The organism is Flavobacterium cutihirudinis (genome assembly GCF_003385895.1).
GTDB lineage: Bacteria > Bacteroidota > Bacteroidia > Flavobacteriales > Flavobacteriaceae > Flavobacterium > Flavobacterium cutihirudinis.
This window is the reverse complement of the sequence record NZ_QRDQ01000008.1, coordinates 492,354-723,039: the sequence shown is the minus strand read 5'-3', so window position 1 is coordinate 723,039 and position 230,686 is coordinate 492,354. Positions and strand designations below refer to the sequence as shown.

The 230,686-nt window shown below is 33.5% G+C and carries 198 protein-coding genes and 4 tRNA genes (1 of these 202 running past the window's edge); 112 read left to right on the top strand and 90 right to left on the bottom strand.

Features of this window, described 5'->3' with window-relative positions:
- The 6 genes from BD847_RS08905 to BD847_RS08880 all read left to right on the top strand — a co-directional run.
- Positions 1-1,153 carry the 3' portion of an aminotransferase class V-fold PLP-dependent enzyme gene (locus tag BD847_RS08905; RefSeq protein ID WP_115887932.1) on the top strand. It extends 62 nt beyond the left edge of the window, so 1,153 of the gene's 1,215 nt are visible here — the last part of the coding sequence; its start codon lies beyond the left edge, outside the window; its stop codon occupies positions 1,151-1,153.
- 11 nt (positions 1,154-1,164) lie between these two features.
- Positions 1,165-1,590, top strand: coding sequence for a hypothetical protein (locus tag BD847_RS08900; RefSeq protein WP_115887931.1), 426 nt, complete (start codon positions 1,165-1,167; stop codon positions 1,588-1,590).
- Positions 1,591-1,592: 2 nt separating this feature from the next.
- A complete protein-coding gene (locus tag BD847_RS08895; RefSeq protein WP_115887930.1) occupies positions 1,593-2,018 on the top strand; it encodes a SufE family protein in 426 nt (141 codons plus the stop codon).
- Between the two features lie 88 nt (positions 2,019-2,106).
- The gene (locus BD847_RS08890; protein ID WP_017494560.1) at positions 2,107-2,430 is read left to right on the top strand and encodes an SUF system Fe-S cluster assembly protein; all 324 of its coding nucleotides are present in this window, start codon (positions 2,107-2,109) and stop codon (positions 2,428-2,430) included.
- Positions 2,431-2,560: 130 nt separating this feature from the next.
- Positions 2,561-3,070, top strand: a complete 510-nt coding sequence (locus BD847_RS08885) for a DUF2480 family protein (protein WP_115887929.1) — start codon at positions 2,561-2,563, stop codon at positions 3,068-3,070.
- Positions 3,071-3,149: 79 nt separating this feature from the next.
- Positions 3,150-4,100, top strand: a complete 951-nt coding sequence (locus BD847_RS08880) for a DUF3078 domain-containing protein (RefSeq protein WP_115887928.1) — start codon at positions 3,150-3,152, stop codon at positions 4,098-4,100.
- A gap of 171 nt (positions 4,101-4,271) precedes the next feature.
- Here BD847_RS08880 and hflX read toward each other — a convergent pair whose 3' ends face one another.
- The 5 genes from hflX to BD847_RS08855 all read right to left on the bottom strand — a co-directional run bounded on the left by hflX (position 4,272) and on the right by BD847_RS08855 (position 12,264).
- On the bottom strand, positions 4,272-5,507 hold the full coding sequence (hflX, locus tag BD847_RS08875; RefSeq protein WP_115887927.1) for a GTPase HflX: 1,236 nt from the start codon (positions 5,505-5,507) through the stop codon (positions 4,272-4,274).
- 158 nt (positions 5,508-5,665) lie between these two features.
- Positions 5,666-6,532, bottom strand: a complete 867-nt coding sequence (locus tag BD847_RS08870) for a hypothetical protein (protein WP_115887926.1) — start codon at positions 6,530-6,532, stop codon at positions 5,666-5,668.
- Positions 6,533-6,649: 117 nt separating this feature from the next.
- Positions 6,650-7,990 carry a DUF5689 domain-containing protein gene (locus BD847_RS08865; RefSeq protein WP_115887925.1) on the bottom strand — a complete coding sequence of 447 codons (1,341 nt, stop codon included), beginning with the start codon at positions 7,988-7,990 and terminating at the stop codon, positions 6,650-6,652.
- Between the two features lie 18 nt (positions 7,991-8,008).
- A complete protein-coding gene (locus tag BD847_RS08860) occupies positions 8,009-10,825 on the bottom strand; it encodes a carboxypeptidase-like regulatory domain-containing protein (RefSeq protein ID WP_115887924.1) in 2,817 nt (938 codons plus the stop codon).
- 221 nt (positions 10,826-11,046) lie between these two features.
- Positions 11,047-12,264: an MFS transporter gene (locus tag BD847_RS08855; RefSeq protein ID WP_115887923.1), complete on the bottom strand. Its 1,218-nt coding sequence runs from the start codon at positions 12,262-12,264 to the stop codon at positions 11,047-11,049.
- Positions 12,265-12,479: 215 nt separating this feature from the next.
- On the opposite strand from BD847_RS08855, the gene pth reads away from it, so the two are divergent.
- On the top strand, positions 12,480-13,106 hold the full coding sequence (gene pth / locus BD847_RS08850) for an aminoacyl-tRNA hydrolase (protein ID WP_115887922.1): 627 nt from the start codon (positions 12,480-12,482) through the stop codon (positions 13,104-13,106).
- Positions 13,107-13,244: 138 nt separating this feature from the next.
- Positions 13,245-13,856 carry a superoxide dismutase gene (locus BD847_RS08845; protein ID WP_115887921.1) on the top strand — a complete coding sequence of 204 codons (612 nt, stop codon included), beginning with the start codon at positions 13,245-13,247 and terminating at the stop codon, positions 13,854-13,856.
- A gap of 653 nt (positions 13,857-14,509) precedes the next feature.
- On the opposite strand, the gene BD847_RS08840 is transcribed toward BD847_RS08845, so the two are convergent.
- From BD847_RS08840 to BD847_RS08830, 3 genes are all read right to left on the bottom strand, one after another.
- On the bottom strand, positions 14,510-16,408 hold the full coding sequence (locus BD847_RS08840; protein ID WP_115887920.1) for an amidophosphoribosyltransferase: 1,899 nt from the start codon (positions 16,406-16,408) through the stop codon (positions 14,510-14,512).
- An 81-nt stretch (positions 16,409-16,489) separates the two neighbouring features.
- Complete coding sequence (locus BD847_RS08835) at positions 16,490-17,413, bottom strand: PfkB family carbohydrate kinase (protein ID WP_115887919.1); 924 nt, start codon at positions 17,411-17,413, stop codon at positions 16,490-16,492.
- Between the two features lie 409 nt (positions 17,414-17,822).
- On the bottom strand, positions 17,823-18,671 hold the full coding sequence (locus BD847_RS08830; protein WP_147298506.1) for a hypothetical protein: 849 nt from the start codon (positions 18,669-18,671) through the stop codon (positions 17,823-17,825).
- Between the two features lie 236 nt (positions 18,672-18,907).
- On the opposite strand from BD847_RS08830, the gene BD847_RS08825 reads away from it, so the two are divergent.
- Positions 18,908-19,474 carry a hypothetical protein gene (locus tag BD847_RS08825; RefSeq protein WP_147298505.1) on the top strand — a complete coding sequence of 189 codons (567 nt, stop codon included), beginning with the start codon at positions 18,908-18,910 and terminating at the stop codon, positions 19,472-19,474.
- An 89-nt stretch (positions 19,475-19,563) separates the two neighbouring features.
- Here the strand turns inward: BD847_RS08825 and BD847_RS08820 are convergent, their stop codons facing one another.
- The 3 genes from BD847_RS08820 to BD847_RS08810 are packed head-to-tail and all read right to left on the bottom strand — an operon-like array spanning position 19,564 to position 21,435.
- Positions 19,564-20,451, bottom strand: coding sequence for an alpha/beta hydrolase family protein (locus BD847_RS08820; RefSeq protein WP_115887916.1), 888 nt, complete (start codon positions 20,449-20,451; stop codon positions 19,564-19,566).
- 17 nt (positions 20,452-20,468) lie between these two features.
- Entirely contained in the window at positions 20,469-20,864 is a 396-nt protein-coding gene (locus BD847_RS08815) for a hypothetical protein (RefSeq protein ID WP_115887915.1), read from the bottom strand.
- Positions 20,848-21,435: an RNA polymerase sigma factor gene (locus tag BD847_RS08810; RefSeq protein WP_115887914.1), complete on the bottom strand. Its 588-nt coding sequence runs from the start codon at positions 21,433-21,435 to the stop codon at positions 20,848-20,850. The genes BD847_RS08815 and BD847_RS08810 overlap by 17 nt, the downstream gene beginning before the upstream one ends.
- Before the next feature lie 304 nt (positions 21,436-21,739).
- On the opposite strand from BD847_RS08810, the gene BD847_RS08805 reads away from it, so the two are divergent.
- Positions 21,740-22,090, top strand: a complete 351-nt coding sequence (locus BD847_RS08805; RefSeq protein WP_026727197.1) for a DUF6249 domain-containing protein — start codon at positions 21,740-21,742, stop codon at positions 22,088-22,090.
- A 49-nt stretch (positions 22,091-22,139) separates the two neighbouring features.
- On the opposite strand, the gene rnhA is transcribed toward BD847_RS08805, so the two are convergent.
- Positions 22,140-22,616: a ribonuclease HI gene (gene rnhA / locus BD847_RS08800; RefSeq protein WP_115887913.1), complete on the bottom strand. Its 477-nt coding sequence runs from the start codon at positions 22,614-22,616 to the stop codon at positions 22,140-22,142.
- A gap of 174 nt (positions 22,617-22,790) precedes the next feature.
- Entirely contained in the window at positions 22,791-23,369 is a 579-nt protein-coding gene (gene purN, locus BD847_RS08795) for a phosphoribosylglycinamide formyltransferase (RefSeq protein WP_115887912.1), read from the bottom strand.
- A 175-nt stretch (positions 23,370-23,544) separates the two neighbouring features.
- On the opposite strand from purN, the gene BD847_RS08790 reads away from it, so the two are divergent.
- The 16 genes from BD847_RS08790 (at position 23,545) to BD847_RS08715 (ending at position 43,034) form a co-directional block, all read left to right on the top strand.
- Positions 23,545-23,781, top strand: a complete 237-nt coding sequence (locus BD847_RS08790) for an acyl carrier protein (RefSeq protein WP_007137004.1) — start codon at positions 23,545-23,547, stop codon at positions 23,779-23,781.
- Positions 23,782-24,020: 239 nt separating this feature from the next.
- On the top strand, positions 24,021-25,274 hold the full coding sequence (gene fabF, locus BD847_RS08785; protein ID WP_115887911.1) for a beta-ketoacyl-ACP synthase II: 1,254 nt from the start codon (positions 24,021-24,023) through the stop codon (positions 25,272-25,274).
- Positions 25,275-25,283: 9 nt separating this feature from the next.
- The gene (rnc, locus tag BD847_RS08780) at positions 25,284-26,024 is read left to right on the top strand and encodes a ribonuclease III (RefSeq protein WP_115887910.1); all 741 of its coding nucleotides are present in this window, start codon (positions 25,284-25,286) and stop codon (positions 26,022-26,024) included.
- 125 nt (positions 26,025-26,149) lie between these two features.
- Complete coding sequence (locus BD847_RS08775; RefSeq protein ID WP_115887909.1) at positions 26,150-26,638, top strand: IPExxxVDY family protein; 489 nt, start codon at positions 26,150-26,152, stop codon at positions 26,636-26,638.
- Positions 26,639-26,643: 5 nt separating this feature from the next.
- Positions 26,644-28,077, top strand: coding sequence for a pyruvate kinase (pyk, locus tag BD847_RS08770; protein ID WP_115887908.1), 1,434 nt, complete (start codon positions 26,644-26,646; stop codon positions 28,075-28,077).
- 620 nt (positions 28,078-28,697) lie between these two features.
- Positions 28,698-30,374, top strand: a complete 1,677-nt coding sequence (locus tag BD847_RS08765; protein WP_115887907.1) for an arylsulfatase — start codon at positions 28,698-28,700, stop codon at positions 30,372-30,374.
- A 67-nt stretch (positions 30,375-30,441) separates the two neighbouring features.
- Positions 30,442-31,458 carry an HAD family hydrolase gene (locus BD847_RS08760; RefSeq protein WP_115887906.1) on the top strand — a complete coding sequence of 339 codons (1,017 nt, stop codon included), beginning with the start codon at positions 30,442-30,444 and terminating at the stop codon, positions 31,456-31,458.
- Positions 31,459-31,537: 79 nt separating this feature from the next.
- Positions 31,538-33,160, top strand: a complete 1,623-nt coding sequence (locus tag BD847_RS08755) for an arylsulfatase (protein ID WP_115887905.1) — start codon at positions 31,538-31,540, stop codon at positions 33,158-33,160.
- A 100-nt stretch (positions 33,161-33,260) separates the two neighbouring features.
- Positions 33,261-34,079: a hypothetical protein gene (locus tag BD847_RS08750; RefSeq protein ID WP_115887904.1), complete on the top strand. Its 819-nt coding sequence runs from the start codon at positions 33,261-33,263 to the stop codon at positions 34,077-34,079.
- 52 nt (positions 34,080-34,131) lie between these two features.
- On the top strand, positions 34,132-35,580 hold the full coding sequence (locus BD847_RS08745; protein ID WP_115887903.1) for a DUF1254 domain-containing protein: 1,449 nt from the start codon (positions 34,132-34,134) through the stop codon (positions 35,578-35,580).
- Positions 35,581-35,613: 33 nt separating this feature from the next.
- Entirely contained in the window at positions 35,614-37,086 is a 1,473-nt protein-coding gene (locus tag BD847_RS08740; protein WP_115887902.1) for a DUF1254 domain-containing protein, read from the top strand.
- A 9-nt stretch (positions 37,087-37,095) separates the two neighbouring features.
- Positions 37,096-38,496, top strand: coding sequence for a DUF2252 domain-containing protein (locus BD847_RS08735; protein WP_115887901.1), 1,401 nt, complete (start codon positions 37,096-37,098; stop codon positions 38,494-38,496).
- Between the two features lie 321 nt (positions 38,497-38,817).
- Positions 38,818-39,402: a DUF4136 domain-containing protein gene (locus tag BD847_RS08730; RefSeq protein WP_115887900.1), complete on the top strand. Its 585-nt coding sequence runs from the start codon at positions 38,818-38,820 to the stop codon at positions 39,400-39,402.
- 144 nt (positions 39,403-39,546) lie between these two features.
- Positions 39,547-40,758 (top strand): helix-turn-helix domain-containing protein, encoded by a 1,212-nt coding sequence (locus BD847_RS08725; protein ID WP_115887899.1) that lies wholly within the window; start codon positions 39,547-39,549, stop codon positions 40,756-40,758.
- 68 nt (positions 40,759-40,826) lie between these two features.
- Complete coding sequence (locus tag BD847_RS08720) at positions 40,827-41,801, top strand: SphA family protein (RefSeq protein WP_115887898.1); 975 nt, start codon at positions 40,827-40,829, stop codon at positions 41,799-41,801.
- A 33-nt stretch (positions 41,802-41,834) separates the two neighbouring features.
- Complete coding sequence (locus BD847_RS08715) at positions 41,835-43,034, top strand: BamA/TamA family outer membrane protein (protein ID WP_244201574.1); 1,200 nt, start codon at positions 41,835-41,837, stop codon at positions 43,032-43,034.
- Positions 43,035-43,132: 98 nt separating this feature from the next.
- On the opposite strand, the gene BD847_RS08710 is transcribed toward BD847_RS08715, so the two are convergent.
- Together BD847_RS08710 and BD847_RS08705 are read right to left on the bottom strand one after the other, a co-directional pair.
- On the bottom strand, positions 43,133-43,993 hold the full coding sequence (locus BD847_RS08710; protein WP_115887897.1) for a CPBP family intramembrane glutamic endopeptidase: 861 nt from the start codon (positions 43,991-43,993) through the stop codon (positions 43,133-43,135).
- 76 nt (positions 43,994-44,069) lie between these two features.
- Positions 44,070-44,867 (bottom strand): helix-turn-helix domain-containing protein, encoded by a 798-nt coding sequence (locus BD847_RS08705; RefSeq protein ID WP_115887896.1) that lies wholly within the window; start codon positions 44,865-44,867, stop codon positions 44,070-44,072.
- 242 nt (positions 44,868-45,109) lie between these two features.
- On the opposite strand from BD847_RS08705, the gene BD847_RS08700 reads away from it, so the two are divergent.
- Together BD847_RS08700 and BD847_RS08695 are read left to right on the top strand one after the other, a co-directional pair.
- A complete protein-coding gene (locus tag BD847_RS08700) occupies positions 45,110-46,306 on the top strand; it encodes a C1 family peptidase (protein ID WP_115887895.1) in 1,197 nt (398 codons plus the stop codon).
- A gap of 195 nt (positions 46,307-46,501) precedes the next feature.
- Complete coding sequence (locus BD847_RS08695; RefSeq protein WP_115887894.1) at positions 46,502-47,191, top strand: hypothetical protein; 690 nt, start codon at positions 46,502-46,504, stop codon at positions 47,189-47,191.
- An 80-nt stretch (positions 47,192-47,271) separates the two neighbouring features.
- Here BD847_RS08695 and BD847_RS08690 read toward each other — a convergent pair.
- From BD847_RS08690 to rseP, 3 genes are all read right to left on the bottom strand, one after another.
- Positions 47,272-47,345 (bottom strand) — tRNA-Asn (locus tag BD847_RS08690).
- Positions 47,346-47,383: 38 nt separating this feature from the next.
- Positions 47,384-47,457, bottom strand: a tRNA-Asn gene (locus tag BD847_RS08685).
- An 86-nt stretch (positions 47,458-47,543) separates the two neighbouring features.
- A complete protein-coding gene (gene rseP, locus BD847_RS08680; RefSeq protein WP_115887893.1) occupies positions 47,544-48,884 on the bottom strand; it encodes an RIP metalloprotease RseP in 1,341 nt (446 codons plus the stop codon).
- Positions 48,885-49,083: 199 nt separating this feature from the next.
- Between rseP and BD847_RS08675 the strand changes: the two genes are divergently transcribed.
- Both BD847_RS08675 and BD847_RS08670 read left to right on the top strand, forming a co-directional pair.
- Positions 49,084-50,154: an NADH:flavin oxidoreductase/NADH oxidase gene (locus tag BD847_RS08675; protein ID WP_115887892.1), complete on the top strand. Its 1,071-nt coding sequence runs from the start codon at positions 49,084-49,086 to the stop codon at positions 50,152-50,154.
- A 204-nt stretch (positions 50,155-50,358) separates the two neighbouring features.
- A complete protein-coding gene (locus tag BD847_RS08670; RefSeq protein WP_115888345.1) occupies positions 50,359-51,399 on the top strand; it encodes a Gfo/Idh/MocA family oxidoreductase in 1,041 nt (346 codons plus the stop codon).
- Positions 51,400-51,775: 376 nt separating this feature from the next.
- Here the strand turns inward: BD847_RS08670 and BD847_RS08665 are convergent, their stop codons facing one another.
- Positions 51,776-52,387 carry a 50S ribosomal protein L25/general stress protein Ctc gene (locus tag BD847_RS08665; protein ID WP_115887891.1) on the bottom strand — a complete coding sequence of 204 codons (612 nt, stop codon included), beginning with the start codon at positions 52,385-52,387 and terminating at the stop codon, positions 51,776-51,778.
- Positions 52,388-52,506: 119 nt separating this feature from the next.
- Positions 52,507-53,448, bottom strand: coding sequence for a ribose-phosphate pyrophosphokinase (locus tag BD847_RS08660; protein WP_115887890.1), 942 nt, complete (start codon positions 53,446-53,448; stop codon positions 52,507-52,509).
- A 288-nt stretch (positions 53,449-53,736) separates the two neighbouring features.
- Between BD847_RS08660 and BD847_RS08655 the strand changes: the two genes are divergently transcribed.
- The 5 genes from BD847_RS08655 to BD847_RS08635 all read left to right on the top strand — a co-directional run bounded on the left by BD847_RS08655 (position 53,737) and on the right by BD847_RS08635 (position 57,782).
- Positions 53,737-53,816: transfer RNA gene (locus BD847_RS08655), tRNA-Leu, on the top strand.
- A 158-nt stretch (positions 53,817-53,974) separates the two neighbouring features.
- A complete protein-coding gene (locus tag BD847_RS08650; protein ID WP_147298504.1) occupies positions 53,975-54,832 on the top strand; it encodes an ATP-binding protein in 858 nt (285 codons plus the stop codon).
- Between the two features lie 6 nt (positions 54,833-54,838).
- Positions 54,839-55,201, top strand: a complete 363-nt coding sequence (locus tag BD847_RS08645) for an STAS-like domain-containing protein (RefSeq protein WP_115887888.1) — start codon at positions 54,839-54,841, stop codon at positions 55,199-55,201.
- Complete coding sequence (locus tag BD847_RS08640; protein ID WP_115887887.1) at positions 55,188-55,733, top strand: type II toxin-antitoxin system VapC family toxin; 546 nt, start codon at positions 55,188-55,190, stop codon at positions 55,731-55,733. Before BD847_RS08645 ends, BD847_RS08640 begins: the two co-directional genes overlap by 14 nt.
- A gap of 264 nt (positions 55,734-55,997) precedes the next feature.
- Positions 55,998-57,782, top strand: a complete 1,785-nt coding sequence (locus BD847_RS08635; RefSeq protein WP_115887886.1) for a hypothetical protein — start codon at positions 55,998-56,000, stop codon at positions 57,780-57,782.
- A 119-nt stretch (positions 57,783-57,901) separates the two neighbouring features.
- Here the strand turns inward: BD847_RS08635 and BD847_RS08630 are convergent, their stop codons facing one another.
- From BD847_RS08630 to BD847_RS08565, 14 genes are all read right to left on the bottom strand, one after another.
- Entirely contained in the window at positions 57,902-59,131 is a 1,230-nt protein-coding gene (locus BD847_RS08630) for an outer membrane beta-barrel protein (protein WP_115887885.1), read from the bottom strand.
- Positions 59,132-59,332: 201 nt separating this feature from the next.
- A complete protein-coding gene (locus BD847_RS08625) occupies positions 59,333-59,797 on the bottom strand; it encodes an OsmC family protein (protein ID WP_115887884.1) in 465 nt (154 codons plus the stop codon).
- 297 nt (positions 59,798-60,094) lie between these two features.
- Positions 60,095-61,279 carry an aldose epimerase family protein gene (locus BD847_RS08620; RefSeq protein WP_115887883.1) on the bottom strand — a complete coding sequence of 395 codons (1,185 nt, stop codon included), beginning with the start codon at positions 61,277-61,279 and terminating at the stop codon, positions 60,095-60,097.
- Between the two features lie 106 nt (positions 61,280-61,385).
- A complete protein-coding gene (gene araA, locus BD847_RS08615) occupies positions 61,386-62,894 on the bottom strand; it encodes an L-arabinose isomerase (protein WP_115887882.1) in 1,509 nt (502 codons plus the stop codon).
- Between the two features lie 100 nt (positions 62,895-62,994).
- A complete protein-coding gene (locus BD847_RS08610) occupies positions 62,995-63,696 on the bottom strand; it encodes an L-ribulose-5-phosphate 4-epimerase (protein WP_115887881.1) in 702 nt (233 codons plus the stop codon).
- Positions 63,680-65,371, bottom strand: coding sequence for a ribulokinase (locus tag BD847_RS08605; protein ID WP_115887880.1), 1,692 nt, complete (start codon positions 65,369-65,371; stop codon positions 63,680-63,682). The genes BD847_RS08610 and BD847_RS08605 overlap by 17 nt, the downstream gene beginning before the upstream one ends.
- Before the next feature lie 167 nt (positions 65,372-65,538).
- A complete protein-coding gene (locus BD847_RS08600; protein ID WP_115887879.1) occupies positions 65,539-67,524 on the bottom strand; it encodes an alpha-L-arabinofuranosidase C-terminal domain-containing protein in 1,986 nt (661 codons plus the stop codon).
- A gap of 164 nt (positions 67,525-67,688) precedes the next feature.
- Positions 67,689-69,674, bottom strand: a complete 1,986-nt coding sequence (locus tag BD847_RS08595) for a glycoside hydrolase family 127 protein (protein ID WP_208641793.1) — start codon at positions 69,672-69,674, stop codon at positions 67,689-67,691.
- A 6-nt stretch (positions 69,675-69,680) separates the two neighbouring features.
- On the bottom strand, positions 69,681-70,661 hold the full coding sequence (locus tag BD847_RS08590; protein WP_244201573.1) for an arabinan endo-1,5-alpha-L-arabinosidase: 981 nt from the start codon (positions 70,659-70,661) through the stop codon (positions 69,681-69,683).
- Positions 70,662-70,777: 116 nt separating this feature from the next.
- Positions 70,778-71,734 (bottom strand): glycoside hydrolase family 43 protein, encoded by a 957-nt coding sequence (locus BD847_RS08585; protein ID WP_115887877.1) that lies wholly within the window; start codon positions 71,732-71,734, stop codon positions 70,778-70,780.
- 146 nt (positions 71,735-71,880) lie between these two features.
- Positions 71,881-73,506 carry an arabinan endo-1,5-alpha-L-arabinosidase gene (locus tag BD847_RS08580; protein ID WP_115887876.1) on the bottom strand — a complete coding sequence of 542 codons (1,626 nt, stop codon included), beginning with the start codon at positions 73,504-73,506 and terminating at the stop codon, positions 71,881-71,883.
- 11 nt (positions 73,507-73,517) lie between these two features.
- On the bottom strand, positions 73,518-75,065 hold the full coding sequence (locus BD847_RS08575; RefSeq protein ID WP_115887875.1) for an alpha-N-arabinofuranosidase: 1,548 nt from the start codon (positions 75,063-75,065) through the stop codon (positions 73,518-73,520).
- A gap of 144 nt (positions 75,066-75,209) precedes the next feature.
- Positions 75,210-76,772 carry a RagB/SusD family nutrient uptake outer membrane protein gene (locus BD847_RS08570; RefSeq protein WP_115887874.1) on the bottom strand — a complete coding sequence of 521 codons (1,563 nt, stop codon included), beginning with the start codon at positions 76,770-76,772 and terminating at the stop codon, positions 75,210-75,212.
- A 31-nt stretch (positions 76,773-76,803) separates the two neighbouring features.
- Positions 76,804-79,860, bottom strand: coding sequence for a SusC/RagA family TonB-linked outer membrane protein (locus tag BD847_RS08565; protein ID WP_115887873.1), 3,057 nt, complete (start codon positions 79,858-79,860; stop codon positions 76,804-76,806).
- Positions 79,861-80,415: 555 nt separating this feature from the next.
- Between BD847_RS08565 and BD847_RS08560 the strand changes: the two genes are divergently transcribed.
- The gene (locus BD847_RS08560) at positions 80,416-81,105 is read left to right on the top strand and encodes an NUDIX hydrolase (RefSeq protein WP_115887872.1); all 690 of its coding nucleotides are present in this window, start codon (positions 80,416-80,418) and stop codon (positions 81,103-81,105) included.
- 216 nt (positions 81,106-81,321) lie between these two features.
- Here BD847_RS08560 and fsa read toward each other — a convergent pair whose 3' ends face one another.
- The 3 genes from fsa to BD847_RS08545 all read right to left on the bottom strand — a co-directional run bounded on the left by fsa (position 81,322) and on the right by BD847_RS08545 (position 85,512).
- A complete protein-coding gene (gene fsa / locus BD847_RS08555; protein ID WP_115887871.1) occupies positions 81,322-81,978 on the bottom strand; it encodes a fructose-6-phosphate aldolase in 657 nt (218 codons plus the stop codon).
- Between the two features lie 6 nt (positions 81,979-81,984).
- The gene (locus tag BD847_RS08550) at positions 81,985-84,039 is read right to left on the bottom strand and encodes a transketolase family protein (protein ID WP_115887870.1); all 2,055 of its coding nucleotides are present in this window, start codon (positions 84,037-84,039) and stop codon (positions 81,985-81,987) included.
- A 474-nt stretch (positions 84,040-84,513) separates the two neighbouring features.
- Positions 84,514-85,512: a GntR family transcriptional regulator gene (locus BD847_RS08545; protein ID WP_115887869.1), complete on the bottom strand. Its 999-nt coding sequence runs from the start codon at positions 85,510-85,512 to the stop codon at positions 84,514-84,516.
- Between the two features lie 102 nt (positions 85,513-85,614).
- On the opposite strand from BD847_RS08545, the gene BD847_RS08540 reads away from it, so the two are divergent.
- The 11 genes from BD847_RS08540 (at position 85,615) to BD847_RS08490 (ending at position 99,042) form a co-directional block, all read left to right on the top strand.
- Positions 85,615-86,667, top strand: a complete 1,053-nt coding sequence (locus BD847_RS08540; protein ID WP_115887868.1) for an aldose epimerase family protein — start codon at positions 85,615-85,617, stop codon at positions 86,665-86,667.
- A 46-nt stretch (positions 86,668-86,713) separates the two neighbouring features.
- Positions 86,714-87,874 carry a galactokinase gene (gene galK / locus BD847_RS08535; RefSeq protein ID WP_115887867.1) on the top strand — a complete coding sequence of 387 codons (1,161 nt, stop codon included), beginning with the start codon at positions 86,714-86,716 and terminating at the stop codon, positions 87,872-87,874.
- Between the two features lie 17 nt (positions 87,875-87,891).
- Positions 87,892-88,941 (top strand): UDP-glucose--hexose-1-phosphate uridylyltransferase, encoded by a 1,050-nt coding sequence (locus BD847_RS08530; protein ID WP_115887866.1) that lies wholly within the window; start codon positions 87,892-87,894, stop codon positions 88,939-88,941.
- 266 nt (positions 88,942-89,207) lie between these two features.
- Positions 89,208-90,893 (top strand): sodium/sugar symporter, encoded by a 1,686-nt coding sequence (locus tag BD847_RS08525; protein ID WP_115887865.1) that lies wholly within the window; start codon positions 89,208-89,210, stop codon positions 90,891-90,893.
- A gap of 149 nt (positions 90,894-91,042) precedes the next feature.
- The gene (locus BD847_RS08520) at positions 91,043-91,648 is read left to right on the top strand and encodes a hypothetical protein (protein ID WP_115887864.1); all 606 of its coding nucleotides are present in this window, start codon (positions 91,043-91,045) and stop codon (positions 91,646-91,648) included.
- 220 nt (positions 91,649-91,868) lie between these two features.
- Complete coding sequence (locus tag BD847_RS08515; protein ID WP_115887863.1) at positions 91,869-93,110, top strand: hypothetical protein; 1,242 nt, start codon at positions 91,869-91,871, stop codon at positions 93,108-93,110.
- Positions 93,111-93,140: 30 nt separating this feature from the next.
- Positions 93,141-94,340, top strand: coding sequence for a DUF4280 domain-containing protein (locus tag BD847_RS21075; RefSeq protein ID WP_115887862.1), 1,200 nt, complete (start codon positions 93,141-93,143; stop codon positions 94,338-94,340).
- A complete protein-coding gene (locus BD847_RS08505) occupies positions 94,337-94,801 on the top strand; it encodes a hypothetical protein (protein ID WP_115887861.1) in 465 nt (154 codons plus the stop codon). The genes BD847_RS21075 and BD847_RS08505 overlap by 4 nt, the downstream gene beginning before the upstream one ends.
- Positions 94,802-94,830: 29 nt before the next feature.
- Positions 94,831-97,593: an OmpA family protein gene (locus tag BD847_RS08500; protein ID WP_115887860.1), complete on the top strand. Its 2,763-nt coding sequence runs from the start codon at positions 94,831-94,833 to the stop codon at positions 97,591-97,593.
- A 5-nt stretch (positions 97,594-97,598) separates the two neighbouring features.
- On the top strand, positions 97,599-98,261 hold the full coding sequence (locus tag BD847_RS08495) for a hypothetical protein (protein ID WP_147298503.1): 663 nt from the start codon (positions 97,599-97,601) through the stop codon (positions 98,259-98,261).
- Between the two features lie 7 nt (positions 98,262-98,268).
- Positions 98,269-99,042 carry a hypothetical protein gene (locus tag BD847_RS08490; RefSeq protein ID WP_115887858.1) on the top strand — a complete coding sequence of 258 codons (774 nt, stop codon included), beginning with the start codon at positions 98,269-98,271 and terminating at the stop codon, positions 99,040-99,042.
- A 30-nt stretch (positions 99,043-99,072) separates the two neighbouring features.
- On the opposite strand, the gene BD847_RS08485 is transcribed toward BD847_RS08490, so the two are convergent.
- A complete protein-coding gene (locus tag BD847_RS08485; RefSeq protein WP_115887857.1) occupies positions 99,073-100,323 on the bottom strand; it encodes an NAD(P)/FAD-dependent oxidoreductase in 1,251 nt (416 codons plus the stop codon).
- Between the two features lie 101 nt (positions 100,324-100,424).
- Here BD847_RS08485 and BD847_RS08480 point away from each other — a divergent pair, with 101 nt between their 5' ends.
- The 33 genes from BD847_RS08480 (at position 100,425) to dusB (ending at position 133,113) form a co-directional block, all read left to right on the top strand.
- Positions 100,425-101,948, top strand: a complete 1,524-nt coding sequence (locus BD847_RS08480) for an HAL/PAL/TAL family ammonia-lyase (RefSeq protein WP_115887856.1) — start codon at positions 100,425-100,427, stop codon at positions 101,946-101,948.
- A 33-nt stretch (positions 101,949-101,981) separates the two neighbouring features.
- Positions 101,982-103,208: a WG repeat-containing protein gene (locus BD847_RS08475; protein ID WP_115887855.1), complete on the top strand. Its 1,227-nt coding sequence runs from the start codon at positions 101,982-101,984 to the stop codon at positions 103,206-103,208.
- Between the two features lie 30 nt (positions 103,209-103,238).
- Positions 103,239-103,970 (top strand): 3-oxoacyl-ACP reductase FabG, encoded by a 732-nt coding sequence (gene fabG / locus BD847_RS08470; protein ID WP_115887854.1) that lies wholly within the window; start codon positions 103,239-103,241, stop codon positions 103,968-103,970.
- 84 nt (positions 103,971-104,054) lie between these two features.
- Positions 104,055-105,290: a beta-ketoacyl-[acyl-carrier-protein] synthase family protein gene (locus tag BD847_RS08465; protein ID WP_115887853.1), complete on the top strand. Its 1,236-nt coding sequence runs from the start codon at positions 104,055-104,057 to the stop codon at positions 105,288-105,290.
- A complete protein-coding gene (locus BD847_RS08460; RefSeq protein WP_115887852.1) occupies positions 105,283-105,537 on the top strand; it encodes an acyl carrier protein in 255 nt (84 codons plus the stop codon). The genes BD847_RS08465 and BD847_RS08460 overlap by 8 nt, the downstream gene beginning before the upstream one ends.
- Positions 105,537-106,418, top strand: a complete 882-nt coding sequence (locus BD847_RS08455; RefSeq protein WP_115887851.1) for an LpxL/LpxP family acyltransferase — start codon at positions 105,537-105,539, stop codon at positions 106,416-106,418. Before BD847_RS08460 ends, BD847_RS08455 begins: the two co-directional genes overlap by 1 nt.
- Before the next feature lie 336 nt (positions 106,419-106,754).
- Positions 106,755-107,657, top strand: coding sequence for an NADPH-dependent FMN reductase family protein (locus BD847_RS08450; RefSeq protein ID WP_115887850.1), 903 nt, complete (start codon positions 106,755-106,757; stop codon positions 107,655-107,657).
- A 15-nt stretch (positions 107,658-107,672) separates the two neighbouring features.
- Positions 107,673-108,806 (top strand): beta-ketoacyl-ACP synthase III, encoded by a 1,134-nt coding sequence (locus BD847_RS08445; RefSeq protein WP_115887849.1) that lies wholly within the window; start codon positions 107,673-107,675, stop codon positions 108,804-108,806.
- On the top strand, positions 108,807-109,238 hold the full coding sequence (locus BD847_RS08440) for a hypothetical protein (RefSeq protein ID WP_115887848.1): 432 nt from the start codon (positions 108,807-108,809) through the stop codon (positions 109,236-109,238). It begins immediately after the preceding gene.
- Positions 109,239-109,247: 9 nt separating this feature from the next.
- The gene (locus BD847_RS08435) at positions 109,248-109,712 is read left to right on the top strand and encodes an ABC transporter permease (protein WP_115887847.1); all 465 of its coding nucleotides are present in this window, start codon (positions 109,248-109,250) and stop codon (positions 109,710-109,712) included.
- A 23-nt stretch (positions 109,713-109,735) separates the two neighbouring features.
- Entirely contained in the window at positions 109,736-110,140 is a 405-nt protein-coding gene (locus BD847_RS08430; protein ID WP_115887846.1) for a hypothetical protein, read from the top strand.
- Positions 110,140-111,138, top strand: a complete 999-nt coding sequence (locus tag BD847_RS08425) for a BtrH N-terminal domain-containing protein (RefSeq protein WP_115887845.1) — start codon at positions 110,140-110,142, stop codon at positions 111,136-111,138. The genes BD847_RS08430 and BD847_RS08425 overlap by 1 nt, the downstream gene beginning before the upstream one ends.
- Positions 111,139-111,145: 7 nt before the next feature.
- The gene (locus tag BD847_RS08420; protein WP_115887844.1) at positions 111,146-111,898 is read left to right on the top strand and encodes an ABC transporter ATP-binding protein; all 753 of its coding nucleotides are present in this window, start codon (positions 111,146-111,148) and stop codon (positions 111,896-111,898) included.
- A complete protein-coding gene (locus BD847_RS08415) occupies positions 111,888-113,171 on the top strand; it encodes an ABC transporter permease (RefSeq protein WP_167443841.1) in 1,284 nt (427 codons plus the stop codon). Before BD847_RS08420 ends, BD847_RS08415 begins: the two co-directional genes overlap by 11 nt.
- Positions 113,146-113,595: an acyl-CoA thioesterase gene (locus BD847_RS08410; protein ID WP_115887843.1), complete on the top strand. Its 450-nt coding sequence runs from the start codon at positions 113,146-113,148 to the stop codon at positions 113,593-113,595. The genes BD847_RS08415 and BD847_RS08410 overlap by 26 nt, the downstream gene beginning before the upstream one ends.
- A 152-nt stretch (positions 113,596-113,747) precedes the next feature.
- On the top strand, positions 113,748-114,887 hold the full coding sequence (locus tag BD847_RS08405) for a beta-ketoacyl-[acyl-carrier-protein] synthase family protein (RefSeq protein WP_115888342.1): 1,140 nt from the start codon (positions 113,748-113,750) through the stop codon (positions 114,885-114,887).
- A 43-nt stretch (positions 114,888-114,930) separates the two neighbouring features.
- Positions 114,931-115,569: a hypothetical protein gene (locus tag BD847_RS08400; protein WP_115887842.1), complete on the top strand. Its 639-nt coding sequence runs from the start codon at positions 114,931-114,933 to the stop codon at positions 115,567-115,569.
- Between the two features lie 61 nt (positions 115,570-115,630).
- The gene (locus tag BD847_RS08395; protein WP_115887841.1) at positions 115,631-116,248 is read left to right on the top strand and encodes a 3-oxoacyl-ACP synthase; all 618 of its coding nucleotides are present in this window, start codon (positions 115,631-115,633) and stop codon (positions 116,246-116,248) included.
- 2 nt (positions 116,249-116,250) lie between these two features.
- Positions 116,251-116,508, top strand: a complete 258-nt coding sequence (locus BD847_RS08390; RefSeq protein ID WP_111378796.1) for a phosphopantetheine-binding protein — start codon at positions 116,251-116,253, stop codon at positions 116,506-116,508.
- 96 nt (positions 116,509-116,604) lie between these two features.
- Positions 116,605-117,804: a beta-ketoacyl-[acyl-carrier-protein] synthase family protein gene (locus tag BD847_RS08385; protein ID WP_115887840.1), complete on the top strand. Its 1,200-nt coding sequence runs from the start codon at positions 116,605-116,607 to the stop codon at positions 117,802-117,804.
- Positions 117,804-118,868, top strand: a complete 1,065-nt coding sequence (locus BD847_RS08380) for a beta-ketoacyl synthase N-terminal-like domain-containing protein (RefSeq protein WP_115887839.1) — start codon at positions 117,804-117,806, stop codon at positions 118,866-118,868. The genes BD847_RS08385 and BD847_RS08380 overlap by 1 nt, the downstream gene beginning before the upstream one ends.
- Entirely contained in the window at positions 118,865-119,641 is a 777-nt protein-coding gene (locus BD847_RS08375) for a polysaccharide deacetylase family protein (RefSeq protein ID WP_115887838.1), read from the top strand. The genes BD847_RS08380 and BD847_RS08375 overlap by 4 nt, the downstream gene beginning before the upstream one ends.
- Entirely contained in the window at positions 119,631-120,263 is a 633-nt protein-coding gene (locus BD847_RS08370; RefSeq protein WP_115887837.1) for an outer membrane lipoprotein carrier protein LolA, read from the top strand. Before BD847_RS08375 ends, BD847_RS08370 begins: the two co-directional genes overlap by 11 nt.
- Positions 120,229-120,864, top strand: coding sequence for a hypothetical protein (locus BD847_RS08365; protein WP_115887836.1), 636 nt, complete (start codon positions 120,229-120,231; stop codon positions 120,862-120,864). The genes BD847_RS08370 and BD847_RS08365 overlap by 35 nt, the downstream gene beginning before the upstream one ends.
- A 20-nt stretch (positions 120,865-120,884) precedes the next feature.
- On the top strand, positions 120,885-121,493 hold the full coding sequence (locus BD847_RS08360) for a porin family protein (protein WP_115887835.1): 609 nt from the start codon (positions 120,885-120,887) through the stop codon (positions 121,491-121,493).
- A gap of 3 nt (positions 121,494-121,496) precedes the next feature.
- A complete protein-coding gene (locus tag BD847_RS08355) occupies positions 121,497-121,868 on the top strand; it encodes a hotdog family protein (protein WP_115887834.1) in 372 nt (123 codons plus the stop codon).
- Between the two features lie 2 nt (positions 121,869-121,870).
- Entirely contained in the window at positions 121,871-122,356 is a 486-nt protein-coding gene (locus tag BD847_RS08350) for a hypothetical protein (protein WP_115887833.1), read from the top strand.
- Between the two features lie 18 nt (positions 122,357-122,374).
- A complete protein-coding gene (locus tag BD847_RS08345; RefSeq protein ID WP_115887832.1) occupies positions 122,375-123,553 on the top strand; it encodes a DUF2062 domain-containing protein in 1,179 nt (392 codons plus the stop codon).
- A 254-nt stretch (positions 123,554-123,807) separates the two neighbouring features.
- Positions 123,808-127,488, top strand: coding sequence for a 1-acyl-sn-glycerol-3-phosphate acyltransferase (locus BD847_RS08340; protein WP_115887831.1), 3,681 nt, complete (start codon positions 123,808-123,810; stop codon positions 127,486-127,488).
- Position 127,489: 1 nt separating this feature from the next.
- Positions 127,490-129,007 carry a phytoene desaturase family protein gene (locus BD847_RS08335; protein ID WP_115887830.1) on the top strand — a complete coding sequence of 506 codons (1,518 nt, stop codon included), beginning with the start codon at positions 127,490-127,492 and terminating at the stop codon, positions 129,005-129,007.
- Positions 129,008-129,015: 8 nt separating this feature from the next.
- Positions 129,016-130,683: a C45 family autoproteolytic acyltransferase/hydolase gene (locus BD847_RS08330; RefSeq protein ID WP_115887829.1), complete on the top strand. Its 1,668-nt coding sequence runs from the start codon at positions 129,016-129,018 to the stop codon at positions 130,681-130,683.
- Positions 130,680-131,969: a phenylacetate--CoA ligase family protein gene (locus tag BD847_RS08325; protein ID WP_115887828.1), complete on the top strand. Its 1,290-nt coding sequence runs from the start codon at positions 130,680-130,682 to the stop codon at positions 131,967-131,969. The genes BD847_RS08330 and BD847_RS08325 overlap by 4 nt, the downstream gene beginning before the upstream one ends.
- A gap of 151 nt (positions 131,970-132,120) precedes the next feature.
- Positions 132,121-133,113 carry a tRNA dihydrouridine synthase DusB gene (dusB, locus tag BD847_RS08320; protein ID WP_115887827.1) on the top strand — a complete coding sequence of 331 codons (993 nt, stop codon included), beginning with the start codon at positions 132,121-132,123 and terminating at the stop codon, positions 133,111-133,113.
- A 44-nt stretch (positions 133,114-133,157) separates the two neighbouring features.
- Here dusB and BD847_RS08315 read toward each other — a convergent pair whose 3' ends face one another.
- The 3 genes from BD847_RS08315 to rbfA form a co-directional block, all read right to left on the bottom strand.
- Entirely contained in the window at positions 133,158-134,585 is a 1,428-nt protein-coding gene (locus BD847_RS08315) for an MATE family efflux transporter (RefSeq protein WP_115887826.1), read from the bottom strand.
- Positions 134,586-134,755: 170 nt separating this feature from the next.
- Positions 134,756-135,955 carry an ABC transporter permease gene (locus BD847_RS08310; RefSeq protein WP_115887825.1) on the bottom strand — a complete coding sequence of 400 codons (1,200 nt, stop codon included), beginning with the start codon at positions 135,953-135,955 and terminating at the stop codon, positions 134,756-134,758.
- Between the two features lies 1 nt (position 135,956).
- On the bottom strand, positions 135,957-136,349 hold the full coding sequence (gene rbfA, locus BD847_RS08305; protein ID WP_115887824.1) for a 30S ribosome-binding factor RbfA: 393 nt from the start codon (positions 136,347-136,349) through the stop codon (positions 135,957-135,959).
- Positions 136,350-136,576: 227 nt separating this feature from the next.
- On the opposite strand from rbfA, the gene BD847_RS08300 reads away from it, so the two are divergent.
- Positions 136,577-136,996 (top strand): CBS domain-containing protein, encoded by a 420-nt coding sequence (locus tag BD847_RS08300; RefSeq protein WP_115887823.1) that lies wholly within the window; start codon positions 136,577-136,579, stop codon positions 136,994-136,996.
- Positions 136,997-137,037: 41 nt separating this feature from the next.
- Here the strand turns inward: BD847_RS08300 and BD847_RS08295 are convergent, their stop codons facing one another.
- The 18 genes from BD847_RS08295 to BD847_RS08205 form a co-directional block, all read right to left on the bottom strand.
- Complete coding sequence (locus BD847_RS08295) at positions 137,038-138,291, bottom strand: murein hydrolase activator EnvC family protein (protein ID WP_115887822.1); 1,254 nt, start codon at positions 138,289-138,291, stop codon at positions 137,038-137,040.
- Between the two features lie 23 nt (positions 138,292-138,314).
- On the bottom strand, positions 138,315-139,097 hold the full coding sequence (locus BD847_RS08290) for a DUF4292 domain-containing protein (protein WP_115887821.1): 783 nt from the start codon (positions 139,095-139,097) through the stop codon (positions 138,315-138,317).
- Between the two features lie 3 nt (positions 139,098-139,100).
- Positions 139,101-140,450, bottom strand: a complete 1,350-nt coding sequence (locus BD847_RS08285; protein ID WP_115887820.1) for a tetratricopeptide repeat protein — start codon at positions 140,448-140,450, stop codon at positions 139,101-139,103.
- A gap of 52 nt (positions 140,451-140,502) precedes the next feature.
- Positions 140,503-141,519: a sugar nucleotidyltransferase gene (locus BD847_RS08280; RefSeq protein WP_115887819.1), complete on the bottom strand. Its 1,017-nt coding sequence runs from the start codon at positions 141,517-141,519 to the stop codon at positions 140,503-140,505.
- 172 nt (positions 141,520-141,691) lie between these two features.
- Positions 141,692-142,126: a dUTP diphosphatase gene (gene dut / locus BD847_RS08275; RefSeq protein WP_115887818.1), complete on the bottom strand. Its 435-nt coding sequence runs from the start codon at positions 142,124-142,126 to the stop codon at positions 141,692-141,694.
- Positions 142,127-142,151: 25 nt separating this feature from the next.
- On the bottom strand, positions 142,152-143,609 hold the full coding sequence (locus tag BD847_RS08270) for a lipopolysaccharide biosynthesis protein (protein ID WP_115887817.1): 1,458 nt from the start codon (positions 143,607-143,609) through the stop codon (positions 142,152-142,154).
- A 94-nt stretch (positions 143,610-143,703) separates the two neighbouring features.
- Entirely contained in the window at positions 143,704-144,150 is a 447-nt protein-coding gene (locus tag BD847_RS08265; protein ID WP_115887816.1) for a GNAT family N-acetyltransferase, read from the bottom strand.
- Positions 144,151-144,676: 526 nt separating this feature from the next.
- Positions 144,677-145,537: an ATP synthase F1 subunit gamma gene (atpG, locus tag BD847_RS08260; RefSeq protein ID WP_115887815.1), complete on the bottom strand. Its 861-nt coding sequence runs from the start codon at positions 145,535-145,537 to the stop codon at positions 144,677-144,679.
- Positions 145,538-145,623: 86 nt separating this feature from the next.
- The gene (gene atpA, locus BD847_RS08255) at positions 145,624-147,201 is read right to left on the bottom strand and encodes a F0F1 ATP synthase subunit alpha (protein WP_115887814.1); all 1,578 of its coding nucleotides are present in this window, start codon (positions 147,199-147,201) and stop codon (positions 145,624-145,626) included.
- A gap of 38 nt (positions 147,202-147,239) precedes the next feature.
- Positions 147,240-147,773, bottom strand: a complete 534-nt coding sequence (atpH, locus tag BD847_RS08250; RefSeq protein WP_115887813.1) for an ATP synthase F1 subunit delta — start codon at positions 147,771-147,773, stop codon at positions 147,240-147,242.
- Positions 147,774-147,777: 4 nt separating this feature from the next.
- Positions 147,778-148,278 carry a F0F1 ATP synthase subunit B gene (locus BD847_RS08245; protein WP_115887812.1) on the bottom strand — a complete coding sequence of 167 codons (501 nt, stop codon included), beginning with the start codon at positions 148,276-148,278 and terminating at the stop codon, positions 147,778-147,780.
- A 125-nt stretch (positions 148,279-148,403) separates the two neighbouring features.
- Positions 148,404-148,595, bottom strand: a complete 192-nt coding sequence (atpE, locus tag BD847_RS08240) for an ATP synthase F0 subunit C (protein WP_053472986.1) — start codon at positions 148,593-148,595, stop codon at positions 148,404-148,406.
- A gap of 95 nt (positions 148,596-148,690) precedes the next feature.
- Positions 148,691-149,842: a F0F1 ATP synthase subunit A gene (gene atpB, locus BD847_RS08235; RefSeq protein ID WP_115887811.1), complete on the bottom strand. Its 1,152-nt coding sequence runs from the start codon at positions 149,840-149,842 to the stop codon at positions 148,691-148,693.
- A gap of 568 nt (positions 149,843-150,410) precedes the next feature.
- On the bottom strand, positions 150,411-150,638 hold the full coding sequence (locus BD847_RS08225; RefSeq protein ID WP_115887809.1) for an AtpZ/AtpI family protein: 228 nt from the start codon (positions 150,636-150,638) through the stop codon (positions 150,411-150,413).
- The gene (locus BD847_RS08220; protein ID WP_115887808.1) at positions 150,619-151,014 is read right to left on the bottom strand and encodes a bactofilin family protein; all 396 of its coding nucleotides are present in this window, start codon (positions 151,012-151,014) and stop codon (positions 150,619-150,621) included. The genes BD847_RS08225 and BD847_RS08220 overlap by 20 nt, the downstream gene beginning before the upstream one ends.
- A gap of 3 nt (positions 151,015-151,017) precedes the next feature.
- Positions 151,018-153,633 (bottom strand): type IX secretion system periplasmic lipoprotein PorW/SprE, encoded by a 2,616-nt coding sequence (gene porW / locus BD847_RS08215; RefSeq protein ID WP_115887807.1) that lies wholly within the window; start codon positions 153,631-153,633, stop codon positions 151,018-151,020.
- An 86-nt stretch (positions 153,634-153,719) separates the two neighbouring features.
- Complete coding sequence (locus tag BD847_RS08210) at positions 153,720-154,415, bottom strand: ABC transporter ATP-binding protein (protein ID WP_115887806.1); 696 nt, start codon at positions 154,413-154,415, stop codon at positions 153,720-153,722.
- A gap of 90 nt (positions 154,416-154,505) precedes the next feature.
- Complete coding sequence (locus BD847_RS08205) at positions 154,506-155,966, bottom strand: DUF5687 family protein (RefSeq protein WP_115887805.1); 1,461 nt, start codon at positions 155,964-155,966, stop codon at positions 154,506-154,508.
- Positions 155,967-156,094: 128 nt separating this feature from the next.
- Here BD847_RS08205 and BD847_RS08200 point away from each other — a divergent pair, with 128 nt between their 5' ends.
- Both BD847_RS08200 and BD847_RS08195 read left to right on the top strand, forming a co-directional pair.
- Entirely contained in the window at positions 156,095-157,147 is a 1,053-nt protein-coding gene (locus tag BD847_RS08200) for a ferredoxin--NADP reductase (protein WP_115887804.1), read from the top strand.
- A gap of 299 nt (positions 157,148-157,446) precedes the next feature.
- Positions 157,447-157,842: a hypothetical protein gene (locus BD847_RS08195; protein ID WP_115887803.1), complete on the top strand. Its 396-nt coding sequence runs from the start codon at positions 157,447-157,449 to the stop codon at positions 157,840-157,842.
- Positions 157,843-157,923: 81 nt separating this feature from the next.
- Here the strand turns inward: BD847_RS08195 and BD847_RS08190 are convergent, their stop codons facing one another.
- Together BD847_RS08190 and BD847_RS08185 are read right to left on the bottom strand one after the other, a co-directional pair.
- On the bottom strand, positions 157,924-158,931 hold the full coding sequence (locus BD847_RS08190) for a glycosyltransferase family 9 protein (protein WP_115888341.1): 1,008 nt from the start codon (positions 158,929-158,931) through the stop codon (positions 157,924-157,926).
- Positions 158,932-158,971: 40 nt separating this feature from the next.
- A complete protein-coding gene (locus BD847_RS08185; protein ID WP_115887802.1) occupies positions 158,972-159,577 on the bottom strand; it encodes a DUF4254 domain-containing protein in 606 nt (201 codons plus the stop codon).
- 110 nt (positions 159,578-159,687) lie between these two features.
- On the opposite strand from BD847_RS08185, the gene upp reads away from it, so the two are divergent.
- Positions 159,688-160,341, top strand: coding sequence for a uracil phosphoribosyltransferase (gene upp / locus BD847_RS08180; RefSeq protein WP_115887801.1), 654 nt, complete (start codon positions 159,688-159,690; stop codon positions 160,339-160,341).
- Here upp and BD847_RS08175 read toward each other — a convergent pair.
- Entirely contained in the window at positions 160,336-161,265 is a 930-nt protein-coding gene (locus BD847_RS08175; RefSeq protein WP_115887800.1) for a DUF6427 family protein, read from the bottom strand. The genes upp and BD847_RS08175 overlap by 6 nt on opposite strands.
- Positions 161,266-161,407: 142 nt before the next feature.
- On the opposite strand from BD847_RS08175, the gene BD847_RS08170 reads away from it, so the two are divergent.
- Positions 161,408-161,638, top strand: coding sequence for a DUF6341 family protein (locus tag BD847_RS08170; protein ID WP_041519835.1), 231 nt, complete (start codon positions 161,408-161,410; stop codon positions 161,636-161,638).
- Between the two features lie 39 nt (positions 161,639-161,677).
- On the opposite strand, the gene purD is transcribed toward BD847_RS08170, so the two are convergent.
- Positions 161,678-162,952, bottom strand: coding sequence for a phosphoribosylamine--glycine ligase (gene purD / locus BD847_RS08165; protein ID WP_115887799.1), 1,275 nt, complete (start codon positions 162,950-162,952; stop codon positions 161,678-161,680).
- A gap of 135 nt (positions 162,953-163,087) precedes the next feature.
- Here purD and BD847_RS08160 point away from each other — a divergent pair, with 135 nt between their 5' ends.
- Both BD847_RS08160 and BD847_RS08155 read left to right on the top strand, forming a co-directional pair.
- A complete protein-coding gene (locus tag BD847_RS08160) occupies positions 163,088-164,398 on the top strand; it encodes a phenylacetate--CoA ligase family protein (protein WP_115887798.1) in 1,311 nt (436 codons plus the stop codon).
- A 42-nt stretch (positions 164,399-164,440) separates the two neighbouring features.
- A complete protein-coding gene (locus BD847_RS08155; RefSeq protein ID WP_115887797.1) occupies positions 164,441-164,962 on the top strand; it encodes an ORF6N domain-containing protein in 522 nt (173 codons plus the stop codon).
- A 286-nt stretch (positions 164,963-165,248) separates the two neighbouring features.
- Here BD847_RS08155 and BD847_RS08150 read toward each other — a convergent pair whose 3' ends face one another.
- From BD847_RS08150 to BD847_RS08140, 3 genes are read right to left on the bottom strand one after another with little or no spacing between them, the layout of a single operon-like run.
- On the bottom strand, positions 165,249-166,016 hold the full coding sequence (locus tag BD847_RS08150; RefSeq protein WP_115887796.1) for a glycosyltransferase family 2 protein: 768 nt from the start codon (positions 166,014-166,016) through the stop codon (positions 165,249-165,251).
- Positions 166,016-167,383, bottom strand: coding sequence for an undecaprenyl-phosphate glucose phosphotransferase (locus BD847_RS08145; RefSeq protein ID WP_115887795.1), 1,368 nt, complete (start codon positions 167,381-167,383; stop codon positions 166,016-166,018). The genes BD847_RS08150 and BD847_RS08145 overlap by 1 nt, the downstream gene beginning before the upstream one ends.
- A gap of 28 nt (positions 167,384-167,411) precedes the next feature.
- Positions 167,412-168,395 carry a UDP-glucuronic acid decarboxylase family protein gene (locus tag BD847_RS08140; protein ID WP_115887794.1) on the bottom strand — a complete coding sequence of 328 codons (984 nt, stop codon included), beginning with the start codon at positions 168,393-168,395 and terminating at the stop codon, positions 167,412-167,414.
- Positions 168,396-168,562: 167 nt separating this feature from the next.
- Between BD847_RS08140 and BD847_RS08135 the strand changes: the two genes are divergently transcribed.
- Positions 168,563-169,639, top strand: coding sequence for a glycosyltransferase (locus BD847_RS08135; protein WP_115887793.1), 1,077 nt, complete (start codon positions 168,563-168,565; stop codon positions 169,637-169,639).
- Here BD847_RS08135 and BD847_RS08130 read toward each other — a convergent pair.
- The 9 genes from BD847_RS08130 to BD847_RS08090 all read right to left on the bottom strand — a co-directional run bounded on the left by BD847_RS08130 (position 169,608) and on the right by BD847_RS08090 (position 179,768).
- Entirely contained in the window at positions 169,608-170,846 is a 1,239-nt protein-coding gene (locus tag BD847_RS08130) for an O-antigen ligase family protein (RefSeq protein WP_244201572.1), read from the bottom strand. The two genes, BD847_RS08135 and BD847_RS08130, sit on opposite strands and share 32 nt — an antisense overlap.
- 37 nt (positions 170,847-170,883) lie before the next feature.
- Positions 170,884-171,942 (bottom strand): hypothetical protein, encoded by a 1,059-nt coding sequence (locus tag BD847_RS08125; protein ID WP_115887791.1) that lies wholly within the window; start codon positions 171,940-171,942, stop codon positions 170,884-170,886.
- The gene (locus BD847_RS08120; RefSeq protein ID WP_115887790.1) at positions 171,932-173,032 is read right to left on the bottom strand and encodes a glycosyltransferase; all 1,101 of its coding nucleotides are present in this window, start codon (positions 173,030-173,032) and stop codon (positions 171,932-171,934) included. Before BD847_RS08120 ends, BD847_RS08125 begins: the two co-directional genes overlap by 11 nt.
- 6 nt (positions 173,033-173,038) lie before the next feature.
- Complete coding sequence (locus BD847_RS08115) at positions 173,039-174,343, bottom strand: oligosaccharide flippase family protein (RefSeq protein WP_115887789.1); 1,305 nt, start codon at positions 174,341-174,343, stop codon at positions 173,039-173,041.
- 6 nt (positions 174,344-174,349) lie between these two features.
- The gene (locus BD847_RS08110; RefSeq protein WP_115887788.1) at positions 174,350-175,327 is read right to left on the bottom strand and encodes a hypothetical protein; all 978 of its coding nucleotides are present in this window, start codon (positions 175,325-175,327) and stop codon (positions 174,350-174,352) included.
- Between the two features lie 8 nt (positions 175,328-175,335).
- Positions 175,336-177,015: a DUF6909 family protein gene (locus BD847_RS08105; protein ID WP_115887787.1), complete on the bottom strand. Its 1,680-nt coding sequence runs from the start codon at positions 177,013-177,015 to the stop codon at positions 175,336-175,338.
- Between the two features lie 77 nt (positions 177,016-177,092).
- Positions 177,093-177,701 carry a transposase gene (locus BD847_RS08100; RefSeq protein ID WP_115887786.1) on the bottom strand — a complete coding sequence of 203 codons (609 nt, stop codon included), beginning with the start codon at positions 177,699-177,701 and terminating at the stop codon, positions 177,093-177,095.
- Positions 177,702-177,771: 70 nt separating this feature from the next.
- Positions 177,772-179,256, bottom strand: a complete 1,485-nt coding sequence (locus BD847_RS08095; protein WP_115887785.1) for a GH3 auxin-responsive promoter family protein — start codon at positions 179,254-179,256, stop codon at positions 177,772-177,774.
- Positions 179,257-179,267: 11 nt separating this feature from the next.
- The gene (locus tag BD847_RS08090) at positions 179,268-179,768 is read right to left on the bottom strand and encodes a peptidase (RefSeq protein ID WP_115887784.1); all 501 of its coding nucleotides are present in this window, start codon (positions 179,766-179,768) and stop codon (positions 179,268-179,270) included.
- A 210-nt stretch (positions 179,769-179,978) separates the two neighbouring features.
- On the opposite strand from BD847_RS08090, the gene BD847_RS08085 reads away from it, so the two are divergent.
- Complete coding sequence (locus BD847_RS08085; protein WP_115887783.1) at positions 179,979-180,158, top strand: Sec-independent protein translocase subunit TatA/TatB; 180 nt, start codon at positions 179,979-179,981, stop codon at positions 180,156-180,158.
- Between the two features lie 237 nt (positions 180,159-180,395).
- Here BD847_RS08085 and BD847_RS08080 read toward each other — a convergent pair whose 3' ends face one another.
- Positions 180,396-182,519 carry a Tex family protein gene (locus BD847_RS08080; RefSeq protein ID WP_115887782.1) on the bottom strand — a complete coding sequence of 708 codons (2,124 nt, stop codon included), beginning with the start codon at positions 182,517-182,519 and terminating at the stop codon, positions 180,396-180,398.
- 110 nt (positions 182,520-182,629) lie between these two features.
- Between BD847_RS08080 and BD847_RS08075 the strand changes: the two genes are divergently transcribed.
- Positions 182,630-182,905, top strand: a complete 276-nt coding sequence (locus BD847_RS08075; RefSeq protein WP_317125303.1) for a DUF1294 domain-containing protein — start codon at positions 182,630-182,632, stop codon at positions 182,903-182,905.
- A gap of 143 nt (positions 182,906-183,048) precedes the next feature.
- Here the strand turns inward: BD847_RS08075 and rpiB are convergent, their stop codons facing one another.
- Both rpiB and BD847_RS08065 read right to left on the bottom strand, forming a co-directional pair.
- The gene (rpiB, locus tag BD847_RS08070; RefSeq protein ID WP_091490132.1) at positions 183,049-183,480 is read right to left on the bottom strand and encodes a ribose 5-phosphate isomerase B; all 432 of its coding nucleotides are present in this window, start codon (positions 183,478-183,480) and stop codon (positions 183,049-183,051) included.
- A 780-nt stretch (positions 183,481-184,260) separates the two neighbouring features.
- Positions 184,261-184,494: a putative signal transducing protein gene (locus BD847_RS08065; RefSeq protein WP_115887781.1), complete on the bottom strand. Its 234-nt coding sequence runs from the start codon at positions 184,492-184,494 to the stop codon at positions 184,261-184,263.
- A 109-nt stretch (positions 184,495-184,603) separates the two neighbouring features.
- Here BD847_RS08065 and rnr point away from each other — a divergent pair, with 109 nt between their 5' ends.
- From rnr to BD847_RS08050, 3 genes are read left to right on the top strand one after another with little or no spacing between them, the layout of a single operon-like run.
- Positions 184,604-186,784, top strand: a complete 2,181-nt coding sequence (rnr, locus tag BD847_RS08060) for a ribonuclease R (RefSeq protein ID WP_115887780.1) — start codon at positions 184,604-184,606, stop codon at positions 186,782-186,784.
- Between the two features lie 23 nt (positions 186,785-186,807).
- Positions 186,808-187,476 carry a head GIN domain-containing protein gene (locus BD847_RS08055; protein WP_115887779.1) on the top strand — a complete coding sequence of 223 codons (669 nt, stop codon included), beginning with the start codon at positions 186,808-186,810 and terminating at the stop codon, positions 187,474-187,476.
- Positions 187,477-187,482: 6 nt separating this feature from the next.
- Positions 187,483-188,160: a LysE family translocator gene (locus BD847_RS08050; RefSeq protein WP_115887778.1), complete on the top strand. Its 678-nt coding sequence runs from the start codon at positions 187,483-187,485 to the stop codon at positions 188,158-188,160.
- Between the two features lie 341 nt (positions 188,161-188,501).
- Here BD847_RS08050 and BD847_RS20825 read toward each other — a convergent pair.
- Both BD847_RS20825 and folB read right to left on the bottom strand, forming a co-directional pair.
- Positions 188,502-188,572, bottom strand: a tRNA-Cys gene (locus BD847_RS20825).
- A 94-nt stretch (positions 188,573-188,666) separates the two neighbouring features.
- Positions 188,667-189,026: a dihydroneopterin aldolase gene (gene folB, locus BD847_RS08045; RefSeq protein WP_115887777.1), complete on the bottom strand. Its 360-nt coding sequence runs from the start codon at positions 189,024-189,026 to the stop codon at positions 188,667-188,669.
- A 107-nt stretch (positions 189,027-189,133) separates the two neighbouring features.
- Here folB and BD847_RS08040 point away from each other — a divergent pair, with 107 nt between their 5' ends.
- The 5 genes from BD847_RS08040 (at position 189,134) to BD847_RS08020 (ending at position 193,723) form a co-directional block, all read left to right on the top strand.
- The gene (locus tag BD847_RS08040) at positions 189,134-191,251 is read left to right on the top strand and encodes a glutamine--tRNA ligase/YqeY domain fusion protein (protein ID WP_115887776.1); all 2,118 of its coding nucleotides are present in this window, start codon (positions 189,134-189,136) and stop codon (positions 191,249-191,251) included.
- Positions 191,252-192,141: 890 nt separating this feature from the next.
- A complete protein-coding gene (locus BD847_RS08035; protein ID WP_115887775.1) occupies positions 192,142-192,621 on the top strand; it encodes a hypothetical protein in 480 nt (159 codons plus the stop codon).
- Between the two features lie 91 nt (positions 192,622-192,712).
- Entirely contained in the window at positions 192,713-193,039 is a 327-nt protein-coding gene (locus BD847_RS08030) for a YtxH domain-containing protein (RefSeq protein WP_115887774.1), read from the top strand.
- Positions 193,040-193,111: 72 nt separating this feature from the next.
- Complete coding sequence (locus BD847_RS08025; protein ID WP_115887773.1) at positions 193,112-193,462, top strand: competence protein; 351 nt, start codon at positions 193,112-193,114, stop codon at positions 193,460-193,462.
- A 6-nt stretch (positions 193,463-193,468) separates the two neighbouring features.
- Complete coding sequence (locus tag BD847_RS08020) at positions 193,469-193,723, top strand: DUF6327 family protein (protein ID WP_115887772.1); 255 nt, start codon at positions 193,469-193,471, stop codon at positions 193,721-193,723.
- A gap of 21 nt (positions 193,724-193,744) precedes the next feature.
- Here the strand turns inward: BD847_RS08020 and BD847_RS08015 are convergent, their stop codons facing one another.
- Together BD847_RS08015 and gltX are read right to left on the bottom strand one after the other, a co-directional pair.
- A complete protein-coding gene (locus tag BD847_RS08015; protein WP_115887771.1) occupies positions 193,745-194,725 on the bottom strand; it encodes an SPFH domain-containing protein in 981 nt (326 codons plus the stop codon).
- 135 nt (positions 194,726-194,860) lie between these two features.
- Positions 194,861-196,366: a glutamate--tRNA ligase gene (gene gltX, locus BD847_RS08010; RefSeq protein ID WP_115887770.1), complete on the bottom strand. Its 1,506-nt coding sequence runs from the start codon at positions 196,364-196,366 to the stop codon at positions 194,861-194,863.
- 220 nt (positions 196,367-196,586) lie between these two features.
- On the opposite strand from gltX, the gene BD847_RS08005 reads away from it, so the two are divergent.
- The 6 genes from BD847_RS08005 (at position 196,587) to BD847_RS07980 (ending at position 207,483) form a co-directional block, all read left to right on the top strand.
- Positions 196,587-199,922 carry a DUF4175 family protein gene (locus BD847_RS08005; RefSeq protein ID WP_244201571.1) on the top strand — a complete coding sequence of 1,112 codons (3,336 nt, stop codon included), beginning with the start codon at positions 196,587-196,589 and terminating at the stop codon, positions 199,920-199,922.
- Positions 199,919-200,338, top strand: a complete 420-nt coding sequence (gene ybeY / locus BD847_RS08000; protein ID WP_115887768.1) for an rRNA maturation RNase YbeY — start codon at positions 199,919-199,921, stop codon at positions 200,336-200,338. The genes BD847_RS08005 and ybeY overlap by 4 nt, the downstream gene beginning before the upstream one ends.
- 524 nt (positions 200,339-200,862) lie before the next feature.
- Complete coding sequence (gene mnmG / locus BD847_RS07995) at positions 200,863-202,734, top strand: tRNA uridine-5-carboxymethylaminomethyl(34) synthesis enzyme MnmG (protein ID WP_115887767.1); 1,872 nt, start codon at positions 200,863-200,865, stop codon at positions 202,732-202,734.
- A 264-nt stretch (positions 202,735-202,998) separates the two neighbouring features.
- Complete coding sequence (locus tag BD847_RS07990) at positions 202,999-203,859, top strand: class I SAM-dependent methyltransferase (protein WP_115887766.1); 861 nt, start codon at positions 202,999-203,001, stop codon at positions 203,857-203,859.
- A 668-nt stretch (positions 203,860-204,527) separates the two neighbouring features.
- A complete protein-coding gene (locus BD847_RS07985; RefSeq protein WP_115887765.1) occupies positions 204,528-205,103 on the top strand; it encodes an OmpH family outer membrane protein in 576 nt (191 codons plus the stop codon).
- A 100-nt stretch (positions 205,104-205,203) separates the two neighbouring features.
- Positions 205,204-207,483 (top strand): helix-turn-helix domain-containing protein, encoded by a 2,280-nt coding sequence (locus BD847_RS07980; RefSeq protein ID WP_115887764.1) that lies wholly within the window; start codon positions 205,204-205,206, stop codon positions 207,481-207,483.
- A 112-nt stretch (positions 207,484-207,595) separates the two neighbouring features.
- On the opposite strand, the gene BD847_RS07975 is transcribed toward BD847_RS07980, so the two are convergent.
- The gene (locus BD847_RS07975; RefSeq protein WP_147298502.1) at positions 207,596-208,042 is read right to left on the bottom strand and encodes a hypothetical protein; all 447 of its coding nucleotides are present in this window, start codon (positions 208,040-208,042) and stop codon (positions 207,596-207,598) included.
- Positions 208,043-208,170: 128 nt separating this feature from the next.
- Positions 208,171-209,136, bottom strand: coding sequence for an HU domain-containing protein (locus tag BD847_RS07970; RefSeq protein ID WP_115887762.1), 966 nt, complete (start codon positions 209,134-209,136; stop codon positions 208,171-208,173).
- A gap of 238 nt (positions 209,137-209,374) precedes the next feature.
- On the opposite strand from BD847_RS07970, the gene dprA reads away from it, so the two are divergent.
- Positions 209,375-210,475: a DNA-processing protein DprA gene (gene dprA, locus BD847_RS07965; protein WP_115887761.1), complete on the top strand. Its 1,101-nt coding sequence runs from the start codon at positions 209,375-209,377 to the stop codon at positions 210,473-210,475.
- A gap of 462 nt (positions 210,476-210,937) precedes the next feature.
- Here dprA and trpS read toward each other — a convergent pair whose 3' ends face one another.
- A complete protein-coding gene (trpS, locus tag BD847_RS07955; protein ID WP_115887759.1) occupies positions 210,938-211,912 on the bottom strand; it encodes a tryptophan--tRNA ligase in 975 nt (324 codons plus the stop codon).
- Between the two features lie 175 nt (positions 211,913-212,087).
- A complete protein-coding gene (locus tag BD847_RS07950) occupies positions 212,088-212,465 on the bottom strand; it encodes a GxxExxY protein (RefSeq protein ID WP_115887758.1) in 378 nt (125 codons plus the stop codon).
- A gap of 264 nt (positions 212,466-212,729) precedes the next feature.
- On the opposite strand from BD847_RS07950, the gene BD847_RS07945 reads away from it, so the two are divergent.
- Positions 212,730-213,488, top strand: a complete 759-nt coding sequence (locus tag BD847_RS07945) for a lysophospholipid acyltransferase family protein (protein ID WP_115887757.1) — start codon at positions 212,730-212,732, stop codon at positions 213,486-213,488.
- Positions 213,489-214,037: 549 nt separating this feature from the next.
- Here the strand turns inward: BD847_RS07945 and recA are convergent.
- The 4 genes from recA to BD847_RS07925 all read right to left on the bottom strand — a co-directional run bounded on the left by recA (position 214,038) and on the right by BD847_RS07925 (position 217,291).
- Positions 214,038-215,045, bottom strand: coding sequence for a recombinase RecA (gene recA / locus BD847_RS07940; RefSeq protein WP_115887756.1), 1,008 nt, complete (start codon positions 215,043-215,045; stop codon positions 214,038-214,040).
- Between the two features lie 158 nt (positions 215,046-215,203).
- Positions 215,204-215,716 (bottom strand): acyl-CoA thioesterase, encoded by a 513-nt coding sequence (locus tag BD847_RS07935; protein ID WP_115887755.1) that lies wholly within the window; start codon positions 215,714-215,716, stop codon positions 215,204-215,206.
- Between the two features lie 36 nt (positions 215,717-215,752).
- The gene (locus tag BD847_RS07930; protein WP_115887754.1) at positions 215,753-216,136 is read right to left on the bottom strand and encodes a DoxX family protein; all 384 of its coding nucleotides are present in this window, start codon (positions 216,134-216,136) and stop codon (positions 215,753-215,755) included.
- A gap of 6 nt (positions 216,137-216,142) precedes the next feature.
- Positions 216,143-217,291 carry a DNA polymerase III subunit gene (locus tag BD847_RS07925; RefSeq protein WP_115887753.1) on the bottom strand — a complete coding sequence of 383 codons (1,149 nt, stop codon included), beginning with the start codon at positions 217,289-217,291 and terminating at the stop codon, positions 216,143-216,145.
- A 434-nt stretch (positions 217,292-217,725) separates the two neighbouring features.
- Between BD847_RS07925 and BD847_RS07920 the strand changes: the two genes are divergently transcribed.
- The 6 genes from BD847_RS07920 to BD847_RS07895 form a co-directional block, all read left to right on the top strand.
- Positions 217,726-218,178, top strand: a complete 453-nt coding sequence (locus BD847_RS07920) for a hypothetical protein (RefSeq protein ID WP_115887752.1) — start codon at positions 217,726-217,728, stop codon at positions 218,176-218,178.
- A 185-nt stretch (positions 218,179-218,363) separates the two neighbouring features.
- Complete coding sequence (locus BD847_RS07915; RefSeq protein WP_115887751.1) at positions 218,364-219,656, top strand: hypothetical protein; 1,293 nt, start codon at positions 218,364-218,366, stop codon at positions 219,654-219,656.
- Positions 219,657-219,757: 101 nt separating this feature from the next.
- Positions 219,758-220,168, top strand: a complete 411-nt coding sequence (locus BD847_RS07910) for a hypothetical protein (RefSeq protein WP_115887750.1) — start codon at positions 219,758-219,760, stop codon at positions 220,166-220,168.
- Entirely contained in the window at positions 220,165-221,634 is a 1,470-nt protein-coding gene (gene sprC / locus BD847_RS07905; protein WP_115887749.1) for a gliding motility protein SprC, read from the top strand. Before BD847_RS07910 ends, sprC begins: the two co-directional genes overlap by 4 nt.
- Positions 221,635-225,984, top strand: a complete 4,350-nt coding sequence (locus BD847_RS07900) for a PorP/SprF family type IX secretion system membrane protein (protein WP_115887748.1) — start codon at positions 221,635-221,637, stop codon at positions 225,982-225,984.
- A 127-nt stretch (positions 225,985-226,111) separates the two neighbouring features.
- On the top strand, positions 226,112-230,686 hold a 4,575-nt coding region (locus BD847_RS07895; RefSeq protein WP_147298509.1), incomplete at its 3' end, for a hypothetical protein.

The window sequence follows — 230,686 nt, the reverse complement described above, 5'->3', positions numbered from 1 at the left end:
ACCTTTAGTATATTTCGACAACGGAGCCACTTCGCAAAAACCACAAATCGTGATTGATGCTGAAGTTAAATATTATCAGGAAATCAACGCCAATATTCACCGTGGCGTTCACACTTTAAGCCAGTTAGCTACTGATGCTTACGAAATTTCTCGTGGCAAAGTGAAAGATCATATCAATGCAAAACATGCTCACGAAGTACTTTTTACTTCGGGAACTACGCACGGAATCAACTTGGTGACAAACGGTTTTGCTTCGATTTTAAAACCGGGTGATGAAGTAATTGTTTCTTCATTAGAACATCACAGTAATATTGTGCCTTGGCAAATGTTATGCGAAAAAACCGGAGCTACTTTAAAAGTGATTCCGATGAACGAAAATGGCGAATTGATTTTGGAAGAATTTGATGCGCTTCTTTCAGAAAAAACAAAAGTTGTTACGGTAAATCATATTTCAAACGCACTCGGAATCATAAATCCGATTAAATATATTATTGACAAAGCACATGCTGTTGGCTCTGCAGTTTTGATTGACGGCGCGCAGGCGGTTCCGCATTTAAAACCAAATGTTCAGGAATTAGATTGTGATTTTTATGCTTTTTCAGGACATAAAATGTGCGGTCCAACAGGAACTGGAATTCTTTACGGAAAAGAAGAGTGGTTAAATAAACTTCCTCCTTATCAGGGCGGTGGCGAAATGATCAAAGAAGTGACTTTCGAAAAAACAACTTACGCAGATCTTCCTCATAAATTTGAAGCTGGAACTCCAAATATCGCAGGCGGAATTGTTCTTGGAACTGCAATTGATTATCTAAATAATATTGGTTTTGAAAATATTCAGGAATACGAACACAAACTTTTAGAATACGCGACAAAACGTTTACTAGAAATTGAAGGTTTAAGAATCTACGGAACCGGAAAAAATAAAGCATCGGTAGTTTCTTTTAATATTGATGGAATTCATCCTTATGATATTGGTTCGATTATTGACAAATTAGGAATTGCAGTTAGAACCGGACATCATTGTGCCCAGCCAATTATGAATTTCTTCTGTATTCCGGGAACGATTCGTGCTTCTTTTTCTTTTTATAATACTAAAGAAGAAATTGATCAAATGGTTGAAGCCGTTAAGAAAGCTCAAACAATGCTAAGCTAAAAAACACTTTTATGAGAATATTATCTTTATTGCTCTTAACTATTTTTATTGGATCGAGCTGTTCCAGTCAAAAAAATGCAGATATGAGTTCGACTGAAATTGAATATTCAGCTGTTTCAAGAGGTCTTTTTAAAGAGATAATTGTTCAAAATAAAACAGTAAAAGTTACCAACGGCAGAAATGCACAACCTGTAGAAAAAAAAATTGAGGATGCAAAATGGAAACAAATTGTATCTGAATTTTCGAAAATAAATTTAGAAAATATTCCAAACTTAAAAGCTCCGACAGAAAAACGTTTTTATGACGGTGCGGCAATAGGAAATTTAAAAATAACTCAAAATCAGAAAACCTATGAAACTAAAGGCTTCGACAATGGTTTTCCTCCAAAGGAAATTGAAAAACTAGTCAATTTGCTTACTGATTTTGCTAAAGAATAATTATGACAATTAAAGAAATTCAAAACGAAATAATAGACGAATTTTCGATGTTTGATGATTGGATGCAACGTTATGAATACATCATCGAATTGGGAAAAACTCTTCCGTTAATTAAAGAAGAATATAAAACCGACGAAAATTTAATCAAAGGTTGCCAGTCAAAAGTTTGGTTGCAAGGCGAAGAAAAAGAAGACAAAATTGTTTTCACTGCAGACAGCGACGCGATTTTGACAAAAGGAATTATTGCGATTTTAATTCGTGCATTCTCTAATCAAAAAGCATCAGATATCATAAATGCTGATACTGATTTTATTGACGAAATTGGATTAAAAGAACATTTATCAGCAACACGCGCCAATGGTTTGGTTTCGATGATCAAAAACATCAAAATGTACGCTTTGGCTTTTGACGCAAAAAACAAAAATTAAATTTCTTTTGCCACGAATTTCACGAATTGACACTAATTTTTAAATTCGGGAAATTTGTGAAATTCGTGGCGAAAAAACAAATAACAAAATGGAACAAGAAATAGACACAAACGAATTAGGAGAATCAATCGTAAAAGTTTTAAAAGGAATTTACGATCCTGAGATTCCTGTAGATATTTATGAATTAGGATTAATTTACGATGTAATGGTTAATACTGATTACGAAGTAAAAATCCTTATGACACTTACATCTCCAAACTGCCCAGTAGCAGAAAGCTTACCAAGAGAAGTGGAAGAAAAAGTAAAAACAATCGAAAACATTAAAGATGTTGACGTTGAAATCACTTTCGATCCGCCTTGGAGTAAAGATTTAATGAGCGAAGAAGCTAAGTTAGAATTAGGAATGCTTTAAAAAGTTTTCAGTTTACAGTCGCAGTTTACAGTACTTAACTGTGACTAAAAACTCCTTAAAAATATACAGTTTACAGTTTCAGTCTCAGTGCTCAACTGCGACTGAAAACTGTGACTGAAAACTAAAAAAAATGGAAGAAATCATCAATAAAGTTGCCAACAGTGCTTTAGAAGTTTTTGATCTTGAGGATTATTATCCAAAAGGAATGCGTGTGCAGATTGACATTTCGCAATGGCTTTTGGAAGGATTTTTATTGAAAGAAAAAGACTTTAGAGAACATCTTAAAAATCACGATTGGTCGCAATATCAAGATCAATATGTGGCAGTACATTGCAGTACAGATGCCATTATTCCGGCTTGGGCATTAATTTTAGTGAGCGTTCATTTGGCGCCTTATGCCAAAAAAGTAGTGAATGGAACTATTGAGGATTTGGATTCAAGTTTATATGAAGAAATTCTAAGCAAAATCGATTATTCTGTTTACAAAAGTAAACCGGTAATTGTAAAAGGCTGTTCTAGAAAACCGGTTCCAATGCGTGCTTATATTTTAGCCACAACCTATTTACAGCCATTTGCAAGAAGCATAATGTATGGCGAAGCATGCTCTGCAGTACCTTTATATAAAGAATCTAAGAAATAACCTGCTTTTACAATCAATTAACACTTAAGCTTTTAACGGTTTTTAGTATATTTGTTTATACACTTCTAAACTAAAGACCATGAGAAAGCTAACCTTATTACTTTTCGTTTTAGTAAACTTCACATTTTTACAAGCCCAAAATTCAGAAAAAGAATTAATTACAAACACTGAAAAAGCAGTAAAAAAAATTAACGACACCATCGAAGGCGAAGGCTGGAAAACCAAAGGAACAGTCTCACTTTTATTGAATCAGTCGAGCTTTAACAACTGGATTGCCGGAGGAGAAGACAGCTTTTCAGGAACCTTAGGAATCAATTACGATTTCAATTACAAAAAAGAGGATCTAACCTGGGACAATAAAATTCTAGCGTCATATGGATTATTACAAACCAAAAATGATGACTTCACAAAAAAAACCGATGACCGTCTAGAATTCAACTCCATAGTTGGAAAAAAAGCTGTGGGACAATGGTATTACTCTTACTTCCTGAATTTTAGAACACAGTTTTCTACTGGTTATATTTATGGACAGGACGACAATGGCAAGCAAATCAGGACCGAACAAACCAAATTTATGTCACCTGGTTATCTTACCACGGGTCCCGGAATTTATTGGACAAAAGATGATAATCTTAAAATAAATTTCGCACCACTAACCTCAAAATTCACTTTTGTAGACAGCGCTTACACTACAGGAATAGACAGATTTACTGGATTACCTTATGTTGATGGTGATTATTTTGGAGTCGATGAAGGCAAAAGCATCCGATATGAACTCGGTTTCTATGCTTCCATTTATTATAAATTAGCCATTATGACTAATGTAACGGCAGAAAACACGTTGAATCTTTATTCCAACTATCTTGAAGACCCACAAAATGTCGATATCGACTATTCATTAAATATTGTAATGAAAGTGAACAAGTTTTTATCAGCAAACTTATCTTTTCAAGCAATTTATGATGATAACGCTTTTCAAGGATTGCAAACCAGAGAAGTTTTTGGTTTAGGAATTAATTTTGGATTTTAATTTGAAATTGTAAACCGTTTATATTTTAACGCAAAGAACGCTAAGTCATTTGTAAATTAGGTTTTTATATAAACACAAAGTTCGCAAAGCTATATAGATTTAGCTTTGCGAACTTTGTGTTTTATAGAAGTCTTCTTAATATAGTCTTCGCGCTCTTAGCGTTAAATTAATTTATTCCTGCTCCTCTTCTTTTTCAATTGCATCCTTATAATCTGGATACAAAAACTTATTATATGGGAATCTCGTGATATGAATTTGGCGAACAGCTTCGTAAACCATTTCTCTGAATTCCTCAAAATTTTCTTTTTTGGTAGCCGAAATAAACAACGCTTTATCCTGACCAACATTACTCATCCAGGTCTGTTTCCATTCGTCAAGAGTCCAGTGTTTTCTGGTTCTTTCTGTAATCAAATCATCTTCATCAATTGTCAGGTGTTTGTAAGCATCTATTTTATTGAAAACCATAATCGTTGGCTTATCATTGCTTTTGATTTCCTGCAGAGTCTGATTCACAGATTCAATATGATCTTCAAAATCCGGATGCGAAATGTCTACAACATGTAAAAGCAAATCGGCTTCACGAACCTCATCAAGTGTACTTTTGAAAGAATCAACCAATTGAGTCGGTAATTTTCGGATAAATCCAACGGTGTCTGAAAGCAAGAATGGCAAGTTTTTAATCACCACTTTTCGAACCGTAGTATCTAAAGTCGCAAACAATTTATTCTCAACAAAAACATCACTTTTTCCGATGGCATTCATCAAAGTCGATTTTCCAACATTTGTATAACCAACCAAAGCAACACGTACCATAGCGCCACGATTACTACGTTGAATACTCATTTGTTTGTCAATCGTTTTGATTTTATCTTTCAACAACGAAATTCGGTCACGAACGATACGTCTGTCCGTTTCAATCTCCGTTTCTCCAGGACCACGCATACCAATACCTCCTTTTTGACGTTCAAGGTGTGTCCATAAACCGGAAAGTCTTGGTAATAAATATTGACATTGTGCCAACTCTACTTGCGTTCTTGCATAAGAAGTTTCAGCTCTTTGTGCAAAAATATCCAAAATTAAATTTGTCCTGTCTAAGATTTTACAATCGATAATTCTTGAAATATTTTTTTGTTGAGAAGGCGACAACTCATCATCAAAAATTAAAGTCGATATATTATTTTCTTTTACAAAAAGATTGATTTCGTCTATTTTTCCCGTTCCAACAAAAGTCTTCGGATTTGGGCGTTCCATTTTTTGCGAAAAGCGTTTAATAACTTCACCTCCAGCGGTAAAAGTTAAGAACTCTAATTCGTCCAAATATTCGTTAAGTTTTTCTTCACTTTGATTTTGAGTGACAATACCAACAATGGCTGTTCGCTCAAAATTAATAACTTCTTTATCTAACATAGCTTTGAATAAGGTGCAAATTTAATGATTTGTAAGACACTTTACCTTATAGAATTCTGTTTTTAAGTTCTTATTAGCAATTATTATTTTTTGTTTAAAAAAACAAACCCTTTAGGAATTAGTTTCCTAAAGGGTTTTATAAACTGAAAACTCAGTTCTTATTCGTAAATAAAAGTTTTCTCTGTCTTTACAATTCCGTTTTCTTCAATCTGAGAACAAGAAATCGGGAAGTTTAATTTGTTGTATTTGAATTTTCTGCTAACAGCAACCAATGCCGTCGACGATGGACTGAAATTCACTTCGTTATTGTAAGATATATCTTCAAAAGCAAATTCTTCTTCATGATATGAAATCATTGGTACGATTATTTTATAATTATCACCAAATAGACTTTGAACAATCAATTGATCAACCGACTTTTTATCATCATAAGTAAAAGTCTTAGTAATTTTATCTCCAACTAATCCCTTATGTTTTGAAACATTATCGTTTACATAAACATATTCGATTTTACCAACAATTTGCTTATTTCTGTCGCGGGAAGTACGTCTTACAATAATTCCGTTTTCAACAATATATTCGATATCATCAACTAGATTCTGATGATTTGTACTTTTTTTAGTTGTTACTTTTATTCTTGCACCTTCGTAAAAGAAAGTCACAACTTTTGTAATATAATCAGGGCCTTCCTGGTATTTTTTTACAAATTTGATGATGTTATTATCTGCGTTATAAGTATAATTCACAACTTCTTTCCAGTCGCTTCCAACTTTGTCTTTTACAGTCATATCCAGTAAACCGTTTTTATTGTAAAAGAAATGCTGCACAACATCTGAAGTAGTTACGGTTTGAAGTTTACCTTCTTTAAAGACCATTGTTTTATTAACAATTTCTCCGTCTTTGGAGTTTTGATAATTTGTTTTTACAATGTTGATTTGCTTTAATTTAACCGCATCGGTTTGATCCTGACTGTGCATCAGGCATGGAAATACCATCATCAAGATGGCGATAAAGTAGGTTTTCATGTGGTATTTGTATTAATTTGGGATGACCAAAATACAAAATTCTCACAAATTTTAATAGCTTAAATCTCAAAAACAATTACTATTAATTTTTCTTTCTCCAAATCAAAAAAAAATAGCCTACTTCTCACCAAAAATTTTAATATCATCAACCATAAAAGCGCCATTAAGCGTCTTATCTTTTCCAGAACCAACATATCTGAAAGCGATATTTATATTTCCAGAATATCCAGATAAGTCAATACCACCCGAACTGATAAATTGCCGCGCAGGTGTTGAAAGTGTAGGAACTTTTGCTTCCAATTTTATCCATTTTGCCTTAGCAATACCAGAGCCATCAAAATTTGTTGAAATATAAACTTCTAAAGTATTTAATGGCGAATCAGTTTTTAAATCATGTTGTGCACTTCTAAAAGACAATACTGCATTTTTGTAACCAGATAAATTAATTTTTGGAGAAACCAACCAAGCAATATTTTCAGCTGCCGTTGTACTCGTGGTATTAAACTCTGCATATCCATTTCCAGAATAAACCATACTTTTCCATAATTTTGCAGCCTTTTCGACAATATTACTCCACCCCGGAAGTGCAAAATTGACATTATTTTTAACCGACTGAAAATCCTCTGAAAAAAACGGAGTATTTCTTTTTCCACCCATTACAATATCACTCTCAAACCGAACCATAAACTGATAATCTGATCCAAACTTGGTCAAAATTCCACGGACTTTTCCACTTCCATCTGGTACAAAATGATCTGCAAATTTTGCATAACTGCTAGTTCTAAAAATAAGTTGATTTCCCGTATTATCTCTTAAATTCCAATTTGTTGAACCACCAACGTTATTTGATTCTTCAAAATAATGACGGCCTAAAGCATCTTCTGTAAATTCAACATTATTGAGTTCTATTAAAGTATTTAATTTTAAATCATTAAGCGCTTCTTCAATAGAAAGCGATTCGACCAATTCATTTTCATCGATAATTGTGCAGGAAGCATTCAATATATTTTTGATTTCATTTTGCGAAATTCTTCCAATTGTTGGGTCACCGGCGTTACTCACATATAAATCACCAATTCTTAATCCGCCATAATACAAATCTGTAAATTGATTTTTAAGTTTTACGTAAACTTTGTTTCCTACTCTGTAATCGATATACGTATTTGAAGCATCGACCGGAACACTAAAACCTATTGCCGGATTTTTTTCGGAGGCTTTTGTTTGAAACGAGATGGCTTTAAAAAAATTTCCTCCTTCATCACTCGATACAACATAAGCTTCAATAATATCATTATATGAATATTGTTTTGCCGTTGGACTTGAAAGTTCATACACTTTTTCAACGGTTTTATTCACCTCAAAATCTGGCTGTGTACACGCCAATTTTGGCGTTTCAATTTCACTGTTGCAACTGCAGAAAAATAATGAAGAAATGAAATAGAAAAGTATTTTTTTCATGAGAAATAAATTTTCAGTTTATAAACCGAGAGTAAGATTTAAAAAATAAGTTCGGCCGTAACCGTAATAATATTTTGGCCCAAAGGATGGCGTTCCACTCGAAACATCTTGATTCAATGCTCTGAAATTGGCATTCCGAGCTTGTTCAAAACCGCCCGTTTTATATACTAATTCCAGCGCATTATTAACGCTTCCAAAAAGCCCAATATATTTTTTATAAACACGCCACGATTTTCCACCACTGAAATTAAGTAAGCTTATGGGATTAAACTTTTCCTGTTTAAGCAATTCATTTCCGCGTTCAGAAGTGGCTTCCGTAAAAGGAAATCCGTTGACTGGATTAATATAAAATTGAGATGTTCTCGAGATTGGAGAAACATCAATATAATTATCTGTCAAATAATTTATATTGAAAGCAAGCCACCAAAATTTAGGATCACGATATTCGAAACCAAAGGAACAGGCATTTTGAGGCGTTCCGGCTTGTTTGTAATTTTTGAGATATGCACGTCCAAAATCAAAAGTTGTCTGCGCGTTGTCTTTTACGGCATTTGCATCATTTACAATCGAAACATTTGGATTACTGTTATAAATAAAATTTCCGTAAGCGGCAGAAAAAGTTGTTTTTAAAGTTGATGAAATCTGATATTCAAAACTCAACTCTGCTCCAGTATTTTTCTTGTCTAATTTTGTTAAAGTCTGACTAACGAAAGCATCTGTTGGATCGTAACCAAGACCTTTATCAAAAATTCCTTCAGCATAAAAAAAAGAAGTTTTAGAAGTGTTTTTTATCAAAGTATAATAAGCCGTAAAACGTAGTTTGAGTTTTGGTGAGCGATATACGTAATTTGCCTCAGCACTGGTTACATTTTCACTTTCGATTCCGTTCACTATAGTATTGTTTAAACGTGAATTTGAAAATGTGTTTCGCAAAGATGGTGCTCTGGTAAGATGTTCCGCATTAACAAAAAACCATTGTTTACCCGAAATTTTATAATTGAATCCTCCTTTGAAACCAAAATTCTCAAAAGTTACTTTGTCGCTTTTCCCTAAAGAATTATTGGCGTAAATTCCGTTTTGATACAATCCTTCACGTTGATAATTAGCAATAGAATAGCATTGTCCCAGATAAAATTCAGTTTTATTATAGGAGAATTTAAACTGCGTAAAAGTATCAATTGTATTGGCTAAAAAATTATAATTATAGCCATAAATATCTCCTTCTTTTACTTGTCTATCTGGATGCTGCAAATCCGACTGAGATAAATTTCCTTTGTAAAACGGATCAATATCTTCAAAATATGCTCCGCCGAGAAGATCCAGCAAATACTGAAAATTATGCGATTTTAAATTCCGGTAAACAAATCCTGCGTCAAAAGAAAGGTTTGAACTTATCTGAGAATTCAAGTTAGAATTTAATGCAAAAGTTTTATCATCTGTTCTATCTTCATAAAGAACATAATGGCTCTGAGCGGGTTCATAACCATTTTCAGTAGGGTTTTGATTTGCTAAATACATTGTATTCCAATCAATTTCTGAATTTGCCAGAAATGCAATTTTGCTTTTTTCTGCATTTTCATAATCTGGGGTAAAATCTCCTGAAAATTCACCGTGATCTTTGGCGTAAAGCGAACTGAAATAACTTGGCATTTTTCTGTAATAAACAGGATCTGGACTGTTGCCATTTTGATAATCGATATTGCTGTTTCCAACTTTTCCAAACTGATACATTAAGCCTGAATTCAGAGTGTTTTTTTCGTCGATCTTAAAATAATGATTCAGCATCAAGAGCGGTTCTTCAATATTTTTTACTCTGGCATTTCGTTTTTTACCATTCTGAAATCCCCAATATGAATTGTATTTTTCACCCTTTAAACCAATTACTTCATCTGTGTTTGGCGAATTTTTTCCACGGGAATTTGGTGTATAAAATCCAGTGAAATTGAGCGCGTGTTTGCTGTTTAATTTCTTTTCAACACTTATAAAAAAGGAATCGGCATTAAAATTTGTTCCTTCAAAATAGCCTTCTTCCGTATATCTTTTTCCGGCTGAAACGGCATACGCCCAGCCCGAAGCATTCATTCCTGAAGCATATGTTCCAATGGCACGCCAAGTATAAGCCGAATTACTTCCTGAAAATGTAAGTTGCGTTCCTTTTCTATACAAAGAAGCTCGCGTGGCAATTTGCTGTGTTCCTAAAACGCCACCGAAAGTATAATTTGAAACTGCGGCACCAACCGAAAATTCCTGATTTCGGAGTACATTATTCAAGCCTCCCCAATTATTCCACTGTGGTCTTCCGTCGTAAATTTTATTCATAGTCATGCCGTTGAGCATCATGGTTCCGTTTTCGCTGTCTAAACCGCGAACTTTAAATCGGGCTTGACCCCAATTAAAAGCAGAAGCTTGCATAAAAGCATCTTTTGAAGATTGCAAAAGTCCTGAAGTCATTTCTGATGAACTACTATCATCAGACAAATCTGTGTCTAAAAGTGTAATTAACGCAGACGGAGTTTCATCAGAATATAAATCTTCTAATTGTAATGTTCCGAGATAAACTATTTGACCAAAATTAGATTGAATTTTAAGCAGTAAATCTTTGAATCCCTGACTATGAATCAACAGCAATTGTTCTCCATTTAAAGAAGAATGCAATTCAAATTGACCCGTTTTTGAAGTAAGTTTTGTTATGGAAGTATTTTGAATTGTAACCACAACATTCTCGAGAGGATTTTGTGATTTTGCATCAACAACAACTCCTCTAAAAACTGTTTCTTGTGCAAAAGCAAAACTAAAAGACCATAGAAGTAAAAAAATGAAGTATTTTTTTATCATTAAAATTCCAATTTATTTTTGAAAATGGTTTTCGGATATTCATCCTATTCAAAAGATAAAATTGGTTTTTTGGAAAAGTATAAAGATTTAAATTCTTAAATCCTGAAATTCAAATGTAAAGAAAATATTCAAAAATATATGTTTTTTCTTACTAATGTTTTGATTGAAATTTAAAATTATTTAACTACATTCGCCTATTTTTTGCTTTTTAGTTATGAATTTTATTCTGTAGTTCTAATTTTAGAAACCATAAAAGCGATCAGAACACCAAAGATTCCGATAAAAGCAAAAGAGAATTGAAGTCCAAAATTTTCTGCAATGTGACCAATAACAGGAGGTCCCATTAAAAACCCTAAGAAACTTACGCTCGAAACAATTGTCAAAGCTTCTCCTGGCGGAACCGTCGGGTTTTTTCCTGCCATACTGTAAACCGTAGGAACAATCGTTGCCACGCCCAATCCAACGGCCATAAAAGCAATCGTACACGGAATTAAATAAGGAAGAAAAACAGCCGTGAAAAGTCCGCCGGAAATCATAACACCACTAATTTGCATGACACGCTCACGCCCGAATTTATTAATGAGTCCGTCGCCTAAGAATCTTCCGCTGGCCATCATAATCATAAACGATGTATAACCTAAAATTACCAACGGCCCTGGCGCTTTTACAATATCTTTAAAGTATACACCGCTCCAGTCAAACATTACACCTTCGCTGGCCATACTGCAAAAACCAATTACACCAAGCCAGATTAAAGTGCTATCTGGTTTTGTAAATAATTTTTTCTTTTCTCCTTTATGTTTGATTTTTTCTTTGGCTTTGACCAAAAATTTAAAATTAAACGCCACCATTAATAGTACAACACATCCAACAATTATAAAATGATGCAGCGGAGATAAATGTAAAGCTAACATTCCGAGACCAACCAAAGCTCCAGAAAAACCAGCAAAACTCCACATTCCGTGAAACGAAGACATTATTGTTTTTCTAAAAAGTACTTCGGTGTAAACACCTTGAGTATTTACTGCTATATTGGCTAGGTTTCCAAACAAGCCAAACAAAAACAATCCTAAAGACAATTGCAGTGCGGTTGTTGCCAATCCTAAATTTATCAGACAAACAACATACATTATAAGAGAGAAAACTAGAATGCGATGGCTCCCAAATTTGGTAACCATTTTTCCTGAAAAAGGCATAATGACCAATTGTCCCATTGGCAAAGCAAAAAGTATAGATCCCAGATCGCCTTCGCTTAAATGCAAAGCTGTTTTGATATCCGGAATTCGGCTTGCCCAAGTTGCAAAACTTAATCCCATTCCGAAATAAAACATTCCAACTGCAAAACGAATTCGGTTTAAATAGGAAGCTTTGGCTTCTCTAAAAACTTTCTTGATTTTTCCTTTGGTTTGAAATAGTTCTAATGGATTAAAATTTATCAAAATAGTAGCATTTTAGGGATTATACCATAAAAGTACAAAAATCCTCTATTATATAGGTACAAGGAAAGATGCACTACTTATTTATAACGTTATTGTTTATAATTAGTATTTCCGAGTATTAAAAATGTTAGAAAATTTACTTTACTATTTTATTATTCTGCGCATTCCTTAATGATCTAATTGTCTAATTCTCGAATTAAAGTTACTTTTGCCTTATGATAAAATGGATAACAAAACTGTTTTCATCAACAAATAAAGAAGAGGATACAGATAATATGAAGAAATATTTAATCGTTGGACTTGGCAACATTGGTGCTGAATATGTAAACACCAGACATAATATTGGTTTTAAAGTGCTAGACTTTTTAGCCAAACAAGAAAGCCTTTCATTTGAAACTGTAAAACTTGGCTCGCTTGCCGAATACAAATTTAAAGGAAGAACATTTTTTCTGCTTAAGCCAAACACTTACATGAATTTAAGTGGAAAAGCAGTGAAATACTGGATGGATAAAGAAAATATTCCGTTAGAGAACATATTTGTTATTACCGATGATTTGAATCTTCCTTTCGGAACTATTCGCATCCGTAAAAAAGGAAGCGATGGAGGCCATAACGGACTCAAAAACATCAACCAAATATTAAACACGCAGGAATACACTCGTTTTAGATTCGGAATCAGTGACGAATTCAAAAAAGGACAGCAAGTTGATTATGTTTTAGGTGATTGGGATGAAGATGAAAAAGCAAAATTGCCAGAACGTTTAGAAGTGGCATCTGAGATTATAAAATCTTTTGGTACTGCAGGATTGGAAAATACAATGACAGCTTTTAACGGAAAATAAAGATTTTCAAGCATTTATATGCTAAAAAATGAAATAATCGATTTATTAAATCGAATAATAACTAAATAGTATTTTCTATTCCAAAGTTAAATGTCTAAATTTGGATAAATAATTATAAATCCTAAAAATCATAATATCATGGCTTTTGAATTACCACAATTACCTTACGCATATGATGCATTAGAACCACATATTGATGCACGTACAATGGAAATCCATCATACAAAGCACCACAATGCATACACAACAAATCTTAACGCTGCTATCGCAGGAACAGATTTAGAAGGAAAAACAATCGAAAATATCTTAATCAACTTAGATAAATCAAACGCTGCAGTTCGTAACAATGGTGGAGGTTTCTACAACCACAATTTATTCTGGACTGTAATGTCTCCAAACGGAGGCGGATTACCAACAGGTGATTTATTGGCTGCAATCGAAGCTTCTTTTGGAACTTTTGACGAATTTAAAGCAAAATTTGCTAAAGCCGGAGCAACTCAATTTGGTTCTGGATGGGCTTGGTTAACAGTTCAAAAAGGAGGAAAATTAGAAGTTGTAGGTACTCCAAATCAAGATAACCCATTAATGCCGGAAGTTGCTGGTAACGGTGGAACTCCAATCTTAGGAATGGACGTTTGGGAGCACGCTTACTACTTAAACTACCAAAACAGAAGACCAGATTATATTGAAGCTTTCTTCAGTGTAATTAACTGGACAGAAGTTGCAAGAAGATTTGCTTTAGACAAATAAGAGAAAAGAGCAAAGAATAAAGAACAAAGACGAGTACCGAAAGGTTGCTCGTCTTTTTTTTATCTATTCATTTCGTCTTGATTCTATAATCTTGTTTCTTTTCTCTAAAAAAAGAAAATAAAAAAGGCGAAATCTCTTTCGCCTTTTTTGCCCCAAATCTACCATAAACTTAACCTACTAATGTTATGGTTCAGTAAATGTATGGTAGCTATTTCTATTAAAAAAACTTTTTAGACGAATGGTCAATATATCCGATTAAATAACAAAACTTGCTGATAATCAATAAGTTGTGTCAAATAAAAAAGGCGAAATCTCTTTCGCCTTTTTTGCCCCAAATCTACCATAAACTTAACCTACTAATGTTATGGTTCAGTAAATGTATGGCAGCTATTTCTATTAAAAAAACTTTTTAGATGAATGACTAATATTTTCGATTAAGTGACTCTAGTATTCTCTTTTATAAGTACTTATCTGCATAAAATAAAAAAGGTGGAATTGCTTCCACCCTTTTTGCCCCAAATCTACCATAAACTTAACCTACTAATGTTATGGTTTTCCAAAAGTATTATAGCTTTTCATTTTCACCAAAGAAATAGGATGAACGGCAAAAAAAACCGATGAAATGCACATTTTAACCTTTTGTTAGTATTTTATTAATACGCTCTGGCGTCTTTTCCTTCGTAAAAATTCATAAATGCACGGTTCACTACTCGATTTCCTCCCGGAGTTGGATAATCTCCTGTAAAGTACCAATCTCCTAAATTTTTAGGACATGCAATATGTAAATCTTCTACTTTCTGGAAAATGATTTTTACCTCGGCATTGATTTCTGGAGAGCTTAACATTTCTGCAATTTTATCTGAAATCTCTTCTGGTGTAAATTGATCGTAAATTGCTGTAACATAATTTACAACATCTTTATCGGCGAAATTTTCTTGCGCTTTACATTTCGCATAAACTTCATCAACAATATGATATAAGTTTCTTTCTTTTAATAAAGTCAAAGCAGCTCTAAAAGCAACAAGTCCTTCTAGTTTTGCCATATCAATTCCGTAACAATCAGGATAACGGATTTGCGGTGCCGATGAAACGATTACGATACGTTTTGGATTTAAACGATCCATCATTTTAATGATACTCATTTTTAATGTTGTACCACGAACAATACTATCGTCAATAATAACTAAGTTATCTTCCGGTTTAATTACACCGTAAGTAACATCGTAAACGTGCGCAACTAAATCGTCACGGCTGCTGTCTTCTGTAATAAACGTTCTAAGCTTCGCATCTTTAATAGCTACTTTCTCCGTACGAATTTTTACAGCTAAAAGCTCCTGAAGTGTTTCAGTAGTTAATGTATTTCTGTTGGCCAGAATATAATTGTTTTTTCTCTGATTTAAGAAATCCTGAGCAGCTTCGACTAAACCATAAAATGACGTTTCAGCTGTATTTGGAATATATGAGAAAACAGTATTGTCTGTATCGCTGTCAATTGCGTTAAGAACGGCTGGCAAAATTAATTTACCTAAGTTTTTACGTTCTTGATAAATTTCAGCATCACTTCCTCTTGAGAAATAAATTCTTTCGAATGAACACGCTTTTTTAACGGTTGGCTCTAAGATCTGATTCATAGAAACATTTCCGTTTTTCTTGATAATTAAAGCATTTCCTGGATCAATTTCCTGAACGCTTTCAAAAGGTACATTAAATACAGTTTGAATAACCGGTCTTTCAGAAGCTACTACAACTACTTCATCATCTTGATAGAAGTAAGCTGGACGAATTCCTGCAGGATCTCTAAAAACAAAGGCATCACCATGACCTAATAATCCGGCCATTGCATAACCACCATCTAAGTTTTTAGCTGAACGTGTCAAGATTTTTGCGATATCTAATCTTTCTGCAATTACTGGCGAAGCTTCTCTTTTAGAATATCCTTCAGCTTTACAGTCTTGGTACAATTGCATTACTTCTTTGTCTAAAAAGTGACCAATTTTTTCCATTACGGTAACCGTATCCGCCATTTCTTTTGGATGTTGTCCTAATTCAACAAGATTTTCGAAAAGCTCTTTAACATTTGTCATATTAAAGTTTCCAGCCAAAATCAAGTTACGGTGCATCCAGTTACTTTGACGCAAAAATGGGTGAACACTTTCAATGCTGTTTTTTCCGAAAGTTCCGTAACGAACGTGTCCTAAGAACAATTCGCCAACATATGGAATTTCCGATTTTATTTTATGAATATCGTCAGCGATTTCCGGATTTGCTTTTAATTCCTCGCTGATTCGCTCATTGATTTGTTTAAAAACATCCTGAATTGGCTGTGAATGATTCGAACGAACTCTGCTGATATAACGTTGTCCAGGTTCAACATCCAGTTTAATGCTTGCAAAACCAGCACCGTCTTGTCCGCGGTTGTGCTGTTTCTCCATCATTAAATACATTTTCTGGATTCCGTAGAAAGCAGTTCCGTATTTTTCTTTATAGTATTCAAGCGGTTTAAGAAGTCTAACTAAGGCTATACCACATTCGTGTTTTAAAGCGTCGCTCATTGTTTTTTGTATTTTGTGTTGTTGTAAGTTGTGTGTATTAACGTAATAAAAAAAGCCCCGTTTAACCGAGGCTCTTAGGCATTATATTTCTATGTCAAACTGAGTTAACGACTTAAATTGCTGTAATCGAATCGCCACCTCGGCTTTGCTTAATGTTTCCATCCTTTCAGTTCCAAATTTTTCAACGCAGAACGAAGCTAAATTTGAACCGTAAATAATTGCATTTTTCATATTGTTGAACGAAATGTTTTCGCTTTGCGCAATGAATCCAGAAAATCCTCCTGCAAAAGTGTCTCCTGCTCCAGTTGGATCAAAAACATCTTCTAATGGTAAAGCTGGTGCAAAGAATACTTCTCTATTGTGGAATAAAAGTGCTCCGTGTTCTCCTTTTTTGATCACCACATATTTTGGTCCCATATCCTGGATTTTAGAAGCTGCTCTTACTAATGAATATTCACCAGAAAGTTGTCTTGCTTCTTCGTCATTGATTGTAATAACATCTACACGTTTGATAACGTCTAAAAGTTCCGGAAGCGCGCAATCCATCCAAAAGTTCATTGTATCTAAAACAACTAATTTTGGTTTTTTCTCCATTTGATCTAAAACACTACTTTGTACTAATGGGTGTAAGTTTCCTAACATTACAACATCGGCATCTTTGTAGTTTTGAGGAACTTTTGGCTGAAAATCAGCTAAAACGTTCAACTCCGTTACAAGAGTGTCTCTAGAATTTAAATCGTTGTGGTATAAACCGCTCCAGAAAAAGGTTTTTCCTCCTTTTACAATTTCGATACCTGAGATATCGATGTTTTTTGAAGTCAATAAATCTAAATGTTCTTGAGGAAAATCGTCTCCAACTACAGAAACAATAGCCGATTGCAAGTTAAAAAAGGATGCCGATAAACCAATGTACGTTGCAGCACCACCTAATATTTTATCTGTTTTTCCGAAAGGAGTTTCAATCGCGTCGAAAGCAACCGTTCCAACAATCAATAATTTATTCATTTTATGAATTTCGAATTAGGGTGCAAAGATACTTCATAAGTTACAATATTGCAACGGTTTAGGTTCTCAAAATTTTCTTAAAAAAAAGATATCGATTTCGGGGTAAAAACTATTGTAAATGAGATAATTATATTTGAATCTTATAGCGTATCTAAATAAGTTTTTGGCCGGAAAAGATTATGTCGTTTTGCAAAAAACTTGCAAGTTCATCAGTTATATGAAAACATCAATAATTTTATCGAAACAAATCTTAAGATGCAATTTGGTTTTGCTTTTTTGCATACAGTTTTTACTCTAAATTATGAATCGAGTTAAAGTTTGAAAATTACCCATAAAAAAACCTGATAATTTATCAGGTTTCAAGTAGTTTTTTCAAGGTCAAATTAGAATTATCTGACTTAATCCTTAATTATTCATAAATATAAGTTTGCTCAATAAGAAATCGTGGTGACACATCAGAACCAGCAGTAACCATTGCGGTGTTTACTGATTTTACAGGAAAATTATTAGCATTATAATCAATCTTCACATTATCTGTAATTATTCCGACTTCTGCTTTTATTTGTTTTTCAAGAGCAGACGATTTCATTATATTTTTACTGAACTGAGGAGAATTATTTAGTGTAATTTCAGGAGGAGAACACAATAAAGCGTAAAAATATTTCTCTCCGAATAAATTTTTAAATATTGTTTCGTTTAAAGTTTGAGTAGCATCATAAGTATAAAGTAAAGTATGATTTTCTCTTGTGTTTTTATTAATATTTGCCGAAACTACATTTCCGTCTTTAAAATTATAAACCGAAATTGTTTTAATTTTGCCAACGTTCATAGTTACAGTCAAAACGTTATTTTTCATAACATAAAGTTTCTGTATAATACTATTAGTACCAGTTCCATTTCCTGTTATCGTAAATTCGTTGTCATTTTTAATCTGATATTCAAATTTCATACCTGAAGTACTAGCACCATCGGTTTTCACTCCATTTTTACCTCGATAATAAGAAGTTCCTACTAAAAATCCGTTGCTATCGTACTCAAACTCTTCAATTGACTCACCGCTATCAGGGCGCTTAGTCTGAGATTCACTGATTTTAGACAGCAATCCTTTATCATTATAGTCGTATTTTTTCAATGAACCTCCAGTCTTTAACGACGATAATAATTTATTGCTTTTAAAATTATATACGATAGTGTCTGGGATTTCTACATCACTTTTGTAGCGACTTGTATTTGTTTCAAGTTGAACAATTTTTTTCAAAACTTGCGCATTAGAACTAGATAAAAATCCAAAAAAAAGTAAAAGGGGCAAAATTGTTTTTTTCATATTTTATATTGATTTCAACAAAAATATAAAAACAAACCACAGTTGATACTTTTCTTGTTAAACTAATTTTTAGAAAGTTTAAATATGGTTTTTGGATTTAAATTGTACTTTTTATTTGGGAAAAAAGCTGTATATTTTTGTTAGATTTGTTTCAACATCAAACCTCATTTATGAAGAAAATCCTAACCTTATTAATATTATTTTGCCTTTTGATTTCCTGCGAAAGAAAAGAGCCTAATTTTTCTGAAGAAATGATTGAGAAATTAGCTCTTAGAGATAATGAAAAAGACGGACAACATGTATTTATTCCTTATGGATTTTCAGATGTATATTTAATGACAAACCATGATGAAATTTTTATGACAACTGAAAATGGTCTTTATGCATCTTACAAACTGTTCTACTCAAAAAAATATAAATCTTTCAAAACATTTTTAGAAACTTTTTTAGCTGAAGATTTTGTGTTTGATCAGAATTCTCGACTTATTATCGAAAAGAAATTTAAATTAAATAAAAAAGTACAAAAAGAATATGTTCAATTAGGGTTCGAAAAATTTCTGAAAAAATATTCTGAACCATCCTATAAAAAGGGAGAATTTGAACTTAAAAAAGCAATTATAGGATCTGACGAATATTCTACAATAAGTTATATATTATATTTAAACCGATATGATATTAGTTTTGATGATATACATGTGAGATCTACTATAATTAAAAGAGAAGATTCTTTTAAATAAAGATTATATTGATACTTTTTATCAAAAGAAGTTTTTAGGAAGCTAACAATATTTTCTAGTCATTGTTAGCTATAACTAGTTTAGTTTTTTTACTTATAATTCTTCGATTTATCGATATTTTTCATCCAACTGATTGCATCTTTCATCGGCTCTTCATCGTCTGAAAATGCTGTATTGTGACCCAAGTTTGGAAACAATTTATATTCATAATGTTTTCCTTTAGACTTTAATATATCAAGATATTCGATTGACAGCTTTACAGGAACTTGAATATCCTTGCCTCCAAAAATCCAGATTCCCGGAATTGATAATTTAGAAAGAATACCTTTTGGATCTGTATCAACAAACTCGTATTTATCAGGGTCATTGAATACGTGTTTTCTTGCCTCTTCTTCAGAGTGTGTGTCCCAAAAATTTTTATCTCCATTTGTATAAAATTGGAATCTCAATTGTTCTTTAACTGTTATAAGAGCGCCGCTGAATATGGTCATAAATTGGACTTTTTTATTTTTCTCTGCTGCCAATGGAATTATCCATCCGGCTTGACTCCCACCTATTAAACCTATTGCTATTTTATTATTTGATAGGGATTTAGATAAAGTGTTTACGGCAGCACTAGCATCTAAAGACAAAAGATTTAGATTTGCGAAATCAACATTGTTAGTTCCTACTTCTGGTCCTGCGTATACACCACCCGATTCTCCAACTCCACGTTTATCATACGTTAAAACTGCAATTCCGTTATTGGCCAGAATTGTAGCAAAGTCTATCATTCTTTTTTCTTGCCCAGATCCATGGACAATTACAACGGCTGCTTGTACGTTGTTGGGTATAAAAACAGTTCCAGCGAGTGTAACTCCTTCGCTAGCAAATTTTATTTCTTTAGTAGTAAAGCTTGACGGAAACGCTAATGCATAACTAGTGACAAAAAACAACGACATTAAGATTGAATATGCGTATATTTTTTTTGTTTTCATTTCTTTTATGAATTAATTTACAGTTGATACTTCTTATCAAAATAATTTTTCAAAACACCAACCTGAATCAAAACCATAAAAGGAACTATTAAAATAGCATACAATAAAGTTTTTGAAATATGAATTCCAGAAACAATTGCCGAAATTTTATCAGTATAAGATTTTCCTATTTCTAAATTATTCTCTGCTCCAGCAAAAAATACATTATATGCAATTAAAAAAGCCAAAGCAACTCCAATAAAAACCCATGTTGAAATGGAAATCAAAGGCTTATAAGGTTTAATTTTTGCCTTTTCGGCGACAAGAATTTGCGACATTAAGTTCGAAGTAAAGTCGGCAGATGGCGATTGCAAAGTATTTTCGGCCATCATTTTCTCAATAAGATTTTCTAAATTTTTATCTTCCTCTTTCATAACACTCCACTATTTCGGGTTCTAATTGCTTCTTTAAAATGGTCGCTAATTTTTGTCGGCTTCTAAATAATTTCACCTTAACGTTATTAGCATTTATATTCATGATTTTGCCAATTTCCTCTAAATTCTGATCTTCAAAATAAAACAAAGTCAGCAGAAAATTATCTTCCCTTGGTAACAAATTTAAACAATTCTGAATGGCCTGCTTTCGCTCTTTGTCTTCTAAAGCACTCAAAGCATTGTCCATGGTTTTGACTAAATGCGATGAAAACTCATCTATGGAAATATTTAAATCTTCTTTTTTGTTTTTCTTCAAACGATCCAAACAATTATTATAAGAGATTTTATAAATCCAGGTTGAAAATTTAGAATCGCCCTTAAACTTATTCAAAGAATTGTATACTTTAATAAAAGTATCTTGCGCAGCTTCTTCGGCTTCTTCTCTATTTTTGACCATTTTGAGCGACAACGTAAAAATCATATCCTTATAACGATCTACCAACACGGCAAACAAATTTGTCTCGCCCTGCAGGATTCTATCGATATAATGTTGATCTGGAATTGTACTCATATTATATAGGACGACAGTTTGTTATTTTAGGTTACAACATTTTGAAAAAATAAATTCCAATTTTTTCAAATCCCAAATTCCAATTGTTGGATTGGGTAGAACTTTAAAAAAGCTTAACCATAATGTTGTCATTTCGACTTGTATTTTGAGATTTCACACTTTTAATAAAACCCAAAATTAACTCATAATCAGCAAGTTTTGGAATTTGGAATTTATTTTTTGAAATTTTTTACCAAAAGCTGTAACCTCAATTTAAAAGCTATCGTCCTATGGAGTATCAATCAATTATAAAAACATAAAAATTATGGGACCACAAGTTTTAGTACCACTTAGCCTTTTTGCGATGATCTTTGGGATTGTCTATCTTTTTTACTCAACAAGAAACAGAGAGCGTTTGGCGCTTATAGAAAAAGGTGCAGATGCAAGTATCTTTTTAAAAGGAAGAACTAAAGGAAGTTCGGCATGGAAAATCTTTGTTGTAAATGTTGCCTTCCTATTAATAGGAAGCGGTGTTGGAATTTTTCTTGCTTTGTTAATCACAACTTATACATCTCTAGACGATGACGCCGTTTATCCTTCAATTATTTTTATAATGGCCGGAATTGGTCTTTTAACAGGATTTAAAACAGCAAAAGATATAGATAAAGAAGAATAATTTTTTAAGTTAGAAACAAAAAACGCATCAAATATTTGATGCGTTTTTTTTATTCTTTAGAACCTATGGTTTCGTAATATTCATCAATAGAAAGTTTGGGTTGCATAGATGCCATAACAGCAAGTTGATCGCAGCGTTCGTTTTGTGGGTGATTATTATGTCCTTTTATCCATTTAAAATCGACCTGATGTTTGCGGTAGACAATTAAAAAGCGTTTCCATAAATCGGGGTTTTTTCTTCCGGCAAATTTCTTTTTTTCCCAACCTAGAACCCATTTTTTCTCAACAGAATCGACAACGTATTTAGAATCCGAAATAACTAAAACTTTCATGTTTTCTTTTTTCAGTTTTTCTAAGCCCACAATTACAGCAAGAAGTTCCATTCTGTTATTAGTCGTCAAGCGAAAGCCTTCGTAGAACTCTTTTTTATGTGGTGTTCCAACCAATTCCATCACAACGCCATATCCGCCATTTCCAGGATTTCCTTTTGCAGCGCCGTCTGTATATATATGTACTTCGTGATTCATGTGTTTGTTTTTTCACCATATAAGTAATGTAAGTCCATTTAATGCTTAGGTATTATATTTTTGTCAAATTTCACCATATAGTAATGCAAGTTTCATTTAACACTTACTTCTTATATTTCTTTGTCAAATATATCTAGACGCTGAACTTATATATTCTTATATGACTTATATGGTTTAAATTTCAGAATTTGAATCGTCTAATATTCTATGAATAATCTCCGGAAAATGTTTTTGTTCCAGTTCATGAATTTTCTCTGCTACGGTTTCCGGCGTATCTTCATCCGTTAATGCAACGTTGGCTTGGAAGATGATGCCGCCTTCGTCATAATTTTCATTTACATAATGAATAGAGATTCCGGTTTCTTTTTCCTTATTATTTACTATCGCTCTGTGAATGTGCATTCCGTACATTCCCTTACCTCCATAATTAGGCAAAAGCGCTGGATGTATGTTAATTATCTTATTTGGATATTGCTCAATTATGTTTTCAGGGAATTTCAGCAAAAAACCCGCAAGAACTATCAAATCCGGGTCGATTTTTTGTATTTTTTGTAGGACATTTCGCTCTGAAAGATCGTTTTTTGAGAAAATTTCGAAAGGAATTTGATGATTTTTTGCTCTTTCGATCACTTTTGCTTCTGCATTATTTGTAAACACACAAACGACCTTTGCGATTTCGGTTTCCGAAAAATATTTTATAATGTTCTCCGCATTAGTTCCTGATCCTGAGGCAAAAACGATAATTTTTTTCATAATAGCATTAATTTTGAGAATGCAAAAAACGGAATAAAAATCCAAAATAAATAGCTTTAAAACGGCTTTCTTGAAATTAATTTTATAAATTAGTGTTACATTTATTAACTAAATAGTTGTTTTAAAATAAAGTTTTTTATTTTTGCCAACAAATTAAATTCTAAAATTAAAGATTATGTCAGACATTGCATCAAGAGTAAAAGCGATTATCGTAGACAAATTAGGTGTTGACGAAAACGAAGTTGTAACAGAAGCAAGCTTCACTAATGATTTAGGAGCTGACTCATTAGACACTGTTGAGCTTATTATGGAATTCGAAAAAGAATTTGATATTCAAATTCCAGACGATCAAGCAGAAAACATTGCTACTGTAGGTCAAGCTATTTCTTATATCGAGGAAGCAAAAAAATAATAATACCACACCCGATTTCTAAAAGTACCAATTTTTGAAATTCCAAATTCCAAATTGGAATTTGTTTTTTGATTTTTGAAATTTTTAAGAGTCGGGTGTTATTATTTTTTTTCAAATTTAAATTTCGATTGATTTTCAATCAAAAAGATATATTTATATTGTAATGCCCATGGCTCTTAAGTAACGATACTGTTAAGAAAGCATGGGTTTTATTTGTTTAAAGTACAAAATACATATTTATGGCATTAAGGCGAGTTGTTGTAACAGGATTAGGTGCACTTACTCCTATCGGGAATAATATCCAGGAGTATTGGGATGCACTTGTGAATGGAGTAAGCGGAGCCGCTCCTATCACATATTATGATACAGAGAAGCATAAAACGAAATTTGCCTGCGAAGTAAAAAACTTCAATATTGAAGACTACATGGATCGCAAGGAATCCCGCAGACTTGATAAATTTGCTCAATATGCAATTGCTGCCAGTGATGAAGCTATCAAAGATGCCGGAATCACAAATGATAACGTAAACAAACAAAGAGTTGGTGTTATCTGGGGAGCTGGAATTGGAGGTTTAGAGACTTTTCAGGATGAAGTAATGTATTATGCAAAAGGTGACGGAACTCCAAAATTCAATCCTTTCTTTATTCCTAAGATGATTGCCGATATTGCTCCTGCACATATTTCTATGCGTAATGGCTATATGGGACCAAACTATACTACAGTTTCTGCTTGTGCATCTTCTGCAAACGCATTAATTGACGCTTTCAACTACATCCGTTTAGGAATGTGTGATGTTATTGTATCTGGAGGTTCTGAAGCTGCAGTTACAATTGCTGGTATGGGAGGATTTAGTTCTATGCATGCTTTATCAACAAGAAACGAAAGTCCTGAAACAGCTTCAAGACCTTTTGATGCAACCAGAGATGGTTTCGTTTTAGGTGAAGGAGCAGGAGCTTTGGTTCTTGAAGATTATGAGCACGCTAAAGCTAGAGGTGCAAAAATCTATTGCGAAATTGGCGGAGGCGGAATGTCATCTGATGCTTACCACTTAACAGCACCACATCCGGAAGGAATTGGAGTTATTGCTGTAATGGAAAACACTTTGAGAGACGCCGGAATGAACCCTGAAGATGTTGATCATATCAACACACACGGAACTTCTACTCCATTAGGAGACGTTGCTGAATTAAAAGCGATAAGTAAAGTTTTTGGAGCTCATGCTAAAAACATCAATATTAACTCTACAAAATCAATGACAGGACACTTACTTGGTGCTGCTGGAGCTATTGAAGCTATTGCTTCTATCTTGGCTATGAAACACGGTATTGTTCCTCCAACGATTAACCATACAGTTGTTGACGAAAATATTGATCCATCTTTAAACCTTACTTTAAACAAACCTCAACACAGAGAGGTAAATGTTGCTATGAGTAATACTTTTGGGTTTGGTGGACACAATGCATGTGTATTGTTTAAAAAAATCGCTGAGTAATTTCTGTATATGAATATTATCAAAAAAATATTTTCTAAATCCCGTTCTCTAGAAGACGGGATTTTTTTTGACACTATTCAGAAAATTCTTGGTTTTCAGCCTGTAAATATTGAATTCTACAAAAAAGCATTCACTCACAGATCATCAAATAAGCTTGATGAAGCCGGTCATCCAATAAATTATGAGCGTCTGGAATTCTTAGGAGATGCAATGTTAAGTGCCGTAATTGCAGCACATTTATTCAACAAAGCACCAAATGGTGACGAAGGGTATTTAACAAAAATGCGTTCTAAAATTGTAAGCCGTGAACATTTGAATGAACTCGGAAAGGATTTAAATTTAGTCCGTTTTGTAGAAAGCAAAGTTCCTGTGCATCATTTTGGCGAAAACATTCATGGTAATATTTTTGAATCGCTTATTGGCGCCATTTACCTAGACAAAGGCTATTTGTATTGTGAAAAATTTATTCAAAAAAGAGTCATAACCCCGTATGTTGATATTGCCAGACTTGAAGGCAAAGTAATTAGCTACAAAAGTTTAGTTATCGAATGGTGTCAAAAAGAAAAAAGAGTTTTTCATTATGACATTTTTGAAGATAATGGTATTGACGGACAACGCTTGTTTGGTGTCAAATTAAGTATAGACGACAAAGTAATTGCTAGAGCACGAGCAACTTCAAAAAAGAAAGCAGAAGAAAAAGCATCGCAACGTGCTTATTTTGCATTTCAGGAAAAAATTGACAAGAAATAGTTACAAGAATGCTGTAATTTTCTTAAGGCTATATCGTTTTCGTTTATAAATTAACAAAAACAACCCGCCGATCGCTATTTATGCTCCGTTAGAAATAGTATATTTACAACTTGATTTTTCATGACATGGCTATTCATAGATTGGATTTAGACGAATTTGACGAAATTGATTATTATTTAATGGCAATTCATACTTCATTAGAAGATTACAGACTTGCTTATTTTATCAATAAAAACCTTCCTATTAACTTAAGTAAGAGCAAAAACGAGATACATGCTCAGACAAAAGAAGGCGAAGCAAATTTTTCGAGATTTTATTATTATGATTCTGAAAAAGCTATTTCATGGAATTTGATTCAGAATAAAAATGAAATCATTTCTGTGAGTACGAATGATTTCCAGAATTTGTTTTCTAATGAAACAAGTGAGGTTTCTACAACAATTCATTTACTTCCTGAATTCAAAAAAGTAGATTTTTTCCTGAAAATTGACAATAGCGAAGAGGCTGTCGATTTTTCAGAAATTCAACAACATTTAAATTCAATAGAAAGTATTGCAGCAGTGTATGCTGTCGATACCAACAAAATAAAATCAAAAAACAATCTAATTTTTTAAAAAAAATGTTAACAAACAAGAAAACCAAAATTGTTGCTACACTTGGGCCTGCCTGTAGTACAAGAGAGATCATTAAAGATATGATCGAAGCAGGGGTTAATGTGTTTAGAATCAATTTTTCGCATGCAGATTACGAAGGAGTAAAGGAAAAAATCGATATCATTAGAGGCTTAAACGAAGAGTTTGGTTACACTACAGCAATCCTTGGAGATTTGCAGGGACCAAAACTTAGAGTTGGTGTAATGGAAGAAGGAACTGTTGTAAATGATGGTGATGAAATCACTTTTACAACGGCAGAAGATATTGTAGGAAATGCGCAAAAAGCATTTATGAAATATCAAAATTTCCCAAATGATGTAAATGTTGGAGAGCGTATTTTGCTTGATGATGGTAAACTTATTTTCGAAATTGTTTCTACAGATAAAAAGACAGAAGTTGTTGCTAAAGTTATTCAGGGTGGAGAATTAAAATCTAAAAAAGGGGTTAATCTTCCAAACACAAAAATTTCTTTGCCAGCTTTAACTGAAAAAGATATTGCCGATGCGATTTTTGCAATCGAACAAAAAGTAGACTGGATCGCACTTTCGTTTGTAAAAACACCTCGCGATTTACAAGATCTTCAAGAATTGATCGCTAAACATTCAGACGTTAAAATTCCAATTATTGCTAAAATCGAAATGCCGGAAGCTCTTGAGAACATGGATAAAATTGTAGCATATTGTGATGGTTTAATGGTTGCTCGTGGAGATCTTGGAGTTGAACTTCCTGCTCACGAAGTACCATTGGTTCAAAAAGATTTGATCCGCAGAGCAAAAACAGCTAGAATCCCAGTTATCGTTGCAACACAAATGATGGAAACAATGATTACAAGTTTGACTCCAACAAGAGCTGAAGTAAACGACGTTGCAAACTCTGTAATGGATGGTGCTGATGCTGTAATGCTTTCTGGAGAAACTGCTACTGGAAACTATCCTGTACAGGTAATCCAGAGAATGACTCAAATTTGTGAGGCTGTAGAGAATTCTCCTCTAATTCAGGTTCCGCAAAATACGCCACAAATTAAAACAAAACGTTTTGTTACTAAAACTGTTTGTCACCAAGCGGCTTTACTTGCAAATGAAATCGAAGCTAAAGCAATTTGTACTTTAACAAATAGTGGTTATACGGCTTTCCAAATTTCAGCGTGGAGACCATCTTCTGCACATATTTTAGTATTTACTTCAAACAGAAGAATCTTAACACAATTAAACTTATTGTGGGGAGTTAAATCATTCTTCTATGATAATGAAGAAAGTACTGATGATACTGTTACTGATGTAAACAGAATTGCAGTTGAAAAAGGTTATGCTACAAAAGGTGATTATTTAATTAATCTTGCTGCAATGCCAATTAAAGACAAAGGAATGGTTAATACGATGAGAGTTTCTGAAATCGAGTAATTATTCTTCAATTTATACTTTATAAAATGCCACTTATTTAAAAATTAAGTGGCATTTTTTATTTTTATTCATTTTACCTTCTTTAAAAATGCTCTTTTTATTTTAATATAATTTAAGGAATTATTTTACAATAAAAACTTTAAAAAATACCCTTGTGTAGGTTTAATCTCCTAGGAAAAAAAGCTGTTTCTTTCAAAAAGATCTCTCCCAATCTTCTTTTGTCTAACATAAATTTGTAATGTTTATACAAAAAGCCTCTCTTTTTTACTTTTCCAAATTTTTACCTTAAAAAACACAAAATGTTAATTTTCAGATTTTTACCATGTTTCATTTTCCAAAATGAAACAATCTGGTGCAGATTTTCAAATTTTGTTGTTGCATTTTCTAAAATGCAACAAGCTCAACCCACTTAATTAAGGCAATTCGCTTATTTAATAATTACATTTGATAGACTTAACAAAAAGTTAAAAATTATACGTTCCAATTATCGAACTGAAATTAATTTGAAACATCTCTAAAAAATACAACCAATTATAGATAAAATTTAATTTCATTCCTCTATTATTTTTTCTGAATTACTAAACTCATACATAAAATATTTATTAACGAATTTTTTAATCATGAAACAAGTCAAATTAAAATGCGGATTTAATAATGCAATTATAGTATTTGCACTACTGTTTTTTTCTGGTATTTCCCTAAATGCCCAAAACAAAAAACCTAATATTTTAGTGCTGTGGGGAGATGATATTGGAATTACAAATATAAGCGCCTATAGTGATGGACTTATGGGATATACAACACCCAATATTGATCGTTTGGCAAATGAAGGAATGCGTTTTTTGCATTATTATGGAGAGCAGAGCTGTACTGCGGGGCGAGCCGCCTTTTTAACAGGACAGCATGGTATTAGAACTGGACTTACAAAAGTTGGTTTTCCAGGAGCACCAATGGGAATGAGTCAATTAGATCCTTCTATTGGAGGAATTTTGAAAAGTTTAGGCTATTCAACAGGACAATTTGGTAAAAATCACGTAGGTGATCGAAATGAGAGTTTACCAACTGTAAACGGTTTTGATGAATTTTATGGAAATCTATACCATTTAAATGCTGAAGAAGAACCAGAATTGCCAGATTATCCTAAAGATCCTGAATATTTCAAAAAATTTGGACCAAGAGGAGTTTTAAAATGTGTAGCTACAAATGTTGATGATGCGACTACAGATCCTCGTTTTGGTAGAGTTGGAAAACAAAAAATTGAAGATACTGGAGCACTTACTAAAAAAAGAATGGAAACTGTAGATGATGAAACATCAGCAGCTGCAATTGACTTTATTAAAAGACAACATGCAGCAGGAAAACCATTTTTCTGTTGGTTCAACGCTACTCGTATGCACCTTCGTACGCACGTTAGAGCAGAACACAGAGGAAAATACACACATGGGGACAGCGAATATATTGATGGTATGATAGAGCACGATGAAACTATTGGAAGTATCCTGAAAGCATTAGACGATTTAGGAATTGCTGACAATACGATCGTGGTATATTCAACAGACAATGGACCACATATGAATACCTGGCCTGATGGTGCTATGACATCTTTCCGTTCAGAGAAAAACACGAACTGGGAAGGTGCTTTCCGTGTACCTTGTATTGTTCGCTGGCCAGGACATATTAAACCAGGAACTGTAACTAATGAATTGATGAGTCACAATGACTGGATTCCTACTTTCGCTTCAATTGCAGGTGAAACAGACATAGTTAATAAGCTTTTAAAAGGATATAATGCAAATGGTCATAGTTACAAAGTACATCTAGACGGTTTTGACCAAACAAAATTACTTGCTGGCGGAAAAAGCTCAAGAGATAAATTCTTCTATTCAGATGATGACGGTCTTCTTGTTGGAATACGTGAAGGAGATTATAAATATGTCTTTGCAGAACAGCGTTTGGCAGGAACCATGGGAGTTTGGGCAGAACCTTTTACTGAGCTTCGTCTACAAAAAATATTCAATTTATATCAGGATCCGTATGAAAGAGCTGATTTTACTTCAAACACTTACTGGGATTGGTTGATAAATCATGTTGGAGGAATATATGGAGTAATGAACGATGTATTCGTTTTTGCCGAATCTTTTAAAGAATATCCTCCTCGTTCTTTCCCACCAAGTTTTAACCCAACTACTATTTTACAACAGACTTTAAAAGACATTAAAACAAAGCAATATGTGGAGAAAAACATATTGCCTAAAGTAAAAGAAGAAGCGGAAGCCGATTCCAAAAAGAAAAAATAAAAATATCTAATAAATAGAGCTTGAATCCCTCATAGTTCAAGCTCTATTAATTTAAAAAATCAACATCATGTATAGAAAAATATATATCGTGCCCCTGTTTTTATTTTTACTGGTTTCCTGTAAAAAAAATGAAACTGATACAACTGCAACTTCGAAAGATAGCACGGCAGTTGTGGCAACGAGCGGCGATCCATTGCCAAGCTGGAATGACGGAACTTTAAAAAAAGATATTATTGCTTACGTTGAAAAAGTAACCAAAGAAGGAAGCCCGGATTTTATTCCGGTAGAAAACAGAATTGCCACTTTTGATAATGACGGAACGCTTTGGGCTGAGAAACCATATGTTCAGGAATTATTTGCTTTTTACCGAGTTAAGAAAATGGTCGAAGCCAATCCTGCTTTGGCACAAAAACAACCTTTTAAAGCCGTTGTTGAAAAAGACAAAACGTTTTTTGAAAAAGGCGGCGATAAAGCACTTATAGAATTGGTTGCCGCAACGCATACCGGAATGACCGAAGATGAATTTGAAGCTTCTACAAAAGAGTTTTTTGCTGGTGCACAATATCCTGGTAAAAATGTTCCGCTAAAACAAATCAGATACCAACCTCAATTGGAGCTTTTGAATTATTTGCGTGCAAATGGTTTCAAAACTTTCATTGTTACCGGTGGAACGGTTGAAGTGGTGAGAGCAATATCTCAAGATTTCTACGGAATCCCAAAAGATCAAGTTGTGGGAACTTCTTTCAAATATAAATTCGATGATACTAAAAATGTAGTTTTAAGAGAACCTGCTTTAGATCATTTTAATGATAAAGAAGGAAAACCTGTTGGCATACAATTGCACATTGGTCAGCGTCCTGTTTTTGCCTGCGGAAACGAAGGCGGAGCCGGAGATCTTGCTATGTTAAGATATTCTTCGGGAAGCAAATATCCTTCTTTTCAATTAATTGTAAATCATAATGATTCTATTAGAGAATACAATTATCAGGAAAAAGATAATTTATCCTTAAGCACTGCAGCTAAATATAAATATCATGTTGTAAGTATCAAAGACGATTGGAAAAAAATATTCCCCGACAAATAAATAGAATTTGTTGAAATAGATTTTTTCAGCCCTAAAATTTTAGCATTAAAGATTGTATTAATTTATTCCAGAACAACTTATGAAAACAAATTTTAGATCAATCAAATCAGCCGGTCTCCTGAAGACTTTTGGCTTGCTTTTTTGCTTATTAATAGCCAGTTTAGGTTATGCACAAAAAAGCCCCAATATTATTATTTTATTATCGGATGATACCGGATGGGGGGATTTAGGTCCTTATGGCGGTGGAGAAGGTCGTGGAGCTGCAACTCCTAATATCGACCGAATGGCGACCGAAGGAATGCAGTTTTGGTCTTTTTACGGCCAACCAAGCTGTACTCCGGGAAGAGCAGCTTTGATAACAGGAAGAATTCCTAATCGTAGTGGTATGACAACTGTTGCGTTTCCTGGTGATGGAGGAGGACTGCCTAAAGCCGAATGGACATTAGCTTCTCTTTTAAAACGTAAAAACTACAATACCTTTTTTGCCGGAAAATGGCATCTTGGAGAAGAAGATTATTCTATGCCAATTGCACAAGGTTTTGATGTTATGAAAAATGTAACATTATATCACTTAAATGCTTACACCTATACAGATCCAGATTGGAATGCAGATATGCCTGAAGATATTAGAGCAACGTGGGTCAAAGGAACCAAAGGTGCTTTAGAAGGTGAAGCAGGAAAACCATACCGAGAAGTTAGAAAAATAGACGGAAAAGTAATTCCGTTTTTGGATCAATATACAGAAGAGGAATCTTTAAAATGGCTTAAAGAAAATGGCAAAAAAGACAAACCATTTTTTATGGAAATTTCTTTTGCAAAAAACCACCAGCCTAATTTGCCTCACCCAGACTATGCTGGAAAATCGGCAGGGAAAAATAAATACGCTGATTGTATTGTTGAACTAGATGCAAGAATAGGCCGTATTATGGATGAAGTTCGAAATCTTGGAATTGCCGAAAACACATTAATCATCTATACGGTTGATAACGGTACATGGCAGGATGTTTATCCTGATTGTGGTTATACTCCGTTTAGAGGAACAAAAGGAACAGATCGCGAAGGCGGTAGCCGTATTCCAACATTAGCATGGTGGCCTGGAAAAATTAAACCAAATAGCAAAAATAACGACATTTTAGGAACACTTGATTTTATGGCAACATTTGCTGCTTTGTCAGGGCAAGAATTACCTACGGTAGACAGAGATGGCAAACCAACAATTTTTGACAGTTATGATATGTCGCCGGTTTTGTTTGGAACTGGTAAATCAAAACGAACAATGTGGTTTTATTTTACAGAAGATGAATTATTGCCGGGAGCAATAAGAATTGGAAAATTCAAAGCAGTCTTTAATTTACGTGGTGATAACGGACAAGCAACAGGAGGTTTGGCGGTAGATTCTAATTTAGGTTGGAAAGGCGCGGCGAGTTATGTAGCAACTGTACCACAAATATTCGACTTATGGGCAGATCCGCAAGAGCGTTATGATTTATTCATGAACAACTTTACAGAGAAAACATGGTTCTTGCCAACTGTTCAGAACATTATTGGAGAATTTGCTAAAACCTATGAAAAATATCCACCTCATGTAGTGCAAAGTAACCTATATCCAGGTCCAATTACTATCGATAATTATTTGAAACTTAAAGAGGCACAAGAGAAATTAAAATCTATATCAACTGCCAAAAGAAGCGGTGGAGGGTGATAATCATTTAATTTTATAAAAAAGAGAAACAACTTTTCAACTTATAAAAGTTGTTTCTCTTTGATTTTAGAATAGATTAAAAATCAAAAAAGAAAAAATTATGAAAGTATTTTTCAATACAATTAAATCTTTATTTGCGACGTTTTTTTTTCTTTTAAATTTTAGCGCATTTGCACAAGAAGAGCCAAAAGCCGGATCAAGTGCGCAGGAACTCGCCGATAAAATGGCAAATCCAGTTGCAAGCTTAATTAGTGTTCCGCTTCAAAATAATCTTACTTACGGGATTGGGGCTTATAATGGATCAAAATACCAGATCAATATACAGCCCGTTGTTCCTTTCAAATTAAGTGAAAATCTAAATTTAATTACGCGTTATATTCTTCCAGTTGTAGATCAACAGGATGTCACTGGCGAAAACACCCATGAGTTTGGTTTAAGCGATGCTACAGTAACCGCTTTTTTTGCTCCTAAAACTAAAGGACTTATTTTAGGTGTTGGTCCTGCTTTTTTAGTGCCAACCGCTACAGAAAAATTTTTAGGAACAGAAAAATTCGGAATTGGACCAAGCGTTTTGGTCATGCATCAGGGAAAAGGACTTTCAATAGGTTTTTTAGCCAATCAAATTTGGTCTGTAGCAGGAAATGCTGACAGAGCCGATTTCAATCAGTTTTACACCCAACTATTTCTAACACATAGTTACAAAAGTGGTGCAAGTTTAGGTATTACTTCAGAAATTACTCAAAACTGGCAAGGAAATACAACCCTAATTACAGTGAGTCCAAATGTGGGTGCGATTACAAAATTGGGAGGTCAAACTATGCAATTTGCTGTTATGCCTTTAATTCCAGTTGTTGGGCATCAATCAATTAAACCAGATTGGGGATTAAGAGCAGTAGTTGCCTTTATATTTCCGCAATAATTTTTCGCAAGCGTTTAGAAAATATCATTTTAAATTTTTAATAGCTTATAAAATGAAGACTAAAATAATTTCAATTCTCCTTATTGCTTTATTTTTTTCATGCAATAAAACTTCAACAGAAAAAACAGAGACAGCTTCGACAGAATCAGTTTCAAGCACTTTCAAACCTGCAAACTTGCAAGAACAGGTAATTTATAATCGTGCTATCGAAGCAGTTATATGGGGAGTTCCTGCGGTTAATTTTGAATTATTAAACGAAAGTTTGGCGAGTGCAAAAGGTAATTTTAATGAAATTATCTATTGGTCAGGTTTGATAAATTCGAAAAATCAGACGCTGACACCAAATCCAGATGTGGTGTATATAAACCCTTTATATGATACGAGAAAAGGTCCAGTTGTATTAGAAATTCCGCCAGCGGAAGGCAGTTCGTCAATTACAGGAAGTTTAGATGACGGTTGGCAGACAGCAATTGAAGATATTGGTCCGGCAGGAGTTGATAAAGGAAAAGGAGGAAAATATTTGATTCTGCCTCCAGATTATAAAGATAAAGTACCAGCGGGATATATTCCGATGCCATCATCAACCTATACCGGTTTTGCAATTCTTCGTTCGAATCTTACTGATGGAAGTCCGAATGATTTAAAGAGAGCAATTGACTACGGGAAACGAGTAAAAATTTATCCCTATTCGCAAGCTTCAAATCCGCCGGAAACAAAATTTGTCGATTTGCTGCAAGTTCCATTCAGCAATACAATTCCGTACAATTTTCATTTTTTTGAACTCTTAAACCAATTTATACAACGTGAACCTTGGCTGACTAGAGATTTAGTTATGGTCGATTTTCTAAAATCAATTGGTATTGAAAAAGACAAACCTTTTGAAGCCGATGCAAGAAGAAAAGAGATTCTAAACGCAGCAATAAAAGAGGCTCACAACTGGATTGATAATGAATACAACAATGCGTTTCAGGCACCTTTTTATGAAGGCACAAAATGGGCATTGCCAGTTTCTCAGGATTTTGTAAAAGCAATTGGAAGCAATTACACAATACCAAACAGCTATCCTGTGCGCGAACGTGCAATTGCCTATTCGATCGCCTATTTTAGTGCAAAACATTTAGGAACAGGACAATTTTATTTAATATCAATTAAAGACAATAAAGGTCAGGATTTGGATGGTTCAAAACTATATCAATTGCATTTGCCTCCAAATGTTCCTGTAAAATTATATTGGTCTGTAACGGCTTATGATCGTGAAACGCATGCTTTGATTAAAGACATGAAATATTTTAGTCGCGCTTCAACAACTCCGGGAATTCAAAAAAACAGCGATGGTTCTGTGGATATTTATTTTGGTGCAAAAGCTCCAGCAGGAAAAGAATCAAACTGGGTTCCAACAGATCCAAAAGGAAAATTTGAACTATTGGCTCGTTTTTACGGACCAGAAAAAGGATTTTTTGAGAAAACCTGGAAAATGGGAGATGTTACTGAAGTGAAATAATTCTCTGATTTTAAACTAAAATAATCGATCGTTATGAAAAGTAAATGCCTTATAATTTTAGCAGTATCTTCTTTGATTTTAAATTTTGGATGCAAAGAATCAACGACAACAAATCCAGATTCAGAAAGAGTAGTAAAATCAGGTTCTGGTATAAAAATGGATGGTGAATTGCCTTCAAAAGAATCAATTCCTGTACTTTTTGATGAAATGGATTTTCAGCAGGCAACACAATGTTATCTGTGGGGATTGCCAATTGTGGCTTTCGCCGAATGGCAGCAACAGCATTATAAAACATTCGGTGCAACGAGTAATGATCTAGTATTGTACAATACTTATCATGACCGATTAGGAATTTTAACAGCAAATGCCACAACTCCTTATATAATGTCATTTATTGATTTGAAAGCAAACGGACCAACAGTTATCGAAATGCCAGCCGGACGCACTGCTGGAGGGTTGAGTGATTTTTGGCAAAGAGAAGAGGCTGTAATTGGAGAAATGGGGCCAGATAAGGGAAAAGGAGGAAAATATGTTTTAGTACCGCCAACTATGAAAGATTTTAAAGCCGATGGGTATTTTATAATTCCGTGTACGACGGTAAATAATTTCTTCGGTTTTAGAACATTAGATCCTGATCCTAAAGTGACGGAAGAATTAGTAAAAAAAGTCAAAATATATCCTTACGCACAAAGAGCAAATCCGACGCCAACAAAAATAGTAAGTCCGCCAGCCGATAAAAATTGGTACGGAATTCAGCCATCGGGAATTAAATATTGGGAATGTCTACATGCCATTTTACAAGATGAACCAGTTGAGGAACGTGATCGTTTTTTTATGGCTTGGCTTAAAAATCTTGGTATAGAAAAAGGAAAACCATTTGCACCAGATGAACGTCAGAAGAATATTTTAATTGCTGCTGCAAAAAAAGGAGAACAAATGGCAATGGCTAATTCTTATGAAAAACGTTTTAAAGACGTTAGACACTGGCCAGATAAAAAATGGGATTATGTCATTACGATGAAAAATTCTGCTCAGCGTGAAGAAAATTTTGACGAATTTTTTGAGAGATCAGCTTATTTCTATGAAGCCGTAACTTTTTCTAACGCAATGATATCAAAAACCCCGAATCTAGGTCAGGCTTATTTAGGAAATTACACTGACAGCAGTGGAAACTGGCTCGATGGAGGGAAAAATTACACTTTAAATGTTCCGGCAAATCCACCAGCAGTTAATTTTTGGTCAATAACAGTTTATGATTCGGCTACTCGATGTTTGATTGATAATCCGCAGCAAAATGCCGATTTATCGTCTCGAAAAGATTTGATAAAAAATGCCGATGGTTCTGTTGATTTATATTTTGGACCAAAAGCTCCGGCAGGAAAAGAGAAAAACTGGGTTCAGACATTGCCAGGAAAACATTGGTTTACCTACATGCGTTTTTACGGACCAACGACAGCTTACTTTGATAAAAGCTGGAAAATGGATGATATTAAAGAAGTGAAATAAAGTATTATCATGACAGAAAAAGCATCAGATAGCGCCGAAAGTTTTTTTGATCGATTAGCATCGAAAGCAGAACGCTATGATAATGGTGCAGCGATCAGGAAAGAGGTGCCACGTTCTTCTCATCAAGAATGGACAGAACCTGAAGATCGTGAAGATCCTGTTGCGATTTTGATTAAAACAAGTATTGGAAGACTTGAAAGTTTACTTCCCATTCGATATCGACGAATGATCGAATCGCCATTTGCTTTTTACAGAGGAGCAGCGGCAATTATGGCGGCAGATTTAGCAAATACACCAAATACAGGAATACAGCTCCAGCTTTGTGGCGATTGTCATTTAATGAATTTTGGCGGTTTTGCAACTCCTGAACGTAAATTGGTTTTTGATATAAATGATTTTGACGAAACGTTTCCCGGCCCATGGGAATGGGATATAAAAAGATTAGCAACAAGTTTTGCAATTGCAGGAAAGTGGCGAAAATTTTCTGCTAAAGAGTGTAAAGAATTTGCATGGCATGTAGCAGACAGTTACAAACGTCACATGCTCGATTACAGTAAATTATCGGCACTTCAAATTTGGTATGCTGATATTGATTTGGCCGAGCTTATTGATCTTGGAAAAGATGAGGAGCTGAAAGAATTTCAGCAAAAGCGAATAAAAAAAGCAGCCGAATCAATTGCGCACGAAAAAGAATTTGCAAAAATGACCTATTTAGATGGGGTTCGGGCCAGAATCAAAGATGATCCTCCGTTGATTTATCATCCTTCGGGGAATGAGGCAAGTTATACGTTAAGAGAAGCGAAACAGGTTCATAAACGATACATAGAATCATTGCCAGAAGACAAACAAGTTTTGCTGAGCAGATATACAATGCATGATTTTGCGGTAAAAGTTGTAGGCGTTGGAAGTGTTGGAACACTCTGCGGTATCAGTTTATTGATGTCGGCTACTGGAGAACCTATTTTTTTGCAGTTTAAAGAAGCAAGAAAAAGCGTCTTAGAATCAAATGTAAAAAACAGAGGAAAATATCCGCATCAGGGCGAGCGAATTGTAATGGGACAAAAATTAATGCAATCAGCTCCAGATATGTTTTTAGGCTGGACAAATGACGATAAAGGAAAATATTTTTATATCCGTCAGCTTCGTGATGCCAAGATAAAACCAGTCATCGAAATAATGAAAGCCGAAAATATGGCAGATTATGCCAAAGCTTGCGGTTGGGCACTTGCACGTGCACATGCAAGATCTGGCGATCCGTCGCTTTTGTCTGGATACATTGGGAATAATAATGAATTTGCCAATGCAATTTCTAAATTTTCAATGTTGTACGCTCATCAAAATGAATTGGATTACAATAAAATGGTCGAAGCGGTAAAAGAAGGACGATTGCCAATTTCGGCAGAAGTATAAGACATAATCTATAATGATGTTTACTACCAGCTTATTTAAAAATTCAGGCAGCATCATTTTTTAGCGTTACGAAGAAAATAAATTAAGATAAGCTAGCTACGAATCTGAGAAAAAAATGAACCTTTAAACGCAAGATTATTTTTACTTTCTTATGTTTTTAAATAAAAATAATTTATCTTTGAGAGTGTGTTAAGACACTGTTTAATAGTTATTTGCAATAACTTAACAATTGTTTAACACGAATTATCGTTCATTCAAGATTTACCCAGATTTTAATACATTCGAGTTAAACAATTTAATTATTAATTTAAATACCACAACATGAATATTAAAAGAACAAATCTTCGCCTATTCCCAATTTTATTTTTGGGTTTACTTTTTGGCTGTGCACCAAGTGTCAAAGTAACCACTGATTATGATCACTCAGCCAACTTCAGCCAATATAAAACTTTTACTGTTTATGATCTGAAAGCACAGGAAGGTCAGGTTAACCAGCTTAATGTTGATCGCGTTGCCAAAGCAATTCGTAATGAAATGACGGCAAAAGGCTTTACAGAATCAACAACAAACCCTGATTTAAAAGTAAATGCTGTTTCTATTTTAAAAAACAAAACACAAGTTACTGCCGACACTAATTTTTATGGCTACGGTGGTATGTACCGTCCATACGGATACTGGGGAGGCGGCGCTATGATGGGCGGTGGATCAACAACATTTAATTCTTATGATTATGTTGATGGTTCATTGATTATCGATATCGTTTCTACCAAAACAGACAAACTGCTTTGGCAAGGAATAGGAAATTCTCAAATTGACAGCAAACCTGATAATCCTGAAGAATTTATAAATGGTGCAATCAAGAAAATCCTTGAAGGATTTCCTCCTGGCTTAGCAACAAAAAAATAACCTGCAAATTTTACTCCATACAGATTGTTATACTTAACTGTTCTGCTAAGTATAACAATCACAATATCTGCCCCGCCATTACTTTCTTTTCAAATCTCCTTTTTTAAAGAAAGAATAAAAACATTTAATTTTAAGCCTATACATATGCTGGATATAGTACTTTCTCTTTTCTTTTTTATCGCTACAATGGTTGGCTTTGCGACTTCATTTATGGTTTTGTTTTCACGCAAAAACTATTCGAAGAGTTTTTTCCTTGGGTTATTTCTGTTTAGTCTTGCAGTTGTGAGCATTTACAACTTCTACTTATCAGCAAATCTTTTCAAGACTTTTCCTGATTTGTTCATGATTACAAAATCCTTCATTTTTCTGGTAGCGCCAAGTGCGTTTTTGTATGTGAGAAGCGTTTTATTTGAAGGCCGCCTATTTTATAAGTACGATTGGCTTCATTTTTTACCATTCCTAATTTACTTCAGCTTGACTGTATTTGTATGGATCGGAAGTTTTACCGATTTAAATATAGTTCATTTTCTTTCTGCCAAAATAAACAGCCCTTTCTCAATGCTAAGTCTGACAATTTGGTTGATGTATGCCTTTTGTCAAACCATGATGATTTTAAACTATGATATAAAAAAATTCAAACAAAATCATTTTAACAGAATAAAAATCCTAAGTTGGATCCGACTTTATAATTTAATGATTCTGTTCTTGTTTTCTACTCTTTTTGTTCATTACTTTTTAATGAATAAAGTAGACAGTATCGATTTTTCCTGCTACATTTTAATTTCATCTGTATTGCTATTTACAGTAGGCTGGCTTTATTTTAAACCAAAGATTTTTTATGACAATTTTGAACCCGAAATAAGTGATACTTTTAATAGTTTCAACATTATTGAAGATCAGCTAGTTCCAATAAAAACAAATGAAAACAAAAGTACTTTACCATTACCTAAAGAATTAACAGACGAGAAAAGACAATTATATCTTGATAAACTTGAATATATTTTTGCATCTGAGGAACTTTTTCTTAAAAAAGACCTGGTGATAAGAGACATTGCAAATGCAACTGAAATTCCAGTTCATCATATTTCCAGCTTAATTAATTCTGAATTTAATCTGCATTTTCAGGACTACGTAAACCTGAAAAGAATAGAATATTTTAAAGAAAAAATAAACGATCCTGAATGGAAAGAGCTTTCTCTTGAAGGTATGGCTTGGGGATCTGGTTTCAAATCCAGAACTACATGTTTTAGAGCTTTTATAAAACATACAGGAAAATCGCCATCAGAATATTTTAAAGTCATCAGAGTCGATCCTGAAAAGGGTAACACCTATTTTTTGAAGCAATCTCCAAACTAAAGAAATTACCTGCTTGCCTTTTTCAACTGGATACTTTTATAATTCCATAAAAATTTAAAACAAAAGTGATGAGCATAAAATCGAATAAACAATTAAAAAACTCCTCACTCCTATTAACTTTTCTATTGATAAGTTTTTTGGGGCAAGCCCAGCTAAAAGGCGGCCATATTCTTGGAGCCATGGGATTGCAATCAGGAACGCAGACGCCTGCAAATACGCTTAGTGTTTATATTCCGGGCTACATTTATAGTGCTTCATCTTTAAAAGATGCCAATGGTGACAAGGCAATTACAAATCCTGATTTGACCATGTTTTTAACAGGTGCCGGAGCAAACTATGTAAGCGATTTCAAAATTTTAGGAGCAAATTACGGAGCCACTATTTTGCTTGCATTTGCGTCTAATACCATTCAGGGAAATAACACTAATATTGATAATTCTCTAACCTTTACCGATATGTACGTTCAGCCCATACAACTTGGCTGGCATAATAAAAGAGCCGACTTTGTCTTTAGTTATCAATTGTATTTACCAACCGGAAAATTTACAGCGGGAGCTTCTGACAATAGTGGTTTAGGAATGTTTATGAATGAATTCTCTGCAGGAACGACCTTATTTTTTAATGATAAAAAAACAATTCATTTTTCTGCTTTAGCTTCTTACGAAATAAACGGAAAAAAGAAAGATACCGATATTAAAACAGGTGATATTTTAAGTATTGAAGGAGGATTGGGAAAAACCTTTTATACAATGAATTCTGAAAAAACTGCACCAACCGGGTTATTCAACGCAGGACTGATTTACTATTTGCAATATAAAGTCACTAATGATAAAATTCCTGTTCCGATTTTAGGAACTGTCGAAGGCAAAAAAGACAGGGTTGGCGGTATCGGTGCTGAAATCAATTATTTCCATATTGGATGTAAAACTTCAGCCGGATTTCGATGGGTTGCCGAAGTTGATGCCATAAACAGATTTCAGGGAAATACATTTTTTATAACCCTTGCACATGTTTTCAGTTTTGCAAAAGAAGAGCATAAATAATGGATTACTATTTATTAGGAAAACACATTTATAATGAAAAAAAAGAACCTCTTTAATCGAAAAAGTATTTGGAAAACAAGGTTGATTATTGTTGTATTTCTCTTGTCTTATACAGGAATGACTTCACAAACATCAGAAACAACAACATCGAAACCTAAAAATATGCGCTTCAAAGATTCTCTTGATGGAGCAATCGATTTAAGTAATTTTCTCATTTATGCAAATGGTTTTCTTGTAGTACCGGCCATTATATCTGAACCGGCTTTAGGAGGCTTTGGTGGTGCTTTGGCTCCCATATTTCTTAAAAAACGCGCGCCAGTAATTGATGAAGATGGTAAAAAACGTTTTATAAACCCTGATATAACGGGAGGATTCGGAATGTACACGGTAAATGATAGCTGGATGGCAGGAGCTTTTCGTTCTGCAACTTTAGTAAAACCAAAAATACTCTATCGTGTTGGAGCGGCTTACGGAAATGTAAACCTCTCTTTTTATGCTAATAATCTTCCTACCGGAGGCGATCAGGAATTTAAACTAAACTTTAGAACTTCGGTATTTTACACACAATGGTTAAAACAATTTAAAAATGCAAAATGGAGCGCCGGACCGCAATATTTATTTTTAAATTCTAAAATAAACTTACCTGATTTAAATCTGCCTCCACCATTCGTTAAACCGGGCGACATTAACAGTACTGTTAGCCAGTTAGGAGGAGCGCTTCAATTTGACGGACGCGACAATATATTTACGCCCGATAAAGGAATACGTATTCAGTCCGATTTCTTTTGGTCAGATAAAGGAATAGGCAGCGATTATAATTCCTGGCGTATTAATTTGTCCGCAATAGGATATTACCCAATAACTGATAAATTAATTGGCGGACTAAGGATTGAAGGAGAACAGGCGTTGGGAAGTCCGCCTTTTTATCTTAAACCGGGAATTAATTTAAGAGGGATTCCAACAGCCAGATATATGGGAAACACCAGTATTGTAAATGAAGTCGAGTTTCGTTGGGATTTGTATCGAAGATGGAGTTTAATGGGATTTGGAGGTCTTGCTAGTGCTTTTGACGATTGGGATAAAGCTTTTGCAAAACCAGTAGTTTACAGTTACGGAACAGGTTTTAGATATTTAATAGCCCGAAAATTTAAATTGAGAATGGGTGTAGATGTCGCAAAAGGAAATGAAGATTGGGCTTACTACATTGTTTTTGGAAGTAATTGGATGAGATAAAATTTTTAGTAAAAAATAAAAAGTGATAAGTAAAAAGTAAAACTCCCGATATTAAATATCGGGAGTACTTTTTTATATACTTAGCAGTAAAAAGCTTTCTATTTTTTCCAGTATGGTTTAATGATATTATTATTTTTTCGGCTTAAAGCCAATAATAAAATAGCTCCAACCGCACAAAATAAAATAGCCTGAATAGAACCTTCGGGACCAAATTCTCCTCCTGTAATAAATTGTGGGCCTTGTATTTTGGCATTCAATAAACTATTTGTTTTTTCGTTTCCAGATGTTATCGCGCCATAAATTCCTGATTGTGTAAAATTCCAAGCAAAATGCAAAGCTATCGGAAACCATAAATTACGACTGTAAACAAAAGCTGCTCCAAGCATAAAACCAGCCATAGTTATGCATATTGATGAAATCAAAGTACCATTTGGGTTTGCCAAATGAAAAACACCAAACAATACCGAAGATATCGTAAGCGAAATATAGGTACCCAATTTTTCTTCGACTATTCTAAAGATAATTCCACGCACCAATATTTCTTCAATAATGGCAACAGTAAACATAATGGTAAAAGGAATCAGAATAAATGAAATTGGATTGATATTCAAAACACTGTAACTTCCGTTAAGATAGATTACCAAAATGGTGAGCGATTGTAAAGTAAAACCAATAAGAGTTCCAAGAATAAGATTTTTTGCAAGTCCTTTTGTTGAAAACTCTGTGATTGCTCTTTTGTCATACTTTTTAAAGAAAAGAATGTAGCTGAAGACGCACAGCGCAGAAACAAAAAGTCCTTTTAAAAGGTTTCTATATTCTTTTTCAAGCGAAGTTAAGGCTAGTAACTTTACAGCAATTTGTTGACTAATTATAACAACTGCCATAAAAGTAAGTAAAGCAAGAATGATTTTTGTTATTGGAGAATTAAACGTTTTTTGTTTCAAAGTAAGCGTTTCCATTTGGTTTTATTTAATGATTTATGATGAAACAAAAGTATGTGGCATCGAAACCAAAAAATAGAATGAAATTTGCCTGTTATAATTTTTGAAATTGTTTGGGTAAAAATCCGGTCTGGTTTTTAAAAGTTCTAATAAAATGACTTTGATCGGAGAATCCACATTCTAGAGCGATTTCAGTCAAATTGTTTTCCGTGGATTGTATCAGCGAAAGCGAACGATTAATTTTTATTCGACGCATATATTCGCCTAAAGTACATCCAAAATATTTAGGGAAATGTTTAGAAATCGTAATCGGATTTAAATGTAAAACCTTTGCCAAATCATTCAAATTTGGGTTTTCATTCCAACAATCATTCAGCAATTCATTTAAACTTTTCACCCAAAAAGGGCTTTTTTCAAATCGTTCCAAATGGTCAATAGTATTCGACAATTGCGAAAACAACATTCTGATATTGTCATTAGAAAAAACATCAGGGTTTTGAGATTCCTTAAAAATCTTAAGAATCAAAAATTTGGTGAGCGCACTGTTCTCAACCGATTTTTCGATTACAGATTCATTAATCTGAAGTTCTTTTAAAAGATCATCTTCAATTTCGATATTGATATTTCGGGAAGGAAAAAGTGTATTTTGATTCAGATGCATCTCATCACTATGATAAAACAATAAAGAACCCGGACCAACCGTTTCACTAAAGTTTTTCCTTTTCTCGGTTGTACCGCCTTTCAGGAAAAGTGTAATGTGCGCATTATTGTGCGAATGCCAGCCCTCGTAAACCTTACTCTGATACTCGGTTTCGACAATTGCAATTCCTTGATTGGTATTGAAACTGTTTTTCGTATTCCCTAAATATTTTTCTTTTTCGAGTTCGAACATTTTTCAAATAAGCAAAGTGGCATTTATAAATACCAAAATACTACTTTTTTAGGAATTAAACTGCAATATTTAAAGATTGACAGCAAATTACGATTTACACATTTTGTAAGGTTTTGATGCTTAAGAAAAACATTGTATAAAGATTAACGGAAAAATAATAGTTTTTTTACTTAATATTTAATTGTTTTGTAACAAAAATTAATTTAGGGCTACTAATTAGTCAACTATTTAAATCATTGATTATGTATAAAATTACGATGAAATCAGTTTTCGTAGCGTCGGCTTTTTTAGTTGGCGTAAGTAGCGGTTTCGCACAAGACATTTTGGTAAATTCACTAAAGTTAAACGCAAGTGATAAAAGTAAAGAAAACTTTAAATTCACTGAAGTAGTTAACTTAGGAACAACATCTGTAAAATCTCAGGGTTCATCAGGAACTTGTTGGAGTTATGCATCGAACTCATTTCTAGAATCAGAGATGATTCGTTTAGGAAAACAACCAGTAGAATTATCTCAGGTTTTTTCTGCAAGAAATGTGTATGTTGATAAAGGTGTAAATTATGTACGTATGCATGGCGCTATCACTTTAGGTGATGGAGGTTCTCTTCATGATGTAATTAATATGTACAAAAAATACGGAACCGTTCCTAGAGAAGTTTACACAGGATTAAACTACGGAACTGATAAAAATAAATTTGCTGAAATGTCTGCTCTTATTGAAGGTGTTCTTGCAGCAGTTGTTAAAAATCCAAATGGAGAATTAACACCAAACTGGCAAAAAGCATACGCAGCGGTTATTGATTCTTATTTAGGAAAAGTGCCGGATAATTTTACTTATAAAGGAAAAAACTATACTCCGCAGTCTTTTGCAAAAGAAGTTGTAGGGATCAATCCTGATGAATACATTGAAATGTCTTCATTCACTACTGCTCCTTACTACCAAAAAACAGTTTTGGCTGTGCCGGACAACTGGTCATTAGATCAAGTTTACAATATCAAAGTAAACGATATGACAGATGTAATCGACAATGCTTTGAAAAAAGGATACACTGTAGCATGGGCAACTGATGTTAGTGAGAAAAGCTTTAGCTGGAAAAATGGTGTAGCTTATGTTCCAACAAAAAAATTCGATGACATGACTGCTGAAGAAAAAGCAGATATGTTTAACGGACCAAAAGCTGAACCAGAAATTACTCCAGAAATGCGTCAGGCAGCGTTTGACAATTACACAACAACAGATGATCACGGAATGCACATTATTGGTCTTGCGAAAGATCAAACTGGAAAAGAATATTATATCGTAAAAAATTCTTGGGGAGAAACAAATGACTATAAAGGTTTCTTGTTTGTAACCAAAAATTTTGTAAAATATAAAACTACTGCCTTAATGGTAAATAAAGGTGGAATTCCAACGGAAATCGCTAAAAAATTGGGTGTTTAATTAATCCCCAACATTTAAAACAAAAAAGCGCCTCAATGAAAATTGTGGCGCTTTTTTTGTGTTTATTGTTAAAAAACTGCATTTAAACGTCTTTCCAAGCCGTTTACGGGCATAAAAAACAAAAAAGAGAACTATGGAGTATCTTTGGTATAAAATATAGAGTATTGAATATAAAACTATTTTAAACCAACAATCATGAAAGCTTATGCAGTCATTTTTCTCACAATTGTATTTGTTTTTCCCCTTAATTGTTTTTCCCAAAAAGCAACTAAAACCAATACAAATCCGGATAACGGAATAACAAAGTTGAATGCTGATGCCAAACCAGATGAAGAACTTGTTATTGCCGCTTACTATGTTGAAGAAACAATAAACATGACCTTTGGCAAAAGAATTACCAAATATGAAGTTTCAAAATTAGACATGGTAAACACTTACGATCTTGGCCCCAACAATACAAGAATAGTAACTCCAATTTACAGAAAACCAAAAGTAAAAGCCGCTGAAGTGCCATTAATGGCAAAAATCGTTACAGATATACCCGCAGAAACCGTTAAACCTGTAAAAGTCGAAGTTACTCATAAAGCAGAACCTGCAAAATACATTGATATTGATATTTCGCGTACGTATGAAAAGGTTTTAGACAAAGGATACAAATCTGTAGACATGTTGAGAAAAGTCGCTGACAAGTCTTATTTTGATGGCGACATGGAAGAAGCTGCAAAATACTATGCAGAACTCCTTGGTATGTCTGCTAATCTCGATTCGATTTATTATTATCGTTATGCCGAATCACTAAAAGCCATAAACCAAACTGAAAAAGCCAATGAAATGATGCTTTTGTTTGAAAGTAAAAATCCAACAAATAGAGTCGCTAAGAAATAAAAGATAGTGTATGAAGGAATGAACTTTACATTTTTAAATAAATAAAAAAAGACGATCATTTTGATCGTCTTTTTTTTAAGCTCCCCCTCTTGGGCTCGAACCAAGGACCCTCTGATTAACAGTCAGATGCTCTAACCAACTGAGCTAAGGAGGAATCACCTTAAAGGTAAATATGTTTGCTAAAAAAAGTTGCTCCCCCTCTTGGGCTCGAACCAAGGACCCTCTGATTAACAGTCAGATGCTCTAACCAACTGAGCTAAGGAGGAAAGTGTTGCTCTTTTTAGCGAGTGCAAATATAATCGAATTTTTAGTTTCTCAAAAATATTTTAACTCTTTTTATTCATTTTTTTTTCTACTTCATAATTGCCTTATAAATATCGTTTCCATTTGCGAACAAAAGCAACGCTATAAGTAGTACGAAGCCAACCATTTGGGCGTTTTCAAGGAATTTATCACTTGGTTTTTTACCACTAATAATTTCATATAATAAAAACATCACATGACCTCCATCTAAAGCCGGAATTGGTAATAAATTCATTACTCCAAGCATAATTGACAATAAAGCAGTGATTGACCAAAACACTTCCCAACTCCATGAATTAGGAAAAATATTATAAATCGCAGCAAAACCACCAACTTGTTTGTACGCTTTTGTCTCTGGATTAAAAATCATTTTTAATTGTTTTCCGTAATCCACTAACTTGTTTTTTCCTTTTTCAAGTCCAACCGGAATCGATTCAGCAAAACTATATTCTTTGGTGCTTATTTTATAATAACCCAATTTTTCTAAAGATTTAATATCTAAACCTCCTGAAACAACACCCAAAGTTCCTTTATCCGAAACCTTAACCGTAATTGGGGTTTGCTTTAAATCACGCAAAACAACTGCAGGAATTGTTTTTCCTTTGTTCGCCTCTAAAATCACCTTAACCTGATCAAAATATTTAGCTTCTTGCCCATTTAATGTAATAAGCAAATCTTTTGGCTTAAGCGAAGTATTTTGCGAATCTTCCTGAATACCTCCAATAACAAAAGGCATTCTTGGACTAATCAATAAACCTTTTTCGTGTTTAGAAAGATTGTCAATAAAATCCGTAGGAACTTTAATAGTTTGCTTCTGACCGTTTCTTTCGATCACAATTTCTTTGGCCATGACAACCTTCAAATTGGTATCATCATCAAAATTCTCAATTTTATGACCATCTATAGAGATTATTTTATCTCCAGTTTTTATTCCTATTTTTTCAATCGCAGGATTAGTTATCCAAACACCATCTTTCAAGTCGGCATTCGCTACATAAGTATCGCCATAAGCAAAAGCCATTCCGATATAGATAATAAAAGCCAGGATAAAGTTTACAGTTACACCACCAAGCATAATAATTAAACGCTGCCAAGCCGGTTTAGAACGAAATTCCCAAGGCTGCGGAGGCAAAGCCATTTGCTCTTTGTCCATGCTTTCGTCGATCATTCCGGAAATTTTCACATAACCTCCAAGCGGAAGCCATCCAATTCCGTATTCTGTTTCGCCAATTTTCTTTTTTAATAGAGAATATTTAACATCAAAAAACAAATAAAATTTTTCGACTCTGGTTTTAAACAATTTTGCTGGGATAAAATGCCCTAATTCGTGAAGAATAATAAGTAAAGATAAACTCAATAGAAATTGAGAGAGTTTGATAACTATATCCATTTTTTATTTTTAGTTCGTATTTAACGCACAAAAGTAACGTTTTCTATTTTAATTTAAGACCGCAATATAATACTTAAGGTTTTAAATGTTTGTTAATTAATAAACATTTCGATTTCTCCTTTTACAAGGATGCCGTAACTTTACTTTTTAAAAGATTACTATCTCTATTAGTAACCTAAAACCATTAAAAGTTACACATATGGGTTCACAATTATTTTCTCCTCTAACAATCAAAAACATTACTTTTAAAAATAGAATTGTCATTTCGCCAATGTGTCAATACTCTGCCGAAGATGGATTTGCAAACGACTGGCATCTGGTTCATTTAGGAAGCCGCGCAAGCGGAGGCGCAGGATTAATAATCCAGGAAGCGACAGCAGTTTCACCTGAAGCCAGAATTTCTCCCGCTGATCTTGGAATCTGGAAAGACGAACACATTGAAAAACTAAAACAAATTAATAGGTTTATAGTTTCTCAAAATTCAATTCCCGGAATTCAATTGGCACATGCCGGACGAAAAGCGAGTGTTTCAGCCCCTTGGCTTGGCAATAAAAAATTAGATTTCACTCAAGGCGGATGGCAGACGGTTTCAGCAAGTGCGATTCCGTATCACGATGACGAACCGTTTCTTCCTGAAGCTTTAGATAAAATTGGGATCCAGAAAGTGATTTCCGATTTTAAAGCAGCAACCAAAAGAGTGGTTGAAGCAGGATATCAGGTTTTGGAAATTCATGGGGCGCACGGTTATTTACTACACCAATTTTTATCGCCTCTAACTAATAATAGAACCGATGAATATGGAGGAAGTTTTGAAAATAGAATCCGAATTACATTAGAAATCGTTGAAGCAGTTCAAACCGAATGGCCAAAAAACCTTCCATTAATAGTTCGGATTTCGGCTACAGACTGGGCAGAAAACGGATGGAATCCTGAGGAGTCTGTTCAACTTTCAAAAATATTAAAAGAAAAAGGAGTAGATTTAATTGATGTTTCGTCTGGCGGATTGGTTTCTCATCAAAAAATAAATATCGGCCCGGGTTATCAGGTTCCTTTTGCAGAAAAAATCAAAAAAGAAGCTAATATTTTAACCGGAGCGGTTGGTTTAATTACAGAAGCCAAACAAGCAGAAGAAATTTTGAATAACGGTCAAGCCGATTTAATTTTATTTGCCCGAGAATCATTAAGGAATCCGAACTTACCTTTAGATTTCGCAACAGCATTAAACGACGATATTCATTGGCCAAAACAATACGAAAGAGCTAAGATTTAAATTTTATTTAGCCACAGATTACATAGATGAAAAAGATTTTTTTAGTTTTTTGTCACGAATTTATACAAATCGTCACATTCAAAAACTTAAAATAATTCGTGTAAATTCGTAAAATTGCTTCGCCTATTCGCTATCGCTCGGGTCGTAGCAAAAAGAAATCCTTTTTAATCACATAAATGTGTGGCAAAAAAAACTAAAAACAAAATGCAAAAAATAAAAACAGCACTATTATCATACGGAATGTCGGGGAAAGTTTTTCATGCGCCATTTTTAGATATTCATCCCGGTTTTGAATTATTGGGGTCTTGGGAAAGAAGCAAAAAACTAATTCAGAAAGATTATCCGGAGGTAAAAAGCTACGCTTCAATTGAAGATTTATTAGCTGATAATGTCGACTTGGTAATTGTAAACACTCCAGTGGGAACGCATTATGAATATGCCAAAAAAGTACTTTTAGCAGGAAAACATGCCGTTGTAGAAAAAGCTTTTACAACAACAGTTGCCGAAGCTGAAGAACTAACCCAAATTGCAAAAGACAAAGGATTAAAGCTAGCCGTTTTTCAGAACAGAAGATGGGACAGCGATTTCAAAACGATTCAAAAAGTAATCAATGATCGTGTTTTAGGAGAGCTTGTAGAAGCCGAATTCCACTTTGACCGCTACAACCCACTTTTAAGCGCAAAAACACATAAAGAAACAGCAAATGACGGGGCAGGAATTCTGAAAGATTTGGGTCCGCATTTAATTGATCAGGCTGTTTGTTTGTTTGGTTCTCCAAAATCGGTTTTTGCCGACATTCGCTATACGAGAGAAAACTCTTTAGTCGATGACTGGATTGACTTATTATTGATTTACGAAGTTTTCAGAGTTCGTCTAAAAGCCGGTTTCTTTGTAAGAGAAGCCAATCCGGCGTATACAATTCACGGAAAAAAAGGTTCTTTCTTAAAACCAAGAGGCGATATTCAGGAAGACGAATTGAAAATAGGTAAAAAGCCAAATTTAGAGTCATGGGGAATCGAACCCGAAGAACTTCAAGGTCTTTTGCACACTGAAGTGAACGGAGAAATAATCCGTAAAAAAATTCCAACATTGCAAGGGAATTATTTCTCGTTTTTTGATGGAGTTTATAATTCAATCACAAACAACACCACAGAACCTGTTACCGGAGAAGACGGCACAAAAGTAATGCAGATTATCGAAGCCGCAATTGCAAGCAATGCTGAACGACGTGTTATCAATTTATAACCCCATGTTCTAGAGTTCTTTTAAAAATAAAATTTCTCGCTAGCCCTGACAGCAGCGGTATCCTTTTTCTGGTTTCTTTAACCAGGAAAAGATTTAGCGGATGGCAGGAATGTTATTTCTTGAATAAAACGGAGTGTTTCTGCTTCTAAAAAAACAATTAGATAATTAGAAAATGTGTCAATTAGACAATTGTTTTTAAAGGGCTTCGACTCCGCTCAGCCTGACATGTCTACTATTTGTCAGGCTGAGCGGAGTCGAAGCCCTTTTATTATAAAAACCTTAGCATCTCCGCACCTTAGTCCCGAGGCTTCGGGATAGTAGCTAAAAAAAAGCCCCAATCGTAAGATTGAGGCTTTTTGTATTGAATTGAAAAAAATTATTTTTTCTTTCCTTTTGCAGGAGCTTTTGCAGCTTTTGCAGCTTCTTGAGCAGCTTTCATAGCAGCACGAGAAATTCTCACCTGAGCAACAACTGTGTTGTCTGGGTGCATGATTTTGTACTCTGGTTTTCCAACTTTAGTAACGTATAATTTGTTACCCATTTCAAGTGGAGTGATGTCAGCCTCAACAAAATCAGGAAGATTTGTAGGTAAAGCTTTAACTTTTAATTTACGTTGGTTTAAACGTAAAACACCTCCAGCAAGAACACCTTTAGATGTACCAACGATTTTCACAGGAACTTCCATTGTGATTTCTTTATCATCAAATAATTGGAAGAAGTCAATGTGTAAAATTTTGTCAGATACTGGGTGAACTTGGATATCTTGCAAAATTGCATTGAATGATTTTCCTTTTCCAAGTTCGATCACAACTGTGTGAGCGTTTGGAGTGTAAACCAAGTTTTTGAATGCTGTAACATCCGCTGAGAAATGTACTGCCTGATTTCCTCCGTATAAAACGCAAGGAACCTGTCCAGCATTACGTAAGGCTTTAGTTGACACTTTGCCCACGCTTTCTCTTTCTGATCCTTTAATTGTAATCGATTTCATTGTAAAAAAATATAATTATTAATAAATATTCTAATTTGTATAAGCTTTAAGCCATAGGCTTTAGGCTTTTTTCTGTAATTTCTAATAGCTTATGGCTTATCGCCTAAAGCTTATAGCTTTTACATAATGAATTTTCCACTAATGGAATTGTTGTGGTGCACCATGTGCATAACTTCTGCAAAAAGAGGTGCACAACTCACTACTCTAATTTTATCTGACTGTTTCTTTAACGGAATTGAATCTGTAACGATTAATTCAGTTAATTTCGAGTTTTCAATTTTCTCATACGCGCTACCAGATAATATTGCATGTGTACAGATTGCTCTTACACTTAACGCTCCTTTTTCGATCATTAGGTCTGCCGCTTTCGCTAAAGTTCCTCCTGTATCGATCATGTCGTCTACTAATATTACGTTACGTCCTTTTACTTCACCAATCAGCTCCATAGTATCGATAACGTTGGCTGCTTTTCTTTGTTTATAACAGATTACAACATCTGATTCTAAAAACTTAGAGTAAGCATATGCTCTTTTTGAACCTCCCATATCCGGAGATGCAATGGTTAAATTCTCCAAACCTAAACTTTCTACGTATGGTAAAAAGATTGTAGATGCAAATAAATGATCTACCGGTTTTTCGAAAAACCCCTGGATTTGATCTGCGTGTAAATCCATTGTCATAACTCTTGTCGCTCCGGCAGCATCTAATAAATTAGCTACTAATTTTGCTCCAATCGGTACTCTTGGTTTGTCTTTTCTATCCTGTCTTGCCCAACCAAAATAAGGCATAACAGCTGTAATATGTCTTGCTGATGCACGTTTTGCCGCATCAATCATTAATAACAATTCCATCAAATTATCAGCAGTTGGAAAAGTCGAGCACACGATAAAAACACGTAATCCTCTTATTGACTCTTCGTAAGACGGCTGAAATTCTCCGTCACTATACGTTGACATTGTTACTTTTCCTAACGGTATCCCGTATTGTTCTGCAATTTTTTCTGCAAGATAAACACTTTGTGAACAAGCAAAAATTTTAGCTTCTGGTTCTAGGTGCGACATTATAATTTGTTGTTTTTGCTCCGCTGCTTTTTCTAAAATTCGGCTTTATTATTTAAATAAAACAAAATACATATAAATGCCTCGGGTGTAGTTAGTTGTGTGTGCTCCGTTTTAACGAGGTGCAAATTTATAAAATTTATTGGACACTGAAAGTAAATATTTAAGTATTTTTATTAGAATTTATAATTTTATTTTTTACATTTGCACCGTGTTAAAGGAATGACGCCATTTATGACATCATTCTATTGCGTTAAAATGATCACTTTTGATTGTTTTTTCGTCTGCTAAGCCCGGATGGCGGAATTGGTAGACGCGCTGGTCTCAAACACCTGTGGGAAACCGTGCCGGTTCGACTCCGGCTCCGGGTACTTTAAAAAACTGTAATTATATTGTTTTTCAATATGTTACAGTTTTTTTATTTTATAGCTGCCCAACCTCCACCCAACCATTTTAAATTTGTTTAAAATTATTTTTTATTAATGAAGGTAGTACTATTTACGATTAGTTTAATTTTATAAAAAAAATAGTGGAAATTAATTTACCCAGAACAATATTAAGTGACGAAATTGGTTATAGTTCCTTGATTACAATTTTTAATTTATGCGAAAGAAAAAATAATTCAAATATTTTCTTTAATTTCAACGACTTAAGATTCATTGAGGCTAATTTATGCTCTATATTTGGATGTATATTAGAAATACTAAACAAGAACAAGTGCACTTATCATTTTATTGGAATGCATGATAATATCGCAGTTATTTTAAATAAAAATAATTTTCTAACTCATTATCTTAATGCAGAAAAAATTGAAGATGATTTTAATACAACAATAAAATACGAAAGTTTTCATAATACACGACAAGATGATTTTTATGAAACATACATTTATGAAGAACTGATTAATAAAAAGGATTTTCCTAAAATGTCTGAAAATTTAACTATTAAGATTTTGGAGAATATTTTTGAGATTTTTGTTAATGCTAAGACTCACGGAAAATGTGAATATATACATGCATGTGGACAATTGTTTCCTAATCAAAAGAATAAACCTTTAAACTTTACGATCGTAGATTTAGGGATTAACATAAAAGAAAATGTTAATGTGTCAAAAAATATAAGCTTAACAGCTTGTGAGGCTATTGAATGGGCAATGATTGAAGGGAATACAACAAAAGTTAATGAGCCAGGTGGATTGGGACTTTCTGTAATTTTCCAATTCATTGCATTAAACAAAGGCAAATTTGAAGTTATTTCTTCAAATGGTTATTATAATTTTTCCAATGGTAAAATAAAAACTCGTACCTTAGAGTGTGAGTTTCCGGGAACAATTATTAATTTTACATTCAATTTAGATGATGAAAATTCATATACACTAAAAGAATAATTAATTATGAGCACTATGATAAGAGTTAGGGATTTCCTCAGTAACCCAATGGCTGTATCTACAGATAAAGCAGAATTGGTATTTATAGAAAGCAGAAATGCAATAGAAAAAGGGGAAAAAGTCGAATTCAATTTTGAAGACATTAAATTAGTTATCACTGCATTTTTAAATATTGCAATTGGAAAACTCTATGGATTAAATATTGACTATAAATATATTGATGAACGTTTGGATTATAGTAATTCCACTCCTGCTATCAAAAATATGATTGAGAAAGTTATTTTAAATTCAAAGAAATTTTACTCTGATCGTAGTCAGGGAGAAAAAAACAATAATTATATAAATAAATCTATTGATGGCGATATATGATTTATTGAGATATAGATTAAGTTCTGATTTAGATTTAAGTTACATTTTAGATACAAATATTTGGTTATATTTATATTCAAATCTTCACGAAGATAAAGAAAGAGAAATTTCTGCATATTCGAATTTGCTAAATGAAATAATTGAAAAAGAACAGCAAATATTCCTCCCTAGTTTTATACTGTCAGAATTTACAAATGTTTTATTAAGAGCTGATTATAATTCAATTAGAGATACTGTGGATTACGAATATAAATTTAAAAAACATTATGTCGGTAGTGAGGATTACTTATCTAAAACAAACGAAATAAAGGATTTCATAGATCAAATATTAAGCATAGATAATATCATAAAGATCGATGATGAATTCTCTAGTATTGATATAGATAATATAAAAAATGATTTTATAAATATCGACTGGAATGATGCCTATTTGGTAGAATTAGCAAAAATTAAAAATTCTATTATTGTTACTAATGACAGAGACTTTGATAAAGTTCATACAGGTGATTTTGATATAGTCAGATTGTTTTAAGCATTTAAACCAATAATGATTTAACATCTTAATTCTATTTCAAAACTGTTATACCAAAATAATTTATTCAAGCACTAATCTTATTTGTGCGGCTCCGAGTACGTAAAACCTCTTCAGTAATGAAGAGGTTTTTTTATGCTTAAAAACTCCATTTATAAAAGAAGCGCCACAAACAAAAGTAGGTTTACTATATTTACTCTCTAAAATCCAGTTATTCTTAAACTGGAATTTATCCCAAACAATCTAAACGCCATTACTACATTTATGAAAAACAGATTACTTTTACTTCTTTTACTATTATCATCTCTTTCGCACGCCCAAAAAATCAGATGGGACAATTTAAATGTCAGACGAGAGGTACAACCGTCTTTGTTTATAAAGGAAAATCCATTAGATGTTGCTTTTATAACTACCTCAACAGATGGTGTATTTTTTAATGATCCTACCATGGATTATCGCGTCTCTGACATCCGTGTTTTATACAATGACTATATTTATAATGATTTAGGTTTTCCAAAAATGGTTGCCTTACTCGAATATAAATATGAACCTGCCACTTTGCATATCATTAAAAAAGACCTGAAATATCAAGTTGCTGTTGTCTCTCACATTTATGCCAACCTTATTTTAATTGATCCTGAAAAAGGTGTTTTTGATACTCAGGAAATCAGATTAGGAGATTGCGATCTTGTTAATCCTGTTGCAAACACAAAAGGATTCAACTCTAATCTTGGCGATTTAGATTATCCCAACAATTTAAATACTACTCTTTTACTTACTGATTTATCAGAGTTTGAAGCTAATCAATACAGAGATCAAAAAAACCCAAGCTTGCCAAGAAAAAGCGAAATTAAAGAAGTAGAGCAAATTCAGATATATAAATTAGGTTTTAAAGTTGGTAGAATTTTGCATACTAAATTCCATCCTTATGGCAAATATTCGCAACTTGCTTTTAATTATCTAAAAGAAGATAAAGATTTTAACGGTGAGAATTTCAACAAAGCGTCTCAATTAATTAATACAGGAATTAATCCTATTGATGAATCAAAAGTTCGCCAGGCACTTGAGATTTGGAAAACGGAAGCAAGTTCAATTACAAATCTTGAAGACAAGAAAAATAAAAAATATTATATCGCAATTCAGGAAAATATTCTACAATGCTATAATGTTCTAAGAGACTTTACAGAAACTGATGAAATTGCAAACAACCTTAAAACTATCGATGCAAAGAATCAAATTGCTGATGCTTTAATTTCGAATAAAAGAAAAAATGCTATTCCGGCAGAGAAAAAACAAATTGTTTATTCTCCACTTCCTCCACGATTTGCCCAAACTGATGTTGTTCGTTTTTTAAAAAAGAAAAAGGATATGATTAACGGACTCAATCATATTCAACCCGACTACTACGACGGAAAATTAACCGATATGAGTATTTATAAAGAAGCCTCTTTATTAGTAAAAGAAAGTAAACCCGACTCGGAAAAATTCAACATACTAATTGACTTACTTATTGATATAACAGGATATGAGAAAAATTCCTCCAACTATCACCAACGAAAAGAACTGACTGATGTATTAAAAGATTATAATGCATTTTGCATGAAAGTTGCCAATGAGAATAAAAAGTTCACAGCAAATTATGACTTTAAAAAAGATCCTCATTCTTATCGTACAAAGTTAAGAGAACATATTTTAAGCCTTAATAAGGTAGCAGATTTTACTTCTTTTAATGACGCCTTAACCACAAGCGTTGCCCTTACTATTGAAAAAACTAAACCTGAAAATATTACTATCGCACAAGACTTTATAGATCTTAATACCGCAATGACTTTAAAACAGTTAATGCATACTACAAAATATGATGCAACGATTACCAAAGCAATTGATTCTATTACAGCTTTTTTAGACAAGAAGTTTCCTAAACAAGATCTGGAAGTTTTTTTCGAATTCAAAAATGCCTGCATATTAATTAAAGAGAATAAAAAATTCAGCACGCTAGAAATTGCCGATTTCTCTAACACTTTAAGACTTTTGTATATGTATTGCTAGCATAAAAATTTGAAATTATAAAAAAACCTCTCCAGTATTGAAGAGGTTTTTTTGTAATTTCTGCGTCTATCCAGAAAATTATTCCCGTTGCCTTTTAAGCAAATTAGTTCAGATTCTTATTAAAAAATCGTATAACCTACTATAAAATCTACTGCATTATACTTTGCAGAATAAGTTTGGTAGTCCATTAACTCTTTTTTGGTGTTGAATCTTGCTTCAACTGAAAATTTGCTTTTAAAATTATACCCTAAACCGAAAGCAAAATTGGTATCTGAATGACTTTCAAAATCTCCTTTTGCTATACTTCCCGGCGTCATATTTGTATAAGAAATTTTTGAATTGCCACTAATTTCGAAGGAATATAATGCGTTTATGAAAATTTTTGAATTTTGATTTAAAAACATATAGTGTCTAATCCCAACTGGCATCTGCACCGAACTATAATCTATTTTTGCATTATAAGGTGTTTCTCGATTTTCCATAGCACTTGTACTATAATAAATATAGTTCTTTTCGCTTTCATACTTTTGATACATCGGATTGGCAAATAAACTCCATTTATTTTTATTAAAAGGAAATACATATTCCACTTCGGCACCTATCTTGAAAACCATTTTATTATCAAAATCAACATTCAGACTTGAATTAGCACTGTTTTTTGCTGATACCGATGCAAAACTTAATCCTGGTGTAACTTTAACAAACAGTAATTTTTTACTCGCTTTTGTAGCCTCATTTTCACCTGTGGCGGGTTGAATATTGTTGTATTTGGTAAAATACTTTATAAAATCAGATTTTTTGTAATTGAGATTTTTAACGTCTTTGTCCGCTATATTTGAAGACCTAACATTGTTTGAAAGCTGCATTATATATCCACCGTTTTCTCCATTTTTAAGATAACTGACACGCACTAATTCCTCTGCTGGAACTGTTTGTGTAGAATAGAAGAATTTATCGCCGCTGTCTTCTCTATAACTATATAAAATTGCCTCGCCTTCTACAAGTACTTTCAGGAATACTGTTTCTTCCTTCCATTCCGGATTTCTTTTTCCTGTAGCTTCTTTTTGATCATCATTAGCGCGATCTATATTTACTTTTAATCTTTTGTATTTGCATTCGTTATCTATACTAAATTCTTGTGCAGTTTCGATACTTTCTGTTTTAACATCTGAATCGTTCAATTGCAACTTGTATTTGAAATTTGTTGGATTGCTCATCCAATCTAAATTTCGAATATAACAATCCGTTTTCTTTCCGTCATTTGAAATGAAATATCCTTTTTCAAATGAGATTTGAGCATTAATAAAAGTACAATAAAGTAATAACGTAAATAGTAAAGTTTTCTTCATAAAATGGGTCTTGATTTTTTTAGGTAAAAATAATCAAACGAATAAATCTGCAAATAAAAAGCTACATTTTTATACCCAATTTGACCAAAATTTACTTAACATCTTGATATCCAGATTTTAAAATTTCAATCAACATCAATAACATAGAAATAGCCCTACGTAAAAACCCTTGTTTATTTAATGTGTATATATATTTTATATCTATATAACCTCACAACTTGCATTATGAAGAACCGGAAAACTGCAGGAATTAGCAATAAAACACAATTGATTTGCTTTAAAATGTAAATTCAAAGCCAATTCTATTTGGTCTGGATCTGAGATTTTTACTTTCGGAAATAATCTAACTTCAACAAAACGACCGCTTCCGTTTGGAGAAACTTCGAGCGTTGCTTCAGCGTTGTCTGAATATTCCAGAACTTCTATTCCGTTTTGGGAACATACATATAAATACGACATCATATGACAGGAAACCAAACTGCTCAACAATAAATCTTCGGGATTATATAATGAAGGATCACCTTTGAATGCTTTTGCAGCTGAAACATCTAAAACTGGTTTTCCTTCAATTTTAATTTGATGGGTTTTGCTGTAGAATCTTTCAGATAATTTATTCTGATTTTGTTGGGAAGTCCAATTTAGCTCTGCTTTGAATAGATGTTTCATTTTGCCTTCTTTTTAATACAACAAAGTTACTATTAAATGTAGTGAAGATTTGAGGCTTAAGCACAATATTGTCTGTTCGACGAAGGAGAAATCTCCACAAGAAGCTCCATTCAGAAATTCTTCAATCTATGTCGAGTTACTTGTGGAGATTTCTCCTTCGTCGAAATGACAAAAATGAGCAAATTCGCGAAAATTCGTGGAATTCGCGGCAAATTTTTAATACATAAAAAAACCTCGAAAGCTTACTACTTTCGAGGTTTTTTAGAGAATTACTAAACTAATAAACAAATCCTAAAACTATTTCTTCACTGAGAATTTAAAAGTAGTTTTAGTTTTATAATTTTCTCCCGGGTTTAAAACCGTTGTTGGGAAATTTTTCTGGTTTGGAGAATCTGGATAATGTTCAGTTTCTAAACAAAGTCCGGTTCTGTGTGCGTATGTTTTTCCGTCACGTGTTGGCAAAGTTCCGTCAAGGAAATTTCCAGAGTAAAACTGAATTCCAGGTTCGTCAGTTGTCATTTCCATAACTCTTCCGCTTGGTTCGTGGTATACTTTTGCAATGATTGTTTTTCCTTTTTCAGGATTGTTCAATACCCAGCAGTGATCGTAACCTTTTCCTCTTTCTAATTGCTCGTTTTTAGCATTGATATCTTTTCCAATTAATTTTGGTGTTCTGAAATCAAAAGGCGTACCAGCAACATCTTCTAATTTTCCTGTCGGAATTAAAGTCGCATCAACTGGAACTAATTTATCAGCATTTAAAGTCAATTCGTGGTCTAAGATTGTTTTTGTAAAATCTCCAGATAAATTGAAATACGAATGTTGTGTCAAATTCACAACTGTTTTCTTGTCTGTCGTAGCTTCATACAAAACCTCTAACTGATTGTCATTTGTTAAAGTATACGTCACAAAAACTTTCAAAGTTCCAGGATAACCTTCTTCCATATCTTTACTTACATAAGATAATTTTAAAGAAGCGTTTTCGCCAGATTTAACCTCATCAGCTTTCCAAACTACATTGAAATATCCTTGCGGACCACCGTGTAACGCATTTGGTGCATTATTAATTGCCAATTGATATTCTTTTCCATCTAATGAAAATTTACCTTTTGCAATTCGGTTTCCGTATCTTCCAATCAAAGCACCGAAGAAAGGATTTTCTTTTTCGTATTGTGCCAAAGAATTAAATCCGATTACTACATTTTCTGAAACGCCTTCTTTATTCGGCACTTTCAAATCTGTAATTCTTCCACCAAAAGTGATAATATCAACTTCCATCCCATTTTGGTTTTTCAGTTTATAACTTTCAACTTTTTCGCCTTTTGCGGTTGTTCCGTATTCTGATTTTTCAATTGAAACTAAATCTTTTCCTTCAGTGGCAACTTTTTCTGTATCTGCTTTTTTATCGCTTTTACATTGAACTGAAACTGCAGCCAAACTCAAAAGGCTTAATCCGAAAACACAACGTTTTAATACATTCATAAATGGTTATTTTTTAGTTAGTAAAGTCTTAAAGTCAAAAGTCATAAAGTCTTTTCTTCAAAGTAACTAAAACTTTCGGACTTTATGACTTTCGACTTTTGACTAATTAAAGTCCGTGTTGAAACAAATGATAATAGGCTTCGTTAGCGTTGATTTTATCTTTGAAATCTCTTACTGTAGTTTTTTCATCGATTACTAATAATTCGATTCCAGCAATATCAGCAAAATCTTCCATATATTCAGTTGTCAACGATTGGCTGTAAACCGTGTGGTGCGCACCTCCAGCAAGAATCCAAGCTGTTGCTGCGATATCAAGGTTTGGTTTACAATCCCATAAAACTCTTGCAACTGGTAATTTTGGTAAATCTGCCATTGGTTTAACCGCTTCCACTTCGTTTACAATTAAACGGAAACGAGTTCCCATATCAACCAAAGAAACATTGATTGCATCTCCAGCTGGCGAATTGAATACCAAACGAGCTGGATCTTCTTTACCGCCAATTCCTAAAGGATGCACTTCACAAGAAGGTTTTCCGTCAGCAATAGAAGGACAGATTTCCAACATGTGAGAACCTAAAACATAAGATTTTTGCGGCGTGAAATGGTACGTGTAATCTTCCATGAAAGAAGTTCCGCCTTCCAAACCAATATTCATCACTTTTAAAGCTCTTACCATTGCAGCGGTTTTCCAGTCTCCTTCACCACCAAAACCATAACCATCTGCCATTAATCTTTGTGTTGCGATTCCTGGTAATTGTTTCCAAACTCCAAGATTTTCAAATGTATCTGTAAAAGCTCCGAAACCTCCTTCTTCAAGGAAAGCTCTTAAACCTAATTCAATTTTTGCCGCTTCCGCTAAAGAACTTCTTTGCGCGCCACCTTCTTTTAAAGAATCAGTTAAGTTATATGATTGTTCGTAAACTGCTAATAAATCAGCTAATTGTTTGTCGGTTACTTTTTCAATATGTTTAGTCACATCTGAAGAATCGAATCCGTTTACTGAAACTCCAAAACGAATTTGAGCTTCTACTTTATCGCCTTCTGTTACGGCAACTTCACGCATATTGTCACCAATACGAGCTACTTTTAAGTTTTGAAGTTCGTCCCATCCTAAAACGACTCTTGACCAGATTCCTAATTTTTTCTGAACTCTTTCGTCTTCCCAATGTCCTACAACAACTTTACGTTTTTTGCGCATTCTTGACATGATAAAACCAAATTCACGATCTCCGTGAGCCGATTGATTCAAGTTCATGAAATCCATGTCGATAGATCCCCACGGAATTTCAGCATTGTATTGTGTATGTAAATGACATAATGGTTTTTTCAAAATGCTCAATCCGCCAATCCACATTTTTGCTGGTGAAAAAGTGTGCATCCAGGCAATAATTCCGATACAGTTTTTCTCTGAATTCGCAGCCAAACAAACATCTAAAATCTGCGAAGGCGATTTTACCACATCTTTGTAAACCACTTTTACTGGTATCGAAGACGAAGCATCTAATCCTTTTGCAATTATCTGAGAATGTTCCGCTACTTTTCTAAGTGTTTCTTCACCGTATAATTCCTGGCTTCCTACTACAAACCATACTTCTTTTTGAGATATATCTATCATTATGTTTAATCGTTTATTTGTTGAACTGTTTATTTGTTGAATCGTTTAATCGTGAAAAACGGAACCGATTAAACGATTTACCGATTTACCGAATAAACAATTATTGTCCGTAATACGAATCTTTTCCGTGTTTGCGGTTGTAATGTTTCTTTATTAATGAATCTTTTAATCTTGGTGCATTTGGATTTATTTGCAAAGTCAAGTACGCCATTTCAGCAACTACTTCTAAAACTTTACTGTTATAAACCGCTTTTGCTGCGTTTTTTCCCCAGGCAAAAGGACCGTGATTTCCTATCAGAATCATTTCTACTTCTTCGTATGAAAGATTTTTTTCTTTGAAACAATCCAAAATCTGAATTCCGGTATTGTGTTCATAGTTTCCTTCGATAAGAGAATCTGCCATTGGCGGAGCACACGGAATATCAGCCGTTAAATGATCAGCGTGCGTTGTTCCGAAAATCGGAATATCTTGTTGCGACTGTGCCCAAGCAACTGAGTAAGTTGCGTGTGTATGCGCAACTCCGCCAATATTTGGCCAATTTTTATATAAATAAGCATGCGTTTTAGTGTCAGATGACGGACGCATCGTTCCTTCAATAACGTTATTATCAAAATCGACAATTACGATATCTTCCGGTTTTAAATCTTCGTAAGGAACACCGCTTGGTTTAATGGCAAAAACACCATTTTTTCTGTCAACAGCGCTCACATTTCCGAAAGTATAAACAACCAAATTCAATGCATTTAATTGCATATTGGCTTCGTAACATTCTTGTTTTAAATCTTTATACTGAGAACTCATTTTGAGATATTTTAATGGTTGGATCTGCAAAAGCACTTAATTGTTCGTACCCGACAAGCAGCTTATTGTAAGCCGCAACTTTATCTAATTGAGGAAAATATTCTCCGTCAAAATCACTTCCAATTTTTTGGCTTGCTTCAATTACATTTGAATAAATTCCTGCTGCAACCGCTGCATAAATCGCTGCTCCTAAAGCCGGAGTTTGGTCTGAAGCTGCAATTTTAATTGGCTTGTTTAAAACATTCGCCAAAGTCTGCATGATAAAAGGAGATTTACGAGCAACACCGCCAATTCCGATTACGCTGTCGATTTTTACGCCTTCTTCTTCAAAACGGTCTACAATTTTCTTCGCTCCAAAACAAATTGCGTTTACTAAAGCTTTAAAAATATGTGGCGCTTTTGTTCCTAAAGATAAATTCGAAATTGCACTTTTTACTTCCTGATTTGCATCTGGAGTTCTTCTACCATTAATCCAATCCAAAGCAATTGGAAGGCTTTCTGAAACTGGAATTTTCTCCGCTTCTTTAGTTAATTCAACAATTAATTTATCGCTGAATTCTTCTCTCAATTGTTCTTTTTGAGTTTCGTTTAAAACAGATGAAGCACCTAATAAATGTTCTGTTGGCCACATTAAAAGTTCTTTGTACCAAGCCAATAAATCTCCAAAAGCAGATTGTCCTGCTTCTAAACCAATAAATCCTGGAATAACCGAACCATCAACTTGTCCGCAAATACCACGAACCGTTTTCGTTCCTACTTCATCATAAGAACCAACCAGAATATCACAAGTTGAAGTTCCCATAACACGAACTAAAGTGTTTTCTCCAATTTTAGCTCCAACTGCTCCAGAATGTGCGTCGAAAGTTCCAACAGCTACAACAGTATCTGTCGAAAGTCCTAAACGGTCTGCCCATTCTTGGCTTAAATTTCCGGCAACTAAATCTGATGTGTAGGTTTCATCGTATAAATTACCACGCAGTTGTGCTAAATACGGATGTAATTTTTCTAAGAATTCAACTGGCGGTAATCCATTCCAGTCGGTATGCCACATCGCTTTATGTCCTGCTGCACAACGGCTTCTTTTGAAGGTTTTTAAATCTTTATCTTCAATTAATAAATACGTCATTAAATCGCAGTGTTCCATCCAAGTGTGCGCTGCATTTCTAACCGCTTCGTCTTGTCTCGCAATGTGAAGAATTTTTGCCCAAAACCATTCTGATGAATAAATTCCACCAACGTATTTTGTTACGTCTTCTCCGCCCCAGCTTACTGCCAGTTCGTTGATTTCGTTTGCTTCATTAATAGAAGTATGATCTTTCCATAAAACCATCATCGCATTTGGGTTTTCTTCAAAACCTTTTGTCAATGCTAATGGCGTTCCGTCTTTTGTAACCGGAACTGGAGAAGATCCAGTCGTGTCAATACAAATTCCGCGAACCAATTTTGGATCAACTTTACTTTCTTTTACAACATTCTGAATTGTAATTTCCAACCCTTCGATATGATCCAAAGGATGCTGACGAAACTGATTTATAGATGCGTCACAATATTGTTTGTTTTTCCATCTTTTATAATGAGAAACGTTCGATGCCAGCTCTTGCCCATTTTCAGTGTCTATTAGCACCGCTCGAACAGAATCTGTTCCGTAGTCCAATCCTATTACGTAATTTTTCATTCTAAATTTGTTTAATTGTATTGACAAATATAAATATAATTAATTTATAAGTGTATAAAAAACACTTAAAAAAATAAGCTTCTTAATTTTTACAAATAATGCATCAAAATCAACGTTTAAGAGCAAAACAAAAAATAAACGTTGGTTTCACATTTATTCTATTGCGATTATTTCACCTTAATTTTCAAAACTGTCACTGAATAAGCTGGAAAATCGTATTGAACTTTGCTTCCGTTTACTTTAAATTGACTTTCTTTTGGACTGATTTTAGTTGGAGATGCAAATGAATTTTCGTCGTTTAATCCTTCTCCTTTCAAAGTAACTGCCGTTCCTTTTGAATCTAATTTTGCTCCTTTTAAATCTATTGAAGCATTTTGGGCTGATGCCGATGTGTTTACGATTTTCAGAATTACTTCTTTTGTATTCACGTCTTTTACTGCAGAAGCAAACAAATCATTTTGTCCTGTAACTGCTTTTCCGCCTTTTGTGATACTGATTAAATCGGTTCCTTTATTGTTCGAAAACAGTTTTTGAACATAATAATTTGGTGTTCCAAATGATTGTAAATTGTTAAACCAAATCATATCCGGAGTCCATTGCCAGCCTTCTTCGTGAGCCAATAATGGTGCATAAGATGTTAAGTGAACCACCTCAGCATTACGTTCCATTCCAGTCATGAAAGCGGCTTCAGAAAAAGCACATTCCCAGTTGTTTTTGTTCTCTGGACTTGCAATGGCTACACTTTGCGCTGCATATTCTCCAGCAAAAATCTTTGGTCCTTTTCTATCATAACTGTCATAACGTGTTGCATTTTTACGGAACCATTCTGGGTTTTTATAATAATGTTCGTCTACGATTTCTGCATTTAATTTTTTAAGTTCAGTCATTCCGTATTCAAAGAAATCTCCGTCAGGGAAAGGTCCCGTTCCTGAAACAATCGTAATATTCGGGTATTTAGCTTTTATGGCTTTTTCGAATACTTTAAAACGTTCGATATAATCTGGTCCCCATTGCTCATTTCCAACTCCGATAAATTTTAAGTTGAATGGTTTTGGATGCCCCATATCAGCTCTTACTTTTCCCCAAGCTGTCGTGGAATCCCCATTTGCAAATTCAATTAAATCCAAAGCATCCTGAACATATGGATCGATTTGGTCCATCGGAACTAATTCTCCTGTATTGAACTGACAAGCCATTCCACAACTTAAAATAGGAAGCGGAGAAGCACCAATATCTTCTGAAAGCTGGAAATATTCAAAAAAACCTAAACCAAAACTTTGGAAATAATCCGGTGCTGGGCGGTGTGCAAATTCCATGTTCCAACGGTTTACTGCTGTTTCTCTATCTTCTACTTTTCCAACCGATTTTTTCCATTGGTAACGTTCTGCCAAAGTTCTTCCTTCAACAATACAACCTCCAGGAAAACGTAAAAATCCCGGTTTCAAATCGTATAATAATTGGACTAAATCTTTACGAAGTCCGTTTTTTCTTCCTGCCCAGGTGTCTTCCGGAAACAGTGAAATATTATCTAAATCAATTACACCGGTTCCTTCAAAAGTGATTCTTAATTTTGCTTTTGCTTCCGTCGCTGTCGAAGTTAATTGAGTCGAGTAATTTGCCCAGTCTTTTGAAGTTGGAACAATCGAAGTTTCCCCTAAAACCTTATTGTCTTTATCAATAAACTGAATTTTGATCTTAGAAATATTTCCTGATAATTTTGATGCTTTTAAAGTCAAATTATATTTTAAATCTTTCTTGATTCCCATTCCTCTGAAACCTTCGTTGATCAGCTCATAACCTGAAGCATCGTTAATTGTAACTCGGCAATAGTTATGATTGGTTCCTTGTTGCGAATACTGAATTACATTTGCAATTCCGGATTTTTCGTTCAATTTATGTCTGTCGCTATTTGGTTCTTGCCAGCCCATCATTGGAAACAAAAATTCAAATGATCTGTTTTTAATCATTTCAGCATACAATCCACCATCTGCAGCAAAATTGATATCTTCAAAAAACACTCCGTACATTGTAGGCTGAATTTTAGTTACTGTTTTCGCAACATCAACTTGAAGATTATTTTTTTGTGCCGATGCATAAACGCCGCTCAGCATTAAACCGCAAAGGGTCATTTTTGTAATTAAATTGGACTTCATTTTTTTATAATTAATGTGTTTTATAGCACGCGGATGGCGCCGGTTAAAACGGGTTTTTATTTTTTCTCCTGCAAGGCTTCCGAAACCTTGTAGATGTATTTTTTTTAAAACTTTATGAACTTTTAATACCTACAAGGTTTTGGAAACCTTGCAGGAATAGGATCCTAATTCTTATAATCTAACCAAACTTTCATTTTTCCAACGCCTCTGTTTGACCAAGAATAATATGGAATCGCTTTGAATTTTGAATTTTCAATTACGTTTACGCCATTCAATAAATTCGCTTCTTTTTTTACTTTGAAAGAATCTCCAGATGCAACATTTATTTGATCAAAATTGTTTTTGTTGTCGATTTCTTCAACAGCATAAACGATTGGTCCGTATTCTAAAGAAACCTTGTTTTTGTTGGTTTCCACTTTTGAATTGGTTTGAACTTCCTGAACTTCCATTGGGAAATTAAGAGCAATTTTGTCTCCTTTTTTCCAAGTTCTTGTCACATTATAATATCCATTTTCTGGCTGTATTGCAACAGTTTCACCATTTATAGTAATAGTAGTTTTTTTAGTCGAAGCTTTTTTATAAGTGTATAAATCCCCCGGCAGAACCTCATTTCTAGCCCAGCCCGGAACGCGAAGTTTGATAGTAAATTGGCTTTCTTTTTTTGGATTAACAGCGATTGCCACTTTCCCGTTCCAAGGATATCCTGTCTGTTGTGAAATCTGTAAATCTGTTTTTCCTAATTTGAAAGAAGCGCTGTTTGAGGCATATAAATTTACAAATAATTCATTATTTGTTTTGGAATAAATCAATCCCGGAATTGACGGAATAAAACGAATCAAATTCGTTGGACAACAAGAACAATCAAACCAAGCCTGACGCGTGCAAGAACCTCTGTTTGATTTATAAACGCCATCGGCTTCAAGCGCGTTTGGATAGAAAAATTCTTTTCCTGTCAATGAAATTCCAGAAATTAATCCGTTGTACATTGTTCTTTCGATCACATCAAAATACTCTGATTTTCCGTATAAATTATGCAATCTATGATTCCAATAAACGTCTCCAATTGCTGCACAAGTTTCGTTATAAGCGGTTAAGTTTGGCAATTCATAATTTGCACCAAAAGCTTCGCCGTCATGTCTTGAACCAATCCCGCCTGTGATGTACATTTTTTTGTTCACCATATTATTCCATAAATTATTTACGGCATCAGTATAGGATTTGTCTTTTGTCATGGCTGCAATATCCGTCATTCCAGCATACATATATACGGCACGAACAGCATGACCAACTACTTCATTTTGCTGAACAACAGGCATATGATCCTGTGCATATTCTCCATATAATTTATGATTGTTTGGATTTCCGCGATTGTCTAAATAATATTTTGCCAGTTTAAGATAATCTTCCTTTCCTGTAATTTGATACAATTTGATCAATCCGGTTTCTACAATCTGATGTCCCGGAACACCTTTTACCTGACCCGGACCGTCGCCAAAAGTTTTCACTAATAAATCGGCATTTTTGATCGCGATGTCTAAAAAGTTTCTTTTTCCGGTTGCTTCGTAATGTACCACTGCAGCTTCGATTAAATGTCCGGCATTATAACATTCATGACTGATTTGTAATGATTCCCAACGTTTTCCTTCAATAACTGGAACCCACGTACATGGCGGTTTTGCCGGATTTATTGTTCTCCAGGTTGTCAAATAACCATCGGCTTCCTGGCCAATTTTTACAATGGCAATCAAAGAATCCAAAACTCTTTCTAGTTTTGGATTTGGAGCAGAAATTAAGGTATTCGATGCGCCTTCAATAATTTTATAAACATCGGTATCATCAAAAGGCATTTCTCCTCTAACTGTTCCTGTTTTTTGTTTTCCTGCAATTAAGAAATTCTCAAAACGGCCTTCTTCATTACATTTCTGAATGGCATATTCGATCGTAATTTCTTGTACTCTTTTGATAATTGGCAACCAAAAAGAATCGTTCAGTTTTACATTTTGAATGTTAACCGGTTCGATTTGATAACCCGCTTTTAAAACCGATGTTTTATCAGAAGACTGAACTGCATTATTTTTGGTTTCTTTACAGGAAGCCAAAATCAACAATGACATAAAAATCCCTAAAATTGGTAAATTGTATTTCTTCATTTTATTCTATTTTAAAACAGGCCATAAATTAGCGTCCCATTGTATTTCTTTAACTACTAATCTTGGTGTTCCGTTTGATTTTTTTTCGTAGGCGTGATAGAAAATATAATCTTTGCCATCAAATGTATAAGCGCTGTTATGGCCTACGCCAAAGTAATTTTCGTCGCCCTGAACTACGATGCTTCCACCGCCTTCGGTTAATAATTTCCCGTCTTTATCTACATATGGTCCTGTTACATTTTTAGATCTTCCAACGACCACTTTATAAGTGCTTTTTTCTCCGCGACAGCACAAATCCCAAGAAAAAAATTGATAATAGTAACCGTTTTTCTTAAAGATAAAAGGAGCTTCGAGCGCGCCGTCTCCGGGATCAGAATCCGGTAATTCAAAAGTTCTTTTACGTTTAGAAATCGTGTGCCATTCCTGAGGTTTTGCAATCGATTTTAAATCCGGATTTAATTTTACCATTTTCAATCCTTCCCAAAAAGAACCAAATGAAAGCCAAGGTGTATTGTTTTCATCGAAAATTAAATTCGGATCAATTGCATTCCACATGTCTCTGTTTGGTTCTGACTGAATTACAATTCCCTGATCGACCCATTTGTAGTTTTTATCGTTTGGATCTAAAGTCGTATTTGTCGCGACACCGATCGCCGAAGTATTTTTGGCGAAAGCCGAAACCGAATAATACAGGTAATAAACGTTATTGTGTAATGAAATATCCGGTGCCCAAATATGATTTTTAAAATCGGCCGCAACGCCATCCGCCCAAACCGGTTTTTCTGCAAAAACCTGTGGCTGTTTGTCCCATTTTTTTAAATCTTTTGAGCTGAAAACACTAATTCCGTTTCCGGTGCAATACAAATAATAAGTATCTTTTTGTTTGATGACAACTGGATCGTGAACTACAATTTCCTGCGCAAATGAAACTGATGCAATCAACATCAAGAAACTGGAAAGTTTATGTTTTATATTTTTGTAAACCATATAAGTGATGTAAGTAAATTTAAGTTTGAGTTAAATAAAAACTCTATAGATCATATAAGTAAAGCTGTAAACTGTGACTGTGACTGAACACTAAAAATCTGAACACTGAACACTAACTACTGAATTCCCTCAGATGTCATTACAACTCGTTTCATTGTTCCGTCTTTATTGTAATACAATTTATCTACACAAACTGATCTTCTGAAACTTCCTCCGTGCGGAATTGATGCTCCGTTGTGATAAATAAAATACGACTGTCCTTTAAAATCAATAATCGATTGATGATTTGTGTTGCTGTTTCCGGCCAATTCATTTAAAATTCCCTTGAATTCCCACGGGCCATTTATTGATTTACTCATTGCGTAGGCAATTTTCTCTGGAAACTCATATGCGTATGACAAATAATACCAGTCTTTATGTTTGTGAATCCATGGTGCTTCGGTAAAATTTGGAAGTTTAATGTGATGAATTTCCCCATCAATTTCCGTCATATTCTCTTTTAATTTTGCATAATGGCACGCTGTATTTCCCCAAAACAAATACGCCTGACCATCAGTATCGATATAAACCGTCGGATCGATATCGTCCCAGCTTATATCGCTATATTTGGTCATGTCATTTGTAATTAAGGCTTTCCCTAAAGCATCTTTAAAAGGCCCTGTCGGACTATCTGAAACTGCAACTCCAATAGATTTTCCAGGTATCGTACCATGTTCAACCGTTACATACCAATAAAACTTCCCGTTTTTTTCAATTACTTGCGAAGCCCACGCATCGCTTTTTGCCCATTTAAAATCGGTAACTTTTAAAGGCACTGGATGCGATTCCCATTTTTTCATATCCGAAGAAGAGTAAACCACCCATTCATTCATCTTATAAAAATTAAAATCGTTTGGCGCTTCGTCATGACCGGCGTACAAATACACTTTATCCTTATAAACCAATGCTGCAGGATCGCCAGTATATTGATCCTTAATAATTGGATTATTGAATTTTGATGGATCGCTTTGAGCAACTACTTTACATGAAGTAATTAAAACTAAAAGCGACAGGCTTGTAAATAGATTTTTCATTATGTTTTATTTTTTTTTTTGCCACTCCCGATAGCTATCGGGATGCACAAATTTTCTCGAATTTTAATTTGTGTAATTCGTGGCTTATTTTTTCTCTCGCAGATTGAGCAGATTTATTTTAATCCATTTTATCTGTGGCATTATCTTTAATTTATCTTTTTACCCCAAACAGGCAATCCGGCAGCTGTGTATCCAGAATAACTCAAGGTTACTTTTCTGGTTGCTAATTCCCAATCCCAAGAATCAGAAACATTACATTTTACTCCATTTACTGTTAAGATTTTTTTAGTGCTGTCGTATGACCATGTTCCTGTTGCATCACCGCTTACTTTTTTATCGGCAGTCAAATAAATTGTTCCCGATTTTTGCATGGTTTTGTATTGGTAATTCATTGTAATCTGTTCCCAAGTTCCAATGAAATTTGCGTCACTTATAGTCGTTGCCGGAACTCCTGCGTAACGCTCAGCTTCAACAACCGGCCACCCGTCTTCTGTCCACTGAATGGCACGAACATGTCCCATCATTACGGCATTTGAAACTGCAATTCCAGGAACACCTTCCGGCAAACGTGCCTGAGAAGCATAGTACCATTGTTTTGTATCTGGATTTTGAAAAACTGCACAGTGCGCAAATCCAACCCAACCTGTATGATTTTTAAATTGATATGGATGTGTTACCATCGGATAACATTCGGCTCCGCTTGTGATACTGCTTCCGCTAATAGTCTGATACGGTCCTAAAATGTTTTTCGAACGAGCGACACGAGTATTATAAGCAACGGATAATTCATCATAAGCCAAAAACAAGTAGTAATACTGTGTTTCTGGATTATAGATAATTTCCGGACCTTCGAGCGCTTGCCAACGATTTGAATTAACGTTGCCACGACCTGCAATTCGTGTTCCGTAATCTTCAATTGTTTTTAACTTCGCTGGTTTTCCTGTTGACGGATCCAATTTTAAAGCGGCAATTCCAGAATGCCAAGAACCATAAATTAAATATTGATCACCTTCCGGAGTCTGAATAAAACTTGGATCGATGGCGTTGAATTTAAAATAAGCATCCCAATCGTTTCCTCCATTTCGAACATAACTTTTTACGCCATCCGGTTCAGAGCAAACTACCATTCCTTTATCAACCCAATTGTTTGAAGCCAAATCATCTGTTTCGGCCAGACCGATAAAAGCACGTTCTGACCATGAAGTATTGGTGTCTGTCCCCACAATTGGATTGGTAACAACAATGCTATAATACATTCTGAATTTGTTTCCAACTTTTCGAACACATGGCGCCCAATAACCATAATTTGGATTTTCTATCGGAGGAAGAGCCGGATTCATTCTTGCTCTTTTATTGTTCAAAGAATCTTTCACCCAAGCCGGAGCTGTAGTCATCGAAGATCCCATGAATTCCCAATTGATTAAATCTTTTGATCTTCTGTAAAAGAAATGCCCATTTCCTTCATGCGCATTTCCGTATGAAGCATCCGTTTGGTACATATAATAATATTCTCCGGATTTTTCTACAGATGGATCATGCACGTTAGCCAAATTCCATTGTGATCTGCTTCCCCAAGATGAAAATGCCGTGTAATTGTCTGCATAAGTTGGTCCGGGAAAAGCCGGTGTAACCACGGGCGGAACAACCACCGGAGGTACCACTGGATCTACTGGTTTAGCGGGGTCATCACTTGAACAACTAAACATCATCATAGCACCAAAAAAAAGTCCGATATGCGAAATCTTTCTTGAAACAAAATATGATTTTTTCATGTTTTTATCTTTTATTTTCCTTCTAAAACAACAACTGAGAAAGGAGGAACAATGATTTCTAATTTTCCTTTTTTGTTCTCGAAACCTTTAAAAACTGTTGGAACAATTTTGTTTGGTGTATCGAATGAATTGTAATCTTGTAATTTAGCCGATGTGATAACCGTTCCTGTAAAGTTTTTTACACCAAGATCTTTCACATCGATTTCTATTTTATTTTTGTTTTTAGCATCGATGTTTACTAGAGAAATATGTACTGCTCCGCTTTTATCCTTTGAAGCCGAAGCCGAAACTGCAGGAAGTGTTTCTCCATTAAATGTATAATTTGGTGAAGTAAAACTTACCGGCAATAGTTTTGCATCCTGATGCACACTGTACATTTTCATGACATGATAGGTTGGTGTCGTAATCATTTTTGCTTTATCTGTCAAGATTACCGCTTGCAAAACATTTACGCATTGTGCTAAGTTTGCCATACGAACACGATCAGCGTGGTTGTTGAAAATATTAAGCGTTGCTCCTGCCAAAACTGCGTCTCTCATCGTATTTTGTTGGTATAAAAACCCAGGATTTGTTCCTTTTTCAACTTCATACCAACCTCCCCATTCGTCAACCATCATAGCCACTTTTTTCTCAGGATCGTATTTATCCATTATGGCAGAATGTTTTGTAACCAATTCTTCCATTTTTAAAGCCGATTGCATTGTTTTGAAATAACCTTCTTCAGTAAAATTTCTATCATCTCCTTTTTTACCCCAGTCGATTACGGCATAATGATGTACTCCAAGTCCGCCTAACATATTCAGTGGAATATTTTTCATTAAGACTTCCGTCCAATTGTAATCGGCACTATTTGAACCTGAAGCAATTCGTGTAAGTCCGCCTGTATTTTCCCAATCCGACATGAAGGTTGCAAATTTTCTGTATTCTCCAGCATAATATTCCGCTGTCATATTTCCTCCACATCCCCAAGCTTCATTTCCAATTCCCCAGAATTTAACTTTCCAAGGTTCTTTTCTTCCATTTTTTTGACGTAAGTCACTCATTGGGCTTTTGCCTCCAAAATTGGTGTACTGCACCCAATCAGCTAATTCCTGAACAGTTCCGCTTCCAACATTTCCTGACAAATACGGTTCCGCTCCAAGAACTTCACATAAATTCAGGAAATCGTGCGTTCCAAAACTGTTGTCTTCTGTTGTACCACCCCACCATTTATTTACAATAGTTGGTCTTTGTTCCTGAGGACCAATTCCATCTTTCCAATGGTATGTATCTGCAAAACATCCTCCAGGCCATCTTAGGTTCGGGATTTTCAAATCTTTCAAAGCAGCAATAATATCATTTCTAACTCCTTTTGTATTTGGTATTTTAGAAGTATCTCCAACAAAAAATCCACCGTAGATACAGCGTCCTAAATGCTCTGCAAAATGGCCGTAAATGTTTTTATTGATTACAGGAGCGTCTGCATTATTTTTTAAGGTAACAACTGTGGTTTGATTTTGGGCAAAACTAACCTGATTACAAAGGGTTATAAGAAAGGTGATTATAAGTGCTTTTTTCATAATGTTTTTAAAGTTATAATATCATGTGAAGATTTTTATGCCTTCACATGATATTAAGTATTTTAACTAATTCAAATAATATTTAGTCGCAGTTTTCAGTCTCAGCGGATACTGTGACTGGAAACTGAAAACTGAAAACTTTTTTTAATAACTGTCATTCTGAATTGTTCCTGGATTATTGTCCATTTCTAACTGTGGAATTGGGAAAAATTCTCTACCTGGAGTATAAGAGTTAAACTCAGCATCTCTCGATTTTAACCAAGCTAATTTTGCAGAATCTTGTAACCATCCCCAACGACGAATGTCATCAAAACGGTGTCCTTCAAGAGGGAATTCCAAGAATCTTTCGTGACCAATTTGCTCTCTCATCTGAGCTTGAGTTAATCCTGGTTTTACAGTTGCCAAATCAGGTAAATTAACTCTGTTTCTCACCATTTGAATATACGAATAAGCTCCCGGAGTATCACCTGTTTCGTTCAAACATTCTGCATACATTAAAAGAATGTCAGCATATCTCAACAAACGCTCATTGATTCCTGAACGCCAATCGTATTCATCTGCAAATTGCCCATCTGAATTTTGATATTTTCTGCAAAACAAATCATTTAAATCAACCGAACTTGATGCATAAAATGTTGCGAAATCTTTACCGTACAATTGCATGCCACCTGGTTTATTATAAAAAATCGTCGCTTCCAGACGAGGATCATCATCGCCAGTTTTTGTTTTTTCTTCTTTGAATTCATTAAACAAGGCCCAAGTAGGCTGAACGTCTGTCCACCCGAAAGCTCTTGGCGCATAAGTAATAGCACGAGCAGATGTTTTCCCCCAGCCAGAAGCTGGAGCACCACCCCATCCTAAATCTACACCGCCGGCATCTCTGCTGAATTGAACTTCAAAAAGTGATTCAGAATTGTTTTCATTTGCTGTAGTAAAATTGTCTCTATAGTTTGAAACCAATGAGTAAACACCTAAATCTATTACTTGTTTAAAAGTTGTTTTTGCGTTTGCAAAATCTTTAGTAAACAAATATGCTTTTCCTAAATATCCTAAAGCTGCACCTTTTGTAGCGCGGCCTTTTTGTCCTTTATCAATTCCAGAAATTCCGTCATATGATGTTGGCAATAATTCGGCAGCAGCCTTAAAATCTGCAATAACCTGAGCCCATCCTTCGGCTTCTGTTTTTTGCGGATAATAAACAGCGATTTCTGTGGGAAGCGGAACATTTTTAAACAAATTTACGGCATGGAAAAAATATAATCCTCTTAAAAAATAAGCTTGTCCAATGATTCTGTTTTTTAGTGCTTCATCTTCAAACGCAATTCCCGGAACATTTGTTAAAACCTGGTTAGCACGATAAATTCCTTGATAATAGGTTTCGTAAGCCCATCCGTAAATAGCAGCATCAGCTACGTTTGAATTAAAGTGTCCAACATTATACATTGATGGCCAAGGGCTATTTGTACGAGCATCATCAGCTCTCGAGTCTAATAATAATGGCGTACTTCTCATGTAAGTACCATCTGTTAATAAACTTCCGTAAGCAGCATTTACACCTTCAATTGCATCCTGATCTGTTTTCCAAAAAGAGTCAACAGCATTGTTATTTGGGTCAATTTGAGTCAAATCTTCATTTTCAACACAGCTTGTTGTTACAACAGCCATTGAAAAGAAAATTGCTATATAATTAAATATTTTATATTTCATTTTAATACTTTTTAAATTGGTTAAACCGGTTTTAGAAACTTACATCTACTCCTAAAGAAATAGTTCTTGGATTAGGGAAAGATCCTGCATCAAATCCTCTTGAAAGCAATCCATCACTTGTAAAATCAGGATCGTAACCCTTGTATTTTGTAATTGTCCACAAGTTTTGGCCGTTTAGATAAACTCTTGCTTTTGAAATAAATTTATCTTTCAAAGGAATATTGAAACCTAGTTCCATTGTTTGTAATCTCACATAATCTCCACTTTCAACAAATCTGCTAGATTCTCTGTTATTTCCGTTAGGATCACCAATAACCGGAGCAGGAATATTTGTGTTTGTATTTGTTGGAGTCCAATAGTTTAATTCATCTGTGCTGTGATTTCCGTATTGACCAGCCATTAAATTGCGGTACATATTGTTGAAAATTTTGTTTCCGCCGCTACCTTGCCAAAACATTGAGAAGTCAAAGTTTTCATAAGATCCGCTAAAATTCAATCCGAAACCATATTTAGGAATCGAAACTCCCTGATAAGTTCTGTCAGCATCTGTAATCGCTCCATCACCGTTTACATCTCTAAATTTCACGTCTCCGGCAACTGCATTTGTTTGTGTTGGAGAAGATGCTACTTCGGCTGCATTTTGGAAAATACCGATAGCTTCCCAAGCATAAATTTCACCCACAGATCTTCCTACCTCTGTTTTTGCAACAACTCCATAAAGTGGATTTCCTGTAACCCCAATTTTGGTAACTTCATTTTTCAGTGTTCCAAAATTTCCTGAGATATCATATTTGAATTTATTATGATGATTGCTATATGATGCAGTAAATTCAAAACCAGAATTTTGCATATCTCCTGCGTTCGTCGTAATATTTGCAGGGAAAGCACCAGTAGAATAAGGTATTGGAACACCTACCAGCATGTCAGTAACTTTTTTGTTAAAATACTCAGCTGTAAATTGTAAGTCGTTATCTAAAAACCCTAATTCTAATGCGATATTTTTACTGGTTGTTTTTTCCCAGTGTACATTTGGGTCAAGTGCAGCAACCACAGTTGTTCCTGGAGCAAGTGAATTATTAAAATCATAACCAGCAAAACTATTTACTGTTGCAGCAAAAAAGTATGGTGGAATCGTATTATTTCCAATTGTACCATAACCTCCTCTTAGTTTAATATTGCTTACCCATTCTGGTAATTTTAAGAACTTTTCGTTACTAATTTTCCAACCTCCGGAAAACGAGTAAAAGTTTGCTGAATTATTTATTTCGCTAAAAAGAGATGTTCTGTCTTGTCTGAAATTTGCCTGCAATAAATATCTGTCATCATATGCATAATTTAATCTGCTGATATAAGATATTCCAGTAATTGTAAATTTGTATTCACTTGCATTTCTAGCATCAGCATATTGAAGCATCGGAATTTCACCAGGCGTATAACCTACACCTCTTGAATTGTATCTGTGATAATCTCTTCTTTCCTGAATCCAACCTGCAAGAGCGTCAATTTTGTGTTTTCCAAGAGTAATTTCATAAGTCAATAAATTATTCATGAAAGTTCTTAACTCATTACCTGTTTCTGTATCTAAAGAAGCTTCGTCATTTGTAGTAATATAATACCATCCTAAATCACTAGGCGGAATAAATTTTCTGTTTTCCCAATCTGTTCTGTCGTAACTTACATCCAGTTTGTATTTAAGACCTTTCACGATCTCTAATTCTCCCCAGATATCTCCAATAAAACGATTTCTTTTTCCGTTGTTGGTAATCAAATTATTATAACCAATTGGGTTCATAGAGATCGCTCTTTGCGTTAAATTATCAGTACCGCCATAACCACCTAATCTGTTTGCATCATAAACCGGCATTGTTGGCACAGCGTTCAACATATCGCTTACAAATGTTTGACCTGCATTATATTCGTTAAAAAGTTCTTTATCCGATTGTGTATAGGCGATTTTTGAACCGTACTTGAATTTTCCTTTTTTACCATTTAAATTAAGGTTCGTAGATAAACGCTCATATTCCTGTGGTGTCTTTAAATAACTAGTATTTTTAAAATAGTCAACATTCATGCTGTAAGCGATGCTCTCTGCTCCACCTGTAAATGTAAGCGCCTGATTTTGCACAATACCTGTTTGCAAAGATTCGTTTTGCCAATCTGTGTCTACATTTGAAATATAAGAAGGACTGTTTGGGTCATTTCCTGGAGCAATACTAACCGGAACACCCGCTCTGATGTCTCTGTTTCTTTCTGCTTCGCTAGTAATTTTTTGATAGCCTAAACGATCTGTAACATCCCATCTTTTAGACACATTTTGAAGTCCTACAATCGATTTGAATTTTACATCCGTTTTTCCTGCTTTACCTTTTTTAGTTGTAATAATTACAACACCATTTGCTCCACGAACACCATAAATAGCAGCCGAAGAAGCATCTTTTAAAACCTGCATCGATTCAATTTCTCCCGGAGCAAAATCGTAAGGAGCATCAACCATAATACCATCAATAACAAAAAGAGGGTTGTTATTTGTGAATGAAGTTATACCTCTAATTTTGATATTTACAAATCCTCCAGGTTCTCCTGATGATTGTACGGTAACACCCGGTACTTGTCCTTGCAACATTTTAGCAGCATCATAAGTTACTGTCTTTTTTGCCGATTCCATATTTACGACACTTACAGATCCTGTTAAGTCCGATTTCTTTTGGGTACCGTAACCAATTACGACTACCTCATTTAGTTTATTAGTATCTTCTCCTAAAACTGCATTTACTTTTGATTGACCTCCTACAGCTATTTCCTGATTCTGAAATCCTATAAATGAAAAGACTAAAACATCATTTGGTGATGCGTTAATCGAATATTCTCCATCAAAACCTGTTGTGGTTACGGTTTTGGTTCCCTTTATCATAATATTCACTCCCGGCAATGGTAATTTGTCCTGAGCCGAGGTAACAACTCCACTAATCGCTTTGCCTTGAGCCGACATTTGATTAGCAGAGAATAATAGCATCATTAATGCTAATAGCCATTCTTTTTTTGGCAATAAAAAATTGCAATAAAAAAATAATCGTTGGTTTGTTATCATATTCTTTAATTAAGTTGGTTAGTGTATAATTATAAGTGTTAATTTTACATTTGTAAATTTAAATAAAAAAAAACCTTAAAAACAAATTAAAATCACAAAAAAAAGCTAGTAAAAAAACGCATATCATAAATTAAGTGTGAAATACACATTAATAATTTGATGCTTTTTTCAAAAAAAGAGCCTTTTTTGTGACTTATTTGTGTAAAAAGTACACTTTTAATAAAAAAGCAGCTTTTTAAGCAAAAAATCAGGTTCTGAAAAAAATTGACAAATGGGCTGTTTTATAACAATTTATGACATTGAATGCATATTTTTTTGTAAAAAAAATCCTCTTTGTCAAGCATTTTTTTCCTAAAATCTTCTTAAATTCCAAAAAAACTACTCTATTTTTACATCGAAAACGTTTGAAAATTTGGAAATTGATTCATAAATCAAAAAAATACGGTCAATTTTGCGAATGAGGTTTATGGTCAATTTAACTTTAAGTGTAAAATCTACATTAATAATTATGAAACATATTAAGAAGTTTATATATTTACCAATAAATAATTACTTATGCTAAACAGTTATAGCTCTGCGGATAAAGTATTACTAGCAGTAGATTGTATCATTTTTGGATTCGACAATGAAGGCTTAAAAATACTTCTTATCAAAAGAGATTTTGAACCCGAAAAAGGAAAATGGTCTTTAATGGGAGGATTTCTAAAGCGCGATGAAGTACTAGACGATGCAGCAATTAGAATTCTAAATACATATACTGGTCTAAACGATATTTACATGGAGCAATTATATGCTTACAGTGAGATTGATCGTGACCCGGTTGAAAGAACTATTTCGGTTTCTTATTACGCATTGATTAATATCGAAAATCATAATGCTGAACTGATAAAAAACTATCACGCTCAATGGTTTAGCGTTGCCGATGCACCTAACTTAATTTTTGACCACAACGAAATGGTTCAGCACGCCATTAGAAGATTACGTTACAGAACTTCTATAAAACCAATTGGTTTTGAATTACTTCCTGAAAAATTCACCATGCGTCAATTATTAGAATTGTATGAAGCTATTTTGAGTAAAGAGCTGGACAAACGAAATTTCATCAGTAAAATAAACTCTTTAGAAATTCTAAACAAACTGGATGAAAAAGACATGCAGTCTTCCCGAAAAGGTTCGTATTTGTACACGTTCAACAAAGAAAAATATGAAGAAAAATTACTCAACGATTTTGTGTTGAACTTATAATTTTTTTTAGCCAAAGATTAACACAGATTTTTTAATCTTTTATCAAGGTAATTTAAAATAACAAAACCCTGAAAGCCACAAACTTTCAGGGTTTTTACTTCAATAAAACTACTATTAAAAACTAAACAAATTTTTCTTCTTTGTTGACCACAGCTTTAGTGATTTTTCTGAACTGTATAATCATTTAAATCTTTTTAATCTGTGGCAAAACAATTTTTAGCTATTCCCCTTTTGGTAATCTGCTAAAAATTGAGCTAAACCAATATCCGTTAACGGATGTTTCAGCAAACCTTCAATTGCGCTTAATGGTCCCGTGATTACATCAGATCCAATTTTTGCGCAGTTAATAATATGCATTACATTTCGAACTGAAGCAGCCAAAATTTGAGTTTCAAATCCGAAATTGTCATAAATCAATCTGATTTCTTCAATAAGATTCATTCCATCGGTAGAAACATCATCAAGACGTCCAATAAAAGGAGACACATAAGTCGCACCTGCTTTTGCTGCCAACAATGCCTGACCAGAGGAGAAAACCAAAGTACAATTGGTTCTGATTCCTTTATTTGCAAAATATCGAATTGCTTTTACGCCGTCTTTTATCATCGGGATTTTTACCACAATCTGCGGATGTAAAGCTGCCAATTTTTCTCCTTCTGCAATCATTCCTTCAAAATCTGTCGATATTACTTCGGCACTCACATCACCTTCTACCAATTCGCAGATTTTTACATAATGATCTATAATATTTTGCGCTCCGGTAATTCCTTCTTTTGCCATTAATGACGGATTTGTGGTTACACCATCTAAAACTCCTAAATCGTTGGCTTCTTTAATATCTTTTAAATTTGCTGTATCTATAAAAAATTTCATCTTCTTTTATTTTGCTATGTTAAAATTGTTTTCTTCTAAATATTTAATGATTTGTTCGCATGCATTTTTACAAGTAAACCCGAATTTTTGATCTAAAATTGAAGCTGGAGCTGAATATCCAAAATGCTCCAAACCAAACACTTTACCTTTTCTTCCAGCTAGATTTTCCAAGTTTACCGGAAGTCCGGCAGTAAGTCCAAAAACGAATCCGTCTTTCGGAATTACACTTTCCTGATATTGTTTAGACTGCAATCTGAAAAGTCCTTCAGAAATAATTGAAGCGACATTTATTTTTATTTTAACGACTTGTTCTAATTCTTCTGCAGCTTCAATAAGTGTTGCAACTTCAGAACCGTTTGCGATTAAAGTAATATCCGGATTTGATACTGATTTTACTAAATAACCTCCTTTTTCTGATTGTAAAGCATCTTCAAATCTTGAATTTCCGTTTACCGGAAGATCTGCGATATCTTGTCTGGAAAGAATAAGTCCTGTTGGTGTTTTCTTATTTTCAAGTGCCATTTTCCAGGCTACTGAAGTTTCAATGGCATCTGCTGGTCGCAAGGCAACAAAACTTTGCTCGCCAGAATGATTTTTGATTTTTTCTAATAATCTAATTTGTGCTTCCTGCTCAATTGGTTGATGTGTTGGTCCGTCTTCGCCTACGCGGAAAGAATCGTGAGTCCAAACATATTTTACCGGAAGTTCCTGAATGGCAGACAAGCGAATGGCCGGTTTCATATAATCTGAAAAAACAAAAAATGTAGCCACAACCGGAATAACGCCGCCGTGAAGTGCGATTCCGTTTGCAATTGCAGCCATTGTTAATTCGGCAACACCGGCTTGCAAAAATCCTCCGCTGAAATCGTCTCTTTTCAAAACAGAAGACTTTTTCAAAAATCCATCTGTTTTGTCACTGTTTGATAAATCGGCAGACGAAACAATCATGTTTTCCACATTTTCAGCCAGATATCCTAAAACTGCCGCCGAAGCGTCACGTGTTGCTGCATTTGGTTTTTGAGCAATTGATCCAAAATCTAAATTTGGCAAATCGCCTTTGAAAAAACTTTTAATTTTTTGAGCCAATTCTGGATTGTTGTTTTCCCAAACTGAAAATTTAGCTTTTCTTTCTGCTGCTTTTGCAGTTTTATCCGCTAAAACATTTTTATAGAAATCGGCTACATCCTTATAAACTGCAAAAGAATCTTCTGGATTTGCGCCAAGATTTAAAAGTGTTTTTTCAAAATTTGCTTTTGTACCGCTAATTGGTTTTCCATGAAGTTCACATTGCCCTTCATACATTGTTCCATCAGCAGTTACACAGCCTTTTCCCATTATTGTTCTTCCAATAATCAAGGTTGGCTTTTCAGTTTCTGCATTTGCAGCATTAAGTGCAGAACGTATTTCATCATGGTTATGTCCATTAATTGTAATGACTTTCCATCCCCATGATTCGTATTTCATTGCAGTATCTTCATTAGTAACCTCATCGGTCATTGATGATAACTGAACGTCATTTGAATCGTAAAACATTATAAAATTATTCAGTCCAAGATGTCCGGCAATACGTCCCGCTCCTTGCGAAATTTCTTCCTGAACTCCTCCGTCAGTAATGAATCCGTAGATTTTATGATCAAATAAATTATCAAATCGAGCCGATAAAAATTTGGCTGCGATTGCTGCTCCAACTCCCATTGCGTGTCCTTGTCCTAATGGTCCGGAAGTATTTTCGATTCCTCTTTTTACATCAATTTCAGGGTGTCCCGGAGTAACGGAACCCCACTGTCTGAAATTCTCCAAATCTGATTTTTCGAAATTTCCCAGCAAATGATATTGTGCATACATTAAAGCCGAAAGGTGTCCGGCGTCCATAAAAAAGCGGTCTCTAAAAATCCAATGCATATCGCTTGGATCGTATTTTAAATATTCGGTATATAAAATATGCATGAAATCTGCACCGCCCATCGCTCCTCCCGGATGGCCTGATTTTGCTTTCTCAACCATCGAAATGGCTAAAGCTCTGATATTATCAGCGGCTAATTGATCTATTTTCCTGTTCATTTTTAAATGATAATTTGAAAGGTATTGAGTTTGGTTAATTGTGGTTTTTTAGTCATTTTCATTGAATATCAGACAGAAATGCTTCTGATAAATCACAACAAATAATAAGTGTAAAATTTACATTTACAAATGTATGTAAAATAATTCCATAAAAACAAAAAAATTGTTTCCTTATTTTTTTAATTAAAAAATTACAGATTTACCAAACAAAAAGAGCATTGCTTGTGATATAAATAACTGAAGAAGAAAAATTGGTGTGAATGTTTTTGAATGTATTTCACAAAAAACTAAACACATAGAAACATAGATTTTTTTCTTTCTGATTTTAAAAGAATAAAAAAAAGAAACAAGTTTCTTTACACATAGTCAAAACGCATTTCTATGTTTATTTATACTAGTGAAACGCCTTTTTTAAAGCAATAAAGGCTATGTCTCTATGTGTTTTAAAACATAGCACACAACAATCACAAAAAATTACAAAGAATTACGCATAATCAAAGAAGACTTATTTTCGATTTGTTCTTTCTTTCCTTTCAAAACCATTTCGGCCAGGATTTTTCCCATCGTTTCAAAATGTGTTGAGATTGTGGTAATTCCGTTAGCAACAATTTTTTTGAGAGGCGTTTCATTGTAAGAGATAATTCCGAAATCGCTTCCTAATTTCAAGTTTTGATTTCGAGCGCTTTCTATAAGGTGAACCAACTCACGATCCGTTGGCGTAATGTACAAATCGCCTTCTGTAATTTTTCGGTCTTTAAACTCACTTATAATTTCATATTCAAAATTATACTGCGAACAAAAGGTCTCAAAACCTGTTTTCATACCCAGCGGTTCTCTGAATCCGGGGAAAATTAAGATCAGTTTTTTGTACTTGTTCAATCGTGTTTTGGCATTATACAAACCTTCAAAAATATCTTTTTCATGGTTTTGATAAATCGCCGGATATGCTTTTAAATCGGGATTGGTCTGGTCTAATATGATAACTTCATTTACTGGTAGGGTTTTTATCAGGGAAGCTGTATCAAGCAAATTTGTCGGCATAATAATATATTTTGTGTAATTGCCATTGCTGTCATTTATTAGTTTTTGAAAAACCTGAATATTAAAATGATGAAAGAAAATATCAACCTGAACATTTTTTCCAATATTCTTCAAAAACGAATTATAGATATCTTCTTTAAAAATATTTAATTCGTCAAAAAGTAAAAAAATCTTCTGTTTTATAGTAGTTTCAACACTTTTTACATAATAACCTTTGCCGGGAATGGCATAAATAATTCCTCTTTTTTTCAATTCATCATAACCGAGTAAAACAGTATCGCGTGACAATGAAAAAGCCAAACAAACTTTATTTACAGATGGAAGTCGATCTCCTTTTACCAATTTTTCCTCATCAATTGCTTTTTCAATTGAAAGAATTATCTGCTTATATTTTGGAAGACCAATATTATCTTGAATGGAAATAATATTCATATAAATCGAAATTTTGGTGCAATATACAAAAAACTGGTAGGTACTGGTATGTAAACTTGTAAAATGTTTCTATTTTTGAATTTCACTTTTGCTAAAAATAGTATGGAAATTAAACATATATCGCATTTTCAAGAGAAATCTAATTGTAAATCCTTTGGTTTAACCCTTGATAACCAAGAAATTCTCTCTTTTGAATTGTCCAATAAAAACGGAATGAAAGTTCAACTGATTAATTATGGTGCAACTGTAACGTCACTGCAAATTCCTGTAGACGGAAAATTGGTTGATGTTGTGTTGGGTTTTGATAACTTAAAAAGCTATTTAGAATCTTATAACTTACCAAGCGCACCATATTTTGGAACTACTGTAGGGCGTTATGCAGGAAGAATCAATAAAGGTGTTTTTACTTTAAATGGAAAAACATTTCAATTGGCTGGAAATAATAACGGAAATGCTTTGCACGGTGGAAATAATGGTTTTGGGAAAAAAGCGTGGAATGTGACCGATTTAACATCTGATGAAAATCCTTCGATTACTTTTAGTTTATTAAGTGAAGATTTAGATCAAAATTATCCGGGAGCGTTGCAGGTAGATTTAAAATATACTTTGACAGAAGCAAACGAATTACAGCTTGAATACAAGGCAACAACTACCGAAGACACAATTATCAATTTAACACATCATAGTTATTTCAACTTAAATGGTCACGATTCGACTGTTTTAGATCAGGAAATGACAATTGCTTCGGATAAATTCTTAGAAACCGATTCAGATAATATTCCAACCGGAAAATTTACAGCAGTTTCTGGTCATGATTTTGATTTCAGAACGGCGAAAAACTGTCCGGCATCTATCGATAATTCATTTGTAATTGAACCTTCAAATGATGTTGTGGCAACATTATACAGTCCGAAAACGAAATTAAAAATGAGCGTTTACACGGATCAGCCAAGCGTACATATATATGTAGGCGGAAACTGTTTTGATACTTTGAAAGGAAAAGAAAATGCAGATTATCATGCAGCAAGCGGTATCTGTTTTGAAACACAAAATTTTCCTGATGCACCAAATCAGAAACATTTTCCAAATTCAATTTTGAAAAAAGGAGAAGAATACCACCAAAAAACAGTTTATAAATTCGAAAATGTAATTTAATATTAATCAATAAATTACAAGAAAATACTATTACAATTACTACATAATGAACGAGATTTTAATTCAGAACACCACAGCATTTTTTGAAAAGTCCTTCGGGTCTGTTCCTCAAAAAATCGTTCTTTCTCCGGGAAGAATCAACATCATTGGAGAACACATTGATTATAATGACGGTTACGTTTTGCCAGCTGCAATTGACAAAGTAATTTGTTTTGCTTTTGAAAAAAACAATACTAAAAAATCTAAAGTAATCGCCATCGATTTAAATGAAGAATTTGAAATCGATTTGACTCAAAAAGTTGAATTGAATGATGCCGTTTGGACCAATTACATTCGTGGTGTAATCAAACAACTTCAGGACAATGGTTTTGCTTTTGAAGGTTTCAACTGTGTTTTCAGCAGTAACATTCCGGTTGGATCTGGATTATCTTCTTCAGCTGCTTTAGAATGCGGAATGATTTTCGGAATAGCAGCACTTTTCGACTTAAAAATTGAAAAGAAAGATATAGCATTATTAGGACAAAAAGCTGAACACTGGGTTGGAATCAACTGCGGAATTATGGATCAGTTTTCAAGTGTTCACGGTCTTGACAACAAAGTAATTAAATTAGATTGCAACACTTTGGAATTTGAATATCACAATGCCGATTTCAAAGATTATTCTTTGATTTTAATGGACAGCAACGTGAAACATTCGCTTTTCACTTCAGAATATAATACAAGAAGAATTGAGTGTGAGCAAGGTTTGGCAATTATAAAAAATCATTTCCCTGAAATAAAAACGTTTAGAGACTGCAAAGAAGAACAGCTTTTGAGCATTCAGGATAAATTTGATCCAACTGTTTTTAAAAGAGTACATTTTGTAGTAAAAGAAATCAACCGCGTAATCAAAGCTTGTGAAGCTCTTGACAAAGGAAACATAGAACTTTTAGGACAATTGCTTTTTGAAACACATTACGGATTATCTCAGGAATATGCGGTGAGTTGTGAAGAACTTGATATGCTTGTAGATACTGCAAAAGCGGATGATGCCATTATTGGTTCGCGCCTTATGGGTGGCGGTTTTGGAGGCTGTACCATAAATTTAATTAAAAAAGGACATGAAAATGAGGTAAAAAGTAAGTTTTCAAATCTTTATTTAGATACATTTGGAATTGAATTAAAATTCTATGATGTAAAAATCTCTAATGGAACACAACTACTTTAATACCACAACACATTACAATGAAAAATTTTGACATTAACGAAGATCCGCACAGACGTTTTAATCCTTTATTAAACGAATGGGTCTTAGTTTCACCTCATCGTGCAAAACGTCCTTGGCAAGGACAAAATGAAACAATCGCTACAGAAGCTCTGCCAAAATACGATCCAACTTGCTATTTATGTCCGGGAAATGTTCGTGCCAACGGAATGAACAATCCGAAATATGAAAGCAGTTTTGTTTTTGAAAATGATTTTGCAGCCATGAAACAGGACGAAATTATTTTTGAAGAAGATATTAAACATACTTTCTTTAAAGCAAAACCGGAACAAGGAATTTCTAGAGTAGTTTGTTTTTCGCCAAGACATGATTTGACTTTGCCGGAAATGGAAATTGATGGAATTGAAAACATTATTAAAACCTGGCAAAAAGAATATACCGATTTAGGAAGCATAAAATACATCAACCACGTTCAGATTTTCGAAAATAAAGGAAGCGTGATGGGTTGCAGCAATCCGCATCCGCACGGACAAATTTGGGCACAATCATCTTTGCCAACTCAGGTTGAAAAAACACAAAATAGCTTAAAAGCATATTTCGATAAAAACAACAGAACGCTTCTTGAAGATTATCTTCAGGCAGAATTAAAATCGGGAGAACGTATCGTAATCGAGAACGATCATTTTGTGGCTTTAGTTCCTTTTTGGGCAATCTGGCCTTATGAAACGATGATTTTAAGTAAAAGAGCTTTTGGCAAAATCACCGATTTTACAGCTGAGGAAGCAACTGCTTTTGCTAAAATTCTAAAACAGCTTACAACGAAGTATGACAATTTATTCAACACTTCTTTCCCGTATTCTTCTGGAATTCACCAAGCGCCTACAGATGGTTTAGAGCATCCTGAATGGCATTTCCATATGCATTTTTACCCACCTTTATTAAGATCGGCAACGGTTAAGAAATTTATGGTTGGTTACGAAATGTTAGGAGAATCGCAACGTGATATTACACCGGAAAAAAGTGCCGAAATTTTAAGACAACAATCAGAAGTACATTATAAAAGCATCTAAAACCACATGCTTTTATAAAATTTAACATAATTACGTCTTTATAAATGTAAAAAACACATTTACAAATAGTGTGAATATGGAATTTTATTATACTTTTGGCTTTCGTTATTATTTTTGACAAAAAAATAACAAAATAAAAACGGATATCATATTTTTAACAAGATAAAACAACAAAATACAGGTTTTTAGATTTTAATTAAAAAAAGAATTTCTAAAACCGCTTTACAAACAATCACCTATACTAATTTTTTAAAATACTACTAACAATGAACCAGAACCTCGCTTTCGCAGATTATGCGGTTTTTATTATTTATTTCATCGTAGTTTCTGCCTACGGTTACAGTGTTTACCGCAAACGTAAACAAGACGAACATGATGCTAAAGCTTATTTCCTTGCTGAAGGAAACTTAACCTGGTGGGCAATTGGAGCTTCATTAATTGCTTCAAACATTTCTGCTGAACAGTTCATCGGAATGAGTGGTGAAGGTTTCTTTTTAGGAATCGCTGTTGCTGCTTACGAATGGCTTGCCGCTGTTGCACTTATTATTGTAGCAGTTTGGTTTATTCCTGTATATCTTAAGAATAAGATTTACACCATGCCTCAATTCTTAAAAACACGTTACAACGAATCGACTGCCTTGATTATGGCGGTTTTCTGGTTGTTTTTATATGTTTTTGTAAACCTTACTTCTATCTTATATTTAGGAGCTGTTGCAATTAATGGTTTAGCTGGTGGAGAATATCTTCACGTAATCATGATTGGATTAGCTGTTTTTGCATTGTTCATCTCTTTAGGAGGTATGAAAGTTGTTGCTTATACAGACGTTATTCAGGTTGCGGTTCTAATTATTGGAGGTTTAGTAACTTCATATATTGCTTTGACAACTGTTGGTCAATATTTTGGAGTAGGTCAAAATGCCATCGAAGGTTTCAAAGTTTTAATGAGAGAAGCTCCTGAGCATTTCAAAATGATTATCCCAAGACCAACTGCAAATTCATCTCAACTTGATATCGACAAATATTTAACTTTCCCAGGTTTGATGTCTTACCTTGCTGGTATCTGGATCATCAACTTAAACTATTGGGGATGTAACCAATACATTACACAAAGAGCTTTAGGTGCTGATTTACAAACTGCTCGTACAGGTATTTTATTTGCTGGTATGTTAAAATTATTAATGCCGTTAATCGTAATGTTGCCAGGTATTGCTGCTTACGTTTTATATCAAAACGGACATTTACCTCAATTAGTTGGAGGAAAAGACGGAGCTTACTCAGCTGTATTGACTTTCTTGCCAACAGGTTTAAAAGGGCTTTCTGTTGCCGCTTTAACTGCTGCAATTGTAGCGTCATTAGCTGGAAAAGTAAACAGTATCTCGACTATTTATACATTAGACGTTCATAAAAAATACATCCAAAAAGACGCGGGTGAAAAACAACAAGTAAACATTGGTAGAATTGCCGTTTTTGCTGCAATGCTTTTAGCTGTGTTATTTACTTGGAATGACCTTTTAGGAATTGGCGGAGTTGGTGGATTCACTTACATCCAAAAATATACTGGATTCATTAGCCCTGGAGTTTTCGCTATGTTCTTCCTTGGTATGTTCTGGAAAAGAACAACTGGAACTGCAGCTATCGTGGGTGTAATTTTAGGATTTGTTTTATCTGTATTATTCAACGAATATGCTCCTGCTTTATTCGGAAACGAAACTTTACTTTATACTGCTTATCCTAACGGAAAAGGAGCTTTCGAAATTCCGTTCCACATTTGTATGGGATTATCTTTCTTCTTTACAATGTTGGCGATGATCGGAATCAGTTTTGCTGGACCAAAAGTAAATCCAAAAGCATTTGAAATTGACTCTGAAATGTTTAAAGTAAAACCACAAACTACAGTTTTAATTGTAATTACATTATTGGTAATTGTTGCTCTGTACGTTAAATTCTGGTAGTATAATTTTTTACTATATTATTTTTTGAAGATTAAAAAGGCTGTCTTAATTGACGGCCTTTTTATTTGTGCGATAATTTAAATTTGAAAGAAAAAGATTACTGCCAAATTATTTTACTATTTTAGCCGAAAATCTAACAAACCAAAAAAATGAAAAAACTAATTATTACCTGCTTCTTTATTTCAGCAGCAGCATTTGCTCAGGACATGAAAGTGGTTCAGGGAAATTTTGATTTCTTAAAAGATCAGACTGAAATCAATATCGAATTCGATTATAGTAATTTTACTATGATGAAAGAAAACAAACCAGAAGCGCAATATGTCGAAGAACACAAAGCTGATTTAGAAAAGAAAGCAAAAGGAAACGGAAAAATTTGGGAAAAACAATGGATTGCTGCAAAAGAGCAAATCTGGACGCCAAAGTTTTTGCAAATAGGAAACATTGTATTATCAAAAGCAGGTAAAAATGTGAGCTTTCAGGAAGGAGCTGCAACACCGTATACCTTAATTGTACAAACTGTTTGGGTTTATCCAGGTTGGGATGCGGGAATTATGAAACAAGAAGCAAAAGTAACGACCAATTTAAAATTTGTTGAAACGGCAAACAAATCAAATGTTTTACTTGAAATTACAAGCGAAGAAGCTCCAGGAGATCAATGGGGAAATAACTTTAATAATGAAACCAGAATTGGTGAAGGATATGCCAAAACCGCAAAATCATTATCTAAACTTTTATTGAAAAAAGCATTTAAATAAAATCATGAACTACAGTTTTAATCGTGATTACATTCTTAATTATTGTTACACTGTACGTTAAATCCTGATAGTATAATTTTTTACTATATCATTTTTTAAGATTAAAAAGGCTGTCTTAATTGATGGTCTTTTTTTTGTTCAACAAATTAAATTTGAAAGAAAAAGACTATATTTGATGTTTGTAATAAAAAACTTATAATTAATTATAGATCTTTATTATATGCCAGAATTATATATCCCCGATTTTTCATATAGTGATTATTTGACTTATGAAATAAAAAATGATGATACTCCAGAAAGTGTCGCCGAAAAAATGGGAATTGATTTATATGCCCTTCGCAGTTATCACAATAGATATGCCACTTTAGAAGATTTAATTGGGCCTATTTTTCCACGTCATCTCAAGTTTCTTATTATAAAACCTGAAGAAAAGGAATTGACAGAAGAGGAAAAGGAGCAACACCGAAAAAATGTTGTTTTTAATGACGGTCCTGGCAAACTTTCCTTAAACTATTCGCATGGAGAATACACTTACGCCGTACTTTATACTATTGATAATGGCAAAGATATTTACACCATAAAACAAAAGATAACGGTAATATGGCTCGCTCAGAATAAAGGCTATCATTGCTATAAAATACATCGCGATAATGACATCTACATAAATGACGTAGCTCCAAACACAATGGCTCAAGAGATTACTCACCAAGCATCTCAAGCCTTATACCCGCTTACAATTGTTGTAGATCAAAACGGCAATTGGATTGACATTTACAACTTCAATGAAATTGAAAAACGTTGGCAAGAAACTAAAAAACAAATAAGAAACTATTATAAAGGTCACACTGTTGAAAAATATTTCTCCATTCAGGATAAAAATCTGGAAAGTAGCGATACTTTATATGCATCACTTAATAAAGACTGGTTTCTTAATTCTCTTTTTAACGGAATTCACGTGCAATATCCGTCCACAAAAACCATTAACCGAAAAATTACATTTCCCTATCTCGCTAAATCAGAAAGCATAAATTATCAAACCGAACAAGTTATTGACGAACGCCTTGATGTTGATAATTTAATTGTAATTAACATCAACGGAAAACTTAATGACGAACGTACTAAAACTGATTTTGAAAATGAGCTAAACATCTCTGGAAAAGAATATTCAGAAGAAAAGCCAGATGGAAACTATAGCGCAAAATATTTTTTGAATCCGAATAATTATATGCCGGAGGCTTTTATAGTCAGTTGTGGTTTAGGTCTTGATATTGTACAAAAATATACTATAAGCGCAACAAATTTGCATAGCAGAAAAGAACTTGTTATTGCCTCAAGGCAATCAACATATGTGGGTATAAATAAACCCAAAAAACGTGATTATTCTCTACTCTATATTATTCTTTTAATCATTGCAAGCGTAGCATTTGTGTTTGCAATTAGAGTATTTTTTTTGAAACAATAAAAATTTAAAAACTGATTTAAAATAATAGCCATGAGCGAAAAACATTTTGTCGTACAAGGCGCAACCTGCAAATGCAAGTTTAGCGAAGACAGTTCTAAAACAGATAAAATTAAGGTTAAAACGCATTCTAAACATTTTGCGAATGACAAAGAAGGTTCTGAAAAATTAATTGCGACAACTAAAGAACTTGGAAAAACACTCGAAAAAAACACCTTTGGAAAATGCAAAAAACAGCCAGCTGGAAGCAATTTTCTGCCATGTCAAGCAGTCATAACACAATGGAGCGGTTTTTATGAAAAAGTTACACTAAGCAATCAAGGTAAAATACTGCTCGAAAACAGTAAAGCAACCTGCCCAATGGGAGCGCCAGACTGCATAGAAATTGTCAATCATGGACAAACAGCAGAACCCAGCGAGCAAAATTTTAAAAACATAAACCCAATGGTTCATAATCTCATAAATCCTATGGTTGATGTTAGGGAAATGTATATTGAGGAAGCAAAGCATGAAGGACTAAAATTTAACGATGGAGAAAATCTTGACGACATCTATATTAATACAACTGATGCCTCCGTACTTATAAATTACGGAAAATCCGATGGAGATATAAGAATGATTTCAAAATCTGATTTCGGTGAATTTGAAAGCGTTTCTGATTTTAAAATTAAAAATGATAAATTAAAAGAATCAAGTATGATTGTTACAATTGACGACACTCAAATACAAGGCAAAATTCAGGAAATACATCAATTAACCATTAATAAGGAACAACAGGCATACCTTGTTCTTGATAGAACAACTGCAAAAATTATTGCCATATCTGGGAAAGAAGGAATTGATGGTAAAGCTGAAATTGACTATTACACTATTGGAAATTCAAAACCAATGGTCAAAGAAAACAACGCAAAATATGCTCTTTTAGGCCAAATCCATACTCATAACCTGATGAAATCAGAGCCTAAAAATCCCAACCAAATAGGAGGTTCGGATACAATCCAAAATGCCTTCGGCACTTCTGAACTAGATAAACAAACAGCAAAAAACTTAGGTCTTAATATTTATGCACTTGACAGCTGGAATTACTCCAACAAAAATGCCGAAGTAACTATTGGTCGAGTAACTCCCAGTGGAAAAGAAACTAAAGGAATAGGGAAAACTCATGGAAAAGGAGATGGAAAAAAGACCGTGAACATAGGGCTAGAATGTTTAAATCTAAGAGTAGGACGATGAAAAAAATAATCGCTTTAATGTTCGTAGTTTCTTTGATTTCTTGTGGAACTTCATCCAAAATCAATAAAAGCTTGTTATATGATATACCAAATAATAAAACGAAAGAATTAATAATAAAAGAAATCAATGTTTTAAAGTCATTAAAAAAAAATGCTTTTTTAGTATTTGGTAAGAATAAAGAAGGTTACACAATTCAAATAATACCAACTTCAGATTTAAAAGACAACATCCAGAATTTAAAAATAAAAAATTCCAACAGGATGATTCATTTAGATGACAAATACTATTTAATAGTTTTTGATTATGATTATGAATTGGGAGCAACTTTTAATAAAGAAACTGAGAATGGGGAAATTGTGATTATTAAAAGAAAAAAAATGTATCTATATGATTATGCCTCATGTTTATTTTTTGATGACAATTGGAATTTTATCAAAAAACAAAGTTTGATTCAAAATTAAAAAAATCAAGAATTTAAAAGAATTAGAAAATGGACAAAGGTGTTAAAAAAATAAAATGGACAGGAAAAGGCAAAGTAATAAGCAGTAAGTCGATTCCAAATAAAAAAGTGACTATTGATGCAGATCAGGTCGTTTCTTTTGAAGTTGAATCATGGTATAAAGACACAACTGAAGAAGAAAAGAAAAAGAATATAACGTGGATATTACAGGATCGGAAAAAACAAACCATTATTATTCAAAAAGTACAGCCTGCGAACTCGCCCAAAGAAATTAATATTCCAAAAGAATTATGTGGACCTTTTGAATATTATCTTGAAGCAAGTCTTGGAGGCAAAAGAGATTTGCACAATGAAACAGGCTTATATATTAGTGGCTATGCACCTGCAAAGTTAATAAGCAGTAAATGGAGCCAAAAATACAATGGAGAGGACGCCTATAAAAAAAATTATATTTTCTCTTATGGCGAAACAGTATTCCTAAATTTAAAAACCGAAGGACTTAACGGTCATCAAAACATACAAATTGAGATTTTCAGACATTTTACTATTCTGAAAGATCCGCTTATGCGCAAAATTGTTGGTGTAGATGTCATAGATGGCGAAATAAATCTGGAAATTAAAAACACATTTGCCTGGTATTCATCAATTAAAGACATTAAAGAGACTGAAGAATTTTACATAAAAATTTATGATCCTGTTGCCAAGGCCTACATTACTGACAAAGATGGAAAAATAGATTATGCTAAGTATTTAAAGATTAATAAAAAAATTATTTCTCAAGAAATAAAACCGCCAACAAATTTATCTGTATTAAAAGTTGGAGAACCAGATAAAAATGATGAACGTTATGAATTGTGCAAATTTGAAACTATTACAATAACAGATCCAAAAGAATGTGTTTTGCTCTTTAATAATGGTCAAAAATTAAGCAAAGTAACAAACCCAAAAACTCCTATATATAAAACTGTCCATTTTAATTTTGAAAAACATGATATAACTCCCGAAGCTAAAACGGAACTCAACAATGTTTTACAATACTTACTGCAATCACATTATTCAACAATTAAAATTGATGGCCACGCCTGTGTAATTGGTAAAGAACAATACAATCAAAAATTATCACAACAGCGAAGTGATGCTGTAAAAAAACTTTTTGTTGATGGTGGTTTAGATGCTCGTCGTATTCTCTCTATAGGCCGTGGCGAAGTAAACCCAACAGATGATAAAAAGGGAAGAGATAATATCAAGTACAAAAATGAAAAAGAATATATGCAGAATCGTCGTGTCGATATTGAATTTGATTCACTAGGACACGATGCAAAAACTATAATTTATGAAACTATTGCACCAAGTCATAACCAAAATATTACCATTGACGTCACAGAATATCAAAACAAAGCTTGTTTTACTGGGAAACACAAAAAAAACATTAAAGTTAATTCGACTGAATATCCTAAGCCAATAGATCAGATTGCAAACAAATTAGATTTTCCTGTGAAATCTGATTTATCGTGGATGAATCCGGCTCCATTGCAATATATATGGCCAAGATATAACATAACACATGTTTTAAATGCCGAAAAAAGTATGGACTCAGCTATTAATTATTTTATAGATGTTCATTCTTGTCGATATTTCTCTGACAATTCTAATCATACCATCCAAATAAAAGCCTATCCAGATATAAAATGGAAATTTGAGTTTTTTTTAAACCTAACTAATGATTTAAGTGTAAAATGGCAGAATAAAAATGAATTTGATGTAAAGGGCCTACAAAAAAAATCTGGTAAAATAGGTGCCGAAAGAAGATGGAAACAAAAAGATGCTTCGATTGGTTTTAGCTTAAAAGCCAAATGGGATAATGAAAAGCAAAACAAGGAATTAAAAGCTGAGTACGAGACAAAATTCAAAAAAGCATACGATATATTTGCCTCAATAGGCGCATTAGCCGATGGTGTCACAAATAAAACTAAGGGAACCGTGAGCGATACTGTATCAAAGAGTATTCCAGCAAGTTTTATTGTAAAACCCCCAAATTTATCTTTCACTGGAGATTGGTTTTTAAGTCATCCAAAAGATAACAAAACTATAATTGGTACAGATGTAACTATCGGTTTACATGCAAAACCTCTTATAGGATTGGAAGTAACAATTGATTTGTTAGGAGCTATTGCTTTTGTGGGAGGAGAAATTTTTGGTTTAGGTCCTGGAGTGCTAAAATTATATAACGCAATACAAGGCCAATTAAAAAAAGGAATAAAAGCTGGTGATGAAAAAAATGGATTAAGTGTCAATGTTGATATTTATATGGATTTAATCATTACCAGCACTATAACCATTAATACTGATATCCAATTTAATACAGCAGGAAAAGCAAAAGATGCAAAATTACTATTAGAGAGTGAAACCAAATTAAAAATAGAGCTAAAGGTTGGTGTCAAAATAAAGGGAGAAGCAGCAATAGTTATCATTAAAATTAAAGCCTATTTTGAAGCTTCAGCAAGTGCAGAAGCATCCGCAACTTATGCGCACACTTTTAATTATGATGAAAAAGGATTGTATTACAGACCAAAACTGGGATTTGATGGTATGGATGCCAAATATGTAGTTAAGATAAGTGCAAGTCTTGCTATGAAAATAGTAAAAGACAAAAAAACTGTAGAAGAAACCCGAGAAGGAGATTATAAAATTGCAGAAGGTACGATAAAAGACGTTATTCCGCCTTTTGATGTTATAGATGAATTAGAAAAATTATTTGGCATAAGTGCTAATATTCCATTAATTAAAAATTAAAAAAAATGAAACAATTATTATTATTTATGATGATTATAATGCTAACATCATGCAACTCTCAAATAGATTTAGAAACATTAAAATTTGATACAAGTATTTCGTCAATAGTAAATGATTCAACAAAATTTGCAAAAGATAAAAACATTGATTATGGTCTCGTTGCATATAGTACAGAAGACATTGATAAGTTTAGATATGGAAATATAAATATATCCAGTTTTTCGATGAAAGACAATGCAAAAAACAGTTTAATTACTTATACCAGCACCTTAACATTCTATGTCGACAATTTCAAGAATAATAAACTTTCTGGTTTAATAATTAAAAATGAAAATGAAAATGAAAGCGAGGGTATAAAGTTATTAAAACATTTCAAAACTAAATTAGGAAAACCTTTGTTAGAAAATCATAATGATAGCGATGATTTTATTCAATCCGCCTATTTATGGGATAACAAAAAAAATAATCAAGTAGTCTATATTACACAACATACAGAATATTTTAGCGAAGAAAAAAACAGATTTATTTCCACAGAAATAACAATCTTAAAGAGCGGAATGAAATTAAAACCTCGGGAAGACAATAATCCAGAAAACATAAAAAAAATACTAGAAGAAAACCCGAATGCATTTGATGTTTTAGAAATATTAAAAAGTCGTTTTTATTAATTGAATTATGAAACAAATATATTACGAATTAGATTGTAGCGCTTTAATGTGTTATTTTGAAGTACGCATAAATGATGTCTGTGTTTTTTCTTTAAATGTAGATGGGCAAGCATCAATGGATATTCCAATAAATAGTGGAATCTTAGAGAGAGGCGAACAGGACATTGAAATTAGAGTGTCACCTCTTTCAGGAGGAACAAAACTTCACAAAGAATCTTATGTCAGATATAAAGTTATTGAATATGATGTTAGTTCTGGTGATTTTCAATTTGTCCAACAATTTGAAAATTTTCAGACAGCTCCTGTTCAGGAAAACATTCCTTTTATAATACATAAAAGTGTTTTTATGTCCACTGTGTCTTATAAACTTGATGCATGGCAAAATGGTGTAAACTTAAAAGATGTGAAGTTCGATTTAAAAAAAGCTTTACTATCAGAATACAATATAATTATTGAAGCTTTAAACAATAAAGACTACAATTTCTTTAGAGAAAAATTATCTAACAAAGAAAAAAACATCGCAATAGCAATGTATCTAAAACCATCAGAATCTAAAGACAGAATTTCGCAAATAATTAGTGAGATTGAAGATGGTTTTAAAACAATGCCAATTGATACAAATGTTTACATAGAATATTCCGCTTACAACAAATTGGCAACTTTAAAAAGATTAAATAGGATGTCGGCTTTGTACTTAGAAAACTCAAAAACAGGCGAGGAAATTGTTTTAGATATATCTTTTTGTGGGCTACCTGGAAAAAAGGAATTTGTAATTTTTTAAACCAAATTATTATGAATAAAAAAGCCCTGATTATTCAGGGCTTTGTTCTTTTTGCATATTCAGTAAATACGCCATATTCGCAATTACATGATCATGCTTCTTCACAAACGGATTTTCTTCATTCCAAACATAACCTGCCAAAACAGCACATATTTTTTCTTTCACATCTGGATTTTCCGGCTGATGAAAAAACAAAGTCTGCAGATTTCCTGTGTACCATTCCTGAACATAAGTCGTGAAAACTGCGATTCCGCGTTTCATATATTGCGTAAATTCAACTTCCCAATCCACTTCAATTCCTTGTGATTCTTTCAGATATAATTTTGCCGCCAACATTCCTGATTCGGTAGCAAAAGCAACTCCAGATGAAAAAACCGGATCAAGAAATTCAGAACTATTTCCCGTTAAAGCAAAACCATCGCCGTACATTCTTTTTACAGCTCTTGAATAATTTTCTAATTTAACTGGTTCGAATAAAAACTCCGTTCCTTTAAATCTTTTGATATAATAATCTGATTTCTGAATCGCATTTCGCAACGCTTCAGCATTGTCTTTATTTTCTGAAAGTGAATTAATAAAATCTGTCGGACCAACAACGCCTAAACTTGTATTTCCATTCGAAAACGGAATTACCCAAAGCCAAACCTGAGTTTCTAATATATCAAATGAAATCTGTGTTCCTTCCTCACCTTCTTCTCTATTAATATCTTTTACATGTGTAAATATCGAAGAATGCGGATCTAATTTTGAAGGCGTATCCAAATCTAAAAGTCTTGGCAAAACACGTCCGTATCCGCTGGAATCAACAATAAATTTGGCGTGGATTTCTTTTAAATTTCCATCTTTATCTTTTACAATTGTTTTCGAATTTTTTCCTTCAAAAGAAACTTCCAAAACTTCGGTTTCAAATTCTAAATCAATTCCTTTTCGAACTACTTCCTGCGCCATTGTGTTGTCAAAATCGGCACGAGGAACTTGCCAGGTCCAATCCCAGCCTTCACCGAATTTCTGACTAAAATCAAAAACGCAAATTTCTTCACCTCTAATAAAGCGGGCTCCAAGTTTTTTTTCAAAGTTCATCGCGTTTAGCGCATCATAAAGTTCCGCTTCTGCAAAATGATCCATCACTCGCGGAATAAGGCTTTCGCCGACCACAAGCCGCGGAAATTTTGCTTTTTCTACAACTTTAACCTTGACATTATTTTTATGAAGATACGATGCCGAAACACATCCTGAAGGTCCTGCACCAATCACTAAAACATCAACAAACTCCTGTGTCATAATAAAAATGTTATGAATTATTAACTTACATTTGCGTTCATCAAAATAACTACAATTATTTTGATAAATAAAATTAAATTAGCACAATCAAAACCGGTTTAATGAATACAATTAATGAATATTTAAGTTTAGCAGAATTCGAGTCAATCATTTTTGGAAATAACAAAGTTGCAATCAGTGATGTTGTTTTAAATCGAGTAAATGAAAGCTTTAATTTCCTGAAAGAATTTTCGGGAAACAAAATAATTTACGGTGTAAATACTGGTTTTGGACCAATGGCTCAATATAGAATTAAAGAGTCGGACCAAATTCAGTTGCAATATAATTTAATCCGAAGCCACTCTTCTGGAACCGGAAAACCTTTGAGTCCAGTTTGTGCAAAAGCGGCAATTTTGGCACGTTTGAATACACTTTCATTAGGAAATTCTGGCGTTCATCCGTCAGTTATCCACTTGATGGCGGAACTTATCAATAGAGATATCACACCTTTAATATTCGAACACGGCGGCGTTGGAGCGAGTGGCGATTTAGTACAATTATCACATTTGGCTTTAGTCTTAATCGGCGAAGGCGAAGTTTTTTATAAAGGAGAAAGAAGACCAACTCCAGAAGTTTTTGAAATTGAAGGTTTGAAACCAATTCAGGTTGAAATTAGAGAAGGTTTGGCGTTAATCAACGGAACTTCGGTAATGACAGGAATTGGTGTTGTGAACATTCATCATGCTAAAAAATTATTAGATTGGTCGTTAAAATCTTCTTGTGCGATTAACGAATTGGTTCAGGCGTATGACGATCATTTTTCGGCAGAATTAAACCAAACCAAACGTCATAAAGGACAACAGGAAGTGGCGGAAAGAATGAGACAAAATCTTTCAGACAGTACTTTAATCCGCAAAAGAGAAGACCATTTATATTCGGGAGAAAATACCGAAGAAATTTTCAAAGAAAAAGTTCAGGAATATTATTCACTAAGATGCGTACCTCAAATTTTGGGACCGGTTTTAGAAACGATTAATAACGTTGCTTCGATTTTAGAAGACGAATTCAACTCGGCAAACGACAACCCAATTATTGACGTAAAAAACAAACACGTTTATCACGGAGGAAATTTCCACGGCGATTATATTTCGCTTGAAATGGACAAACTGAAAATTGTTATTACCAAATTAACGATGTTGGCAGAACGTCAATTGAATTATTTATTGAATTCAAAAATCAACGAAATTCTTCCTCCATTCGTAAACTTAGGAACTTTAGGATTTAATTTCGGAATGCAAGGCGTTCAGTTTACAGCAACCTCAACAACTGCCGAAAGTCAGATGCTTTCAAATCCAATGTATGTGCATTCAATCCCGAACAACAATGACAATCAAGACATTGTAAGTATGGGAACAAATGCAGCGGTAATTACATCAAAAGTGATCGAAAATGCTTTTGAAGTTTTGGCTATCGAAATGATTACGATCGTTCAGGCAATTGATTATCTAGGTCAAAAAGATCAAATTTCATCAGTAACTAGAAAATGGTACGATGATATTCGAAAAATAATTCCTGTCTTTAGTCAAGATCAAGTAATGTATCCTTTTGTTCAAAAAGTAAAAGATTATTTAATCAACAATTTGTAGTATATTTCGCGCTATTAATTAAAATTAAAAATCATGAAAAAAACGTTTCTTTTTTTATCGCTTGTATTTATTCAATTTGTTAATAGTCAAGAACTGGCTTTAGTTAAAAAGAATTCAAAAATTGGATATATTTCTAAAGACGGATCTTTTAAAATCGAACCTCAGTTCAAATCTGCCAGAAGTTTTTCTGAAGGTTTGGCGGCTGTAGAAAACAATGGAAAATGGGGTTTTATTGATGCGAAAGGCACTTGGGTAATTCCAGCCGATTTTAAAGACGCGAAAGATTTTAACAGCGGTATCGCGATTGTACAAAAAGACAAAGATTGGGTTTATATCAATACAAAAGGTGAAATTCAAAAAGGACCTGCTTCTGATAAATTATTTGATTTTAATGATGGCGTTGCTTTCTTTAGACAAAATAATAAAGTGGGTTTGATCAACAACAAAATGACTGTTGTTTTAGAACCAAAATACGATCAGATCAAACCTTTTGAAAATGGTTTTGCCAGAGTGGAACTCAACAAAAACTGGGGAATCATCAATACAGAAGGAAAAGAACTGGTTGAACCAACTTATACTGAAATTGGAAATTATTTCAAAAACACAACTTGGGCAAGAAAAGATAAAACATTCGGGCTGGTAAATGCAGGAAAATTTATTCCGGTTGATGGCGCCGAAAAAATCTGGGATTTCGAAACTCAGGATTTGACTTTTGCCAAAAAGAATGGAAAAATCGGTTATATTGATTTAAAAGGAAATTGGGCAATTCTACCTATATATGATAAAGGAAAAGCTTTTTCTAAAAATCTAGCTCCGGTTTTAGTTGGAAAAAAATGGGGATTCATCAATCCAGAAGGAAAATTTGTAATTGAACCTACTTATAATGATGCCGAAGTTTTCAGTACAAACGGATTGGCTCCGGTGAAAGAAAACAACTGGGGTTTCATTAATGAAGCTGGAAAAATAGTAATCCCAACACAATATGGGATTACAACAAATGCGATTATTGCCATGTTTACACAACAAGACAAAGGATTTATTGATGGCGTTGCAAGAGTAAAAAATGAAGGAAAATGGGGCTTTCTTAATCCAGACGGAACGGTTTTAAGCAATCAATGGTTTGAAAATGCCGAGCTATTTTCGAAATCAGAAAAAAAACAAGTAGCCGAAACTCCTACTGAAAAACCAAAACAGGAAACAAAACAAGAAGCCAAACCTGCTTCAAAAACGACAAAAAAACCTGTTGCCAAGAAAAAATAATATTTAGCCCCAAATAAAAAATCTTAAGTAATGAAATGTGTATTAGTAACAGGCGGTTCAAGAGGAATTGGAAGTGCGATTTGCAAAAAATTAGCCGTTGAATCTGATTATCATATTCTGATTAATTATCATTCCAACCAAACTGCTGCTGAAGAAACACTTCAGGAAATTCAGAAATTAGGTGCAACCGGAGAAATTCTGGGTTTTGATGTTTCTAATTTTGAACAAGTTCAAACAGTTTTAACAAAGTGGCAGGAAGCACATCCTGAAGCGATTGTTGAAGCAATTGTAAACAATGCCGGAATTACAAAAGATGGTCTTTTTATGTGGATGACTCCCGAAGACTGGAACGGTGTTGTAAATACAAGTTTGAACGGATTTTTTAATGTGACACAGTTTTTCATCCAAAAAATGTTACGCAATAAATATGGCCGAATCGTAAATATGGTTTCGGTTTCCGGAGTTAAAGGAACTGCCGGACAAACCAATTATTCAGCTGCAAAAGGCGCTATTGTTGCAGCAACAAAAGCGTTGGCGCAAGAAGTGGCAAAACGTAATATTACGGTAAATGCTGTTGCGCCAGGTTTTATTAGAACTGATATGACAAGTCAATTGGATGAAAAAGAATTATTAAAACTAATTCCGGTTAATCGTTTTGGCGAAGCCGAAGAAGTAGCAGATTTGGTAAGCTTTTTGATTTCTAAAAAAGCAAGTTATATTACAGGAGAAATTATCAATATAAACGGAGGAATATATTCTTAAGAATACTATGTTTGCATAATATTTTAAGTTTTTTAAAACATAGAAAAATTACACTTTAAGGATAAAAAATTACTTTGAAAGACCATGAATAAGAGAGTTGTAATTACTGGAATGGGAATTTATTCTTGTATCGGAACTTCTTTAGATGAAGTAAAGGAATCATTATATAATGGAAAATCAGGTATTAAATTTGATTCTGACCGAAAAGAATTTGGTTTCCAATCGGCTTTGACTGGAATGGTTCCAAAGGCTGATTTAAAAAATTTACTGACACGCAGACAGCGTATGAGCATTGGTGAAGAAACCGAATATGCTTATATGGCAACGATCGAAGCATTGAAAAATGCGAATATCGATGACGCTTTTTTTGAAGAAAGAGAAGTTGGAATTATGTACGGAAACGACAGTGTTTCTAAAGCAATTATCGACGCTACAGATATTGTTCGCGAGAAAAAAGATACTGCATTGATTGGTTCTGGAGCGATTTTCAAATCGATGAATTCTACCGTTACCATGAATCTTTCAACAATCTTCAAACTTCGTGGTATCAATTTAACTGTTAGCGCGGCTTGCGCGAGCGGTTCTCATTCTATAGGATTGGCATATTTTTTAATCAAAAGCGGTTTTCAAGATATTATAATTACTGGCGGCGCGCAGGAAATAAACAAATATGCGATGAGCAGTTTTGACGGTTTAGGTGTTTTTTCGAACAGAGAAAGCGATCCTGAAAAAGCCTCAAGACCTTTTGATAAAGACCGCGACGGATTAATTCCGAGTGGCGGAGGCGCAACTTTAATTTTAGAAAGTTACGAATCGGCAATCGCTCGTGGTGCGAATATTATTGCCGAAGTTTCAGGCTACGGATTTTCATCAAACGGCGGACATATCTCGACTCCAAACGTCGAAGGACCAGCCACAGCGATGCAACGCGCGCTGGAAGAAGCCAAATTACACGCATCAGATATTGAATATATAAATGCGCATGCAACCTCAACGCCTGTTGGTGATGCAAATGAAGCAAAAGCCATCTTCGAAGTTTTTGGCGAAAAAAATCCACCGGTAAGTTCTACAAAATCAATGACAGGCCACGAATGCTGGATGGCTGGAGCAAGCGAAGTAATTTATTCTATTCTAATGATGCAGAACGATTTCATTGCGCCAAACATCAATTTGGAAAATCCAGATGAAGATGCGATGAAATTAAATTTAGTTAAAACTACGTTAAACAAAAAATTTGACATATTTTTGTCCAATTCTTTCGGTTTCGGAGGAACCAACTCTGCGTTGGTGGTTAAAAAGTTTAAATTGGACAATGAATAAAGAAGAGATTATAACGAAAATTAATGGTTTTTTGGTTGATGAGTTTGAAGTAGATAATGATGAAATTGAACCAGATGCTAATTTAAAAGATACACTTGGGTTAGACAGCTTAGATTATGTTGATTTAGTAGTTTCTATTGAAGCTAACTTTGGTGTAAAATTGGTTGAAGCAGATTTCGTTGGTATCGCAACTTTTCAGAACTTCTATGACCTGATTGAAACCAAGATAAAAGCTAAAGCTGCTTAATGAGTCAATGGGATGGCAAATCAAAAGGAACAGTTTTAGGCTATAAAATATTCGTTTTTTTGATACAAAAAGCGGGTGTCAAATCTGCCTATGTCTTACTTTATTTTGTCGCTTCTTATTATTTTCTGTTTTTAAAGAAAAGCAATAAAGCTATTTTTTACTATTTCAAGGAAAGACTTCAAAACTCTAATTTTCAGTCAAAAAAAATGGTTTTCAAGAGTTACTACACTTTTGGACAAACTATTATTGACAAAATTTCTATTTCGGCTGGACTTCGAAACAAATTCACTTACGAATTTGACGGAATCGAAATTCTGAAAAAACTTCTAGCCGAAAAAAAAGGCGGGGTTTTAATTAGCGCACACGTTGGGAATTTTGAAATCGCCGAACATTTTTTTGGCGACATTGATCTTGATTTCCAAATCAATTTGGTTACGACTGATTTAGAGCATTCGGCAATTAAGAATTATCTGGAAAGCGTTACAAGAAAATCGGCCGTAAAATTTATTATCATCAAAGACGATTTGTCTCATATCTTCGAAATCAATTCGGCTTTAGCCAATAATGAATTGGTTTGTTTTACTGGCGATCGTTATTTTGAAGGAACCAAATCACTTTCTGAAGAAATCTTAGGCAAAAGTACTAATTTTCCTTCAGGCCCATTCTTAATCGCTTCAAGATTAAAAGTTCCGGTTGTTTTTGTTTATGTAATGAAAGAACCAAATCTTCATTATCATTTATATGCGCGCGAAGCAACAGTGAAACACCGCGACGAAAAAGGTTTATTAAAAGAATATGTGAAAAGCGTTGAAAGCATTCTGCAGAAATATCCTTTGCAGTGGTTCAATTATTTCGACTTTTGGAATGATTTGAAGGCTTAGTTTTTTGCCACGAATTACACTAATTTTCACTATTTTTTTTTTGTCAACAATTCTATAGCCCGTGGTTTCAACCACGGGAACACAAAGATTATTCCGATTCGTTTCCCATGGTTGAAACCAAGGGCTATGTTTAGATTTGCACGTTTCTTAATAACTATTATCATGATTGTTTTCTTTTAATCTTCATAGTCACATTTGTAATTACTTTTCGAATTAACGCATCAATTAATTCGTGAAAATTCGTGAAATTCGTGGCAAAAAACATTCCATTAAACAAGAAAATTCTTTTAAAATAATTTACTTATTTTTGCTTTCAACCAAAGAAAGCAAACCCAAATGAAAAATGTTCTCGTTATTTATTATTCCCAATCTGGACAACTGGAATCGATTGCACGCAACATTGCAAAACCGTTTCTAAATTCAGATGAAATCAACGTCGTTTTTCATGAAATACAATTAGAAAAACCGTTTCCTTTTCCGTGGAATAAAACCACTTTTTTTGACGCTTTTCCAGAATCTTTTCTACAGATTCCGACGGCTTTAAAACCCGTTCCTAGTGAAATTTTAAATACAAAATTTGATCTTGTTCTTTTACATTATCAGGTTTGGTATTTGACGCCTTCAATCCCGATGAACTCTTTTCTAAAAAGTGCTGAAGGCAAAAACATTCTAAGCAATACTCCCGTTATTACTATAAACGGTTCCCGAAATATGTGGATTATGGCGCAGGAAAAAGTAAAAGTTTTGCTTCAGGAAGCTAACGCAAAACTGGTTGGAAATGTCGCCTTAGTTGACCGCGTTGGAAATCTTATAAGTGTGATTACTATTGTTCACTGGATGTTTTCTGGTATAAAAGAAAAATATTTAGGTTTTTTTCCGCTTCCTGGCGTTTCGGAAAAAGACATTCAGGAATCAGATAAATTTGGCGAAATCATGCTTTCTGAATTCAAACAAAACAAATTAGAAGATTTACAGCCGAAATTAGCCGAAATTGGAGCCGTAAAAATCAGTCCATATTTGGTTAAAGTTGACAAAACTGCTAACAAAATCTTTAATAAATGGTCTAATTTCATTCATAAAAACCAAAAAAACAGAAAATTGCTTCTTAAATTATTTTATGTTTATTTATTCCTCGCAATATGGTTAATCTCGCCAATAGTATATATATTGCATGTTATTAGCTACCCGTTTAAGATTAAAACTATAAAAAAAGAAACTCAATATTACCAAGGAGTTTAGAGACGAAATTAAATTATGTTTGACGTATATATTACCAAAGCCGCGAAATATTTGCCGAATGAAGCTGTTTCAAACGATGAAATGGAAAATTATTTAGGGCTAATTAACGATACTGCCTCAAAAGCAAGACGTATTATTTTGCGCAATAATAAGATTACAAGCCGATATTATGCCGTTGACAAAAACGGCGTAAGCACTCATACAAATGCTGAACTGACAAAAAATGCCGTTTCGCAATTGTTTGGTGAGCATTTTACGGCTCAAGATATGGAAGTTCTTTCGTGCGGAACATCATCTCCAGATGTTTTTGCGCCTTCGCATGCCGCAATGGTTCATGGACTGCTGAAAAACAAATCGGTTGAGTTGAACTCTTCTTCCGGAATTTGCTGTTCTGGAATGAATGCTTTGAAGTATGGTTTTCTTTCTGTAAAATCTGGAAATTCTAAAAACGCTGTTTGTACAGGTTCTGAAAAAGTTTCGACCTGGCTTTCGGCACAACAATACAATCAGGAAATCATCAACTTAAAAAATCTGGAAGAACAGCCTATTATTGCGTTCAAAAAAGATTTCTTGCGCTGGATGTTATCTGACGGAGCTGGTGCTTTTTTATTAGAAAACAAACCTTCTGGTGAAATTTCTCTAAAAATCGAATGGATGGAAGCGTATTCGTATGCATTCGAATTAGAAACTTGCATGTACGCCGGCGGAGATAAATTGGAAAACGGAGAAATAAAACCGTGGAGCGATTACAAACCGGAACAATTGCTAAACCAATCTATTTTGGCAGTAAAACAGGATGTAAAAATATTAGACGAGTTTATTTTGCCAAAAGGTGTTGAAAGTATGACCGATGCCATGGCAAAACACAATGTTACGGCAGACGATATCGACTATTTTTTACCACACGTTTCTTCTCACTTTTTCGTTGACGGTCTGAAAAAAGGATTACTTGAAAAAGGAGTTGACATTGCCGATGAAAAATGGTTTATGAATCTTTTGAAAGTTGGAAATGTAGGATCAGCTTCGATCTATATCGCTGTTGAGGAATTAATAAATTCTGGAAAACTGAAAAAAGGAGACAAAATTTTCCTTTCAGTTCCGGAAAGTGGAAGATTCTCATTTGCTTACGCGTATTTAACTGTCTGCTAAATGAATGCTTCAGTACTTTTAGAAAAAGAAGCTGTAGAAAATCTGCTTCCGCAAAAGTTTCCTTTTGTAATGGTGGATCGCATGTTTTCTTATTCTGAAACCGAATTGAGCTCGGGATTAAATATTCAAAAAGAAAATATTTTTTTAGAAGATGATACCTTTCTAGAAGCTGGATTAATCGAACATATGGCGCAATCTGTTGCTTTGCACACCGGTTATCAGTTTTTTTTAAAAAAAGAAATTGCGCCAACCGGATATATAGGTTCTATTAAAGATATTCAGATTAAAAAACTTCCAAAAATCAACGATACAATTCAGTCAAAAGTTACGATTTTACAGGAATTTGCTGGAGTAACTTTGGTAGATATTGTTACTTTTTTAAATAATGAAGAAATTGCAAACGGACAAATGAAAACCGTTTTGGCAAAATAATTTAAGATGATGAAAGTTGGAATTGACATACAAAATTATTTACCGCATCGCGCTCCAATGCTGATGGTCGATTTGATTTTGGAAATTGACTCCACTTCTGTTGAAACCGAATTTTTAATCAAAGAAGACAATATTTTTGTTGATAATGGCATTTTAATAGAAGCCGGTTTAATCGAAAACACTGCGCAAACCTGTTCGTCAATTGTTGGAAAAAAGTACTTTTTTGAGGACGACGGAACCGAAAATGAAAACGTAAATGTTATTGGTTTTATAAGCGCTTTAAAGAATTTAAAAATACATGCTTTGCCTAAAGTTGGCGACGTTATTACTACCAAAGCAATTTTGGTTTCAAAATTTGTTGGTGACGATTATACTTTATGCACAATGAGTTGCGAAAGTTTATTGGAAGACAAAAAACTGTTAGAATGCGAAATTAATTTGTTTATTCAGAAGACAATTTCGGCGACAACATAATCCTACTCGAAAATAAAACCGTCATGGAAAAAGAAAATGTACCTCAGCACGATGGAAATTTAAGCAAAAAGAATCTTAAAGAATTGGTTTATGCTACTGACGAAAACGGGAATTACACAACCGCTTTGAGTACAGGTTGGGAACCAAAAGCAATTGCACTTTCGAATGCGATTGACGACATAAAAGAACGTGCCGAAGAAGCAAAACTAAAAGTTCAAAACGGAGAATTAAGCCCAATTTGTTATTTTATGGAACTCAACAAAATGGATCTTTCGATTCTTGCGGGTTATGTAGAAATGTGGAAATGGCGCGTAAAAAGACATTTTAAACCTTCCGTTTTTGCCAAACTGAACGACAAAACGTTACAAAAATATGCCGACGCTTTTGACATTTCATTAGCCGAATTAAAAAACTTTAAAACAGATTAATGCAAGTTACTTTTACACATCATCAATCTGCTCATTGTGAAAACGGAGTAGCTTCAAACCTCTTAAAAAACAGCGGACTCAATATCAGCGAACCGATGGTTTTCGGAATTGGTTCGGGACTTTTTTTCGTGTATTTGCCTTTTTTAAAAGTAAATCATGCTCCGGCAATCAGTTACAGAACTTTGCCTGGACATATTTTTAATAAAGTTGCCAATCGTTTAAACCTTAAAATTAAAAGACAAAAATTTTCTTCGGTTGCCAATGCAAACAAAGCTTTAGAAGAAAATTTAAAAAATAATATTCCAACTGGATTACAAGTTGGTGTTTATCATTTAAGTTATTTTCCTGATGAATATCGTTTTCATTTCAACGCGCACAATTTAGTTGTTTACGGCAAAACCGAAACTGATTATTTAATCAGCGATCCCGTGATGGAAACCGTTACAACTTTGACACACGAGGAAATGGATAAAGTGCGTTTTGCTAAAGGTGCGTTTGCGCCTCGCGGACAAATGTATTATCCAATTCAAATTCCGAACAATGTTGATTTAAAAAGTGCCATTATAAAAGGAATCAAAAACACCTGTCGCGATATGTTGGCACCAATGCCAATTGTAGGCGTTCGCGGAATCAAAATGGTTTCGCGTCAAATTCGAAAATGGCCTAAAAAACATGGCGTTAGAAAAGCAAATCACTATCTGGCACAAATGGTGCGTATGCAGGAAGAAATTGGAACCGGAGGCGGAGGTTTCCGATTTATTTACGCCGCATTTTTACAGGAAGCTTCAGTTGTTTTAGGCAACGAAGAATTGAAAAATATTTCGAAAGAAATGACACAAATTGGAGATTCATGGCGTGATTTTGCTGTTGAAGCTTCCAGAATTTATAAAAATAGAAGTGCCAAAGAAGACGCTTACAACGCCATTGCCGATGAACTTTTAGATATTGCTAATCGCGAAGAAATCTTTTTCAAAAAACTAAAAAAAGCAATCAGCTAATTATATTTTGAATTCCATTATAAAAATAGAATCCCTTTCGAAAAAGTACAAAGATGCCGATCAGTTTTCTTTGAACGATGTTTCATTGGAAATAAATGAAGGACAAATTTTTGGATTATTAGGTCCAAATGGCGCCGGAAAAACAACCTTGATTTCTATGCTCTGCGGATTGATAAAACCCACTTCGGGACATTTTTCAATTGATGATTTAGAATATCACCATCATTCTTCGAAAATCAAAAAAATCATTGGCGTTGTTCCGCAAGAATATGCTTTGTATCCGACTTTGACCGCGAGAGAAAATCTGCATTATTTTGGAAGTATGTACGGTTTGAAAGGTTCAGATTTAAAAGATAAAGTAATCGAAACTTTAGATCTTTTGGGATTGCTGAAATTTGCCGATAAACAAATTCATACTTTTTCGGGCGGAATGAAACGCCGTGTGAATTTGATTGCTGGAATTCTGCACAATCCGAAAGTTTTGTTTTTGGATGAACCAACTGTTGGCGTTGATGTTCAATCAAAAAATGCGATTTTAGATTATCTGAAAATATTAAATCAAAACGGAACTACGATTATTTATACCTCACATCATTTGGCTGAAGCCGAAGATTTCTGCACGAATATTGCCATTTTAGACCGAGGCAAAATTTATGCGAAAGGAACGCCAGAAACCTTAATTGAAAAGACTGAAAATGCCAGAAATCTCGAAGATGTTTTTATTTCATTAACCGGTAAAGACTTGCGAGATGATATATAAAATTTGGATGTCGATAGTAAAAGAATTTCTTTTATTGAAAAGAGATTTAGGCGGATTGATTATTTTATTTATCATGCCGTTGGTTTTGGTGATTACGGTTACCATCATTCAGGACAGCACTTTTAAAACCGTAAGCGATAATAAAATTCAGATTTTATTGGTTGACAATGATAAAGGTTCAGTTTCAAAAACCGTTTTTGATAATCTTCAAAAGAATAATTTATTCAGCGTTGTAACACAACTCGACAATAAAACAATTACCGAAGAAGTAGCCCGAGAAAATGTCTACAAAGGAAAATTTCAATTGGCGATCATAATCCCAAAAAACTTAAGCGCCGATTTACAAGCCAAAGTCGATCAGAATGTCGAAAACATTGTGAGCAAAATGGGTTTTACAGATAGCGTTGCAAAGCCGGAAAAACCAAAAGTTATTACGCAAAAAGAAGTAAAATTATATTTTGATCCGGCAGTTCAGCTGAGTTTCAAGAATTCGGTGATGAGTTCGATTGACAAAATGATTTCTCAAATCGAAACCAAATCTATTTATACCGCTTTCCAGAATCAATTTGGGGAAGAAAACACCGAATTCGATCAAAAGAGTTTTATTACTTTCAAAGAGATTATTCCAAGAATAAACAACAAAGAAGTATTGCCAAACTCAGTTCAGCATAACGTTCCGGCCTGGACACTTTTTGCTATATTTTTTATTGTGATTCCGCTTTCAATTAATATTGTAAAAGAAAAATCACAAGGAACTTTTGTGCGTTTATTGACCAATCCAGTTTCGAATTTAGTAGTGATTATCGGCAAAACCGTCACATATTCTATCATTTGTATGATTCAGTTTTATATGATGGTTGCCGTAGCGATTTTCTTGTTTCCGCACATTGGTTTGCCTCCTTTAAATGTTGAAGGACATTTATTTTTAATGAGCGTTGTCGCTTTATTTTCAGGTTTTGGCGCCATCGGTTTCGGAATTTTATTGGGAACCGTTGCTAGCACTCAGGAACAATCAGCGCCGTTTGGTGCGACGAGTGTAATCATTCTAGCCGCAATTGGCGGAATTTGGGTTCCGGTTTTCGCCATGCCAAAAATCATGCAGATTATTGCCAAATCATCACCAATGAATTGGGGATTAGAAGCCTTTTATGATGTTCTATTGCGCAACGTTTCTTTCGTCGAAATCATTCCAAAAATAAGTTTGTTATTTTTGTTCTTTATAATCACAACTTCCATTGCCTTATTTTATGACAAAAAGAAAAGAACAGTATAACGAAGCCTCAGACTTAACCGTTTCGCACGAAATCAGAATTCGTTTTAACGAAACTGATCCGCTTGGAATTGTTTGGCACGGCCATTATATTACCTATTTTGAAGACGGTCGCGAAGCCTTTGGACGCCAACACGGACTTACGTATTTGGACATTGCAAAAACGGGTTACACGACTCCAATTGTAAAATCAAAATGCGAACATAAATTGTCTTTGCGCTACGGCGATATTGTAACAATCGAAACCACGGTTGTCGATACTCCGGCCGCGAAAATTATTTACCGTTTTAAGATTATTGACGCTCAAGGCGAAGTTGCTTGCACTGGTGAAACAACTCAAGTTTTTTTAGATAAAGAAGGAAATTTAATGCTGACAAATCCTCCTTTTTATGAGGAATGGAAAAGGAAAGTTGGGTTGTTGAAATAAAACACGAATTTCACAAATTAGCACCAATTAAAAATAAAATAATCCGAACGCATTTCCTGCAAGGTTTCCAAAACCTTGTAGGTATCATAAAACTTAAAAATTTAAACCTACAAGGTTTTGGAAACCTTGCAGGAGAAATCGGGAACCATAAAATGTCAAAAGAAATATACATCAACGAAACGAATTGTATCACGCCTTTAGGTTTTGATGTTGAATCGAACATCGAAGCGATTTTGCGTGGCGATTCGGGAATTCAGCTTCATAGTGATATTTCTTTGATGCCAAATTCATTTTATGCTTCAATTATTTCTGATGAAAAAATAAATAGAACTTTTTCAAAAATCAGTTCTGAAACTAAATATTCTCGTTTAGAGAAAATGATGATTTTAGCTTTAGCGCCGATTATCAAAAATTCGGGAGTTGAATTGAATTCAAAAACTGCTTTTATACTTTCGACGACTAAAGGAAATGTGACGGCTTTAAGAGAAAATTCTGAAGAAAATTTTAATAATGCACATTTAGATGTTTTAGCAAAAAATGTTGCCAATTTCTTCAGATTTACAACACAGCCCATTGTCGTTTCAAATGCCTGCGTTTCTGGAATTTTAGCTGTTTCTGTTGCCAAAAGAATGATCCAGTCGGAACTTTATGATAATGTTTTTGTTGCCGCTGGCGATGAAGTTTCAGAATTTGTTTTGTCTGGTTTTAATGCTTTTCAGGCGATGAGTGAATTGCCTTGTAAACCCTATTCTAAAAACAGAACCGGAGTAAGTTTGGGCGAAGCAACTTCTGCTGTTTTAGTTTCGGCGGAAGCCAAAAATTCAAAAATAAAAGTAATTGGAGATAGTTCGATTAACGATGCAAATCATATTTCCGGGCCTTCAAGAACAGGCGAAGGTTTGTTCAGAAGTATTCAGAATGCCTTGAAAGAAGCAAAAATTGAAGCCAACAAATTAGATTATATTTCAGCTCACGGAACCGCAACGCCATTCAACGACGAAATGGAAGCAATTGCGTTTAGTCGTTTAGATTTACAAAATGTTCCTATAAATAGTTTGAAAGGATTTTACGGTCATACTTTAGGCGCTTCGGGATTGTTAGAAACGGTAATTGCGATTGAATCAGCAAATCGAAATATGCTTTTTGAATCGAAAGGTTTTGATGAAATTGGAGTTAGTGAAGTTGTAAATGTTATTGAGAAAAATGAAGAGGCAAATATTGAATATTTTTTGAAAACAGCTTCTGGATTTGGAGGTTGTAATACGGCTGTTGTTTTTGAGAAAGTTAAGTAAAAAACAGATTTTAAAAAATCAATTATTCTAAAGTTATAAATAAATGAAGATATTAGCTTTTGTGTTTTTTCTATTTTGTTTAGGTTCAAATGCTCAAATACAGCAAGAATTTTTCGCAGATGATGTAAATAATATTGAATTATTAACAGTTAACTTTTGTATAGATAATTATGGGAAAACAAGTTCTGTTACTATTTTGCCAGAACAGACAACTTATAAAAATCAAGCTAATATAAATCAAGTAGTTGAATATAGAAAAAGTATTGAATATTATCCAGATAGTAAATTAAGAAATAATTGTTATGATTATACTTTTAGATTTGTAAATCCAAAATATAAAAATAAAAAAATTGAAGATTCAAAAATTTCGATGTGCAAAGAATTTAAAAATGGGACCTTTAAATATAATGATGGCTCTTTTCCAAATCTAACAATTGAAAGAGATCATAATTATCAAACAGAAAAAAGCCATGATCATTTCTCAAAATACAAAATTGACTGGATCAATGATACAAATTATGTTTTAACGTTTTTAGAAGTGAGCGATAAAGATTCTTCTTATCTAATTGGTGAAAAGATATATGTGGAAATAATCGACATTCTTGATGATGGAAGTTATGTTTATAAAAGTAATTTGTTAGATAGAACATTCACGACAGGAATTATAAAGCGAATCAATTAGTGTATTTTAATGCCGAAAATAATCCGTGTTAATTCGTGAAATTTGTGTTTAAACTAAAACAATGACTCAAAATAAAACCTACATACAATCCTACATCATCATCCAAAACAACGAAATTGTTTTGAACGGAACTTCTGTATTCAAAATTGAACCGACGGATTTCGCTGATTTCTCTAAACAAGCATTACGAAATTTTGAAATCCAATATCCGAAGTTTTTCAAAATGGATGCTTTGAGCAAACTGGCTTTTTTAGGATCGGAGTTGCTTTTGAGCCCGATTGTTTCTTCTGAAGAAGAAAATAATATCGCTTTGGTTTTAGCCAATAAATCGTCGAGTTTAGATACCGATGTAAAATATCAGGAATCGATTTCTGATAAAGAAAACTATTATCCGAGTCCGGCGGTTTTTGTTTATACGTTGCCAAATATTTGTTTGGGCGAAATAAGTATCCGTCATCAGCTAAAAAGTGAGAATTCTTTCTTTATATTTGATGCTTTCAACGCCGAATTTATGTCGAATTATTCGAATATTTTATTGAATTCTGATAAAGCAGATAAGGTTCTTTGTGGCTGGGTGGAATATTTTAACGAAGATTACAAAGCTTTTCTCTGCGTCATTGGCAAAGAAGAAATCGAGAAATATAGAGACGAAAATATCAATACATTATACAATAAATAATCATGGAAGCATTAAAAGAAGAATTAAAAAATAAAATTATAACGACTTTAAACTTAGAAGATATCGCTGTTGAAGACATTGCTGACAACGATCCTTTGTTTGGAGACGGTTTAGGTTTAGACTCGATTGATGCACTTGAATTAATCGTGATTCTTGATAAAGATTACGGAATTAAATTGGTTGACCCAAAAGAAGGAAAATCAATTTTCCAGTCAATCGAAACTATGGCGGCGTACATCAGCGCCAACAGAACTAAATAGACTTGCTTAGACTTCTTAGATTTTTAGACTTGCTTAGACAAGAATAAAACTCAAAAAATCTAAGAAGTCTAATGTCTAAAAATCTAAGAAGTCTAAATGAAAAAAGGTGTCGCAATAACGGGAATGGGAATTATTTCTTCGATTGGAAATTCAGTCGAAGAAAATTATATTTCCTTGATCGAAAATAAAATCGGTATTTCCAGAATTGAAAATATTCCGACGGTTCATGCCGATGTCATTAAAGTTGGTGAAATTAAAAAAACCAATGAAGAATTGATTACCGAATTACAGCTTTCAGAAAATAATAATTTTTCGAGAACGGCGATGATTGGTGCTTTGGCAGCAAAACAGGCGGTTGAAAATGCCGGAATTACCTCAATCAACGAATTCAGAACTGGACTTATTTCGGCTACAAGCGTTGGTGGTATGGACATGACTGAAAGACATTATTATGATTATTTCGAAAATCCAGATCTTGTAAAATATATCACTTGTCATGACGGTGGCGATGTAGCTGAAAAAATTGCTTCGGAACTTGGTTTAAAAGGAATGGTTACTACAATTAGTACGGCTTGTTCCTCGGCAGCAAACTCAATTATGTTGGGTGCGCGACTGATTAAAACCGGAAAATTGGATCGTGTTATTGTAGGCGGAACGGATGCTTTGGCAAAATTCACCATCAACGGATTCAAGACTTTAATGATTTTATCTGACGATTATAACAAACCTTTTGACAATAACCGAAAAGGATTAAATCTTGGTGAAGCGGCCGCTTTTTTGGTTTTAGAATCGGATGAAATTGTTGCCAAACAAAACAAAAAAGTCTTGGCAAGAGTTTCAGGTTACGGAAATGCGAATGATGCTTTTCACCAAACTGCTTCTTCAGAAAACGGCGACGGCGCTTATTTGGCTATGAAAAAAGCCTTTGAAGTTTCAGGAATAAAACCTTCTGAAATTGATTATATCAACGTTCACGGAACCGCAACTCCAAACAACGATTTATCTGAAGGAAGAGCTTTACTTCGAATTTATGAAAATGAAAAAGTTCCGGATTTCAGTTCTACAAAACCGTTTACGGGTCACACTTTAGCGGCGGCGGCGGCAATTGAAGCGGTTTATTCCGTTTTGGCAATTCAAAATAATGTGGTTTATCCCAATTTGAATTTTGAAAATCAAATGGAAGAGTTTGAGTTGAAACCTCAAACCACTTTAAAAAATAAAAACATCGAACACGTTTTATCCAATTCTTTTGGTTTTGGCGGAAATTGTTCCACCCTTATATTTTCTAAAAGCTAATGACAAAAAAAACATATATAAATGGAGTAGGCTGTATTTCGACTCAAAAAACATTTGATACTGTTTTTTTAGAAGAAGCTGTTGTCAACAATTCTGAAAATGTTTTGTCGATTGTTCCTCCGGTTTACAAAGATTACATTTCGCCTGCCATGATCAGAAGAATGGCAAAAGGCGTGAAAAACGGAATCGTAGCTTCTTCCCTAGCCATGAAAGATGCGAATGTCGAAAATGTTGACGCGATCATTACCGGAACCGGTTTGGGCTGTATCGAAGATTCTGAAAAATTCCTGAAAAATATTCTGGATAATAATGAAGAATTTTTAACGCCAACTTCATTTATTCAATCGACGCATAATACAGTTGGTGCACAAATCGCACTTTCTTTACAATGTAAAGGTTATAATTTTACGTATGTAAATGGCGCGGTTTCTTTTGAGTCGGCGCTTTTGGATGCTAAAATGCAGATCGAAGAAGACGAAGCCAATTCAATTTTAGTTGGCGGTGTTGATGAAAATGGTGAATATACTTTATCACTTTTTAAATTGGCCGGAAGAATTAAAAAAGAAACTGATCTTCCTTCGGAAGTTTTAAATGCAAATTCAACAGGAGTAATTTATGGTGAAGGCGCGAGTTTTTTTGTTTTGGAAAATGAACGAAAAGCCAATACTTATGCCGAAATTCTCGATGTTGAAATCGTAAATACATTGGAAGAAAATGAAATCGAATCTGCTTTAATTTCATTTTTAAAAACCAACAATTTACAAATCTCAGATCTTGACGCTGTTATTTTAGGTTTTGATGGAAACTTTGATTCTGATTCTTATTATAAGAATCTTTCCGAAAATGCTTTCGCAGAAATGCCTCAACTCTATTACAAACACTTGAGCGGTGCATACGACACAGCTTCGGCTTTTGCTTTTTGGATGGCTTCAAAAATCTTAAAAACTCAGGAAATTCCGGAAATTGTAAGAGTAAATTCGGTTTCAAAATCGGTTTATAAAACTATTTTATTGTACAATCAATCTAACGGAAAAAATCATAGTTTTACGTTGCTTTCAAAATGATAACGCATAAAAACATATCTGTTTTTTTTATCTTTTTATTGCTTTTATTGTTTCTTTTGAATCTTTATACAGCAATTAATTTTTGGCTGTTTGTTTTGATTGTTTTGATTTGGATTGGAATAAATGCTTTTGGTTCTGCCCGAATTTCTTCGAATTATCATGTAAAAGCCTTCTGCAATAATCCATTAGAAACGGAGAAAAAAATCGCCTTAACTTTTGATGATGGTCCGAGTGAATTTACTTTGGAAGTTTTAGAACTTCTGAAAAAATATAATGCCAAAGCGACTTTCTTCTGCATTGGAAAAAATATTGAAAAGCATCCTGAAATTTTAAAACAAGTTATCGCTGAAGGTCATTTGGTTGGAAATCATTCTTACTCACATTCTAAATTTTTTGATTTTTATAATGCCAAAAAAATAACCGAGGAACTTCATAATACAGATGCACTTCTGGAGAAATTTACTTTAAAAAAAATCAACTTTTTTCGTCCACCTTACGGAGTTACAACGCCATCAATTCGAAGAGCTTTAAAAGTTACCGGGCACAAAGTTATTGGCTGGAATATTCGTTCGCTTGACGGAGGAACAAAAAATCAAGATTTGATTTTAAGCCGAATTAAAAAACGAGTTTCTCCCGGCGGAATTGTACTTTTGCACGATACTGCTCCGCACTCTGTTTTGGTATTGGAACAGTTTTTGCAATTTTTACAGCAAAATCAATATGAAGTAGTTTCTGTAGAGGAACTTTTGAATCTTAAAGCTTATGAAGACTAAATTATATATTTTCCTTTTCCTAAATATTTTCAGCATTTCTATTTTTGCCCAAGAACAAAAAATGACTGATGCCGAAATTGCAACTTTCAAACAAGATGTAAATGTGGTTTCTAAAAAAATCAAAACTTTAAGTACTGATTTTGTGCAATACAAACATTTGGATTTTCTGTCAAAAGACATTGAAACTTCGGGAAAAATGGTTTTTAAAGAACCTGCTTTATTGTCTTGGCAATACAAAAAACCATACAATTACAGCATTGTTTTCAAGAACGGAAAAATCCTGATTAACGACGAAGGAAAGAAAAGCGCGGTTGATATTGGCAACAGTAAAATCTTTGCAAGAATCAACAAATTGATTATTGGAAGCGTAAGCGGAAACATGTTTGACGACAAAGAATTTACTATTTCGTATTTTAAATTGAAAGGTCAAAATTTGGCGAAATTTATTCCGAAAGATGCGACGCTGAAAAAATACATTAAACAAATCGAACTGACTTTCGATAAAGAAGAAGCAACAGTTGTTCAGGTAAAATTGTTAGAATCATCTGAAGATTATACCCGAATTGTACTTAAAAATAAAGTGATCAATGCAAAAATCGACGATTCAGTTTTTACTAATTAATTGTTTTCTGGCAATTGTTTTAGTTTCCTGTGGCTCGGTCACAAAAAATTATACGCCTAAAAAATTAGACAAAACAGCTGTTGAAGTTCCCTATTTCGCCGACTCAAAAACCGATTATGTTTATAAAACCAATATCACGGTTTACGGTCATGAATTGTCTGGAATTTTTATTGCCAAGAAAGTAAACGACACAACGCATCGTGTAGTTTTTACAACTGAATTTGGTAACAAATTACTGGATTTCGAAATTTCTGAAAAGACTTTTAAAGTCAATTCGATTGTATCTGAATTAGACCGAAAAATTCTGATCAATACTTTGGAAGAAGATTTTCGTCTGCTTCTTAAAAACAAATATTTGATTCAGGAACAATTCGAAAATGGAGAAAGTGTCATTTATAAATCGGAAGACGGAAAGCGCGACAATTATCTTTTCTTCTCCAAAAAAGATCAAAAATTAGAAAAAGTAGTTCGTTCTTCTAAAACAAAAGAAAAAATAACAATTACTTTTACTTTAGAAAACGATAAATTTGCTGAAAAAGTCGTCATTTTACATCAAAATATTAAACTAAAAATAGCGTTAAACTACTTTAAATCAGAATAAAAACACAAACCAAACCAACTATGAAAAAAATAACCTTAATTGCATTTGTTTTATTTATTGGCCTTGTTTCATCACAAGCACAAGTAAAAGTTAATCCAGGAATTAGAGGCGGTTTAAACCTTGCGCGTTTAACCAATATTGATAATAATAACATGAAATCTGATTATTACATTGGAGGTTTAGTTGATATTAAATTCAATAAATTATTCACTTTGCAACCAGAATTAACGTATTCAAGACAAGGTTCTGAAGGAATGATTTTTTATAATGGATTACCACCAGAAAAAACAAAATACGATTTAAACTATGTTACAGCTGGCGCAGTGGCTAAATTTTATTTTCATGGACAAGGATTTCATGTTTTGGCAGGACCATCACTTGATTTGAAAGTAGATGATAATTTTGGACGATACGGATTTGATCCTATCGATGTTGATTTGGCTTTTGTAGGCGGGATTGGCTATACATTACCAAACGGATTAACATTTGAGGCACGATTCAAACAAGGTTTGATTGATATTTACGGATACGACGATTTCGATAATGGAAATAATGATTACTATTACGACAACGTAATTTTAAATCAGGTTTTTCAATTTGGGATTAGTTATACTTTTAAAGTAAAATAAAAAATGGTTTTAAAAGACTTTTATAAAGTTCTTTCAGAAGAAAAAACGGGCGATTCGAAATATGTTTTTACGATTTTGGTCAATGAAAAACATGAAGTTTTCAAAGGCCATTTTCCTGGAAATCCAATTATGCCAGGTGTTTGCATGATTCAGATTATTAAAGAACTTACAGAGAAAATTACGCAGGAAAATTTAATGATTCAGACTTTGGCAAATGTAAAATTTATGGCATTAATTAATCCGGAAGTTAATCCGGAATTGCGCTTGGAACTTGACATTACAACAACCGAAGACAATTTGGTTAAAGTAAAAAACACCACTTATTTTAATGACACTGTTGCTTTGAAACTAAGCAATGTGTACAAAAAAATGTAATTATGAAACTGCTATTGACATTACTTTTATGGATCAATTTTGTGGGCGCTCCAGATTTGGCGTCCATTAGAAAAATGTATCCAAATGTTACAAAATCGGAAAGCAATGCCAAAGAATTTTCAGAAAAATTAGCGACGATTTCTGATGATGCAAATAAAACTTTAGTTGCCTATAAAGCCGCTTCAATTTTATTGGATTCTAATTTCAAGAAAAAATTAAAAGATAAAATTGACCGTTTTAAAGAAGGTGCAAAATTGCTTGAATCGACTATAAAAAGTGAACCAGATAATATCGAAATCCGAATGATCCGACTGAGCATTCAGGAAAATGTCCCTGGAGTTACGGGTTATAAAAAGAATATCAAAGAAGACAAAAAATATCTTACGGAGCATTATGCTGACCAAAGCGGTGTTTTGAAAGAATATATAAAAGACTTTATTTTACAATCAAAAAGTTTTTCTGAAAAAGAGAAACAATTTGTGAAGTAATCTAAAGCATAATTCCTCATGAAACCTATTTTACTTCAGCACGATTTACTTGATTCCGTTTCGTTTTGTGTTATTGTACCAACTTACAATAATCAGAAAACGCTAAAAAAAGTGCTAGATTCTATTTTAGATTATACTCAAAATATTATTATTGTCAACGATGGTTCTACTGATGATACTTTTGAGATTTTAAAACAATATTCGCAGCTTACGCAAATTCATCATCCAAAAAATTTAGGAAAAGGAAGAGCGCTCCGAAATGGTTTCAGAAAAGCATTAGAGCAAAATTTTGAGTACGCCATAACAATCGATTCTGACGGACAGCATTTTGCGTCTGACATTCCGAATTTTATTTCAGCAATTCAAAAAGAACCAAACGCGCTTTTGATTGGAAGCCGAAATATGACACAGGAAAATGTGCCGAAGAAAAGCAGTTTCGGAAACAAATTTTCGAACTTTTGGTTCAAATTTGAAACCGGAATTAAGTTAGAAGATACACAATCCGGTTTTAGATTATATCCATTACAACTACTTCCTAAGAAATTTTACACCAATAAATTTGAGTTCGAAATTGAAGTAATTGTGCGTGCAGCGTGGAAAGGAATTGTGGTAAAAAACATTCCGATTCAGGTTTTGTATGATCCTGCAGAACGTGTTTCTCACTTTCGTCCATTTCGTGATTTTACAAGAATCAGTATTTTGAATACGGTTTTGGTGACCAATGCATTGTTGTATATTAAGCCAAGGGATTTTTTTAGAAGAGCAAAAAAAAAAGGTTTTAAAAAGTTCTTTCTCGAAGACATTTTAGAAAGCAAGGATTCTAATTTCAAAAAATCGGCCGCAATTGCTTTAGGAATTTTTATTGGATTTTCTCCTTTTTGGGGTTTTCAGACTATTTTGCTTTTCACTTTTGCCGCTATTTTTAGACTCAACAAAGTCATTGCTTATTTGACTTCAAATGTGAGTTTTCCGCCATTTATTCCGTTTATTATTTATGCATCGCTTCAAGTTGGAAGTATTTTTGTATCGAGTGATGCTCCTTTAGTTTTAGATAGTTCAATCACTCTTGACGATATTCAGAAAAATGCTACGCAATATATTGTAGGAAGTCTTATTTTAGCATCCGTTTCGGCGCTATCAGTTGGCCTTATAAGTTATTTTCTTTTAACGACTTTCAGCAAGAAACAAATCGAATAAATTTTTGTCACAGATTAAAAGGATTAAATGGGTTTTTTTCTCTTTGTTTGCCACAAATTTCACGAATTTTCACGAATTAATTTATTTAAATTCTGAAATTGCTTTGTCATTGACTATCATTAGAATAGTAGAAGAAAAAACATTAATTTAAATTGTTTTTCCATTTTTAATTAGTGAAAATTCGTGAAATTCGTGGCGGAAAAAAAATCTGCGTAAATCAGTTAATCTGTGGCAAAAAAAATTAAATCATAATCATGCATCAATACTTTTACGCCATTCATTTATTTGTTAATCGAAGAAAATCGCTGTCGGTTTTTTTGGCGTTTTTGGTGCTATTGGTTTTCGGATTTTTTGCTTCTCAAATTAAATTTGAAGAAGATATAACCAAATTAATTCCCGCCAATGACAAAGCCGATGTTACGGCAAAAGTCTTAAAACAATTAAATTTTGCCGATAAAATAACCGTCATTTTCAAACTCGAAAAAAACGGTTCTGCCGAAGATTTAAAGGAAATGGCAACTGCGTTTTCAGACAGCGTTTCAAAATCCTGTAAACCATATGTTACCGGAATTCAAGGAAAAATTGACGAAGAAAACATTCAGGAAACAATCGATTTTGTTTACAATAATCTGCCTCTTTTTCTCGAGAATAAAGATTACGAAGCGATTCAAAATAAGCTTCAAAAAGACAGTATTGCAGCGACGGTTCAGGGAAATTACAAATCGATTATTTCGCCATCCGGATTTATCACTAGAGATTTTATTCAACGAGATCCTCTTGGAATTTCGTTTATTGCTTTAAAAAAATTACAGCAATTGAATGTTGGCGACGATTTTACGCTTGAAAATGGTTTTGTGATGACCAAAGACAAAAAGAAATTATTGCTTTTTATCACGTCAAATCTTCCGTCAAGCGAAACCGAAAAAAACACGCTTTTTGCCGAAAAGCTAAAATCGATTCAGGAAAATTTAAACCAGAAATATAAAGGTAAAACTTCCATCAGTTATTTTGGTTCGGCTTTAATTGCAGTTGCCAATGCGAATCAAATCAAAAGCGATATTGTCTTGACGACAACAATTGCGATGATTACTTTGATGTTGATTCTGATTTTATTTTACCGAAAAATATTAATTCCGCTGATTATTTTTCTTCCAACGGTTTTCGGAGCTTTATTTGCCGTTGCGTTTTTATACTTTGTAAAAGAACAGATTTCAGCAATTTCACTCGGAATCGGATCTATTCTACTCGGAATTACCATTGATTATTCCATTCATATTCTTACACATTACAAGCACAATAGCGATATAAAAACATTGTATAAAGATATTACAATGCCAGTAATCATGAGCAGTTCGACAACGGCGGTTGCTTTTTTATGTCTGCTTTTTGTAAAATCGGATGCATTGAATGATCTCGGAATTTTCGCGGCCGTGATTGTGATGGCAACTGGAATTTTCTCGCTTTTAATTGTACCGCATTTATATAAACCAAAAGAAAATCCAGCTGAACACAAGAAAAATGTCATTGATAAAATGGCGCATTTCTCTTTTCACAACAATAAAATTTTAATTGGTTTTTGCGTCATCATCACTATTATTTGCTGTTTTACTTACAACGATGTTGGTTTCAATAACGATTTGTCGCAATTAAATTTTGTTCCAAAGGAAATTAAAGAAGCTGAAAAACAACTGGAAGAAAGTACAAGTTTGACTTCAAAAACAATTTATGTTGCATCGTACGGAAAAAGTATGGACGAAGTTTTGCAGAACAACAGCCAGCTTTTTACTGATTTATCAAAAGAAAAACAGCAAAACAAAATCTTGAATTTCAGTTCTGTTGGTGGTATTATGCTTTCGCAAAAGGAACAACAACAGAAAATCGAAAAATGGAATTCGTTTTGGGATGCCAATAAAAAAGCACTTTTAAAATCGCAGTTAATTCTTGAAGGTTCAAAAATCGGCTTTAAGCCAACAACTTATACCAACTTTTTTGATCATTTAGATTTTAGTTTCAAACCTATTTCTGCAAATGAATATTTAAAAATTCAGGCTTTGCAGTTAAAAGAATTTGTGACTGAAAAAAATGGTTTTTACACGATTTCAACTTTAGTAAAAGTTTCGCCAGAACAACGAGACGCTTTTGTAAAATCGGCTTCAACCAAAAATAATTTGATTGCAATCGATCGTCAGCAAATGAACGAAACGTTTTTCAGCACTTTGAAAACCGATTTTAATTCGCTTGTCAATTATTCCTTTGTTGCTGTAATTCTGATTTTATTTTTCTTCTTCCGAAGAATCGAATTGGTAATCGTAAGCTGTATCCCAATTGCTTTAACCGGAATTGTAACGGCAGGAATTATGGGCATTTTTGGCATTCAAATGAATATTTTCAGCATGATTGTCTGCACGCTAATTTTTGGTCACGGTGTCGATTTCAGTATTTTCATGACAAGCGCTTTGCAGAAAGAATATACGAATGGAAAAAATGAAATTGCCGTTTACAGAACATCAATTATTCTGGCCGTAATCACAACAATTTTAGGAATTGGCGCGATGATTTTTGCCAAACATCCAGCGCTGACTTCAATTTCTTCAGTTTCACTAATTGGGGTTTTTGCAGCGTTGATTATCACGTTTATTTTCTATCCAATTCTTTTCAAACTGTTTATTTCGAATCGATCAAAAAATGGAAATCCGCCATTTGTTTTACGCACTTTTGCTCATGGAATCATTTCGTTTTTCTATTACGGAATGGGTGGAATTATCATGTCTGTTTTCAGTTTTACTTTAATGCCGATTTTGCCTTTAAGCGCTAAAACAAAAATGAAAGGTTTTCGATATGTGGTTTCAAAATTCATGAAATCGGTATTGTATTCAAACCCGTTTATACATAAAAAAGTAGTCAATAATTTTAATGAAACTTTCGAAAAACCGGCTGTAATTATTGCCAATCATTCTTCGTTTCTAGACATTTTGGCAATGGGAATGTTGAGTCCAAAAATTATTTTTCTGGTAAGCGACTGGGTTTACAACTCTCCTATTTTTGGTGGTGTTGTGAGAAAAGCTGGTTTTTATCCAGTTTCTGAAGGTCTTGAAGGCGGTGTCGAACATCTACGCAAAAAAGTTGAGGAAGGCTATTCTTTAATGGTTTTTCCCGAAGGAACTAGATCAGAAAATAATGTTATAAAACGATTCCATAAAGGTGCTTTTTTCCTGGCCGAACAATTTAATTTAGATATTCTTCCAATTGTGATTCATGGCGCTTCAGAGTTAATTCCGAAAGGCGATTTTGTCATTCACAACGGACAATTGACTGTTACTATTTTAGAAAGAATTACGCCTGAAAATCATTCTTTCGGAAAAAATTATACTGAAAGAACCAAACAAATCAGTACTTTCTTTAAGGCAGAATATCGCAAAATTCGTCAGGAATTAGAAGGTCCAGATTATTTTAAAAAGATGTTACAGCATAGTTTCGATTACAAAGAAATTGAAGTTGTAAACAGCGTCAAAAAAGATCTTAAAAAGCATCCTGAAACGTATTTTATTCTTGGAAAACAACTTTCGGCGAAAGCCAAAATAGTGCACATATCAAATGATTACGGTCAATTAGACGTTTTATTGGCATTGCAGGAACCACAGCGAAAAATTCATTCTTATATTTCTGATGAAGAAAAACGCGACGTGGCCAAAACCAATTATATCGTTAATAAGAGAAAAATATTTTATCTCGAAAATTTAGAAACACTGTCTGAAAATCATTTTGATGCTCTTTTAATTTCAGATGAAAATTCAGAAAATGAAATTCAGAAAATAATACTTCTCACTTCGTGCGTAATTTTAATGGATTGTCCACGTTTGAAAAACAGTTTGATTAACTTTGGTTTTGAGTCGGTTTTTGAGGAAAACGATTTGATTGTATTAAAGAAAAACTAAGATGAAAGAACATTACGACGTTGTAATTGTTGGCAGTGGCTTGGGCGGATTGGTTTCGTCCATCATTCTGGCTAAAGAAGGCTACAGCGTTTGTGTGCTCGAAAAAAACAATCAATACGGCGGAAATCTTCAGACTTTTGTTCGTGATAAAACCATTTTTGATACCGGAATTCACTATATCGGAGGTTTAGACGAAGGCCAAAATCTGCATCAATATTTTAAATATTTGGGAATTATCGACAAACTGAATCTAAAGAAATTAGATGAAAATGCTTTCGATATTATTTCTTTTGAAGATGATAAAACCGAATATCCGCATGCGCAGGGTTATGAAAATTTTGTTCAGCAATTAAAAAAATATTTCCCTGAAGAAGAAAAAAACATTTCCGATTATTGCGAAAAACTCAAAGCGATTTGTGATTCTTTTCCGCTTTATAATTTAGAATCAGAAGGAAAATATGATTCTGAAATTCTGACTTTAAATGCAAAAGAAACGATTGATTCTTTTACAGAAAATGAAAAACTGAAAGCGGTTCTGGCAGGTTCCAATTTTTTATACGCCGGCATTCCAGATAAATCACCATTTTATGTTCACGCCTTAATTGTGAATTCATACATTCAAAGTTCGTGGCGCTGTATTAATGGCGGAAGCCAAATTACAAAACAGCTTTTGAAACAGCTTAAAAAATATGGCGGTGAGTTTTATAAACACAAGGAAGTTACGCGTTTTGAAGTCGAAAACCACAAAGTGAATTCGGTAAAAATGAAAGATGGAACGCAAGTTTCAGGAACGTTTTTTATTTCGAATATTGAACCCAAAACGACTTTGAAAATGGCGGGCGAGGCAAACTTCAGAAAACCATTTTTTAACCGAATTCAAAGTCTTGAAGGCGTACTTTCGGCTTTTAGTTTGTATTTGGTTTTCAAGCCTGAAACTTTCAAATACATCAATCATAATTATTATCATTTCAAAAATAGTAGTGAAGTTTGGTCCGCGCATGAATACGACGAAAATTCGTGGCCAAAAATGTATATGGCTTCTATGAATGCTTCTAAAGAAGATGAAATTTGGGCAGACGGAATGACGTTTATAACGTACATGAAGTTTGATGATGTTTTGCCTTGGACAAATACTTTTAATACAACCGTCGAAAAAAATGACCGCAGTGAAAGTTATGAAGAATTCAAAGCCAGAAAAACAGCTAAATTTTTAGATGAAATTGAAATAAAATTTCCTGGAATTAGAGAGTGTATAAAATCGATTCATACTTCGAGTCCGCTTTCGTACCGCGATTATATTGGCGGTGATAACGGAAATATGTACGGTTATGTTAAGGATTCCAATAATCCGTTAAAAACCTTGATTCCGTCAAAAACCAAGCTAGAAAATTTATATCTTACAGGCCAAAGTATTAATATGCATGGCGTTCTTGGCGTAACAATTGGAGCGGTTGTAACCTGCTCAGAAATTGTTGGAAAAGAATATTTGATCAATAAAATCAATCAAACTGCCGAATAAAGTGAATTATGAAAAACCGAATTACATATCTTTTCTTCCTCGGTTTTTTGGGAATTCTAGTTTCCTGCGGTACATCAAAATCAAAAAATCATCAACCTGACATTTCCAGTTATAATGCAACAAAACCTGTTGTTACTAAAATTTCAGACAGCATTTTTATTTCAGGAAACAATTCACTTTTAAAAAACAAACAAGGTCTTTGGGAATTATATGCCGAAGGTGATCCGCTAGAAATTGGTCTCAACACCGGCGCATTATCTGATTCACTTTTGCAAAGACAGCAAACTATTTTCTTCTCCAAAATAAAAGACTTAGTTCCTTCGAAATTTGAGCAAAAAATGCTTCGTCAATTCTTGAAATGGTACAATCGAAAATTGTATGCCAATGTTCCTGACGAATATCAAACCGAAATTTTTGGTATTTCGCAATATACTTCCCATGATTTTGACAATATTGCGCCTCAATATCAGCGCGGTTTATATTTGCATGCGGCGCACGACATTGGGCACGCTTTGCAGGATTTGGCTTTAGTTGGGTGTTCGTCTTTTGCGGCTTGGGGCGAAAAATCGGAAGACGGGAATTTAATTCTCGGACGCAATTTCGATTTTTATGTGAATGATGCTTTCGCCGAAAATAAAATTATTGCGTTTATAAAACCGGAACAAGGAAACAATTTTATGATGGTTACCTGGCCTGGAATGATCGGCGCTGTTTCCGGAATGAATCAACAGGGTTTGACCGTTACGATTAACGCGGCAAAATCGGAAATTCCGTTGACAGCAAAAACTCCAATTTCTATTTTGACCCGAGAAATTTTACAACATGCTTCCACTATTGACGAAGCAGTCGCCATTGCAAAAAAGCGATCTGTTTTTGTTTCCGAGTCCATTATGGTTGGAAGTGCGAACGATAACAAAGCAGTTTTAATTGAAGTTTCGCCAAAAAAAATAGACGTTTATGAAGTTCCTAACAGCAATCAATTAATTTGTTCGAATCATTTTCAGAGTGAAGCTTTCAAAAATGAAAAGCGAAATCAAGCTCAAATTGCAGACAGTCATTCGCAATATCGTTTCGAAAGAATGGAAGAACTTTTATCGGAAAACAAAAAAATAAATCCGGAAATTGCTTCCGAAATTCTTAGAAATAAAAATGGTTTAAAGGATATTCCGCTTGGTTTAGGCAACGAAAAAGCACTGAATCAATTATTAGCACATCACGGAATTATTTTTAAACCGAAAGAAAAATTGGTTTGGGTTTCGGCGAATCCATTTCAGATGGGTGAATTTGTGTGTTATAATCTGGATTCTATTTTTAATGGAAGAAAAACAAATACTGCAATTTCATTTGAGCAGGAAAATTTAAATATTGCCAAAGATCCTTTTATAAAAACAGCAGCTTTTCAGAACTTTAAAAAATTTAAAGAAGAGAATCACCAAATGGATTTGTATCTTAAAAAAGAAGAAACCATTTCACCCGAATTTATTGAGCAGTATCAATCTTTAAACCCAGATTATTGGGTTGTATATTACAAAGCAGGGTTGTACTTTTATCAAAAAAAACAATTCCGTGCCGCTCAAATAAATTTTGAAAAAGCGCTGACGAAAGAAATTACGACCGCTCCTGAAAAAGCAAAAATTGAAAAATATTTAAAAAAACTCAAAAGAAAACTACAATGATTCCAGCAATAGAAAAAAATTCTTTAGACGAAATTAAAGTTTTTCAGGAACAAAAATTAACCGAGCTTTTAGCTTATATCAGTGAAAATTCTCCTTTTTATAAACGCCTTTTTGCAGGACAAAATATTGATATTTCAAAAGTAAAAACGCTAGAAGATTTACAATTTCTTCCCGTTACAACCAAAGAAGATTTACAACAATACAACGATGATTTTTTATGTGTTCCGCAACATAAAATTATCGATTACGCCTCAACATCAGGAACTTTGGGTGATCCGGTAACTTTTGGCTTAACTGATTCTGATCTTGATCGATTGGCTTATAACGAAGCAATTTCCTTTGCCTGCGCAGGAATTGCTGAAGGCGATGTTGTTCAGTTAATGACCACAATTGACCGAAAATTTATGGCCGGATTGGCTTATTTTTTGGGTTTAAGAAAGCTGAAAGTTGGCGTTATTCGCGTTGGTGCGGGAATTCCGGAAATGCAGTGGGATTCGATTTTAAAATACAATCCGAGTTACTTAATTACTGTCCCTTCCTTTCTTTTGAAATTAATTGAATATGCCGAAATTCATGGAATCGATTATAATAATTCCAGCATAAAAGGTGCAATTTGCATTGGAGAATCTTTGAGAGAACAGGATTTTTCAATGAATATTCTATCCAAAAAAATCACAGATAAATGGAATATTAAATTGTTTTCGACTTATGCTTCCACAGAAATGAGTACAGCTTTTACAGAATGTGAACATGGAAAAGGCGGTCATCATCATCCGGAATTAATTATTGTTGAAGTTCTCGACGAAAATAATATTCCTGTAAAAAACGGTGAAACCGGCGAGCTGACTTTTACTACTTTAGGAATTGAAGCAATGCCTTTACTGCGTTTTAAAACGGGAGATATTGTTCAGCTTCACAATGAACCTTGTGAATGCGGAAGAAATACATTGCGCGTTGGTCCCGTTGTTGGTCGTAAAAAACAAATGATAAAATACAAAGGCACAACACTTTATCCGCCGGCGATGAACGATGTTTTAAGCAGTTTTGATAATATCGAAAATCATTTAATCGAAATCTCAACTAATGATTTAGGCACCGATGAAATCTTGATTAAAATTGCCGTTAAAAATCAAACTCCAGAATTTCTTCAGGAAATAAAAGATCATTTCAGAGCCAAATTAAGAGTAACTCCAAAAATAGAATTCGCTTCAAAAGAAACTTTAAACCCTTTAGTTTTTAATCCAATGAGCCGAAAACCAATTCGGTTTTTCGACTATAGATCTTAGTATTAGGCACAAAGTGGCAAAGGTTCAGAGGGACAAAGGTTTATCTAATTGTCTGATAAAAAAACTTTTGCACCTTTGTTACTTTGAGCCTTTGTCCCTCGAATTGCACAAATTCGACTAAAAAGTTGTAATTTTGCAAAAAATTATGAAGATGGTCAAGATTGGCAACATAGAATTACCCGAATTTCCTTTACTGCTTGCTCCGATGGAAGATGTGAGCGATCCGCCGTTTCGCAGATTATGCAAAACGCACGGTGCTGACATGATGTATTCTGAATTTATTTCATCTGAAGGATTAATTCGTGATGCAATCAAAAGCAGAATGAAGCTGGATATTTTTGATTATGAACGTCCGGTTGGAATCCAGATTTTTGGAGGAGATGAAGAAGCAATGGAAATGTCATCTAAAATTGTTTCAACTGTAAAACCAGATTTAGTGGATATCAATTTTGGATGTCCGGTAAAAAAAGTAGTTTGCCGTGGTGCCGGTGCAGGAGTTTTAAAAGATGTTGATTTGATGGTTCGCTTAACAAAAGCGGTTATCAAAGGAACTGATTTGCCTGTTACGGTAAAAACACGTTTAGGCTGGGACGACAACTCTATAAATATTGATGAAGTTGCTGAAAGACTTCAGGATATTGGAGTTCAAGCTTTGACAATTCACGCAAGAACCCGTGCCCAAATGTATAAAGGTCATTCAGATTGGTCACATATTGCACGCGTAAAAAATAACCCAAGAATTACAATGCCTATTTTTGGAAACGGAGATATCGACAGTCCAGAAAAAGCATTAAAATATAAAAACGAATACGGAATTGACGGCATCATGATTGGTCGTGCCGCAATTGGTTATCCGTGGATTTTTAACGAAATCAAGCATTATTTCAAAACCGGTGAGCACTTGCCTGCTCCAACCGTAATTGATCGTGTTGAAGCTGCTAGAAATCATTTGCAATGGTCTATGGATTGGAAAGGCGAACGTCTAGGAATTGTCGAAATGCGTCGTCATTATACCAACTATTTCAAAGGAATTCATTCTTTCAAAGAATTCAAACAAAAATTAGTTACAACTGATGCTCCTGAAGATTTATTCGCTATTATGAAAGAAATTGAACAGGTTTATGCAGGATATGAATTTGCTTAAAAAATATAAAAAAGGCCTTCAAAATTTGAAGGCCTTTTTGTTTATTATACTTGAATACGTTTCCACTTTCCTCTTTTATAGAAAAAGATTCCGGCTAGAGTAATTGCGGTTTCAGCAACGGGAATAGCAATAAAAACTCCAGTTGGTCCCATGTTGAAATGTTTTGCCAATACAAATGCCAGCGGAATTTGGAACAACCAAAATCCGAAAAAATTAATTCCGGTTGGTGTCCAGGTATCTCCTGCTCCATTAAAAGTATTGATCAAAACCATTCCTATTCCGTAGAAAATAAATCCAATGCTCATTATTTGCAAAGCTTCAATGGCAACGGTTTTTACCTGTTCGTCATTTGTGAAAAACGAAATAATATATTGTCCAAAAACTAAAGTGATAATCATAATTGTCGCCATGAAAATCACATTATATCTTGCGGTCGTATAAACTGATTTTTCGGCACGTTCAATTTGTTTTGCGCCTAAATTTTGTCCGACCAAAGTCGCTGCAGCATTACTCAATCCCCAAGCAGGAAGAATAAAAAACATCATAATTCTAAGCGCAGTTTGATAACCTGCAGAACCATGATCGCCTCCAGTCGTCGCTACTAATTGCGCTAAGAAAATCCAACTGCAAGAAGCGATTACAAATTGTAAAATTCCCGGAGCTGCAATCTTTATTAAAGCTTTTATCTGTGTAAAATCTGGAGCGAAATATGGAATCTTGATTTTTAAAATTCCATCTCCGAAAAACAAATGATAAACTTGATACAAAACGCCAATGCTTCTTCCAAAAGTTGTTGCCAAAGCGGCACCAATCAATCCGAAAGCAGGAATTGGTCCAAAACCATTAATCAAAATTGGACATAAAATAATATTGCAGATATTGGCAATCCAAAGACTTTTCATTGCAATTGCAGCGTTTCCAGCTCCACGAAAAATTCCGTTTATCAGGAACAAAAGCATAATGCATAAACTCGATCCAATCATAATTTGAGTGAATCTAAAACCATGTTCGGCGGCTTCGACCGAAGCACCCATAAGTAATAGAATATCCTTGGCATAAATAATTCCCAAGATACTCATTACAGCGTTTACGGCGATTGCAACAATTATGGCCTGCATTCCGGCTTTTGCTGCAGCGATTGGATCTTTTTCTCCAATTCGTCTTGCCACGACCGCGGTTGCTGCCATACTCATTCCTATTGCCAGTGAATATATAATCGTTAAAACCGATTCTGTCAATCCAACGGTCTGAATTGCGAAACTGCTGTGTTCTAAATGTCCAACGAAATATAAATCGACTAAAGCAAAAACCGATTCCATCATCATTTCCAAAACCATCGGAATGGCTAATAGAATAACGGCTTTTTTTATACTTCCAGAAGTATAATCAAATGATTCGTCGCCTTTTAAGGCTTGTTTTAAAGTGGTGAAAATTTTAGAAAAGAAGCTTTTCTGTATGGTAGTTTCTGTCATGATAAGTTAGGATAAATGAAAAAATGTGCTCAGAAATAATAATCTGAACGAGAAGAAAAAACGTAAGTATCCTAATTATTCCAAAAAATAAAATAGGATTAGGCAGAAACAATCATATGCTCTAATTTTTTGAGACGATAAATATAGGGAATATTTTTTAGCCGGAAATATTAATCTAACAGCTTTTTACTCACACGGCTGCAAGCAATTAAGGAAGCCAAAAAGCCAAGCGAAATGATGGTTGCTAAGACAATTAATATGTTTTCAGTTGTAAAAACAACCGGAAAAGCTAAAGTTGGCGTAATCATAATGAGCTCGTATTTTTGCTGCAGCAATACAAGAATAACTCCTAATATAAGTCCAATTATACCGCCAAAAACACTCAGCAAAGTTCCCTGAAGCAAGAATATTTTTCGGAGATGGCTAATTTCTGTTCCCAGATTAAAAAGGGTTTTTAGGTTTCCTTTTTTCTCTAAAATCATCATAATTAAAGCACCAATCAAATTAAAAAGTGCTACAATGATGACCAATGTAAAAATCAGATAAACAGCAATATTTTCCGTATTTAGCATTCTATACAGCGATTCGTTTAGCTGTGCTCTGTTTTTAAGCGTGACTTTATTTTTGAAAATAGCCTCAAGTTTTGCTCTGACGGCACTTTCATTTGCATTTTCTTTCAGATTAAATTCAAGTCCAGAGATTTGATTGGTTTTATACTCCAATAATTCCTGTACCAAACCTAAATCGGCAAAAACATATTTTGAATCCAGATCTTCGCTAATGGAATAAATTCCAACTGGTAAAACGTCCGTTTTTGAAAAAGCATCGGCCGGATTTTCAATTGCCCCTTTTCCGGGTTTCGGAGCAAATATCTGAAGTGGATTTTCGAAATCAAGAATTCCTAAAGAAAAATCACGCGAAATTCCATAACCAATTACAACTTGATAAGTGTCTGGTTTTGGCCATTGTCCGGTGAAGAGCTTTTTTTTGATATCGTTGACTACGGGATAATTTCGGTCGACACCTTTTAAATAAGTAACTTTTTGTTTGTCTTTAAACAAAAACAAAACACGTTCTTCAATAATTTTAGTATACGAAGCAACGCCTTCAATTTTCTTGATTTCACTTTCCTGATCCGGTGTAATCAAAAATGATTTTCCGTACGTACTAATCAGTTTTAAATCCGGATCTATTTCGTTTGTAAACGAAAGACTAAAAACCTTTAACCCACTAAAAACAGATAAAACCACAAACAAAGCCATTGTACCAACGATGATTCCCATGCTGGCAATATAATTTATGATATTAATAGCATTGTTTTTACTTCTGCTAAAAATATAGCGTTTGGCTATGTAAAGTGGGAAATTCAATTTACGATTTTCTTCTTTTCTCTAAAAGATCACGATTTTCAATTGGGTTTTCTTTTCCTGCCAAGGCATTGTCAATTTTTTCGATATAATCTAAAGAGTCATCGATAAAAAATACCAGATTTGGCACACGGCGCAATTGCAAACGTACACGCTGCGATAAATCGTGTTTTATAAGAGTTGTATTTGATTTTATTGCTTCTAATGTTTCTTTGGCTTTTTCCTGCGGAAAAATACTCAAATATACCGATGCCACAGACAAATCTGTAGTAACACTTACTTTGGATACTGAAATTATCAAATTACTAATTCCGTTTTTTCGCACTTCACCTTGCAAAATATCAACCAAATCCTGCTGGATGACACCGCCTATTTTTTTCTGTCTATTTGTTTCCATACTGCAAAAATACTATTTTTAAATTCAATCGCTCAATTTCAATCCATTTATAGATTGATTTTTCTGACTACGCTGCCTTTCCATTCTAATTTAAGACTTATTTCGTATTTCTGCAATTAAATAAAAAACATTTAAACATCTTATTTTCAGACAGTAAACTGATAAAAATCATATTTTGTTTCCTTCAGTTTTTAGATCTTTGATAGAAACATTACAACTTATTTACCATGAAAAAAAGAGAACCAATAAGTCATATTATGACTAAAACCGTAGTGACTGCAAATGAAAAAGATGATTTAAAAACAGTAGTTGAAAAATTAAAGAAAAATACAATTCGACATATTCCAATTGTGAAAGGTAAAGAGGTAATCGGTATTATCAGCCGTACTGACATTAACCGACTAACATTTGGCGCTTTGTTTGAAGGACAAGAAGGTGCCGATGAAGCTATTCTGGATATGTTAACCGTTTCTCAGGTCATGACTTCGAAACCAAGAACTGTTTCGTCTGACATGATTATTAGAGATTTAGCTGAAATTTTTACAAAAGAAGATTTTCACGCCTTGCCAGTTGTTGATGATGGGCAACTTCAAGGAATTGTAACTACAACAGATGTCATTAAATATTTATTAGAACAATACGATTAATCAAAAATCATAAAAAAAGGGAGCTTAACGGCTCCCTTTTTTTATCTGTTTTGCAACCATCCTTCCGGATTGTTGTTTGATGTATTTTGAAGAATCAAAAACTTGATAATTGTTTTTCCAGTATCTCCGCTGGTTCTTACTTTTCCGATACTTTGCTTAATACTTACTTTTTCTCCTTTGCTTACAAATACCTGACTTAAGTTTTGATACACAGTAAAATAATCTCCATGCTGAATCATAACGGCTCTGTTGATTGGAGACAAAACAATTACACTCGAAACCTCACCTTCAAATACCGCACGGGCAGTTGCACCTTGTTCTGTGGTAATTTCAACTCCTGAATTATGTACCGTTATCGAAGGATGAAGTGGGTGCGGCTGATCTCCGTAACCTAAAGAAATAAATCCTTTTTCAACCGGCCAAGGTAATTTTCCTCTGTTTGCTTTGAAGTCGGCAGCTAGAATTTTACCCTCTGGTGTTAATGCAATTTTTGATGAAGAAACCGCAGCAGACGAAGCTGTTGATCCCGGATTTTCTTTTGCTCTTTCTGCCGCAGCTTTTCTATTAGCTTCAGCAATCGCCTCACGAATCAAACGATCAATTTGTCTGTCAATTCTCTTTGCTTCAGCCTGTTTATTTCTGGTATCCGCAATGATTTTATTTTTATCTTTTTTAAGAGCGTTAACTAACTTTTGTTGTTCTTTCTTTTCAATTTCTAAGCTTTGCTTTTCTTTTTGGTTTTCAGCAATGATCTTTTTCTTAACCTGTCGCTGTCCATCCAATTTCACATTAAAATCAACTAGTTGAGCCGTTTTTGACTGAATTTCTAAACCTTGATTCTTTCTGAAATTTGTATATTGTTTTAAATATTGTGCTCTTTTATAAGCCTGTAAAAAACTTTCAGAAGACAAAATAAACATGGCACGACTTTGTTCAGAACGGCTTTTGTATGATTTTAAAATCATTTTAGCATAATCTGCTTTCAAAACTGCCAATTCTTTTTTCAGTTTATTAACCTGAACCTGGTTAATATACATATCATTGCTTAAAAGCTTTTCTTGTCTTGCGGTTGTATTTATCAGTTTTTCTTTCAGCTTAATTTTATTAGCCTGAATCATAAAAACATTTACTGCTGATTTTTCTTGTTTCTTTACAGACTGCAGCATTTTTTCATTGTCTCTAATTTCTTGCTGAATTTGCGCTTTACGCTGTTCAAGTTTTTCTTGCTGCGAATCCTGTGCCCACATAAATGTGGAGGCACAAATAAAAATTAGGCTTAGGAGAAATTTTGGCATGTTTCTGTTTTCTTTTTGCAAATTTACTTAATTATAACTTTTTTATAACCACTTGGAACACTATATGGAAAAGAAAGTTCTTCATTAAATGAAATATTATTATAGTTCAAATTAATATTAGTTTTACCTTTTGGCTGTACCGCATTAATTTCAATATTTGTTGGAAGCGTTCCCTGATCAAATGTTTTACTATCAGAATACATGATTTCAAGCATTATGTTTTCTGAGGATTGTGAAATTTCTTCTTTCTGAATTAAATATTTTTCAGGGTCCAAGTAAAATACTTTTTTCAGTTTATCGTCTTTTTCATCTTCTAATCTAAAAAGATTTTCAACGATAGTTTGAGTATATTTTCCTTTTCTTAAATCATCAAGTGCTTCTCCAACCAACAAATTTTGTACTTTGCTGTAATCCAATTCTGTTCCTAGCCATTTGCTAAGGCTTGTAAAATCGCCCTCATAATACGTTCCTTTGATTTTTTCATAGTAACTAACAGTCGTTGGCGTGATCAAAGCTTTTGCCATTGTAATTCCAAGAAAGCGAACGCTTACTAAAATCTGTTTGTCTTTTTCGATTTTGATATCAGCAGTAACATTCTGACTCTGTTTCTCGTCTTCATATTTTGCACTCGCTTTTATGTTTAAAGTCGAAAAATCTAACTTATTGTTATAATGTTTTTCAATTGCTTTTTTATCTTCTTTTGGTGCTTCTTCTGTTTTAGTATTGTTATTCTGTACCGCCACGGCTTTCGATTTACATGAAATCACAAATACGGACAGTACCATAACTGCTATATATTTTTTCATCTTCTACTTCTTTTGTTTTAATAACTCGCTAGCCTTCAAAAAGTATTCCTCTTTTTTCTTTGCATCTCCTAACCCATTGTAAGCCTCTCCTAACTGAATATTAAAATTTGATTCTAGCGTTTTATCATCGACCACATAATCAAGTCCCATTTCTAAAACGGTTTTTGCATTCTTAAATTGCTTTAACTGATTGCTTCCCAGTCCTGCATAATAATAAAATTGAGGTTGGCTTGGGTAAATTTCAATCATATTCATTGCTCTTTTGGTCATCGGTTCAAACTGTTTTGCCTTTGTATATGCTTCAAGCAAAAGCAAATTGGTTTCGCGATCTGTGTCTGAATTCGCTTCTAAATCTTTTTCATAATATTTAATTGCATTTTCGAACTGACCTTTACTATGATAAAATTTTCCAATTTCTTTTGCAACGTCAACATTTGGATCATTATCAAAATACGAAATTGCTTTTTCCAAATCTGGAGCATATTGCGGATTTTTATCAGTGTAAATCAAAAATTCATTTAAAGTTCGATGTTTAATTTTTGAATCAATTTTTGAACTTCCTAAAATAATATTCATTGACTTAATTGCTTTGTCAGCCTGATTTGCATCCAAGTATGTTTTAAATAAACTTACTTGTGCCCATTCAGAATTTGGAACTTCTTTTGCTAATTGTTTCGCAACTTCCAAAGCTTTATCATTTTCGTCTGATTTTGAATATAAAAAAATCAAATTGATGTAATTTGATTCCTCTTTCGGATCCTTTTTTATCTGATCGATCAAATTAGAAATCTCCGCATTCTGATATTTCCCTTGCGAAAGAATCTGCATTTTATAACGATCTCGATCTTCCGATTTCCCGAATTTATCGTTCATTTCGTTAATCGCGACAAGAGCTTTATCAAACTGATTTGTAATCATATACAATGAAATCAAATCGTCTTTGTATTCCTCGTCAAAAACAATAATTTTCTGAATAGTTTCTATCGCCAACGGGTAATTCTTGGTTTCATAACTTACGTCATAGATTCCAAGCCAATACCATTTATTTTTGGGATTTAATTGTGTAGCTTTTTCGAAAGCAGTATTTGCATTTTGATACTCTCTTAATAAGAGATAATTTTTTCCTAATTCAAAATAAGCTACATCATCGTTAGGTTTTAGTTTGATACATTTCTCCAACGATACAATGGCTTTATCATAATTCTCAATTCCTTTTTGTTTTAAAGATTCATAAAAAGCGTCCTGATATTCGTCTGGCACCATAGCAATATCTTCAGGTTCTGTCTGCGCCAAAACCGAATTTGAACTGCCAAGCAGAACAAAAAATAATATTACTAAAATGCCTTTTTTCATCCTTTTTTATAATTTCATTTTTAAACCAAAAAGAAACTTTTGAAACTCTTTTCTATTCTAAAACCGAATAATCTCCAATGCTAATGCTCGTAAACTTTCCATCATAACTAACATGATTTCCAATCATCGCATTGTCTAAGTTAGCGTTTTTTATTTGAGAATTAGTTTGTATTAAGCTATTTTTAATAGAACTGTCTGTTACTCTGCATCCTTTTCCTATTGAAACATTTGGCCCAACTGTTGTGTTTTTAAGCACAACATTTTCTCCAATATAACATGGCGGAATAATTGTCGCATTTTCTAAAGTTACATTATAGTCAACCAAATGCTCGCCATCATTATGTAAAAAACCAAGCATTCTACTGTTAGTTTCAACTGTAACATCTTTATTTCCGCAATCCATCCATTCGTCAACACTTCCGGTTTTGAAAACTTTTCCGTTTGCCATCATAGCCTTAATTCCATCGTTGATTTGGTATTCACCACCATTTTGGATATTATTATCCAAAACGCCTTGAAGTTCTTTTTTCAAATCTCCAACTTCTTTGAAATAGTAAATTCCGATAACCGCAAGATCGCTTACAAACTCCTTTGGTTTTTCGACCAATTCTACAATTTCATTATTCTGATTTAGTTTTACAACACCAAAAGCTTCAGGCTGCTCCACTTGTTTTACCCAAATTACAGCATCGGCAGAAGGATCCAATTCAAAATCAGCTCTGATTAAAGTATCCGCGTAAGCGATAACTGCAGGACCAGACAAAGATTCTTTTGCACACATAATGGCATGACCCGTTCCTAATGGTAAATCCTGACGATAAATAGACGCTTTTGCTCCAAGTCCTGTAGCCAAATCTTGTAAACTTTCTACAACATCTTCGCCAAAAAAAGCTTCATCACCCAAAATAAAAGCAACTTCTTCGATTGGTTCTTTTAATATTTTGGCAATATCTTCAACTAAACGATGAACGATACTCTTTCCTGCAACCGGAATTAATGGTTTTGGAACTGTTAATGTATGTGGTCTAAGTCTCGAGCCGCGGCCCGCCATTGGAACTATTATTTTCATTTTTGTATTTATTTTTTAGGGGAAGATTTAGAAAATCTTCTTGAGTTGGTTCTTGTTTTTTATTCGCAAAGTTCGCAATCCCCTTAACTATCTGGTTTCGCAAAGAATGCTGAATTATTTCATATTAAGATTGCAAAGCAAAGAACTGATTACTGTAACTGCGACTGAAAACTTATTTCACTCCAGTACTTCCAAAACCGCCGGCACCTCTTGATGTTTCTGAAAGTTCTTCCACTTCAATCCACTCTGCTCTTTCGTGTTTTGCGATAATCAATTGTGCGATTCTTTCTCCGTTTTCAACTACGAATTCTTCATTTGATAAATTTACCAAAATCACACCTATTTCACCTCTGTAATCAGCATCAACAGTTCCGGGAGAATTTAAAACTGTAACTCCTTTTTTCGCAGCCAGTCCGCTTCTTGGTCTTACTTGTGCTTCGTAGCCAATTGGTAATTCTATAAAAAGTCCCGTTTTTACGATAGTTCTATCTAAAGGTTTTAATGTAATTGATTCCGTTAAATTCGCACGAAGATCCATTCCTGCCGAAGCAATTGTTTCGTAGTTTGGTAAATCGTGTTGTGATTTATTGATAATTTGAATTTTCATTTTTAAGTATAAATTTTAAACGTACTTATTTCTTTAATATTCCTTTTATAGTATCTTTTTCATAATGATAAACCATATACATAAAGATTAGAAGAAGCGGGATTCCAACATAGTATTTCTCTCTAAATCCATAAAATGAAATTATCGAAAATAATATCGAAACGCCCAAATAAGCACCAATTTTGTTCATATCATAAGGAATTGGGTAATATCTATTTCCTAAAACATAAGAAATAAGCATCATGCTGCCGTAAGCAGAAATGGTTGCAATTGCAGAACCATAATAACTGTATTTTGGAATCAGAAGGTAATTTAAAACCAAAGTTACAATTGCACCAACAATAGAAATGTAGGCTCCAATTTTTGTTTTATCTGTCAGTTTATACCACACTGATAAATTGTTGTATATTCCTAAAAAGAAGTTTGCCAATATAATAAGAGGCACCACTTTCATAGCTTCCCAATAAGACTTATCGTTAAGTAATAAAATTTTTAAAATATCTGCAAAAACAATAACACCCAACAAAATCAATGATCCCAAAATCACGAAATATTTTGTAATTACGGCGTATGTTTGTGGAGCATTTTCATTCTTTGCGTGGCTAAAAAAGAAAGGTTCAATTCCTAATCTGAAAGCGGTTGCAAAAAGAACCATAAACAAACCTAATTTATAACATGCTGAATAAGCACCAACTTCAGATTTTGCCAAATTTTCAGGAAGTAAATATCCCAGAAGGATTTTATCAAAATGCTCATTTACAGCAAATGCTAATCCGGCAACCAAAATAGGAAGTCCGTACTTCATCATTCTTCTCCAAAGTTCCGGATCAAATTTTCGTCCCAGCGAAAGATAATTTGGCGAAAGCACTACAAAAGTTGCTAAACTGGCTAAAAGATTTGCAATAAAAATATAGGCAATTTGGAAATTCTCAATATATAAATTATCCCAAACTGAATTAGGATTTGAAGCTGCCAACTTTGGCAAATACATCAAGAAGAAAATGTTTAGCAATAAATTAATTACCACATTTCCAATCTTAATTGCGGCATAAACCATCGGACGCTGATTGGCTCTCAACTTAGAAAAAGGCACTAAAACCAAAGCATCCAAAACCAAAATCCAAACGGAATAAGTGATATACTGCACATCAACTTCAGCCCAGGTTGCAAGTGTATTTCTAAAAATTAAAGCGGCAAACAAAAACCCTATTGAGGACCAAAAAATTGAAATTGTCGAAGTTGCAATTACATTTTTCTTATCGTCTTCGGCACTATAAAATCTAAAAAATGCGGTTTCCATTCCGTAAGAAAGAACTACATTAAAGAAAACCATCCAGGACAAAACAATCGAAACTTCTCCGTATTCAGCTGTTGGTAAAATACCCGTATATAATCTGACCAATAAAAAACTTAGCATTCTCGGCAAAACCGTCGCTAATCCATAAATTGCAGTTTGTTTAAATAGATTTTTATATAATCCCAAAATAATTTTATAATAAAGTTCGTAAAACAAAAATAACCAATTCTTTTGTTTATTATTGTTTTTACCGGTTCAATAAAAGGAGTTAAGTGCTTTTTTATTGGGTCAGTTTATTTTCATCCAAAACTTTCACAAAATGAAACCCTTTTGGGCCATAACCTTGATTATAGTAAAAGCGATGCGCACCAAAATTTCCGGTAAAAGCATCTAAAACAATACTGCTACAACCTAAATCTAAAGCTTTCTTGTCAATATAATCAGTTAACAATTTACCAATTCCTTTAGATCGATATTCCGGATTAACAACAAAATTATCTATCTCTAGGTATTTACCTGTCCAAAGTTTCGTTGCCGACCAACATCCTGTTATTCCCAAACAAATATTATTATCAAAAACACCAATCTGGACATAATTATGTGGAACCATTTCTTCAAGAAATGATCCATATTTTTCTATTGAAATTTTAGGATAGAGAAATCGCATGGTATCAATTTGTTCCAGCATTTCGTCAATTGTAGTTAGTTCGCGTATTTGAAATTCCATAGTATAAAAAGTAAATTTCAAAAATAATCAATTTTTTCGACGTCTATCAAACTATACCAAAAACAAGTAATATGTGAAATCTATAAGAAACAAAAAAAATTATATAATTTTTCCAACCAGTTCTCTACTAACTTTGTATCACAGGGAATGAGAAAAGCTAAAATACAACCCTTTAAAAAAGCAAAGCAATGGGACTAATAAAGCTAGTTTGTTCCCACAAAAGACAAAGCACAAGGGAGTGATTCTGCTGAAATGTAACCCTCAAAAAAACAGAGCATTGGGACTAATAAAGCTAGTTTGTTCCCATAAAAGACAAAGCAAACAGAGGTGATAAATCTGTACAATAATTTTATAAAATGGTACTGATTCTCAGTTTTTGGGTAAATTGAGAATCACCATTTTATAAGTTCAAATTCACAAATAAAATCTATATATAAAAAAAGCAGGCACTTGGGGATGTCGGCTTTTTTACACAAAAAAAAGAGCCGACAAGTAATTGTCGGCTCTTTTTTTATTCTTAAATATATTACCCGTTTAAAGCTTCTGCTCCACCAACGATCTCTAAGATTTCGTTTGTAATAGCGGCTTGACGTGCTTTATTGTAAGTCAATTTCAATTGGTTTCTTAATTCTGTAGCGTTGTCAGTTGCTTTGTGCATAGCTGTCATACGCGCTCCGTGCTCTGAAGCAAATGAATCACGAATACCTTTATATAATTGTGTTTTCAATGATTTTGGAATCAAAGTCAATACAATTTCTTCTTTTGAAGGCTCGAAAATATAATCTCCTGTAGAAACTGCTGTATCAGATTTAATTGGAGCTAACGGTAAAAACTGCTCTGTTTGAACAATTTGTGTCGCAGCATTTTTAAACTGATTGTAGATTAATTCGATTCTGTCATATTCTCCAGATAAGAATTTTTCAGTCAAATTATCTGCAATTCCAGCAACATTTTCAAAAGTTAAATGATCAAAAATTGCATTATGATGTCCGTGAACTTTAAAGGTTTTAGACAAAACATCGTTTCCTTTTTTCCCAATTGGAAAAACATCAACTTGTTTTCCTGCATAAAATTCAGAACGATTTTTTACTTCTTTGATTACATTTGAATTGAATGCACCACACAAACCTCTATTAGAAGTTATCGCTACAAGCAATACTTTTTTTACTTCACGTTGAGTTGTGTAATCTCCTCCAACTTCACCATCAAGTGTAGCAGAAAGATCTTGCAATAACTCCGTTAATTTCTCGGCATAAGGGCGCATCGCAGTGATTGCATCTTGTGCTTTCTTAAGCTTTGCAGCAGAAACCATTTTCATAGCCGATGTAATCTGCATCGTCGATGAAACGGAAGTAATTCTATTACGGATTTCCTTTAAATTTGCCATCTATTGTAGTTGTTGGTTGTTAGTTGTTGGTTGATAGTTACTTGGATAATTCCAAAAACAATCAACCAACAACCGTCAACTAATAATTAGTTATATTTTGCTGAAATTTCTTTTGCTGCTTTTTCGATAACATCAGTAATGTTGTCATCTAATTTACCAGCTTTCAACGCGTTAAGCGTATCTTTATGTTTACTGTTTAAGTAAGCGATAAAATCAGCTTCAAATTCTTTTACTTTATTTACAGGAACACTTTTTAATAAGTTTTTAGAACCAGCGTAAATAATTGCAACTTGGTTTTCAACAGGATAAGGATCATTTAAACCTTGTTTCAAGATCTCAACGTTTCTTTTTCCTTTTTCAATTACGTTTAATGTAACAGAATCCAAGTCAGAACCAAATTTAGCGAAAGCTTCTAATTCACGGAATTGAGCTTGGTCTAATTTTAAAGTTCCAGAAACTTTTTTCATTGATTTAATCTGTGCATTACCTCCAACACGAGATACAGAGATACCTACGTTAATAGCAGGACGAACTCCAGAGTTGAACAAATCTCCATCAAGGAAAATCTGACCATCTGTAATCGAAATTACGTTTGTTGGGATATATGCAGAAACGTCACCAGCCTGAGTTTCGATAATTGGTAAAGCAGTTAATGAACCACCACCTTTTACGATAGACTTAATAGAATCTGGTAAATCGTTCATGTTTTTAGCGATACCATCATCAGCAATTACTTTACAAGCACGCTCTAATAAACGAGAGTGTAAGTAGAAAACGTCTCCAGGGTAAGCCTCACGTCCCGGTGGTCTTCTTAATAAAAGAGAAACCTCACGGTAAGCAACAGCTTGTTTAGATAAATCATCATACACAATAAGTGCAGGACGACCTGAATCTCTAAAGTACTCTCCAATTGCAGCACCTGCGAAAGGAGCGTAAACTTGCATTGGAGCTGGATCAGAAGCATTAGCAGCAACAATAACAGTATAAGCCATTGCACCTTTTTCTTCTAACATTTTAGCGATTCCTGCTACAGTTGAAGCTTTTTGCCCAATTGCAACATATATACAGAATACAGGTTTTCCTGCATCGTAAAATTCTTTTTGATTTAAGATTGTATCGATACAAACAGTTGATTTACCTGTTTGACGGTCACCGATAACAAGCTCACGCTGTCCACGACCAACCGGGATCATAGCATCTACTGCTTTTACTCCAGTTTGTAATGGCTCAGTTACTGGCTGACGGAAGATAACTCCAGGAGCTTTTCTTTCTAATGGCATTTCGTATAAGTCTCCACCAATTGGTCCTTTTCCATCAATTGGAAAACCAAGCGTGTTAACTACACGTCCTACCATTTGCTCACCTACTTTAAGAGAAGCGATACGTTGTGTTCTTTTTGCTGTTGATCCTTCTTTGATTCCAGTTGATGGTCCTAAAAGTACCACACCTACATTGTCTTCTTCAAGGTTCAATACAATAGCTTCAAGTCCGTTTTCAAATTCAACTAACTCACCATATTGTACATTCGATAGCCCGTAAATACGAGCAATACCATCTCCAACTTGAAGTACTGTTCCTACTTCCTCTAGCGTAGCACCAGATTCAAAACCTTCTACTTGCTTTCTTAATATTGCTGAAATTTCAGCAGGTTTGATTTCCGCCATCTTAATTTATAATTTAGACACTTTTATGTGTAATAAAACTAATTACTTAACTCTCTTTTTAATACTTGTAATCTGTTTGCAACAGAAGCGTTGTATTGTTGATCACCTATTTTTAAAATAAATCCACCAATGATTGAAGGATCTACTATATTTTCAATTGTTATTTTTTTATCTGATAATGTTGCCACTTTTGCTAAAACTTTAGCTTCAAGAGCTGCATCCATAGGAATAGCTGTAGTAACTTTTGCTACTTCAACACCATTACTTTCATCAAATACTTTACTATATTCTACTGCAATCGCATCTAGAATTTCGAATCTTTTGTTTTCGAATAATAAATGAAACAACCCTTTAGTTATACCATTTACATTTGCAAAAACCTCTAAAAGAGCACTTTCTTTAACTTCAACTTTTGTAGTTGGGTTTTGAATAAATGCACTCAATTCTGCATTTGTCTCAATTGCTGCTGCAATTGATTTCATATCGTTGTTTACAGCTTCAGCAACACCTTTAGAGTTTGCTAAGTCTAAGATTGCTTTTGCATAACGAATTGCTGCTCTTGTACTTGCCATAATCTTAGTTTAACTTTACGTCACCTAACATTTTCTCTACTAATTTAGTTTGAGATTCTTTGTTAGATAATTCTTCTTTCAACAATTTTTCAGCAATGCTTAATGATAAAGTTGAAACTTGAGATTTCAATTCAGCCATAGCAGCATTTTTTTCACTTTCGATAGCAGCTTTAGCTTGCTCGATCATTTTTTGACCTTGTGCTTGTGCTTCGTTTTTAGAATCAGCAATCAATTTCTCTTTCATTTCACGAGCTTCTTTCAACATCGCGTCACGCTCTGCACGAGCTTCGTTCAAAATTCTTTGATTGTCAGCTTGAAGGTTTTCCATTTCTTTTCTTGCATTTTCAGCAGAAAGTAATGCATCCTTAATACCTTGTTCTCTATCATTAACTGCATCAAGAATTGGTTTCCAAGCGAATTTTTTTAATAAAAATATTAATCCAACAAATATTAATACTTGCCAAAAGAACAAACCGAACTCGAACTGATTTATTAACTTTTCCATTATAGATAATTATAAATTTTAATTTATGTCTTTTTTAATCGCTAACCAGCAGCAATTTTAATGTTTTAATTTTTTAAACAATAGTTACAACCAACCGTTGTAACTATTGTTTTTTTGTGTTTTAATTAAGCAGCGAATAATGCAGCGAAACCAATTCCTTCAATAAGTGCAGCAGCGATAAGCATAGCTGTTTGGATTTTTCCTGAAGCTTCTGGTTGACGAGCAATAGCGTCCATTGCTGAACCACCAATTCTACCAATACCTAAAGCAGCTCCGATTACGATTAATCCAGCTCCGATGAAATTTAAACCGTTCATATATGTATATATTAAAAATTAAACATTCTTTTTTATGGGTTTAATTGGTTATTTGTTTAATCGGTATCGATTTGACAAATAAACAGTTAAACTTTTTAGTGGTGCCCCTCCTCTTCGTGGTGGTGCTCTTCTACTGCTGAACCAAAATAAAGTGCAGACAGCATTGTAAAAATATAGGCTTGTAAAAATGCTACTAAAATCTCTAGTATAGAAAGTGCAAATGATAATCCGAAAGATAAACTACTTCCGATCCAGCTTTTAAAGATAAACATTAATCCGATAATACTCATCAATACGATGTGACCAGCAAAGATATTTGCATACAAACGAATCATTAATGAGAATGGCTTAATGAAAACTCCTAACAATTCGATTGGAGCCAAAATAATTCTCATTGGTTTTGGTACACCTGGCATCCAGAAAATGTGACCCCAGTAATTTTTATTTGCAGTAAGATTTGTAATTAAGAAAGTAATGATTGCTAAAGAGAATGTAATTGTTAAATTACCAGTAGCATTAATTCCTAGTGGAGTTAATCCGAAGATATTTAAAAACAATACAAAGAAAAAGATTGTCAATAAATAACTCATGTATCTTCTATAATGTTTTTCACCAATATTAGGAATAGCAACTTCATCACGGATGAAAACTACTAATGGTTCGAAAATTCTTCCAACTCCAGAAGCAATTCCACCATTTTTAGCATATGACTTCGCTAAGCTTGTAAACAACCAGAACATTAATATAGCAGCAACAAAAATAGAAAGTACTGTTTTTGTAATTGAAAAGTCTAATGGACGAACATTTGTTGGATGACCTGTTTTTTCATCTTCCGTAATTGTTCCGGCGGCATCAGTTTTGTAAATTTTACCATCATGGTGATTAATCACATAATAGTTACCATTTGATTCTGCTACAGCATGACCGTGATTAAATTTTGAAGAAGAAAAAATATGAAGACCATTATCCCAAATAATAACTGGTAACGGAAAACCATAATATTTTCCTGTTTCATCATCCTGAGTTAAAGTAAAATCATGAGAATCCAAAACGTGGTGACCAATAAAGCCTTTAATTTTAGATTTTACGTCAGTTGGCTCTGCATGATGGCCTTCTGCAGCAGCTTCGTGAGCTACTTCAGTTTGAGTATGTGCAGCATCTTTTTCCGAATTAGCAAAGCCGATTACCGGAAGACAAGCTACTAAAGCTACAAGAATAAATCTGAGTGGTTTGTTTGAAATCACCATATCTGTTGAAAATCTGATTTTTTACGTTTCTAAAATTTGGTGCAAAGGTACATTTTTTATTAATATTCAAAAGGATATGAAAAATTATTTTTGAACCTTCTTTTAAAGAATCCTTATTTTAAGGCTTTTCATTTAATAATCGGATAGTTAAAAGCGTCTCAAATAACAAAAATAGAATAAATGTTATAAAAAAGTTGATTTTTTCAACAGCCATGTTTTCAAACTTGTCTGTCAAAATCGGTCTCAAAATTAAATAGAAAAAAAACATTTGAATAAAAGTGCCACCCATAAAGAGCATTCCGATATTATCGAAGTGAGTCGTCTTGAACTTTAAAAGTATCATAAACAAAACCGTTGCAAATGCAAAAAAAACAAAATACAACCATTCTAATGTATAATGGAATTTTTGATCCTGAATATCACAAACAAATAAAACTCCTTTATGTATTATATAGGAGACTACGGCAAGAATAAATAAATGTAGAATTGGTCTATAATCTTTTAAAAGCATTTGAAATAATTTTTATGCAAAGATGCAATATTTATTCTAAGCTGTTTAAAAGGTAAATTACTTTGTTTTATTGATTTCGTTAACTTGACGGAAAACATTATAAAGTGCTATGGCAACACCAACCATAATAAGAATTTTATGGTAATAGACTTTTGGACTTGGATGGTTTTCATCTAGCCATGTTCCTAAATAAGAAAACAGGAAAATGATAACTCCCATTTGAATAGGAATATTAATAAGTGCGATCCATTTATTCCTCCTATTATTATTCGGTTCCTTTTCCATCTTCTAATAATATTACCGGATTAGAATTTAGCATCGTACAAGTTGCTGTAAAATCAGCTCCGGGTTCAATTGACAATTTCCCCACGGCTATTTCTCCATGAATACGAGCTGTCGCCTTTATATTTAATACTTCTAAAACTTTCAATTTACCGTGAAACTCTCCTTCAATATCAGCATTATGACAAATAATTTCGCCTTTAATAATTCCGGATGCACCAATAACAAGTTTTCCCTGCGAAGTAAAATTCCCAATTAATTCTCCATCCAGTCTAAAATCGGCTTTCGAGACAATATCTCCTACAATAGAAGTTCCTTCTACAATTCTGTTGGTTTTTCCTAAAAGTTCTGTACCGTTTTTTTTGACTTTCTCAAACATTATTTATGGGGTTTTTGGCGCCGTATAAGCTTCAATATTTTTTTTGATTTGAACTATCGAATAATTATCACTTGAAATGATAATTGCCGGATTCGAAATTTTATATTTTTTATCATCTCTTAAAACGCCTGAAACGTCTCTGGCATAAGCCTCCGATTTTAAACCATGAATAACTACAAAACTTTCTGTTTTATTGTATTTGTCATAAGAAGTTGTTAGTCGCTCATAATTTTCAACCAACATATAAACCTTTAATGCCTCTTCAATTTTTTTAACCGTTTTAGTATCAGAATTAGAAACAGGATATATAATTTTCCAGTTTTTAGTGTCAACTGTCGTAAAATCAAGTTTTTCTAAACCAGGAATTTGTTTCTCCAGAATTTCACGTGCATTTTTTCCTTCCTCACTATTCGGATAATTATCGGCAACTGCTTCAAGTCCTTTTTTATAAGCGGCCAGACCATTTACTTTTCCTAAAGCATTGGCTTTAAGCAATTCATATTTAGAAACAATATCTTCACCCGCATACTGATTGATCAGATTGTCAATATTGTCTAAAATAGTATTGTAATCTCCCTGTTCATAAATTTTGAACCATTTTCGATATTCCTTATCTGCTGTTACTAAATCTTCTGTATTGGTATTATTTAAAATCAGTGCATACCTCGATTTTGGATAATTTGCCGTTATATCAGATTTGATTCTTTCTGCACGCGCCGGATTTGTAATTTCATAAATTTTATACAAATTGTACATCGAAGGTAAAATCAATTTTTCCTCAGGTTTGTTTTGTAGCAGCTGCTCCAATTTATCACTTGCTAAATTGTATTCTTTGAATTTCTCCTTATATATAAGTCCTAACTGGTAGTAAGCAAAATTACGTTCTTTCCCAATGCTGTCCATCACGAGCTGACTTGTAGGCAATTGCTTTTCGTAGAATTCTGTTGTATATTTTGGTTCAACTATAGTATCTCTCAATGCATTTATCGAATCCTGGCGAGCTGCTATAGAATCTTTTAAAGCCGCATTGGCAATTGATTTTGAAGATGCTAATCTCCAGTTACCAACCAAAGCTCTGTTGCCCCACATTTTTCTGAACTGCAGTTTTCCATATGCTACTGTTGTAGGATTATAAAAATAGAAAGTACTTGCCGCATCGCCACCCATAGACGGATTTAACGGTGGTCCTAAAGCCAAATCATTTTTCCCGGGTGTTTGCGGGTTCAAAGTTGTTGGCATATTATCGGTATTTGTATTTCGGTCAATATTGGCAAGTCGCTCTTTTTCTTTTTCTTCAGAAATTCGTTTTGCCTCATCTTTCCTTTTAAGCTCTGCGATATAACCTTCAAAATAAGCTTTACGCTCTTCGTCCGGCAAACCTTTAACTTTTATAATACTATCATTTCGCTTAGCAATTGCCTCATATTTAATAACATTATCTAAGTTTTTTCGGTTTTTTTCAATGAAGGCAAACTCTCGGGTTTTCGGATTTAGTTTAACCAAAGTACTATCATAATATTTGGCCGCCATTGTATAATCTGTATTTTTGAAATACATATTTCCAATATTTCGATACGCAGACGCTACCAAATAAGGATCTTTAGACTTTCGGCCCAGCGATAAATTATAAAATTCCAAAGCATTTTCCTGTTCTTTGTTTTTATCAAAAAACACTCCCATTTCATAAAAAAGAATATCATAATACGGGCGGTTTTCGCGATCATCAACCAGTTTGTTATAAGTTTCTACAAACATATCGTGATTTCCGTTTTCGTAATTAAACATCTGTGCTTTTTTGGCGTAAGCCTGCATCATGTACTTTCGATCCGCTTTTCGATTCATATCAATTACGGCATCATAATAATAGATGGCACTATCTCTTTTATTATCTTCCTGATACATTTGTCCCAAAATAAATCGATAGCGCGCGCGGTCTTCATTTATTCTCGAAAATTCTTCAGCAACTCTAAGTTTTGCAATTGCACTATCTCTTTGTTCCAAATTCAAAAAAGCTTCAGCCAACAATGCATTTGCATCTGAGAAAGTTTGCTTGTTTAAATCTGCTTTCTTTAATAAGAGATTGATGTTTTTTACCACCACAGCATCATTTCCTAAACGCATATTTGTTTTTTCGCGCCAGATTTTTGCTGTATGAATATTACTGCTGTTAGGATATTTATATAAAATATAATTGAAGGCTTCTAAAGCCGGGATAAAACGCTGGTCGTAATATCTGGCTTTTCCAAGCATCAGATACGCTTCATCAATCTGATAGTTTTTTTCGCGTCCGCCAATGTTCATTGAATGTTTTTGAATGGCTTTTGTCGCTTTGGTTTCGGCTAATTCAAAATCAGGATTTTTTGTTTTTTCTCCTTCTGAAAAATTCTCATCGAACTGCATTTTTTCTATAGGCAGCATTTTCCAGAAGTTATCCTGATTGTTTGCCTGAATAGATTTTAGACCTTTGTCAAGAGCAATTCCACCGTTATACAAAATGTTATATTTTGTACTCAGCGCATGTGAATTTCTAGACAAAAAAGTATTTTTCTTGGTAGAACAAGCTATCAAAAAGAATAAAAAGATAAGAAAAAAACTATATTTAAGAGTATTCTTTTTCAATAGAACTGATTTTAAAGCATAAACTTCTAAAAGGCATTTTTAGTATAAAGACTTGTAAAAATACGCTTTTTTTGAAATATAGAACCTTATACGGCAAAAAACGATTCAAGCTCTTGCAAGGTTTCTTTTGAGGTCTGAATATCCTTCACTATTTCACCTTTATTCAGTGCAACAATGCGGTCGCAAACTTCGACAGTATGCTGTAAATCATGACTTGAAACCAGAACGGTAATATTTGGATCTTCTGCTAATTCTTTAATAATTTTCTTCAAACGGCTTACAGTAGTCGGATCTAAATTTGCAAAAGGCTCATCTAAAATTATCACTTCAGGATTACCAATTAAGGTTGCAATAATTCCAACCTTCTTTTGATTTCCTTTGGATAAATCGCGCAGGTATTTTTTGTTTTTTAAAATCTCTCCGTTAAAAAACTCCTCGTACTTTGCTAACAATACATCGATATCAGCTTTATTCTGATGATGTAAATCGCCAATAAAATAAAAATACTCTTCCGGAGTCAGATAACCAATAAGGAAGCTCTCGTCTAAAAAGGAACCAGTGAAAGATTTCCAGTTTTCATTACTATTTACCTGAATATCATTATTTTTTATATACCCAGTTGTTGGCTGAATAAGATCTAAAAGCAAACTGAAAAAAGTGGTTTTCCCAGCACCATTATTTCCAACCAATCCAAAACTCTGCCCTTTCGGAATTTCAAGATTGCTGATATTTAAAACTGTAGTTTCGTTATATTTTTTTGAAAGTTGACTTACTTGTATCATTTTCTTTAGTTTAATTGTTGATTTGTTTAATCGTTAATTTGTGTTCTAATAAGATGAATTATCTCATTATAAAATTGGCAAATTATCCAATTAACTTTTTTGTTTATAAGCATTTATAGTACTGTACTTTTCTCTTTTGTATATTTTTTCTATCAATGAAAAAACCTTTTCTTTAAAAACAAAACCCAAAATACCAGCTATTGCAACTAATGCAAGACCAAGGTTTTTGTTGTCAAAATAAAGACCAATTCCATAAAGTAATACAGGCAGGAAAATTTTTGGCAACGAGAGTAACATTGCATTTACATTAAAAGCTTTTTTATCTCCAAAAGCCCCGCCTCCACTGTTCAAATCGATTGGTGTTTTTGTAAATGCACCGCCCAAAAGAACCAAATGTGAATTAACTCCAATATTGTAAATTGCTCCAACTACAATTGTTAAGTAAACTTCGAGCCCGTAAAAAAGATAAAACGAAGCCAAAATTGTAGAAACAAAAGTGCCAATAACGATCAACCACCATTTTGAAGTAATATAACCTCTGTACGGAATATTTTGAGTCATCATTAACTGATAATAGGAACTGTCCCAACTTGGTACGAACTGACCAAATACAAACAAAAAACCTCCAGAAACAAAAATTCCCGCAAAAATTTGCATTGCAACGGGTTGATGTGTGTTTCCAAAAAATATAAGACCATAAAAGAGAAAAAGAAAACTCATTACGATAGTTGTCTTTGATCTTTTATTTCTCTTGATTAATTTAATATCATTTTTAAGGAAAGTACCCAATGTCCCAAACTGATTCAGCCAGGAAAGGTTTTCGGTTGTTGCTATATCTACTTTTTGTGAAAGACCTGCATCGATAAATAAATTATCCTTTAAGTATCGGAAACTGAAAATATAAAGTCCAATTAATACTAGAAACGGAATTAAAAATAATCCTTTTATAGTATAAAAACCATGAAAAATCGGTGTTAAAAAAGCGGTAATATCAAATAAATCATAATATTGAGCAGCTCCCAAAACAATGGCAATCCCAACAAAAACAACAAATAAGCGATCTATATTGGTTAAAATAATATTTAAAAAATTATTGATGTATATCAACGAAAAAATTGCCAGAAGCCAGAACGTAATTCCAGCAATATCATAACCTTCTATAAAAAGAACAACCGAAAACGGAATGAAAAACAATCCGTGAATCCAGTTAAAAAAAGACAAAGCCGTTTTTCCTAAAGAAAAATGGACAATTGTTGGTCGTTTAAAAGGCAAAACCAATAACGGTTTGATATTTAAAACCGGAATAGATTGCAATAACAATCTCATTACTAAATCAGCAATGAAATAATAAATCAAAAATTTATTCACCGTTACCAAAGGTTCCAGCTTCATCTCTTTTAAAATATAAAATGCGCCAACGCCCATTGCAATAAAAATTAATGAAAAATAAAGCATTATAAAACCTATTAAAATTTTCATTGCCAGATTCTTACCAAAAGATGCTGATCTTGTAAAGGCTTTCCATTCGAGATAAATAAACTTCTTAATCATGGTTATTTTGGTTTTAATTTTCGTAGTAAGAGATCAAATGTAGGAAAACGTTACAAAAAAAGTTAAAAAAAATATTTTAGTAAGCGTCAATTACTTATGGTTTGCTACTTTTGCAAAAAAATTAAATCATGCCTTCATTCTTAAAACTTATAATTAAAGAGGTAAAAAGAGAAACTGCCGATGCTGTTTCGGTACTTTTTAATGTTCCTGAAGAATTAAAACCAGACTATAGATTTATAGCTGGTCAATATATAAATTTAAAATTAACTCTTGACAATCAAGAGATAAGAAGAGCATATTCTATTTGTTCTTCCCCAGAAAGCGGTGAGCTAAGAATTGCGGTAAAAGCGGTTAAAAATGGTTTGTTTTCTCAGTTTGCTAATACCAAACTAAAAGCAGGAGATGTTCTTGAAGTGGGTCATCCGGAAGGAAAATTTACTTTTGAACCTGATGCTGAAAGACAAAAAAATTATGCGGCTTTTGTAGCAGGAAGCGGAATTACTCCAGTACTTTCGATTATAAAATCGGTTTTAAAAAGTGAGCCAAAAAGTTCATTTGTATTAGTTTACGGAAATAAAACTCCTGACGCTACTATTTTTCACCAAGAATTACATGATTTACAACTGCAATATGTTGGTCGTTTTTTTGTTCATTATGTGTTTAGTCAGGCTAAAGCCGAAAATGCTTTATTTGGACGAATTGACAAATCTGCAGTGAATTTTGTTTTGAACAACAAACATAAAGAACTTCAATTTGATAAGTTCTATTTGTGTGGTCCGGAAGAAATGATCAACACAGTTTCGAATATTTTAAAAGAAAAAAATGTAAAAGAATCAGCAATTAAGTTTGAGCTTTTTACATCTTCGTCTGAAGAACATGTAATTCAGGGTTCTCAGGAAGGACATACAAAAATTACGGTTTTAGTTGATGATGAAGAAGTTACTTTCGAAATGTCTAAAAAACAGACTATTCTCGATGCAGCTCTAAAACAAGGCGTTGACGCTCCATATTCTTGCCAAGGCGGAATTTGCAGCAGCTGTTTAGGACGTGTTACAGCTGGTTCTGCAGAAATGACTAAAAATTCAATTTTAACAGATGGTGAAATTGCAGAGGGTTTAATTTTAACTTGCCAGGCGCACCCAACTTCGGATACTATTTATGTTGATTACGACGATGTATAATCGTTAAAAACTCCAAAATATAAAATTCCAAATTCCAATTTTCTATTGGGATTTGGAATTTTTTTTGTGAGATTCTTTCTTTTTTTGGTGTTTAAAATTATCGAAATACAATTTTCACTTCAAAAACCATTTTAAATAATCTATAAAAAAGCATCTAAATATTTAAGATTTTTTTAAGAAATACGATTAAAATTTAGTAAATTAGTACATGCTTAGATTTATAAATTCTTCTTTATCTCGAAGAAAGGTTTTCTAAGATTATATTTTATTGTCAACACGTTTTTAAAACTTTCAATATTATGGCAATGCATCACTACCTCCGTCTAACGTTTATATTACTTTTTGTAATATCCTCTTTTATTGTGGTTTATTTCGTAATTAAAAAAAGAAGAAATAGAAAAGCTCCTAAACTTCTTTCAAAAGAAAACTATTCTTCTATGCGTGAAGAAATGAAAGAAATACCACTTGCTAATGATAATTTTTTTAATATTTGGCCTTACGTAAGTGAATTAAAAGCAGCCAAAATTTTATCGAATAAAATCAAAGAATCTGAATTGATACACAAAGTTTACAGAAATTCAACTAATGATTTTGAACATGTTTTACTTGTTACTGAACAAGAAAACCGTTTTGTTGAAATTGTAGTCGATAGAAAGAAAAAGAAAGCAATGGGTTACCTTTTACTTAATTTATAAAAGATTCTAAATTCCAATTAAAAAATTCCAAATTCCAACTTTACTATTGGAATTTGGAATTTTTATTTTTTGGATTTTCTACTATAACTGAGACTGAATAGTATTAAATATTTTCTTTGGAGAAATCGTTCGCATGGCATCTTCGTAACCTTCAACGATTTTATTTCCGTAAACTGATGTTGGCAGTTTTGGATATTTATTTCGGTCAGAAGTTAAAGCGTTTTCTAAACTCTGATTAAATGGTAAAAATCCCGCGTATGGGTGTGTCGCGCCCCAAAGCGTAATTACTTTTACTCCTAACATTGCAGCAATATGTGCGTTTCCAGAGTCCATGGAAAGCATTATATCCAGATTGCTAATTAGTTTTAATTCCTGTTGAAACTTAATTTTACCAGCTACGTTTATTACATTTTTAAAAGGCTCAGAAAGTGAATCTAAAATTTCGATTTCCTTTTTTCCGCCTCCAAAAAGCAGAATAGTATATTCTTTATTTTCTGCCAATTTCGAAATTACCTCTTTCATTAAATCCAAAGGATAAACCTTAGAATCATACTGAGCAAAAGGCGCGATTCCGATTAATTTTTGGTAATTTTCACCAACTAAATCGGTAATTTCGGCACTTAAAACTGCTTTTTTAGGAAATTCCGGTTGGGATAAATTCAGAGGGAAACCCAATTCTTCAAACACTTTTGCATGTCTTTCAAACATGGTTGGCAATTGTTTGAAAATCTTGTTTTCGGCGCGGGTTAATTCTTTCTTTCCTTCTCGGCCTTTATCAACCGTGGCTCTTTTTTTTCCGCTTAAAGCGAAAAGCAAACTCACAACTTTAGATCGCAAAACATTATGAAGATCTGCAAATGCATCAATTTCAAGCTGTTTTAAATCTTTAAACAATCTTAAAAGTCCTGGAAAACCTTTGTGTCTTTCTTTTTCATCAAAAGCAAAAAATTCAAGATTTGGAATTCCTTCAAAAAAAGGCTTAAAAAATGGTCGCGAAATTACGGTCAGTTTAACATCAGGATACTGTTTTACAAACGCTCGTAAAACAGGAACCGTCATGGCGACATCTCCCATTGCGGATAGTCTCATGACGGCTATGTGTTTAATTTTGGTAGACAAGTCGGCCAAATTATTTTTTATTTTGATATAAAACCGGGTTCAAATCATCGTCGTTGTACATTTTCATTTGTTTGTACACTTTCATGAATTTATCACCATTTTCGATATCGGTCAATAACTCTTCAATTGCTGTAGATAAATCTGTTCTTTGTTCTAAAAGAATATTTAGTTTTTCCTGACATTTATCTCTGTGTTCTTGTGAAGCCTCAGCACGTGTAGCTTCTTCGTGCATGTGATAAATTTTTAAAGCCAAAATCGATAATCTGTCAAATGCCCAAGCTGGACTTTCAGAATTGATTTTTGCTCCATCTTTTGCTTTTATATGACTGTATTTTTGCAAAAAGTAACTATCAATATATTCAACCATATCCGTTCTTTCCTGATTAGAAGCATCGATTCTTCTTTTTAAAGTTAATGCTGCAACCGGATCAATTTGCGGATCACGAATAATATCTTCAAAATGCCATTGAACAGTGTCAATCCAGTTTTTTAGATATAATAAATGCTCGAATTTATCCTTTGGGTAAGGATTATTTATTGGCTGATCAACATTATCAAATTGATGATAATCCTTGATACTTTGTTCGAAAACTGAATATGCTAATTTTGAAAACATGTCTTTAATTATTAGAGTTACAAAGATACTTTTTATACTTTTATACGGAGAAAAAAAGCAATTATTTTTCGTTTTAAAACTTTTCTTTGTTAATAAATTAAATCTTCGCTATGAAAATTCATTATATATCCGAAAACAACAGCGTTCTAAATCACTTTCTTGGTCAAATTAGAAATGTAAATGTGCAAAATGACAGTATGCGCTTTCGAAGAAATATTGAGCGTATCGGCGAAATTATGGCGTATGAACTGAGCAAAATTTTACCTTATAAAACGGTAGAAATTCAGACACCACTTGGCATCAAAAAAACAACCGAAATTGAAACCGATTTGGTTCTTTGTCCCATTTTAAGAGCGGGATTGCCGCTTCATAATGGTTTTCTAAATTATTTTGATCATGCCGAAAACAGTTTTGTTTCGGCCTGTAGATATCATCCAAATAATGATGATGAGTTTGAAATTTTAGTTGAATATCAGGCGATTTCTAACTTAAATAATAAAACGGTTTTACTTCTTGATCCAATGTTGGCGACAGGTCAATCGATTGTTGCTGTTCACGAAAAATTGCTTCAAAATGCTTCTCCGGCAGAATTTCATATTGTAGTAGTAATCGCTGCACCGGAAGGAGTTGCTCATCTTGAAAAGCACTTACCAGAAAATTGTCATTTGTGGATCGCCGCCTTAGACGAAAAACTAAATGAGAAAAATTATATTATTCCCGGACTCGGAGATGCAGGTGATCTTGCCTATGGAAGTAAATTATAATTGAGAAAAATAAGTAAATAAACTACAGCAAATAAGTACATAAAAGACAATTTCGTTGTTCAGTTTTTGCTGTACATATTCGACATGACTTGAAGCCATAATAGCCAATGGTGTAATGCTGAAAAGTAATAAATCATTGCTCTTATTTGGCGAAAGAATAAAAACAAAAGCGGCTATAAAAAAACAAGCCACTACTTTTTTATACGATGTATGTACTATTTGTGGTCTGTTTGATAAAGTTGTTAATATCGAAACTACAAAAAATAAGGCTACAGCAACGTAAATTGAAAGTGCGCCATTTTCGTAATTGTTTTTAAAATAATCAATACTTAAATCAATTACGGCTCTTTTTTCAAAAAATTCGATAGCATCAAAATGAAAAATTAGTGAGACTAATAAAAAAATCAAAGCAACCGCTAAAAGGGCAATAAAAGGTAAAACCCAGTTTCTATAATCGCGCGAAACGTGAAAAACAATGGAGATAAAAACCAAAACCAGGAACAAAATACACCAAAATTGAAATAAAGAAGCTACTAAAATCCAAAAAGATGCATCAAATATTTTTTCTTTAGATGCTTTTAATGACTGCAGAGAAATAAGCCTGCGAAGCGCCAGCAACAGAAAAAAATTGGCATAAATAACATTTGAATCGTTAAATATTGTCGGGAAAAATAAAATAAACAACAAGTAGAAAAAAATCGTGTATCCGTTGTCTTTGCTGAGTCCGTTCTTTTTTGCGATAAAATTAATCAGGAAAAAAGATGCTAAAACAAAACACAACAAACTTATTTTTTGAAAGGCCAAAAAATAATTTGTAATCCAGGATGGATCCTGAATTTGAAACAGAAAAAAGAAAACCAGTATTAAAATTACGACCAAAGAATAATTTAATGGCGTAGATTTTTTAAAAACACTTGTTATCATAAGGATATTTTATACTTTTGTGATTGTAAAGATAATACTTGTTTAAAATGAAAAACCGAACAAGTTGAAAAAAGATTTGATTAATCAAATTTTATCTTCAAAGCATTACACAACAATAAATAACATATAATTTTAAAAAATTATGACAGCTTTTTTTGAAGGAATACAATACTTATTCGTTAACATTTTGTTTGCTCCTCTTGACTTTTTACGTCATTTAGAACTAATTACTTGGTTTGGTGCAAACACTATCAACTGGATTTTTATGATCATCTGTGCATGTGCAATCGTTTATTGGATTAAACAATTACGCATTTTTGATGACGCTGGAACAGAAAACCAAGATACAACGGCTCACTCTTTCTTAAAATAAAAAGTATCTAACCCTTCGAAAAGGGTTAGAAATTCATTTTTATATTAGATCGAATCCGATATCTTTTCTAAAATACATCTTATCAAAGCTTAGTTTATCTATGTTTTGGTAAGATTTTTTTATGGCCTCCTGGAAATTATCTCCGTAAGATGTCACAGCAATTACACGTCCTCCATTAGTAACGACATTTTCGCCATCTAATTTTGTTCCTGCGTGAAAAACTATAGAATCAGTAACATTTTCTAATCCAGAAATTACTTTTCCTTTTTCGAAATCTTCAGGATATCCGCCAGAAACCACCATAACAGTTGTTGCGCTTCTTGGATCAACTTCTAAATTGAAATCTCCTAGTTTTTGATCTGCAACAGACAAGAACAATTCAACTAAATCTGATTTTAATCTCGGAACTACAACTTCAGTTTCAGGATCTCCCATTCTTACGTTGTATTCAATAACGATTGGTTCGTTTTTCACATTAATCAAACCAATGAATACAAAACCTTTATATTCAATTCCGTCTTTCTGAAAACCTTCGATTGTTGGTTTTACAATACGAGTTTCGATTTTTTCCATCAAAACAGCATCAACGTAAGGAACTGGAGAAACTGCTCCCATTCCGCCTGTATTTAATCCTGTATCACCTTCACCAATTCTTTTGTAATCTTTTGCCGTTGGAAGAATTTTATAACTTTTTCCATCAGTTAAAACGAAACAGCTTAATTCGATTCCGTCCAAAAATTCTTCAATAACAACTTTTGCACTTGCTGTTCCAAATTTAGCATGAACCAACATGTTTCTAAGTTCAGTTTTTGCTTCTTCAAGATCCTGAATAATCAAAACTCCTTTTCCAGCTGCTAATCCGTCTGCTTTTAAAACGTATGGAGGTTGTAGTGTTTCTAGAAACTCACATCCTTTTTCAACTGTTTCAGCAGTAAAACTATCATAAGCTGCAGTTGGAATGTTATGTTTCATCAAGAATTCTTTTGCAAATTCTTTACTTCCTTCTAATTGTGCACCTAATTTAGATGGCCCAATAACCGGGATGTTTTTTAAACTTTCGTCGTTTTTGAAATAATCATAAATACCTTTTACCAACGGATCTTCTGGTCCTACGACTACTAAACTTATATTTTCTTTAAGCACTAATGCTTTTACAGCTTCAAAATCTGTCGCAGATATTGCTACATTTTCTGCAATTGCAGCAGTTCCTGCATTTCCAGGTACTACAAAAAGTTTTTCGCAAAGCGGACTCTGAGTCATTTTCCAAGCAAAAGCATGCTCTCTTCCGCCTGATCCCAATAATAAAATTGTCATGGTGTTGTTGTATTTAGTTGTGGTGCAAAAATACTTGCTTTTGCACGGAAAAAATAATTAAATCTTCAAAAAATTGTTGGTTCTGACCTGTTAGTAATTCGTAAACATTATTTTTGACTAAAATTATTCCGAAAAATGATTCGTCTTTTTGATATTTCACTTCAATTAAATGGTTTTCCGATAAAGAAAGCCAAAGCCGAATTGGACAAAATTGTTCATTTTTCTGAAGAAGAATATCATTTGTTTCTCGAAAGTAAAAAGAAGGAAATTGTTGATTTTCATCTTAAAAACAATTCTTTTTATGCCGAATTAGCCGGAAATACAACTGCTGAAAATTGGCAAGATTTACCCATTTTAAACAAACAAAATCTTCAAAAACCTCTCGAAGAAAGGCTTTCAAAAGGTTATCCTAAAAAAAATATTTACCTCAACAAAACGTCCGGATCAAGCGGAACTCCTTTTGTTTTTGGTAAAGATAAATATTCGCACGCTTTAACCTGGGCTTCCAATATTATGCGATTTGGCTGGTTTGGGATTGATTTTAATCGTTCTTATCAAGCGCGTTTTTACGGTATTCCAATGGATTTTGTTGGATATCAAAAAGAACGTTTCAAAGATTTTTTAACGCACCGTTTTCGTTTTCCTGTTTTTGATTTATCTGATGATATTTTAGAAAAATTTCTAAAAAAATTCAGAACAAAAAAATTCGACTATATCAACGGTTATACAAGTTCAATTGTCCTTTTTGCTAAATTTTTGGAACAGAAAAATATCATTTTAAAAGAAATTTGCCCGACTTTAAAAGCTTGTTTTGTTACATCGGAAATGCTTTTTGAATCGGATAAAAAACTGCTGGAAAAACAATTTGGTATTCCAATAATCAGCGAATACGGCGCTTCAGAATTGGATTTAATTGCTTTTGAAAACCCTCAAGGCGATTGGCAAATAAATGCTGAAACTCTTTTTGTAGAAATTTTAGATGAAAATAATAAAGTTCTCCCTTACGGGGAAGAAGGAAAAATTGTGATTACTTCACTTTTCAATAAAGCAAATCCTTTTATCAGATATGAAATTGGCGACATTGGAATTTTGGATGAAAAAAGCACTTCTCAAAAACCAATTCTTAAAAAATTAATTGGAAGAACCAACGACGTTGCAATTCTTCCAAGCGGAAAAAAATCGCCAGGTTTGACGTTTTATTATGTAACCAAAAGCATTATCGAAGATGATGGAAATGTAAAAGAATTTATCATCAAACAAACCAAAATTGATACTTTCGAAATTGAATATGTAGCTGAAAAAGAACTGGTTTCAGAACAAATTAAAAAAATAAAAGAAGCCATCGATTTATATTTAGAACCCAATTTAAACTTCACTTTTACTCGAAAAGCAGTTTTAGAAAGAACCAATCGCGGGAAACTAAAACAGTTTAAATCTTATTTATAAATATAAATAAAATCTTACATTTGTTTTTCTAATTAAAAACTTATGGAAGATCAATCTTTACTTTCTGAAGAAACAATTTCAAATAAAATATATTTTATTCGTGGTCAAAAAGTGATGCTTGACATTGATTTAGCAGAGCTCTATGAAATTGAAACACGAGTTTTAAAACAAGCAGTAAAAAGAAACATTTCGAGATTTCCGGAAGATTTCATGTTTGAATTATCCCAAAGTGAATTTGTAAACTTGAAATCACAATTTGTGATATCAAGTTGGGGAGGAATTCGAAAACTACCTTCTGTTTTCACAGAACATGGTGTACTAATGCTTTCAAGCGTTCTAAAAAGCGACAAAGCCATTCAAACCAATATTCAAATTATGAGAATTTTCACGAAAGTGAGACAAATGCTTCTTGATACAACCGAAATTAAAGTTGATATACTTCAGATCCAGAAGAAGTTAGAAAATCACGATAAAAATATTGAATTGGTTTTTTCTTATTTAGATGAATTGACTGAGAAAAAAGAAAATGAATCTGAAAGAGTGAAGATTGGCTATAAAAAATAATTCTTTAAGGTCACAAATTGTGACCTTAGAAACTTGATGTCACAAATTGTGACATCAAGTTTATCATTTATATATCGGTTTGAAAAAATTGGAAGTCACAAATTGTGATCTCCAATTCTAAGTGAAATTCTTTAAGGTCGCAAATTGCGACCTTAGAAATCGAAACGTAGTATTAAAAAAAATTGGAGATCGCAAATTGCGACCTCCAATTCTAAACTAAATTCTTCAAGGTCGCAAATTGCGACCTTGAAACTTGAAGTCGCAATTTTTGACATCAAGTTGAATTTTAAATCTTCTTTATATATATTGGTTTGATTATCAACTGAGTAAACAAAAACCTCATCATCAACAAAACAGAAAAAACGAAATTATATCCGTGAAATTCTCGATAAACTCCAAAATTGTGTTTGATCAATTTGAATTTTGATGACGAAATAGAATCTTTTCTAATTCTGTAAAATGCTAACGATTCCGGAATTGCTTCTGCCGTTTTTATTTGTTTTAAAATCGTAAGCCATAATCTCCAATCTTGTCTTTTTTGAGAAGATTCTAATTTAATTTTTCCGAAAAACTCTGCATCGTAAATGGCAGTTAAATTCCCTACATAATTGCAGAAAAACAATTGATTATAAGTCAATGGATTTGGTGATTCAACTCTTCTATTTAAATCATTTCCATCTTCATCGATACAATCGTAGAAACTAAAAGTGAACGGCAGATTTTTTGTTTTTAAAAATCGAATTTGTTTCTCCAATTTCTCAGGAAACCATAAATCGTCAGCATCTAAATACGCGATGTATTTTCCGGAAGCTTTTTCTAAAGCTATATTTCGGGCGAAACCGTTTCCTGAATTTTTTTTTAATTTGAATAATTTGATTCGGTTATCGTTTTGGGCAAATTCTTCAATTATAGCAACCGTTTGATCTTTTGATGCATCATCAACCAAAATCATTTCCCAATTGGAATACGTTTGATTTTGAACCGATTGCAAAGTTGCTCTAATAAACTTTTCAGTATTATATGTCGGAATTAAAATAGATACTAAGTCGTTCATTAATAAGCTTTTTGGTCTCCTTTAAAAATATTTACAACCGTTTGAAAAATTATTTTCAAATCCAACATCAGTGACCAGTTTTCGATATAAAAAACATCAAATTTTATTCTGTTTATCATATCTCTTTCTACGGTAATTTCTCCTCTAAAACCGCTTACCTGTGCTAAACCGGTAATACCTGGCTTAACACAATGGCGTATCATGTATTTTTTTACTTTATTTCCGTATTCTTTATTTTGAATCCAAAGATGCGGCCTCGGACCAACAACAGACATATCTCCAAGTAAAACATTCAGGAATTGTGGCAATTCGTCGATACTGGTTTTTCTCATAAATCTTCCAAGAGCGGTAACACGCGGATCGTCTTTTGAGGCTTCTTTTTCTGTTGTTTTATTAATTTGCATGGAGCGAAATTTATAACAAACAAATTCATTTTCATCCATTCCGGGTCTTCCCTGCTTAAAAAAAACAGGCCCTTTTGATTCTATTTTAATCAAAATAGCTAAAAGCGGGCACAACCACGACAATATAAATATGATTACTAATAAAGAAAAAACAATATCAAATGTTCGTTTGAAAAATTTCACAGCAGGTTCATTCAGCATGGTTTGCTTTAGCGAAAGCACCGGAAAAAAATCGTAATAATCTATTTTAAGATTTTTAGAAAAAATCTCTTTTGTGTCGGGAATAAACTTTATCGTTTTATTATTTTCATCTGCAAAATCGATCAAATCTTTCAAATAATTATCTGATACTTCATTTAAAGAACAATAGATTTCATCTACTTTATTTTCAATTACAAACGTTTTAATTTCCGAAAGACTTCCTGTATTATTTGGACTTGTTTTTTTATCCGAAAAAAATCCCAGAAAACGATATCCATAATCTTTTCGGGTTTCAAAAAGATCTTTTAGACGAATTGCTTCGGGTGTAAAACCAACAATAACAGCATTTCTATAATTACTTCCTGTTAGGATTCTGTATTCTTTTAAATAGAAAAAAAGGGAAAACTTAAAAATAGTGACCAACAAAAGTACCAATGAAATAAAGGTCGCAATTGTAAATTCACTAAACACAGCTTGTCTTGAAAACGGGAAAAACGCAATTACAACCAATAAAAACAATATTCCTTGTTTAAAGATTTTAGACGCAATTTCTACAGGCGGCGTAAACCGATAAATAGCATAAAATTTTATACTGTATGCTATAAAAAACCAGCCAATATATTGATACAAAATAAAAAAAAGCACATTTGAAACATGATTTGAAAACAAATAAAAACCCATTACTGCAATGATTGTCAGGTCGATTAAAATACTAATTGGCCTGATATACTTTGAGTATCTTCCTATTTGAGACGCGGTCATAATTCTTTAATATACTGTGTGAACAGTCTTATTTTATATAACTTGAAAAGTCTTTGTGCTCTTCTTTAGAAAGTTCTTCTTTAGAAAGTGATCTAAAATAATCATACGTGATTTTCATTCCTTCAGAACGACTTACTTTTGCTTCCCAACCTAACAATTCTTTCGCTTTGGTAGTATCTGGCTGACGCTGTAACGGATCATTTATTGGCAACGGATGATACACAACTTTTTGGTTGGTCCCTGTTAGCTTTATGATTTCTTCTGCGAAATCTTTAATGGTAATTTCGTCCGGATTTCCAATATTTACCGGATACACATAATCAGAATGCAATAATCTATAAATTCCTTCGACCTGATCATCAACATAACAGAAAGAACGCGTCTGCATTCCGTCTCCAAAAATGGTTAAATCTTCTCCGCGCAAAGCCTGACCTATAAACGCAGGAATTACACGACCGTCATTTAATCGCATTCTAGGTCCGTATGTATTAAAAATACGCACGATTCTGGTTTCTACACCGTGAAACGTATGATAGGCCATTGTTATAGATTCTTGAAAACGTTTGGCTTCATCATAAACGCCGCGCGGTCCAATTGTGTTTACGTTTCCGTAATATTCTTCCGTTTGCGGATGCACCAAAGGATCTCCATAAACTTCAGAAGTTGATGCTATAAGAATTCTCGCTTTCTTAACCCTTGCCAATCCTAATAAATTATGCGTTCCTAGTGATCCTACTTTTAAAGTTTGAATCGGGATTTTTAAATAATCGATTGGGCTTGCAGGCGAAGCGAAGTGCAAAATATAATCTAAATCACCAGGAACATGAACAAATTTGGTGATATCGTGATGATAAAATTCAAAATGTTCTAGTTTGAATAAGTGTTCAATGTTTTTAAGGTCGCCTGTTATCAAATTATCCATTCCGATGACATAATAGCCTTCTTTGATAAATCGATCGCACAAATGTGATCCTAAAAAACCCGCCGCTCCGGTAATAAGTATTCTTTTCATAATGATTTTTTGATCCCTTGTTTTTGTAATCTCTGCAAATATCCACAAATGTAATAAAATATCCTGCCTTTAAAATGACTAAAAACTTTAAGTAAAAGAGAGATTTGTTTTTTAATTCAAATATTAATCGGTTTATTTTACATTTACGAAACTAAATTTTATCTGTTTTGAAAGTTGTACATGTTGTTGAAGCCTTAGAAGGCGGCGTTTATACTTATTTTAAAGATCTTTCGTGGTTCTTTGGAAGTGAAGAAATACGCAAAACTGTTGACACTACAATCCTGTATAGCGGCCATAGAAATGGCGTAAATCCTGCAAAAGTACAAGCTGAATTTTCTCCTAATGTAAAATTAATTCATATCGAAATGGTTCGCGAAATTGCTCCGTTTCAGGATTTAAAATCGCTTTATAAATTAAGAAAACAGCTCCAGGAAATCGATCCGGATATTGTTCATTTACATTCTTCAAAAGCCGGCGTTCTAGGACGAATTGCTGTTTTTGCTCTATTCAAAAAAAGAAAAGTTTTTTATACGCCTCATGGTTATTCTTTTTTAAGAACTGATATTTCAAAAGCAACGCAAAACCTCTATTTTACTATTGAAAAGAGTTTTCAACAGGTTTTTGGAGGAACAACTATTGCATGCGGAGATACCGAGTTTGAAATTGCAAAAACAATCGGTCCATCAAAACTTAATAGAAATGGCGTTGATATAGTAGCAATACGCCTCTATTTTCAACCTCATCAAAATGAAAAATTAACGATCGGAATTTTGGGAAGAATTACTGCGGCAAGAAATCCTGAATTATTTAATGAAATTGCTTTTCGCTTTCCGAACTTCAATTTTATCTGGATTGGAGATGGCGAATTGGGGCATTTAATTACTGCACCAAACATTCAGATTACAGGTTGGATTCTAGATCAAAAAACTGTTTTAACAACTTTGAACACAATTGATATTTATCTTCAAACCTCCATTTGGGAAGGTCTTCCAATTGCTGTTCTTGAAGCAATGGTTTTGGAAAAACCTGTTGTTGCAACTAATATTGTGGGTAACAAAGATGTTGTTCTTCCAAATAAAACCGGATTTCTTTTTGATGATATAAATGAATTAGATGCTTATTTTGAAACTCTGAAAAATCCAGAAAACAGAATGATTTTTGGAGAAAAAGCATTCAAAAGATGTCAGGAATTATTCGATAAAAATCTGAATTTTAAACAGCTTTTAACGCTTTATCAAGAATGATTTTCTGCTGAAGCCAATAACTGCCAAAAACCGAAAACCAAAAACCACTGAAGGCAATTCCGTCAAAGCGGAGCAAAAAATCATCCGTTAAATTGGATGTAAAGAAAATAAGGAAAAAAGCCAAAATCACAGCGTTTTTGAGCTTATATCCTAAATATCCAATCGCGGAAATATAAAGCAAAACCACCATCGGGCCCAAGATTCCAAACTTTAGTAAAAAATCCAAAAATTGATTGTGCGTCGGGAATTCATATTTTGCCAAAAATTTTTGATTTGTTTCTGCAAAATATTTATTTAATTCCGGTTTGCTATCTGAAGCACCAACGCCAAAAGGAAGATGTTGCAATGACAATTCCCAAGCCGATTTCCAAACTGAAACACGAGTTACGAAGGAATTAAAAACGGTATATTCAGGATGATCTATTTCGTCCAATTTCCCAACTTTATCCATGTATGCAAAAGTTGTTGTTGTATATTTTTCTTTCATGTATGGATTTTTCTGGACGAAGAAAAACAAAGTTCCGCCCAATAAAATCAAGATAATTGTACTTGCTAAAATCATTTTTTTGACATTGATTCTAGCACTGATTTCAAAAAATATCACAATTAAAAATCCTGCCAACGCATTTGCCAACGCCATTCTGGTATTTACAAAAAGCACAAAAAAGAATGACAATAAAAAAGCCAAAAGCCAAACTGCTTTTAAACCAAATTTTTCGTTGTTTGTAAAGCTATAAAAAACAGCATAAAGTGCACAAACCGATACAAAAGCCAAATGCATATTTAAAGCCGGAGCATGAATATTGAGCGTTTCAGAAAATTTATATCCCATTTCGAATAAATCGATTCCGCTTAAATATTTCTGTAGTAATTCAGGATAAACAACAATAAATCTGACAAAGAAAAATAACATTACAACTGTAGTGATGGCAGCATACGTTTGTAATAATTTAAAAAATCGTACACGCTGATAATTTCCAATAATAAAAATCGGAAAAAGTAATAAGGAAATGTTTTTTTCTAGCGCTTTTAGTCCTTTTGCCGATGAATCATTATTCCAAAAAAACAAAATTTCCAATAAAAGCGGCGAAGCAATACACGCCATTAAAATAAAAGCTGTTTTGTCAAATTTTAATTTTCGAACAAAAATCAAATTAAAAACACCAAATAAAATGATCAGCAACGTACAAGGTTTCCTGAAAATCATTGTAATTGCTATCAGACACAAGAAAATGTGAAAAATTCTATTGAAGTTCTTTTCGGAAAGACTCATAGTATAAGGCAAAATAAATTAAAGGAAAAATCCCGATTTTATGTCTCACAGCAGTTCCTAGATCCGGTTCAAACATTCCCTGCACGATAAAAAATGAAAAAATAACCAGCAAAACCAAAAGTTCTTTAGAATACCGAATCCGATCTTTTAAACATTTCGAAAAACGCACCAGCAAAATATAAAACAACAAAAGTTGCCAAATTATAAAAACTATAATCTGAGGAGAAAATATATGTTTTAGTCCGTTTACAGGAACATTCACCGTAAAAAAACCGTAGAAAATACCAATTGCTTCTCCGTACCAAGTATCTGTTTTTACGGGCGAAATAATAATCGAATTGGCATCAGAAGATCCCATACGTTTATCATTTACTACATTTCGGCTAATTTCAGAAAGATATTTCCCTTTTATGACACCATGACTGAAAGACAAAAAAACAGCAATCAAAAGCCCATAAAAAATCGTTTTTATGGTTTTGTTTTTAAAGCTTATTAAACTAACAGCATACATTCCGCCTCCAATAATAGGAATAAAAGCATAATACGGACGATAAACCGCTCCAAAAAACAACAACATCAGAACAGTTATAATAATTGCTTTTTTTAACGAAACCTCTTCATTTTTGCACATAAAAACAATTGGGACAACGTATAAAAAAGTTAGGAATTCTTTGGATGGCATGGATATAAAAATGGCAATCATAAAAATTCCCATGTAGATCAAAATGTTTTTAACATTGATTTTTTCAAAGTTTTCAGGAATACCAATCTTATACAAAACATACATTAAAATCGGAAATTGTATAAGTCCAACCACCGGAAAAGGCAAATAACGCAAACCCGTAATTTTATAAAACAGAATTGTAAGCGGATAACTTCCTAAATAACCTATTTCGTTTCCTTTATCGTAAGCAATAGTTGCGGCGTCATAAAAAAACTTTGGAGGCAAAATAAAAAAAGACACAAATCCAATGACCAAATTGGCCATTGCAAGTAGAAGAAATGTTGCTATGTTTTTTTTAATTTTCATTTTTAGTTTTTACTATTCCCTGATATAAAAGTACATGTTTATCGATCATAAAATCAATATCGAATTCTTTTGATCTTGCTTTACAGGCATTTACCGTAGTTTCATAAAAATCTTTTTCATTTATTAACTTCTTAATATAAAAAGCCAATTCTTCGGCATTTCCTTTTTCGAACAAAATACCAGCTCCTTTAACGATATCCATTCCTGAAACGTTTGCCGCTATAAATGGTTTTTCAGAAGCCATACTTTCAATAGCTGTCAAACTTAATCCTTCTCCTTTTGTGCTCAAAATAGAAATGTCTGCGGTTTTTAAAAGTTGTGGTACATCGGTTCGGCTTCCTAAAAAATAAATGCGTTCTGCAACCTTAAGTTCGTTTGCCAGACTTTCGCAATTTTCTCTGAAAGGGCCATTTCCAACAAAAATTATTTTATAATTCTCCGGTAAATATTGCATTGCTTTTATCACCGTTTTCGGGTCTTTATGTTTATTAAAACTAGCAATTTGTATTAATAAAACATCCTGATCCTGAAATGATTCTGAAATTATTTTTCTTTCATATGGTTTGGCATTGTAAATATTTTGAAGTTTAACTCCGTTCTCAATTACAACCAGTTGAGATTTTGGATTTCTTAAATGCTTCTTCCGAATTTGATATACTTCATCTGAAATGCAAACCACTTTAGCATAAAATTTATAAATAAATCGGTCTAAGAAACTTAAAAAGAAATTATCGATGCGTGGATTTGTTGTGCTATGTTCAGTTACAACTATTTTAATTTTTGAAAAAGAAAAGATCTTGGCTAGAACAATCCAATATTGCGAAGGAAACAAATGAACGTGCGCAATATCATATTTCCATAAAAAAGGAATTAGTCTAAAAACATGCAGCGGATTGTAAGCCTTTGAACCTATCGAATAGATTTTACAGCAATTCATTGCCTTTAAATCCTTTAAAAAAGGGAATTCTTCTCCATTAAGTAGTAATAAATCGGCCTGAATTCCTCTTTCATTATAAAGCGGAATCGTATCTAAAAGCAGCTTCTCTGCTCCTCCGGTTTCTAAACTATTTATGACGTGAAGTACTTTCATTTTAAATTAATGAAAAAAGACTTTTATTCTATCTTTTTTATAAATGAAAACGGCAACAACAAAATTCCAGAAACAAGAGCTGGAAACAAATGCAATTGCAGCGCCTGTCATTCCGTAAACCGGAATTAAAAATCGGTTTAAAACAAAATTAATCATCACCGCGATAATTAAAATAATTTGAAAAACATGTTGTCTGCCAGTCATATTCAAATAAACCGGTGCAGCGCCAAACATAGAGCAAATTCCCTGTCCTATTATTAAAATCAAAAAAGCTTCTTTTGCCGCAACATATTGATGTCCAAAACAAGATAAAACTTGTTCTGAAAACAGACTAATTAAAAGTACAACGGGCAAAGTAATGACGCAAATCGATCTTGCACTATTTCTTAAAATCCTTGAGAGTTGTTCTTTGTCGTAACTTGCAAAATGCTCAGCGATTTTTGTTGAAACCGTAATGTTTATTGATAAAATTATGATCGAAATAATCGTCATAACTTTTACTCCAACTGAGTAAAACGCTACTGTTTCATCATTTCTGTATTTCTTTAAAAACATAATGTCGAAACTCATCAGTAAGAATAAAGCCATTCCGCTGATTGCTATCGGATATGATTTCAAAAAAACCTCTTTCTTTGAAATGCTTTCTATAGCTTTTGTCACTTTTATTTTTCTAAAATAAATAAAGACAAAAAACGAGCTCAGAATAGCCAAAAAGACAAAACCAAGCAGAAAAACATCGACCAAATAATTTTCTTTATGCCAGTAAAATAAGGCAACCGCTCCTATTATTAACGGAATATATTTTACAATATTTCGAAATAACTCTGCTACATATAATTTATCAAGCGCTCTGAAAATTTCGGTGTTTAAAGTCGAAATTCCGTAAAAAAATAAGGTTGCCGCGCCTTTTAAAAGAATTAAATAAACCGATGAATCTGCAAAGTAATTGTTGATTATTTCCTTACTGATAACTGAAATGATAAGCAATGCCAGAACCGAAGTACAGAATAGCATTGCAACCATTTTAAGATATATTTTTTTTAATTCTTCAAGTGCATTTTTACTAGCCAGTTGACCTTTAAAATAGAGAATGGACTGATCAAAACCCAACATGCAAATACTCCCTATGGATAAAAAAAAAGAACGAACAAAATCATATTGCCCGACAAGTTTCGGACTGTACGATTTGGTCAAAAATATGGTGAACCCAAACAATAAAAGAGCTCCGAAAACCCTTAAAAACAAAGTGCTGAAAATTTGTTTTAAAAATTGACTTTGAGAAATTTTTTCAAAAATGACGCTGCTTTTCAATTGTTTTTAAAGTTGACTTGCCTTTGAAAGAGCAAGCTGTTTACGGTAAAATTTAAGAAACATGCTAATCAAAACAAAAATAAAAATAAAGAAAATTGGCAGCCAGATTTTAAAGTTTCCGTTCACTGTTTTGTTTTCATTTATATTAATAGTCGAATTGATTTCTTTAATCGTTTTGTTAAAACTAATCAATCTGAATCTGTTTTTTCCTTGCTCTGAAATCAGTTTTTGTTTGGTTTTTATAATATCGTTTAGTTGCAGATTTTCATTATTATAAATCAATTTATCGCTTTTTGAATTTCCAGAAAGACCATTTAAAACATGATTAATCTGTGCAATAATGGTATCGTTTTGAGCAATTTCGTTTTCCAGATTTTTATATCCAATTTTTTGAATAGCATCAAAATAAGCAGACTTATTTAGATAATTTAACAGCGGTTCCACAACTTCTTTTTCGCTGATTTCTTCGTTTGAAGTAAACGTAATGGTATGAAAAGTATAGTTTTTACTGGTAATATTATCTTCCAGAACCTTTTTCACTTCGCCTACCTCAGCCATTAGTTTAATCAGTTCAAAGTTTTGCTCTTTGTCTTCGATAAATTTATAAACATCAGGAACGGGTTTAATTTCAATTTTTTTAATTGCATTTCGTCCTGAAGTTCCAAAAACCTTATTTGTAAAATCAATATCGCCGGAAGCAATTTTAGACTGAATCAAATCGATTTTGGCGTATAAATAATCGACACTTTCAAAATTTGGTGTTACAACAATTTGATTCTGATACGATTTTTTGCTAGAATCCAAATAAAATCCGAGTGCAATTCCAAGTACAACCAAAATAAGAACAGCAATCCAGTTTTTGACAAAAAACTGAATCCCTCTGAAAATATTTCTGTTCACGCGATCAAAAAAATTACCGATGCTTTTAGAAAGCTGAAAAATGTCTATTTCCTGATCTGTATTTTGGGGTACTTTTGTACTCATGTATTGCTTTATTTTACGTTGAAAATTTGTTCCAAAATTTTAATGGTAATCAAATAAGTTGGTTTTACACCAGTTGTTCCTAATCCGCCTGAAGCCAGTGTACTTCCGGTTTCAAGTGGATTATCCGAAGCATAATACGCATAACGAACTTTAATATCGTGCGGCACACTTTTTCTAATTTTTGATGCCGACTGAATCGCTTTTTGATAATATGAACCTTCCATTTCAAGGCCAATTACACCCCAGGTCGATTCGTGGAAAAACTTCAACAAATCTCTGTTTTGTAACGAAGTCCCAAGAACGGTAACCATTGCGCCTTCATAAACATCGATGTCATTTCCTCTGAACATATCACCGGTTAATTCATTTTCAAAGAAATAATTATCCGCAGTTCCTTCATTAATATGTGCCGAAGGAATCATGATATCTCCTTTTCCGCCTTCCAAAATTCCCGCTTTCCCCATAATCGAAACCGATTTTACATTTAGTAAAGTTTCTTTTTTAAATGGTTTTAAAAGTTCGTCGATTGTTTCATACGCCTGTTCTCCAAAAGCATAATCCATTACGATAATAACTGGTTTTTCTTCGCCTACATTTGCGTTTGAAAATGCTGTTTTTGACCAATCTATTTTAGCAGTATCAAAAATCTGAACGTCAATATTTGTTCCTGAAGTATCTGGTAAAGAAATCATTCCGTTTTTAAAAGCCAATTCTTCAACCTGACTTCTGATTTCTTTTGAACCCGAACTACTTAATTCTTCATAAATATGAAAATCACTTTTTCCTTTATATTTAGAAGTTAATAGCGGCGTTGCAAAAATCGAATTCATTACACTGTGCATGTTCGCACTAATCACGTGAATTGGACGTTTTAAAAGATCGTTTGCCTTTAAAACTTCCTTGATATTTGTTGCCCAGATTTCTCCGTGAATATGATGTCCTAAACGCTCGCGCAAAACCGGACTGAATGTAATGGTTCGTTTATTATTTTCAACAATTTCTTCGATCGCTAATTTTCCTAACCAATAAATTACGTGCAGAAAACGATCTGGCGCATTTTCGGAACCGAAAGCGTCGTAAATATCCAAAACTTCTTCAAATGTTCTCGCTAAAATATTAGCAACATGCGAAATTGCTTTTTCTTTTTCAATCTGCGAAAGCTTTTTTGTCTGCGTAACGGCTTGTTCTAATTTTAACCAATCACGCGAAACTTCTCCGCCGTCATCAATCAAAACTCTATTTTTTATTTTGTGCGATTCGATGAAAATGAAAGTCAAATGCGTCAGAATATCATAAATGTCCGAACGTCCGCGCGTGATTTCAACATTCATTTGTTCTTCGTCGATTCGGTAACAATTTCTTCTTCTTTTTGGAGGAACAATTGGCTGAAAATGCGATTTTGAATATCCTTCATCTGAAGTTAAATTGATGAATCTACATTGTTCAATTCCTATTGGAAGACGCTCTATAACGTACAAAAGTCCGTTTAATTCTACTTTTTCCTCAGCAATATTTCCGTAAATTTCCGGGCGTAATGCTAATAATGATTCTCTTAAACTATCGCCGGAAACTCCCATTGGTTTATAAAAACCACGGTTGAATAAATGGCGCATTGTTATGTACATTTTTTCAATAGCTGCAGATGATTCCTGCGCTCTTGATCTTGATATATGTTTGGTTTCTTTCATGCTATTCTATTTTGTAAACTCAAATTTAAACAAATACAAGGCATGGCTTGTATCTACAATATCATTTTTTTTTAAAATCATTTTGATTTATTCTCTGTTTTAAATTTATCCTTTGTCCAATTTTCCGGATTTGAAACAATATAATCAGAAATTCTTTGATAGTCATTATTGTTTCTAATGATATTGTCGTAAAATAATTTTTGCCATTGATGTGGATATCCTAATCTGTTGGCATGTTTGGTTACGGCAGATTTATAGGATCCAACAATTGACGAAATGGTGTTTTTTCCAATATTTTGAAACCGTTGCGATCCAGGATTTTGTAGAGACAGGGCGTGTTGAGACAGGGCATGCCCTGTCTGTACAATATTGGCGTCATTTGCGAAATCCAAATCAATATTATTCGATTTTTTATCAATAATCAAAATTCCGTGAATATGATTTGGCATGACGACAAAATCACCCAATTCAACGTTTTTATGATGTGTTGGAATTTGATGCCACAATAGATCAGCAATAATACCAGCCGCTGACAAAATCATTTTATTATTTTGAATTTCTCCAAAATAATGTTTTCTGTCTTGTGTACAAATGGTTATAAAATAAGCACCGTTCCATCCATAATCCCACCATTGCGCTCTTATTGAAGAAATGCGATATTTATTTTGAAATTTTTCTTTATTCATAATAACTTAATGCTTCTATCTTTTTTATTCACTAAAAAAGAGGCATTAACTTACAAATATAAATATTTTCCTACTTTAAATTATCTGCAATCTTTCTATCATTCGACAATCTCGGAATTTTATTCTGACCACCCAATTTTCCTTGTGATTTCATGTATTCCTGAAATCCATTTTTCGAAACTTTGGTTACAACTACTTTCTGTAATACGTTTCCTGTGATTAAATCGTCGTAATAAATATTTTGTTTTCGCATCGAATCGTCTATTGCTTCGGCGAAAGCCTGCATATTATCTGGTTCTTTTTCAAATTCTACAAGCCATTCGTGATATGGTAATCCGCTTGACGGCGTAATTTGAGGCGCAACAGTAAATTCGTTTATCACAATATTGGTTCCGGCTGTAGCCTGTTTCATCGCATTTTCGACTTCATTGGCAATAACATGCTCTCCAAAAGCCGAAATATAATGTTTGATTCGACCAGAAACTATAACTCGATATGGAGCCAAAGAAGTAAACTGAACCGTATCACCAATATTATAACGCCATAAACCAGCATTTGTCGAAACTATTAACGCATAATTTATGCCTAATTCTACTTCTCCAATGGTGTAGCTTTTTGGATTTTCGGTAAAAAATTCATCGGCTTTAATGAATTCGTAGAAAATTCCGGAATTCAACAACAACAGCATTCCTTTTGCTTTTTGAGAATCCTGATAGGCAAAAAAGCCTTCAGAAGCCGGAAACAATTCAATACTGTCTACTTTTCGGCCAATCATATTTTCAAACTTGGCACGATACGGCTCGTAATTAACGCCTCCGTAAATAAACAAATTGAAATTTTTGAATAAGTCGCCAATTTTTTTTCCACCACTTTTTTCCTGTAAACGCTCAAAATACATTTGAACCCAAGACGGAATTCCCGAAATAATCGTCATATTTTGCTCAATAGTTTCCTCGACGATTGCATTTACTTTAGTGTCCCAATCTTCGATACAATTGGTTTCCCAAGAAGGCATTCGGTTTTTTTGAAGGTATTTTGGAACGAAATGCGCTCCAATTCCGGATAATCTACCAAATTTGATTCCGTATTTTTCGACTAAAATTGGACTTCCTTGGAGGAAAATCATTTTTCCGTCAACAAAATCAGCATTTCCTGTTTCGTAAATGTAATGCAGAATCGCATTTCGCGAAGCTTCAATATGATAGGGCATCGATTCCTTTGTCAGCGGAATGTATTTTGCGCCCGAAGTTGTTCCTGAAGTTTTAGCAAAATATAACGGTTTTCCTTTCCAAAGAATATCTTTCTCACCCATTCTTACCTTATCGATATAAGGTTTTAAATCTTCGTAATCACGAATTGGAACACGTTTTTTAAAGTCGTGAACTGTTTTTATTTTATCAAAATGATGATCAATGCCAAACTGCGTTTCTTTGGCACCATTTATTAAACTCCTGAAAACGTTTTGTTGCGTTTCGACAGGTTTATTGGCCCAAGCCTTAGTTTTATAGTATATTTTGCTTGCAAATAATTTTGCTGCTACAGATTTAATAGACATTGTTTATGGTATTATTTTTTGTCACTTTTCTTTTTATTTTGTGTTTTTCCGTTTTGTTCCTTCTCCATTTTAGCCACTTCCTCTCTTAATTTAATTTCTTCTTCAGTGGCTTTCATATTAACTTCAGAAGGTTCATCAACATCAGCCAAAATAGAGTCTTTATTGAATTTTGCATATTCCAATTCGCCTTTCAAAACTTTCTGAACTCCTCTTAAATAAGCTTCATTTTGTTTTAAAACTCTTTCGAGAGAATCAGATTTAATTGCTAATTCTGTTGCGTTTCTTTTTAATTGTGAGGATGAATATCCCGGAATAAACTCACGCAGTGGAGTAAAAGCAATGATAAAAGTAGTTACTAAAATGAGGAAAATTCCCCCCAGAGTAAACATTACAAAAACATTCATTAAAGTCAGCCTAAATGAAAAAATCTCTTCAAAAGTATTTTCATTCAAAATTACCAATCGATTTTTAATGAATAATTTTTTTCTGAAATCAAATTTTTTCTTAGTCATTTTAGATGATTATATGAGCAAATATAGCAATTAATAGTATTGATGGCGGTGGAGAAAAAACGGCAAATAATGTAATTTTATTATTTTATAAAATATTTAACGCAGTAAGGAACAAATATTTTAATCCAAAAACTCTTGTTGTACGTATATTTCTATATACCTTTGCGGTGAAAACGAAAATCAATTTGCTTCGGCATTAAATATACAATCATGGGAAGATTAGGTCTTACAGAAATCCTTGTTATAGTAGGTATTGTGATATTACTTTTTGGAGGTAAAAAAATTCCAGAATTAATGAAAGGTTTAGGAAGCGGAATTAAAGAATTCAAAAACGCTGCTAAAGACGATCAACCTGCGGCTTCTAAAAAAGAAGAAGACGAAACGAAATAAGAAATTCGAACGTATTAAAAATCCCAGATTACAAATTGTAGTCTGGGATTTTTTTGTTTTTTCTTATAAATAAAAACTTTAAGGATAATTTTGTCATTTCGAAGAATGAGAAATCTTCGCGAGTAGCTCTACATAGATTGGCGTTTTTCATTGCGGAGTTACTTGCGAAGATTTCTCATTCTTCGAAATGACAAGATTGTGGAAGTTCGGACTTTCGAAATTTAAAAATTGGAATTTTTACAAAACCATCGTCAGCTGAATTCTCTTTCTATCTTCATCAACCTCAGTTACTTTAACATCAACATGTTGATGTAATTTTACCACTTCGTTTACGTCACTAACAAAACCAGCTTTCAATTGCGAAATGTGAACCAAACCACTTTCCTTGATTCCGATATCAACAAAACAGCCAAAGTTGGTAATGTTATTTACAATTCCTGGCAAAATCATTCCGGTTTTCAAATCTTTGATTGATTTTACATTCGCATCAAATTCAAAAACCTTAGCCGATTTTCTTGGATCTAATCCAGGCTTTTCAAGCTCTTTTATGATGTCTTTTAGCGTAAGTAAACCAATTTCAGGTGTAACATATTTTTCGGGCTTAATAAGTGCTGTTTTCTCTTTGTTGGCAATTAATTCATTTAAAGAAATATTCAAATCTTTCGCCATCTTTTCAACAACCGGATAAGCTTCCGGATGCACCGCCGAATTATCCAACGGATTTTTAGCATTTGTAATTCTGATAAACGCTGCGCCTTGTTGATACGCTTTATCACCCAAACGTGGCACTTTTTTCAACTGCTTTCTGTCTTCAAAAGGTCCGTTTTCAGAACGATATTGTACAATGTTTTCGGCCAGCTTCTCTCCTATTCCACTCACATAACTTAGTAAATGTTTACTTGCCGTGTTGATATTAATTCCAACTGAGTTTACGCAACGAATTACCGTGCTATCTAATTCCTCTTTTAATTTGGTTTGATCAACATCGTGCTGATATTGTCCAACTCCAATTGCTTTTGGATCGATTTTTACCAATTCGGCCAAAGGATCTGAAAGTCGTCGCCCGATAGAAACCGAACCTCGAACCGTTACATCGTAATTAGGAAATTCTTCTCTCGCAATTTTCGAAGCCGAATAAACCGAAGCTCCAGCCTCAGAAACAATAAAAACTTGTACCGGTTTGTCGAATGCGATTTTTTTAATGAAAAATTCGGTTTCTCTTGAAGCCGTTCCGTTTCCAATCGAAATCGCATCAATTTGATAGGCATTTACCATTGAACGGATTTTCTTAATCGCCATTGATTCCTCATTTTGAGGCGCATGCGGATAAATCGTTTCGTTGTACAATAAATCGCCTTTTTCGTCCAGACAAACTACTTTACAACCACTTCTAAATCCTGGGTCGATTGCTAAAATTCGTTTTTCTCCCAAAGGCGGAGCCAATAAAAGCTGACCTAAATTATTAGCAAAAACCTGAATGGAATTCGCATCGGCTTTTGCTTTTGCTTCTTGTAACGTTTCATTTCCAATTGCCGGATTCAATAAACGTTTGTAACTATCCTCAATCGCTAATTGCAAATGAGCAGTTGTATTATTTTGTTTTTTAATGATGATTTCGTCAATAACATCGTAAGCGTCATCAATATCAACATCAATTTTCATTTTAATAAAACCTTCATTTTCTGCACGAAGCATTGCCAATAAACGGTGCGCCGGCGCTTTTGTCAAAGGTTCTTCCCAATCAAAATATTGACTAAATTTTTGTGCGCCTTCTTCCTCCGCTTTCTTTTTTACGACTTTAGTTCCAATAGTTGCTTTTCGCTGATATAATCTACGAAGTTGTTTACGAACATAAATGTTTTCGTTGATCCACTCCGCTACAATATCTCTTGCGCCCTGAATTGCCGCTTCTTCATTAATTACATTATCATTTATATATTGTGTAGAAAGGAAATCAATATCAACATCGCTTTCTGAGATAATCAATTTTGCTAAAGGTTCTAAACCAAATTCACGCGCAACATCGGCTTTTGTTTTTTTCTTCTTTTTGTATGGAAGGTAAAAATCTTCAATTTCCTGTAAATCAAAACTTTCTTCAATTTTTTTCTTCAATTCTGGCGTAAGCGCTTTTTGTTCCTCAATAGATTTAAGAACTGCTTCTTTACGCTTTATAAGTGTATCATAATCTTTTTGCAATTTTGCAATCAGCTCAATTACAGTTTCATCAAGATTTCCCGTACTGTCTTTTCGGTAACGAGAAATAAACGGAATCGTACAATCTTCCTCTAATAATTTTACTGTGTTTTGAATACTTACTGCCGGTGCCTGAACAGACTTGGCAATGAATTGAATATTAGTCATACTTTTAATGAAATAAATTCTTAATTATAAATTAGTATAATTTACTTGTTAAAACATACAAGAAAAATCACTAACGATTCGGCTAAAATAATATCTTTGTTTTGAATATTATGCCAATGGAAATTTTTTTACTCTATTTTTTATTTATAAATATCGTCGTTTTTATTCTTGCCGGATATGATAAACATCAAGCTCGAAAAAATAAACGAAGAATTCCTGAAAACACATTATTCTTTCTCCAATTCATCGGAGGAACTCCAGCTTTATTAACAGCAATGTTTTTCTTCAGACATAAAACGAGCAAAACTTCATTTATTGTCAAATTCTCTCTTATTTTTTTACTTCAAGTTGTTTTAGTTTATCTCTATTTAACAGACAAAATATAGATATTAACAATGTTGATAACCTAAAAATATACTTTACAATTAGTTGATTTTAAATATTTTAAATAAAAAACCGGATGAATTTTTAAAATTCGCCCGGTGTGTTTATTCTTTATTGGTGCGAAGCACCCGATTTTTTTTACGTTTTATGAACAAGCAATCTTATTAACTCTATTTTGGTGTCTTCCACCTTCAAAAGCAGTTTCCAAGAACGTTTCAACAATTTCAACAGCTTGATGAATAGAAGTAAAACGCGCTGGAATACTCACAATATTAGCATCGTTATGTAAACGCGTTAAATAAGCAATTTCTTTAGTCCAGCATAAGCCAGCTCTCACTTTCGGGTGTTTATTAACAGTCATTGCAATTCCGTTACCGCTTCCGCAGATTACGATTCCAAAATCAGCTTTTCCTTCAGATACATCATTTGCAACTGGATGTCCAAAATCAGGATAATCTACAGAAGCATCTGTATCTGTTCCGTAGTTCGTCACTTCGTATCCTTTTGCTTCAAGCATTGCAACAATTGCCTTTTTATATTCTGGTCCTGCGTGGTCGTTTCCTATTGAAATTTTCATTTTTTCTATACTATTAAGTTGTGTACCGCAAATTTACTTAATAAATAGATGTTCGCCACGAATTGCGCCAATTTTCACAAATTTTTTTCTTTTTGAATACTATATAAACATTCCAATATAAATTCGTGTACATTCGTGCAATTCGTGGCAAAAACACTTCATTTTACAACTATTTCACTGTCAAAACCTTATCAGTTATTAACAATTTTAATAACTCTATAAGTCACTCATAATCAATAAATAATAAACAATGTTTTTGTTAAAATTTTGAAGTGTTGATAGCGATTCGTAATTCGTTGATATTCAATTAACTTTAAGTTAACATTATTTGTTAATAAGTTCGAAAAGAAAATTAGAAGTTTTTTTTGGTTGTATCGAAAAAAAACCTAATCCAAAACCGGAATGAAATATGCAAGAAAAGTTTCGTGAATTTTTGGAAAAGTTATCAATATCAAAAATGCCATTTTCAACAAATATCAACATGTGAACTTATCTACAAAATGAATTCATTTTTGGTTGTTAACCATTGTTAATTAAAATACAAAAAGTCTTAAAAATTAAACTTTTAACTCAAAATAACTATGTTGATAACTCAATATAACTAAGAGAAACTTCATTTCAATACTTTTAAAAATAAATTTATTCGACATATTAACACACTATAATAACCAACAAATTTTTTTAAATTTTTAAAAATCTTTTTTGTTGTATTTAATATATGTTGAAAACTAAAAAAGTTGAAAAGGAAAAAAATTTTTGAATTTGAAAAAAAGAAACGTTTTAAACGATTTTGAGAGGATTATTTAGATTGTCCAGAATTTGCTGAACTTCTTCGAAATCGTCCGGATGAATTTTAAGACGGATGCCTCCCAGCGCTGCTGAATACATTGGCGCAACTGAAAGTGTCATTTCGTTTTCGAAAAAATAAGGGATTTCTTCTTGCTCGAGCAAGTGTTTCAGTACAACAGTTTCGTGTTGATAATTGAATATTGCGATGGTTTTAAAGCTTTCCATAAACGTCTTTTTGTAAATGTACGAAAAGTTATATTTTTAATAATTCTAATTTTTAAAATCTATATTCTGATATCTTATTTGTAATTTTAAACCTTATAAGAAAAGATATATGAGTAAGAAAATTAGAAAGCCGATAAAAAAAGAGAAAGATTTCTCTAGTAAGATAGTAAAAATTTTATCGCAAAGTGCTAATAAACCATTCAATTATAAACAAATAGCTGCAAAGCTTGAACTTGATGATACAAATAGCAGAAATCAGATTATTAAAGATTTGAAAATTCTTGCAGCTCAAAAGAAGATTATTGAAACTGAACCTGGAAAGTATTTGATCAAAGCAATTAGTCAGGATTACTACGAAGGAACGATAGATATGACGAGCAGAAAAACGGCATATTTTATTTGTGACGAATTTGCCGAAGATGTTTTTATTCCGACAAATAATCTGAATCGTGCTTTAGATAAAGACAAAGTAAAAGTTTACGTTTATAACCGTAGAAAAGGAAAAAGACCTGAAGGTGAAGTAATTGAAGTTCTGGAAAGAGATAAAACAGAGTTTGTTGGAGTGATTGATATTCAGGCCAATTTTGCTTTTGTTTCGACTGCAAATCCTAAAATGTATACCGATATTTTTATTCCAAAGGATAAAATGGGTGAAGCAGAAAACGGTGATGTTGTTTTGGTTAAGATTGAAGATTGGCCAAAACGAGCTGATAGTCCGTTTGGATCTGTAATCAGAGTTTTAGGAAAACCAGGAGAACATAATACAGAGATTCATGCTATTTTGGCTGAATACGGTTTACCAGCAGATTTTCCGGTAGAAGTAGAGGTTTTTGCACAAAAATTGGATACTTCAATTCAAGATTCTGAAATTGCAAAACGTCGTGATATGCGTGATACACTTACGTTTACGATTGATCCAAAAGATGCAAAGGATTTTGATGATGCCTTGTCTTTCAAAAAGTTAGAAAATGGAAATTTCGAAATAGGAATTCACATTGCCGATGTTTCGTATTATCTTGAAGAAGGAACAATCCTGGATGATGAAGCATATCAAAGAGCAACTTCTGTATATTTGGTTGATAGAGTAGTGCCAATGCTTCCGGAAGTTTTGTCTAATTTTGCATGTTCACTTCGTCCGAATGAAGAAAAATATACGTTCTCTGCAGTTTTTGAAATTTCGCCAACTTCACAGGTTATTAACCAATGGTTTGGAAGAACAGTAATTTATTCTGATCAGCGTTTTGCTTACGAAGAAGCACAATATATCATTGAAACAAAAGACAATACAATTCCGGTTGATATTTCAATCACTGGAGAATCTTATGTTGTTTCGGATGAAATTGTTGAAGCGACTTTAAAATTAGATGAATTAGCTAAGATTTTGAGAAAGAAAAGAATGCAAAATGGTGCTATTTCTTTTGATAAAGTAGAAGTGAAATTCAACTTAGATGCTGAAGGAGAACCGGAAGGAGTGTATTTCAAAATATCAAAAGATGCGAATCATTTGATTGAGGAATTTATGCTTTTGGCTAATAGAAAAGTGGCTGAATACATTGGAAAACAGAAGAAAACATTTGTTTACCGTATTCACGACGAACCAAATGAAGACAAATTAATTGCAATGGCAACTGTAATTGCTAAATTTGGATATAAAATTGATTTTAGAAATAAAGGTGACATTTCGAAATCATTGAACGCTTTGATGGAAGAAGTGAATGGCAAAAAAGAGCAAAATTTAATTGATACTCTTGCGATTAGAAGTATGAGTAAAGCCAAATATTCAACAGATAATATTGGACATTATGGTTTAGCTTTTGATTATTACAGTCATTTTACATCGCCAATTCGTCGTTATCCAGACGTTATGGTACACCGTTTGTTGCAGTATTATCTGGATGGAGGTGCTTCTGTAGACGAAGAAACGTATGAAACAAAATGTCTGCATTGTTCGAATATGGAAAGTTTGGCGACTAATGCTGAACGTGACAGTATCAAATACATGCAGGTTAAATACATGCAGGATCATCAGGACGAAGAATTCTTGGGTGTTATTTCTGGAGTTACGGAATGGGGAATTTATGTTGAAATCGTTTCTAATAAATGCGAAGGAATGGTAAGAATCAGAGAAATAAAAGATGATTATTATACTTTCGATGAAAAACAATATGCTTTGGTTGGAGCTACTTCAAATAGTATATTGCAATTGGGAGACGAAATTTATGTTAAAGTAAAAAATGCCGATTTAGTGAAGAAACAACTGGATTTTCATTTTTTACGAAGAGCCGAATAAATATTAATAAAAAAAATAAAAGTATGAAAAAGCTAATTGTTGGAGCAGTAATTTTATTTGTTCAAATGTCTTTTGCTCAGGTTACTAAAGAGTTAGGTGATTTTGATACCGTAAAAGTATTTGATAAGTTAAGTGTAAAATTAGTTCAGTCATCTGAAAATAAAATTATTATAAAAGGAGCAAGAGAATCTGAAGTAGAAGCTGTTAATAAAAACGGAATATTGAAATTAAGAATGCCGTTTCCAAAACTTCTATCTGGGAATGATTTGGATATTACATTATATTACAAGCATATAGAACTTATTGACGTAAATGAAGGAGCAGAGGTAAAAAGTTCAGAAGCTATTAAAGCAACCTCGTTTAAAGTAAGTGCTCAGGAAGGCGGAATTATCAATGTTGATTTAAATGTTGATAAGCTAAAAGTAAGCTCTGTTTCAGGAGGATCGATTACTTTGACAGGAAAAGCAGAAAATCAGGTTGCAAGTTTAGGAGCTGGCGGTTATTTGTTAGCAAGTAAATTAGAAACGTCTCAAACGACTGTAAGCGTTTCTGCGGGCGGAAAAGCTGATGTGAATGCCTCAACTCTTGTTGATGCAAAAGTAAGCGCAGGAGGCTCTATTTACATTTACGGAAAACCTAAACAAATAAACCAAAAGACTGTTTTTGGAGGGAAAATTGAAGAAGTAAAATAATTTTTGATGATAAATGATATTCTGGCTGGGCTGCCATGGGGACTTGTTCTGAGCTTTATGGTAGGTCCGGTATTTTTTGTTTTAATAGAAACTAGTATTACTAAAGGATTTAGAGCTGCTATAGCTTTTGATTTTGGAGTTGTATTAGGTGATATTTTTTTTATTGCTATTGCATATTTAGGAAGTTATAGGTTGATTTCCAGTTTAAAAGATGATCCGGCACTTTTTATTTTTGGAGGTATAATAATGCTTGCATACGGTGTAATTTCTTTTGTTAAATTAAAAAAAGAAGAAAAAATCAATGATGAAGAAATTGATCGCGATATTTTAAAAAGAAATTATGGAAGTTTGTTTGTAAAAGGCTTTTTACTTAATGTTATCAACATTGGTGTTCTGGGTTTTTGGCTTGCTGTAATTATTTCTGTAGGACCAAAATTAGATATGCAAACGTCAAGAATGATGACATTTTTTACTTCAGTAATTATCACCTATTTATTAATTGATTGTGGTAAAATTTTATTAGCAAAACAGTTAAAATCAAAAATGACACCAACTAATATTTTGAAAATCAAAAAAGGAATTAGTATCGTTTTAATGGTTTTTGGATTCGCTTTGGTAATTCAAGGTTGGTTTCCGAAAGAAAAAGAAATGGTTAAAAACGCATTTGAAAAGATTGATAAGTAGTTTGTTAACAACTCAAAAATATAAAATTAAGCCTCTGAATTTCAGAGGTTTTTTTGTTTATAAGTGTTGGTATGGAAGTTTTTTAAGTCTAGTTTGTCATTTCGACGTAAGGAGAAATCTTCGCAAGTAACTTCGTTACAATTGTCAAATCTTTGTAGAGTTTCTCGTGGAGATTTCTCCTTACGTCGAAATGACAAGATTGTGGAAAGTTTAGGGATAAAAAAAGAGACACATTTCTGTATCTCTTTTTTAAGCATCGTCCGGATTCGAGTATATATTTTAATTAATTTTTTCTAAAAATTAAACATAAAAAAAACCTTCAAATTGCTTTGAAGGTTTTGAGGCATCGTCCGGATTCGAACCGGAGTAGGAGCTTTTGCAGAGCCCAGCCTAGCCGCTCGGCCACGACGCCATTACTTGAACGGTTGGCAAAAGTAACTAAAATCTTTAAATTTCAAAAGTTTCGAATGAACTATTTTAAAATTTTAGATTTTTTAGTGAAAGAATTACTTTCTAATTTCCGTCATTTTTATGGTAACTGTTTCAACGTCACCACCAATAGGTGGATTTACTTTTGAAACCCAAACTGTTGTTTTTTCTATCATTTCTATCTCTGCCAATACGCGAATATTGATTCTTTTGGCCACATGTTCCAATAAATGGGAACGAATTGCCATTTCTTCTGTCACAATTTTGTTCAAATGAACATAATCAACCGTATCTAAAAGATGATCTGTTTGTGCAGATTTCTGTAAATTTGCTTTAATTTTTAGATCAACAGTGTAGTCAGATCCTATTTTTCCTTCTTCAATTAAACATCCGTGGTACGAAAAAGTACGGATATTTTTTAGTTTTATAACTCCCATTTTTATATTGTTTCACGTTTAAAGTTTCAGGTTTTGCGCCACTTAAATAACTTTAAACCTGAAACCTGAAACCTTTTTTTTATCTTTGCTAAAATTACTATAAAATAATGGCATCAGAAGAGAAATCACTCAATTTTATTGAACAAATCATAGAGGAAGACGTAAAATCAGGTCTTTCAAATACTAAACTTCGCTTTCGTTTTCCACCAGAACCTAATGGTTATTTACACATTGGGCACGCGAGTTCTATTGCGTTAAATTTTGGTTTAGGAATTGATTATCAATCTCCTGTGAATTTACGTTTTGATGATACAAACCCTGAAAAAGAAGAGCAGGAATTTGTTGATGCTATTAAAAAAGATGTGGAATGGTTAGGATATACTTGGGCTGAAGAATGTTATGCATCAGATTATTTTCAACAATTATACGATTGGGCTGTTTTATTAATTAAAAAAGATAAGGCATATGTTGACAGTCAATCTTCTGAAGAAATGGCAATCCAAAAAGGAACTCCAACGACTCCAGGAACTGACAGTCCATACAGAAATCGTTCTGTTGAAGAAAACTTAGATTTATTCGAAAGAATGAAAAACGGTGAATTTGAGGCTGGTACACATATTCTTCGTGCAAAAATTGACATGAAATCAACAAACATGTTAATGCGTGATCCTATCATGTACAGAATTTTACACAAACATCACCATAGAACTGGAGATGCTTGGAAAATTTATCCAATGTACGATTGGGCGCACGGACAAAGTGATTATTTAGAACAAATTTCTCACTCATTTTGTACACTAGAATTCTTGCCTCACCGCGAGTTATACGATTGGTTTTTAGATCAGATTTTTGATGATAATAAACTGCGTCCAAAGCAAAGAGAATTTGCTAGACGTAATTTATCACACACTGTTGTTAGTAAAAGAAAATTACAGCAACTAGTTAAAGAAAAGCATGTTAACGGTTGGGATGATCCAAGAATGTCAACAATTTCCGGATTAAGAAGACGTGGTTATACAGCTGCTTCATTACGTAATTTTGCTAACACAATTGGTATCGCAAAACGTGATAATTTAATTAATGTATCAGTTTTAGAATTCTGTATTCGTGAAGATTTAAACAAAATTGCACCTCGTGTAATGGCTGTTTTAGATCCTGTAAAATTGGTAATTACAAATTATCCAGAAGGAAAAGAAGAATGGTTAGAAGCTGAAAACAATCAAGAAGATGAAAATGCTGGTTTCAGAAAAGTACCTTTTTCTCGTGAATTATATATTGAAAGAGAAGACTTTTTAGAAGAAGCTCCAGCTAAATTTTTCCGCTTGACTTTAGGAAAAGAAGTTCGTCTTAAAAATGCTTATATCATTAAAGGTGAATCTGTTATAAAAGATGAAAACGGAAATATTACTGAAATTCATGTAACATATGACACTGATTCTTTAAGCGGAAGTGGGACAGAAGCAAGCCAAAGAAAAGTATCTGGAACATTGCATTGGGTTTCAATTCAGCATGCATTAGAAGCAGAAGTTCGTTTGTACGATCGTTTGTTTACAGATGAAGCTCCGGACAGTTATAAAGAGAAAAATTTCTTAGATTTTGTGAATCCAAATTCATTAGAAATTGTGACTGGATTTGTTGAACCAAGTTTAGCAACAGCTCAAAATGAAGATAAATTTCAGTTTCAACGTTTGGGTTATTTTACTGTTGATAAAGACTCAACTGCTTCAAAATTAGTATTTAACAAAACAGTTGGATTGAAAGATGCTTGGGAAGAAAAAGGTAAAAAAGAAGAAAACAGCATTAATAATTCTTTGAAAGATATCAACAAATATTTTAAAATTGAGACTAAACCAGAACGTATTGCAATTGAAAGCGCAATAGGGGAGAACATAAAAAATATTTCTACTTTTTCTCTTTTACAAAATGCTTTAAAGAAGAATATCAACAATAATAAAGCTTCGTTGTTGTTTTCTCAGTTTATTTTAAAATATTCAAACTGGAAATCGACAGATTTTGAAGAAGAAGATATTAAGAAATTATATTCAATGTCTTTAAAAAGTGAATCTACTTATGTTCGATCAAAAACACTTTTAAATTTGAGAGATCTTGAAAGTGAAAGTTTCAAAAACCAGTTTGATGATGAAGTTTTGAAATTATATTCAAATCCTCCAAAAAATGCATCGGAAAGAGAAATTGAAATTTTATCTGAAATGGTAAAAAAATAAAAATAATTAGAATCTATGGAAAGCGCTTTTTATAAGCGCTTTTTTTATTATTTATTTCTTCTATTGAAATTATAATTTTTATAAATATTTTAGATTAAAAATAACCTTCATAAATTGATTTTAAGCTGATTTTTTATTTCTTCCGATACAGAATTCATCTTTTATAAAATAATTAAAATAAAGGCTTTATTTTAATTTTAGACTTCAATTTAGCACTCGTAAAGGCTTATTAACAGTGAATTGTTTATAACCTCAATTTTTAAATTCACTTTTATACTTGGACGAAATTTTATCTTCTAAAAGTTCTTGAATTTTAAAATATAAATTTTATTTATTATTTTTTATAATTAATAAGTTTTTATTAATAATAAATTTAATCTATTTAAAAAGTAAATTTAATAGATAATTTATTGTAAAAATGACCTTCATAAATCTATTTTAAGCTCATTTTTTTATTACTTCGATATGTAACTCATTTTTTAAATTATTGTTTATTTAGGGTCTTTATTTAACTTTTTACTGTTGTTTTTGTCAGTTTAACGGGTTGTTAACATAGAATTGTTTATAAAGTTGGTACTTTTATGTCATTACCAAAAGTCAGAGTTGATTTTTTAGAAAAATTAGTATTTCCGATTAGATTCTAAGTTGAAGGCCATTAATTTTAAAAAAGACGATTTTTTAATTTTTTGATATTTCAGAATTGAATTCTTGAGAAGACAATTTTATGTTCTAATTTTTATTGTGATTTAATTTTGATAATATTTCGCGTAAAAGGTATTTTTCAAATTAGTTTCATAATGATGTGATTCCATAATATTGATTTAGGCTTTATTGTTTTTTTATATTTCAATCTGGCAGTTTTTAATTTTTAATTTAAAAATCAAATTATCATGAAAGTATTATATTTTACGCTAGCACTATTATTTGCAAATGTTGCAATTTCACAAACACATCAAATTACAAAACACAATGGGGAACAGCTTGATGTCAATTTTATTAAAAACGAAAATGGTTTAATTTATTACTCGTTAAACGGAAGTTCGGAAGAAATTAAAATCAGTAAATACGCTGTTTCACAAATTACAAATAAGCAAACGAATCAAACTCAAAAAATTTCTGATAAAATAATGGTTGATTCAAAAGACGATTATAAAATGGTAACAGTTTTGCCTCAGGAAAAGACAATAGGTTTAAAACAAGTTGCTAATTTTTCAGGAGTTTCGACAAGGACAAAAGGTGAACCGCCAATTGCTAACGAAAACCAGACTGCAATGAGAATTAAAAGTAAATCGGCTTCAAATGGTTATCCTTTTGTAAGTATTGTTCAAAAAGCAGATGGAAAATATGAAGCAGTTGCTTATGTGTATTAATTGTATTGTTAAATTTTTGTAAATAGCGTTTATTCAATAGTTTATATTTTAAAAAAGGTTACCTTTAATTAATCATTTAAATTTAAATATTATGTCAAAGAACTTAAATACTGCGGCTGCTATTTTGGCTGCTGCTGCTGCCGGTGCAGCAATCGGAATTTTATTTGCTCCAGACAAAGGATCAAAAACTCGTGCAAAATTGAAAGAAGGTATAGATGATGCGACACATAATTTAAAGGATTCGCTTTCTGCAAGTTCTGAAGTGCTTCGTGAAAAATTTACCCATGCCAAAAAGAATCTTGATGGAACTTACGAAGAATTGCTTTCGAATATGAGTTACAAGACAGAGGAGGTAATCACTTTTTTAGAATCTAAATTGGCTGATTTGAAAGCACAGAACGCTAAACTTCAAAAATAAATAGTATTCAAAAAACACATTACTTGATTATATTTACTAGAGTAATGTGTTTTTTTATTTAAAATAAGAATTATGGCTTTTGAAGAATTAAAAGAAAATACCGAAAACATTCAGGATCAGGCTAAAGATTATATTGAAAGTCATTTGGCTTATTATAAACTTTGGGGTTTTAAAGTAGCAATGAAATCAACTACTTTAATTTTAAAGTTTACTTTGATTTTATTGTGTTTTAGTATGGTTTTACTTTTTGGATCTTTTGCTGCAGCTTATGCTTTTGGCAGTTTGTTCGAAAGTAATGCGCTAGGATTTTTGACAGTAGGAGGGATCTATTTGGTTTTTACTATTTTACTTTTCTTTGTGAAAGACAAGTTTGTTGAAGGACCAATTTTGGAGAAATTTTCAGAAATCTTTTTTAATGATTAAGTAGTTATGGAAAAGAAAAAATACTCATCATATGCTGAACTTGATAGAGATTTGGAAATTTTGAAATTAGAAAAACAGATTAATTATCAGAAATTAGTTTTAAGTTTTCAAAAAACCAAAGAGAGCATAACACCACAAAAAATTGTAAATGGTTTTGTTTCGTCTTACACAGAATACTTTTCAAATTCATATGTAAAAATTTTGCAATCAGTTTTACCGTACGTAATTGGTTGGTTTATCAATAAAAAAAGAGGCAATTAAGCCTCTTTTTTATTTTATAGATTATTTAGTTTCCGGTTGAATATCATCTTCATATCCAGTTTGTGGTGGAGTAGGTTTTGGTTTTTCAACTTTTTTGTTGTTCTTTTTCATCATTTCACCAACTTGATTTGATGCTGTAAATGAAGCTACCATATTGTTTAACATATCACTTCCGGCTTGCGGAGAATTTGGCAATAAGATTAAATTCGAATTTGCATCAGCGCCAATAGCTTGTAAAGTATCATAATGCTGAGTAACAACAATTAGGGCAGAAGCTTCTTGTGAATTGATTCCAACATTATTTAAAACTTCAACACTTTCAACAAGACCTCTTGCAATTTCGCGACGTTGGTCTGCAATACCTTGACCTTGCAAACGTTTACTTTCAGCTTCGGCTTTTGCTTTTGCAACAATTCTGATTCTTGAACTTTCAGCTTCAAATTCAGCAGCTGTTTTTTCTCTATCAGCAGCGTTGATTCTGTTCATTGCATTTTTTACCTGAATATCTGGGTCAATATCAGTAACCAAAGTATTGATGATATCATATCCGTAAGTTGACATTGCTTCATTCAATTCACGTTTTACAGCAACTGCAATATCATCTTTTCTTTCGAAAACATCATCCAGTTTTAGTTTAGGAACTTCGGCACGAACAACATCAAATACATATGAAGTAATCTGATCGTGTGGATATTCTAGTTTATAAAAAGCTTCATATACTTTTTCCTGGATTACTTTAAACTGAACTGAAACTTTCATTTTAATGAAAACGTTGTCTTTGGTTTTTGTTTCGATAATAACATCTAACTGTTGAATTTTAAGATTTACTCGACCTGCGATTCTGTCTACAATCGGAATTTTAAGTTGTAGACCTGAGTTTCGAACGCTTAAAAATTTACCAAATCTTTCGATTACAACAGACGATTGTTGTTTCACGGTAAAAAATGAAGACATAAAAATGAAGAATCCAAATACTAAAAGGATTAATAATGCTGTACTCATGGTGATATTAATTTAAATTTTTGATCTTGGTAAATTACGAAAATTCTTCTAAAATAAATTTTTTAAACATTAAAAAAACGCTAAGAACATTTGTTGGATGTTTCTTAGCATTTCTATTTTTGAATTGAATTTTAATTATAAAGTTGCTATCGCTTTCTGAATTCTCGAAATAGTTTCTTCTTTTCCAATGATTTCAACAATGTCAAATAGGTGAGGGCCTTTTAAAGCTCCGACCAAACTTAGACGGAAAGGTTGCATAACTTTACCCATTCCAATTTCATTTTTAGTTAACCAATCTTTTACGATTGCTTCAATATTTTCGGAATCAAAACCATCAATATATTCTAGAGTTGAAATCAATTCTTGCATTAATGCCGGAGTTTCTTCCTTCCAGTTTTTGCTTGCTTTTTCATCATAAGAAGTCGGAGCTTGGAAAAAGAAATCAGTTAAATCCCAAAACTCTGAAACGAAATGAGCTCTTTCTTTAATCAAAGAAACGATTCTTGTGACGTCATATTTAGAAACATCAACACCTTTTTCAACCAAAATAGGAGAGAAGCTTTTCGCTAAATCCGCATTATTTTGTTTGATTAAATATTGATGATTGAACCATTTGTTTTTCTCAGGATCAAATTTTGCTCCCGCTTTATGAACTCGGCTTAAGTCAAAAGCTTCAACCAATTCTTCTAAAGAATATAATTCTTTATCTGTTCCGTCATTCCAACCTAACAAAGCTAGGAAGTTTACAACTGCTTCCGGGAAAAACCCTTTTTCTCTGTATCCAGATGAAACACCTTCTTCCGTTTTCCATTCTAATGGAAACACAGGAAATCCTAATTTATCACCATCTCTTTTAGATAATTTTCCGTTTCCAACTGGTTTCAAAATCAAAGGTAAATGTGCAAATTCTGGAGCATCCCAACCAAAAGCTCTATATAATAAAATGTGAAGTGGCATTGATGGCAACCATTCTTCACCACGAATTACGTGTGAAGTTTCCATCAAATGATCATCTACAATATTCGCTAAATGATACGTTGGCATTCCGTCACTTTTAAATAAAACTTTATCATCGAGCAAACTCGTTTCGAACTTAACATCGCCACGAATAATATCTTTTAAATGTAAAGTTTCATCAACTGGAGTTTTAAAACGAATCACATAATGTTCTCCATTTGCAATTCTTTTAGAAACTTCGTCAGCAGAAATTACTAAAGATGTATCTAATTTTTCACGGTTATGATGATTGTATATAAACGTTTTTCCTTCAGCTTCGTGTTGTTTTCTATGTGCATCTAATGCTTCAGGAGTATCAAATGCATAATATGCCCAACCTGACTTGATCAATTGATCAGCATAAGATTGATATAATTCCTTACGATCACTTTGTCTGTATGGACCAAATTTTTCATTTTTTCCAACGGTTTCTTCAGGAGAAATTCCTAACCATTCAAGCGCTTCCATAATATAAGCTTCGGCACCTGGCACAAAACGAGTTTGATCTGTATCTTCAATTCTCAGATAAAAAACACCGTTATGTTTCTTTGCAAATAAATAATTAAATAGGGCAGTACGAACTCCGCCAATATGTAATGGTCCAGTCGGACTTGGTGCAAAACGCACGCGAACTTGCTTTGACATTTGTATAAATTTTGTTGCAAAGATACAACTTTAGATAAATCCCAATTTTTTAAAATCCCAAATTCTAAACTCAGTGAATACTTGGAATTTGGAATTTATTTTTTTGGAATTTGAATCGCTATAATTAGTACTTTTATGGGTTATAATTAAAAGAGATTTTATTTTGAAAACATCATCTGCAATATATCAGAAGTTAGAAGGATTTATAAAGAAATATTATATGAATGAATTAATAAAAGGAGGACTTCTTTTTATTGGTTTGGGATTATTATACTTTCTTTTTACCCTTTTTATAGAATATTTTCTTTGGCTGAAACCATTAGGAAGGACTCTTTTATTCTGGATATTTATTGCAGTAGAAGTTTTTCTGTTGTTTCGATTTATCTTATTTCCAATTTTTAAGTTGTTCAAACTTCAAAAAGGAATCGATTATAATCAAGCTTCGGCAATTATTGGAAATCATTTTACAGAAGTAAGTGATAAACTGACGAACTTTTTGCAGCTTTCTTCCAATGAAAATTCAGCAGAAAGTTCAGAATTAATGTTGGCTTCAATCGAACAAAAAGCAAATTCATTGCAACCAATTCCGTTTGGAAATGCCATCAATTATAATTCAAATAAAAAGTATTTGCCTTTGGCTTTGATTCCGGTTTTGTTGTTTGCAGTCTTTTTTGTTTCAGGAAATAGTAATATCATTTCTCAAAGTTTTAATAGAGTGGTGCATTTCAATTCTGCTTTTTTGCCTCCGGCTCCTTTCAAATTTGTGGTTTTAAATGACAAACTTCAGACAGAACAAAACAAAGATTTCATTGTAAAAGTAGAAACTGAAGGAAACATAGTTCCGGAAAATGTAATGATTCATATTGGCAATGAAAGCTATTTTATGGAATCTTCTCAAACTGGAAAGTTCGAATTCAAGATTGAAAAACCAACTTCAGATATGGCTTTTTCTTTTGAAGGAAATTCTGTTTCATCAAATGAATATGAATTAAAAGTTATTACAGTTCCATCGATTGCGAACTTCGAAATGGTTTTGAATTTTCCATCTTACCTAAAAAAGAAATCAGAAACCATTCAAGGAACCGGAAATGCAATCGTACCAGAAGGAACAATTGTAACCTGGAGAATGAAAACCCAATCGACTCAAGAGGTAGTTTGGAAAGATGAAAACGCAGTTTTGAAGTTTAATAAGATCGAAAACGAGTTTAAATTGGCTAAAAATATCAATCAAAATACAGAATATCAAATTCTTACTTCGAATAATAAGGTCAAAAACTATGAAAAATTAGACTATCAGCTGTCAGTTATCAAAGATCAGCATCCAACAATCACTGTTTCGCCAGCTCCTGATAGTTTAAAGTTAGATAAGAATTATGTTTTAGGAAGACTGGGAGACGACTACGGTTTATCGAAATTGCAGATTGTTTATTACGAACATGGCAAACCACAAACTTCAAAACGCGGAACTATTCCAGTAAAGCAAGCTGTGTTTGATCAGTTTGTTTTTAACTTCCCAAGTAATCTTGCAGTTGAAGAAGGAGTATCGTACGAATACTATTTTGAGGTTTTTGACAACGATGCATTGCACGGATTTAAGAGTACAAAATCTTCTACATTTTCAGATCGAGTTGCTACAACAGATGAAATTCACGATGCCGAATTGCAACAGCAAAATGCCAATATTAATAGTTTATCTAAATCATTAAAGAATCAGGAAAAGCAATTTTCTGATATGGACAAACTAAAAAATACCGGAAAAGAAAAAGACAATTTAGAGTTTAAGGATCAGCAAAAAGTAAACGATTTTATCAAACGTCAAAAACAACAAGACGAAATGATGAAGCAGTTTGCTGAAAAAATGAATAAGAATTTAGATAAATACAATACTGATAAGAAAGATAAAACTGCTGAAGATTTACAAAAGCGTTTAGATAATGCTGAGAAAGATTTAGAGAAGAATCAGAAATTGATGGATGAGTTAAAGAACTTAAACGACAAATTAAACAGCGAAGAGTTGTTTGATAAGATGGATAAATTCAAACAAATCAGTAAAAATCAATCTCGTAATTTAGAACAATTAGTCGAATTAACCAAGCGTTTTTATGTAGAAAAGAAAGCAGAACAAGTTGCTGAGAAACTAAATAAGTTGGCTGAAAAGCAAGAAGAACTTTCTAATAAAGATGCTGAAAATACAAAAGAGAAGCAAGACGATATCAAAAAATCATTTGATAAAATTCAGGAAGATCTTAAAGATTTGAAAGATGAAAATAATACTTTGAAATCTCCTTTGGATATTCCGAAAGATGCTTCAAAAGAAAAAGATGTAGAAAATGATTTGAATAAAGCTTCAGAGGAATTAAGTAAAAAGAATACTTCTTCGGCTAAGCCAAAACAAAAAAGTGCTTCTAAGAAAATGAAGTCAATGGCGGAACAAATGAGTTCAACCATGGAAGGTGGAGAACAAGAACAATTGGAAGAAGATGTTGCAATGCTTCGTCAAATTCTGGATAATCTTTTAGCTTTTTCATTGTCTCAGGAAGATGTAATGAAACAGTTTAAATCGATGAAATTAGGTTCTTCCGCTTATACGAAGAACATCAAAATTCAGCAGAATTTAAAACAACAGTTCCGTCATGTCGATGATAGTTTGTTTGCAATGTCTTTAAGAAATCCAAAAATTGCGGAAGATGTAAGTAAGGAAATTGGAAACGTACAATATAATATGGACAAAGCAATTGAAGTTTTAACCGATGTCCAAATCCCAAAAGGAGTTTCGCATCAGCAATACGCTGTTTCATCTGCAAATAAATTAGCTGATTTTCTAAGTGACCTTTTAAATAATATGCAGATGCAAATGTCTAAACCAGGAATGGGGAAACCAAAACCTGGAGACGGACAAGGAATGCAATTACCAGACATTATTCAAAAGCAAAAAGGCTTGGCTGATAAAATGAAGGACGGAATGAAGCAAGGTGATAAACCCGGAACTGGTCAGCAGGGAAAAACCGGAGAAGGAAAACCAGGTCAAGAAGGTCAACAAGGAAAAGATGGAAATGGAAAAGACGGAAAGAATGGTCAGGGTAAAAATGGACAAGGAAGTAAAGAAGGAGGAAATGGTAAAGATGGAAATGAAGGTAATGATGGAGAAGGAGATGCTGAAAAGATAATGGAGATTTACAAAGAGCAAGTCAAACTTCGTGAAGCATTACAAAAAGAGTTAGCTAAAAAAGGTTTAGACGCTCAAGGAAAAAATGTAATTGATCAAATGAAAGCTTCAGAAAAGCAGATTTTAAATAAAGGATTTAAGAATGAGAACCTACAGAGAATTTTAAATATTCAGCAAGAATTACTAAAATTAAACAACGCAGTTCAGGAACAAGGTCAAGATACGAAGCGTCAATCTGAAACAAATAAGGCTGAATTTTCTAATCGTGCAAATGCTTTACCAAGCTCATTAACTGATTATTTAAATAGTGTAGAAATTTTAAATAGACAATCGCTACCTTTGCGCTCGAATTTTAATCAAAAGGTTCAAGAATATTTTAATACAAAATGATAAACTTTAATTACGAAACCGAATTTTCTTTAGATAACGAACAAGCTTTTACAGATTGGTTGAGCGCAGTTATTGTTTCTGAAAAGAAGAGTGAGGGAGAAATAAACTATATTTTTTGTGATGATGAATACCTGCACAAAATAAATGTTGAGTATTTAGATCACGACACACTAACTGATATTATTAGTTTTGATTATACAGTTGGTAACGAATTAAACGGAGATATTTTTGTTTCTGTTGAAAGAGTAGAAGACAACGCAAAAGATTTTAATGTTTCATTTGAAGAAGAATTGAAACGTGTACTTGCTCATGGTATATTACATTACTGTGGATACAAAGATAAAAGTGATGCAGATGCAGAGCTTATGCGTTTAAAAGAAGATGAAAAGATCGCGATGTTTCACGTGGAACAATAGAAAATTTGTTTCAAGTTTTTTATTGTTTCTGGTTTCAAGTTGCGAATATTGAAACTGATAGCTAGAGATTGTTCCACGTGAAACGTTTCTATTTTGAAATCGATTTTAAAAAGTGTTTCACGTGGAACATGAAAAATTGATGTAAGCTGGATAAGTTGTTTCATGTAGAACATGTGAAATTTAATTCTGGAGAGAAAGAATAAGTAAAATGTTTCACGTGGAACGTTAAGTTTTTAGCTTTAATTTAAGAAGAAATTGAATATGTTCTACGTGGAACTTTTGGGTTTAGTTTTTGAATCCGTGTTTAGTTTAGAAAATGTTTCACGTGAAACATTGAAGATTTGGGTTTGAATTTTGAGTTTAAAAGAATAGATGTTTCACGTGAAACATCTGGTTTAGGTTTGAAACTTCAAACTTGAAACCTGAAACTTCAAATAAAAAAAACCGTTCCACGTGGAACAAAAGAGAAATAAAGTTAATTCTGAGAACTGCCTTAAACGGTTTCCAGAGAATAATAAAACAAAATGTTTTTAGAAGAATACGATGTTATTGTAGTTGGTGCTGGTCATGCAGGATCTGAAGCCGCGGCAGCGGCCGCAAATTTGGGATCCAAAACTTTATTGGTTACAATGAGTTTGCAGAATATAGCCCAGATGTCTTGCAATCCTGCAATGGGAGGAATTGCAAAAGGACAAATTGTTCGTGAGATCGATGCGCTTGGAGGTTACTCCGGAATCGTTTCAGATCGAACTGCAATTCAGTTCAAGATGTTGAATAAATCGAAAGGACCTGCGATGTGGTCGCCAAGAGTTCAAAGTGATCGAATGCGTTTTGCAGAAGAATGGAGATTGATGTTGGAGGGAACTCCAAATTTAGATTTTTACCAAGAAATGGTAAAAGGTCTGATTATCGAGAACGGAAAGATAAAAGGAATTAGAACTTCGCTTGGAGTTGAGATTCGTTCTAAATCGGTTGTGTTGACAAACGGAACTTTTTTGAACGGATTGATTCATATTGGAGAGAAACAATTTGGAGGAGGAAGAGCGGGCGAAAGTGCCGCAACCGGAATTACCGAAGATTTAGTGAATGCCGGTTTTGAAGCTGGAAGAATGAAAACTGGAACGCCACCACGAGTTGATGGTCGTTCTTTGGATTATTCGAAAATGAATGAAGAAAAAGGAGATGCAAAACCGGATAAGTTTTCTTATTCGGATTTAACGGTTACGTTAACGCATCAAAGATCTTGTCACATGACATACACGTCGTTGGATGTTCATGATATTTTGAGATCTGGTTTTGATCGTTCGCCAATGTTCAACGGAAGAATAAAAAGTTTAGGTCCGAGATATTGCCCGTCGATTGAAGATAAGATTAATCGTTTTGCTGATAAAGAACGTCACCAACTTTTTGTTGAGCCGGAAGGATGGAAAACTTGTGAAGTTTACGTAAACGGATTTTCAACTTCGCTTCCGGAGGATATTCAGTTTAAAGCTTTGCGTACCGTTGTCGGTTTTGAAAATGTAAAATTTCTTCGTCCAGGTTACGCGATCGAGTATGACTATTTCCCACCAACACAATTAAAACATACTTTGGAAACAAAGTTGGTTGAGGGATTATATTTTGCCGGACAAATTAATGGAACAACAGGATATGAAGAAGCAGCTTCGCAAGGTTTGATGGCCGGAATAAATGCGCATTTAAAAGTGCACGAAAAAGCGCCGTTAATTTTAAAACGTGATGAAGCGTATATTGGAGTTTTGATTGACGACTTGATTACGAAAGGAACGGAAGAACCATATCGTATGTTTACATCGAGAGCAGAATATAGAACATTGTTGCGACAAGACAATGCCGATTTCAGATTGACGCCAATGTCGTTCGAAATTGGTTTAGCTTCTGAAGCAAGAATGCGAAGAATGGAACACAAATTAAAGGAGTCTGAAAAGATGGTTTCTTTTTTTAGAGAAACTAGTGTGACGGTTGCAGAAACAAATCCAATTTTGGAAGCAAAAGAATCGGCACCAATTTCGCAAGGCGATAAAATGTTTAAAGTTTTTTCTCGTCCGCAGATAGAATTGGAGGATATGTTGAAATTTGAAAAAGTGGAAGCGTATATCAAAGAAAATAATCTTGATGAAGAAATTGTAGAGCAAGCTGTAATTCAAGTAAAATATTCTGGCTACATCGAAAAGGAAAGAAATAACGCTGATAAATTAAATCGTTTAGAAGAAGTAAAAATTCCAGAAAATTTCGATTACAACAAAATTAAATCTATGTCGATTGAAGCAAAACAAAAATTGAGTAAAATTCGTCCTGTGACAATTTCTCAAGCTTCAAGAATTAGCGGTGTATCACCAAGTGATATTTCTGTGCTTTTGATTTATATGGGAAGATAGAAAGTTTGCAGTCCCAGTTTTCAGTTAGCAGTTTCTGAAAACTGAAAACTGTGACTGAATACTGAAAATTGTTCCACGTGAAACTTTTTTAAAAAGTGGTGCGTTGGATTATTTTGAAATAAAATATTCAAAATTGTAGAGATGGACAACTGTCCATCTTTTTACGATTAGATTGAAAATAATAAAATAAATGTTCAGATTAACTTTTGTTCAATTCTGAATAAATTCAAACCCGAATTCTATTAAATAACTATTAATTAAAAAATGGACGTTTTAAACAAAAAACATTTTCTTACTGTAAAAGACCATTCTGTTTCAAAAGAAATTTTCGATTTGTATCATGATGAAGATCTTGATATGTTGATTACATCTCCGCAACCTGATTTAGAAAATTTAGGAAGATATTACGAAAGCGAAGATTATATTTCGCACACAGATAACAAACGTTCTGTTTTTGAAAAAGCGTATCATTTTGTAAAAAGTATCGCTTTAAAAAATAAACTGAATTTAATTAATTCGGAACAAACTCAAAAAGGAAAAATTTTAGACATCGGTGCTGGAACTGGTGATTTTTTATTGACGGCAAAAAATGACGGTTGGAATGTTATTGGAGTTGAACCAAGCGATCGTGCAAAAAATATTGCAAAGCAAAAAGGAATTTCATTTGTTGAAGAAACAGCTTCTTTAGAAAATAATTCTTTTGACGTAATTACGATGTGGCACGTTTTAGAACACGTTCCAAATTTAGAACTTCAAATTCAAGAATTGAAGCGTTTGCTTAAGCCAACTGGAACATTAATTGTTGCTGTTCCAAATTTCAAATCTTTCGACGCAATACATTACGGAGAATTTTGGGCAGCTTTTGATGTACCAATTCACTTTTGGCATTTTTCAAAAAAAGCGATCCAATTGCTTTTTGAAAAAGTGGATATGAAATTAGAAAAAGTACTTCCAATGAAATTTGATTCATTTTATGTGAGTCTTCTTTCTGAAAAATACAAAACCGGAAAAATGAATTTTATCAGTGCATTTTTTGTCGGTCTGCGATCAAATTTAAAAGCGTCGTCTACAAAAGAGTATTCATCGCACATTTACGTCCTAAAAAACAACCAAAACGCAAAATAAGCGTGTTTAAAGCGTTTTCTTGTGTAAAACGAGGGTTTGTGTTGTCTTTTTTGAGAAAATCGCTCTAATAAAAGCTATGAAAGTCACTTTTAATAGTGATATTTTATAGCTTTTTTTTGATCCATAAAGAAAACTAATACCTCGAAAGCAGTGCTATTTTTGGAATTTTTTCTTGTTTTTTTCTGATTTTAAATTTTGGCTTTGGTGAATAAAAAAAACATTTTTTTTTGATTGTGATTTTCTGTTTGAAGAAAATGAAAATTTCGAAATTCATCCAAAGAAAAAAAATATTTTAAAATTTGAAAAAACGAAATTTAGAAAAGGGCAGTTGTTTGTAATTTTTTGCCGTTTTTTGCTCAAGATTTAAAATATAAGTTCGAAGAACTTTTCTCTGTAGATTTATCTACTAAAAAACACTTAAAACTTAAAATAAGTAGTTTTTAGAGGTTTTCTTAGGTTAAATGGGGCTTTGTATTGTCTTTTTTGAGATTATTCCTTAGATAAAAGCTATAAAAGCCACTTTTTATAATGATACTTTATGGAAGCCATTTATCTCATAAATAAAACTAATATCATAAAATTTTAGCATTTTTTAAACTTTATGTCGGTGCTATTTATTTTTTTATATTTTTGTCTTTCATACTTAAAAAAAATTAGAAATTTAGAAAATGAAAAAAGCATTAGTAATTATCGCACTTTCAATTTTGGTTGTTTCGTGTAATAAGGCAACAGAAGTTAAGGAAGTAAAAACAGCTTACGTAGATACTTCAGTTTTGATGAAAGAGTACACTGAAGCAAAAGACCTGGAAGCAAAATACAAAGCTCAGGCAGAAGAAAAAGGAAGACAACTGCAAGCTGAAATTACTCGTTTTAAACAAGACGCTGCTAATTTTCAAAGTCAGGCACAGGCAAATGGTCAACAATGGGCGCAACAAAAAGGTGCTGAATTGCAAAAGAGAGAGCAACAGTTAGGATATGCTCAACAAGCATTATCTCAACAATTACAGCAGGAAAGCGGTGCAGAAATGGATTCTCTTGTAAGTGGAGTTAAGAAATTTATTAAAGATTACGGTAAGAAAAACGGTTACTCTTATATTTACGGAACTGGCGATGCTGCAACTATTTTGTATGCTGAAGACAAGTATGATATTACAAAAGAAGTGGTTAAAGCTTTAAATGAAAAATATCAGGCTACTCCAAAAACAGAAGAAAAACCAGCTGTAAAAGAAGAAGCTAAAAAATAACTACCAAACTAACTAACTTGTGAAAAAACCTAAATCTGTTGAAGATTTAGGTTTTTTCTTTTTTAAGAATACCCTACTTTTGGAGCTTAATAAATGCCTGATGCAAAACGTTTCTGAAGCTGCAGCTTACACCTTACAATTCATAAATCAAACTCAAAAATCGATATTTCTTACTGGTAAAGCCGGTACTGGAAAGACGACTTTATTGCGTCAAATTATCAATACGACGCACAAAAATACAGTAGTAGTGGCACCAACCGGTATTGCTGCTCTGAATGCTGGTGGCGTTACGATTCATTCGATGTTTCAACTACCTTTTTCGGCATTTTTACCTACTTATGAAGAGAGTTCTCAGTTTACAGAAACGGTAAAATTTGAGAACAAAGAATCGCTTCGCAGACATTTCAAAATGAACAACGTCAAGCGAAATGTAATTCGCAATATGGAATTACTGATTATTGATGAAGTGAGTATGTTGCGTGCTGATTTGCTCGATGCGATAGATTTTATGATGCAGACTGTTCGCAGAAATACTCAGGCTTTTGGGGGTGTTCAGGTACTTTTTATTGGTGATTTATTGCAGCTTCCTCCGGTTATTCGCGATGAAGAATGGCGAACTTTACGTAATTATTACAAAGGAAAATTCTTTTTTCATTCGCATGTAATTCAGCTAAATCCGCCCATTTATATCGAATTGTCTAAGATTTATCGTCAAAGTGATGACGTTTTTATTTCTGTTTTGAATAATCTGCGAAATAATAAAATTACAAAAGAAGATATTCAGATTTTAAATCAATATGTTCAGCCTGATTTTGATCTTAAAAACAATCCTGGCTTTATTACATTAACCACACATAATGCAAAAGCTGATACTATTAATGAGCAGGCAATTAATGATTTACCGGGAAATGAATTTACATATAAGCCATTTGTGGTTCACGATTTTCCTGAGAAAATTTACCCTGTAGAAGAAAACTTAAAGCTGAAAGTTGGCGCACAGATTATGTTTGTAAAGAACGATTTATCTTTTGAAAAACGCTATTTCAATGGTAAAATGGGTATTATAAAATCACTTTCTGCAGAGGAGATTTTTGTTCATTTTCCGGAAGAGGACAAAACAATTGAAGTTGAGAAGTACGAATGGAAGAATATACGCTACAAGGTAAACGAACTTACAAAAGAAATTGAAGAAGAAGTTTTAGGAACTTTTGCGCATTATCCGATTAAATTGGCATGGGCAATTACAGTGCATAAGAGTCAGGGTTTAACTTTTGAAAAGGCTGCGCTTGATGTGTCGCAAGTTTTTCTACCTGGACAAGCCTATGTGGCACTTTCGCGTTTAACGTCTTTAAACGGGCTTATTTTGCTTTCTGCAATGCAAATGAATGGTCTTTCGAACGATCAGGACGTTATGGATTATGCTTTGAATAAAGCCTCGGAAAATGATTTGAAAAATTCGCTTCATTTTGAAACCAAAAATTTTATTCATAACTATTTGATAAACAGTTTTAATTGGACAGATTTAGCACAGGAATGGCGTAATCATCGTTTTAGTTATAACGAAAATGCGGTTGCTTCTGAAAAATCAAAACATTCCGTTTGGGCGCATAAAAGGATGGACACGATTGAAGCGCTTGTAGATCCTTCGAAGAAATTTATAAATCAGCTTAACAAAATTTTTAGCAGCGAAACTGTCGATTTAGTTTTTGTGAAAGAAAGAGTAGAGGCAGCTTATGATTATTTCTTTAAGCCAATGGATAAATTGGTGACGGATTTGTTGAGCAAAATGGCTGAAATTCAAAAGTTTAAAAAGGTAAAAGAATTTTACGAAGAATTATCCGTTCTTGACGATTTTCAAACAAAAGCCGTTTTACGTTTGATGAAAGCAAAGTTGCTTGTTGATATTGTAGTTTCCCGTGAAACAATCAGTAAAGAAAGTTTGACTTCTCCGGCTATTAAGAATTATAAAACTGATAAAATTTCTAGAATCAGAGAAGAGTTTAAAATGTCAAATACAGACATGTTTCAGGTTGAAGAACCGGTTACGCGTTATTCGTATAAAAAAGCAGAGAAAACGGCTGAAAAAGCGGTTAAAAAGACAACTGTAGAAGAAACTTACGATTTATGGATTGCGAAGAATTCCATCGATGATATTGCGCGTATCAGAAAACTGACAGTACAAACAGTCGAAACACATTTGATAAAACTGATTCAGGCTAAGAAGGTGGAGATTTCTGAAGTCCTTCCGGATGATAAAATTCTGGCACTTCGTCATGCTTTCGAATTTTATCAGGAAGAATCTTTAGCGCCTTTAAAAGAAAAATACGGTGATGAATTTACTTGGGATGAACTTAAAATGTTCAAAGCGAGCATAAATTGATTTTTGAATTAATATCAATAATAAAACATTATGTAAAATAGAAAATTAAAATGATTGCATAATTGTTCCACGGAAAACAAAAAGCCTATTCCGTTTAGAATAGGCTTTTTGTTTATAGCGTTGCAAGGACTTTTTCGAGCTCTTTTTGTTGCGTTATTTGCGTTAATTTTAGTTTTTGAATACTTACCTCGTTTTCTTTGGTTTTTATGCGCAATTTCAACGTTTCTTCTTCAGAGATGGAAGTAGTAGTAATTTTGTTTTCCAGTTTCTGATTTGTTGTCTGTAATTTTTCAATTTTATTGATTGTCGATTTTAGATTGTCTTCAGATTGAGCCAGGTTTTTCTTTTGCGATTCAGCTTCTTTCAGTTTGCTCTTCAGTTCTGTAATTTTTGTATCCAGTTCTTTATGATTTTGAGCTAAGCTATTTCTTAAATCATTTTCGATTTTTCGCTGTTCTGCTTCTTGAATTTTTCGATCTGTAATTGTTTGTTGTGCAAAGAAGTAAGTACTGTTCATCAACAATATTGCTAAGGTTATAAGCTTAAATTTTTTCATCATTTTTTAAAATTAATTAAAAACTAAATTAAGCGATGAAATAAATTTAGAACAGAACTTGAGAGCTTTAAAACAGTAGAATAAGACATAAAAAAAACCTACTCGGAATGAATAGGTTTTGAGGATGTTTTTTATAAGTTTTCGACTAGAATCCAGGCATCCGGATTTTCGCCTTTTTGTATTTCTTTCTGTGCTTTTGTGGCTTCGGCCATTGTTGCATAACTTCCGTATAAAACTGGAAAAAGACCGTGTTTGTTTTCGCCTAGCATACGAGCCTGATAACCATCTTTTATTAATTGATTGTATGCTTTTCGTGCATTTGCTTCGCTTCTAAAAGCACCTGCCATAATATGATACGGCATAAGTTTAGCTTCAGGAGATTCTACTTTTGCTGAGTCAACTGATAATGTTACCGGTGGCAATGGATTTTGGATAAAAAAAGTAGCTTCCTGAATTTTGTTTTGCACTTTTTTCTGAACAGCACTTTCTACTACAAGTGTTTTGCTGTCTATCTGGTTTTGATATAGAGGATATCCGATACTTCCTGTAATTCCTAGTCCTAAAACTAAAATTGCAGCATATTTTAAGAAAGGATTTGATGATCTTTCTTCATCGTCAGTGTATACTAACTCGTTTTGTTTTTCTGAAATTTGCTCGATTTTTTTCTCGAAAATTTCTTTTTTAACTATCGGTGAAACAAACGGACTTAAACCAAAAGAAGTTGCTAAGTAATTCGTTTGATCGTTGGGAGTGAAAATGATATTATTTTCTGAGTTTAAACGGATTTCGCCAATACCTTTTAAGGCGATTGTACCATTTTCTTCGAGTGTTTTTTTCCAGCTCAAAACTTCAAAAGCAATTGCACTCACAGCAAAACCGTAAGAGGTTTTTTCTGAGTGGGCAATGTGATTAGCAAGCAAACCATCGTTGCTTTTGATGTGGCTGTTAAAAGAAACCAGTTTTCTGGGAGGAAAAAATGAATTCGTACTTTCATTCAGCTGTGCCGATTGAATTTCTGTTAAAAATGCTCCAAATCCTGGTACCGTAACACACTGATAACGATACAATAATTGCCCGATGTAAGTTTCAATTTTCATATTAACAAAGTTATGCAACGAATATAGTTATCAAAATTTTATTCACAATTTTTATTAACAATTGAACTTATTTTATATACAATTTGTTTTCAGATATTTAGATCTCATGTTATTAGTTCTGTCTTGATCGCGCAATATCAATATTTATATTTTATTAGGAAATTACTTTATTTTAACCGTATTTGCGGGCTTAATTTGTTTTCTTTTTTATTTCTATTTTACATAATATTTTTAGACAATGTCAGATCAGGATTTATTTTATTTATTAGCTTTACTCAAGGTAGATGGAGTTGGAGATATTATGGCCAAAAAATTATTGAGTCATTTTGGGAATGCTGAAAGTATTCTTAAAGCAAAAGCAAATCAAATTGCTGGTATTGATGGAGTTGGTTCCGTTTTATTGAAAAATTTGAAAGACAAAACAATTTTTGAAAAAGCAAATAAGGAACTTGAGTTTATAAAATCTGATGGTATAAAGACTTCTTTTTTTCAGGAAGAAGATTATCCGGATCGGTTGAAACATTGTATAGATGCGCCGGTTCTTATTTTTTCAACGGGAAATATAGATTTGCAAAATAGGAAGATTATCAGTATTGTCGGGACGCGGCAAATTACCTCTTACGGAACTGAATTTTGCAAGAAATTGATTGAAGATCTCGTACCTCTTGATCCTGTAATTGTCAGTGGATTTGCTTATGGAGTTGATATTGTGGCGCATCAGTTGGCAATGGAGAATAATTTGCAGACTATTGGTGTTTTGGCGCACGGATTAAATCAGATTTATCCGAGAACGCACAAAAAATATATGGCAAAAATGGAAGTAAATGGCGGTTTTATGACGGAATTTTGGAGCTCTTCAAATCCTGATAAAGAGAAATTTGTACGCCGGAATCGTATTGTTGCCGGAATGAGCGAAGCCACAATCGTTATTGAATCTGCTGATAAAGGTGGATCGCTTATAACAGCAAATTTGGCGAACGATTACAATCGCGATGTTTTTGCAGTTCCGGGACGCGTTACTGATAAATACAGTCAAGGCTGTAATAACTTGATTAAAACGCAAAAAGCAAACGTCTTAACCTCCGCTGCCGATTTGGTTTATATTTTAAATTGGGACGTAGAAAATAGGGTTAAAACAGTCCAAAAACAATTGTTTGTGGAATTGGAAAGCGATGAACAAAAAATTTACGATTATTTGCTTAAAAACGGGAAGCAATTATTGGATATAATAGCATTGGAATGCGATTTTCCCATTTTTAGAATTTCCGGAATCCTTTTAAACATGGAATTAAAAGGGGTTATTAGACCATTACCCGGGAAATTATTTGAGGCTATATAATTGAAAAACTTATCGATAAGATTTATAAATATTGATAAAAAACAGAATTATAGAAAGAATACACGCAATGACGGTAAGATTAAAATTTTCGAAAGACATTAAAACCAACGTCAATAGAATGAGTTCAAAATGAATTAAAGAAAGGTAATATTGCGTTTTTCGTTTAAGAATAAAAACGATAAAATATCCGATTATAAATACAATTTGCGAAATAAAAAAGAGTAACGAAAAAAAGAATTTTCTGTCCAAACTATAAGCCCATCCAACCGTTTTGTTCACACCAACCGTCTGAATTTCTCCAAATAAATTACCTAATAAAAACCCAAAAGCGAAAAGCGTTATTAGGAGTAAAAACAGGTAATTTGTAAATATTTTTCGCAAGATTTATATTTAGTGTTTTGTAATGATGAGTTTTACAAAAAAAACCTAACAGGTTTTTAAAACCTGTTAGGTTTGATAGTATTATTTTTCGAATCCAAGTACTTCTCTAACTTTTGCTAAAACGCCATCAGCAACAACTGAAGCTTTTGCAGCACCTTTTTTCAATAAAGCGTCAACTTCTTCTAAGTTGTTTATGTAGTAATTGTATTTTTCTCTTTCGGTTTTAAATTTTTCAGTAATCAATTCAAACAAAGCTTGTTTGGCGTGACCGTAACCGTAATTTCCGCCCAAATAATTGGCTCTCATTTCTGCAATTTGCTCCTCACTTGCTAAAAGTGAATAAATTGCAAAAGCATTACAAGTATCAGGATTTTTAGGATCTTCTAGCGGAGTGCTATCGGTTTCTATACTCATAACCTGTTTGCGTAATACCTTGTCATCAAGGAAAATATTGATGATATTATTAGCAGATTTACTCATTTTTCCACCATTTGTTCCTGGAATCAACATACTGTCTTCCTGAATTTTAGCTTCAGGAATTACAAAAGTTTCTCCCATTTGATGGTTGAATCTTGAAGCCACATCACGAGTAATTTCTAAATGCTGCAATTGGTCTTTTCCAACAGGCACAAATTCAGCATCATATAATAAAATATCGGCAGCCATTAACATCGGATAGGTAAATAATCCGGCATTAACATCATCCAAACGATCAGATTTATCTTTGAAAGAATGTGCCAAAGTCAATCTCTGAAACGGAAAAAAACAGCTCAAATACCAAGTCAATTCAGCAGTTTGAGTTACATCAGATTGTCTGTAGAAAGTAACTTTATCAGGATTTAATCCGCATGCAAGCCAAGCAGCTGCCGTGCTGTAGGTATTTTCTCTTAATGTTTTACCATCTTTGATTTGCGTAATTGAATGTAAATCAGCGATAAACAGATAAGATTCATTTGCAGGATTATTCGATAACTCAATTGCAGGGATAATTGCTCCCAGTAAATTTCCTAAATGCGGCGTTCCTGTACTTTGAACCCCAGTAAGTATTTTTGCCATTCTCGATTTTCTTATTCTTTAACTGCAAAGGTCGTGATGTTTTTTTATAACCGCAAAGTTTTGATTTTTTTTGGCAGATTTTGTTGTATAAGTTACGCAAAGTGCACAAAGGTTTTTTCGCAAAGTTTTAAAGTTTTTTTGAGTTTTGCTTTGCTATGAGTTCACAAAGCTTTGTTTATAAGTTGTTTATGACTCTTCTGATTCCGTTTTTTAGGAGTGTTTCATTGAAATTTATAAGTAAACCAAGTTTATAATTTCCTATTTTTAAATAGGTTAATGTTTGTGCTAAATGATTTACACTAAGTGTTTCTACAGTTTTTATTTCTATCACGAATTTCTTTTCTACAAGCAGATCAATTCGATATCCGCAATCGAGCTTTATTTCTTCAAAAATTAATGGCATTACCTTTTCTTTTTCTACAAAGAGCCCGCGCTGCGTAATTTTATAAAACAGGCATTCTTTGTAGACATTCTCCAGTAAACCAGGTCCGAGTTTTTTGTGAATGTCAATAGCAATTCCGATGATAATATTTGATATTTCGTTTTCTGTCATAAATTAAAAAGAAATAAATTTAATAAAAATATTCCTATATTTTAAAAACAAAATTCTTAATTTAAATAGACTAAGTAAGAAGGGACAAAGTTCATAAAAACAGAGCTTTGTGAACTCATAGCAAAGCAAAGCTCAAAAAAGCTTCTTCTCTTTGCGAAAACCTTTAGCGCCCTTTGCGTACCAAAACTTGCGATAAAAGCTCCCAAAATGTAGTATCAAAAAAAATCATTAAAAATTCATTTGGGTTTTATTACATTTGAAACCATGAAAGGATTTAAAATTGTTTTTTGGGTTTTATGGCGCATTTGGTTTTATGTTTTAATGGCCATTCCGATATTGATTATGCTGCCGTTTTTGCTAATTTCTATTATCTCTGAACGTGGTTATCCCTATTTCTTTAAAATGGCCCGCATTTGGGCTAAATTCATCCTTTTCGGGATGGGTTTTTATTACAAAGTAAAGCGCGAGCAAAAACTTGTAAAGAAAACCAGCTATATGATTGTCGCCAATCATACTTCAATGACGGATATTATGCTGATGTTGGCGATTATTAAAAATCCTTTTGTTTTTGTTGGAAAGAAAGAATTGGTTAAGATTCCTTTGTTTGGATTTTTCTATAAAAGAACCTGTATTTTGGTAGACAGAAATTCATCAAAAAGTAAAAATGAAGTTTTTAAGAGAGCCCAAAATCGTCTAAATCAGGGATTAAGTATTTGTATTTTTCCTGAAGGCGGCGTGCCGGATGATGAATCTATTTTACTGGATGAATTTAAAGATGGCGCTTTCAGACTGGCGATTGATCATCATATTCCAATCGTTCCGATTGTCTTTCCTGACAATAAAGAACGTTTTTCATATACTTTTTTGAGTGGAAGTCCCGGAAAAATGCGTGCCAGAATTTTGCCATTTGTAGAAACAAATACGCTCACATCTGAAAATCGAAAAGAACTTAGAGATCGGGTTAGAGAAATGATTTATAACGGTTTACTCGATTTTAAAAATCACAGTAAAAAGAAAAAATAGCAAAACCCGGCAAATTGATATTTGTCGGGTTTATTTTTGAATTTAAAATAACCCCTTATTTATATTCAAAAACTTATCTATGAATTATTTTCTCTGAAATAAAACGTAATACCTTTTTAAATTTAAGCTTGGTTTTTCTGCGGTTTTTATTCAACAACATTTCTATTTTTTCTTTCATAGCAAAATATTAATAGTTGATAATAAAGAGTTTGGTTAGAACTCAAGTTAATGTCATACTATCTAAGATGCAGAAAAAACAAAAAGGTTGCGTTGCAAACAAAAAATAATAATAAAAACCCGTCAGTTCTTACTTAACTAACGGATTTCTATTGACAAAAACCAATCTAATTAATTCTAAAAAGAAAACCGCATACATTGTTATTTTATGGCATAAAAATTTCAATATCAAGGTTTTCAATTATATAGATGAAACCTTTGTAAAAAGGTTGCGTGTAGAAATAGTGTTTTTTAAATAAAAAAAAAACGACATGTTTTTAAGACGTGTCGGTTTTTATATGAAGTATTGATTTTTAAAGCTTTAGTTAGCTTTTAAGCATCTGCTAATTCTTTGATATGTGCTTTAATTTTAACCTCTAATTCATCTGCTAATTCAGGATTATCTTTGATTAAAGTTTTTACTGCATCACGGCCCTGGCCTAATTTAGTATCACCGTAACTAAACCAAGATCCTGCTTTTTTAACGATGTCAAATTCAACTGCTAAGTCAAGAATTTCACCTGTTTTAGAAACTCCTTCTCCGTACATAATATCGAATTCAGCAGTTTTGAAAGGTGGTGCAACTTTGTTTTTTACAATCTTAACTTTGGTTCTGTTACCAATTACGTTTTCACCATCTTTAATTTGAGACGAACGACGAATATCTAAACGCACAGAAGCATAGAATTTTAATGCATTACCTCCGGTTGTAGTTTCAGGATTTCCGAACATAACTCCAATTTTCTCTCTTAACTGGTTGATGAAGAAAACTGTACAGTTTGTTTTGCTGATAGTTCCGGTAAGTTTTCTTAAAGCCTGAGACATCAAACGTGCATGAAGACCCATTTTCGAGTCTCCCATTTCACCTTCGATTTCGCTTTTTGGTGTCAAAGCAGCAACCGAGTCAATTACAACAATATCTATAGCTCCAGAACGAATTAAGTTTTCAGCGATTTCTAAAGCTTGTTCACCATTGTCTGGTTGAGAAATGATTAAATTCTCGATATCTACGCCTAATTTTTCGGCATAATTTCTATCAAAAGCATGTTCAGCATCAATGAAGGCAGCAATTCCGCCTGCTTTTTGAGCTTCAGCAATTGCGTGTAAAGTTAAAGTAGTCTTACCAGACGATTCTGGTCCATATATTTCAATAATTCTACCTTTTGGGTAACCGTTTACTCCAAGAGCTAAATCAACTCCAAGTGAGCCAGAAGAAATCGTTTCTACCTCCACAATGGCTCTGTCGCCCATTTTCATTACGGTTCCTTTTCCGTAAGTTTTGTCAAGTTTATCAAGCGTTAATTGTAACGCTTTTAATTTGGCTTCTTTGTCTGAACTCATATTTTTTTAAATTATCTTAATTGTTATTTTTGGTTTCAAAATACAACTCAAAAGTAAGAAAAAACGCTCTTACTGTGATTTAGCTGACTTGTAAATTGCAAAACTACTTCTTTTTTTTGGAGTTTGGTTCTCACAAATTGTTACAAATTGCTACAAATTTACTCTATAAATAAAGCCTTTAATTCAGTAGCTTCAGAAGGTTTCATCTTTCCTGCAAGCACTAAACTCAACTGTTTACGACGTAAAGCAGCATCAAAGCGTTGGATTTCAAGTTCGGTTTCCGGAACAATTGCAGGAACTTCAACAGGTCTTCCAGTGTCATCAACTGCAACAAAAGTATAAATGGCTTCGTTGGCTTTGGTTCTGCTTCCTGATTCACGGTCTTCAACCCAAACGTCTATGAAAACTTCCATTGAACTTTTGAAGGATCTTGAAACTTTTGCTTCAACAGTTACGACACTTCCAAGTGAAATTGCTCTGTTGAAAGCAACGTGATTTACAGATGCAGTTACTACAATTCGGCGTGAATGTCTTCGGGCTGCGATACTTGCTGCACGATCCATTCTGGCCAATAGTTCTCCGCCAAAAAGATTGTTTAATGGATTTGTTTCGCTCGGTAAAACTAAATCTGTTAAAATAGTTATGGATTCTGAAGGATGTTTTGGACTCATTTTCTTTTTGTAATAATTTTAAATAAAAGGTGCTGTTTAATTCAGCCAATAAACTGCCATTACAGCAGGAATAAAGTAAATAACAATGGTTCTCGCGCCATCGTAATCTTTTGCTAATCGTTGTCCGAAAAGCATCATTAATAAACTGATGCAGGAAAAAATTGCACCGTAAAAGCCAAATTCTCTGCCACTGTTTAATAGAAGTTGTATTGCTCCAACGACAGATAAAATTCCGGAAATAAGTTCTAGAATTAAAAGATGTAATAATGCAAGTGGCACTTGATTTTTTAATGGCGTGTTGGCAAAATGACCTTTTAGCCATTCAACATTATCTTTCCAATAAAATATTTTTTCGTATCCTGATTGTAAAAACGTTAAGGCTAAAAATGCCAAGATTAAAATAGAGGCAATATTATTCATCTGGAGTTATTTTTTATGGATTAAACGAGTAAGTTTTATTGATAAATCGGTCAAAATTATTTTTGCATTTCCGTTTCTTTCAATGTGGTACATTGCATCTGAAAGTTCTTTGAAAATCTCATGAATATTATTTCCATTCACAAAAGGCGCAAAATTTTCGAGTTTAAATTTATCTACTTTTGGTTCGATGTAGACCAAACTTGGAGTCTGATAATTTAGCAAAAGCGCCTGACGGAACATTTCGATACAAAATTGAATAAATTTTTTCTGGCTTTCGCGTCCTAAACCTGCTATTTCTTCACTCCAGGAGATTAAATCCTGAATTGCTGCAGCATTTCCTTTAGCCCTAAAAGCAGCTCGAACCCAGTTAACAAACCACTGTTCAAAAGGATATTCATTATCATCTTCTTTTAGCAAATGCATGGCTTTATTGAAATTTCCCTGAGCCTGATGCGCAATTTTTTTAGCAAAATTAGCATCAACATTTTCTCTGGAAACTAAGGCTTCTGCAATGACTTTTTCCGGTAATCCGCTGAAGTGAATTACCTGACAACGAGAACGAATGGTTTGAATTATATCTTCTTCATTTTCGGAAATTAGAATAAAAATAGTTTTATCCGTTGGCTCTTCAAGAAGTTTCAATAATTTGTTCGAAGCGGCAATATTCATTTTATCGGCCATCCAGATAATCATGATTTTATAACCACCTTCGTAAGATTTCAGCGAAAGCGATTTTAAAACTTCCTGCGCATCTTCGACACGAATTTCTCCCTGTTTGTTCTGAACGCCTAGAATTTTATACCAGTCAAACAATCCTCCGTATGGCATTTCCTGGATAAAGGTGCGCCAATCCTGAATAAAATCAAGGCTTTTTGGTTTGGTTTTGACATCTTCTGTGGTAACGGTTGGGTATATAAAATGCAAATCAGGATGTGAGATATTCTGAAATTTTAAATTACAGGAATCATTTCCGTTTTCATTTTCATTTCCCGTATTGTTGCAAAGGATATACTGCGCGTAGGCAATTGCGGTTGACAAAGTACCACTGCCTTCTGGTCCGATAAATAACTGCGCATGCGGAATCCTTCCTGATGCAGCACTTTTTATCAAGTGACTTTTGATGTAATCCTGACCTAAAATTTGAGAAAATTGCATGAAGCAAAGATAGAAGAAAATGGTCTAGTCAAAAATTTTCCGATGAAAGTTTCAGGCCGACTTTTTATTTCTGAGAAATTGAAATTTTTTATTCAAATTTTTTCGTTTTGTTAACGCTATTTTTGTTAATAAACGACTTAACCTGAGAAGATATTAAGACTTTTTTGTTAATATTTTTTTTGAAAAAATGAAAAACTTATTCTTTTTTTGGTTATTTAAAGTAAAAACCAATCCACTTTTAGTAATGATTATCTTACGGTTTTGGTTTTAACGTTTTTAACAAAAACCTCGTTAAAACGCAGATTTTCTCGACATAAGACAGTATTTTAAGGTTTTTTTAAGGATTTTTTTTTAAAAAAGAAATCAATAAAGTTGCAATTTAAGTTAATTTACATATTTTTGTTTTCATCAACAACCAATTATAAATAGAATCTATGAAAGGGAAAATTATTTTATTAAGTACACTTTTTTTCTTGACAACTGCAGCTGTTTCAGCTCAGGCAAAAAATGCTCCAAGAAGTATCATTAGTACAACAGCTCTTATCAGAAAATACCATGATCAAAAAGAATTGAGTGGTATGCAAAAAGGAGAACTTTTGGAATTATACATTGAGCGTATTAAAGTTTTAGTGAAAACTCTCCCTTACATTGCTTTGGTTACTAAACCAGGTGTTACGATGGCGGATTTAGGTATTCCGGACGATAACGAACACAAAAAAGTATTAGATGCTCAGGCAGTTGGTACAACAACCTTTTTGGATACTACGGTAGATTTTCAAAGAAAAATGATGCCTTACTCTGACAAAGGAAACCTAATTGCAGCAATTTTATTTTACGAAAGCACATTGAAATCATTACACGAGTTCAACGATTTGAACGAAATGTAATAAATAATTATATTTTTAAAATTTTTTTTGATGCTATTACGTAGATCAGTTGATTTATGAAAACATTTGAAAAAGTAATAAAAAACAACTCGTTCTCGAGGTATCTGATTTATCAGAAAACTCGAGAGGAGTTTTTATCATTTACGCATACCCAAATTTATTATTAACCCTAATACCCCCTTATCATGAAAAAAATTACTCAAATGATCTGTGTCCTTTTGACCGTTACAAGTATGAGTGCGCAGCAAGAAAAAGGAATTATGGGCTACACCAATTGGTTAAACAACTGGACTGAATTTAAGCCTAACAAAGTGGAATATGGAGAAGCAAACCAGATTTTAGCAGGAAATATTTCTGTTAATACTAAATTGCTTAAAAGGAATATTTATGTTTTGCAAGGAAACGTGTATGTTACAAACAATGCCGTTTTAACAATTGAGCCAGGAACATTAATCATTGGAGATTTCGAAACAAAAGGAACGTTGGTAGTTACAAAAGGTGCACAACTTGTTGCTGATGGTTTAGAAACAGATCCAATCGTATTTACTTCAAACCGTAGCCAGAAAAAAGCTGGAGACTGGGGTGGAGTTGTTATTCTTGGAGATGCTCCAATCAATAAATTTGGAAATGTTGGTTCTTACAATATGGATCTAGATCCTACTCTTACTACTTATGGTGGTGATAATGTAGCTAGTAACTCAGGAATCTTGAGATTTGTAAGAATTGAATTTGCAGGAAAAAAAGTTAAAGGAGCAGATACTTTTAACGGATTAACAATTGCAGGTGTTGGTAGCAAAACAGTACTAGAAAACATTATGGTGAGCTTCTCTGGTGGTGACTCATTTGGTTTCTTTGGTGGAGACTTAAATGCTTCTAAATTAGTTTCTTACAAGTCAATCAACGACGATTATAAATTTACTCAAGGTGTTCAGTGCCGTTTATTTAACTCATTGGCAGTGAGATCTTCTTATTTATCTAGTAACAAAGACGGTTCTCGTTGTATGGAAGTAAAATCTTTCGAAAAGAAAAACGAAACTGACTTTACTAAAAAACAAACTTTAGTTGTTGCAACTAACATCACAATGTTAAACGACAGTGATAACATTAAAGCTGATATTCAGGCAGGTTTAGTTAAAGAAGCAGTGTATGTTGCTGAAACAGCTTCTCTTGAAATGAAGCGTAGTGTAATCTCTGGTTTCAACCCGGCAATATTATTAGACAGTAAAACTGAGATTAATGATGCTAACCTTAAAAAAATCAAAATTGAAGAAATGTATTTTAACCTATGTAACGGAAATATCTTTACAGAATACAATTCTAACAATGAAGATTTAGAAAGCTGGTACGGAAACCCTGTGTTTTTCAATGTTATGTCACAAAGTGATAACAAGGAAACTTTCATTGACATCTATAACCCTAAAAAACCAGATTTCAGACTACAATTAGGAAAAATCACAGCGTCTAGCGGAAACAAATAGATATATTCCGATTTTTATTTCAGAGCGTAAATTTTATTAATAAAGTCCCCAGACACAATTTATGTCAGTCTCGTTCAGGACCAAATAAAGATCAGAACATAATGGCCCCATCAATAAGAAAATATTTTATTTGTACAATATTTTTGGTTTCGCCTATTGCATTATTTGCACAAAGTACTAATGAAATACCTACTGTTTCAGCAGATTTTTCTTGTACAGCGTTGGTGAGTAACAATGACCAAAAAAGTGATATAGCTGATGTTTCTATCAGCAAATTAGATAATAATTCTAATCAGCCTATAGTAGGGCTATCCATCCCCAAGGATAGCCTTATTATTGCAACTGGTTCAGATAATCTGACTTCAGAGTGTAAAGAAAACGTATTAATTACAGCGACCTATTCTGCGCTTGCAAAAGACATTATAGAGAACTACAAATACGATTTTTCGGAAACATTTATCGATATCTTGTTTTTTGAGAATATAGATTTAGCAAGAACCCGCACTATATGATTCAAAAAACTACTCTGATACTATTTCGGATTTTTTTATTTATTAGCATTTTTATTCTAGGTGCTAACACAAGTGTTTATGCGCAAAAGTTATCATTAAAACCTTTAGACGGTGTTGAAAAGCTTTGCGCCGGCCCTACTTTTAATGAGTTTTACGTATCGTTTAGTTATGAAGAATTTCCAGCGGATGTAACTTTTGCTGTTGAAATTTCAGATATAGACGGAAGCTTTTCAACTAGGTTTACAACCGCAAAAACGTTAGATGTTATACCTGTGTCTGCTACGCAGCAAACTATAAAATTTGCCGTACCGGTTGATTTAGTTGGTTCAGATGTTTATAGTTTCAGAATTAAAAGTTCGACCGGAGTTGTTAGTGGTAAAATTAAAAATTCATTAGGACAAATGTCTTTCCCTGCTTACTACAAAAGTTATGAAAGATCTTTTTCTATAAACAAAAAAAATACGACTGCAGTAATCTGTACTGGCGGATCCTTGACATTAACTGTCGATAATGATACGCCGGGTGATATCGGATCTTCTCCTGCAACTTATCCAAACTTCAAATACATCTGGTATAAAAATGATGTAGTAATTTCAGGACAAAGCTCTAGTACGTTAATCGTTAATTCTTTGGGCGATTATTATGCTCAGGTTGACTATGGTCAATGTATAGATCCGAATATTGTTTCAAATCTTGTTACAGTTAGTTCTTCAAGCTCTGGTTCAGCAGTTACTGTAAATTCATCTTTAGGGAATCCTTTCTGTTCAAATGGTGAAGGAACTGTTTTAACAGCTACATCTGGAAATAGTTATGTTTGGAAAAAAGATGGAAAAGTAATTGACGGTGCAAGTGCTCGTACTTTTTCTACAAATGAAACGGGTATTTATACTGTAGATGTTGATTTTGGAGGTTGCGTTGCATCAGGAACTATCGATTTAAAAAGTACTGAATTTACAAGCTCAATAAATGTTCCGGAGACGAATGTTATCAGCCAAGGTGAAACATTAAAAGCAACAGTAACTACGGATGCTTCTAATCCATCTTTTCAATGGTATTTGAATAATGGTATTATCAACGGAGCAAACAGCAATTCTTATGATGTAACTACAAGAGGAAATTACAAGGTAGTAGTGAGTCAGTCTGCGGGTTGTGCGGTGGATAAAGAATTCTTGTTTACGGTTTCATACGATTCAGACCCTACGACTTCTGTGACAAAGATTGCAAATATTATCAGTTTAAGCAGTTATCCTTATGATGTTTGGGATATACCAAGTGAATACAAAAATCCTCAAACGAATGTAAAAATTATTAGTTCGAACGGAGACATGGTTCTTGATGTTGTTAACTATCAAGGCGATTGGCCACCCGCCGGATCAATAGATATTAAAAATGTAAATCCAGTTTATTACTATGTCATTAAGTCCGACACAGGTGAAAAGAAAGGATCAATAACACTGATAAAATAAATGAAGAAAATCCTACTATTCATAACTTTATTTTACGGTTTTACAAATGTACTCTATGCTCAGAATGCCCAATCTGAGGATGGAGTTGTTTCGTTTTCGTTACCTATAAGAAATTCTTTAAAGTTCAACAGATACATTATTAATCCTGCGTTCAGTTTTGTACGTGAATCTAACGCGTATGTGAGTTTTTATAATAAAAGACAATGGGTGCAGTTTGAGAATGCGCCACAGACGTATTTATTTAATTATTCAGGACGTTTTAGAGAAAATGAAGCTTTTGCTTTTGGATTGTTCCAACAAAATTATGGTGTTTTTACCGTTTTTGGTGGAATTGGAAACTTCGCTCATAACATCGTTTTACAAGAAGACAGCAATCTTACTTTTGGTCTTAATGTGGCCGCTTACAGAAGTGGATTAAATGATGGAAAAATCATCAGCAACGACCCAAATCTTCCAATAAGCAATGTTCCTTCAAACACATTACTTGCTGTAAATCCGGGAATCAATTACGGTACAGCTTTTCTTGATTTTGGATTATCTGTAAACAACTTGATTCTTTATAATTTTGGTTCAGGTATGGTAAAAGACGATCCGGAAAGAGCAATCGAACTTCATGCAATGTATACGGGTTATATAGACAGCTATGGCTTTTTTGACAGAAGTAAATTCTCAGGAATTGTAAAAACAGAGATTAAAAAAGACAAAACAGTTTTATCAGGTCTTGCCATGATCGCTATTCCGCAAGGAGTTTGGGCACAGGCAGGTTATAATACGTTATACGGAATTTCAGCTGGTTTAGGAGTTAATATTTCGCCTAGTATCGCTATCGAATACAATTATGAAAGAGGAATGGGCAACTTTACCAATATGGGTGGTTCTCATGAATTTGCAATTGCATATAAATTCAAAAACAAAAATTACTATTACGGCGACGATGAAGAAGGTTCACTAATTGATCCAGCTAAACCAAAACCAGTAATGGCTAAGAAAGCAACAACAGCTCCAGTTACCAGAGTAGATGGTGCTGAAAAAGCAAGATTAGCTGCTGAAGCAAAAGCGGTTGCAGATGCTGAGGCAAAACAAGCAAGACTTGCCGCTGCAGCAAAAGTTAGTGCTGATGCTGAAGCTGCAGCAAAAGCAAAATTAGAAGCAGATAATAAAGCTAAAGCAGATGCCGAAGCATTAAAAATAAAACTTGCTGCTGATGCAAAAGCGAAAGCAGATGCCGCAGCTGCAACCAGAGCACAAACTGCAACTGCAAATAGAAATGTTGCTGCAACTCAAAAAACACAAGCGCAATTGGCCGCTGATAAAGCCAGAGCTGATGCTGAAGAACGCAGATTGAAATTGGTTGCTGATAATAAAGCAAGAGTTGATGCTGCAGCAGCTGCAAGAGCACAAGCGGCAGCAAATAAACCTGGAGCAGTAGCAGCAAAAACGCCACAACAATTAGCTGCTGATAAAGCGAAGGCAGATGCTGAAGCAATGAAATTGAAATTGGCTGCTGATGCGAAAGCAAAAGCGGATGCTGAAGCTGCAAAAGTGAAAGCAGATGCTCCAGCTCAAAAAACGCCTGCACAATTAGCTGCAGACAAAGCAAAAGCGGATGCCGAAGCTGCAGCAAAAGCAAAATTAGCTGCTGATGCAAAAGCAAAAGCCGATGCAGAAGCGCTGAAAATAAAATTAGCTGCTGATACTAAAGCAAAAGCAGATGCTGCTGAAGCGAAGAGAAAAGCGGATGCGAAAGCAAAAGCAGAAGCTGCAGATTTACAATCAATATTGGCTGCTGATGCAAAAGCAAAAGCAGATTCTGATGCTTATCAGGCTAGATTAGCTGCTGAAGCAAAAGCAAAAGCGGCCGCTGAAGCAAAAACGAAAGCTGCGATTGATGCTGCAAACAAAGCGAAAGCTGCAGCTGACTTAAAAGCAAAAGCTGCTGAAGATGCTGCCTTAAAAGAAAAATTAGCTGCTGATGCAAAAGCCAAAGCGGATGCGGAAGCAAGACAAGCGTTAATTGCTGCCGAAGCAAAAGCAAAAGCGGATGCAGAAGCATTGAAAATAAAACAAGCCGCAGACGCTAAAGCGAAAATTGAAGAAGATGCAAGACAAGCAAAATTAGCTGCTGATGCGAAAGCAAAAGCAGATGCTGAAGCTGCTCAGGCGAAATTGGCTGCAGAAGCTAAAGCGAAAGCAGATGCTGAAGCATTACAAGCAAAACTAGCTGCTGACGCAAAAGCAAAAGCGGATGCCGAAGCTGCACAAGCTAAATTGGCTGCTGATGCAAAAGCAAAAGCAGATATGGAAGCTTTACAAGCAAAATTAATTGCTGATGCAAGGGTAAAAGCAGATGCTGAAGCAACTGCAAAAGCAAAAGCCGATGCTGAAGCAAAACAATTACAGCAAGCTGAAGAAGCACGTCAGGCAAAATTAGCTGCAGATGCAAAAGCGAAAGCTGACGCAGAAGCGCTTAAAATAAAACAAGCCGAAGAAGCAAAAGCAAAAGCTGATGAAGAAGCACGTCAAGCGAAATTAGCTGCCGATGCAAAAGCGAAAGCAGATGCGGAAGCGCTACAAGCAAAATTAGTTGCTGATGCAAAAGCCAAAGCAGATGCAGAAGCTTTACAGGCAAAATTAGCTGCAGATGCTAAAGCTAAAGCAGATGCTGAAGCATTACAAGCGAAATTGGCTGCAGATGCAAAAGCAAAAGCTGACGCGGAAGCGCTTAAAGTAAAACAAGCTGCTGAAGAAAAAGCGAAGATAGAAGAGGAAGCACGTCAGGCAAAATTAGCTGCTGATGCGAAAGCTAAAGCAGACGCCGAAGCTGCACAAGCGAAATTAGCTGCTGACGCAAAAGCAAAAGCGGATATGGCAGCGTTACAAGCTCAATTGATTGCTGACGCAAAAGTAAAAGCAGACGCCGAAGCTACAGCTAAAGCAAAAGCCGACGCTGAAGCAAAACAATTACAACAAGCTGAAGAAGCGCGTCAGGCAAAACTAGCTGCTGATGCAAAAGCGAAAGCAGATGCAGAAGCATTACAAGCAAAATTAGCTGCTGATGCAAAAGCAAAAGCCGATGCAGAGGCATTGAAAGCGAAATTAGCTGCCGATGCAAAAGCAAAAGCTGACGCTGAAGCATTACAAGCTAAACAAGCGGCAGAAGTTAAAGCGAAAGCTGATGAGGAAGCACGTCAGGCAAAATTGGCTGCAGATGCAAAAGCAAAAGCGGATGCTGAGGCATTAAAATTGAAATTAGCTGCTGACGCTAAAGCTAAAGCAGATGCTGAAGCATTGCTAGCGAAACAAGCAGCAGACGCAAAAGTGAAAGCTGATGAAGAAGCACGTCAGGCGAAATTGGCTGCAGATGCAAAAGCAAAAGCGGATGCAGAAGCATTACAAATCAAACTTGCTGAAGAAGCCGAATTAAAAGCAAAATTAGCTGCTGATGCTGCAGCTGCGGACGCTGCAAAATTAGCAGCATCGAAAGATGAAACAGCAAAAGCAATCGATAACTTGACATTGTCTCTTGAAAGTTCAGCTAAGAATCAAAAAGATTTATTATCACAGTTTAATACTACTGTTGCAAATAAACAAAGAGATTTGAATGACTTGAGAGAAGAGAATGATTTAAGTGAAAAAGGTATTTATAAAGAGCCAAAACCATTCAAAAGCGTTGCGGCAGAAAATAGTCAGTTAGAAGCTTTAAAAGCGCAGCTTGCAGAAGCCAACAGATTGCAGAAAGATGAAATTGCGAAGTTGACGAATTTATATAACGAACGACTTAAGAAAGTTCCAAATAAAAATGACGCTTTAAATAAAGCTTATCTGGATAAGATAAACGAATTGAAAGCGGCTCAGTTAAAAATGGAGCAGGACAATGCAATATTACTTTCGAATTTAGAGCGTATTAAAACGGAAACTGAAATCGAGAAAAAACGTAGAATTAAGCGTGCTGCCTACGAAAATGATCAGGGAAGATATGCACAGGACGTTGCCGCTCTTAAACGTATTAAGGAAACAACAAAACTGAGCAGTACGCCATTGACCGCAGCTGATTTTGATTTTGGTGAAGATCAATCAAATATGCAGATCATCAAGAATATTAAAAATTCTGAAAGCGGATATTATATGATTGTGGCGGTACACAGCAGTGTTGAAAAGAGAGATCAGTTTTTAACGAAAGCAGTTGCAGCCGGACGTTCAGATGTTAATTTCTTTTATAATGTAACAACAAGTAAGTATTACATCTATTACGAGAAATTTGATGGTTTATCTGAAGCTACTAAAGCATTAGAAGCAAAAGGAAATAAACCATACAACGGTAAAATGGCTATCGTAAAAGTGGAGAATTAAGATTAGATATAAAAAAATAAGGCACCTTAAAACAAGGTGCCGAATTGAAATAAACATTTTAAAGCGCTTAAATTTTTTAATTACTAATGCCCCTTAGGGATTAAGAGAAAGCACAAAATTAAATACCATGAAAAAACCTACTATTCTAAAAATTGGATTGTTGTCTTTGATCTTCTTGCAAAGCATTATTTCCCATTCGCAAAATCTGGTATCTTATGTTGAAAAAAGCGATCAGAGAGTAAAAGCAGGTCAAGTTTTAGCAGATGTTTTTCCGCTAAATACGCAAGCAAATGTTTTTGCAAATGACTTTACACCTGCAAACAAAGATGCGGCTGTTGCGATGACGAATCCTATTATTCCTTACGCGCAACTACCTTATGCCGGACAAGTTTCAATTTGTCCGAACGACGGAAATCAATTACCAAAATTGTTTTTGTGTGGAGGAAATGATTCCAGACCTCTTCAAGTCAACATACCGGATGCGCAATCTATTACCTGGGAAAAGTTTATTTCCGGTGGAAGTTGTGCAACTGTTGCTAATAGTGATTGTGCGAACTTAACTGCAGCTGCAGCGTGTTGGGTACAGGTGGAGACTGGAAAAGACTTTCTGGCAAACTCTGCAGGGCAGTTTAGAGTAAAAATTACCGATAAAACGGGTACTCCTTTTGTGTTTTATTTCAATGTGTATCAAAATACTTTAATTCCAACTGCAACAAGTAAAAGCGACATTATAAAAAATGCTGCTGGATGTCAGATTGATGGTCAGATCAAAGTTGATGGATTTGGAAATGGTTATGAATATAGTTTTAGTAGAACAGGAAGCCCTGGAGCATGGCAAGATAGTAATATTTTTACAACAAGTACAGCGGGTAATTATACAGCTTTTATTAGAATAAAAAATGTAGTTGGATCTTGTGAATTCAAGGTTATAAACCTAGAAATCAAAAATCTTACTTTTACGACAACTTCAGAGATTGCTGCAGGAAAATGTGATGGAGATAAAGGAAGTATCCGTGTAATTACAAATGACATTAATAAAAAATATACCTATAAAATTTTTAATCCTGCGGCTGCTACAAATACAACGGCTTTAAATACTTTTGGTCCAACAGAAAATGCAGAATATACTTTTACAGGATTAAATGCAGGAACTTACAGAATAGAAACTTCAGTTGAGGGTTCTACATGTATGACTGATACACAGAAAACTGTTGTTGTACCAAATACTCCTGCTAAATTAACATCAACAGTAACGGAAACAAAAACATTAACTAATTGTGCTTCTGGAACGCTTACTGTTACTCAGACTGGAGGAACGTATCCTTTTAGATATCTTGTAGATGTAAATGGTGCCGGATTTGTTCAAAACGGAACCAATGTTATTACAGTAGTAACTCCGGGAAAATATCTTATTCGTGTTGAAGACACAAATGGTTGTTTTGTTGACAAAGAAGTTACAGTCGCTAATGTTACGAAACCAATTTATACGATTACAAAAACAGATGGTAGTTGTACAGATCCAAGAGGAACTATAACGGTTAATGTATCAAATACGAATTCATTTATTGTTGAATATAGTTTAGATGTAAAAAATAATGGAGCATTTGAAACCGGTACAGTTTCAGGTACAACCGGTTCTAAAGTTTACTCCAATCTTGATCCTGGAAACTATATTATAACAGTTAGATATAAAAAATCGGGTGTTAATGGCGGAAATTACTGTACAGATCCAATCGCTCCTACGTCGATAGGTCTTACAACTGCTTTGACTGCATCTGCAGGTGTGGCTGAATTATCTGGTTGTGGTCCGGCTGGAAAAACATTACAGGGTAAAGTTAGAATTACAAATGCTGAAGGTGGAGTTCCTATAGCGGGAGCGGATCCTTATTTATATAGTTTTGATGGAAAAAAGAGCTGGACTACAAAAAACGAAGCTTATGTTGATCCTGGAGTACATACTTTTTATGTAAAAGATTCTAAGTGTGAAGTAGCCTTGCCTGCAGTTACTTTAGCTACAAAACCTGCTGATCCAACTATTAAGGTGGATGATCCGGTTTTTAATTGTGACGGATCTGCAACTACGGTCGTAACAGTTACAAACGGAAGTACGACACAGTTTAGTTATGATTACTACATGGATGGTAAACTTAACACAAACAATCCAAACAATATTTTTACAAACGTAACCCAGGGAGATCATACGGTTACCGTTAGTTATAATGTATTAAAAGTACCTACTGAAAGTGTCTTGCTTAACGAAAGTTTTGGTTCAGGACCAGACGTAAGTTCACCGGGTATTAATCCTAACTTCTGTTGGGAAAGACAGGTAGAGGCAACGAAATGTAATAACAATAAATTATTTGGTAATGGAGAATACACCGTTACTAATTTACTAAGAAACGATCCATATTCTGGATGGTGGAGTCCTCGTGATAATACTACCAAAGGAGTTGATACAAACGGAAGATTCTTGGCGGTTGATGCTGGTACATCTATTCCGAATAATGCGGTTCTTTATAGAAAAACTATTAAAGACATTATTCCAAACCAACCTATTAAAGTAACTTTTGTTGCAACGAATTTATTAAAAGTTGGAAACACTCAGCCTGACGCATCTCTGACAGTGGAGTTACAAAATGCATCAAGAGTTCCACTTTCTTCTCAATCTACTGGAGGAATTCCAAAAACAAATGGTTGGGTCGCTTACTCAAAAGAAATTGATCCGGGAAATAATACAACTTTAGATTTCGTATTGCGATTAGAGCTTTCGCAGGTAAACGGTATCGACTTTGCGGTTGATGATTTAGTTGTTACGCAAATGCCAAAAGCATGTAATACAGTAGCAAGTTTCCCTATTGTTGTAGACGGAAGTAAAGCTTTCTCAGCGGGTATTACAGGATTTAAAAATATTAAATGTAGTGGTGAGAAAAATGGAGAAATTACATTATCTGCCAAAAATTTCAATCCTAAAAAAGGATTCCAGTATTCTGTAGACGGAGGTGGTTGGCAAACTGTGATACCAGTTCCGGAAGCTTCAAGTGGAAGCAAAACGCTGACCAATTTAGAAGGTAAAATTTATAACATCAGTATTCGTTATGATGATTCAGCAGGTAGCTGTACTTTCCCTTTACGTCAGGAAATTAAATCTCCATCAGCTTTAGAAGTTTCAGCTACAGTAACTACAAAAATGACTTGTGATCATAATGCAACTATTACAGCTGAAGCTAAAAACGGAACACCTGGTTACCAATATAAATTAACAAAGGAATCGGATGGCTCTATTGTAGTAGATTTTCAGGATTCGGGAATATTTGAAAATGTTGATTTTGGGAAATATGTTGTAATCGCTAGAGATTTTAATTCTTGTCCATTACAAGTTCCAGCCAAAGTAGAAGTTGTTAAACCTGAAAAACCAAAAGGAGACTTTCTAACGTCTAGTTTGTGTTTTGATCCAGCTACCGGAACAGATCTTACAATAGTAGTTACAGGTGGGCTTAAACCTTATACATATGTAGCAACCTATAATGGTGTAGCAGGTCAGGAAAGCGCAAAGTTTGATGGACCTAATTTTACTTATAATGCTGCTAATGCAGGTACTTATAGTTTTGTAATTCGTGACGCTAATGGATGTTATTCTGAGCCAATTACTAAAGTAATAGCAGAGAAATTAATTACGCTTACTCCAGCTGTAACACCACTTGATTGTGAAGCTGCACCAGCAAATCAGGCAGTTATTTCAGTAACAATTAATGGAGGAACTGCACCTTATGTAGTTTCTCTTCTTTCAGGAACAGCTACGGGTACTTTGACACAACCAGTTGGAAACGGAAATACTTTTAGTTACAGTATTGCAGCATCTGGCGCATACAAGTTCCAGGTTAAAGATGTAAATGGTTGTATAACAACTAGTGATGCTACTATAAATCCTTTAGTTGGTGTAACAGGAAAAGTTGTAAAAGCTACAGATCCAAAGTGTAATAATGGTTCAAATGGTCAGGTAGAAATTGAAGGAGGCGGTGGAACCGGAACGTATACTTATAGTTTTAACGGAAGTGGTTTTACAAACAAAACTGTATATACTAATTTAGATGCTAAAACAACAACGTCTAATACTACTGTTTACAAATATCAGATAAAAGATAGTAACGGTTGTCTTTCACCAATATATGATGTAACATTAAATAATCCTGCAGCAGTTGTAGCTTCAGCTAGTTTTCCTCCTAATACAACATGTGCCGGCAGTGTAACGATCACGGTGGCTGGCGCTGGTGGTTCAGGCGGATTCAAATACAGTTTTAACGGAAGTCCTACTTACACAGGAACAAATACTTTGTCTGTAACGTTGACGGCTTCCACTCAGGACATCACTTATTCTGTAGAGGATTCTAATGGTTGTAGAGATACAAAACAGATTACGGTTCCGGCATACAACCCACCGACAGAAGTTAAATTTTCAACGCCACCGGCGATTACTTGTAAGGTTGGAGGTACTACTACTAGTGTAACGGTAAGTTCAGTAGGCGGAGTTGCTCCATTTACTTACACACTTGTTTCAGGTCCTAGTACGGCACCTTCTAATTCAACAGGATTATTTACAGGATTGGTTTCAGGACAATACACTTTTGAGGTTAAGGATTCTAATGGATGTACCAAACAGGGAATACTTACTGTTGACCCTAAAGTTGCTATTAAGGCAGGTGAG

Coding starts and splice junctions, on each gene's coding strand:
- BD847_RS08900 (WP_115887931.1), top strand. CDS start 1,165: ATGAGAATATTATCTTTATTGCTCTTAACTATTTTTATTGGATCGAGC.
- BD847_RS08895 (WP_115887930.1), top strand. CDS start 1,593: ATGACAATTAAAGAAATTCAAAACGAAATAATAGACGAATTTTCGATG.
- BD847_RS08890 (WP_017494560.1), top strand. CDS start 2,107: ATGGAACAAGAAATAGACACAAACGAATTAGGAGAATCAATCGTAAAA.
- BD847_RS08885 (WP_115887929.1), top strand. CDS start 2,561: ATGGAAGAAATCATCAATAAAGTTGCCAACAGTGCTTTAGAAGTTTTT.
- BD847_RS08880 (WP_115887928.1), top strand. CDS start 3,150: ATGAGAAAGCTAACCTTATTACTTTTCGTTTTAGTAAACTTCACATTT.
- hflX (WP_115887927.1), bottom strand. CDS start 5,507: ATGTTAGATAAAGAAGTTATTAATTTTGAGCGAACAGCCATTGTTGGT.
- BD847_RS08870 (WP_115887926.1), bottom strand. CDS start 6,532: ATGAAAACCTACTTTATCGCCATCTTGATGATGGTATTTCCATGCCTG.
- BD847_RS08865 (WP_115887925.1), bottom strand. CDS start 7,990: ATGAAAAAAATACTTTTCTATTTCATTTCTTCATTATTTTTCTGCAGT.
- BD847_RS08860 (WP_115887924.1), bottom strand. CDS start 10,825: ATGATAAAAAAATACTTCATTTTTTTACTTCTATGGTCTTTTAGTTTT.
- pth (WP_115887922.1), top strand. CDS start 12,480: ATGATAAAATGGATAACAAAACTGTTTTCATCAACAAATAAAGAAGAG.
- BD847_RS08845 (WP_115887921.1), top strand. CDS start 13,245: ATGGCTTTTGAATTACCACAATTACCTTACGCATATGATGCATTAGAA.
- BD847_RS08840 (WP_115887920.1), bottom strand. CDS start 16,408: ATGAGCGACGCTTTAAAACACGAATGTGGTATAGCCTTAGTTAGACTT.
- BD847_RS08835 (WP_115887919.1), bottom strand. CDS start 17,413: ATGAATAAATTATTGATTGTTGGAACGGTTGCTTTCGACGCGATTGAA.
- BD847_RS08825 (WP_147298505.1), top strand. CDS start 18,908: ATGAAGAAAATCCTAACCTTATTAATATTATTTTGCCTTTTGATTTCC.
- BD847_RS08820 (WP_115887916.1), bottom strand. CDS start 20,451: ATGAAAACAAAAAAAATATACGCATATTCAATCTTAATGTCGTTGTTT.
- BD847_RS08815 (WP_115887915.1), bottom strand. CDS start 20,864: ATGAAAGAGGAAGATAAAAATTTAGAAAATCTTATTGAGAAAATGATG.
- BD847_RS08810 (WP_115887914.1), bottom strand. CDS start 21,435: ATGAGTACAATTCCAGATCAACATTATATCGATAGAATCCTGCAGGGC.
- BD847_RS08805 (WP_026727197.1), top strand. CDS start 21,740: ATGGGACCACAAGTTTTAGTACCACTTAGCCTTTTTGCGATGATCTTT.
- rnhA (WP_115887913.1), bottom strand. CDS start 22,616: ATGAATCACGAAGTACATATATATACAGACGGCGCTGCAAAAGGAAAT.
- purN (WP_115887912.1), bottom strand. CDS start 23,369: ATGAAAAAAATTATCGTTTTTGCCTCAGGATCAGGAACTAATGCGGAG.
- BD847_RS08790 (WP_007137004.1), top strand. CDS start 23,545: ATGTCAGACATTGCATCAAGAGTAAAAGCGATTATCGTAGACAAATTA.
- fabF (WP_115887911.1), top strand. CDS start 24,021: ATGGCATTAAGGCGAGTTGTTGTAACAGGATTAGGTGCACTTACTCCT.
- rnc (WP_115887910.1), top strand. CDS start 25,284: ATGAATATTATCAAAAAAATATTTTCTAAATCCCGTTCTCTAGAAGAC.
- BD847_RS08775 (WP_115887909.1), top strand. CDS start 26,150: ATGGCTATTCATAGATTGGATTTAGACGAATTTGACGAAATTGATTAT.
- pyk (WP_115887908.1), top strand. CDS start 26,644: ATGTTAACAAACAAGAAAACCAAAATTGTTGCTACACTTGGGCCTGCC.
- BD847_RS08765 (WP_115887907.1), top strand. CDS start 28,698: ATGAAACAAGTCAAATTAAAATGCGGATTTAATAATGCAATTATAGTA.
- BD847_RS08760 (WP_115887906.1), top strand. CDS start 30,442: ATGTATAGAAAAATATATATCGTGCCCCTGTTTTTATTTTTACTGGTT.
- BD847_RS08755 (WP_115887905.1), top strand. CDS start 31,538: ATGAAAACAAATTTTAGATCAATCAAATCAGCCGGTCTCCTGAAGACT.
- BD847_RS08750 (WP_115887904.1), top strand. CDS start 33,261: ATGAAAGTATTTTTCAATACAATTAAATCTTTATTTGCGACGTTTTTT.
- BD847_RS08745 (WP_115887903.1), top strand. CDS start 34,132: ATGAAGACTAAAATAATTTCAATTCTCCTTATTGCTTTATTTTTTTCA.
- BD847_RS08740 (WP_115887902.1), top strand. CDS start 35,614: ATGAAAAGTAAATGCCTTATAATTTTAGCAGTATCTTCTTTGATTTTA.
- BD847_RS08735 (WP_115887901.1), top strand. CDS start 37,096: ATGACAGAAAAAGCATCAGATAGCGCCGAAAGTTTTTTTGATCGATTA.
- BD847_RS08730 (WP_115887900.1), top strand. CDS start 38,818: ATGAATATTAAAAGAACAAATCTTCGCCTATTCCCAATTTTATTTTTG.
- BD847_RS08725 (WP_115887899.1), top strand. CDS start 39,547: ATGCTGGATATAGTACTTTCTCTTTTCTTTTTTATCGCTACAATGGTT.
- BD847_RS08720 (WP_115887898.1), top strand. CDS start 40,827: ATGAGCATAAAATCGAATAAACAATTAAAAAACTCCTCACTCCTATTA.
- BD847_RS08715 (WP_244201574.1), top strand. CDS start 41,835: ATGAAAAAAAAGAACCTCTTTAATCGAAAAAGTATTTGGAAAACAAGG.
- BD847_RS08710 (WP_115887897.1), bottom strand. CDS start 43,993: ATGGAAACGCTTACTTTGAAACAAAAAACGTTTAATTCTCCAATAACA.
- BD847_RS08705 (WP_115887896.1), bottom strand. CDS start 44,867: ATGTTCGAACTCGAAAAAGAAAAATATTTAGGGAATACGAAAAACAGT.
- BD847_RS08700 (WP_115887895.1), top strand. CDS start 45,110: ATGTATAAAATTACGATGAAATCAGTTTTCGTAGCGTCGGCTTTTTTA.
- BD847_RS08695 (WP_115887894.1), top strand. CDS start 46,502: ATGAAAGCTTATGCAGTCATTTTTCTCACAATTGTATTTGTTTTTCCC.
- rseP (WP_115887893.1), bottom strand. CDS start 48,884: ATGGATATAGTTATCAAACTCTCTCAATTTCTATTGAGTTTATCTTTA.
- BD847_RS08675 (WP_115887892.1), top strand. CDS start 49,084: ATGGGTTCACAATTATTTTCTCCTCTAACAATCAAAAACATTACTTTT.
- BD847_RS08670 (WP_115888345.1), top strand. CDS start 50,359: ATGCAAAAAATAAAAACAGCACTATTATCATACGGAATGTCGGGGAAA.
- BD847_RS08665 (WP_115887891.1), bottom strand. CDS start 52,387: ATGAAATCGATTACAATTAAAGGATCAGAAAGAGAAAGCGTGGGCAAA.
- BD847_RS08660 (WP_115887890.1), bottom strand. CDS start 53,448: ATGTCGCACCTAGAACCAGAAGCTAAAATTTTTGCTTGTTCACAAAGT.
- BD847_RS08645 (WP_115887888.1), top strand. CDS start 54,839: ATGAGCACTATGATAAGAGTTAGGGATTTCCTCAGTAACCCAATGGCT.
- BD847_RS08640 (WP_115887887.1), top strand. CDS start 55,188: ATGGCGATATATGATTTATTGAGATATAGATTAAGTTCTGATTTAGAT.
- BD847_RS08635 (WP_115887886.1), top strand. CDS start 55,998: ATGAAAAACAGATTACTTTTACTTCTTTTACTATTATCATCTCTTTCG.
- BD847_RS08630 (WP_115887885.1), bottom strand. CDS start 59,131: ATGAAGAAAACTTTACTATTTACGTTATTACTTTATTGTACTTTTATT.
- BD847_RS08625 (WP_115887884.1), bottom strand. CDS start 59,797: ATGAAACATCTATTCAAAGCAGAGCTAAATTGGACTTCCCAACAAAAT.
- BD847_RS08620 (WP_115887883.1), bottom strand. CDS start 61,279: ATGAATGTATTAAAACGTTGTGTTTTCGGATTAAGCCTTTTGAGTTTG.
- araA (WP_115887882.1), bottom strand. CDS start 62,894: ATGATAGATATATCTCAAAAAGAAGTATGGTTTGTAGTAGGAAGCCAG.
- BD847_RS08610 (WP_115887881.1), bottom strand. CDS start 63,696: ATGAGTTCTCAGTATAAAGATTTAAAACAAGAATGTTACGAAGCCAAT.
- BD847_RS08605 (WP_115887880.1), bottom strand. CDS start 65,371: ATGAAAAATTACGTAATAGGATTGGACTACGGAACAGATTCTGTTCGA.
- BD847_RS08600 (WP_115887879.1), bottom strand. CDS start 67,524: ATGAAGTCCAATTTAATTACAAAAATGACCCTTTGCGGTTTAATGCTG.
- BD847_RS08595 (WP_208641793.1), bottom strand. CDS start 69,674: ATGAAGAAATACAATTTACCAATTTTAGGGATTTTTATGTCATTGTTG.
- BD847_RS08590 (WP_244201573.1), bottom strand. CDS start 70,661: ATGGTTTACAAAAATATAAAACATAAACTTTCCAGTTTCTTGATGTTG.
- BD847_RS08585 (WP_115887877.1), bottom strand. CDS start 71,734: ATGAAAAATCTATTTACAAGCCTGTCGCTTTTAGTTTTAATTACTTCA.
- BD847_RS08580 (WP_115887876.1), bottom strand. CDS start 73,506: ATGAAAAAATCATATTTTGTTTCAAGAAAGATTTCGCATATCGGACTT.
- BD847_RS08575 (WP_115887875.1), bottom strand. CDS start 75,065: ATGAAAAAAGCACTTATAATCACCTTTCTTATAACCCTTTGTAATCAG.
- BD847_RS08570 (WP_115887874.1), bottom strand. CDS start 76,772: ATGAAATATAAAATATTTAATTATATAGCAATTTTCTTTTCAATGGCT.
- BD847_RS08565 (WP_115887873.1), bottom strand. CDS start 79,860: ATGATAACAAACCAACGATTATTTTTTTATTGCAATTTTTTATTGCCA.
- BD847_RS08560 (WP_115887872.1), top strand. CDS start 80,416: ATGCTAAACAGTTATAGCTCTGCGGATAAAGTATTACTAGCAGTAGAT.
- fsa (WP_115887871.1), bottom strand. CDS start 81,978: ATGAAATTTTTTATAGATACAGCAAATTTAAAAGATATTAAAGAAGCC.
- BD847_RS08550 (WP_115887870.1), bottom strand. CDS start 84,039: ATGAACAGGAAAATAGATCAATTAGCCGCTGATAATATCAGAGCTTTA.
- BD847_RS08545 (WP_115887869.1), bottom strand. CDS start 85,512: ATGAATATTATTTCCATTCAAGATAATATTGGTCTTCCAAAATATAAG.
- BD847_RS08540 (WP_115887868.1), top strand. CDS start 85,615: ATGGAAATTAAACATATATCGCATTTTCAAGAGAAATCTAATTGTAAA.
- galK (WP_115887867.1), top strand. CDS start 86,714: ATGAACGAGATTTTAATTCAGAACACCACAGCATTTTTTGAAAAGTCC.
- BD847_RS08530 (WP_115887866.1), top strand. CDS start 87,892: ATGAAAAATTTTGACATTAACGAAGATCCGCACAGACGTTTTAATCCT.
- BD847_RS08525 (WP_115887865.1), top strand. CDS start 89,208: ATGAACCAGAACCTCGCTTTCGCAGATTATGCGGTTTTTATTATTTAT.
- BD847_RS08520 (WP_115887864.1), top strand. CDS start 91,043: ATGAAAAAACTAATTATTACCTGCTTCTTTATTTCAGCAGCAGCATTT.
- BD847_RS08515 (WP_115887863.1), top strand. CDS start 91,869: ATGCCAGAATTATATATCCCCGATTTTTCATATAGTGATTATTTGACT.
- BD847_RS21075 (WP_115887862.1), top strand. CDS start 93,141: ATGAGCGAAAAACATTTTGTCGTACAAGGCGCAACCTGCAAATGCAAG.
- BD847_RS08505 (WP_115887861.1), top strand. CDS start 94,337: ATGAAAAAAATAATCGCTTTAATGTTCGTAGTTTCTTTGATTTCTTGT.
- BD847_RS08500 (WP_115887860.1), top strand. CDS start 94,831: ATGGACAAAGGTGTTAAAAAAATAAAATGGACAGGAAAAGGCAAAGTA.
- BD847_RS08495 (WP_147298503.1), top strand. CDS start 97,599: ATGAAACAATTATTATTATTTATGATGATTATAATGCTAACATCATGC.
- BD847_RS08490 (WP_115887858.1), top strand. CDS start 98,269: ATGAAACAAATATATTACGAATTAGATTGTAGCGCTTTAATGTGTTAT.
- BD847_RS08485 (WP_115887857.1), bottom strand. CDS start 100,323: ATGACACAGGAGTTTGTTGATGTTTTAGTGATTGGTGCAGGACCTTCA.
- BD847_RS08480 (WP_115887856.1), top strand. CDS start 100,425: ATGAATACAATTAATGAATATTTAAGTTTAGCAGAATTCGAGTCAATC.
- BD847_RS08475 (WP_115887855.1), top strand. CDS start 101,982: ATGAAAAAAACGTTTCTTTTTTTATCGCTTGTATTTATTCAATTTGTT.
- fabG (WP_115887854.1), top strand. CDS start 103,239: ATGAAATGTGTATTAGTAACAGGCGGTTCAAGAGGAATTGGAAGTGCG.
- BD847_RS08465 (WP_115887853.1), top strand. CDS start 104,055: ATGAATAAGAGAGTTGTAATTACTGGAATGGGAATTTATTCTTGTATC.
- BD847_RS08460 (WP_115887852.1), top strand. CDS start 105,283: ATGAATAAAGAAGAGATTATAACGAAAATTAATGGTTTTTTGGTTGAT.
- BD847_RS08455 (WP_115887851.1), top strand. CDS start 105,537: ATGAGTCAATGGGATGGCAAATCAAAAGGAACAGTTTTAGGCTATAAA.
- BD847_RS08450 (WP_115887850.1), top strand. CDS start 106,755: ATGAAAAATGTTCTCGTTATTTATTATTCCCAATCTGGACAACTGGAA.
- BD847_RS08445 (WP_115887849.1), top strand. CDS start 107,673: ATGTTTGACGTATATATTACCAAAGCCGCGAAATATTTGCCGAATGAA.
- BD847_RS08440 (WP_115887848.1), top strand. CDS start 108,807: ATGAATGCTTCAGTACTTTTAGAAAAAGAAGCTGTAGAAAATCTGCTT.
- BD847_RS08435 (WP_115887847.1), top strand. CDS start 109,248: ATGAAAGTTGGAATTGACATACAAAATTATTTACCGCATCGCGCTCCA.
- BD847_RS08430 (WP_115887846.1), top strand. CDS start 109,736: ATGGAAAAAGAAAATGTACCTCAGCACGATGGAAATTTAAGCAAAAAG.
- BD847_RS08425 (WP_115887845.1), top strand. CDS start 110,140: ATGCAAGTTACTTTTACACATCATCAATCTGCTCATTGTGAAAACGGA.
- BD847_RS08415 (WP_167443841.1), top strand. CDS start 111,888: ATGATATATAAAATTTGGATGTCGATAGTAAAAGAATTTCTTTTATTG.
- BD847_RS08410 (WP_115887843.1), top strand. CDS start 113,146: ATGACAAAAAGAAAAGAACAGTATAACGAAGCCTCAGACTTAACCGTT.
- BD847_RS08405 (WP_115888342.1), top strand. CDS start 113,748: ATGTCAAAAGAAATATACATCAACGAAACGAATTGTATCACGCCTTTA.
- BD847_RS08400 (WP_115887842.1), top strand. CDS start 114,931: ATGAAGATATTAGCTTTTGTGTTTTTTCTATTTTGTTTAGGTTCAAAT.
- BD847_RS08395 (WP_115887841.1), top strand. CDS start 115,631: ATGACTCAAAATAAAACCTACATACAATCCTACATCATCATCCAAAAC.
- BD847_RS08390 (WP_111378796.1), top strand. CDS start 116,251: ATGGAAGCATTAAAAGAAGAATTAAAAAATAAAATTATAACGACTTTA.
- BD847_RS08385 (WP_115887840.1), top strand. CDS start 116,605: ATGAAAAAAGGTGTCGCAATAACGGGAATGGGAATTATTTCTTCGATT.
- BD847_RS08380 (WP_115887839.1), top strand. CDS start 117,804: ATGACAAAAAAAACATATATAAATGGAGTAGGCTGTATTTCGACTCAA.
- BD847_RS08375 (WP_115887838.1), top strand. CDS start 118,865: ATGATAACGCATAAAAACATATCTGTTTTTTTTATCTTTTTATTGCTT.
- BD847_RS08370 (WP_115887837.1), top strand. CDS start 119,631: ATGAAGACTAAATTATATATTTTCCTTTTCCTAAATATTTTCAGCATT.
- BD847_RS08365 (WP_115887836.1), top strand. CDS start 120,229: ATGCAAAAATCGACGATTCAGTTTTTACTAATTAATTGTTTTCTGGCA.
- BD847_RS08360 (WP_115887835.1), top strand. CDS start 120,885: ATGAAAAAAATAACCTTAATTGCATTTGTTTTATTTATTGGCCTTGTT.
- BD847_RS08355 (WP_115887834.1), top strand. CDS start 121,497: ATGGTTTTAAAAGACTTTTATAAAGTTCTTTCAGAAGAAAAAACGGGC.
- BD847_RS08350 (WP_115887833.1), top strand. CDS start 121,871: ATGAAACTGCTATTGACATTACTTTTATGGATCAATTTTGTGGGCGCT.
- BD847_RS08345 (WP_115887832.1), top strand. CDS start 122,375: ATGAAACCTATTTTACTTCAGCACGATTTACTTGATTCCGTTTCGTTT.
- BD847_RS08340 (WP_115887831.1), top strand. CDS start 123,808: ATGCATCAATACTTTTACGCCATTCATTTATTTGTTAATCGAAGAAAA.
- BD847_RS08335 (WP_115887830.1), top strand. CDS start 127,490: ATGAAAGAACATTACGACGTTGTAATTGTTGGCAGTGGCTTGGGCGGA.
- BD847_RS08330 (WP_115887829.1), top strand. CDS start 129,016: ATGAAAAACCGAATTACATATCTTTTCTTCCTCGGTTTTTTGGGAATT.
- BD847_RS08325 (WP_115887828.1), top strand. CDS start 130,680: ATGATTCCAGCAATAGAAAAAAATTCTTTAGACGAAATTAAAGTTTTT.
- dusB (WP_115887827.1), top strand. CDS start 132,121: ATGGTCAAGATTGGCAACATAGAATTACCCGAATTTCCTTTACTGCTT.
- BD847_RS08315 (WP_115887826.1), bottom strand. CDS start 134,585: ATGACAGAAACTACCATACAGAAAAGCTTCTTTTCTAAAATTTTCACC.
- rbfA (WP_115887824.1), bottom strand. CDS start 136,349: ATGGAAACAAATAGACAGAAAAAAATAGGCGGTGTCATCCAGCAGGAT.
- BD847_RS08300 (WP_115887823.1), top strand. CDS start 136,577: ATGAAAAAAAGAGAACCAATAAGTCATATTATGACTAAAACCGTAGTG.
- BD847_RS08295 (WP_115887822.1), bottom strand. CDS start 138,291: ATGCCAAAATTTCTCCTAAGCCTAATTTTTATTTGTGCCTCCACATTT.
- BD847_RS08290 (WP_115887821.1), bottom strand. CDS start 139,097: ATGAAAAAATATATAGCAGTTATGGTACTGTCCGTATTTGTGATTTCA.
- BD847_RS08285 (WP_115887820.1), bottom strand. CDS start 140,450: ATGAAAAAAGGCATTTTAGTAATATTATTTTTTGTTCTGCTTGGCAGT.
- BD847_RS08280 (WP_115887819.1), bottom strand. CDS start 141,519: ATGAAAATAATAGTTCCAATGGCGGGCCGCGGCTCGAGACTTAGACCA.
- dut (WP_115887818.1), bottom strand. CDS start 142,126: ATGAAAATTCAAATTATCAATAAATCACAACACGATTTACCAAACTAC.
- BD847_RS08265 (WP_115887816.1), bottom strand. CDS start 144,150: ATGGAATTTCAAATACGCGAACTAACTACAATTGACGAAATGCTGGAA.
- atpG (WP_115887815.1), bottom strand. CDS start 145,537: ATGGCAAATTTAAAGGAAATCCGTAATAGAATTACTTCCGTTTCATCG.
- atpA (WP_115887814.1), bottom strand. CDS start 147,201: ATGGCGGAAATCAAACCTGCTGAAATTTCAGCAATATTAAGAAAGCAA.
- atpH (WP_115887813.1), bottom strand. CDS start 147,773: ATGGCAAGTACAAGAGCAGCAATTCGTTATGCAAAAGCAATCTTAGAC.
- BD847_RS08245 (WP_115887812.1), bottom strand. CDS start 148,278: ATGGAAAAGTTAATAAATCAGTTCGAGTTCGGTTTGTTCTTTTGGCAA.
- atpE (WP_053472986.1), bottom strand. CDS start 148,595: ATGAACGGTTTAAATTTCATCGGAGCTGGATTAATCGTAATCGGAGCT.
- atpB (WP_115887811.1), bottom strand. CDS start 149,842: ATGGTGATTTCAAACAAACCACTCAGATTTATTCTTGTAGCTTTAGTA.
- BD847_RS08225 (WP_115887809.1), bottom strand. CDS start 150,638: ATGGAAAAGGAACCGAATAATAATAGGAGGAATAAATGGATCGCACTT.
- BD847_RS08220 (WP_115887808.1), bottom strand. CDS start 151,014: ATGTTTGAGAAAGTCAAAAAAAACGGTACAGAACTTTTAGGAAAAACC.
- BD847_RS08210 (WP_115887806.1), bottom strand. CDS start 154,415: ATGATACAAGTAAGTCAACTTTCAAAAAAATATAACGAAACTACAGTT.
- BD847_RS08205 (WP_115887805.1), bottom strand. CDS start 155,966: ATGATTAAGAAGTTTATTTATCTCGAATGGAAAGCCTTTACAAGATCA.
- BD847_RS08200 (WP_115887804.1), top strand. CDS start 156,095: ATGCCTTCATTCTTAAAACTTATAATTAAAGAGGTAAAAAGAGAAACT.
- BD847_RS08195 (WP_115887803.1), top strand. CDS start 157,447: ATGGCAATGCATCACTACCTCCGTCTAACGTTTATATTACTTTTTGTA.
- BD847_RS08190 (WP_115888341.1), bottom strand. CDS start 158,931: ATGAGACTATCCGCAATGGGAGATGTCGCCATGACGGTTCCTGTTTTA.
- BD847_RS08185 (WP_115887802.1), bottom strand. CDS start 159,577: ATGTTTTCAAAATTAGCATATTCAGTTTTCGAACAAAGTATCAAGGAT.
- upp (WP_115887801.1), top strand. CDS start 159,688: ATGAAAATTCATTATATATCCGAAAACAACAGCGTTCTAAATCACTTT.
- BD847_RS08175 (WP_115887800.1), bottom strand. CDS start 161,265: ATGATAACAAGTGTTTTTAAAAAATCTACGCCATTAAATTATTCTTTG.
- BD847_RS08170 (WP_041519835.1), top strand. CDS start 161,408: ATGACAGCTTTTTTTGAAGGAATACAATACTTATTCGTTAACATTTTG.
- purD (WP_115887799.1), bottom strand. CDS start 162,952: ATGACAATTTTATTATTGGGATCAGGCGGAAGAGAGCATGCTTTTGCT.
- BD847_RS08160 (WP_115887798.1), top strand. CDS start 163,088: ATGATTCGTCTTTTTGATATTTCACTTCAATTAAATGGTTTTCCGATA.
- BD847_RS08155 (WP_115887797.1), top strand. CDS start 164,441: ATGGAAGATCAATCTTTACTTTCTGAAGAAACAATTTCAAATAAAATA.
- BD847_RS08150 (WP_115887796.1), bottom strand. CDS start 166,016: ATGAACGACTTAGTATCTATTTTAATTCCGACATATAATACTGAAAAG.
- BD847_RS08145 (WP_115887795.1), bottom strand. CDS start 167,383: ATGACCGCGTCTCAAATAGGAAGATACTCAAAGTATATCAGGCCAATT.
- BD847_RS08140 (WP_115887794.1), bottom strand. CDS start 168,395: ATGAAAAGAATACTTATTACCGGAGCGGCGGGTTTTTTAGGATCACAT.
- BD847_RS08130 (WP_244201572.1), bottom strand. CDS start 170,846: ATGATTTTCAGGAAACCTTGTACGTTGCTGATCATTTTATTTGGTGTT.
- BD847_RS08125 (WP_115887791.1), bottom strand. CDS start 171,942: ATGAAAATTAAAAAAAACATAGCAACATTTCTTCTACTTGCAATGGCC.
- BD847_RS08120 (WP_115887790.1), bottom strand. CDS start 173,032: ATGAAAGTACTTCACGTCATAAATAGTTTAGAAACCGGAGGAGCAGAG.
- BD847_RS08110 (WP_115887788.1), bottom strand. CDS start 175,327: ATGAGTACAAAAGTACCCCAAAATACAGATCAGGAAATAGACATTTTT.
- BD847_RS08105 (WP_115887787.1), bottom strand. CDS start 177,015: ATGAAAGAAACCAAACATATATCAAGATCAAGAGCGCAGGAATCATCT.
- BD847_RS08100 (WP_115887786.1), bottom strand. CDS start 177,701: ATGAATAAAGAAAAATTTCAAAATAAATATCGCATTTCTTCAATAAGA.
- BD847_RS08095 (WP_115887785.1), bottom strand. CDS start 179,256: ATGTCTATTAAATCTGTAGCAGCAAAATTATTTGCAAGCAAAATATAC.
- BD847_RS08090 (WP_115887784.1), bottom strand. CDS start 179,768: ATGACTAAGAAAAAATTTGATTTCAGAAAAAAATTATTCATTAAAAAT.
- BD847_RS08085 (WP_115887783.1), top strand. CDS start 179,979: ATGGGAAGATTAGGTCTTACAGAAATCCTTGTTATAGTAGGTATTGTG.
- BD847_RS08080 (WP_115887782.1), bottom strand. CDS start 182,519: ATGACTAATATTCAATTCATTGCCAAGTCTGTTCAGGCACCGGCAGTA.
- BD847_RS08075 (WP_317125303.1), top strand. CDS start 182,630: ATGCCAATGGAAATTTTTTTACTCTATTTTTTATTTATAAATATCGTC.
- rpiB (WP_091490132.1), bottom strand. CDS start 183,480: ATGAAAATTTCAATAGGAAACGACCACGCAGGACCAGAATATAAAAAG.
- BD847_RS08065 (WP_115887781.1), bottom strand. CDS start 184,494: ATGGAAAGCTTTAAAACCATCGCAATATTCAATTATCAACACGAAACT.
- rnr (WP_115887780.1), top strand. CDS start 184,604: ATGAGTAAGAAAATTAGAAAGCCGATAAAAAAAGAGAAAGATTTCTCT.
- BD847_RS08055 (WP_115887779.1), top strand. CDS start 186,808: ATGAAAAAGCTAATTGTTGGAGCAGTAATTTTATTTGTTCAAATGTCT.
- BD847_RS08050 (WP_115887778.1), top strand. CDS start 187,483: ATGATAAATGATATTCTGGCTGGGCTGCCATGGGGACTTGTTCTGAGC.
- folB (WP_115887777.1), bottom strand. CDS start 189,026: ATGGGAGTTATAAAACTAAAAAATATCCGTACTTTTTCGTACCACGGA.
- BD847_RS08040 (WP_115887776.1), top strand. CDS start 189,134: ATGGCATCAGAAGAGAAATCACTCAATTTTATTGAACAAATCATAGAG.
- BD847_RS08035 (WP_115887775.1), top strand. CDS start 192,142: ATGAAAGTATTATATTTTACGCTAGCACTATTATTTGCAAATGTTGCA.
- BD847_RS08030 (WP_115887774.1), top strand. CDS start 192,713: ATGTCAAAGAACTTAAATACTGCGGCTGCTATTTTGGCTGCTGCTGCT.
- BD847_RS08025 (WP_115887773.1), top strand. CDS start 193,112: ATGGCTTTTGAAGAATTAAAAGAAAATACCGAAAACATTCAGGATCAG.
- BD847_RS08020 (WP_115887772.1), top strand. CDS start 193,469: ATGGAAAAGAAAAAATACTCATCATATGCTGAACTTGATAGAGATTTG.
- BD847_RS08015 (WP_115887771.1), bottom strand. CDS start 194,725: ATGAGTACAGCATTATTAATCCTTTTAGTATTTGGATTCTTCATTTTT.
- gltX (WP_115887770.1), bottom strand. CDS start 196,366: ATGTCAAAGCAAGTTCGCGTGCGTTTTGCACCAAGTCCGACTGGACCA.
- BD847_RS08005 (WP_244201571.1), top strand. CDS start 196,587: ATGAATGAATTAATAAAAGGAGGACTTCTTTTTATTGGTTTGGGATTA.
- ybeY (WP_115887768.1), top strand. CDS start 199,919: ATGATAAACTTTAATTACGAAACCGAATTTTCTTTAGATAACGAACAA.
- mnmG (WP_115887767.1), top strand. CDS start 200,863: ATGTTTTTAGAAGAATACGATGTTATTGTAGTTGGTGCTGGTCATGCA.
- BD847_RS07990 (WP_115887766.1), top strand. CDS start 202,999: ATGGACGTTTTAAACAAAAAACATTTTCTTACTGTAAAAGACCATTCT.
- BD847_RS07985 (WP_115887765.1), top strand. CDS start 204,528: ATGAAAAAAGCATTAGTAATTATCGCACTTTCAATTTTGGTTGTTTCG.
- BD847_RS07980 (WP_115887764.1), top strand. CDS start 205,204: ATGCAAAACGTTTCTGAAGCTGCAGCTTACACCTTACAATTCATAAAT.
- BD847_RS07975 (WP_147298502.1), bottom strand. CDS start 208,042: ATGATGAAAAAATTTAAGCTTATAACCTTAGCAATATTGTTGATGAAC.
- BD847_RS07970 (WP_115887762.1), bottom strand. CDS start 209,136: ATGAAAATTGAAACTTACATCGGGCAATTATTGTATCGTTATCAGTGT.
- dprA (WP_115887761.1), top strand. CDS start 209,375: ATGTCAGATCAGGATTTATTTTATTTATTAGCTTTACTCAAGGTAGAT.
- trpS (WP_115887759.1), bottom strand. CDS start 211,912: ATGGCAAAAATACTTACTGGGGTTCAAAGTACAGGAACGCCGCATTTA.
- BD847_RS07950 (WP_115887758.1), bottom strand. CDS start 212,465: ATGACAGAAAACGAAATATCAAATATTATCATCGGAATTGCTATTGAC.
- BD847_RS07945 (WP_115887757.1), top strand. CDS start 212,730: ATGAAAGGATTTAAAATTGTTTTTTGGGTTTTATGGCGCATTTGGTTT.
- recA (WP_115887756.1), bottom strand. CDS start 215,045: ATGAGTTCAGACAAAGAAGCCAAATTAAAAGCGTTACAATTAACGCTT.
- BD847_RS07935 (WP_115887755.1), bottom strand. CDS start 215,716: ATGAGTCCAAAACATCCTTCAGAATCCATAACTATTTTAACAGATTTA.
- BD847_RS07930 (WP_115887754.1), bottom strand. CDS start 216,136: ATGAATAATATTGCCTCTATTTTAATCTTGGCATTTTTAGCCTTAACG.
- BD847_RS07925 (WP_115887753.1), bottom strand. CDS start 217,291: ATGCAATTTTCTCAAATTTTAGGTCAGGATTACATCAAAAGTCACTTG.
- BD847_RS07920 (WP_115887752.1), top strand. CDS start 217,726: ATGAAAGGGAAAATTATTTTATTAAGTACACTTTTTTTCTTGACAACT.
- BD847_RS07915 (WP_115887751.1), top strand. CDS start 218,364: ATGAAAAAAATTACTCAAATGATCTGTGTCCTTTTGACCGTTACAAGT.
- BD847_RS07910 (WP_115887750.1), top strand. CDS start 219,758: ATGGCCCCATCAATAAGAAAATATTTTATTTGTACAATATTTTTGGTT.
- sprC (WP_115887749.1), top strand. CDS start 220,165: ATGATTCAAAAAACTACTCTGATACTATTTCGGATTTTTTTATTTATT.
- BD847_RS07900 (WP_115887748.1), top strand. CDS start 221,635: ATGAAGAAAATCCTACTATTCATAACTTTATTTTACGGTTTTACAAAT.